This window comes from Rhizobium sp. ARZ01 (assembly GCF_014851675.1).
Taxonomy (GTDB): domain Bacteria; phylum Pseudomonadota; class Alphaproteobacteria; order Rhizobiales; family Rhizobiaceae; genus Mycoplana.
This window is the reverse complement of record NZ_JACVAE010000001.1, coordinates 802,889-1,032,061: the sequence shown is the minus strand read 5'-3', so window position 1 is coordinate 1,032,061 and position 229,173 is coordinate 802,889. Positions and strand designations below refer to the sequence as shown.

The window sequence follows — 229,173 nt, the reverse complement described above, 5'->3', positions numbered from 1 at the left end:
ACACGCGGATCCAGACACGGCCCGCACGCTTCATGTAGCGGGTGATCGCGCGGCGGGCCGCTTCGATCTCGCGTGCGTTGACGCGGTTGGGTTCCTGAGCCTTCAAGCCGAACTCGCCGAATGCGAGGTCGGAGCCGCCCTTGGCGACGCCCTTGATGCGGCCCTTGAACTGCTTGCGGTACTTAGTACGCTTTGGCTGCAACATTTTTCTATTCTCCGATCTGCTCGCCTAAAGCGAATTAAGCGTTTTCACGGCGACGGCGTTCGCCCTGGCGTTCGCCCTGGGCATCACCCTCGGTCGCGCGGCGCTCGGAGGCCATCGGATCGTGCTCAAGGATTTCGCCCTTGAAGATCCAGACCTTGATGCCGCAGATACCGAAAGCGGTTTCCGCTTCTGCCGTACCATAGTCGATGTCCGCACGCAGCGTGTGCAGCGGAACGCGGCCTTCGCGGTACCATTCGGTACGGGCGATTTCCGCGCCACCCAGACGGCCGGCGCAGGTGATCTTGATGCCTTCGGCGCCAAGACGCATGGCCGACTGAACAGCACGCTTCATCGCACGGCGGAAAGCCACGCGGCGCTCGAGCTGCTGGGCGATCGACTGGGCAACCAGCGTCGCATCCGTTTCCGGCTTGCGCACTTCAACGATGTTGAGGTGCGTCTCGGAGTTGGTCATCTCGGAGAGCTTCTTGCGAAGCTTCTCGATGTCCGCACCCTTCTTGCCGATGATCAGACCCGGACGAGCCGAGTGGATCGTGACGCGGCACTTCTTGTGCGGACGCTCGATGACGACCTTCGAAATACCGGCCTGCTTCAGTTCAGCCATCAGATACTTGCGGATCTTCAGGTCTTCGTGGAGCAGCTGGCCGTATTCGGCGTTGTCGGCGAACCAACGGCTATCCCAAGTACGGTTGATGCCGAGGCGGAAGCCGATCGGATTGATTTTCTGACCCATTATGCGGCCTCCCCTTTGGCTTCGGCTTCACGGACGACGATCGTCAGGTGCGAGAAGGGCTTCTCGACGCGCGATGCACGACCGCGACCGCGGGCGTGGAAACGCTTCATGACGATCGACTTACCGACGTAAGCCTCAGCGACGACGAGCGAGTCGACGTCGAGATCGTGGTTGTTCTCCGCGTTTGCGATGGCCGATTCCAGGGTCTTCTTGACCGTGCCGGCAATGCGCTTGCGGGAGAATTCAAGTTCGGCCAGAGCGCGGTCGACCTTCTTGCCGCGGATCATCGCAGCAACCAGGTTGAGCTTCTGGGGGCTGACGCGGATCGTGCGCGCAACTGCTTGCGCCTCGTTATCCTTCAGCCGACGTTCGGCTTTTGCCTTGCCCATCGTTACTTCCTCTTCGCCTTCTTGTCCGCGCCGTGACCGTAATAGGTCCGGGTCGGAGAGAATTCACCGAACTTGTGTCCGACCATGTCTTCGTTGACGCTGACCGGGACGTGCTTCGAGCCATTGTAGACGCCGAAGGTGAGACCGACGAACTGCGGCAGGATCGTGGAGCGACGGCTCCAGATCTTGATCACTTCATTGCGGCCGCCTTCGCGCACCTTCTCAGCCTTCTTGAGAAGATAGCCGTCAACAAACGGGCCTTTCCATACTGAACGAGCCATTTCTGACTAACCTCTCTTACTTCTTCTTCAGGTGGCGCGAGCGCATGATGAACTTGTCGGTCGACTTGTTCGAACGGGTGCGCTTGCCCTTGGTCGGCTTGCCCCACGGCGAAACCGGGTGACGACCACCGGACGTGCGGCCTTCACCACCACCGTGCGGGTGATCGACCGGGTTCATGACGACACCGCGGTTATGCGGGGTCTTGCCGCGCCAGCGAGTACGGCCGGCCTTGCCGTCGTTGATGTTGCCGTGATCCGGGTTAGATACGGCGCCGATCGAAGCAAGGCAGGAGCCGTGCACGAGGCGCTGTTCGCCGGAGTTGAGGCGAAGGATCGCCATGCCCTGGTCACGACCGACGAGCTGGACGAAGGTGCCTGCCGAACGGGCGATCTGGCCGCCCTTGCCCGGCTTCATCTCGACGTTGTGAACGATCGAGCCGACCGGGATGTACTGCAAGGGCATCGTGTTGCCCGGCTTCACGTCAACGGCCTTTTCCGAAGCGATGACCTTGTCGCCGGCAGCGAGGCGCTGCGGAGCGAGGATGTAGGCCTGTTCACCGTCGGCGTAGTTGACGAGCGCGATGAACGCGGTGCGGTTCGGGTCGTACTCCAGACGCTCGACCGTGCCTTCGACGTCGAACTTGCGACGCTTGAAGTCAACCAGACGGTAGGTTCGCTTATGACCGCCGCCGATAAAGCGGGCAGTGATGCGACCGAGGTTGTTACGGCCACCGCTCTTGGAGAGACCTTCGGTCAGCGCCTTGACCGGCTTGCCCTTGTACAGGCCCGAACGGTCGACAATGACGAGCTGACGCTGGCTCGGAGTGGTCGGATTGAAACTTTTCAATGCCATTTTCTTGTTTCCTCTTTAGCCGACTGCCCGATTAGAGCCCGGTGGAGACGTCGATCGACTGGCCGTCAGCGAGCGTGACGACAGCCTTCTTGACATCTCCCTGCCGGCCGGAGAAGCCGCGGAAACGCTTGATCTTGCCCTTGCGGACGAGCGTGTTCACAGCCGTGACCTTGACGCCGAAGAGAGCTTCGACCGCAGCCTTGATTTCAGGCTTCGAAGCGCGCTTGGCAACGTTGAATACGACCTGGTTATATTCGGATACCAGCGTCGACTTTTCGGTGATCGCCGGCGAGACGATCACATCATAGTGGCGAAGATCCGTCATTTGAACCGCTCCTCCAGAGCCTCGACTGCGGCCTTGGAAAGCACGAGCTTGCCACGACGCAGGATGTCGTACACGTTGATGCCCTGGATCGGCAGAACGTCCACGTTCGGGATGTTCTGTGCTGCGAGCTTGAAGTTGTTGTCGAGCTCTGCGCCGCCGATGAAGAGGGCGTTGGTCAGGCCGAGGCTGGCGAACGTGCCGGCCAGTGCCTTGGTCTTTGCTTCGCTGGCGACGAGATCATCGATGATGATGATACCCTCTGCCTTCAGCTTTGCGGAAAGGGCGTGACGCAGGCCGAGTGCGCGGACCTTCTTCGGAAGGTCATGCTCATGGCTGCGAACGACTGGGCCGTGAGCCTTGCCGCCGCCGCGGAACTGCGGAGCGCGAGCCGAATGGTGACGAGCGCGGCCCGTACCCTTCTGCTTGTACATCTTGGCGCCAGTGCGGGAAACTTCCGCGCGGCCCTTGGACTTATGCGTGCCCTGCTGCTTCTTTGCGAGCTGCCAGCGAACGACGCGGGCAATGATGTCCTCGCGCGGCTCGAGACCGAAGATCGCGTCGGAGAGGGAAACCTTGCCGGCGTCCTTCCCTTCGAGGGTCGTGACTTTGAGATCCATAACCAGGCTCCCTTACTTGGATGCGGCGCGAACAGCGGCCGGACGCGGAGCGTCAGCCGGCGTGCCGGACTTGATGGCGTCGCGAACGACGATCCAGGAACCCTTGGAACCCGGTACGGCGCCCTTGACGAGGATCAGACCACGGTCCTCATCGGTCGAAACGACCTCGAGGTTCTGGGTGGTGACGCGCGTCTGGCCCATATGACCAGCCATGCGCTTACCCTTCCAGACGCGACCAGGATCCTGGTTGGAGCCGGTCGAACCATGCGAACGGTGCGAGACAGACACGCCGTGCGTGGCGCGCAGACCGCCGAAGTTGTGGCGCTTCATTGCACCGGCAAAACCCTTACCGATCGTCGTACCGGTAACGTCGACCAGCTGGCCGGCGATGAAATGGCTGGCGGAGAGCTCCGAGCCGATTTCAATGAGGTTGTCGGCAGTAACGCGGAACTCGACGAGCTTCGCCTTCGGCTCAACGCTTGCCGCAGCAAATTGGCCGCGCAGCGCCTTCGACGTGTTCTTAACCTTGGAGCGGCCAGCACCGAGCTGAACTGCGGTGTAGCCGTTCTTATCTTCCGTGCGATGAGCGACGACCTGGCAGCCATCCAATCGCAAAACCGTAACCGGGATATGCTCTCCTGCGTCGTTATAGACGCGAGTCATTCCCACCTTCTGTGCAATCACACCTGAACGCATGGTTATTCCTCTTAGAAGTCCTGTGGGGGCAAAGCCCCTACACGCCTCTTGTTTAAGGATTCCGCGGAGGTCGTCCGACCTTCGGGTTTCCCGTTCCTAGAAGCCGTTGGCGTTTCCGCCACGTACCTTCCTTGTTATTCGGCTTGCGCCGGACTTGAGAAACCTGATTAGAGCTTGATCTCTACGTCGACGCCGGCGGCGAGATCGAGCTTCATCAGGGCGTCAACCGTCTGAGGGGTCGGGTCGACGATGTCGAGAAGGCGCTTATGCGTGCGCATCTCGAACTGTTCGCGGCTCTTCTTGTCGATGTGAGGCGACCGGTTAACCGTGAATTTTTCAATACGCGTCGGAAGCGGCACCGGGCCGCGCACGCCTGCACCGGTACGCTTGGCCGTCGAAACGATTTCGCGCGTCGAGGCATCGAGGATCCGGTGATCAAACGCCTTAAGGCGGATGCGGATGTTCTGGCCGTTCATACGACTTGTCCTTGTTCTTGTTTTCGCGGCTTCAATAATGAAACACGCATTGAACTTCGATTAATGTTCGGCCCGTCCGCTAATTTTTCAAAGATCGGAGGGACAGGGTTTCCCCTGCCCCTTCCTATTTGAGCAGCCGTGGCCGGCCTTGTCCTTTGGCGATCGCACCATGCCGACGCAACGGTGCAAATCACGCGTGAGCGCCATTTGCACTATTTTGTCTTCGTCGGCAAGCCGTGCGACCGACTAAATCTTTCTTGGCTGCCTTGTCGAAGCCGCATAGCAAATGCGACTTCGGTATTCAGCAGATCCTTACGTCGATTACTCGACGATCGAGGCGACGATGCCGGCGCCGCAGGCAAATCGCGCTCGCGCGCCATTTGCCCCATATTTGGTGCCGTCGGCAGCTTTCGCCCCGTCGCCTCGTCGATTACTCGACGATCGAGGCGACGATGCCGGCGCCGACGGTACGGCCGCCTTCGCGGATCGCAAAGCGCAGCTTTTCTTCCATCGCGATCGGAACGATCAGTTCAACGGCAACCGTGACGTTGTCGCCCGGCATGACCATTTCCGTGCCTTCCGGCAGCGAGACGATACCCGTCACGTCGGTGGTGCGGAAGTAGAACTGCGGACGGTAGTTGGTGAAGAACGGCGTGTGACGGCCGCCTTCTTCCTTCGTCAGGATGTAGGCTTCAGCCATGAACTTCGTGTGCGGCTTGACCGAACCCGGCTTGCACAGAATCTGACCGCGCTCAACGCCGTCACGGTTCACACCGCGAACCAGTGCGCCGATGTTGTCGCCAGCCTGGCCCTGGTCGAGCAGCTTGCGGAACATTTCAACGCCGGTAACCGTCGTCTTCGAGGTCGGACGGATGCCGACGATCTCGACTTCTTCGCCAACCTTGACGATACCGCGCTCGACGCGGCCGGTCACAACCGTACCACGGCCCGAGATCGAGAACACGTCTTCGATCGGCATCAGGAACGGCTGATCGATCGGACGCTCCGGCGTCGGGATGTACTCGTCAACGGCAGCCATCAGCGCGCGGATCGCGTCTTCGCCGATTTCCTTGTTCGAATCTTCCAGAGCGGCCAGCGCCGAACCCTTGACGACCGGGATGTCGTCGCCCGGGAATTCGTAGGACGACAGCAGTTCGCGCACTTCCATCTCGACGAGCTCGAGCAGCTCGGCGTCGTCGACCTGGTCAACCTTGTTGAGGAACACGACGATCGCCGGAACGCCGACCTGACGGGCGAGCAGGATGTGCTCGCGGGTCTGCGGCATCGGGCCGTCGGCAGCCGAGACGACGAGGATCGCGCCGTCCATCTGGGCCGCACCGGTGATCATGTTCTTGACGTAGTCGGCGTGGCCGGGGCAGTCGACGTGCGCGTAGTGACGGGCCGGCGTCTCGTATTCGACGTGTGCCGTCGAAATCGTGATGCCGCGGGCCTTTTCTTCCGGAGCGGCGTCGATCTGGTCGTACGCCTTGAACTCGCCGAAGTACTTCGTGATCGCCGCCGTCGTCGACGTCTTGCCATGGTCAACGTGGCCGATCGTGCCGATGTTTACGTGAGGCTTGTTGCGCTCAAACTTACCTTTTGCCATTTCCGGCTCTCCATTTTCTGTCCCCTAGGCGGGGAATGGTTCAATTCGTTTCGGGTGGCGTATTCCGGTCACTTCTGACCGGAATACTTTGCCTGGATTTCCTGCGCCACGTTCGACGGAACCGGAGCATAGTGATCGAACGTCATCGTGTACTGCGCGCGGCCCTGCGACATGGAGCGCAGGTTGTCGACGTACTTGAACATGTTCGCCAGCGGTACGTGGGCGTTGATAACAACCGCCACGCCACGCGATTCCTGACCCTGGATCTGACCACGACGCGAGTTGAGGTCACCGATCACGTCACCGACGTAGTCTTCCGGAGTCACGACTTCCACCTTCATCATCGGCTCGAGAAGCTGTGCACCAGCCTTCCTTGCCGCTTCGCGGAAGCAGGCACGCGATGCGATTTCGAACGCCAGAACCGACGAGTCGACGTCGTGGAACGCACCGTCGATCAGGGTCGCCTTGACGCCCAGCATCGGGAAGCCGGCGAGAGGTCCAGACGACAGAACGCTTTCGATACCCTTCTGAACGCCCGGGATGTATTCCTTCGGAACTGCACCACCGACGATCTTGGACTCGAACTTGAAGTCTTCGCCTTCCGGGTTCGGTTCGAAGACGATCTTGACGCGCGCGAACTGGCCGGTACCACCGGACTGCTTCTTGTGCGTGTAGTCTTCCGTGTGTTCGCGGGTGATCGTTTCGCGGTACGCAACCTGCGGGGCACCGACGTTGGCTTCTACCTTGAACTCGCGACGCATACGGTCAACGAGAATATCGAGGTGAAGTTCGCCCATGCCTGCGATAATGGTCTGACCCGATTCTTGGTCAGTCTTGACGCGGAAGGACGGATCCTCGGCAGCCAGACGGTTGAGCGCGAGGCCCATCTTTTCCTGGTCGCCCTTGGACTTCGGCTCGATCGCGATCTGGATAACCGGCTCCGGGAACTCCATACGCTCAAGAATAACCGGCTTCAGCGGGTCGCAGAGCGTGTCACCCGTCGTGGTTTCCTTCAGGCCCGCAAGCGCAACGATGTCGCCCGCAAAGGCTTCATCGATGTCTTCACGCGAGTTCGAGTGCATCTGAAGCATACGGCCGACGCGCTCGCGCTTGTCCTTGACCGTGTTCATGACCGAAGAGCCTTTTTCGAGCTTGCCGGAATAGATGCGCGCAAAGGTCAACGAGCCGACGAAGGGATCGTTCATGATCTTGAATGCGAGCATGGACAGCGGTTCGTTGTCGTCAGCGTGACGCTCGATTTCGGCTTCCGTCTTGAAGTCAATGCCCTTGATGGCCGGAATGTCGATCGGGGACGGCAGGTAGTCGACGACGGCGTCGAGCAGCGGCTGAACGCCCTTGTTCTTGAAGGCCGTACCGCAGAATACCGGATGGAACTTTACGTCAATGGTGCCGCGGCGAACGAGTTCGCGAATCTTGTCGTTGTCCGGCATCTGGCCTTCGAGGTAGGCTTCCATGGCGGCTTCGTCGACCTCGACCACGGTCTCGATCAGCTTCTCGCGATATTCTTCGGCCTTGGCCTTCATGTCTTCCGGGATCTCGATGACATCCCACTGCGCGCCAAGCGCTTCGTCGCGCCAGACGAGGGCGTTCATTTCGATCAGGTCGATGACGCCCTGGAATTCGCTTTCGGCACCGATCGGCAACTGCATGGCAACCGGGATCGCACCCAGACGCGACTTGATCATGCTCAGGCAGCGATAGAAATCGGCGCCCGTCTTGTCCATCTTGTTGCAGAAGATCATGCGCGGAACATGATACTTCTCGGCCTGACGCCAGACGGTTTCCGTCTGCGGCTCAACGCCGGCGTTGGAATCGAGCAGCGCGACAGCGCCGTCGAGAACGCGCAGCGAACGCTCGACTTCGATGGTGAAGTCGACGTGGCCGGGGGTGTCGATGATGTTGAAGCGGCGCATCTTGCCGTCACGACCCTTCCAGAAGGTCGTAGTAGCAGCGGACGTGATGGTGATGCCGCGCTCCTGCTCCTGCTCCATCCAGTCCATCGTCGAGGCGCCGTCATGGGTTTCACCCATCTTGTGCGACTTGCCGGTGTAGTAAAGGATGCGCTCGGTCGTGGTCGTCTTGCCGGCGTCGATGTGCGCCATGATACCGAAGTTACGGTAGTCTTCGATTTTATATTCGCGTGCCATAAGGAACTGCCTTTTTCGAGATTACCAGCGGTAGTGCGAGAATGCGCGGTTGGCGTCAGCCATCTTGTGCGTATCTTCACGCTTCTTCACTGCGCTGCCGCGGTTGTTCGCCGCATCCATGAGTTCGCCCGAGAGGCGCTCGACCATGGTCGTTTCGTTGCGCTTGCGCGCCGCTGCGATGAGCCAACGGATTGCGAGAGCCTGACGGCGCTCCGGACGAACGTCGACCGGAACCTGGTAGGTCGCACCACCGACACGACGCGAGCGCACTTCGACGTGCGGCGCAACGTTATCGAGAGCAGAATGGAACACCGTCACCGGATCCTGCTTGGACTTGCCCTGGACAACATCGAAGGCGCCGTAAACGATCGTTTCGGCGACGGACTTCTTGCCGTCCAGCATGATGGCGTTCATGAACTTGGTGACTACGAGGTCGCCGAACTTCGGGTCCGGGTTGATCTCGCGCTTTTCTGCTTTATGGCGACGGGACATACTTTTCGTCTCTCAACTTGAATTGGGTTCCAGCGAAATGGCGCCGGTTACAGGTTACTTCGGACGCTTCGCGCCATACTTGGAGCGGCGCTGCTTGCGGTTCTTGACACCCTGGGTATCGAGAACACCACGGATGATGTGATAGCGCACACCCGGAAGGTCCTTCACGCGGCCGCCACGGATCATAACGACGGAGTGCTCCTGAAGGTTATGACCTTCACCCGGGATATAACCAATGACTTCGAAGCCGTTGGTGAGGCGGATCTTGGCGACCTTACGCAGAGCCGAGTTCGGCTTCTTCGGCGTGGTCGTGTAGACGCGGGTGCATACGCCGCGCTTTTGCGGGTTCTCCTGCAGGGCAGGAACCTTGTTGCGCTTTACCTGTGCCTGACGCGGCTTACGGATCAGCTGTTGTACGGTAGGCATATAACCATCCCTTGTAATTCTCGTTACCCTTTCGGGCGGAGTTAACCGTTTCCGGCGCTTTCCACACGCTTGTGTTCATGCGCAAAACAGGACCGATCCGCTTTTGGCAGATGGCCCTCGAAGGCAGAGGACGCGCTATTCCCGCGTCATGCGTGCAGCTTTCATGTCTTCAACGTGCGTTGGAACCTTGTATGAGGCAAACTTCGATACGTGTCGTACTGAAAAAGCCAGCCTCGTATGGGCTCCGATGCGCGTGCCATCTACTGACTTAAACCCCAGGCGTCAAGGGGATCAGGGAAATATTCTTGCGCGCGGCCTATCGCAAGCCCTGAAAAGCGGGGCTTTTGCGTCACGACTGGACGTCTCTGCCGGATACTACCCTCTTCGCAGGGCCTAAGCTCTCACTTCGTGATTCTTAAGGAAGCGTCAAAAAAGAATCAATGCCAATTCTTCTCGGCTCCTCATGCCAATTAGCAATAACGGCGCGTCGCCGCGGTCGCCGCATCGCTTTCCATTTCAATGCAACGGGCGTATTGAGGTGGGCTCTCATTATCCGAAGGACAGCATCATGACCATCTCTCCCGACAACGACAACAATACCGAGGATGCCATGGTGTTCATCATCATCGGCAAGGCCTATGAGCGCGACGGAGACGCTGAAGGGATCGACATCCATGTGATGTTGCGGGCACCTGACGATGACAGTGCGGTTCGGGAGGCGCTCAACGCGCTGGCAGAGGAAGGTTTTCTCGAGGCGGACCTGGATCAGATCGGCACGCTGTCGGATGCACCTGATGACGAGCCGCATGCGTCGGCCTACCGGGGCGCGCTCGAAGGTGAGGTTGCGATCATCCGTTTTGCCTGACGTAGACAGTGGCGAGGTGGGCGCGGGTGCTGGCTGAAGGCCCCCTACTCACACCTCTTCAATGTGGCTTCGCCGACCATCGTGGGCCCCAGCGCGTTCCCTGTTCCGCGTCGATCGGCGAAGCCTTCGGGAGGCTAGACCTCCCAAGCGAGGTAGGTAGCCCCCTTTTCGTCCTCGAAGATTGCGCCCGTTACGGTTCCGCGCACCGCGACATCGCCTTCGAATTCGAACCCGCTGCCCTTGAGCAGGATTTGCCCGCCGCTGAGGTCGCGATAGACCGCAGTCGACGAGGTTTTTAGAACCAACGTATGCATGTTTGCATTGATGACATCACCCAACTGCGGTTCAGTAGGGTGCAGTATGCATGCTTCTGTATCTGCCATTTACTTCCCCTCTGATATTTATTGCGGCACAATTTTGACATGTATAGAGATGCATTCACCACCCCCATTTGGGGGAGAACGCTACTAAAATTGTTGCACGCTCGGACTTGACAAACGGGTAGTTGGTGATCGCGGCGTCCGGCTTCGTACTCATGAGAACTTAACGACCAAACAGAACGTAAAAACGCCCGGATTTCTCCGGGCGTTTTGCACTTGTCAATTCTTCCGGCGCGACAGATGGGCTCACGCCCTTCCGCAACCTTACTCAGCAGCCGGAACGCTCTCGCCTTCCGCCATGTCGGCAAGCATCGGAGTCGCAATAGCAGCCCCGGTCGACTTACGGCGCTCGTCGAGGATCATCTCGTCGCGCGCGGTAGCGATGCGGCGGATCTGGGTCATGGTTCCGCCCGTACCGGCCGGGATGAGACGGCCGACGATGACGTTCTCCTTCAGACCCTGCAGGCCATCCATCTTGCCGGCGATCGCGGCTTCCGTCAGCACCTTCGTCGTTTCCTGGAAGGATGCGGCGGAGATGAAGGACGGGGTCTGCAGCGACGCCTTGGTGATGCCGAGCAGCACCGGATCGCCGAAGGCGGGCTTCTTGCCTTCCTCGATCAGGCGGTCGTTGACATCTTCCAGTTCGATCCGGTCGACATTGTCGCCAACGATGTAGGTGCTGTCGCCGGCATCGGTGATCTCGACCTTCTGCAGCATCTGGCGAACGATCACCTCGATGTGCTTGTCGTTGATCACAACGCCCTGCAACCGGTAGACCTCCTGGATTTCGTTCACGAGGTAGGAAGCGAGTGCTTCCACGCCCTTGATCGCCAGGATGTCGTGCGGCGCCGGGTTGCCGTCGAGGATGTAGTCACCCTTTTCGATGTAGTCGCCATCCTGAAGATGGAAGGGCTTGCCCTTCGGGATCAGGTACTCGACCGGCTCGACGCCGTCTTCCGCGGGCTCGATGGTGATGCGTCGCTTGTTCTTGTAGTCGCGGCCGAAGCGAACCGTACCGTCGATCTCGGCGATAACGGCGTGATCCTTCGGACGGCGGGCTTCGAACAGTTCGGCAACGCGCGGCAGACCACCAGTGATGTCCTTGGTCTTGGCGCTTTCCAGCGGCGAACGGGCAAGCACGTCACCCTGGGAGACCTTCTGGCCGGGCTCGACGGAGAGGATCGCATCGACCGACAGCATGAAGCGGGCTTCGCCACCGCGGGCAAGCTTGGCGACAGCGCCGTTCTTGTCCTTGATAACGATCGCAGGCTTCAGGTCCGTGCCACGCGGCGTCGAACGCCAGTCGATGACCTGGCGCTTGGTGATGCCGGTGGACTCGTCGGTTGCTTCCAGAACGGAAATACCGTCCACCACGTCCTCGAAGTGCACAGTGCCTTCCACTTCCGTCATCATCGGACGGGTGTAGGGGTCCCACTCGGCGAGACGCTGGCCGCGCTTCACCTTGTCGCCGTCGTCAACGAAGATCTTCGAACCGTAAGCAACGCGCTGCGAGGAACGCTCAACGCCACGCTCGTCGAGGATGGTGACCGCCATGTTACGGCCCATCGCGACGAGGTTACCGTCGGAGTTGCGCAGCATGTTGCGGTTCTTCATCTGCACCGTGCCTTCATACGATGCTTCCAGGAACGACTGGTCGACCACGGTCGCCGTGCCGCCAAGGTGGAAGGTACGCATGGTGAGCTGGGTGCCCGGTTCACCGATCGACTGTGCCGCGATGACACCAACGGCTTCGCCCATGTTGACGGGTGTGCCACGTGCAAGGTCGCGACCGTAGCAGACGCCGCAGACGCCGGTCTGGATTTCGCAAGTCAGCGCCGAGCGGATGCGGATCGACTGGATACCAGCCTTCTCGATCTCGACGACGTCGGCCTCGAGGATCATCTTGCCCGCATCGACGATGCGCGCACCCGTGACTGGGTGATCGATGTCGTCAAGTGCGGTACGGCCGAGAACGCGAGTGCCGATCGAAGCCACGACCTGACCGGCGTCGACGATGGCCGTCATAGTCAGGCCCTTGTCGGTGCCGCAATCGACGGAATTGACGATGCAATCCTGCGCCACGTCGACCAGACGACGGGTCAGGTAACCCGAATTCGCCGTCTTCAAGGCGGTATCTGCCAGACCCTTACGGGCACCGTGCGTCGAGTTGAAGTACTCGTTCACGGTCAGGCCTTCCTTGAAGTTCGAGATGATCGGCGTCTCGATAATCTCGCCCGACGGCTTGGCCATGAGGCCGCGCATGCCGCCCAGCTGACGCATCTGGTTCGGAGAACCACGCGCACCGGAGTGGGACATCATGTAGATCGCATTCATCGGCTTCTGGCGACCGGTCTCGGCGTCGAATTCAACGGCCTTGATGCGGGCCATCATATCGTCCGCGACCTTTTCGGTTGCCTTGCCCCAGGCGTCGACGACCTTGTTGTACTTCTCGCCCTGGGTGATCAGGCCGTCGTTGTACTGCTGCTCGTATTCCTTCACGAGTGCTTCGGTGTCGCCGACGATCTTGGCCTTGGTGTCCGGGATCACCATGTCGTCCTTGCCGAACGAAATGCCGGCGCGGCAGGCATGGGCGAAGCCGAGCTGCATGATCCGGTCGCAGAAGATGACCGTGTCCTTCTGGCCGCAGTGACGGTAGACCGTGTCGATCATCTTGGAGATGTTCTTCTTCGTCATTTCCTGGTTGCAGATGTCGAAGGGAACGTTGACGTTCTTCGGCAGCAGTTCACCGATCAACAGACGACCCGGGGTCGTTTCATAGATCTTCGAAACCGGGTTGCCCTCGGCGTCGACGGTCTTGTAGCGCCCCTTGATCTTGGCGTGCAGCGTCACGGACTTGGTTTCAAGCGCGTGCTGCAGTTCGCCGAGATCGGAGAAGGCCATGCCTTCGCCCGGTTCGTTCTGGTTCATGATCGACAGGTAGTACAGGCCGAGAACCATGTCCTGCGACGGCACGATGATCGGTGCACCGTTTGCCGGATGCAGGATGTTGTTCGTCGACATCATCAGCACGCGGGCTTCGAGCTGGGCTTCGAGCGACAGCGGCACGTGAACGGCCATCTGGTCACCGTCGAAGTCGGCGTTGAAGGCAGTGCAGACAAGCGGATGCAGCTGGATCGCCTTGCCTTCGACTAGGATCGGTTCGAAGGCCTGGATGCCCAGGCGGTGCAGCGTCGGTGCGCGGTTCAAGAGAACCGGATGCTCGCGGATGACCTCGTCGAGGATATCCCAGACTTCCGGCTTTTCCTTTTCGACAAGCTTCTTGGCCTGCTTGACGGTCGAGGAGAAACCCTTCGCGTCGAGGCGGGCGTAGATGAACGGCTTGAATAGCTCAAGCGCCATCTTCTTCGGCAGACCGCACTGGTGCAGCTTCAGTTCCGGACCGGTCACGATGACCGAACGGCCGGAATAGTCGACGCGCTTGCCGAGCAGGTTCTGGCGGAAGCGGCCCTGCTTGCCCTTCAGCATGTCGGAGAGCGACTTCAGCGGACGCTTGTTGGCACCCGTGATGACGCGGCCGCGACGGCCGTTGTCGAACAGCGCATCGACAGATTCCTGCAGCATGCGCTTTTCGTTGCGGATGATGATACCCGGGGCGCGCAGTTCGATCAGCCGCTTCAGACGGTTGTTACGGTTGATGACGCGGCGGTACAGGTCGTTGAGGTCAGAGGTCGCGAAGCGACCGCCGTCCAGCGGAACCAGCGGACGCAGATCCGGCGGGATCACCGGAACGACCTTCATGATCATCCATTCCGGACGGTTGCCGGACTCCATGAAGTTCTCGACGATCTTCAAGCGCTTCATCAGCTTCTTCTGCTTGAGATCCGAGGTGGTGCTGGCAAGCTCACTGCGCAGATCGCCAGCAATCTTTTCGAGGTTCATCGAAGCGAGCATCTCGTAGATCGCCTCGGCGCCGATCATGGCCGTGAACTGGTCTTCACCATATTCATCGACGGCGATCATGTACTCTTCTTCGGAAAGAAGCTGGTTTTCCTTCAGCGCCGTCAGGCCCGGCTCGGTGACGATGTAGTTCTCGAAGTAGAGAACACGCTCGACATCCTTCAGCGTCATGTCGAGCAGCGTCGCGATGCGCGAGGGCAGCGACTTCAGGAACCAGATGTGGGCAACAGGCGCTGCGAGCTCGATATGGCCCATGCGCTCGCGGCGAACGCGCGACAGCGTGACTTCGACGCCGCACTTTTCGCAGATGATGCCCTTGTACTTCATGCGCTTGTACTTGCCGCACAGGCACTCGTAGTCCTTGATCGGCCCGAAGATGCGCGCGCAGAAGAGACCGTCACGTTCCGGCTTGAACGTACGGTAGTTGATCGTCTCCGGCTTCTTGATCTCGCCATAAGACCAGGAAAGAATCTTCTCCGGCGACGCGATCGAAATCCGGATGGAATCGAAGGTCTGTGCAGGCACCTGCGGATTGAAAAGATTCATGACCTCTTGGTTCATGCCTGTCTCCTTTGTGGGCCTGAGGCCCTCAGCTTAGCGGGCGAATGCGGCGATACCCGGGTGCCGCAATGCCGCTTGAAACGGATAGTGCCGCTTCCGAAGAAGCGGCCAAGCCCCCTGCCCGCCGCTGGCGGCGGACCAGGGAACAGTGCGCGCTGTCTGGCAACGCGCACTGTTGAAGCTTATTCGGCAGCGTCCGGAAGCTGGGCTTCGCCGGTCGACTCGACCTTCGAATTCTCCAGCTCGACCGACAGACCCAGCGAGCGCATTTCCTTGACGAGAACGTTGAAGCTCTCGGGAATGCCGGCCTCGAAGGTGTCGTCGCCACGAACGATCGCCTCGTAGACCTTGGTGCGGCCTGCCACGTCGTCCGACTTCACCGTCAGCATTTCCTGCAGGGTGTAGGCGGCGCCGTAAGCTTCCAGTGCCCAGACCTCCATTTCCCCGAAGCGCTGACCGCCGAACTGCGCCTTGCCACCGAGCGGCTGCTGGGTCACGAGCGAGTACGGGCCGATCGAACGGGCGTGGATCTTGTCGTCCACGAGGTGGTTCAGCTTGAGCATGTAGATGTAGCCGACGGTGACCTGGCGGTCGAACTGGTCGCCGGTACGGCCGTCGTAGAGCGTCGATTGACCGGACACCTTGAGGCCGGCCTGCTCGAGCATCTCGTTGACGTCCTTCTCGACGGCGCCGTCGAAGACCGGGGTCGCGATGGAAACGCCGCGGCGGGTCTGTTCGGCCAGCTTGACGATCGATTCATCGTCGTACTGCTTGATCGGCTCACCCTTGGGACCGGATCCGATGACGCTGTCGATCGTGTCGCGCAACGGCTTGATGTCGGCGCCTGCCTTGTAGGCGTCCAGCATCTCGCCGATCTGCTTGCCCATGCCGGCGCAAGCCCAACCGAGGTGCGTCTCCAGGATCTGGCCGACGTTCATGCGCGAAGGCACGCCCAACGGGTTCAGCACGATGTCGACATGCGTGCCGTCTTCGAGGAACGGCATGTCCTCGACCGGAACGATGCGCGATACGACACCCTTGTTGCCGTGACGGCCGGCCATCTTGTCACCCGGCTGGATCTTGCGCTTCACGGCAACGAAGACCTTGACCATCTTCATCACGCCCGGAGGCATTTCGTCACCGCGCTGGACCTTCTCGACCTTGTCCATGAAGCGCTGTTCAAGGCGCGACTTGGACTCGTCGTACTGGCCACGAAGCGCTTCGATCTCGCCCTGTGCCTTTTCGTCCTCGACAGCGAACATCCACCACTGCGAGCGGGGATATTCGGAGATGACGGCGTTGGAGAGCTCGGTGCCCTTCTTGAAGCCCTTAGGACCGGCAACAGCCACGTGACCACGCAGCATGTCGATCAGACGACCATAGACGTTGCGGTCCAGGATTGCCTGCTCGTCATCGCGGTCCTTGGCAAGACGCTCGATTTCCTCGCGCTCGATCGCCATCGCGCGCTCGTCCTTCTCCACGCCGTGGCGGTTGAAGACGCGAACTTCGACGACGGTACCGAAGGTGCCCGGCGGCATGCGCATGGAGGTATCGCGGACGTCGGAAGCCTTCTCACCGAAGATGGCGCGCAGAAGCTTCTCTTCCGGCGTCATCGGGCTTTCGCCCTTCGGCGTGATCTTGCCGACGAGGATATCGCCCGGCTGAACTTCGGCGCCGATGTAGACGATACCAGCTTCATCAAGGTTCTTCAGCGCCTCTTCCGAAACGTTCGGAATGTCGCGCGTGATTTCTTCCGGACCAAGCTTGGTGTCACGCGCCATCACTTCGAATTCCTCGATGTGGATGGAGGTGAAGACGTCGTCGGACACGATGCGCTCGGAAAGCAGGATCGAGTCTTCATAGTTGTAGCCGTTCCAGGGCATGAACGCGACGAGCGCGTTGCGGCCGAGCGCCAGATCGCCGAGGTCAGTCGACGGACCGTCAGCGATGATGTCACCCTTGTTCAGAACGTCACCGACGGTGACCAGCGGACGCTGGTTGACGCAGGTGTTCTGGTTCGAACGCTGGAACTTCTGCAGACGGTAGATGTCGACGCCGGACTTGCCCGGATCGAGATCTTCGGTCGCCCGGATAACGATACGGGTCGCATCGACCTGGTCGACTACACCGCCGCGGCGTGCCGCGATAGCCGCGCCGGAGTCACGAGCGACGACCGGCTCCATGCCGGTGCCGACGAACGGCGCTTCCGCCCGCAGGAGCGGAACGGCCTGACGCTGCATGTTCGAGCCCATGAGCGCGCGGTTCGCGTCGTCGTTCTCAAGGAACGGAATGAGCGCGGCCGCGACCGAAACGAGCTGCTTCGGCGAAACGTCCATCAGGTTGATCTGGTCGCGCGGCGACAGCATGACTTCGCCGGCGTGACGGCAAACGACGAACTCTTCCTCGAACTCGCCATCGGCGTTCAGCACCGAGTTCGCCTGAGCGACGTGGTACTTCGCCTCTTCCATCGCCGACAGATAGACGACGTCGGTCGTCACCTTGCCGTCGACGATCTTGCGGTACGGGCTCTCGATGAAGCCGTACTTGTTGACGCGGGCAAAGGTGGCAAGCGAGTTGATCAGACCGATGTTCGGGCCCTCAGGCGTTTCGATCGGGCAGATACGGCCGTAGTGGGTCGGGTGAACGTCGCGGACTTCGAAGCCGGCGCGCTCGCGGGTCAGACCGCCCGGGCCAAGAGCCGAAAGACGGCGCTTGTGGGTGATCTCCGAAAGCGGGTTCACCTGGTCCATGAACTGCGACAGCTGCGAGGAGCCGAAGAATTCACGAACGGCGGCGGCGGCCGGCTTGGCGTTGATCAGGTCCTGCGGCATGACCGTATCGATCTCGATCGACGACATGCGCTCCTTGATGGCGCGCTCCATGCGCAGCAGACCCAGGCGATACTGGTTCTCCATCAACTCACCGACCGAACGGACACGGCGGTTGCCGAGGTTGTCGATGTCGTCGATCTCGCCCTTGCCGTCGCGCAGGTCGACGAGCATCTTCACAACGGCCAGGATGTCTTCCATGCGCAGGACGCGAACGGTGTCTGCGACGTCGAGGTCGAGACGCATGTTCATCTTGACGCGGCCAACGGCCGAAAGGTCGTAGCGCTCGGCGTCAAAGAACAGCGACTGGAACATGGCCTCAGCCGAGTCCATCGTCGGCGGTTCGCCCGGACGCATGACGCGGTAGATGTCGAATAGAGCGTCCTGACGGTTTTCGTTCTTGTCGACGTTGAGCGTGTTGCGGATATAGGCACCCACGTTGATGTGGTCGATGTCGAGGACAGGAATCTCGTCGAAGCCCGCAGCCAGGATGACCGGCAAAGTCTTCTCGTCGATCTCGTCGCCGGCTTCCAGGTAGATTTCACCCGTGCCGTAGTTGACGACGTCTTCGGCCAGGTAATTGCCGTACAGGTCGTCGTCGGTCGCCTTGAGCGCCTTGAGGCCCTTCTCCGTCAGCTGCTTCAGCAGCCGCGGGGTCAGCTTCTTGCCGGCCTCGACCACGACTTCGCCGGTATCGGCGTCGATCATGTCAACGACGGCCTTCTGCCCCTTCAGCGCTTCCGGATGGAACGGCACGCGCCAGCCTTCGCCGTCGCGCTGATAGAGCGACTTCGTGTAGAAGGTCGACAGGATTTCCTCGCCGTCCATGCCGAGCGCCATCAGCAGCGATGTCACCGGGATCTTGCGGCGACGGTCGATACGGGCGTGCACGATGTCCTTGGCGTCGAACTCGATGTCGAGCCAGGAGCCGCGGTAAGGAATCACGCGGGCAGCAAACAGAAGCTTGCCGGAAGAGTGGCTCTTGCCCTTGTCGTGGTCGAAGAAGACGCCCGGCGAACGGTGCATCTGCGAGACGATGACGCGCTCGGTGCCGTTGACGATGAAGGTACCGTTGTCCGTCATGAGCGGCATGTCGCCCATGTAGACGTTCTGTTCCTTGATGTCCTTGATCGACTTCGCGCCGGTATCCTCGTCGATATCGAACACGATCAGACGCAACGTCACCTTCAGGGGCGCTGCATAGGTCAAGTCGCGCTGGCGGCACTCCTCCACGTCGAACTTCGGCGGCTCGAACTCGTAGGAAACGAATTCCAGCATCGAAGCGCCGGAAAAGTCGGTGATCGGGAAGACCGACTTGAAAACTGTCTGGAGACCCTCGTCCGGGCGACCGCCCGCGGGCTCCTCGACCATCAGGAACTGGTCATACGATGCCTTCTGAACCTCGATGAGGTTCGGCATCTCTGCTACTTCGGGGATTTTACCAAAAAACTTGCGTACGCGCCTACGACCGTTAAACGAAAGGGTCTGAGCCATCGTCGCTCCTTCAAATTTGTGCATCCGGGCCTGCAACGGACGGGGTTCGCTGGCCAGTCGATCCCGTCAATCAATGGGTATTCTCAATCTCGTTCTGCCTCCCGAAGACGCCGGCCGGATTGCCTTTCGCTTCGGTTCAGAACCATCCTCTTGAAGAACCCATTACCCAAAAGCCGTTTCACCGGCTTTTGGGTAATCAGTTCAAGAGAAACTTTGACAGGAGAGGACCTGAAGGCCCTCTCCCATCGCAGTATCAATATTACTTGACGTCGACCTTGGCGCCGGCTTCCTCAAGCTTCTTCTTGAGGTCAGCAGCTTCGGCCTTGGAAACAGCTTCCTTGACCGGCTTCGGAGCGCCTTCGACGAGGTCCTTGGCTTCCTTGAGGCCCAGGCCGGTGATGGCGCGGACTTCCTTGATGACGTTGATCTTGTTGGCGCCGGCGTCGACGAGGATAACGTCGAACTCAGTCTTTTCTTCTTCAGCAGCAGCCGGAGCAGCGCCACCGCCAACGGCAGCAACAGCTACGGGAGCAGCAGCCGAAACGCCCCACTTTTCTTCGAGCATCTTGGAAAGCTCAGCAGCTTCCAGGACGGTCAGCGAGGAGAGGTCTTCAACGATCTTTGCGAGATCAGCCATTTTGGTAGTTCCTTTTGTTCGGTTCGAACTGGGTTGTTTGATTTACAGCGAAAAACCGCCTTACGCGGCTTCGTCCTTCTTGGCGTAGGCTGCGAACACGCGAGCAAGCTGGCTTGCCGGTGCTGCAACGACCGTGGCGACGCGCGTTGCCGGGGCATTCAGCAGGCCCAGCAGCTTCGCACGCAGCTCGTCCAACGACGGCAGGGTCGCAAGCGACTTGACTGCATCGGCGTCGAGCGTGGTCGCACCCATGGCACCACCGAGAACAACGAGCTTGTCGTTGGTCTTGGCGAATTCCATGGCAACCTTCGGAGCGATCATCGGATCATTTGCGTATGCAATGAGCGTCTGACCCTGGAAGAGATCAGACATCCCTTCCGACTCCGTACCCTGAAGGGCAATCTTGGCCAGGCGGTTCTTCGCGACTTTGACGGTTCCGCCCGCAGCACGCATCTTCGTACGAAGATCGTTCATCTGCGCAACGGTGATACCGGCATAGCGGGCCACGACAACCGAACCGGAAGCCTTGAAGACTTCGTTCAGCTCCGTGACGAATTCGCGTTTTTCCGCTCTTTCCACTGCCTATCTCCAGTTGACGGGGCTACGGACTTCCGCAGACCCCATCGGGTTTGCCTTTGCCGCCAGGGATCTTCTTTCGAAAATCCCGAGCGACGCTCGAGGATCCTGTCCCCTCGCGCTCGACCATATCGGCCGGGGCACAAGGCAAGGTAGGTTCGAACCGAATTCTTTCCGCGCATCTCTGCGGGGTAAAATCCAGGTCTTACCCGTCTCATGCAGGCAAAGTGATTAAGGGATAACCACCTGCAATCTCGGACAGGAGTTCCGGGTTGCCCCGGAAATTCCCGGCCAGACATGACCGGGAATTCTTGGTGTCGCCAGACCGAGGTCCGGCGAAAATCATTAGGCCGTTACGGTCGACGGGTCGATCTTGACGCCCGGGCCCATGGTCGAGGAGATCGCTACGCGCTTGACGTAGTTACCCTTCGCGCCAGCCGGCTTCGCCTTGATGACGGCATCAGCGAAGGCCTTGATGTTTTCTTCGAGCGCCTTGGCGTCGAAGGAAGCCTTGCCGATACCGGCGTGAATGATACCGGCCTTCTCGACGCGGAACTCGACAGCGCCGCCCTTGGACGCCTTGACAGCGCCGGCGACGTCCATCGTCACCGTGCCGACCTTCGGGTTCGGCATCATGCCACGCGGGCCGAGGACCTTACCGAGACGGCCGACGAGCGGCATCATGTCCGGGGTCGCGATGCAGCGATCGAAGTCAATCTTGCCGCCCTGGACGATCTCCAGCAGGTCTTCCGCACCAACGATGTCCGCACCAGCAGCCTTGGCCTCGTCGGCCTTGGCGCCACGTGCAAACACGGCAACGCGAACCGAGCGGCCCGTGCCGTTCGGCAGGTTAACGACGCCGCGGACCATCTGGTCTGCGTGACGCGGGTCAACGCCGAGGTTCATGGCGATTTCGACGGTTTCGTCGAATTTCGCCACCGCCCGCTCCTTGACCAGAGCGATGGCATCGCCGAGTGCGACGAGCTTGGTCGGATCGATCCCTTCACGGATCTTCTGGATACGCTTTGCAATCTTCGCCATGGTCTCAGCCCACCACTTCCAGGCCCATGGAGCGAGCCGAGCCCGCGACCATCGCCATTGCGCCTTCTACGTCGGCAGCATTCAGGTCCTTCATCTTGGCTTCGGCGATCTTGCGGACCTGAGCCTCAGTGATGGTGCCTGCCTTTGCCTTGCCCGGGGTCTTGGAACCCGACTTCAGACCAGCTTCCTTCTTGAGGAAGTAGGTTACCGGCGGCTGCTTCATGACGAAGGTGAAGGACTTGTCCTGGTAATAGGTGATGACGACCGGGATCGGCATACCTTTTTCCATTTCCTGCGTGGCGGCATTGAACGCCTTGCAGAATTCCATGATGTTAATGCCACGCTGACCAAGCGCAGGGCCGATCGGCGGGGACGGGTTTGCCGATCCTGCCGAAACCTGCAGCTTGAGCTGGCCTGCAACTTTCTTAGCCATTTCTCTCTGCCTTTCTGTACGCGACCGGTTGCCCGGTCATTCATGCCACCCCAAAAGGGGCAGCGGCTGCGGTTGCGTGGTGCGGAACATGGCACCCGGCTTCAGGCGCCCATCCTTCCACGCGAGTTGCGGGGTTACCCGCACCGGCGCCACAAGAGCGCCGGAACTTGCCGCGCCGCCACAGAGCCAAGCCCGGGCGGCGCCTTTGATCAGATCTTCTCGACCTGGCCGTATTCCAACTCGACCGGCGTAGCGCGACCGAAGATCGACACCTCGACCTTGAGGCGCGAACGCTCTTCATCCACGTCCTGGACAATGCCATTGAAGGACGCGAACGGACCGTCGGAAACGCGAACCTGCTCGCCGATCTCGAAAGAAATCGAAGGCTTCGGCCGATCGACGCCTTCCTGCACCTGCCCGAGAATCCGCTCAGCCTCATGATCCGGAATCGGAACGGGCTTGTTGTCGGAACCAAGGAAGCCGGTCACTTTCGGCGTGTTCTTGATGAGATGATAGGCCTCATCCGTCAGGTTGGCGCGCACGAGCACATAGCCCGGGAAGAACTTGCGCTCAGCGTCGACCTTGCGGCCACGACGCACTTCAACAACCTTCTCGGTCGGCACCAAAATCTTCTCAAAGAGATGCTCAAGCCCCTTCTGGCGAGCCTTCTCCTCGATCGATTCGGCGACCTTCTTCTCGAAATTCGAATAGGCGTGAACGATATACCAACGCGAAGCCATGCTCATCTCCACCCAATCACGCGCCGACGTTGAGGATAAGGCCGATCAGCCAACCCATCAGCTGGTCTGCAGCAAAGAAAAACAGTGCGGCAAAGAAGACCATAATGAGCACCATTACGGTCGAGATCATCGTCTCGCGCCGCGTCGGCCAAGTCACTTTTGACGCTTCGGAGCGGACCTGCTGCAGAAACGCTATCGGATTCGTTTTGGATGCCATTGAATGCCCACGCCATTACGGCGCGTAAAGCCGAAACCTCAGCCCCACGCACCGCGTGTCTGTTTTGCCCTACATAAAGCGCGATTCTTCTTTTCACAAGAGGCAATCACGCTTTACCCGAAATTGGACGACACCGCCCGGTTTGCCTTTCCATCACCGCTGCAGACGGACTGCGCTGACGTGCGAATGGCAGGGGCAGAGGGGCTCGAACCCCCGACCTGCGGTTTTGGAGACCGCCGCTCTACCAACTGAGCTATACCCCTTCACACTTCCAGACCGCATTAGTGCCGCCGGAAACGTGTGCCCCCCTTTAAGACGGGCAGAAACGATTGGCAAGTGCGTTTTTCGACTTTTCCAAATCCAGCCGACTGGCTCGCGTGAGTTCGATTTGCGCTTCGTTGCATACCCAGCCTGGCGCGCGCTCCGTACGAACCCATACGCTGCAAAACAGTCAACTGAATCACCCGCTGAATCACCCGCGGGCACCGCGCGACGTGACATGAATGTGCAGCCGACGGCGTCCGCGAGCAACGCCCCGTTGCGCAGCATGGGTCCGTCAGGCGCAAAAGCTGCGATGCCCCCCCTACCCGCCGGCCTACCGCGCCTGCTCGAAACGGCATCCACATAGGCAGGCATTCGCAAGGTCCGGTGCTACCAAACGGCGGATTTACGCGGCGGCAGCCATCACGTCGCAGCAGTAACGATCCCAGCTACCTTTTCGCCGATCGTACCAAGCGGGCGCACTACCGCCACGGACGCAGTCGCGGGCCGCCGATACTCGCGCACCAGGGTCCAGCACTCCGCAGGCGTCATCATACCAACGGAGGTCCGCCTCGCCTGCCGAGATACATGTGCCATCCCAATGGTCCTGCCTGCACCATTTGCTCAAAGGCCACCGGCCTTCATCACAGGACACCGGCCCGCAGGGCTCACCTCACGGGCGCAGCGAAAGAAAGGGATTGGTGTCGTGGCTGCATCTTCCGGAGAACAAAAGGCCCCGCGGTTGCCCGCGAGGCCTTTCAATTTCACTGGCAGATTACTGCCCCGTCGATTACTCGACGATCGAGGCGACGATGCCGGCACCGCAGGCAAATCGCGCTCGCGCGCCATTTGCCCCATATTTGGTGCCGTCGGCAGCTTTCGCCCCGTCGCCTCGTCGATTACTCGACGATCGAGGCGACGATGCCGGCGCCGACGGTGCGGCCGCCTTCGCGGATGGCGAAGCGCAGCTTTTCTTCCATCGCGATCGGAACGATCAGCTCGACGGAAACCGTGACGTTGTCGCCCGGCATGACCATTTCCGTGCCTTCCGGCAGCGAGACGATACCCGTCACGTCGGTGGTGCGGAAGTAGAACTGCGGACGGTAGTTGGTGAAGAACGGCGTATGACGGCCGCCTTCTTCCTTCGTCAGGATGTAGGCTTCAGCCATGAACTTCGTGTGCGGCTTGACCGAACCCGGCTTGCACAGGATCTGACCGCGCTCAACGCCGTCACGGTTCACACCGCGAACCAGTGCGCCGATGTTGTCGCCAGCCTGGCCCTGGTCGAGCAGCTTGCGGAACATTTCAACGCCGGTAACCGTCGTCTTCGAGGTCGGACGGATGCCGACGATCTCGACTTCTTCGCCAACCTTGACGATACCGCGCTCGACGCGGCCGGTCACAACCGTACCACGGCCCGAGATCGAGAACACGTCTTCGATCGGCATCAGGAACGGCTGATCGATCGGACGCTCCGGCGTCGGGATGTACTCGTCAACGGCAGCCATCAGCGCGCGGATCGCGTCTTCGCCGATTTCCTTGTTAGAATCTTCCAGAGCGGCCAGCGCCGAACCCTTGACGACCGGGATGTCATCGCCCGGGAATTCGTAGGACGACAGCAGTTCGCGCACTTCCATCTCGACGAGCTCGAGCAGTTCGGCGTCGTCGACCTGGTCGACCTTGTTGAGGAACACGACGATCGCCGGAACGCCGACCTGACGGGCGAGCAGGATGTGCTCGCGGGTCTGCGGCATCGGGCCGTCGGCAGCCGAAACGACGAGGATCGCGCCGTCCATCTGGGCCGCACCGGTGATCATGTTCTTGACGTAGTCGGCGTGGCCGGGGCAGTCGACGTGCGCGTAGTGACGGGCCGGCGTCTCATACTCGACGTGTGCGGTCGAAATCGTGATGCCGCGGGCCTTTTCTTCCGGAGCGGCGTCGATCTGGTCGTACGCCTTGAACTCGCCGAAGTACTTCGTGATCGCCGCCGTCGTCGACGTCTTGCCATGGTCAACGTGGCCGATCGTGCCGATGTTTACGTGAGGCTTGTTGCGCTCAAACTTACCTTTTGCCATGTTATTCTTCCTGTGAACGAACTTTGGGCTTAACCGGCCCTTCCGGTTTGGCAGCCGTTTAAGGCTTTCGCAAGGAATGCGCAAGCCTTAAATACATGAGCCGCGGGGGTGCCAACGCGACGGGCGGTTGTGCAATTTCGCCCCATTCGTTCCGTTCCCCTCCTCCCACGAGAAAGATCTTTTAGTCGGTATATTCAATGTTTTGTGTCACGTTGCTTATTAGATTAGTCACTTCTTGACCAAACCTCGGCGGCAACCGGATACGTCGCCGGAGCAACTATCACTTCCAGTGCGGTCAACTGTGACGACATGCCACTCACTGGAAGAGCACAAAATCGGATTGAGCCGATTGTCTCATCATGTAAAGACTGAAGCTAGATATTCGATGTTGAGCAATGAGATCGGGATGATTCCATACACGCCGGCCACCTCCGCCAGTCACAAAGACTGCGTCGACAGCCAGGACTACCGCTCCAAGCTCGGTACTTGGCTTTTCCCGGTCCGGCGGTCGCTGCGGCCAGGACCGCTGGAGCATGCGTTTGACCGCCTCTCGCTCCACGTCATTGGCGCTCGTTTGGGCTTTCAACAGCGATTCGATCGTGCAGCGAATCGGCTTATGGGAGAAAGCGGTGGCGCGGTTTCGCCGCGACAGGCTGCAGCTCATTTCGGCTCCCGCCTTTTCTTCGAGATCGACCCGCAAACTCTTCGCCACCGACTGGATGAAAAGTTCTTCGACGGCCAGCAACGACGCTGGATCGGCGAGCACTTTCTTGATTCTGGCGACTGGCGCAATATCCTGTCGCCGCTGGAAAAATCGCCCGCACATCTGGAAATCATCGAAATCTGTGCGACCCGGCGGGATTTCCGTTCCGGACGCAGGTATCGGAAATATGCGAAAATGATCGAACAAGGTCGCCCGCCGCGCCGTAACGCCAGACATCTCGACACGATCTCCGAGCTCGATGCCTACTTCCAGTACTATGTTGATCTGATCGAAAACATCGAACGGAACGGTATCCTCCCGCGCAATCACTTCCAGCAGCATCGCGACACCGGCCACCAACACCGTTCCACTCGCTCGCTATGGCAAGATCTGGTGGAACGCGACATCGGGGTAGCGATCGCCGAAGACGGCCGTTTGGTACGCCATACCTCCGGCAAGCATCGGCTCGCTGCCGCGATCGGCCTGGGCCTGGACCGGATCCCGGTTGAGGTCCGGATGGTTCACGTGCGCTGGCTGCATGAGCAAATGAGGCGGTTCGCACTTCCACCGACAGAGGCATTGGCAGCGGCACTGGAAGAACGCTTCCTCGGCTGAGCGTCCAACGAAATCCAGCTCAACGGTTTACGGCGGGTTGTTTGACGGGTCGCAGTTGGCCGCCCGTACCCGCCACCGCATCCATCCAAGCGCGCTTCTGCTCACGCACCTTCTTTCGTAGTTGGCGCGGTGCCCGCCGACCATATCCCGCGCGGTCGCTTCGTCAGAATTCCCCTCAGCATCGCACTCGACGCCATCCCGTGAGCGCCTCACTGTACGAGATTTAGTTTTTCAGCATTTCCTCACGCAACCGTCCACTGCCCGAGCGACGTGCCTGATCTGCACTTGTCCTCTATGGCCCTTGCGTGCACATCTAGAGGATGCGTGAAAACTGATTCACGTGACATGCGCTTGCCGACATCAGATTTCCTAGATCCCGGACGGAAAGCAGTTGCCGCAATGATCAGTGCCATCATCTCCTCCTTTCATTGGCGTATGGCCAAGACCCACCGGAGGACGAACAAGGAAAAGTTCGCATCCCACCTTCTGAAGGCGGTGAGGGATAGGCCTCAGAACGACACAAAGGTCCGGCGGGCCGTCGCATCTCTCATCAACGAGAGGATGTATGGCAATGCATTGGATCTCTGCCAGCAATTGCTGGACCGCGACGTCGCGCAATATTGGACGACCTACAAGAGCTTCGTCGAAGAGTTGTCCAGGGGCCAAACAACCGAAGGCCGCATCAAAGTCGCGTTGTTCAACGATACCGACTTCCGGGTCAACATTGGCTGCCGCCTGACGAGCCAGGGATTGAAACGATCGATACTCCGGGCGTTCCCCGATGCGGCGGTAACCTCCGCCAGCTTTGATTTTGCCGCTTTTCGCAAGGAGTTCTCGTCGAGCATCGTCCACCGGCCGAAGGCGACGGAACTGGAAGAACGCCTACTGGCCGCCTATGGCGAAACCGCGCTCGACACCATCGCCGGATCGGATTTCATTCTTCTGCAGCCGGAAGGCTCGCTCGACGACGAGACGTCACCGGAGGGTCTCGCGACGTTCTTCACGCCCGTCTTGGTTGCGCAACGGCTTGGCAAACCTTATGCGGTCCTCAATGGCACGATACCGATCTATCGGGACGAGCGGGATGATTATTTGCACCGGCTGTTCAAATCGCTGCGGTTCGTCGCGGCCCGGGACGAGTTCTCCGCGACACATTACGATGTAACGTTCCTGCCCGATGCTGCCTTCCTTCGGATCGCACCTGACGACGTCGTCCACCGCGACGGATGCCTGATCACGACCGGCGCCCGAAACAGGGCGGAAGACGACATCGAGATTTTCAAGTCTGCGCTGGCGGTCTGTGATTCCCATTCCCTGCGACCCGTCGTCCTCACGCGCGCGGCCGATCATTTTGCCGCCTTTGAACGCGAGGTGATTTCACGGGGCGGTATCTTTGCCGAAACGGCCAGCATCGAAATGGCCGCCGACATCATTTCACGGTGCCGCCTGCACATTGGCGGCCGCTATCACATGGCGATCTTCAGCACACTGTGCCGCGTGCCCACGCTGCTGTTCGACGTCAGAACCCACAAGAATCAGTGGTTGGCGCAGTATTCCCCGCTCATTCGACTCGTTGATCCGAAATCGGACATCATGAGCATGGCTGGAAGCCTGCTGGACGACGATAGCCCAGCCCGCCCTCACCCACCGCATGACTATGAAGGCTTTTTGAAGCACGCCTACAGTCTGGGCACGGCACCGGCAAGTGTGCTGAAAACGGGATGATCGGAAAAGCTGGAGCGGGTAGCGGGAATCGAACCCGCGTATTCAGCTTGGAAGTCACACTCTATACGATCATTAGCAGTCATCACAACTCACTAAAATACACGATACCAACCGGTTAGCACAAAACCGTGTTACCGTCAGTTCACGCAAATTCACGCCCGCCCCCGGAATTTTGCGCCCTGGTTGCGCCCAAAAATTCGCTCCGGGCGTTGGAGGTGAGATCGTTTCCTGTTCGAATTTCAGCTCCTGTCATTTTAGCAAGGCCGAATGGACCCGGTTGCAGGCTTATCGCCGATGCACCCACTCAGTATTCAGGTTTTGCGGCTGACGGTGTATGTGCAGCAGGCTTTGTTTATGGCCCTGGGGGAGCTGTGGAAACGGGAGACGCAGACGGCGCAACTGCCTGACCTGCACCTCGGACAAATCGTTTCCGCTTTTGCTTCCGGGTGGAGCGCCAAGTATGCGACTTCACAATGTCTACGTAAGTCTCGAAACCGCCGATGCTAGCCTCACTCCTCTTGACGGAATAAAATTCATCGACCCGCTCCGGCAGCACTTCTGAGGAGCCGCTTTTCAGACTGCAATTGAAGATATCGATGGACTGCGCAGGCTCTCGCGTCTTGTCGGCGTTCAAAGCGAAACCCGCCTCCTCCATCGCAGCCTTCAATCCGTCGAAGGCTACCCTCAGCGTCGCTTCATCTTGTGACGAGAGGCAAATGTCGTCCATGTAGACGGACACTGTTACGGACGCAGGATTCAGGCTGCGAAGGTAGTGACCGACCGCAGAAGTCGCCAAAACAAGCGTAGCGAGAATGGGTGATTGAATAAAGCCGTATGGCAAGACATAGCCCCCGCCGGCATATGGGTTCTTTACAGTCGACCACTTGGCAAACTCTTCAGCCTTGCGGATACCGATACCTTTGAGCACACGCTTCACACGGTTCCGCTGGATGTTGTAAAAAAACCGCTCAATATCCACTCGGCAGAAGAACGCATTCTTACGGTGTGCGTGGAGAGCTTTGACGTGCGAGCCGTCTCTAAAATGGTAGATAAAGTGATCGAACTTGTGGAGTTTGGCGACTTTGCGCTTAACCTTCTTGCCCCACTCCGCACCACGTTCATTGGGCGCAAAGAGTGGCTTTCCGTTCTTCCAGTAGGAATGCTCGAAGTTTTCGAACGTGTGGACCATTATAGTTGACAACCTTGCTGTACAGATCAAAGGCGGCATTGGCAATTTTCACTACCAGATGCAAAATCCTCAGGACTGCAACAGCAAGGTTAAGGCGCTTCTGATTTTTCTTCATAGGCGGCACCTCCATTGCTAGACCCCGGCTATCCGCAACTCATCTTCACGATGGAGCTGTCAACTGAGAGAATGGTCATTCCCGAAGCCCGTCTCATGGTCAGACCAGAAGTCGTACATGAGGTAAAGGCCAGCGCGAGTGCAGCTTACGCCGAAGTCAAAAGAACATGTAGTTGTTGGTCAAACCCAATACACCCCCCTCCAACACGTTCGGTAAAAGAAATTTGACTGCCTATTATATGGCAATGAGGCAGCCTTCCTTTGGACACCAGGACAAAGCGTTCCGTTAGCCAAAGACGAAAGTGCTGGACAGCGCCCGCTCAAATTTGATTAAATTATATATACCTCATTTATGCTTGAGAAATATTCAATGGAAGGATTTGAGCACAAGATCATCTCACGCGCCGAAGCGAAAGCCCAAGGGCTGAAATACTTCTTCACCGGCAAGCCTTGCAAGAAAGGTGGGATTTGGCTGCGGTTTGTTAGTTCTGGCAAATGTCTGTGCGCTGCCTGCCGCGAAGCCGGCAAGGAGTTCAGTCGCAGCTACCACCAAGAGAACCACGAAGCCGAACTGGGCGCCAGCGGCGCTACCGCGAAGAGAATCGCGAAGCCTTGCGGGCGAGCCAGCGCCGACGTCGCGAGCAGAACCGCGAAGCTAAGCTGGGCGACGTTGTGCAGGTGCCGGCCGAGCTGGTGGGGGTGGGATCATGAGTGAGCGCCGCGCTAAGCGTGAGAGAATAGGAAAAACTGCCGCATACCGGCTAAAGCAGGCCGGGCCCAACAGCCAGATAGCAAATGAGCTTGGCATACCGAAAGAAAAAGTGCCGAAAATGATAATGCTTGGCGAGCGGATAGCGTCAATCTCAGATGATGAGTCTGCGCCCTAAAACTGCCGCCAGATCAGAATCCAGCGCCCTACCTGCGCCCTAAAAAAGATTTGGCGGCCACTTGATCACCGAATCAATTCGATCTAAGCGTCTGAATTGTTAGCGCTTTTTGGGTGAAATGTTGGAGCGGGTAGCGGGAATCGAACCCGCGTATTCAGCTTGGAAGGCTGCTGCTCTACCATTGAGCTATACCCGCGGCGTTCGATCCATACCAACAGAATGGTGGAGGGAGCTGGATTTGAACCAGCGTAGGCGTAGCCAACGGATTTACAGTCCGTCCCCTTTAACCACTCGGGCATCCCTCCATTTTTCTGTCGGGATCAAGCGACCAAGCATTTCAGATCTAAGAGCGGTTCCGGCCGAAGCAAGGCGTCCCGTCGATCTGCGCCGCGTATATGACCGCCTCGTTTCCTCCTGTCAACACGATGTTTTGGAAAAAGTTGGGAAAAAATACAGCAGGTTCGACGACATGGATGCGATCATTGGATTTGCGGAATTTGCGCCGGGGGCTATAAGGCGGCATGAGCAAAGATGATGCAGGCGGCCGCAGCGCCCGAGACACCCATTACGCCAAACTTCGACGCGCGCATCGCGATCAGCGGCGCGAGCGCGGCGAAATTCCGACACCGAAGGACGATCGCCGCCGCAAGCAGGTGGAAGGCTGGAAGGCGCCTGCACTCGGCCCCGATCAGGTCTTCCTCTATGGCCTGCACACTGTTCGCGCAGCGCTCGACAATCCCGAACGCCACATCATCAAGCTCTCGGTGACGCAGAACGCCGCCCAGCGCCTAGAACTGCCCGACCCGGCCACCCTGCCCTTTCCGGTCGAAACCGTGTTGCCGTCCGATATCGACAAGATACTCGGCCCTGAAGCGATCCATCAGGGCGTGATGTTGGAAACCCGACCCCTTCCTGTTCGCCGGCTCGGCGCGCTGAAGGAGAGCCCATTGATCCTGGTGCTCGACCAGGTGACCGACCCGCATAATGTCGGCGCGATCCTGCGTACGGCCGTCGCCTTCGGTGCCGGTGCGGTCATCACAACCATGCGCCATTCCCCGACCGAATCCGGCGTGCTCGCCAAATCCGCTTCTGGTGCGCTCGAGCTCATTCCCTACATCCAGATCACCAATCTGGCAGAGGCAATGGAAGAGTTGCACGCGCTCGGCTTCTATTCGGTGGGGCTCGATTCGGAGGGGCCACAGCCATTCGAGGCGACGCTCTCTGGGAGCAAGATTGCCCTGGTTCTCGGCTCCGAGGGCAAGGGATTGCGGCAGAAGACCCGCGCCACCTGCAAGGCGCTGGCGCGTCTCGATATGCCCGGGGCGATCAAATCGCTGAACGTCTCCAATGCGGCAGCGATCGCCCTCTACGCGGCGCGACAATTTCTGGCAAAGTAACGGCTGCTCGGTTGCGACAGAGCATCGATATCCGCAATCGGCCCAAGGCTTTCATGAGGGCCAAGTTCACAACGCTGCGGGAACGCTCTGCATGAGACTGGGCCCTACAGCGAGCGGACAGCTGTCCTGAATCTTCTTCCAGTTGGGCACGTTCAACGCCATCTCGCACCGGGCGAGATATCTGCGGCCGTCCACGTTCAGGCAGACGAAAGATCCGAGCGAGTGTCTGCTGCCATCCCGATTGCGACAGGTGCAGAGCGTACCGCCCAGTCCGCCCGCCGCCGCGATATCAATCGGCAAGGCCAGCAGAACTAACAATGGCGTCAAGCAAACCAAGAGCCGCATCGATCATCTCCGCTGCCCTCTCCACCCAGTAAGTTTATGCCCTTTTTCGCGCCTGTCGAGCCGACTCGTTTCGAATCGCAAGGCCTGCGGCTTGGTAAACGAAAGGGCCCGCCGGAACGTTCACCGGCGGGCTCCAACGCTTGATTGTGCCCCTCAGCTTGCGAGCTTCAAATCGGCGAGGCCCAAAATTGTCCGCTCCGCCTCGGAGATCGCCGTCGCCTTCGAAACAGCGCTGATGTTCAAACCTTCGGCGCGAACGAACTCGACGTCCGAAATGCCGAAGAAGCCGAGCACCGTCTTCAGATAGGCTTCCTGGTGGTCCATGATCGCGGCCGGGCCAGTGCTGTAAAGACCGCCACGGGTGGATGCGACAATCACTTTCTTGCCCTTCGCGAGCCCTTCGGGCCCGTTTTCGGTGTACCGGAAGGTCTTTCCGGCAACAGCGATTCGATCAATCCAGGCCTTGAGCTGGCTCGGCAGCGAGAAATTGTACATCGGCGCACCGATGATGATCGTGTCGGCAGCGAGGAATTCGTCAAGCACCGCAGCGCTCACCGCTACATCGGCTGCCAGTTGGCCGTCGACATCTTCCGGCTTCGCATTCGCCGCCATCAGGTGCACGCCCGTCAGATGCGGCAACGGGTTGGCGACAAGGTCGCGATACGCAACCTTTGCCGCCGGATTGTCGACTTTAACCTGCGCGGCGATTGCTGCGGTCAAGCGACGGGACACTGAGTTTTCTCCGAGAATGCCGGAGTCGATCTGAAGGACGTTCATGGGATGCACCTTTGTGTTGCTTCTGGTGCAATTCATATGCGGCGAAAACAATCGCCCGATTAGCTGGCCGAAAACCGATTGACTGTTTCTTCTGGGAAACAATAATGAAGAAAACACTGTCAGCAGGGATAACCATGCAGGACCTCAACGATCTCGCGCTGTTCGCAGCAGTGGTGAAGCACAAGGGCTTCACAGCGGCCGCCAACGCACTCGGCGTTCCGAAATCGAAGATCAGCAAGCGCGTCGCACACCTGGAGGAACAACTTGGTGTGCGGCTGCTCGAGCGCTCGACCCGCAAGCTGCGTGTGACCGATATCGGTGAGACCTTCTACGAACGTTGCGAGACCATCCTAGCCGGTGTCGAGGAAGCAGAATCGATCGTCGCCGCAGCAATATCGGAGCCGGCCGGCCCGGTTCGCCTTGCAATGCCGCTCGGCTTTGCCCCGATGCTTGCCGACATCCTTCCCCTGTTCCTGAAGCGATATCCACGTGTCCGCCTTTCGATCCTGACCACTAACCGGCCAATCGACCTGATCGAGGAACGGATTGATGTCGCGCTACGGGTGCGGGCGAGCTACGAGGGCGACCAATCGATCGTCGTCCGAAAATTCGGCGACACCCGTCAACATCTCGCGGCCAGCCCGTCTTTCATCGACCGGCATGGACCGGTCACACTGGACAAACTTTCCCTTTTGCCGACGATCGCCATGCAGGAGCAGCCTTCCCGTGCCATCTGGACGCTGGTCAACGCCGACGGCGGTTTTCGCGACGTCGCGCACACGCCCATTTTGTCCTGCATCGATTTCGGCATACTCGAGAGAGCGGTGATCGAAGGGATCGGCTTGGGATTGCTGCCGGACAGGATTGCCGAGCGCGGCTTTCGCAGCGGCGTCCTCGTGCCGGTATTGCCGGAATGGCGCTCGCCGGAATCATCGATACACGCTGCCTTCACCTCCCGCCATGGCATGTTGCCGGCGGTTCGCGCGCTCATCGACTTCCTCGCCGAAACCCTGCCGCGTTCGATGGCGGGCTGCGACGACATCATCCCGCGCCCACCCACGATCACCGACTGGTCGATCTGACGGCATTTTTTGCTTTACAGCCGCCCGGAATATGCTAACTCCCTCCCGGTGTGCCCTTATAGCTCAGTTGGTAGAGCACCTGATTTGTAATCAGGGGGTCGGGAGTTCGAGTCTCTCTGGGGGCACCAATCAATTTCCGTTGAAAACAATATGCTGTGTCCCCGTCCCAAGCTGCTTGGAATTTCACGTCGTATCGTGTAGCGCACTGTTTTCGCTTGATTTCTAACGGCTTCCCCCACACAGGCGGCGATTTCACGCAACGCTCCTCAGTTCGTTTGATCCTGACCTGACAGAGCACGAATAGCGTCTGCAGTCCTGCGTCATCGCAGAAGAAGCGACAACGATCCCGTTGTGTAGCTCAATTTGGTTACTTGGGGGATTCGCCCTGAGACACACGCCTCAGTAGTCCACGATCGTTGTTGCTGATACTCTTCTGGGCCGCTGGAGCAGATCTGCGAGGGCCCATCGTATGTCTCGGCTTGCCTTGCATCACGTGTCGATCATCACCAATGACCTTGAGAGGTCCCTGTCGTTCTACCGGGACGTTCTAGGACTTACAGAGATCCAGCGCCCGAATTTCCCCATTCGCGGCGCGTGGCTAGCATGCGGCAGCCTGCAATTGCATCTTGTCGTCCACCCCGAGGGCAGCTTCCGCTCAAGCCGTTCGATCGACCGGAATGATTGGCATTTCGCGCTTCGTACTGACGAATTCGAGCGTGTTGTCCAGCGTTTGATTGACGCCGGCTTCCGCGAGGATCTGCCAGAGGGCGACCCAATGCGACTGCTCATCGCCCGTTCGGGGCCGGCTGGCTTTCCGCAACTCTATCTTTGCGACCCGGACCGCAACGTCGTCGAGGTCAACGGTGCGGCGTGACTAAGTGGGCCACTCGCTTGCTGTTCCCAACATGATGCGCGTCCACAAACGAAAACCCGCCGCGGTTGGGCGACGGGTTCGCTATGCCCTGGCGCTCTTCAATTCGTGACCGCCGACCGAACAAGCTAGGGCCGGTTCACGAACAGCGACCGTGACATCATGAATAGGGCGAGATGCATTCAGCCCTGTAGCCAACCTGCGGAACATAGGTATTGTCGTATGCCCTGTAGGTGCGATAGCGGGATGCGCACCATTCGACATGACGTGAGGTGTAGCTCGCCCGCGGCGGAGGAGACACATATCTCGGAGGGCTCGCAATTGCTCCTCCAATGATAGCCCCGGCTCCGAACGCAGCTAGCGGATACCACCAACCATCACTATGGCGACGATAACCATGTCGATGATCTCTGTAGCCCCTGTGACCGTTGTGCCAGCCGTGGCGTGGAGGTGGGCGATGATAGTGGTGCCGGTCATGGCGGCGGTTATCGTGGCGATACTGAACGTCATGCACATCAGCGCTTTGGCTCGCATGCTGCATCGGAGCGACGTTAAACGGTGCTGCGCCGGCGGGCAAAACGCCCGAGAAAGCCGTTAGCGCAGCCAAAACAACAACAGAGAGTTTTTTCATTTCATGCCCTTTCAACTTACGCCCCTATGATGCGGGCGCCAGTTGAACAGAGCCTGAACGGTGTGCCGAAAGGGTCAAAGAGCTACCTCTGACGAGCGACATGAAGCCGCTCTCCCATGCGCCGTCCGCACCCACGGCCTCCCTCGGCGCTAGTCACACCACCGGCATTCCCGCCGGGCGCAGGTGTTTTCTGAGGGCTGCGATGCGGAAGATGGCGTTGGCGGCGCCGTATCCCCTGTATCCGCGGCGCTCGACGATTTCGAAGAAGAAGCCTTCGCCGTAGGTTGGGCTATAGAGCTGGAAGTACTCTCCGCCATCGTCGCGGTCGTAGAGGATGTTGTGCCGCTTCAGGCGGTCGCACACGTCAAGATCGAGGCCGAAGCGGGCCTCCAGATCATCGTAGTAATTTGGCGAGATATGCAGCGGAATGAAGCCGTTCTCCGCCAGCGCTTCGGCCGTTGCGAAGATGTCGTCGGTCTTGAAGGCGATGTGCTGGATACCCGAGCCGAAGGTCTCGGCGATGAAGTGGCCGGCAAGGGTATTTCGGTTTTCTGCCCCATTCAGGGTCATCCGCAGCGTGCCTTCCATGTTCTGCACGGCTTGGCTTCTGACGACACCTGACGGATCGATAATGTCGACGAGCGGGGTTTTCTGTGCCTCGAAGATCGACGTGTAGAACAAGAGCCACGTCAGCAATTCCTCGTATTTCATCGTCTGGGCGACATGATCAACTACCGTCAGGCCTGCTGATGCAACCAGGGCAGCGTTGTCGACGAGGTCGAACTCGACGGTCCAGATATCGGAAAGTTCGCTCTTGTTGTCGAGGAAGTAGATGATGCCGCCGCCCACCCCGCGCACGGCCGGCATCTCGATCTCTCCACGATCGAGCGGCTGCTGGAAACGTTCGGCGCCAAGCGCAAGCGCGCGGGCCAAAGCGGCCTTCGCGTCATCGACCATCAGACCCATTGCGTAGGCCGATGCACCGTGGACCAGGTAGGAGGAGCCGGCAAAGCCCCGCTCTTCCGTATTTAAGACGAGTTTGATGTCGCCCTGCCGAAACACGGTCACGTTCTTCGTCTTGTGTTTCGCTGTCTTCCTGAAACCGAGCGTTTCGATCAATGCCACAAGCTGCGGCGCCTCGGCCTCGTCGATGGCGAACTCGACGAAGGCGAACCCCTCGACCGTGCTTCTAGGGGGCATTTCCGGGACATCCATAGGGCAGTCGGGCAACGCGCGTTTCACCTGGTCGCCCAGATAAGTCAGCGAACGGTAACCATCGACAGCGATCGCGCTTGGCGAGTCGCCACGAAACTGATCGTTGAAGATTTCCAGCGAGAGATAGCCATCATAGCCTGTCTCCGCGACCGCTTTCATGAATTCGAGGACTGGCAAATCGCCCTCGCCCGGCATGTTGCGGAAGTGACGGCTCCAATAGAGGAGATCCATGTCGATCAGCGGCGCATCGGCCAGCTGGATGATGAAGATTTTTTCCTTTGGGATGGATCGGATCGAGTTGACGTCGATCTTACGCGACAACGTGTGGAAGCTGTCGAGTATGAGACCGATATTTGGATGATCCGCGCGCCGTACGATCTCCCAGGCGTCACGATGGTCGTTGATGTGGCGCCCCCAGGCGAGCGCCTCGTAACCGACGCGAAGGCCGCGCTTTGCCGCCCGCTCGCCGAGTTCATGGAAATCGGCCGCGGCCCGGTCGATGCCGCCAAGGGCGGCCGTGGAAACGTTCGAACACACGAGCACCAGATCGGTCCCCATCTGCTGCATGAGATCGAATTTGCGTTCGGCGCGGTCGAAAGTCCGGCTGCGGAGCGGTTCCGGCATGCCCTCGAAATCACGGAACGGTTGGAACAAGGTGATCTCCAGACCGTGGTCTCGCACCATGTTGCCGACTTGTTGCGGGCTTTCGTCGAAGACCAGGAAATCGTTCTCGAATATCTCGACACCGTCGAATCCCGCCTTGGCGATCGCAGCCAGCTTGTCGCGGAGGTCACCACTCAGGGAAACGGTTGCAATCGACGTCTTCATGCCCTGGGTCCTTGGCTAGCGTGAGTCGTTCAGGCGGTGAGTGCCTTGAAATGGGCGAGCATCCGTTCCGCATCGGGCTCGAGCCCGGTAAACAGGCGGAACGCGCCAACCGCCTGGAAAACGGCCATCCCGCCGCCGTCGAGCGTGCGGCAGCCGCGCTGCCGGGCCGCGCTCAACAGTGCGGTTTCCAAAGGGAAATAGACGATCTCCGCGACCCAATGACGGGCATCAAGCAGCTCGACCGGCAGCGGAAGGCCCGGGTATTTAGCCATCCCGGTCGGCGTCGCGTGGATGAGCCCGGATGCCCCCCCCATGGCGGCTTCGAGATCATGGCCGGCGCGGATCACGGCGCCGGGAAAGCGCCCCGACATGGTCTCGGCAAGTTCTCGGGAGCGTTCCGCTTCCTTATCGAAGACGACAAGCGAACGTGCTCCAAGCGAAAGAATGGCATAGGCCGTCGCTACACCTGCGCCGCCGGCCCCAAGCTGCACGACAGCATTCAGATCCGCATCCGGCAAGCCGCGGCGAAAGCTCTCGGCAAATCCCCACCAGTCGGTGTTGTGGCCATGGCGTCGTCCGTCCATCAGCACGACGGTATTGACGGCCCCAAGGGCGCGCGCCTCGCCGGACAGTTCATCCAGATGGGGAATGATGGCCTGCTTGCACGGGTGCGTGATGTTGAGCCCGCACAATCCCCTCGCCTCGGCATCGGCAATGAGCATCGGCAGGTCGTCCGCCGTCGCGCCGATTTCGTTAAGGTCAATCAGTTCGTAGTCGTAGGTCAGCCCCTGTGCTGCGCCTTCGCGCATGTGCATCGCAGGTGTGAGCGAAGCCTGGATCCCGGCGCCGATCAATCCGGCCCTTGTCGGTTTGAGCAGTGTTTCGACCATCTTGGCTGCCTTCACGGGAAGATGGCCGGCCCGCAATGTGCGGGCCGGCAGAGGTGTCACTTGCGGACTGCGTCGAGTTCCGTGAACAGGGCCGTGACGGTGTCGGCGCCGATCTCGGCGCTGAACTTCTCGATCATCGGCTTCACGGCGTCGCGCAGCTTCTGCGTTTCTTCCGGCGACAGCTCATCGACCTGCATGCCGGTTGCCTTGATCTCGGCGACCGCCTTTGCATCAAGTTCGCGCGAGACCTGGCGCTGATAGTCGCGTGCTTCGGTCGCGGCCGACTGGAACACCGCCTTCTCCTCGTCGTTCAGGCCGTCCCAGAACTTTTTACTGATCAGCACGATCTGCGGGTTGTACTGATGGCGCGTCACCGTCATGTACTTCTGCACTTCGTAGAACTTGGCGTTGAGGATGTTGGCAGCCGGGTTTTCCTGGCCGTCGACCGTGCCGGTTTCGAGCGCCGTATAGAGTTCTGTGTAAGGCAGCGGCACGGCATTGGCGCCGAGCGCGTTGAACAACTCGATCGGGATCGGCGATTGGATCGTGCGGATCTTCAGACCCTTGATGTCTTCCAGCTTCGTCACCGGATGACGATTGTTGGTGAGGTTGCGGAAGCCCAGCTCCCAATAGGCAAGGCCGACCAAGCCGGTGTCGGGCAGAAGCTCGATCAGGCTTGTGCCGAACGCACCGTCCATCACCTTGTCGGCTTCCTCGCCGCTGTTGAAGAGGAACGGCAGGTCGACGGCGCCGAACTGCTTGACGTTACTGGCCAGAATACCGGCATTCAGCACCGTCATCTCGATGACGCCGCCCTGCAGCGCCGAAACGGTCTGCACGTCACCGCCGAGCACGCCGCCCGGAAACAGCTTGACCTCGATCTTGCCGCCGCTCTTTTCTTTCACAAGCTCGGCGAATTTTTCCATGCCGGTGACCTGCGGGTGGCCCTTGTTGTTGGCGGCGGCGAACTTTAGCTGGTGCTCGCGGATTTCGGCTGCTGCCGGCGAGCCGGCGAGGATTGCGATCGGCAATGCCACGCCGAGCGCGTATTTCATCAGTCTGTTCAACATGCTTTCCTCCCATGTGTGGCCCAGCGCCCCGCTGAAGCCGGTTTGAATGTGTGCCTCCGCATCGGAGGCTCGTTGTTGCTCAGTGTCCGAACCAAGCCGCAGGCACAGTGACCAGTTGCGGGAACAGCACGAGCAGGAATAGGACGATGAGTTCGGCGATCAGGAAGGGCATGACACCCTTCATCAGTTCCTCCATCTTCAGCTTCGACACGCCGCAGATGACGTTGAGCACCGTCCCGACAGGGGGCGTGATCAGGCCGATCGAATTGTTGATGATGAAGAGCACGCCGAAATAGACCGGATCGATGCCCGCCTGCTTGATGATCGGCATCAGCACAGGCGTCAGGATCAAGATGGTCGGGGTCATATCCATTGCGGTGCCGACCGCGACCACGAGCACCATGATCGCAAAGAGCAGCAGCGTCTGATTGTCCATCAGCGGCTCGAGCATCCTGGCGAGATCGCCGGGGACATCCGCCACGGTAATCAGCCAGGCCGACACGGCAGCACAAGCGACGAGGAACATGACGACGGACGTGACCTTCGCTGCCGAAACGAAGACGTGGAATAGCTTCGACGGCGGCAATTCCCGATAGATCACCATCGACACGAACAGCGAATAGACCGCCGCCACGACGCCGGCTTCGGTCGGCGTGAAGACGCCGAACTTTAGCCCGACGATAATGATGAGCGGAAGAAGCAGCGCCCAGATACTCTCGACGAACGCCTTCCTGCGCTCGGCAAAGCTCCTCCGTGGAGGCAGCTCGAACTGTTCCTTTCGCGCCACGATGAGCCAGGTGACGCAAAGGGCAGCAGCGATCAGAATGCCGGGAAAGATGCCGGCCAAGAAGAGCTTGGTGATCGAGACCCCGCCGACCACGCCATACAGAATGAACCCGATGGAGGGCGGGATGATCGGTGCGATGATGGAGGCGGATGCCAGCAGCCCACCGGCTCGCGCCGGATCGTGGCCCGATTTCAGCATCATCGGCAAAAGGAGCGCACCGAGGGCAGCGGCATCGGCCACCGCTGAACCGGAAAGGCTCGCCATGATGCAGGCGGCGAAGATCGCGACGAAGCCGAGGCCGCCACGAATGTGGCCAACCATCACCATGGCCAGATTGACGATCCTGCGCGACAGGCCGCCGGCGTTCATCACCTCGCCGGCGAGCATGAAGAAGGGAACCGCCATCAGCGGGAAGCTGTCGGCACCATTGAGCACGTTCTGCGCAACGATCTGCGCATCGAACAGGTCGAGATACATCATCAGAGCCACGCCGCTGATGATCAACGCAAAGGCAATCGGCACGCCGAGTGCCATGGGGCCGAGGAGAGCGCCGAGAAAGATCGTTACCGTCATCGCCCCGCCCTCAACGCTTCAACATGGAATTGCCGAGTTCGGGCTCGGGATGGTCTTCTAGGGCTTCCTCCTCGCTTTCACGCACGAGCTCTGCCGTTCTGACGTCAATGCGCCCGGTGAGGACTGAGAAGATGTCCCACAGGATGATCAGGAACGCCGGAATGCCGAAGGCGAGCCCTGCGCCGTAGAAGAGGCCCATTGAAATGCCGGTGGCGGGCGCGGAAACGTTCAGGTTGATCAGCGTCTGTGTCCAGCTGCCGCTGATCATCAACCAAGTCGCCCAAAGCATCAAAAGCTGACCGGCAAGCGCCGCGGCCTTGGCACCCGCAGGTGGCAGGCGGCGCAAAAGCGTGTCCACGCCAAGGTGCCCGTGTTCGCGCATGGCGACCACTGCGCCAAGGAATGTCAGCCAGACGAAAAAGATGCGCGACAGTTCTTCAGAGTAAGTGATGCCCGTATTGAAGGCATAGCGCAGGATGACATTGCCGAAGACCAGGACCACCATGCCGGCGAGCAGCAGCGCGATCGCGATCTTCAGCAGAAAGAAACAGAAATCGATAGCCCTCGCCATACGCTCCTCCCGGGTCCCGTTGCAGCTTGCAACACGTTGAACCCGAACCCGCCACATCGCCACATCTGTCGACACGCACGGCGACCGTTCCTCCCAGCTTTCGTGCGTTTTGTCAAAATGTACTAACTAGTTCGGATGTCAAGCGGGATGACTTGAAAGAGAACGTCAAGCCCAATAAGACTTCACTTCGGACGTGCAGGACGAGGCGCGTCCGAATCTCGCTGATAAGATTTTTGAAAACAAGGCGGTAGGGAGAAAGTGCGGAGATGGCTGCGCGCCCTGGGAACAGCAGGAAAAACGATCCTCAAGCAACGCAGGAAGACATCCTGATCGTAGCGACTGAGGAATTCGCCACTCACGGGCTCGCGGGCGCGCGGGTTGACGCGATTGCCGAACGGACGCGCGCCTCCAAGCGAATGATATACTACTACTTCGGCAGCAAGGAGGGGCTCTATCTCTCGGTCCTGGAGCGTTCCTACCGGAAGATCCGCACGCTCGAGGCGGACCTGCACCTCGCCGACCTTGAGCCCGAAGAGGCGCTAAGAACTCTGATCTCGACGACGTTCGACCACGACGAAGCCAATCCCGATTTCGTCCGTCTCGTCAGCATCGAGAACATTCATCACGCCGCCCACATGCTGCGCTCCGACACGCTTCGCGACCTGAATGTCTCGGTCATCGAAACGATCGCCAGCATTCTCGATCGGGGTATCAAACAGGGTGTATTCCGTCGCGAAGCCGATCCGATCGATGTCCACATGATGATCAGCGCCTTCTGCTTCTTCCGGGTTTCCAACCGCTATACGTTCGGAACGATTTTTCGCCGCGATCTTTCCGAACCGGAGACCAAGACCCGGCATAAAGGAATGATCTCGGATGCGGTCGTCAGCTATCTGAAGGTATTATGATACTGTCTGACGGTTCACATTTGGTCCTAACAAAGCGCTGACGCCAAAGCCTCTCAACGGCCTCGGTTCCGCGAGCTCTCGAACGGCGATCTGCCGATTGCGCTCAGCGAACAGCGGCCCGCCGGATGACCGCTGAGAGCATCGGAAAATCACCTTCGTAGCCGGCATCGCGCGCAAGCTGGATGAAGGCCGCTATCCGCCGTTCGACTTTCTGCGCATGGTTCTGGGCGATGTCGGAAATCCTGTGATCCAGGAAAGGATTGGCAAAGCGTTCCACGGTGCCGGCAAGGTAGGCGGCCGCTTCTTCGCCACCACCGAGCGCGCCAAAGGCGGGCAGAACCTCGTTCCGGTAAATCTGCGCCAGCTCGGCCCCTACTTCAGGCAGTGCGATGAACTCCCGCACGATCGCTTCGGCAGGCGCACCACGTGTCATCCACATATCGACAAGCGCGCTGTGGCCGAGATTGAGGATATGGAGCTTGAGCGTCTCGATCGCCTTCAGGTCATCGACGACCTGAATCGACGGATGGTCGGTCGGCGCGACCAGCCCCGGCGTGCGCTCGATTGCCCAAAGCGCATAGGGCTCGGCCACTGCACCGGCTGGCTCTATCGGCGCGGACACAATGCGATCGACGAGGCTGGAGGCCCAGACGGTTTCGTCTGCGATGGAGCGCGTCAGGTCGGGCGACGCGCCATTGGCCTTTGCGATCGCCAGAACCAGCCCGCGCAGGACTTTGCCGTTATCGGCGATCAGTTCCATCGGCAGGATGGTCAAAGGGGGGGCTCCGGCAGCATGGCGCGCGGTCAGCAGATGGTAGAGCTTGGCGGGGAAACTCATCGCTGGTGAAAAGGCGGACTGTGTATCCTCTGGCTTGGCTTCGTATCCCGAATCCCCGGTATTGGAGAGAACGTAGTCCGCCTCCTCCACGAACACGCGCAGCACCTCGTCATACTGGCCGGCCATCGACAGGCAGCGTTTGACCGAAGTGACGCGACGCTCCTCATCGATCACCCGGCCGTCCTGAAGGCCGCGGACCCGCACAGGATAACCTTCAGGCGCGGCAAGAGCAGCAAGCCGCCCTGCCCGCGCCGGATCGCCGGACGTCTGGACCACCGTGATCGTCATCGCCGGTGTCCCTTCGGAAAGGAACAGGTCGGCATGGGCCTGCAGGAACCGGCTCGTGCCGAACTGGATCACGGGGGTCTTCATGATCTGCCTGTCTCTCTTTTGATCGGTTTCGCGGCGGTTCCGTCTGGACACGCCGCAAACTTGCTATGGGGCGCGACAACGCACAACCCCGCCGGAATAATCGATGCCGATTACCGGCAGCGCGTTAAAGCGCCAGCTCGCGGCGCAACGTCTCCAGCCGTTCCATCGCCACCACGCCGTCGCGAATGGAGGGTGCGGGCGTTTCGTCGCCGCCGAGTGCCGGGATCACGTCGGCCAACAGCGAGAAATAGCCCTTGGGATCCTCGTTGGCGGCGGCCGTGAAGTTCGGCTTCCAGGTCAGGCTATCGACGCTATCGGAAAGGGTCGCCAGCGGATCGTCCACCTTGAAGGGCGGATTGCGGTTCCAGCGGACCTCGATGACGTTGTCGACCTCGATGCGCTGGTGGTCGCCCATCAGTTCGATGCGCTCGACCGGCGCACCGCGCGACTGGATCGTGCCCATGGCGATCGTGCCGATCGCGCCGCACTCAAAGTCGAAATTGATATGGAACAGCACCTTACCCGGCTCTTTCTCGACCTTACGCGCGGTCAGCTTCGTGACCGGCGACACAAGGAAGGAAACGAGATCCATGTAATGCACGCAGTGGTGCAGGAAGAAGCCGGTATAGTCGACATTGCCGACGAAGTAGCCGGGCGCGGTCATGTAGTAGCCGGTCAGCCCGAGGACCTGTCCGAACCGACCGGAGCGGATGATGTTCGCGGCGATCTTGTTGCCCGCCGAGTAGCGCTTCATGAAACCGACGAGGAGCGGCTTCTTCGCCTTTTCGGAGGCAGCGAGCAGTTCGCGCGCACCGGCAGCGCTCCCCGATGGCGGCTTCTCCATGAACACCGGCAGGCCGCGCTCCAGCGCCATCTTGCCGAAAGCAAGATGCTGGTCCGGACCGACCGCCATGCCGACGGCGCCGATGCCGGGCGTGCGGATCAACTCCTCGGCGTCGCTCGTCAGCTTGGAAACGCCGAACTGGCGGCCGGCGGAAGCAAGACGCTTGCCGTCGATGTCGCAAAGCGCCACCAGTTCGACATCGTGGCGAACGAGTTGCGGCAAGAGCATCTGGGTGGCGTGGACGCCGCACCCGATCCAACCAATTTTCAGTGTCATCGGCGATATTCCGTCAGCAGGATGTGGGACTTGATGAATTCGGCGGAAGCCGCGAGCCGCTCGGACTCGTCTTCGTGCGGCGGGCGCCATTGGGCGAAGGGAACGCCGAAGCGGTCGTCGTTGCGGCGGAAGGGTTCGAGTGAGACCGGACCCTCGTAGCCGATATCATGCAGCGCGCGGAAAACATCGACCCAGTCGGTGGCACCAGTTCCCGGAAAACCGCGGTGGTTCTCGTTCGCCTGAAAATGCACGACGCGCTTGCCGCCGAGGCGGATCGCTTCCGCAATTGAGGCTTCTTCCATGTGCATGTGGAACGTGTCGAGCATAAGCTGGACCGCCGGGTGATCGACGGCATCGAGCAGTTCGACCGCCTGCTGCGTGGTGCACAGCACGTCGCTCTCGAAGCGGTTCAGCGGTTCGACCGCCAGCATCACCCCGAGCTTTTGCGCGTAGTCACCGGCTTCCTTGAGGCCGGCAACGCAGCGCGCCTTGCGGGCCAGCCGCTCCTCTTCCGTGACCGGCTGCGGCGGCCGGCCGGCGAAGACCAGCGGATTGCCGGTCAATGGGCCACCGACGATCCTGCAGCCCAGTGCCGCCGCGCAATCGGCAGCGTACTTCAGATAGTCGATACCGGCGCGATGGGCGACCGGGTCGTGGGAGGAAAGGTTGCGCTGCAGGTTGACGCGGGCGGCAAGCACGACCGACAGGCCGGCCTCGTCGAGCGCCTTCTTCGTGTCCGCGAGGTCGAGTTCGCCCGGCTCCGGCACGAGCAGTTCAACGAAATCGTAGCCGAGCCGCCGCATCTCGGAAAACAGCGGGAAGTGCTCGGCCGTGAAGGGCCGCGCGTACTGCATGGATATCAACCCGACGGGGTTCATGGGTCAGTCCTCTTTCTAGAGCAGTGCCAGCAAAAGTGCGTAGCGGTTTTGCATCCGGAACTGCGAAAATAAGCAGTTAGCGAATGGTCAGCCCTTCACCGCGCCCTGCGTGAGCCCGCCAATCAGGCGGCGCTGGACGAGTAGGAACAGGATGGTAGCGGGCATGGCGCCGACGACCGCGCCGGCGGCGAGCAGGCCCCACTCGATCTGGTACTCGCCGATCAGCGTCTGGATCGCGACGGTGACGGGCCGCACGTTCCGCCCGCCAAGCGTCAGCGCATAGAGATATTCGTTCCAGGCGGTAATGAAGATGTAGATGCCGGTGGAGATGATGCCAGGCATCGTCAGCGGCAGCACGACACGGCGCAGTGCCGTCAGCCGCGAGCAACCGTCGATCATCGCCGCCTCGTCGAGGCTCTTCGGGATCGCGCCGACATAGCTCGTCAGCATCCAGACGGCGAAGGGGATGGCGACCGTGGCATTGGCGAGGATCAGGCCGAAATGCGTGTCCAGTATGCCGACGTTTTTCATCAGCACGAACAGCGGAAGGATCAACAGCACCACCGGGAACATGTTGATCAGCAAGAACTGCAGCATCAGCAGCTTGCGCCCGGAAAACCGGAAGCGCGAGAAGGCATAGGCCGCAGTGACCGCAACTGCCAGCCCGAGGATGACCGTACCGCCGGCGATGATGAGGCTGTCCATCATGTTGCCGAGGAACGAGGTCTGGCGCAGCAGGCGCTCGTAGTTATCGAGGCTCCAGCCAGCCGGCGAGACGGACACGCCGGTAGCGTTCAGCGTTGCCGTCGGCGTCAGCGATGTCAGCACCATCCAGGCGAACGGGGCCATGGCGAAGATAACGATGAACAGGACCGGCAGGTCGGTGGTCAGGATGCGGCGTGCGGTGCTTTGATTGTTCATCGCTCAACCTCGCGCATGGTGCGGGCCAGATAGACGGCGACGATCGCGCCGAGCAGGATGGTGAATGTGACGGCGATCGCGGTGCCATAGCCGAAATCGAGGTTCTGCCGGGCCCGGACGAAGGCGTAGAGCGGCAGCGTATGGGTCGCGTAGCCCGGGCCACCGCCGGTCATGACAAAAATCACGTCCATCGAGTTGGCGACCCAGATCACGCGCAGCAGTCCCGCCGTCGCCAGCACCGGCGCAATGCCCGGCAGCGTGATATGCAGGAACTGCCGCCAGGCGCTGGCGCCGTCGATCGATGCGGCCTCATATTGGCTCTTCGGAATGCCCTGCAGGCCGGCAAGGATCATCACCGCGAAGAATGGGAAGCCTTGCCATGTCAGCGTGCCGATAATGGCATAGAGGGCAAGGTTCGGATCGGCGAGCCACGGGACGGCGCTCTGCACGATCGAGAGATAGATGAGGATGTCGTTGAACACACCGGTGTTCGGATCGTAGATCCAGCGCCACATCAGCGCGATCACGACGCTCGGCAGCGCCCAGGGAATGATGATCAGGGCGCGCGCAAAGCCGCGCCAGGGGAACTCTCGATTGAGCAAGAGCGCCGTCAGCAGGCCGAGCCCCATCTGCAACGGCACCGTCAGGCCGATCCAGATCACGGTGTTCCACAGCGCGGTCCAGAAGACGGGATCGGCGAAGAGCTTCACGTAGTTGCCGAAGCCGACGAAGCGGCTTGCGTTCGGCTTCCAGAGCACAAGATCGTAAAAGCTGGTGACGACCGCCTGCACCATCGGCATGAAGACGATGAACACCGTCACCAGCACCGCCGGCGCGAGAAGCATGTAGGGCATTAGCCGCGTGCTCCATGGCGTCGGTATTGCAATGTCGGTGGTCGGAGACGAGGTGATCACTGTCATCGGAATTCATTTCCTTGCCTTGTGGGCTGGCATCGATCCCCCCACCCGCCCTGACGCTGCGGGTGGGAGATGCATGGGAGGATGCGCTTTATTGGGCGAAGAGCACTTCCAGCTGTTCCATCATCTGCTGCGAGGTGATCTGTCCCGTCAGTGCCTGCTGCATGGCCGTCTGCCAGGCGGTGTTGACGAACTCCGACGTCGCCGGGCTCTGCGGCAGGACATGGGCGAAGGGCAGCGAGTCGACGGTCGCATCCACGAAGCGGCGCTCATGCAGCTTCCAGTCGGCCGAGCCGCTCTTCGTTACGGTCATCTGGCCGGTCGCCTTGTTGAAGGCCACGTTGTTCTCGCCTTCGGCCAGGAACGAGACCCACTTCCAGGCAGCGTCCTTCACTTCGGAGGAAGAGAAAATCGCCAGCGACTCGTCGCCGTAGGACGTCCAGCGATTGCCGCTGCATTCCGGCACCGGCACGGCCGAGACCTTGTCACCCAGCGCCTTGACCATGTCGTTGGACGAGCCGATATGATGGATCGTCATGGCCGTCGTGCCGGCCTTGAAGGCGCCGGTGATTTCCTGGAAACCGTCGTTCGGCGCGGACGGCGGGATGACCTTGTCCTTCTGGAACAGGTCGATCAGCCGTTGGTTGGCGGCGACCGCCTTTTCGTTGGTCAGCCCGCCCGGCTTCAGCTCTGCCCCCTGAGAGAGGACGAAGGCGCCCCACTGGTCCCAGCCGCCCTTGCCGCCGCGCAGGCCGAAGCCGTAGGTCGTCGGCGCCTTGGTCAGCTTGATCGCCGCGTCGCGGAATTCCTCGCAGGTCTTCGGCGGCTGCAGGCCGGCCTGCTCGAAGAGATCGGCGCGGTAGTAGAGATACAGAACGACGTACTGGATCGGCAGGTAGTACTGCTGGCCCTCCGGACCCTTGTTCAATTCCAGCAGATTGTCGAGCAGGTCGGCCTTTCCGGCCCAGGCGTCAATCTTGTCGCCGAGCGGCTCAAGGGCCCCCATCTCCACCAGGCGCGGCTGGGCAAAGAGCTTCACCATTGCCGCATCCGGCGCGTTGCCGCCAACGAGCGAGGTGTAGAGCGTGTCGTAATAGCTGTTCCACGGCACGTTTTCCGCTTCGATCGTGATGCCCGGATTGGCGGCTTCGAACTTCGCCACCAGGTCAGCCATCGGGTTTTCCGGATTGTCGAAGTGGTACCAGAAGCGGACCGTTTCGGCAGAAGCAGTCGATGCGAACAGCGTCGCGGCCAGCGCGGCGCCAATGGTAAGCGATTTCAACATTGCCATTTTCTCCTCCTAGAAATTGTGCGGCCACGCTCAGGCGCGAGCCATTTTCCATGCGGCGACTCCGGCAGCGGCAAGCGCCTCCCGCGCCGCTGCAAGATCAATCGTGTTTTGCAGAAATCCGTGCGTGACGCCGGGTACGATGGTAACGGTGTCCCCGCGCCCCAGCGCCTCCAGCCGCTGCTGAAGGATGAGCGTGTCGCTGAGCAGCGGGTCGACGCCTCCAGCCATCAGATACAGAGGCGGCAGCGCCCCAAGCGCTGCATCGTACGCAACGAGCGGACAGGCGAGCGGGTCTTGCGAGATGTCCGCTCGATCAGCGGCATACCAGGCCCAATAGCGCTGCATCTTCGCGCGCGTCAGGCCGGGGCCGTTGGCGAAGAACTCGTAGGAGGGCGTCGAGAAGTCCATTGCATAGTTGCCGTAGAAGAGCAGCGCACCCGCAACCGGTGTCGGCGCGACGGCCTGCTGCTCATGCAGCATGGCCGCCAATGCGAGGTTCGCCCCGGCCGAGTCGCCAGCCAGCAACAGCGGCCCTTCGAGGACACCGGCAACCCTCGTTGCAGCAAATGCCGCCCGCAGGCATGCGACCACATCCTTCAACCCGGCAGGATAAGGATTTTCGGGCGCAAGCCGATAGTCAGGCAGAAGAACGGGCAGACCGGATTCGAGCGCAAGGACGCGGGCGCAGCGCTCGTGGGTCTCCGGGCTGCAAAAGGCAAAGCCGCCGCCGTGCACATAGAGGATTGCGCCTGCCGCCCGGCCCTCGGGCACAAGAACCCGCACCCGGCAATGCGCCGAACCGAGCGACCTATCGGCCTCGACCCGGATGTCGACGACGCTCGCCATCGACGGCAGATCGCGGTTCCAGCGCCGGTTTCCCTCTTCGGAGAGCGCCCGCCCCTCAGCCGGAGGCAGCAGTGTCGGGTCCTGCTGCGGCCCCTCCGCAGCGAGGCGCTGCATCAACGCCGCCATCTCGGGTGAAAGCTCAGCGTTGAAAGAGACCTGCCCAGTCATAGGGCAACATCCGGAAATACGCTGGGGCCAAGATCGACGATGGTGGCGATGTGGTGACGCAGCGCTTCGTTCGCGCGCACGGGATCGCGGCTGTCAATCGCCTCGATGATCGTGCTGTGCCGCTGGGCGGTCGCCACGAGGTCACGCGGGGCCGTGCTTCTCGATATCTTGAAGCGATGGTTATGAACCAGGCAGCGGTGCAGAATCGGATCCAGCGCCGGCAACCGCGCATCCTGGAAAATCCGACGATGGAAATCACGGTCGGCGGACGCGAGCTCCAGTTCGTCGTCGCGCTGCGCCGCATCCAGCATCTCCTGCAGCAGTGCCCGCAGATCGGAGATCAGCGTGCGGCTCGGCGCCCGCACAACGCGCAAAACCCCGTTGCACTCGATCTGGCGCCGAACGCGGAACATTTCGACCGCCTCATCCTCGGTGCACTCGGAAACCTGCGTGCCCTTGTGCCCCTGACGCAGGACCAGCCCCTCTTCCTGAAGCTGGAGCAGCGCCTCGCGCACTGTTCCCTGACTGCAGCCGAAATGAGCGGCCAGTTCGAGCTCGGTCAACGCAGCACCCGCCGGCAGAACGCCGAGCATGATATCCCGCTTCAGCGCATTGAAGGCGGCCGCGGATTTTGCGGGCTTCGCGGGAGCAGTGCGAGCATTCGGCCTTGTCGAAAAATAGGACATTGCGCCTTCCATGGAGTTGCCAACCGGCGTTCGTATCATTATTGATATTGATATCGATAATGGAGGTCAAGGGCTGATTTCGCCCTTCGGAGGGACATTACAGTGACCGCAATCGCCTTGAGAAAGATCCGCAAGACCTACGGCTCGCTTCCGGTCATCCACGACGTCGATATTGAAATCGAAAGCGGCGAGTTCCTCGTCCTGGTCGGACCATCGGGTTGCGGCAAGTCCACGCTCCTGCGCATGATTGCCGGCCTTGAGGAGATTTCCGGAGGCGTGCTCGACATCGGCGGAAAGGTGGTCAACGCGCTGCCGCCGTCCGAGCGCGACATCGCCATGGTGTTCCAGGATTACGCGCTCTATCCCCACATGAGCGTGCGCGAGAACATGGCTTTCGGCCTGAAGATGCGCGGTACAGCTGACGAGGCGATCAACAAGCGCGTGTCGCTCGCGGCAGATACCCTCAAGATCGCCCAGTTCCTGGAGCGCCGCCCGGCGCAACTGTCCGGCGGCCAGCGCCAGCGCGTCGCTATGGGCCGCGCGATCGTGCGCGAACCGTCTGCTTTCCTTTTCGACGAGCCGCTTTCCAACCTCGACGCAGCCTTGCGCGTCGAAATGCGCCTGGAAATCGCCAAGCTGCACAACCGGATGAAGGCGACGACGATCTATGTGACGCACGACCAGGTCGAGGCCATGACGCTGGCTGACCGCATCGTCGTGCTGAATGCGGGCCGGATCGAGCAGGTCGGCGCTCCGCTCGAACTCTACCATAAGCCGGCCAGCCTCTTCGTCGCCCGCTTTATCGGCAGCCCGACGATGAACACCCTGTCAGCGGAGTTGAAAACCGCTGCGAATGACGAGTTGCGCGTTTCCATCGCTGGCCGGGAGTTTACCTTGCCGTCGCCTGAACAAATGTCTCAAAAGAACGGGAACGTCACCCTGGGCATCCGGCCGGAAGACCTCGTCCGCTGTTCGCCCGCGGAAGCGTGGTTTGGCGGCGAACTCGCAGTCGTCGAGCGCCTCGGCAGCCAGACCTACGGTTATGTCGAGATCGGTCAGAGCCGCATGCTCACCGTCGAGTTTCCGAGGAGCGCCGAAATCAAGGTCGGCGAAAACATTTGCGTGCGCGGCAACCCGGCGGGAACCCACCTGTTCGATGATACCACCGGGCACCGGATCAACTGAGGAGGACTGTTGCCCTCAGGATTGGCCCGGATAGTCCGGCCCGCCCCCGACTTCTTCGGACAGATCCGAACCGATGAACACCGCGCACCTCGGAAGGTGAATATTGCCAACGGCTTTCCGCCTGCTATCCTTGATGAAGGGAGGAGCATGTCATGGAAAACTTTCTCGCATTGTTCGCCGTCGTTCTTGGTTCCGCCGTCCTGGGTCTCTTTCTCGCCTACGGCATGCGGCGGCAGCGCGAGCAGCAGCGTCCGCACAATCACGACGAAGCGTCACCCCGCTTCTAGCGTTTTCAGGGAAACACCAACTCTTGCGGACGAGGCATAGCTCGATTGCAGTTATCGGCGCTGCATGGCCGCGGGCCAAGAAGACAGGACATTATAGGGGCAATCGCTTTTCTTCGGAGGCGGCATGGAGCATAGCGACAGACCGGAGGAAGAGCGCGATATCGATGTCCTCTTCCGCAACGGCAACATTACCGTCTTCGGCATTGTGCTCGCCTTCTCACTCGGCTTCCTGAATTCCTGGACCAGCAACCCGAATGAGTGGCAACTCGACGACTTGCCGACGCTCGCCCTGATCTCGGCCGGAATCGTCTTCCAGGCGCACGCCCTCTGGCGATTGCTTCGCCTCGATTCTCTGAAGCGAAACGTATTCAAGTCCGGCACCCGAAATTTCGCAATCGGGCTGGTGCTGACCGCCTCCGGTATGCTGCTTTCCATCGCAATCGATGTCGCTCGCATTCTGATCTGAAGGTCGGCGGCGTGGTGCTTCAGGCGGCCCACTAGAGCCGACACGCGCTCGACAGCCCTTCGAGGCTGTGCAAGACTGTATTCCATGATCGAAAGCAGCGATGCAGAACTCGAAGACGAGCGCCTGAAGCTGGTGAACGAACTGGCGCGGGTGAAACAGACCACGTCGACTGCGCTGCTGGCGCACAATGCGCCAGGCAGCACCGGCTTTCACGAGGCGACCCACACGGCCTCGATCGTGCTGGACCTTTTGGACCAGCATCTCCTCCATCATCCCGCCATCGCAGGAAGTCCGGAATGGTTTCGCTACGCCTCCCGCGCCAGCGAAGCACTGTTCAACCTCTACCAGTCGATGGGCGCGGCACAGCTCGAGCATCATTCTGACGACGGTTTGCGGCCCGAAGACCTGAATGCCAGCAACGACGACTGAACGTCGGCTACATCAGATGACGGTCCCGCAGATCTGCCGCAGCCACCTTGTGTCTCACGCGACCTACGCGTGACTGCGTTCGTTCAATGCGTCGACGACACGTTCACGGCCGACGCGAATGACGTTCTCCATCGCACGGCGCGCACCCGCCTCATCGCGGCGACGGATTTCCTCGACGATGCGGATGTGAGAGGCGGCAACATCATCGATCTTGCCGCGATCCCGCGCCGGGGAACTGAGCCTGAACACGCCGACGAGCGCGGCTTCAATCAGGCTGCCGATGGTGCGGAAGAAGGGATTGCGCGAGGCCTCCAGCACACTGAGGTGGAATTTCAGGTCGGCCATGGCGAGTGTTTCGGCGGTATGTTCCGGATCCCCCATTGCCATGGCCAGCCGCATCATGTGGCTGATGTCGGCATCCGTGGCAAATCGCGCCGCGAGAGCAGCGGCGTGGGGTTCGAAAGCCAGTCGGACTTCACTGAGATCGAGCAGAAATGCCTCGTCGACGCCCTTCGCAAGCTGCCAGGTCAGGATATCGCTATCGAACAAGTTCCACTGCGCTCGCGGCGTGACACGAGTGCCGATCCGCGCGCGGGGTACGACCAGCCCCTTGGCAGACAGCGTCTTCATCGCTTCCCGCAGCACCGTGCGCGATACCTTGAAGCGGGCTGCGAGTTCCGCGTCTCCCGGAAGCGTCGAGCCCACCGCAAATTCTCCGGCGACAATGGCGCGCCCGAGTTCGTTTACGACCTGCGCATGGCTGGTTCGTGTGTTTGCCCCCGTAATGACGGTCTCAAGCAGCCCCTTGCGCAATCGTCCCTCCTCTCCCTGCCGGCCGTCCATCCTTAGGTGGACAACTGCAATGGTCAAACCGGTGCGACCGTCCATTCGACACCAGGTCCGGTGTCGGCCGCGTCCTTCAGGCAAACCGCCTGCCGCTCCTCGACAGATAGAGAAAGCCCTTCTGCATCAGGATAAACCCGAAAAGCAGAAGACCAATCAATATCTTCGTCCACCAACTGGAGAGCGAGCCATCGAATGTGATGTAGGTCTGAATCAGCCCCATGATGAGAATGCCGATCAGCGTTCCCCCCACGAACCCGGATCCGCCCGTCAGAAGCGTCCCTCCAATCACCACTGCCGCGATCGCATCCAGTTCCACCCCGACCGCAGCGAGCGAGTATCCTGCTGAGGTATAGAGCGAGAAGACGATTCCCGAAAGCCCGGCACGCATGCCCGACACGCATAGATGAGAATGGTTGTCTGCGCCACGGGCACACCCATCAGACCCGCTGTGGCAACGCCTCCACCGAGCGCGTAGACATTGGCGCCGAAACGCGTGCGATGGGCGAGCAAAATGGCCGCGGCGAATACGAGAAGCATCAGCCTCAAGGAGCCGGTGGTCCCCTGCAGCTCGACGACATTGCATGGCTTGCCGGCAATCGTGTCGACTAGCCACTTGCCCACCACATTGCCCTCATGGACGAGGTCGGACGTGACGGCCGTCATGTAGAGGTCCTTCGACGAGTCGACGGTGCGATCCAGCAGGATGACCGGAATTTCAGCCTCCTTGGCTTCGGTCAGCACGTCGTCCGAACCGAATGGCGTCAACGCCCCGCGCAATGAATGAGCGAAGCGCCTTGATCTGGTTTTCCTGCTTCTGCTGCGCGTCGGCGAACTTCAGGTTGATTTCGCGGCTTTCGGCCTGTTGCTTGGTCAGCGTCGTCTCTGCCGCGCGCCAGCCGGATTCCGAGCCGATCTGCGAAATGCCAACGGTGAGGTCGGCCGCCGAAGCCGAGCCGAACATGCAAGCAGCCAAAACCGTGGCACTCGCAAGTGCGGTCTACAATTTCATGATGTCCTCCCAAAGAAAGCTGCCCTTCAGCAGCCAGTGAGCAAAATCATATTGTATTACTATTGTGAACTCAAAATTGCGAATGAACAAAAATTTCGCACCGCACAAGCTGCATTGAACGGGCGCCCGCAGCAGGCTCGGGCGTAAAAAACAATGGCCCCTGAAGCGGCAGTGCTTCAGGGGCCAATGACGTTCGAATGTGAGGTGCGGCTGTGCCGCAATCGACCTTGTTATTGCGGCAGCTTGTCGTCGACGCCGGCGATGTAGAAGTTCATGCCGAGCAACGTGCCGTCGTCGGCCTTCTCGCCTTCCTTCAGCCAGTCGGAGCCGTCCTGCTTCTTGATCGGGCCGGTATAGGGATGCAGCTCACCCGACTTGATCTTGGCTTCGGTTTCCTCGGCCATCTTCTTCACGTCATCAGGCATGTTGGTGTACGGCGCCATCGTCAGGATACCATCCTTCAGGCCGTCCCAGATCTGCTCGGACTTCCAGGTACCGTCCATCAGTTGCTTGGTGCGCTTGATGTAGTAAGCGCCCCAGGTGTCGACGATCGCGGTCAGCTGGGTCTCCGGGCCGGCCTTGATCATGTCAGACGCCTGGCCGAAGGCCTTGATGCCGCGCTCGGCCGCCACCTGCATCGGTGCAGTCGTGTCGGTGTGCTGCGTCAGGATATCGACGCCCTGGTCGATCAGCGCCTTGGCCGCATCGGCTTCCTTGCCGGGGTCGAACCAGGTGTTGGCCCAGATGACCTTCACCTTGAAGTCCGGGTTCACCGACTGCGCACCATGGACGAAGGCATTGATGCCCATGACCACTTCCGGGATCGGGAAGGAGGCGATGTAGCCGGCGACGCCCTTCTGCGACATCTTCGCTGCGATCTGGCCCTGGATGTAGCGGCCTTCATAGAAGCGCGAGTTGTAGGTGGCGACGTTCGGGGCCGACTTGAAGCCGGTGGCGTGCTCGAACTTCACGTCCGGGAACTTCTCGGCAACCTTGATCGTCGCATCCATGAAGCCGAACGACGTGGTGAAGACCATGGCGCAGCCGGAGCGGGCCATGCGCTCGATGGCGCGCTCGGCATCGGGGCCTTCCGGAACGTTTTCGAGGAACGGCGTCTCGATCTTGTCGCCGAACTCGGCCTGGAGCGCCTGGCGGCCGATGTCGTGCGCCTGCGTCCAGCCGCCGTCGGTCTTGGAACCGACGTAGATGAAGCAGATCTTGGTCTTGTCCTGGGCGCTGGCGCCGGCGGCAAAGCCGAGCACCGTCGCCGAGGTTGCGAGTGCGAGTAGAAGTTTTTTCATTTCGACCTCTGTAAGGTTTGAGACTTGATTTTCCGTCGTTTCTTCTTGTTCACCGATCGGGCACGAACGGCCTTCCGAGTGATGCGGGCGTGTTGATCAGCGTCATGCGCCGATTGTGCGATATCAGGACGAGGACGACAACCGTGGCCGCGTAGGGAAGTGCCGACAGGAACTGGGAGGGTATGCCAAGGCCGAGCGCCTGAGCATGCAACTGACTGATGGAGACAGCCCCGAAGAGATAACCACCGGCGAGCACGCGCCACGGTCGCCAGGAAGCAAACACGACCAGCGCAAGCGCGATCCAGCCGCGACCGGCCGTCATGTTCTCCACCCATTGCGGTGTATAGACGAGCGAAAGCTGCGCGCCGGCAAGCCCGGCGCATGCGCCGCCGAAAAGGACGGCGAGATAGCGGGTACGAATGACGCCGATGCCAAGCGCGTGCGCCGAGGCGTGGTTGTCACCAATCGCGCGGATCTTCAAGCCGGCGCGGCTCCGGAACAGAAACCAGTTCACGCCGATGACCAGCGCGATGGAGAGGTAGAAGATAAGGTCTTGCTTGAAGAGAAGCCGACCGAAGAAGGGTATCTCTGAAAGAAGCGGAATGGTGATCTCGGGCAGCTTGATGCCGGACATGCCGACATAGGCCTCACCGATCTGGCCGGAAACACCGAGACCGAGGATGGTCAGAGCCAGACCGGTCGCCACCTGGTTCGCCACCAGGGTCAGGGTGAGGAAACCGAACAACAGCGAGAACAGTGCCCCGCCGGCTATGCCCGCAAGCACGCCGACATAGGGAGAGCCGGTCGCGTTCGTCGCGGCGAAAGCGAGAACGGCGCCCATGATCATCATGCCTTCGACACCGAGATTGAGGACGCCGGCGCGCTCGGTCACCAGCTCGCCGAGTGCTGCCAGAACCAGCGGCGTCGCCGCGGTGATGACGGTCAGCAGGATCGCTTCGACAATTCCCATTATTCGGCTCCGCCTTGCGCCGCCGCTGTCCTGCCTGAGAAGACGAGCCGGATCTTGTATTGAATGAGCGTGTCACACGAGAGCACGAAGAAGAGCAGCAGCCCCTGGAACACACGGGTCACCTTGTCGGAGACGCTAAGGGTCAGCTGCACCGCCTCACCGCCCACATAGGTCAGCGCGAGAAGCAGGCCGGCAACGATGACGCCCAACGGATTTAGGCGGCCAAGGAAGGCGACGATAATGGCGGTAAAGCCGTAGCCGGGCGAGATGATCGGCTGCAGCTTGCCGATGTTGCCGCTAACCTCGGAGATGCCGGCGAGCCCGGCAAGTGCACCCGACAGCAGCATCGAGAACCAGATCATTCGGCGTGAGGAAAAGCCGGCGAAGCGCCCTGCCCGTTCCGACTGGCCGAGCACCGTGATCTCGAAGCCCTTCAGCGTGTAGCGCACCATGAACCAAACAAGCAGGGCCGCAACGATGGCAAAGACAAAGCCCAGATTGGTGCGCCCGGAATCAAGGATCTCCGGCAGCACGGCCTCGGGCGCAAAGTCGCGCGTGATGGGGAAGTTGTAGGCTTCCGGGCTGCGCCACGGACCACGCACGATCCAGTCGAGAAAGAGCTGGGCGATATAGACCAGCATCAGGCTCGACAGGATTTCGTTGGTGTTCATGTTCGCCTTCAGGAAGGCGGGAATTGCGGCATAAAGCGCACCGCCGATCATGCCGAAGACGAGCATCAGCGGCAGCACCAGCGGCGAATGCCATTCATGGAAGACAACCGGAACGATCGACCCGGCAATCGCGCCCATGATGAACTGCCCTTCGGCGCCGATGTTCCAGTTGTTGGAACGGTAACAGATCGAAAGTCCGACGCCGATCAGGACCAAAGGCGCGGCCTTGATGGCGATCTCGTGCAGCGACCAGATGTCCAGCAGCGGCTCTACAAAAAAGCTGTAGAGGGCGCTCGCGGGGTCCTTGCCCAACAACGCGAACATGATGCCGCCGGCGATCACCGTCAGCACCAATGCGATGAAAGGCGAAAGGATGGCGTAGAAGGTCGAGGGCCGCGGCCGCTTTTCGAGTTCAATGCGCATGGGCGGCCTCCGCACCTTCCTTCTTGTCGTGCATGCCGCCCATCAACAGGCCGATCTTTTCGCGTGTCATCTCGCGCGCGGGATAGGCATCGGACAGTTTGCCTTCGCTGATCACCGCGATTTCGGTAGCAACCTCGAAGATCTCGTCCAGGTCCTGGCTGATGACGAGGACGGCCGAACCTGCCTTCGCCAGATCGACCAGCGCCTGGCGGATTCGGCTTGCGGCACCGGCGTCGACGCCCCAGGTCGGCTGGTTGACGACGAGAACGGCGGGCTGGCGATCCAGTTCACGGCCGACAATGTATTTCTGCAGATTGCCGCCAGACAGAGAGCCCGCCAGCGGATCTTCGCCACTCTTGCGTACGTCCATCGCCTCGGAAATCCGCCGCGACGCCAGCCGGACGGCCACGTATTTGATGATACCGAGCACACCGAGGAAGGCGGCACGGTCGGACTGGTTACGCGCAAGCACGAGATTGTCGGAGAGCGACATGCCGGTAACGGCGGCGTGTCCGTGACGCTCTTCCGGGACGAAGCCCGCGCCCATCAGCCGCCGCGCCGTAATACCGAGCCTGCCGACCGGCCGCTGGCGTATCTGAACGGCGTTGACATCACTGACTGGGAATTCACCCGACAGCGCGTCGAAAAGCTCGCCCTGCCCGTTGCCGGCAACACCCGCGATCGCCAGCACCTCACCGCCATGTACCTTCAGAGATATGCCCTTGAGCGAGACCGCAAACGGCGTACGAGCCGAAACATTTAGCTCACGCGCTTCGAGCAGCACGTTGCCCTTCGCGTTCGTGCCTGCGGCCGTAACCGCTGCGACGTCGCTCCCGACCATCATGCGGGCCAGCGAGGCCGGCGTTTCCTTTCGTGGATCGCAGGCGCCGGTCACCTTGCCGTGGCGAAGGACGGTAGCGCGGTCGCAGATGCGTTGCACCTCCTCCAGCCTGTGGCTGATGTAGAGAACCGAACGGCCTTCCGCCTTGAGCTTGGCGAGCGTCTCGAACAGACGATCGGCCTCCTGCGGTGTCAGCACCGAGGTCGGCTCGTCGAGGATGATCAGTTGCGGGTTCTGCAGCAGCGCGCGGACGATCTCAATGCGCTGCCGCTCGCCCACGGAAAGATCAGCAACGTGCGCCTTCGGGTCAAGCGGCAGGCCATAGGCATGCGAAAGGCGGGCTGCCTCCTCGGTGACCTTGGCCAGCGACACCTCCGGTGGCATCGACAACGCGATGTTCTCGGCCACCGTCAGCGCCTCGAACAGCGAAAAATGCTGGAAGACCATGCCGATCCCGAGCTTGCGCGCCGCACTCGGGCTGCCGATCGAGACCGCTTCGCCCTTCCAGTAGATCTGGCCGCTCGTCGGCGCCAGTACGCCGAACAGCATCTTCACCAGCGTCGACTTGCCGGCACCGTTCTCTCCGAGGAGGGCATGGATTTCGCCCGGCTGGATCTCCAGATCGATGCCGTTACAGGCCGCAAATGTGCCGAAAAGCTTCGTCAGATTGCGTACAGCCAGCAACGGGCTGCCCGCGGACGCTCCAGCAACTGACACTATGCCCCTCTTTTCTCGTAGCTTTTCCCGTTCGCTGCAGCGTCAGGGAATGAGCAACGTCGTTCCGCTTGTTTTTCTTGTTTCCAGATCCGTGTGGGCGCGCCCCGCCTCCGCCAGCGGATAAGTCTGATTTATATTGATACGCAGTTTGTTGCTGCGCACAACATCAAAGAGGGAGTTTGCACATGCGTCTAGCTCGGCGCGTGTCGCAATATAGTGAAAGAGCGTCGGGCGGGTGGCGAAGAGCGAGCCCTTTTGCGCGAGCAATCCAACACTGAAGGCATCCACCGGACCGGAGGAGTTGCCAAAGCTGACCCACATGCCGCGCGGCTTCAAGCAATCCAGCGACTTCGGGAACGTGTCCTTGCCGACGGAATCGTAGACGACGTCACATTTTTTCCCACCGGTCAGTTCGAGCACGCGATCGACGAAGTCTTCCTTCGTGTAATCGATGACGTGGTCATAGCCGTGCGCGAGCGCGAGCTCGATTTTCTCCTTCGATCCGGCCGTCCCGATGACCGTGGCGCCGAGTGCCTTGGCCCACTGGCCGGCAATCAGGCCGACGCCGCCGGCGGCAGCGTGGAACAGGATCACGTGCCCGGGCTTCACCGGAAAGGTCTGCAGCAGCAGGTACTGTGCCGTCATCCCCTTCAGCATCATTGCCGCCGCCGTTTCCAGCGAAATTTCGTCCGGGACCTTGACCAAATGCTTCGTTGCGACGTTTCGCTCAGCCGCGTAGGCCCCGTCCGCCGAGGCATAGGCAACACGGTCTCCGATCGCAAAATCGCTCACGCCTTCGCCAAGCGCCGTCACCGTGCCCGCCCCTTCCTTTCCGGGAATGAACGGCAGGTCGGCCTTATAGAGGCCGGTTCGGAAATAGACATCGATGAAATTCAACCCGATCGCAGCCTGCTTGATGCGGACTTCACCCGGGCCCGGAGGGGAAAGCTCGATCTCTTCCACTTTCAGCACTTCGGGGCCGCCGAGCGACCGGACGACGATGGCTCTAGTCATCTGTCTTTCTCCCAGAGATCAGTGTTTTCCGAGACGCGGGAACAACTGCAGCACCGCACCGATGAGATAGAGGTAGATCCCTGTTCCGACCACGCCCAGCACCACCCATTGCGGCGTCTCGAAATGCAGCAGAAGCGCATACATGCCCAATATCGCCCAGGCGAAGAAGACGATGAGATTAAGAGGCCGTAGCCGCTCGACGCGCACCGGATGCAGGAAGTTGATCGGCATGAAAGTGAGGAAGACCGAAACGAAGACGACAATCGAAGCCGTCACCTCGCTCGCCTTGATGACGAACAGCGTGAAGACGATCATGTTCCAGACAACGGGAAAGCCCGAAAAAAAGTATTCATCGGTCTTCATGCCCATGTCGGCATAGTAGATGGCGCTGGAAACGACGATCGCGCCCGCGGCAACAAAGGACCAAGGTTCACCGATCATCCCACTCTGGTAGAGCGCAAAGGCAGGGAGCAAGACGTAGGTGACGTAGTCGATGACGTTATCGAGCGTATCACCCGACCAGTTCGGCAGCACTTCCTTCACCCGCACCTTGCGGGCGATCGGGCCATCGATGCCGTCGACCAAAAGCGCCAGGCCGAGCCACCAGAACATGTCGACGAAGCGGTGCTCGGCAGCCGCGACAACACCGAGGAAGGCCAGGAAGGAGCCCGATGCCGTGAGGATATGCACGGAGAAGGCCCTGATTTCGGCATAGGGAACGCGCCGGTAATTGAAAAACTTCATCGCCTGCCCTTGTCCGTCCCCGTCCCGGCGCCCCTCGCCTTACTGAATTGTGCGGCGTTACCTGCTGACAGCGCAGGCTTTTCGTCTGTAATATGCACTGATTGACCGCGGCTTCCAGCGAAAATCCGACGGCACGCCAGCGCGTCTGGCAGCACTGGAGGCCCTGCGCCGTTTCAACCCATGGATTTTGCCAGATTCCGGGCTTAGTTTGCCAAGAAAGACCCACGGGCATTTCTGTGGGTAAGCATGACTTGAAAGAAGAACTGCGCATGGAAGCCTTTGATATCGCCGTCGTCGGCGCCGGCCTGGCTGGCAATCTTGCAGCGTTGGCCCTTTCCGATTCGGGCAGGCGCGTGGCCCTGATCGCCCCCGCAGCCCGCTCCCATGACGGGCGCACGACGGCTCTGATGGCTCAATCGATCGAGTTCGTTCGCGAACTTGGCCTTTGGGACGAGATCACCATGGTTGCGGCCCCACTGGAGACGATGCGGATCCTCGACGGCACATCACGCCTCTTCCGCGCGCCCCCCGTCAGCTTCCGATCCAGCGAGGTCGACCTTCCCGCCTTCGGATACAACATTCCAAATGCCCCGTTCCTGGAGAACCTGGAGCGCAAGATCGCCGAACGTGAAACGATCACCCGATTTGAAACGACGCTCGAGCGGCTCACTTCTTCCGCCGACACCGTCGAGCTGCATCTTGCCGACGGTCGCGCGATAATCGCAAACCTTCTCGTCGGCGCGGACGGCCGCCAATCCGAGGTGCGGCGCCAGAGCGGCATTTCCGTGCGCACCTGGACCTATCCGCAGACGGCTCTCGTGCTGAACTTCACGCACGATCTGCCCCATGCGAACATCTCGAGCGAGTTCCACACGGAAAGCGGTCCTTTCACGCAGGTGCCGCTGCCGGGCCGGCGCTCCAGCCTCGTCTGGGTGCTTTCGCCAAAGGAGGCGGAGGCAAAGCGCACCCTGCCGCTCGATGAATTGAGCCGCGCTGTGGAGGATCGCATGCAGTCGATCCTTGGCAAGGTTTCCGTCGAGGCCGCGCCGCAGGCCTTCCCGCTGTCGGGAATGCAGGCGGATCGCTTCGGCAAGGGCCAGGTGGCCCTGCTCGGCGAGGCCGCTCACGCCTTCCCCCCGATCGGCGCACAGGGCCTCAACCTTAGCCTGCGCGACGTGATGGCGCTGCGCGATCTCCTGAACGATCCGGGCCAGCCGATCGGCACGATCGGCGATGTCTTCGATCGGCACCGGCGCGTGGACATCCAGAGCCGGACGACCAGCGTCGACCTTCTCAATCGCTCGCTGCTCTCCGAATTCCTGCCGGTGCAGATCCTGCGCACGGCAGGCCTGCACATGCTTTCCGCAATCGGGCCGCTGCGCAGTGTGGTGATGCGCGAGGGCGTCGAGCCCGGCGGCTCGCTCAAAGCCTTCCGCGAGATCCTTAAGGGAAAGGGTCACCCGGAAGCAGGCCCGACTTGACGAGATAGAGCAGAATGGTGACGGTCGCGACCGACAACACGGTCGTGATCAGGATCGTCGCCGAGGCCCGTTCCTGCCAGACGCCGTACTGCTGGCCGATGACGAACACGTTCGTTGCAGTTGGAAGTGCCGCGAGCAGGACGGCCGTATAGACCCAGACCGGATCGAAATTGCCGGCAGCACCCAGCACCAGATACATCGTCACGGGAAGGAGCAGGAGCTTCGCCGGGACGATGTAGGTGATTTCGGCCGGCACGCGTTTGAGCGGCCGCAACGCCAGCGTCACCCCCATGGCGAAGAGTGCGCAAGGTGCCGCAGCCTGCGCCAGATAGTCGATCAAGCGCTGCAGCGGTGCCGGCGCCTCGAAGGAAAGGAAGGCTGCGACGAAACCGGCTGCAGTCGCGATGATGAACGGATGCGTCACGATCCTGCGGACGATATCGCCTGCAATTGCTGCCGCCGGGCGTTTCTCGCCGCCGGAGAACGACATCAGCGCCGGCGCCACCATGAAATGCAGCATGTTCTCGAAGCAAAAGACGAGCGCCACGGGCACCGCGGCCGGCTCTCCGAAGGCCAGCAACGCAAGTCCGGGCCCCATGTAGCCGATGTTTCCATAGGCGGCCGCCAACCCCTGGACCGTGGCCTCGCCCACGGTGGCCCGTCTGACGAGCAGGCCGACGACAAATATCAGGCCAAAAACGAGATAGGTCGCGCTGACATTGGCGAGGATGAAGTCGACGCGCGTCAGTTGCTCGATCGGCGTCTTCGACACCAGCTTGAAGAACAGTGCCGGCAGCGAGACATAGATGATGAAGGTATTGAGCCAGCCGAGCGCCTCGGCAGGCTGGCGGGTGATCTTTGCGGCGAGGTAGCCAAGCAGAATCATGCCGAAGAACGGCAGCACCAGTCCCGTAATTTCCGCCATGCGACCTGCGAATCCCCGACGCCTAGGTTTGTTCAGGCGCCGGCTCTATCCGAAGTTCAGCGGAAGCGAAACCGGCTCCCGCGGAAATCGCAGCACTCGATGCTCAGCCGATCTGCGAGAGAATGGGGAAGGTCTGCTGGAACCAGATCGCCACCGTGCTGATATAGCCGAACACGAAGGCAAGCCCGGTCAGAACCAGGAGCACGCCCATGACCCGTTCCACAGTGCCGAGATGCTTTCGGAAACGCATCAGGAACCGCATGAAGGAACCGGAGAATCCGGCGGCGATCCAGAAGGGAACGGCAAGGCCGAGCGAATAGACGGCAAGCAGGACAGCCCCCTCGCCCACAGTCTCGCGCGCGGCGGCCACACCGAGGATAGCGCCAAGCACGGGACCGATGCAGGGCGTCCAGCCGAAGGCAAACGCCAACCCCATGACATAGGCACCCGAAAGCGTGGCCGGCTTTCCGCCCCCCTGGAAACGGGCCTCGCGCGCAAAAAAGCCGATCCGCAGGACGCCGAGGAAATGCAGTCCCATCAGGATGATGATGACACCGCCGACCTGGGCAAGCAGGTCCAGATGGCGCCGCAGCGCCATGCCGATCGTTGACGCCCCTGCACCGAGCGCAATGAACACTGTCGCAAACCCCAACGTAAAGAAGAGTGCAGACAACAACACTGCCCTGCGGGCGCGACCATCGTCGGCGACGATCGCCCCGCCGCGGAATTGCTCGACGGAAATACCGGCCATGTAGCAAAGGTAGGGAGGAACGAGCGGCAGGACGCAGGGTGAGAGAAACGAAAGCGTTCCGGCAAGAAGCGCACTCAAAAGGGATATTTCGGCAATCGACAAGCAGGCTCTCCGCGAACACATCCATGCCTGAACCGTTCAGGCGCTTCAATGACATCCGCGCCGATAAAACCGCATCGGCATGACTACTTCGACCCGATCTGCAGCCGGACATCCGCAGCCTCCATAGCCGGCCAAGTGGTTGGGAGCCAATCACCTTTTGGAGAACGCGGCGAAATGAAGCAAAAGGCCCAAGCGAAGCAATTTTACGGGTTGACCGAAAAGAGCCGCCTGCTATATGTCCGCCCACTTCCGCGGGGGCACAGACCTCGCCTGGGAGCGCGTAGCTCAGCCGGTAGAGCAACTGACTTTTAATCAGTAGGTCCAGGGTTCGAATCCCTGCGCGCTCACCACAGATTCTCATTAATATTCAAAACTATACGGATCGCTTCGCTTTTGCCGCCGCTACCGGCACAGGTCTGAGCACGGCTGGAAAGATGGACGATGGGCCCCTGCTGTCCTAAACTCCGTTTGAAATTTGACCACGGTCCCGGCAGGAGCAAGCAAATGCCTATCTTCATGGACCGACACGACCTTGCGGGCGCCACCGCAGAAGATGTGGCTCAAGCCCACCTGAAAGATCTCAGCATTCAGGATCAGTATGGGGTGAAGTTCCTGACCTACTGGTTCGATCACCGGAACGGAACGACGTTCTGCCTCATCGACGCCCCGGATGCGGAAACCGCCCAGTGCGTCCATCGCGAAGCCCACGGCTTTGTGGCGGCCGAGGTTCTGGAGGTACCGCTGTCGGCGGTCGAAGCCTTTCTCGGGAGAATACAGGACCCAGAGCCTACAGGATCCCGCGCCGTTGAACTGGATGCTGGCCACCGGGCCATCCTTTTCACCGACATCGTTGGTTCCACGGAAATGACATCGCGACTGGGGGATCGCATCGCGACCGAACTTGTAAGGGCGCATGATGCCATTGTTCACCGTAGCCTGGGCAGATGCTCCGGCCGCGAGGTCAAGCATACGGGCGACGGAATCATGGCAGCGTTCTCGTCCATCCCCTCCGCGGTCACTTGCGCGATGGACATTCAGCGGGAGTTTCGTAGCTACAACACGGGCAACTCGGAGCCCATTCATGTCCGCATCGGGCTGGATTGCGGCGAACCGATCGAAGACAGCAACGATCTTTTTGGTACCACGGTTCAACTGGCGGCACGCCTTTGCGCCTCCGCTGACGCCGATCAGATCCTCATATCCGAGAACATCTATCGGGAGTACGGCGCTACCGATGTCTTCACCCGCGGCGGCCGCTTCCGTCTGAAAGGCTTTGCCAAGCCCGTATCGGCCTATCTGTGCAACTGGATGCACTAAAGCACGTCGCGTCAGATCAGATGGGCGCGGCGTCCTATGCATGTCGTTATCCCCAAACCGCTGCACACTTGCGGATGAAGAGCATTTGTCATTGTGGAGGGCGCGTGTAAATTGAAGGCCTATTGCAATCGACAGGACTGCCCAATGCCCAAGAAGCCAAAGAACGAACATTCCGAACTCTCCGGTGAATTCACCGAGGATGGCGTGACCGTTCTCGTCGATATCTTTCGTCCAGCCGGGACGAACAACGACTGGCGCCTGGAAGTGATCACGCAGGAAGAGGATCTCATCGAGTGGGAAGAGCCGTTCGCGACCGATCGTGAGGCTTTCGACGAATTCCTGGCAACGGTCGCCCGTGATGGCATCCGTTCATTTCTGGAAGACGATGAGCCGTCGATCCACTGAACGCTCGTTCTCGATCCCACTGCCCGCCAAAACGCCGCTGCCCAAAAAGGGGCAAGTTTTATGCTGCACGCAACGACAATGCGTGCAACAAAGACGCTGACCACGCACGTGCGTGGGCAAGCAGCCGGTCTTCGGCGGGCATGTGTGAGAAAAAGGGTAAAACACACGGCATGACACGCAGCATCAGATCGCTTTCGTTCGTCGCCTCGCAGGCGCCCGAGGCGCAGGAAGCGTTGCGCGAACTGGTTGACCGATACGGCAACGCCAAGCCCGACGAGGCGGATGTGATCATAGCGCTCGGCGGCGACGGCTTCATGCTGCAGACGCTTCACGCCATGATGAATTCCGGCAAACTGGTCTACGGCATGAACCGTGGCTCGGTGGGTTTTCTGATGAACCGTTACAGCGCGGATGACCTGCCGGGGCGCGTCGCCAGGGCGGTGGAAAACATCTTTCGCCCGCTCGAGATGAGCACTGTCGATGCGGCCGGGAACCAGCGCCAAGCGCTTGCCATCAACGAAGTCTACCTGTTTCGCCAATCCTATCAGGCCGCCAAGCTGCGCGTCATCGTCGACGGCCGCACCCGGCTGGAGGAATTGATCTGCGATGGCCTGCTACTTGCGACACCGGCCGGCTCCACCGCCTACAACCTCTCGGCCCACGGGCCGATCCTGCCGCTGGAGGCCCCGCTCCTCGCCCTGACCCCCGTCAGCCCGTTCCGTCCGCGGCGCTGGCGCGGCGCGCTCCTGCCGAACCACGTCAATGTGGAGATCGATATCCTGGAACCGGAAAAACGGCCTGTGAACGCAGTGGCCGACTACACCGAGGTCAAGTCGGTGACGAAGGTGAGCATCGCAGAATCAGAGAATTCGACTGCGGTCATCCTCTCCGATCCGGATCACTCCTGGTCGGAGCGCATCTTGTCGGAACAGTTTCAGTACTGAGGCCGCGCCGGCGCTAGGTCGGCCGAGGCTATCATTCGGAGGCTTAGGAACCACGGTCAGAAGCTGCCCACGCTGGGGACGTCCGACCGCTGGCTCGCGGAGATCCCCCTTCCGTCACCCCGGACTTGATCCGGGGTCCAGCCGCGCCGCGTCTGCGGCGCGTAAGAGCTTTTTTACGTTCAAGGATTTGAGTGCGTTATAGACATGTGCGGCCGAACGCCCGCGGTCTTACCCGCCGGAAGCTGCGGTCCACAAAACCATGCCGGGTATTGCCGGCGCAGTTCGGCAAATGGAACAGCGTCAGGAAACGCTTTAGCCGGTTGAGCAAGGCAGGCACTTTCGACCTGTCTTTTGAGCATCTTGCATCGTTATCTTCATCGGCCGATTTGGCGCGGATGTTTGACTCATCGATTGTACGTGCACATGTTTCGCGGTCGCGGCAAAAGGGCGGCAGGACAGCTAGGCGCTCGCCGGATCGCGGCGCCTTTAAGACCAACATCCATTTGAAGACCGACTTCGACAGCTATCCCACCACACCGCCTTGACTTCAGTCCCCGGATTGCGGTTGACAAACGATAGCGTAAACAGGCGGCAAATTCGCATTGGACAAGGCGATCTTGTGAACCGCTCCATAATCAACACAGTAGGCAGGCGGAGACGTGTTCGTCTCGCCCGAGAGGTATAGCACGCCTTTCTCGCGGATATCCTGCTCTGTGATCCATGGCGACTTTGAAAGATCGCCACCGATAATAACGCCTGGATGCCCGGGGGATGCGACCGCGACAAGGCCAGCCAACCAACGGTCACCTCCCACAAGAGCGAGTGGCGTTTTCACTTCCGCACTCCACAGAGCGTCAACTTTTTCTTCCAGCTCGTGCATCGGCCAGAATGGCCGCGATGGTTTGTGTGACCGCGCCCAAAGCGACTGCCCGACGAAAAACAAAGCAGTGAAGATCACGATCCCGACGGCTCCCTGGGCCAACCGGCGGATCATCTCCAGGCTCCAGTCCCGCCGCACTTCAGCCACCAGCCAAAGGCCGACGGTCGTGAACATCGGCATGCCCCACATGTCGAGTAACTTGGTGCCGGTCACCAGGGCGCCTCCCGTAACGAGGAGTATCGGCGTGAATGTAAAAAGCCGAAGAAAGAGGAGAGAATTGGCAGTTTCTTTCCGCCGCGCGGAGCGGCCCAGCGCGGAAAAGCCGACAAAGGCCAGCAACAGCAGGATCGGCACGTGATCGGCCAATTGCGTCAAGGCAAAAAGAACCGGCTGCAGAAACGAGCCCTTCGCGTGAGCCCGGCTTGCCGCATAGACAAAAGGCGAAAAATCATTCTGAAATAACCAGTAGATATGCGGTGCAAAAATAGTCAGCGCAACGGCGGCCGTGAGATATGGTCGGAATGACAGAAACTGTATTCGCACGGCGGCAAACGTCAGCGTGTAGATGACGGTCACCACGGCGATGACCGCGACCGAGTATTTTGCATACATTCCGACGCCCAACAGGCAACCCAGAATGAACCAGAAAACGGTTTTCTGCGGCCTGTTCAAAATACAAGAACAGGTCAGGATGATCCCTGCCCAAACCGGCAATTGCAGGACATTGTGATTGAATTCGTAGGTGGGGATGGTGAAATAGTAGGAACCTGCAAGCAACAGCGTGCCGGCGATGGCACGGCTGTCGTCCATCAACTGCCGGCCTGTCAGATAGACGAGAAAGTAGGTCAGCGCCACGCAGAGTTGCGACAGAAAATAGGGCCCCAGAATATAGCCTGGAACGATATATTGCATCACCTGCAGCAACCACGCAGGACCGGGAGGATGCTTGTAGGTCCCAAGAAGCCAATGCGGAGCCCAGGTCCCGCCCTCCACCACGTCAATGGGCGGCGACAGGCTCACAATCGTGGGGGTAACGGTCAGAACGCATAGCTGAAAGAGGACGAAAGCGGCCAAAATCCGCCCAGAACGCGCTTCGTCTGTTGCAATCATCGGCAATGAACCGTTCAATTTTCGTATCTCCTTGATAATATAAATAAATGCCGGCAGTCCGACCGGTTGTCACAGCTCTTTGTTTGGGGAGAAGTCGACAAACTTCAAGCGATGCGTGATTCGATCGACCACCGCGCAGCAAAGAAGTTCAGAACTGCAGCGCCAATTGTGCCGGCGATCTTCGCTGGCCAAACGCCCAGTAGCGGCGCAAGCACCCATATGCCGAGCGAAGAAACACACAGCGAAATTACTGCCCCGGATACAAGAAAACGGGGGATAGCCTGGCGATGGCGGCGCGTACGATGGAACGACCAGAACGAATTGACCGCATAGGAAAATCCTACGGCAATCGCCCATGCGATGCCATTCGCTGGCAGCGTCGCCATTCCAAGTATCAAGGCGAGCGAAAAAACTGCAAAATCGACGATCGTGTTGCCCACGCCAACCACCGTAAAGCGGATGATCTTCTTGATCTGCAGCTGTGGGTTGGTCATTTAAGGGCAATCTCCTCGACAGGCGCCACCGACCTCTAGCAAGTTATTCCAGAGGCAGCAAACGACTGGGGATTGCCCATTTCGCAACACTGGTCAAGGCAGCCCCGCCCGACTATAGGTTTGCGCTAATCCCCTGAAATGACGAGAAAGTTTTTACATGCCGGTTCTTTCCCTTGTCGCGCCCTTCTTCAACGAACAGGATTCCGTCGAGGAATTTGCCAAGTTCGTAAAACGGCTGACGTTTGAGGTAAAGGACCGCTTCAGCCTAGACGTTGAAGTCGTAATGGTCGATGACGGCAGCAAGGACGATAGCGTCGCATGCTATAAAAGGTCACTTGAGGGCACCTGGCGCGTCGTGGAACTCAGCCGCAACTTTGGCAAGGAAATCGCACTTTTTTCCGGGATCGAAGAAAGCAGGGGCGACTATATCCTGATGATCGACGCCGATCTTCAGCATCCCTACGACGTCTGCATCCAACTCATTTCGGCCCTGCTGACTGTTGACGATCTCGATGTTGTCTACTCCGTTCGAGACGATCGAATGGAAGAATCCTGGAGAAAGGCGATTGGCGGGCACATTTTCTATCGCCTGATCAATGCCAGACAGCGGTTTTCGATACCTGAAAATGCAGGGGATTTCCGCATCATAACTCGTCAGGTGGCAGACGCTCTTCTGCAGGTAAGGGACAAGCGGCGTTTCAACAAGGGCCTCTATGCGTGGCTCGGCTTTCGACAGAAGGCCATTTCTTACACGCCAAATGCTCGGGCCGCTGGTTTCTCTAAATGGTCAAGGCTTTCGCTGCTTTCATTGTCCCTGGAAGGCATAACGTCGTTTTCGGCTTTGCCTCTTCGCATAGTGTCGCTCCTCGGCGCATTCATAGGTATTCTTGGAATACTTTACGGCCTAAGGATCATCGTGGAAGCACTGATCTATGGTAGCGATGTGCCGGGCTTTCCGAGCCTGATGTCGGCCATTTCAGTGCTGGGTGGCTTCAATCTCGCTCTGCTTGGTCTTGTCGGCGAATATGTCTGGGTGGCAGTGAGCGAGACCAAAGACCGGCCGCTTTACATTGTTCGACGCGTCCATCGTTCGAGCTCGAACGCATGAAGCATGGCGTTGCTGACATCATTGCAGATGACTACGGTCTTTCACCGGGCGTCAGTGGCGCCATCCTGAAACTCATTGACCTTGGCATCATCACTGGCGCCGGCTGTATGACCCTTTTTCCAGAATGGAAAGAAGCAGCCAGGTCGATAAGAGAACTATCGCGCCACAAGCAGGTTTCTGTTGGCCTTCACGCAACGCTTACCGACTTTACGCCACTCTCAGGTCGATCTCTGCTCTCAGGCGAAAGCCAGCTTCCTGCCCTGAAACACCTGCTGATCGCCACCTATGCGCGGCAAATAGACGTCGTTTCACTGGAGACGGAACTCGATGCCCAATTGGAAGCCTTTTTCGATGAAATGGGGCGTCCTCCTGACTTCATAGATGGACACCAGCACGTTCATTTTCTGCCCCCAGTGCGCAATTGGCTGGAGAAACGTCGGGTTCGACTTGAAAGCGGCGGATCGCTGCCGTGGTTGCGTGGCTCGCCGAGTTTGCGCTTGTCGCCAAACCTCAGGATGAAAACAAAAATCAGCTTCGTCAGGGCAATATCAACTGGATTTGACCGACGCATGAAGCGCACCGGATTTTCGGTGCGTGGCCCCCTGGCGGGCTTTTATGACTGGGGCAAGCCCGACACATTTGAGAAAGTCATCGAGCAGATCAGAAGCCGCGCCTCCCAAGATACCGTATTCATGTGTCATCCAGGCTGGATCGATGACGTGCTTCTCAGCCGGGATAGCCTTGTAGCGGCAAGACCACTGGAGTTCGAAGCTCTTCGCAAGCTTGAAACAAATTCAAGGTAATTTCAGAAGCTGCCGCGGCGCGGCCTTGGTGGCCGGCAATAAGAAACGCAGACGCAAACTTTCATCAACAAGCAAAACGGCCCCCGAAAGGGCCGTTTTCCATTCATCGTCACCGGATCAGGCGAGATCCTCGACAGCCGCATCCGCGCCGCCGTTGACGCGGTGGGCCAGAGCGGCCTCCATGAACTCGTTCAGATCGCCGTTCAAAACGTCGTCGGGAGCGGTGCTTTCGACGCCGGTGCGCAGGTCCTTCACCAACTGGTAGGGCTGCAGCACGTAGGAGCGGATCTGGTGACCCCAGCCGATGTCGGTCTTCGACGAGGCTTCAGCGTTCGCCGCTTCCTCGCGCTTCTTCAGCTCCGCCTCATAGAGGCGGGCGCGCAGCATGTCCCAGGCCTTGGCCCGGTTCTTGTGCTGCGAGCGCTCCTGCTGGCAGGCGACGACGATGCCGGTCGGAATGTGCGTGATACGCACCGCCGAGTCCGTCGTGTTGACGTGCTGGCCGCCCGCGCCCGACGACCGATAAGTGTCGATGCGGCAGTCGCTCTCGTTGACCTCGATGTTGATCGAATCATCGACCACCGGGTAGACCCAGATCGAGGAGAACGAGGTGTGGCGGCGCGCGTTGCTGTCATAGGGCGAGATGCGCACCAGGCGGTGCACGCCTGATTCCGTCTTCATCCAGCCATAGGCATTGTGGCCCTTGACGAGGATCGTCGCGGATTTGATGCCGGCTTCTTCGCCATCGTGGATTTCGAGAAGCTCGACCTTGAAGCCCTGGCGCTCGGCCCAGCGGGTGTACATGCGAAGCAGCATGTTCGCCCAGTCCTGGCTCTCGGTGCCGCCGGCACCGGAGTGCACTTCGACATAGGTGTCGTTGGAGTCGGCCTCGCCCGAGAGCATCGCCTCGACCTGGCGGCGGTTGGATTCCGCACGCAGTTCCTTCAGCGCGTTCTCCGCATCCTTGACGATGTCGGCATCGCCCTCTTCCTCACCGAGCTCGATCAGTTCGATGTTGTCCCTGAGCTGCTGCTCGAGGCCGCGCAGGCCATTGATGCCGTCATCCAAATGCTGGCGCTCGCGCATCAGCTTCTGCGCTTCGGTGGCGTCGTTCCAGAGGTTTGGATCCTCTGCCTTGTTGTTCAACCAGTCCAGTCGTCTTATCGCCTGGTCCCAGTCAAAGATGCCTCCTCAGCAGGCTTATGGCCTGCTTGATTTCGTCGACTACGTTCTCGATTTCCGCGCGCATATCCGCCTTCTTAGATGGTTCGTGAATTGGCTGGTGAGATAGTCATATGGGGCGCAGAAGTAAAGGCGAGCGTCCGAGAACGCCCGCCCTTTTTACCTCACCCGGATCGGCTGTTAGAACAGCCCGCTCTGCCCGCCGGTGACGGCCTGGTTGGCCTGCGGCGAATTCTTGAGGATTTCCTCCGGCTCCATGTATTCCTCGCCGCCGATGACGGAGAACACGTCGGCCGGACCTGTGCCGGGCTTGAACGCCTCCATGATCGTGTCTGGCTCCCCCTCGAAGGCCTGCATGCCGGTCTTGCGGTTCACCGCAATCATCTGCATGCCCTCGGGAATCAGGAACTTGCTCGGCGGTGTACCTTCCGTTGCAGCCTGCATGAAGGTGTTGAAGAGCGGCGCAGAGAGCGAGCCACCCGTGGCACCGCGACCAAGCGGGGCCGGATTGTCGAAGCCGATATAAAGACCGGCCACGAGGTCCGGCGTGTAACCGACAAACCAGGCGTCCTTTTCGTCGTTGGTGGTACCGGTCTTGCCGGCAACGGCGCGATCGAGCTTGATCTTGCCGGCCGCGGTACCGCGCGTAACGACACCTTCCATCATCGAGGTGATCTGATAGGCAGTCATCGGATCGAGAACTTGCTCGCGATTGTCGATGACGGCCGGCTCCTCCTGGTTTTCCCAATCGGCCGCATTGCACCCTTCGCAGCTCCGCTCTTCGTGGCTGAAGATCGTCTTGCCATAGCGGTCCTGGATGCGATCGATCAGCGACGGCTTGATCTGCTTACCGCCGTTTGCAAGCACGGCATAGGCCGAGACCATGCGAAGCACCGTGGTCTCGCCCGAACCGAGCGAGGCGGCGAGAACCGGATACATCTTGTCGTAAACCCCGAAGCGCTCGGCGTATTCGGCCACGATGTCCATGCCCATGTCCTGGGCGAGACGCACCGTCATCAGGTTACGCGACTTCTCGATACCGAGCCGAAGCGTCGAGGGACCGGCCGCCCCGCCGCCGTAGTTTTGCGGGCGCCAGACCTGGCCGCCTGCGACGATCTCAATCGGGGCGTCCATGATGACCGAAGCCGGCGTATAGCCGTTATCGAGTGCCGCGGCGTAGACAAAGGGCTTGAAGGAGGAGCCCGGCTGGCGCATCGCCTGGGTGGCGCGGTTGAACTCCGACTGCGCATAGGAAAAGCCGCCGACCATGGCCAATACGCGGCCAGTATGCGGATCCATGGCCACCAGACCGCCCTGCACCCTTGGCGGCTGGCGAAGCCGGTAGGCGCCCTGTGTCTCGGTGGGCTCGACGTAAACGACGTCGCCCGGGTTAAAAACACCATCCGGCGACTTGGCCGACTTGCGATCGCCCCTGGCCGACCGGTAGGCCCACTTCATCTGCTCGGCGGGAATTCGACCGGTCACCCGTTCCTCGGCCACCTTGCCGGAGGGCTCCTTGCGCGGCTGCAGGCCAATGTCGGCGCCCTTGCCGTCGGTCGCAAGCACCACGGCGAGCTTCCATTCCGGCACATCGGCGAAGGCGCTGACCTTGCTGAGTTCGACGCCCCAATCGCCCCCGACCTCGATCGTCTTGATCGGGCCGTGGAAGCCGCGGCGCTCGTCGTAGCTGATCAGACCGTCCTGCAGGGTCTTGCGGGCGATGACCTGCATGCGAGGGTCGAGTGAAGTGCGTACCGAAAGGCCGCCTTCATAGAGCGCGTTGTCCCCATAGCGTTCGATGATCTGCCGGCGTACTTCCTCGGCGAAATAGTCCGAAGCGAAGAGATAGGAGCCGCGATTGCGCGGTGTGACGCCAAGTGGCTGCTTCTTGGCTTCGTCACCCTCGCTCTTTGTGACGTAGCCGTTCTCTACCATCCGGTCGATCACCCAGTTGCGGCGCTCGATCGCAGCCTCGACCCGGCGGAACGGATGATAGTTGTTCGGCCCCTTCGGAAGGGCGGCAAGATAGGCGGTCTCGGCAATCGTCAGTTCGGTGACCGACTTGTCGAAATAGGTCAGCGCTGCGCCCGCGATGCCGTAGGAGTTCATCCCGAAGAAGATCTCGTTGAGATAGAGCTCGAGAATGCGGTCTTTCGAATAGGCCTGCTCGATGCGGAAGGAAAGGATCGCTTCCTTGACCTTGCGGTCCATCGTCTGGTCGGAGGAAAGTAGAAAATTCTTGGCGACCTGCTGCGTGATGGTCGAGGCGCCGACCGGGCGGCGACCGGAGCCCATCTGCTGCAGGTTCGTGACGATCGCGCGGAACAGGCCCGTCACGTCCACGCCGGGGTGGTTGTAGAAGTTCTTGTCTTCGGCCGAGAGGAAGGCCGCCTTCACGCGGTCCGGGATCGCCTGAATCGGCAGATAGAGTCGGCGCTCGCGCGCATACTCAGCCATCAACGCGCCGTTGGTGGCATGCACGCGCGTCGTGACCGGCGGCGCATAACTGTTCAATACCTCGTAATCAGGCAGATCTTTCGTGACGTTTGCGAGATAGACCGCGGCAATCGCGGCCACACCGAGAAAGAAAACGGCGCCAATCCCGAAAAAATATCCAATCAATCTGAACATGTGCCAGTTACCGGTACCCTATCATCTATCGGTTGGGACTTGGCGGCGCGCCTCGCCAGGCGCGTATCAATCTGAAGGCCCGCACCCGTCCCGTCGGCGACCAATAACTTCGCCCATCGAGTCGCCTCACGTGGGACCCGACTAGAGCCGCGAATGTGAGGAAAATAGGGCTTAAACCAAACGATACAGGAAGACCACGACACAATTGCAAGGGCTGTCACTTTTTCAGCACATGAAGCAGGTTAACATGAAAACCCGAGCCTCGCCCGCGAAAAGACCCTGCGTAGCAACAACGATCAGCCGCCGTTGGCGATCACGGTCGAGCGATAACGCTGAACGGCCTGCGCCAGCAGTTCGGCAACCTTCTTCTGCCATGCCGGATCGAGCAGCAACTGCTCATCTTCCTTGTTCGACATGAAGCCGAGCTCCAGGAGAACCGACGGCACATCAGGCGCCTTCAGCACCCGGAAGCCGGCGTGCCGGTGCGGATTGTTGATGAGATTGACTTGCCCCTCGAAGGATCCGACCACTTCCTTGGCAAGGCTGATGGAGAACGCCTGCGTCTCCCTGCGCGTCAGGTCGATCAGGATGTCGGCCACTTCAGCCGGCTCACCCTCAAGAGTCATCCCTGCAATTTCGTCGGAAAGGTTTTCACGCGCGGCAAGGTTGGCTGCAAGGCTGTCGGACGCCTTATCGGAGATCGTGTAGACCGTTGCACCGCGAATGTCCTTCTGACGCAGCGTGTCCGCATGCACAGAGATGAAGAGATTGGCGCTGCGATCGCGAGCCAGCCGGACACGCTGCGGCAGGGACAGGAACTCATCCTTGTCGCGCGTCAGGAAAGCCTGCGTCGAAGGAAGCTTGTTCAGCGCGGCTGCCAGTTCCTGCGCGAAGCTGAGCGTCACAACCTTTTCATGCGTGCCGGTGACAGCCCCCTGCGCACCGTTATCAATGCCGCCATGCCCCGCATCGACGGCAATCACGAATGGTCCGACCACACCTGTGGCTGCGCCAGGCAGGAGCTGTTCGCCGCCGGACACCACCGGGGTCGCGGTGACGTCCTTCCACTTCTGACTGTTCAATTGCTCGGAGAACGCAGCCTCGGTCACGACCGCCGCGTCGATGACCAGGCGGTAACTCCCTCCCCCCTCCTCTTCCCGTATGTCGGAAACCATAACGCTGACGGGACGCTTTGCTGTCAGCACGATACGCGAGCGTCCGGCGGCCATGGCGCCATAGCGGATGTCAGTGAAGACACCGCGGGCAGCGACTTCCTCTTTCTTGAGGGCGAACACTGTTTCCGGCAGGTCGATCAGGATGCGATAGGGATTGGCGACATAGTGCACCGAGATGTCCGGCCGCTTGTCGAAATCGATAATAAGACGCGTCCGGGCCTCGTCACCGGCCATGCGCCCGGAAAAAGCAAGCAATGGTGAGTTGGCAGCGGGAATGGATGTCGTGGTTAGCTCAGCAGCCGTGACCGGCCGCGGAACGCGGACAAAAACAGCCGACAGCAGCAAAGCCGTAATGGCGACAGGGTGCAAAGCGTTTGCCCACCCCCTTCCCGTTCGTGCCGCTGCAACTTTCAAACTTTTGCTCTCCTCCACCGAAGCCACATTTCCCGGCGCATGATTCGATTTACGATTCGGCTGGCCAGACCAAATCCCGGTCGCTCACGTGAAACCGCGGACCGGATGCACCAATGCGTAAACTGAACATGCCCCCGCATGGTTAACCAACGCTTACCGCCTCGATCGCCTCGTTGAGGACGGCCGGCCTCCCTCACGCGCGATTGGATCATAATTGTGACGGCTCCGGCTTTTTCCTTGCCATTGTGACATATTGAACATAAAAGCAATTTCAGGAAAGAAGTACAGACGGGATAGAAGCCGCAGACGGGCAGCCAACCACTTGGATTTGGCGCCGAACTTGGTCTTCATCCGCCGTCGCAATGCATCTTTCCGGGCAATTGAATCGCGGTAATCCGGCGGTGGCCGGACCAAAATCAAGGGTGGATTTTCCACCGTGGCCCGTACGGGTCTTTTCATCGGACCGATAGGTCTAAGGCATTGGCATTCTCGTTTGGACGTAGATGTTGTCGCTGCGGTATTCGTCAGAAGTTAGCAGGCACCGGTACAGCATCGTACCGGCTGTTGTCTGGCCGCGGCTCGCTCACCCCAGCCAGACGGGAAATCAATTAACCGGCGCAGCTCTTTCCCTCTCCGGCGCACCGTCCTTGAAGGACCGGTTGCCAGACGGGCTCCGCGTGCGCCGAGGAGCAGAATTTACATGGCAGACAAAATGCTTATCGATGCGTCTCACGCAGAAGAGACGCGCGTCGTTGTCGTACGCGGCAACCGCATAGAAGAGTTCGACTTCGAGTCACAGCACAAGAAGCAGATCCGCGGGAATATCTATCTGGCAAAGGTCACCCGTGTCGAACCGTCGCTGCAGGCGGCGTTCGTCGATTACGGCGGCAACCGCCACGGCTTCCTGGCCTTCGCCGAAATCCACCCGGACTACTACCAGATCCCGCTTGCCGACAGGCAGGCACTTCTGCGGGCCGAAGCTGAGGAAGCGCGGCGCGATGAGGACATCGAGCATGTCGAGACCGCACCGGTCGCGGCAGGCGCCGAGGCCGCCAAGATAGAGGTCCCGGTCGAGGCAATTGCCGAGGTCGATGCCGAGGTTGTCGAGATCACGACTGAAGCCGCCGGCGACGCCGAGCCTGTCCCCGAAGTGGTGGAAGCCGCAGAAGCGGTCGAAGCTGTTAACATTGTCGAGGCCGAAGCCGAAACCAAGCCGAAGGCACGCAAGCCGCGCAAGCCGCGGGCAAAGAAAGCCGCAGCAGCAGAAGAGACCGCCTCCACCGACGAGGACGAAGGCAAGACACCGTCCGGTGACATGGCCGCAGCCGTCGATACCGACGTCATCTCGGAAGAGGTCCGCAAGCGCCCGAACGACGACGATGACGACGATGACGACCATCACGACGAGAAGGAAGAGATCGAATCCGTCGGCGCCGAGGACGCGATGGAGGAGGTTCCCGATCGCGTCGTCCGCAAGCCGCGCAAGCAATACCGCATCCAGGAAGTCATCAAGCGTCGGCAGATCCTGCTGGTGCAGGTTGCCAAGGAAGAGCGCGGCAACAAGGGTGCCGCCCTGACCACCTATCTCTCGCTCGCCGGACGCTACTCGGTTCTGATGCCGAACACCGCGCGCGGCGGCGGCATTTCCCGCAAGATCACCAATCCGCAGGACCGCAAGCGCCTGAAGGAAATCGCACGCGATCTCGAAGTGCCGCAGGGCATGGGCGTGATCCTGCGCACCGCCGGTGCGAACCGCACCAAGGTCGAGGTCAAGCGCGACTTCGAATATCTGATGCGCCTGTGGGAGAACGTGCGCACGCTGACGCTGAGCTCGACCGCACCCTGCCTCGTTTACGAGGAAGGCAGCCTGATCAAGCGCTCGATCCGCGATCTCTACAACAAGGACATCAGCGAAATCATCGTGGCCGGCGAGGAAGGCTACAAGGAAGCCAAGAGCTTCATGAAGATGCTGATGCCGAGCCACGCCAAGGTGGTTCAGCCCTATCGCGACATTCACCCGATCTTTTCGCGCTCTGGCATTGAAGCGCAGCTCGACCGCATGCTGCAGCCGCAGGTGACGCTGAAGTCCGGCGGCTACATCATCATCAACCAGACCGAGGCGCTGGTCTCGATCGACGTCAACTCGGGCCGCTCGACGCGCGAGCACTCGATCGAAGAGACGGCGCTGCAGACCAATCTCGAGGCGGCTGAGGAAGTGGCACGCCAGTTGCGGCTCCGCGACCTTGCCGGTCTGGTGGTCATCGACTTCATCGACATGGAAGAGAAGCGCAACAACCGCGCCGTCGAGAAGCGTCTCAAGGATCATCTGAAGAACGACCGCGCCCGTATCCAGGTCGGCCGCATCTCCCATTTCGGCCTGCTCGAGATGTCGCGCCAGCGCATCCGCGCCTCCGTGCTCGAAAGCACGATGCAGACCTGCCCGCACTGCAACGGCATTGGCCATGTCCGTTCGCAGTCCTCGGTCGCCCTGCACGTCCTGCGCGGCATTGAGGAATATCTCCTCAAGAACACCACGCACAACATCATCGTGCGGACCACGCCGGACATCGCGCTCTACCTGCTGAACCAGAAGCGCGGCACGATCGGCGACTACGAGGCCCGGTTCGGTCTACACATCGTCATCGACGCGGACGACCATGTCGGCGCGCAGCATTTCGCGATCGATCGCGGCGAACCGGTGGAAAACCCGGTCAAGATCGAGCAGTTCGTTCCGTTCACACCGGAGCCGGATGAGGACGACGATATCGTCATCGAGGAAGACCTCGCCGAGGAAGAAGCCGAAGCAGTCGCCGTTTCGCCGGCGCCGGCCGCATCGTCCGATGAATCCGGCCGCAAGCGCAAGCGCAAGCGCCGCCGTCGTGGTCGCGGCGGTCGCGAGGGAGCCGACGGCAGCGACACCGCCTCGTTTGGCGGCGAGCAACCGGGCGATGAGGACGAGGTGGAAGGCGAAGCCAACGGTGAAGACGAAGACGCAGATGCCGAGGCAGTTGCCGTGGCATCGAACGTCGAGTCCGAAAGCGATCAGAAGCGGAAGCGTCGCCGGCGCGGCAAGCGCGGCGGTCGCCGCAACCGCGACGAAGCGGAAGCATCGGCGAGTGCTGACGGCGCCGAGGTGTCGGATGCCGAGGACGCTGAAGATGCCGATGTCGCGGAAGACGCCGATGTCGCAGCGGAAGCGTCTGTAGAAGGCCATACAGCGCCGACCGAAAAAGAAGTTGTCGCCGAGGTTCAGCCCGAGGTAGCCCCCAAGGCACGCCGGACCCGCAAGGCCAAGGCCAAGACCGAACCCGCGGTCGAACCTGTCCAGCCCGTTGCCGATGTTGCGGCTCAGGCTGAAGTTGAAGGGCAACCTGCAGAGGAAGTCGCCTCCGAGCCGGCAGTCGAGGAAGCGGCCGCTGCACTGGACCAGGCCAAGCCGGTCCGCGCCAATCGCGATCTGTCGACCATAGCGACGGCTCCCGTCGTTACGTCTTCAACGCCGGAAAAGGGCGATGACGAACCGGAGAAGCCCAAGAAGGGCGGATGGTGGCAACGCCGCGGCTTCTTCTGAGAAGAGTGCTAGTTTCGGGACCCGGCCTCTGTGCCGGGTCTTTCGTTTCGGGCCAAGCGCTGCGAACAGGACAGCGGGCACACGTCGGTGCCGTACAGCCGGGGCTATTTCAGCCAGGCGGCGATTCGGTCGGTCGCCTCGACCATCTGCTCATAGGCGCCTGCGAATGAGAAGCGCATCGTGCGGTGGCCGCCAATCGGATCAAAGTCATGCCCAGGTGTCGCGGCAACGTTGATCTCGCTCAGCATCCTGCGAGCAAACTCCATACTGTCGTTGGTAAAGCGCCCAACGTCGACATAGGCGTAGAAGGCGCCGTCCATCGGAGACGCGATCGAGAAGCCGATTTCGGGCAAGCGCTTTGCCAACAGATCGCGGTTGCGACGGTAGGCTTCCCGATGGAGGTCGAGCTCATCGTTGGCGCCGAGCGCGGCCAGCGCCGCGACCTGCGAGATCTCCGGTGCCGAGATATAGAGGCTCTGGGTCAGGCGTTCGACCGGCCGAACAATCGGCTCGGGCAGCACCATCCATCCGATCCGCCAGCCGGTCATGCAGTAGTATTTCGAGAAGGAGTTGATGACGACCACGTTGTCGGTCAATTCGAGAACGCTCGTCTCCTCGCCGGAGAACGTCAGGCCGTGATAGATTTCGTCGGAGATGAAGGCGACGTCGTTGGCGGAGCAGTAGTCGGCGAGCGCCTTCAAATGGGCGCGGTTCGTGACGGTTCCCGTCGGGTTGGCCGGGCTTGCGAGCAGGATGCCCGACAGTCTGCCGAAAACGCTTTGCGCTGCGTCCAGGCTCTCAGGAGTCATGGTGAAATCGTTCTCGGCACTCACCTCGATCTCGATCGTCTCGATGCCAAGAGCCGCGAGAATGTTGCGATAGGCGGGATAGCCCGGCCGCGCGATTGCCACCCGGTCACCCGGATCAAACAGCGTCAGAAAAGCCAGATTGAAAGCGGCCGAGGAGCCGGTCGTCACCGCGATCCGGGCAGCATCAACCTCGATGCCATGACGCGTCCCGTAGTGTGCAGCAATGCCCTGCCGAAGCTGATCAAGACCAAGGGCCTCCGTATATCCGATGCGGCCATCGGCGAGCGCTGTCCTTGCCGCCTCAAGTGCGGCGCGCGGCGCCGGATAGGCTGGCTGGCCAACCGCCATCGAGATCACGGGATGTCCAGCCGACTTCCGCCGCGTCGCGTGCGCGAGCACGTCCATCGCGTGAAATGGTTCGACTGCGCTGCGCCTGGATATCTTCATGGCTCGGTGCTTCCTTATTGATGCTTGGTTTCCTGGCCCCGCCTCCCCTTGCCGGAAGAAACGACTGTTCACAATCCTGGGAGGATCGGAAATCGGCCACTTTTGCTGTTTCGTTTGCAACCGCCTCGCCCTAAGGTCGTCGCAAATTGACCGCAAGGATTGATACCGATGCGGGAGATGGAATTCGGCCGCACTGAACGCGAAAGCGGCCGCCGCAATATAACGAGGACAGTATGTTTCGCACCACCAAATCGCTCGCAGCAGCACTCGCGCTCGCCGGCACCATGTCGCTTCCCATGCAGGCTCTCGCACTCGACGACAAGCAGAAGGAAGAAATCGGCGCCTATATCAAGGAGTACCTGCTCGCCAATCCTGAAATCCTGATGGATATCCAGGAGGCTCTGCAGCAAAAGCAGATGCTGGCCCAACAGCAGCAGGCCGAATCCGCGATCGCCGAAAACCAGAAGGCGATCTTCAACGCCAAGCACGATATCGCACTCGGCAATCCGAACGGCGACGTAACCATCGTCGAGTTCTTCGACTACAATTGTGGCTACTGCAAGCGCGCACTCACCGACATGGATGCGCTTCTGGAAGCAGACAAAAATGTGCGCTTCGTGTTGAAGGAACTGCCGATTCTCGGCCCGGATTCGGTCGCAGCCCACAAGGTCAGCGCAGCCGTCCGCGACCTTTCGCCCGAAAAGTACGGCGAATTCCACCGTACGCTGCTTGGCGCCGAAGGCCGTGCCACCGAGGAGAGTGCGATTGAAGTCGCGGTCAAGCTTGGCATCAGCGAAGCCGACATCCGCAAGACCATGGAAGAGAAACCTCATGACGATGCCGTGCGCGCGGCCTACACGCTTGCGCAAAGCCTCGGCATCACCGGCACGCCCTCCTATGTGATCTCGAACGAGGCCGTCTTCGGTGCCGTTGGCATTGATGAACTCAACGAGAAAGTCGCCAACGTCCGCTCCTGCGGCAAGACGGCCTGCTGACGCGAGCCAGAGGACAAATCTCAAGAATCGCGTGATCCCGTTTGCCGAAGTCGTCGACGGGTCACGCGCCTTCCGCCATCTTTCCGCCATCCCTGTGCTGTTCAGCCTTGATGGTTGTGGACAAAACCGGCGCGTTTCCTTGGGGCTTTCCCTCGAAGTACCGCCGGTCTATAGGTAACCCACGATCCAGCAAGCGGAAATCCGAATGGCGTCAACAATCTTCGTCCTGAATGGCCCGAACCTGAATGCGCTCGGCAAGCGCGAACCCGGCATCTACGGCGGGCATACACTGGCCGATATCGAGGTCCTGTGCCGCGCGGAGGGCGAAAAGCTCGGTTTTGCCATCGATTTCCGTCAAACGAACCACGAGGGCACGCTCGTCGACTGGATCCACGAGGCAGGCGAAACGGCTACGGGCATCGCGATCAATGCGGGAGCCTATACGCATACGTCCATCGCGTTGCACGATGCCATCCGCGCGATCCGCATTCCCGTCGTCGAACTGCACCTTTCTAACGTGCACGCCCGCGAGGAATTCCGTCACAAGTCCATGATCGCGCCGGCGGTCAAGGGCGTCATCTGCGGATTTGGCGAGCAAAGCTACATCCTGGCGCTGAACGCGCTGAAATCCATCACGAAATAAAGAAAAAAAGAGGCTAAATCCAATGGCTGACAAGAAGCAGGGCATCGATCAGGCACTGATCCGCGATCTCGCCAACATTCTCAACGAGACGGACCTGACCGAGATCGAAGTCGAACAGGACGAACTGCGCATCCGCGTCTCGCGCGCCGGCACGCCACAATACGTCTCCGCTCCTGTTCCTGCCGCTCAGTTTGCAGCCGCCGCCGCTCCTGCTGCAGCAGCCGCTCCGGCGGCCGCCGTTCCCGCTGCCCGCGACAACAAGAACGCCGTGACAGCGCCGATGGTCGGCACCGCCTACCTCTCGCCCGCGCCGGGCGCGCGCCCCTTCGTCGAAGTCGGCTCCACAGTTCAGGAAGGCCAGACGATCCTCATCATCGAGGCCATGAAGACGATGAACCAGATCCCGGCGCCGCGCTCTGGCAAGGTAACGGAAATCCTTGTCGCCGACGCCGCTCCGGTCGAATATGGCGAACCGCTAGTTATCATCGAGTAAGGCCAGAGCGATGATTTCCAAAGTCCTCATAGCCAACCGCGGCGAGATCGCGCTTCGCGTGCTGCGCGCCTGCAAGGAACTCGGCATCGCCACGGTTGCCGTGCATTCGACAGCCGACGCCGATGCCATGCATGTACGCCTCGCCGACGAGAGCGTCTGCATCGGCCCGCCGCCGTCGCGCGACAGCTACCTCAACATCCATCAGATCGTCGCCGCCTGCGAGATCACCGGTGCGGACGCCGTCCATCCCGGCTATGGCTTCCTTTCGGAGAATGCCAAATTCGCCGAGATCCTGGATGCTCACGGCATCACCTTCATCGGCCCGACCGCAGAGCACATCCGCCTGATGGGCGACAAGATCACGGCCAAGAAGACAGCCCTGGAACTCGGCATTCCCGTCGTTCCCGGCTCTGATGGCGAAGTGAAGCCCGAGAACGCGCTGGAGATCGCCCGCAAGATCGGCTTCCCCGTCCTGATCAAGGCGACCGCCGGTGGCGGTGGCCGCGGCATGAAAGTCGCAAGGACCGAGGAAGATCTGGAAGTGGCCGTTGCAACGGCCCGCTCGGAAGCAGCTGCGGCATTCGGCAACGACGCCGTCTACATGGAGAAGTTCCTAGGACATCCGCGCCACATCGAAGTGCAGATCGTTGGCGATGGTCAGGGTAACGCGATCCATCTCGGCGAGCGCGACTGCTCTCTGCAGCGTCGCCATCAGAAGGTCTGGGAAGAGGCCAACTCCCCTGCCCTGAACGTCGACCAGCGCATGAAGATCGGCAAGATCTGCTCTGACGCGATGAAGAAGATGAAATACCGCGGCGCCGGCACCATCGAGTTCCTGTATGAGAACGGCGAGTTCTATTTCATCGAGATGAACACGCGCCTACAGGTGGAGCACCCGATCACCGAAGCCATCACCGGCATCGACCTTGTGCACGAGCAGATCCGCGTCGCTTCCGGCGCAGGATTATCGGTGACGCAGGAGGAGATCGAGTTTTCCGGCCACGCGATCGAATGCCGCATCAATGCCGAAGATCCGCGCACTTTCGTACCGTCTCCGGGGACGATCACACACTTCCACGCTCCGGGCGGACTGGGCGTACGTGTCGATTCGGGTGCCTATCAGGGCTACCGTATCCCGCCTTACTATGACAGCCTGATCGGAAAGCTGATCGTGCATGGACGCACCCGCGTCGAATGCATGATGCGCCTACGCCGCGTGCTAGACGAATTTGTCATTGACGGCATCAAGACAACGCTACCACTCTTCCAGGAACTGATCGCCAATCAGGACATCGCCAACGGCGACTACGACATCCATTGGCTGGAGAACTATCTGGCCAAGACTGCAGTCTAGGGGCAGAACATGGCAGGGCGGCGCGGCAGGTCCCCGGAAGTTACACCGGAGCTATTGCTGCGCGCCTATTCCATCGGGCTCTTCCCGATGGCCGATTCGGCCGACGACCCGGAACTCTTCTGGGTCGAACCGGACGTTCGGGGCGTGGTCCCGCTGGATCAGTTCCACGTTTCGCGAAGCCTCGCGAAGAAGATACGCAAATCTCCCTACGATATCCGTGTCGACACCGCCTTCGAGGCCGTGATCGCGGCCTGCGCAGAGGCAGCACCCGATCGTCCGTCCACCTGGATCAACAGCAAGATCAGGACGCTCTACGCCACTCTTCACCGCATGGGACACGCCCACAGCGTTGAGGCGTGGGAAGATGGCAAGCTCGTCGGCGGTCTCTATGGTGTGTCGCTTGGCGCCGCCTTCTTCGGCGAGAGCATGTTCTCCCGGCGGACCGACTCCTCCAAGATCTGCCTTGTCTTTCTGGTCGAACGGCTGAAGGAAAAAGGCTTCCGGCTTCTCGACACCCAGTTCACGACCGAGCATCTGAAAACCTTCGGCGCGATCGATGTTCCGAAGGCCGACTACGAGGGCATGCTCGCCAAGGCGCTCGCGTCGCCCGACCTGCCCTTTTGAGACTGTCTGCTGTCAGGATTTCTGGCGAAATCGTAGAGTTTAGTTGTCGTCCGCCGATTCCGGCGGCGGCACGTCAGACTTCGCTTTGCACTCAACGAGCCAAACGTCATAGACCGGGTGCTCGACGGCATTCAGGCCCGGGCTCTCGGCGAACATCCAGCCGGTGAAGATACGGCGGATCTTTCGATCCAGGGTAATCTCGTCCACTTCGACGAAGGAGTCGACCTTCTGCGCCTCGGTGTCGTCGCGGTTATAGCAGACGCGCGGCGTGACCTGCAGCGCGCCGAACTGCACAGTTTCACCAACATAGACGTCGAAGGAGGTGATGCGGCCGGTAATCTTGTCGAGCCCGGAAAAGACCGCGACCGGGTTGGCGATACGGGCCGCTTCAGCCGGCACGCCGGCGGAAAGGAGCGTCACCGCGGCCGCGGCAATTGCCGCAGCAGCCCGCGAAACGATCCTCATCTTGCCGGCCGGTGCCATGCCCATGTCTCCTGCGAAATCCCGTTTCCGGCTCAAGCCGGCACCGTTTGCGCTAACCATCAAATGTGGCGAAAGCGTATCAGCCGCCCGGTGTCCAGGCGTCGTAGTCACCGGTAACGCGGGGACGTTCGCCCGGAACGGCGAGCGAGCCCGGCGGCCGGTAGGCCTGGGACGTGCCGGTGGGGTTCGGGCGGTGGTTTTTCTGCCAGTCGCGCGCCTTGTAATCTTCGTCAGCGGGCGAAACATCGGTGCGGTGGTGCATCCAGCCGTGCCAGCCTGGCGGGATCGCGGAGGCGTCGGCATAACCGTTGTAGATCACCCAGCGGCGCGTCCGGCCTTCCGAATCCTTGCCACCCTGATAGTAGACGTTGCCGAACTGATCCTCGCCGACCTTCTTGCCGTTGCGCCAGGTGTGGAAGCGCGTTCCGATGGTCTGACCGTTCCACCAGGTAAAAATCTGCTTGAGAAGGTTCATGATTACCGTCCTTGGACAGACCCGCCGCCTGCAGGTCCGCTGTCGAAATGATCAATCGCTTATGGCGCGGCAAACCTTGAATGTCCAGAGATTCCCGCCGCTTCCGGCCGGTTTTGCCGCGACAGTTCGACTTTCAAGCGACAAAATCTGCCTCTTGCTAGCGGAGCGCCTTCTCGAAGATCAGCGCAGCGATACCGGAATGGCCGCCGCCGCAGTTAGCGGTCTCGCCGACCTTGGCAAAACCATGCGCCTCGTAAAAGCCGATCGCCCGCGCGTTCTGTGGGTCCACTTCCAACCGCATCACCTTCGCGTCGGGAAAGCAGGTCTCGAGCTCGGCGAACATCTCACGTCCGATCCCCTGCCCCTGATGCTGCGGCAGAACGTAGAGCTGATGTAGGATTGCGACATTCGGCTCAGTCTTCGACATGGCGGCATAGCCCATGCCGCCGAGAAATTTACCGTCGTCAGCGACGACGAACTCGGCGTCACGGCGAGCGAGTTGCACCTTCAAGGCCTCGACCGAATGCCACTTCGCCGTGATCTCCGCCACCCGCTCGGCGCCATAAAGAGGATCATAGGTCGCATGCCATGCCTCGGCCAGAAGCGCGCTGACTTTCGCCAGATCGCGCTCCGAAGCCGTTCGGACGAAGAACACGGATTACTCCTCGATGCCGAGCTTGGCCTTGACGAGGGCCTGGACGGCCTGCGGGTTGGCCTTGCCGCCGGTTGCCTTCATTACCTGCCCGACAAACCAGCCGGCGAGCGACGGCTTGGCGACGACTTTTGCGACCTGATCCGGGTTGGCGGCGATGATCTCGTCCACGGCCTTCTCGATGGCGCCGGTATCCGTCACCTGCTTCATGCCGCGGCTTTCGACGATCTCCGCCGGCACGCCGCCTTCGTTCCAGACGACCTCGAACAGATCCTTGGCGATCTTGCCGGAGATCGTGCCATCCTTGATGAGGTCGATGATGCCGCCGAGCTGACCAGGAGAAACCGGCGTCTCTTCAATGGCTTTTCCGGCTTTGTTCAAAGCGCCTAGCAGGTCGTTGATGACCCAGTTGGCGGCAAGCTTGCCGTCGCGGCCGTTCGCCACAGCCTCGAAATAGTCAGCGATCGCCTTTTCGGAGACGAGGACCGAGGCGTCGTAGACGGACAGGCCGAGTTCGCGCACGAAGCGCTCCTTCTTGTCGTCCGGCAGTTCCGGCAGATGCACCCTCAGGTCCTCGACATAGGCGTCGTCGAACTCCAGCGGCAGCAGATCCGGATCGGGGAAATAGCGGTAGTCGTGCGCGTCTTCCTTGGAACGCATCGAACGCGTCTCGCCCTTGTTCGGGTCGAACAGGCGCGTCTCCTGATCGATCACGCCACCATCCTCCAGAATACCGATCTGGCGGCGGGCTTCATATTCGATTGCCTGGCCGACGAAGCGGATGGAGTTGACGTTCTTGATCTCGCAGCGCGTGCCGAAGCCCTCGCCCGGGCGGCGGACAGAGACGTTGACGTCGGCACGCATGGACCCCTCGTCCATGTTACCGTCGCAGGTGCCGAGATAGCGCAGGATTGTGCGAAGCTTGGTGACATAGGCCTTCGCCTCGTCAGAGGAACGCAGGTCGGGTTTGGAGACGATCTCCATCAGCGCCACGCCCGAGCGGTTCAGGTCGACATAGGACATGGTGGCGTGCTGGTCGTGCATCGACTTGCCGGCATCCTGCTCCAGATGCAGGCGCTCGATGCCGATCTCGACATCCTCGAACTGGCCCTGACGGTCAGGACCGACGGAAATGACGATCTTGCCTTCGCCGACGATCGGATCCTTGTACTGTGAAATCTGGTAGCCCTGCGGTAGGTCCGGGTAGAAGTAGTTTTTGCGGTCGAAGATCGAACGATTGTTGATCTTCGCCTTCAGGCCAAGGCCGGTACGGATCGCCTGCTTGACGCATTCCTCGTTGATGACCGGCAGCATGCCGGGCATGGCGGCATCAACGAGCGAAACGTTGGCATTCGGCGCCTTGCCGAACTCGGTCGATGCACCGGAGAAGAGCTTCGAATTGCTGGTGACCTGGGCGTGCACCTCCAGGCCGATGATGACTTCCCAGTCGCCGGTGGCGCCGGGGATGTAGCGTTTCGGTTCGGAGATACGGACGTCGACAATGGTCATGGTGAGCTCTTTGGAAGTCGCTTCAGGTGCCTGATTTTCGAACTGTGTCGGTAGACCATATGGGCAGGCGGCGCAAGGCTTTCACCGGTTCGCGCAGCACCGACTGGAGCCACATACCGGATAGCGGCATCTTAACCGGATCCAGATAGGCTCGCAGCATGAACGTCCTTATGGTCCTTGCCATTCTATTGCTGCTGAATTTGACGACATTCCTTGTCTTCTGGTGGGACAAGGAGGCTGCACGCGCGGGCGAGTGGCGCGTGCAGGAACGCACGCTGCTCGGCCTTGCTCTTGTCGGCGGAAGTCTCGGGGCCGTTCTCGCCCAGAGGCTGTTGCGGCACAAGACGCGCAAGGAGCCGTTCCGGTCCATACTGAGGCTCATCATCGGCTGCCAGCTTGCACTGACAGTCATATGGATCATTGCGCCCCACTGGATCATCCAGCTTGTGATCCGGAGCCTTGACTGGCTCGGCGCGCCTTCATAAATTCCACCCACCCATTGGGGAGCCCTTTATGTATTCTTTGAGTGAGACCCGCTAAGGGCCCTGCCCGCAAACTCTAGCTTGCGCGCATGGGCCAGAAAAAACGCTTCACCTGCCTGGCATTGCCGGGCGGATCGTTTTTTCGCGTTCTCGAAGAACGCCTTACGGACTTCACCAAATAATGGATATTTCCCGCGCGGAACAGCGCATTCTCCACATGCTTGCCCAGGGCGGCAGGATCGAAATCGAACGAGACGACACCCGCACCATCATCAGCGTCCATTGCGTCACTCGCGACGGATGGCGCGCAAGCGGCCTGAACATGGAACTATTCAGAAAGCTGAAGCGGCGCAAATGCATCGCGTCCAATGGCGGAAAGCCCTACCGCATCACACAGCGCGGGCTGGTACTGGTGCGTTCGCAGCTGGACAACCGGTAGCAAAGAGCGCGCGGCCTCGGCCGCGCGCATTTCGCATGCGTTCAGGCGTTCAGAAGCCACCCGGCCCATAGCCGAACACCTGCTCCTCTATCAACTGCCGCTGCAGCCCCACCGATTCCACGTCGCGATCGAGTTTTGGCGAATAGGTGACGGACAGCCAGTTCACTGCGTAGCCATGCTTGCGAAAGAAGGCGAGCGCCGAGGCATTGCGGGCATGGGTCTGCAGATTGGCCACCTCAAACCCGGACCGGCGTATCTCATCTTCCAGCGCAGTCAGGAGCGCCGTTCCCACGCCCTGGCGCTGCAGGGTCGGATCTACCCAGAGATCGGTGATCTCCTCGTCCAACTTTTCGCGCGCCGCCCATCCGGCGATGCGGCCGGCCTGTTCTGCGACGATGACGGTCAGCCAGTTTGACGCAAGGAACTGCAGGAATGCCATGTGCGCGCTATCTCTCAGCGCATCAAGGTCCGCAACACCCGTTACCGCCTGTTCCCAGGCACGCATGCCGATCTCGGCAAGCGCTGGCACGTCATCAGCGCGCGCATATCGAATTGTCGTCATGAAGCCGGCCCCTTCCCCGGCCTCATTAGACCATCCGAATCACTGCTTGGCGAGGGGCTCGCCTACCACCACTTCTGGGGTGAGAAACGGCCGGTGGCCTGTTCGATGACGTGCGCGGTTCGGAACAGCGTCTCTTCCTCGAACGGCTTGCCGATCAGCTGGAGGCCGAGCGGCAGACCCTTGTGATCAAGGCCGGCGGGAACGGCGATACCCGGCAGGCCGGCCATGTTCACTGTCACGGTGAAGATGTCGTTCAGGTACATCTTGACCGGATCGGAGGCGAGGTCCTCGTCAGCGATGCCGAAGGCAGACGACGGGGTCGCCGGTGTCAGGATTGCGTCTACGCCAGCCTGGAAAGCGAGTTCGAAGTCGCGCTTGATCAGCGTTCGGACCTTCTGCGCCTGCAGGTAATAGGCGTCGTAGTAGCCGGCGGACAGCACGTAGGTGCCGATCATGATGCGGCGCTTGACCTCCTGGCCGAAGCCGGCAGCACGCGTCTTCTCGTACATGTCGACGATGTCCTTGCCGTCGACGCGCAGGCCATAGCGCACACCGTCGTAGCGGGCGAGGTTGGACGAAGCCTCTGCCGGCGCGACGATGTAGTAGGCCGGCAGCGCGTATTTCGTGTGAGGCAGGGTGATGTCAACGATCTCGGCACCGGCCTCCTTGAGCCAGGCGATGCCCTGCTGCCAAAGCGCCTCGATTTCATCAGGCATGCCGTCGACGCGGTATTCCCTGGGAATGCCGATCTTCATACCCTTGACCGACTGGCCGATCGACTTCTCGTAATCCGGCACCGGCAGGTCGACGGAGGTCGTATCCTTGGCATCGACGCTTGCCATCGACTTCAACAGGATCGCTGCGTCGCGCACGTCGCGGGCGATCGGGCCGGCCTGGTCCAGCGACGAGGCGAAGGCAACGACTCCCCAGCGCGAGCAGCGACCATAGGTCGGCTTGATGCCGACGGTGCCGGTGAAGGCAGCCGGCTGGCGGATCGAGCCGCCGGTATCGGTGGCGGTCGCACCAGCGCAGAGGAACGCGGCGACAGCGGCCGCGGAACCGCCCGAGGAACCGCCCGGCACGAGGTCGAGGTTAGAGCCCTTGGCACGCCACGGGTTCTTTACCGGACCGTAATAGGAGCTCTCGTTCGACGAACCCATGGCAAACTCGTCCATGTTCAGCTTGCCGAGCATGACGGCGCCGTCGTTCCAGAGGTTCTGGGTGACGGTGGATTCGTACTTCGGCTTGAAGCCGTCGAGGATATGGCTGCAGGCCTGGGTGTGGATGTCACGGGTGCCGAACAGGTCCTTGATACCGAGCGGAATGCCTTCCAGCGCGCCGGCCTTGCCTTCGGCGATGCGGGCGTCCGAAGCCTTGGCCATCTCGCGCGCCTTCTCCGGCGTCACGGTGACATAGGCGTTGAGCGCACCATTGGCGGCGTCGATCGCGGACAGATAGGCGTCCGTCAGTTCGACGGCTTTGATCTCCTTGGCGCCAAGCTTTTCGCGGGCTTCGGCAATGGTCAGGCGGGTCAGATCGGTCATGGTTCTATCTTTTCGCGGTCACGCAGCGCTGGAGGCGCGTCCAAGCTGCTTCTGGTAAAATATCGAATAGGGGCTGTCCGGGTAGTCGAGCACCGGGCCGCAACGCGTGAAGCCTGCCTTCTCGTAGATCGCCCAGGCGGCGGGATGCCGGTCTCCGGTTTCGAGCACGAGTTCGGCAAGTCCATCCGCTTCGGCGGTACCTACGATCGTCGACAGGATCTCGCGGCCGACGCCCCTGCCCTGCCAGCCAGGCCGGGTATACATCCGCTTCACTTCGCCAACGTCAGCCGTATGGCGCTTCAGCGCGCCGCAGCCGATTGCCTTGCCGTCCTCGCGCGCGATCCAAACGGTCACGCCGGGTTCGGCCATCTGCTCCACCGTCAGGTGGTAGCAGGCTTCGGGCGGCGAGAGCGTCAGCAGAACGTCGTTCAGCTCCGCAATCAGTTCGCGCACCTCGTCCTGCAGCGGGCTTTCGACGGCGATCGAAACGGCCAAGGGCTTACTCCACGACCTTCGGCACGAGGAAGAAATCGCGGTCGGACACCGGCGCATTGGCAACCACGTCGGCCGCCTTGTTGCCGTCGGTCACGACGTCGTCGCGTTCCTTCATCGCCATCGGCGTGACTGAGGTCATCGGCTCGACGCCCTCGACATTGACTTCGCTCAGCTGCTCAACGAAGCCGAGGATGCCATTCAGCTCCCCCATCATGCGCTGGGCTTCCTCTTCGCTGACCGCAATACGGGCGAGATGGGCCACGCGCTTGACGGTGGCAAGATCGACAGACATCGGCATTCTCCGGTCGGAAATTTCATACCCGCTATAAAGGCCAGATCGACCCTATGCAACGGGCGTACGGCGCAATCCCGCGCCACCCAGCAGACACTCGAGCAATTCGCCCCTATCTTTCAGGCGGGCAAAACCGCTCTGTTTGACGACGCGGCGGCCGAAGCACTCATTTTCCACCCCTTGAGGGTGTTAAACAGCGACCGACCCACCCACCTTGGGCACCTCGACCTTGCCCTTCGTCCCATTCATCGCCGCGACGAAGGTGTCGGCTGTCTGGTCGATGATCGGGAACGAGCCGTAGTGGCAAGGAATGACCGTGCCGAACTTGAAGAAGCGCTGGCAGGCCAGCGCGGCGACGGCACCGCCCATGGTGAAGCGGTCGCCGATCGGCACAAGGCCGATCTCCGGCTGATGCAACTCGTTGATCAACGCCATGTCAGAGAAGATATCCGTATCACCCATGTGATAGAGAGTGGGCTCGTCATCGAAGTGCAGCACCAGACCGTTGGCGTTGCCGAGAGAATGGGAAACGCCATCCTCGCTGATATGGGCGGAAGAATGCAGCGCGTTGACGAAGGTGGCGGAGAAGCCGCCGAGATGGATCGTGCCACCAGTATTGCCGGGCTCGAGCTTGGTGACGCCCTTATGGGCGAGCCACATGCCGAGGTCGAAATTCGCAACGACCGTCGCGCCGGCTTCCTTGGCGATCTTCACCGTATCGCCGACGTGGTCGCCGTGGCCATGCGTCAACAGGATATGGGTCAGGCCGGCGGTCGCATCCCTGCGGGTCGATTCGTCAAAGGACGGGTTACCCGTGAAAAACGGATCGATCAGGATTTTTGTTTTCCCGTCTCGATATGAAAGGCCGAATGGCCGAGCCAGGTGATCTTCATGGTGTTCTCCCGTTGGACTTCCGCCGCCTTATGCCATAGAGCATGGCGCGATGACATAGAGCATGGCACGCCCACGCTGCCGGATGCCCTTGATACCGCCTGGTGACGAGCTTTTCGCTATCGCACCCGGCCAGCGATGATGCAGCCGGATTTCCAGGCTTTCTGATGGAGACTAGCATGGCCGACAAAGACGACGAATATGTCTATGACGAAGTCACCGGCGAATGGCGCCCGGCCTCCGAAGTCGCGGCTGCAGCCGCCGCCAGCCAGCCTGTGGCGCGCGACGCCGCGGGCAACGTTCTTACTGACGGCGATTCGGTGACGCTCATCAAGGACCTGAAGGTGAAGGGCACGACCACGACGCTCAAGCAGGGCACGGTCATCAAGACGATCCGCCTGACCGACAATCCGGAGGAAATCGACTGCCGCCACGAGACGATCAAGGGACTCGTGCTGCGCACGGAATTCGTCCGCAAGCGGTAGGCGCCACGCTCATGGCCACGATGACCATTGAAGAGCTCGCCGCGGTCCTGAAGCCCGGTCAACCGATCGTCGGTCTCGACCTCGGCACCAAGACGATCGGGCTTTCCATCTCCGATCTCGGCCGCAGGCTCGCCACCCCGCGTCCCGTGCTCAAGCGCGTAAAATTCGGTATCGACGCGGAAACGCTCCTCGCCTTTGCCGCAAAGGAGAAGATCGCGGCCTTCGTCATCGGCCTGCCTGTCAACATGGACGGCAGCGCCGGCCCGCGCGTTCAGGCGACGCGCGCCTTCGTACGTTCGATGAGCGAGAAGACGGATATTCCCTTCGTCTTCTGGGACGAACGGCTTTCGACGGTCGCTGCCGAACGGACGCTGATCGAGATGGACGTATCGCGCAAGAAGCGTGCGGAACGGATCGATTCCGCCGCCGCCTCGTTCATCCTTCAGGGAGCGCTCGACAGGCTCTCGGCGCTTGGCAGGTCAGCAGTTACTTCCGACGACGGCTGACGCCGTGCCTGCCACCATGCGGCGATGCGCTTGCGGCGGCGGAAAGCGATGATGGCGAAGACGAACAGGCTATCGACCACAATGGCACGGGCGACCAGCGGCGGGATGCTTTCCGGCGCAATGCCGAGGACGTGGCCGTAGATGCGAAACACCAGGTCGTGCGCATCGCGCGTCAGCATGAAGATGCCGAAGCTCATGTCGTAGTAGGACAGGCCGTACCAGCTACCGAGAAGCGCGATCGGACCCGCCCAGAGGACCAAAAACCACTTCATACCGTCCTCCCCTGACTGACGAACACGGTCCCCATCGCCAATCCGATTTCACGCACAGCGGCCAGGCTCAGCAGCACGACGGCGGGTATGGCTATGTTGAGCGCCAGGGCGGCGAAGAAGGCCGTCATGGCCAATGTCGGAACCGCTTTCATCAAGGTGCCGCGCCTTCATATGGTTAATGATTTCTTAACGAAGACACTTTCCTCCCTCCTGCGCAGGGGTGCAATGTAAACTCTCCGTTAAGGTTAATTTCCACACGGCCACTGCGGCGACCGCGATCCGCAACCTTTCGGTTCGTCCAATGAGATAGAGCCGATCGTTGAGGATCAACCTTCCGGGTTGCCCTCTTCACGGACACGTGAAATGACGGACCAATAAATGCATCCCGGTCACCATCAGAATGCTCGTTATCTTCGAAAGCACCCTGCCCGTCTTCCTGCTCGTCATTCTCGGAACGCTGCTCAAGCGCTGGCGGAAGATCGATGATGGCCTATGGCTTGGCGTGGAACAGCTTGGCTTCTACGTGCTGTTTCCAGCGCTGCTCTTTTCCACGCTGGCACAGGCGGATTTCGGAGGCATCGCCGCAGGCACGCTTGCTGCCACGTCGATAGGCTCCGTGACACTGATTTCCGGTGCGATCCTTCTTTGCTGGCCGCTCTTTCGCGGAGCCGGCATATCGGCACCGTCCTTTACCACCGTGTTCCAGACGTCGACCCGCTGGAACGGCTTCATCGCCCTTGCGATCGCCGACAAACTCTACGGGCCGGGCAGCATGGCGATATTGGCGCTGATCATGTCGCTCATCATCATCCCGATCAACTTTTACAACATCGCCATCCTGGTCTGGTTCGGCGGCGGCGCACGCAATATCCGCGCGTTCCTGACGAAGATCGTAACGAATCCACTGATCATCGGGGCAGCTCTCGGCACCCTCTTCAATCTCCTTGGCATCCGCCTGTACGCACCGTTGATGGAGACCATCGACCTCATTGCCGAATCGTCGCTCAGCCTGGGTCTCGTCATGGTTGGTGCCGGACTGAGGATAGCGGACGCCTTGAAGCCGCGAGCAATCGCAATTCTCCCTGTCGGATTGAAGCTGCTCTTCATGCCCCTGATGATGACCGGCGCCGCCTGGTTCGCGGGCATCAGCGGAGAAGCCCTTCTAACCGTGGCGCTCGGCGCGAGCGTGCCAACGGCGATGAACGGCTATCTGCTTGCCAAACAGATGGGAGGCGACGCACCGCTCTATGCCGCCGTCGCCACGTTGCAGACCGTGGCGTCGTTCTTCACGATCCCGCTGGTCCTGATGCTGGCCGGTTACGCGGCCGGGTAGAGCAGATCGACGATGTAGGCCGAGTCGAAGCGGGAATCGAGCATACCGTAGGTCGACCGCCATCCTGCGGCCAGGCGCGTCTCCAGGAAGGCATCGGCAATGCGGCCTGCGCCGATCCGGTTGAGTTCGGCGGCAGCCGCAGAAAGTGCCAACTGCTCGACCAGCATGCGGGCAGCGCCCTCGTCGCGCTCACAGAGCGACGTGGCGGCACGCAGCACCTCGACGGTCTTGCGGCCGGACGGCCCGAGATCGCGGGCAATCCCAGCGAAGACCGATTCGAACAGGTCCTTTCCGCGCGACAGCACGCGCAGGACGTCGAGCGCCATCACGTTGCCCGAGCCTTCCCAGATCGCATTGACCGGCGCCTCGCGGTAGTGGCGGGCAATCGGGCGCTCCTCGACATAGCCGCTGCCGCCGATGCACTCCATGGCTTCGTAGATCAGGGCCGGCGCGATCTTGCAGCACCAGTATTTGGTCACCGGCGTCATGACCCGGGCATAGGCCGCGTCATCCGCGCTGACCGGCGCCCGGTCGAAGGCCTCGGCCAGACGCAACGACAGCGCGGTTGCCGCCGCGACGTCCAAGGCCATGTCGGCCAGAACCCGCGTCATGATCGGCTGCTCCACCAGAACCTTGCCGAACACCTTTCGACCGCGCGTGTGGTGCACGGCTTCGGCGAGCGAGGCGCGCATGATGCCGCTGGAGGCCAGCGCGCAATCGAGCCGCGTCAACGTCACCATGTCGAGAATGGTACGGATGCCCTGATCCGGCGCGCCGAGCAGGAAGCCGAAGGTATCGGTGAACTCGACCTCCGCGGAGGCGTTCGAACGATTGCCGATCTTGTCCTTCAGACGCTGGAACCGCAAACCGTTCGCAGTCCCGTCCTCCAGTAGGCGCGGCACGAGAAAGCACCCCATGCCGTCGCGGGTCTGCGCCAGCATGACGAAGGCGTCGCTCATCGGCGCCGACATGAACCATTTGTGGCCGCTGAGCCGGTAGATCCCCTCGCCCACACGCTCGGCGGTGGTGGTATTGGCGCGCACGTCGGTACCGCCCTGCTTCTCAGTCATCCCCATGCCGATGGTGATCGCCGTTTTCTGCATGGCAGGGCGGTTGGTGCTGTCATACTTGCGCGACAGGATGCCTCGGCCCCATTCGCGCTGCACGACGGGCGAAGCGGAGATCGCCGCCACCGAGGCGCTGGTCATCGTCAACGGGCACAGGTGGCCGCTTTCGAGCTGAGCCGTGAGATAGAAGCGGACTGCACGGGCCTTGTGCGCCCTGCCTCTTTCCTCCGGCAGATTTTCCCAGATCGAGGAATGCAGACCGCTTGTCATGGAGCGGCGCATCAGCGCGTGCCAGGCAGGATGGAAATCGACAGCATCGAGGCGCTCGCCGCGCGGCCCGTGGGTACGCAACTGCGGCGGCGATTCATTTGCCATCCGCGCCAGCTCCTGCATCTCCGGTGCGGTGACATGGCGGCCGAGTGCATCGAACTCGTCGCGCAGCGCCTTCGGCAGGGATGCAGTGCCATCGACCAGCAATGGATCGGACCGATAGGCATTGATGCCCGTCCAGAGTTTCGGCTGGTTCAGGTCGGCGAGCGTTTGTTCGGTGCGGGTCAGTTGAGTCATGCAGCGGTTCTAACCTAACTGCTCGCATGACGAAACGGGGACATGGCGGCCGTACCTCAAAAGAATGCCGACAAAAGAGCGTGATCGGGCAGACTGGCCCGTCTGCCGCCTTGCCGCAGGGATGATGAGCCTCTATAGACCCCGCGTATTCAAGACAGTTGAGGCGACCCCAATGGATTCCTTTCCGCATCGCCACCTGCTCGGCATCAAGGGTATGACCGAGCCGGAAATCACCCACCTGCTCGACAAGGCAGACGCCGCCGTCAACATCAGTCGGCAGCGGGAGAAAAAGACCTCGACGCTGAGGGGCCTCACCCAGATCAACCTGTTCTTTGAGGCTTCGACGCGCACGCAGTCCTCCTTCGAACTCGCGGGGAAACGGCTCGGCGCCGACGTGATGAACATGTCGGTCGGCAATTCCTCGGTGAAGAAGGGCGAAACGCTGATCGACACGGCGATGACGCTGAACGCCATGCACCCGGACGTGCTGGTCGTGCGCCACTCGTCTGCCGGTGCTGCAGCTCTTCTCGCGCAAAAGGTCTCCTGCTCGGTGGTCAATGCTGGCGACGGCCAGCACGAGCATCCGACCCAGGCGCTGCTCGACGCGCTCACCATCCGCCGCGCCAAGGGCAAGCTCTCGCGCATCATCGTCGCGATCTGCGGTGACGTGCTGCACTCGCGCGTCGCGCGCTCCAACATTCTGCTCCTCAACGCCATGGGCGCGCGGGTGCGCGTCGTGGCGCCCGCAACGCTGCTTCCGAGCGGCATCGCCCAGATGGGCGCCGAGGTTTATCATTCCATGGAAGAAGGCCTGAAGGACGCCGACGTCGTGATGATGCTGCGCCTGCAGCGCGAACGCATGTCGGGCGCCTTCGTCCCGTCCGTGCGCGAATATTTCCGCTACTACGGGCTCGATGCGGAGAAACTGAAGGCCGCCAAGGAGGATGCACTCGTCATGCATCCCGGCCCAATGAACCGCGGCGTCGAGATCGCCTCGGAAATCGCGGACGGACCGCAGAGTGTCATTGAGCAGCAGGTGGAGATGGGCGTCGCCGTCCGAATGGCGGTCATGGAAACCCTCCTCGTCTCGCAGAACCAGGGACCGCGCGCATGACCCGCCCGACCGTCATCCAGAACGTCCGCATCATCGACCCCTCGCATAACCTCGACGAGACCGGAGCGATCGTCATCCAGAACGGCAGGATTTCTGCGGCCGGCAAGGGAGCCCTGAACCAGGGAGCGCCTGAAGGAGCCGAGATCGTCGACGGCAGCGGCCTCGTCGCCGCTCCCGGTCTTGTCGACGCCCGCGTCTTCATCGGCGAACCGGGGGCAGAGCACCGTGAGACGATCGAGTCCGCCTCGCGCGCGGCCGCCGTCGGCGGCATCACCTCCTTCATCACAATGCCCGACACCGATCCTGTCATCGATGACATCGCGCTGGTCGAGTACGTCCTGAAGACGGCGCGCGACAAGGCGATCGTCCATGTTCACCCGGCCGCCGCCCTCACCAAGGGGCTCGCTGGCACCGAGATGACCGAGTTCGGCCTTCTGCGCGAAGCCGGCGCCGTCTGCTTCACCAACGGTCGCCATGCGATGCATGACAGCCAGGTGCTTCGCCGGGCAATGACCTATGCGCGCGAATTTGGTGCCGTCATCGCACTCGAGACCCGCGACAAGTATCTCGGCGCCGGCGGCGTGATGAATGAGGGGCTGCTCGCAAGCTGGCTCGGCCTTTCCGGCACGCCGCGCGAGGCGGAGCTTATCCCGCTTGAGCGCGACCTGCGCCTCGCCGGGCTGACACGCGCCGCCTACCATGCAGCACAGATCTCGGTGCCGGAATCGGCAGAGGCCATGCGCGTCGCCCGCGGCCGCGGCGCCAACGTCACCTGCGGCATCTCGATCAACCACCTGACGCTGAACGAGAACGACATCGGCGAGTACCGCACTTTCTTCAAGCTGTCGCCACCGCTGCGCGGCGAAGACGACCGCAAGGCGATGGTCGAGGCACTGGCCGACGGCACGATCGACATCATCGTCTCCTCGCACGACCCGCAGGACGTCGACACCAAGCGCCTGCCCTTTGCCGACGCCGCAGATGGCGCCGTAGGCCTTGAGACATCACTTGCCGCCGCCCTTCGCCTGCATCACAGCGGTGATGTCGGCCTGATGCGCCTCATCGATGCCATGTCCACGCGCCCCGCCCGGATCTTCGGTCTCGATGCCGGCACGCTCAAGCCCGGCGCCATTGCCGACATCGCCCTGATCGATCTGGATGAGCCTTGGATCGCCGCGAAGGACGGATTCGTCTCGCGCTCGAAGAATACCCCGTTCGAAGATGGGCGCTTTACGGGACGTGCCGTTCAAACCTATGTTGCGGGAAAGCGTGTGCATTCGACGCGATAAGGGAGATTCGCCGCACATCTGGCAGCAGCCGGATGAGAGGCGTCAATCGGCAAGCCGACAAGCGATCTCGGGGGATATTACAGAGTGTCCGACTTATTCACTTGGCAGTTGGGGCCGCTGCCGACGCTTCTGAGCCTCGCCTTCGGCTATCTGCTGGGCTCGATCCCGTTCGGCTTGATCCTCACACGCCTGGCCGGGCTTGGAGATGTCCGAACGATCGGGTCCGGCAACATCGGCGCTACGAACGTGCTTCGCACCGGTAACAAGAAGCTCGCCGCGGCCACCCTCGTTCTCGATGCCCTGAAGGGAACCGCCGCTGCCGCGATCGCGTCACGCTGGGGCATCGACGCTGGCATTGCCGCCGGCTTCGCCGCCTTCATCGGCCACCTTTTCCCGATCTGGCTGGGTTTCAAGGGCGGCAAGGGCGTCGCCACCTATCTCGGCATTCTGCTTGGTCTGGCGCCGATCATGCTCGCAGTCTTCGCCGCCATCTGGCTCGCCGTCGCCTATCTGACCCGCTATTCCTCTCTGTCCGCCCTGGTTGCAACGGCCGCAAGTCCGGTTGTATTGTGGATCTTGGGTAACGAGAAAGTGGCACTGCTCTTCGCGGTTCTCACCCTGATTACCTGGTGGAAGCACCGCACCAACATTGCGCGGCTCATGAGCGGTACAGAGAGCAGGATCGGCGACAAGGGCTAAGCTCGGGGGAACACATGTCCGATGGCGCAGGCAGGCAGGGAATAGCGCTATCGGAGAAACAGAGGATCGCCTGGCTACGGCTGATCCGCAGCGACAATGTCGGCCCCGTCACCTTCCGAGATCTCATCAATCATTTCGGCACCGCCGAAACCGCGCTGGAAATGCTTCCGGAGCTTTCCCGTCGCGGTGGCGCGGCACGCGCGATCCGGATCGCAAGCCGTGCCGATGCCGAACGCGAACTCGACCTTGCGTATCGGCACCAAGCAGCTTTCGTCGGTATCGGCGAGCCCGACTACCCTGCCTTGCTCCGCAAGATCGACGGAGCGCCGCCGCTCCTTGCCATGAAAGGAAACCTGCGCGTCGCCAATGATGTCGCCGTGGGCATCGTCGGATCCCGCAACGCTTCCATCGTCGGCGCGAAATTCGCCGCCATGTTGGCGCGGGATCTCGGCGCTGCCGGCTATGTCGTTGTTTCCGGTCTCGCCCGCGGCATTGATACCGCAGCACACCGTGCCAGCCTCGCCACCGGTACGATTGCGGCGATGGCGGGCGGACTCGACCAGCCCTATCCGCCGGAAAATACCGGCCTGCTTGACGAGATCACGAATGGAAACGGGCTTGCCGTCAGCGAGATGCCATTCGGCTGGGAACCACGGGCGCGGGATTTTCCGCGCCGCAACCGGCTGATCGCCGGAATCGGCCTGGGACTGGTCGTCGTGGAAGCCGCCAACCGTTCCGGCTCGCTGATCACCGCCCGCAACGCTGCCGATTTCGGCCGGCTCGTCTTTGCCGTCCCTGGCTCCCCGCTCGATCCACGCGCGCACGGCACGAACGCCCTGCTGAAAGATGGCGCCATCGTCACGACGAACGCATCCGATGTGCTGGAGGCATTGGCGCCGCTGCATGAACCCGACATGTTCCAGTCCGTGAGCGGCGCAGACGAGCCTGCAGTAGACAGCAACGACATCCCCCTCCCCCCGAACGATGGCGATCGCGACCACATCGCCTCCGCCCTGGGGCCAACCCCGGTCGAGATCGATGAGATCATCCGTCACACCGAACTTCCGGCAGCGACCGTCTATCTCGTTCTGCTAGAGCTGGATCTTGCCGGTAGGCTCCACCGCTATCCCGGCGGGCTTGTTGCTTTCGCCGCGAATTGACATGGGCCGCAGGCCGGCCTGGATGTCGCCGGCCTCGACGTAGGCCATCTCGATCAGGTAACGCAGCATCTCCGCCCCCTCCGCGTCGGCTACAGCGCGAAGCTCGCCGAGCATCTGGCGGATGTAGGCAATTTTCTCCTGCGTTTGCCCGCCGGGCGGAACCGGGATCCTGACTTTGGAATTCATTTTCCTGTTCCTGTTCGATTACCGCCACAGAATCGCGCATCATGCTGCGTCTTCACGCTCAGAAGACGATACAACCTTTATTTTAAATTGCAACATACGATAAAACATCCCTTGGTTGTATTGCTTTTAGTTATTTTGCCCTCGCCTCTTGACCGGGACGCTTTCCCTGTTCATTTCGAGGCGACGACAACGCCGGCGCGTATCGCATTTCAAAGGGCCATCCCGCCGGGAACGCCCCCGGCTTCAGAGAACGACGATGAATGTTGTAGTGGTGGAATCGCCTGCCAAGGCCAAGACAATCAATAAGTACCTGGGTTCAGGCTACAAGGTCCTGGCCTCGTTTGGCCATGTCCGCGACCTGCCTGCGAAGGACGGCTCGGTTCTGCCCGACCAGGACTTCGAGATGTCCTGGGAAGTCGACGGTGCCTCCGCAAAACGGATGAAGGACATCGCAGATGCGGTAAAGTCCTCCGACGGCCTCATCCTTGCAACCGACCCGGATCGCGAGGGTGAAGCGATCTCCTGGCACGTGCTCGACCTTCTGAAAAAGAAGCGCGTCCTGGGCGACAAGCCGGTCAAGCGCGTCGTATTCAACGCAATCACCAAGTCGGCCGTTCTCGACGCGATGAAGGCGCCGCGCGACATCGACATTGACCTGGTCGACGCCTACCTGGCCCGCCGCGCACTTGACTATCTCGTCGGCTTCAACCTTTCGCCGGTTCTGTGGCGCAAGCTTCCGGGCGCACGCTCCGCCGGCCGCGTCCAGTCCGTGGCGCTGCGCCTCGTCTGCGACCGCGAGGCCGAGATCGAGCGCTTCGTTTCGGAAGAATACTGGAACCTGTCGGCGCTGCTGAAGACGCCGCGCGGCGACGAGTTCGAGGCGCGCCTCGTCTCGGCCGATGGCAAGCGGCTGCAGCCGAAGGCGATCACCAACGGCGAGGAAGCCAACCGCCTCAAGACCCTGCTCGACAGCGCAAGCTATCGGGTCGAGAGCGTCGAGGCGAAGCCGACCAAGCGCAACCCGGCCCCTCCGTTCACAACCTCGACCCTGCAGCAGGCCGCTTCCTCCAAGCTCGGTTTCTCGGCTTCGCGCACCATGCAGGTGGCTCAGAAGCTCTATGAAGGCATCGACATCGGCGGCGAGACGGTCGGTCTGATCACCTACATGCGTACCGACGGCGTGCAGATGGCCCCCGAAGCCATCGATGCCGCACGCCACGCCATCGGCAGCCAGTTCGGCGACCGTTACCTGCCGGAGAAGGCCCGCTTCTACTCCACCAAGGCGAAAAACGCCCAGGAAGCGCACGAAGCGATCCGCCCGACCGACTTCAACCGCGTACCCGATCAGGTCCGGCGCGCCCTCGACCCGGACCAGGCCAGGCTTTACGACCTGATCTGGAAGCGTGCGATCGCCAGCCAGATGGCGTCGGCCGAGATCGAGCGCACGACCGTCGAGATCGATGCAGACAATGGCGGCAAGCACGCCGGCCTGCGGGCGACCGGCTCAGTAATCCGCTTTGACGGCTTCATTGCCGCCTACACCGATCAGAAGGAGGACGGCGAGCAGTCGGACGATGGCGACGAGGACGGTCGCCTGCCGGAGATCAATGCGCGCGAAAATCTCGCCAAGCAGAAGATCAACGCGACCCAGCACTTCACCGAACCGCCGCCGCGCTACTCGGAAGCTTCGCTGATCAAGAAGATGGAAGAGCTCGGCATCGGCCGGCCATCTACCTATGCCGCGACGCTGAAGACCCTGGAAGATCGCGAATACATCACCATCGACAAGCGCAAGCTCATCCCGGAGGCCAAGGGACGTCTCGTCACTGCCTTCCTCGAAAGCTTCTTCACCCGCTACGTCGGATACGATTTCACGGCATCGCTGGAAGAGAAACTCGACCAGATTTCTGCGGGCGAATTGAACTGGAAGGACGTCCTGCGCGACTTCTGGCGCGACTTCACTGCTCAGATCGACGAGACCAAGGAACTGCGCGTCACAAACGTGCTGGATGCGCTGAACGACATCCTTGCGCCGTTGGTCTTCCCCAAGCGCGAGGATGGCGGCGATCCCCGCTCCTGCCAGGTCTGTGGCACCGGAAAGCTGTCGCTGAAACTCGGTCGCTACGGCGCCTTTGTCGGCTGCTCGAACTATCCGGAATGCAACTACACCCGCCAGCTTTCCTCCGAGGCAAACGGCGATGCGGAGGCTGCCGCATCCAACGAACCGCAGAGCCTCGGCAAAGATCCGCACACCGGCGAAGAGATCACCCTGCGGTCCGGCCGTTTCGGCCCCTATGTCCAGCGTGGCGACGGCAAGGAAGCCAAGCGGTCGAGCCTGCCGAAGGGGTGGACGCCCGCAAGCATCGATCATGAGAAGGCGGTCGCCCTGCTCTCGCTGCCGCGCGACATCGGCGCACATCCCGAGACTGGCAAGATGATCTCTTCCGGCCTTGGTCGCTACGGACCCTTCGTTCTGCACGATGGCACCTATGCCAACCTGGAGAGCATCGAGGACGTGTTCTCGATCGGCCTCAACCGAGCCGTATCCGTACTGGCCGACAAGCAGACCAAGGGCGGCGCCCGCGGCCGGGGAACACCGGCGGCGCTGAAGACGCTCGGAGATCACCCCGATGGCGGCGCGATCACCGTTCGGGACGGCCGCTACGGCCCTTATGTCAACTGGGGTAAGGTCAATGCGACCCTGCCGAAAGGCAAGGAAGCCGACGCGGTGACGATTGAAGAAGCGCTTGTGCTGATCGCCGAGAAGGCCGGTAAGAGCGGCGGCACCAAAGCGAAGGCCAAGGCCAAATCCGCCTCGTCCAAGACAGCGGCTGCGAAAACTACCAAGGCAAAGACGACTAAGACCGCCAAGGCAACCGGCACGAAAGCCAAGGCGGCAGCCAAAACCAAGAAGGCAAGCGAATGACGCATGATCCGCGCGACCGGCCCAAAGGCAAGCGGCCCGGCCGTGCGGGACGCGACCTGCCGCCGGGCGCCGAAATCCCGCTGATCCACGGCGAGATTCCACCGCGCGACGTGCTGCTGCGCTTTATCGCCGATCATCCGGACAAGGCTTCGAAGCGGGAGATCTCGAAAGAGTTCGGCCTGAAGGGCGAGAAGCGTGTCGAACTAAAAATGCTTCTGAAGAGCTTCGAGGAAGAAGGGCTGCTGGAGAAGCGCCGCAAGTCGCTCGTGCGCCCCGGCGCCTTGCCACCCGTTACCGTCCTCGACATCACCACGCGCGATGTGAGCGGCGACCTGATCGGCCGCCCGGCCGAATGGCTGGACGATGCCGGCGTGGCGCCTGCGGTCACGATCCGTCAGTCGACCGTCGGCAAGTCATCCGGCAAGGTACCGGTCGCCGGCCTCGGTGACCGCGTGCTGGCAAAAATCTTCCCGGCAAAGGACCGCGGCGGCCCTGCCTACACGGCACGGATCATCAAGATCCTCGACAAGCGCAAGAATGCCGGCATGGGCATGTTCCGTACCATGCCCGACGGCGGCGGCCGCATCATGCCGATCGAGCGCCGCGGCGAGGAGCTATCGGTGGACAGCGATTTCACCGCCGGCGCAAAGGACGGCGATCTGGTCGAGATCGACGTCGTCCGCATCGGCCGCTACGGCCTGCCGCGCGCACAGATCAAGTCGGTCATCGGTTCGGTCGCCTCGGAAAAGGCGATCTCGATGATCGCAATCCACGCCCATGGCATTCCCTATATTTTCCCTGATAGCGTTATCAAGGAAGCTGCGGCTGCCGGGCCGGCAAGCATGTCGCATCGCGAGGACTGGCGCGACCTGCCGTTGATCACCATCGACCCGGCGGACGCAAAGGACCATGACGACGCCGTCTACGCGGAAGCCGACACCAGACCCGAGAACCCGGGCGGCGTCATCGTCACCGTGGCCATCGCCGATGTCAGCTACTATGTCCGGCCAGGCGCCGCACTCGACCGCGAAGCCTTGAAGCGCGGCAACTCGGTCTATTTCCCCGACCGCGTCGTACCGATGCTGCCCGAACGCATTTCGAACGACCTCTGCTCGCTGCGGGAGGGCGAGGATCGCCCTGCGCTCGCTGTTCGCATGGTCTTCTCCAAGGAAGGCCGGAAGGCGAGCCATACCTTCCATCGCATCATGATGAAGAGTGCGGCCAAGCTGTCCTACCAACAGGCGCAGGCTGCGATCGACGGCGCACCCGACGACAAGACCAGGCCGATCCTCGAAACGATCCTGAAGCCGCTCTGGAACGCCTACCGTATTCTGACGGTTGGCCGCGACCGGCGCCAGCCGCTCGAACTCGACATGCCCGAGCGCAAGATCCAGCTGAAGGATGATGGTACGGTTGATCGTGTCTTCGTTCCGCCGCGCCTCGATGCGCACAAGCTGATCGAAGAGATGATGATCCAGGCGAACGTCGCCGCTGCGGAGACGCTGGAGACCAAGCGCCAGGCACTGATCTACCGTGTCCACGACGCGCCTTCGCTCGCCAAGCAGGAGACGCTGCGCGAGTTTCTCGCCACGCTCGACATCTCGCTCGCCAAGGGCGGCAACATGCGCTCCAATCATTTCAACGGTATCCTGAAGAAGGCCGAAGACAAACCCTTCCAGCAGATGGTCAACGAGATGGTGCTGCGCTCGCAGAGCCAGGCGATCTACAGCCCGGAGAACATCGGCCATTTCGGCCTCAACCTGATGAAGTATGCGCACTTCACCTCGCCGATCCGCCGCTATGCCGACCTGATCGTGCATCGCGCGCTGGTGGCATCCCTGAAGCTCGGCGAAGGTGGAATCACGCCGGACGAAGAAAGAACGCTGGACGACATCGCTGCAGAAATCTCCACCTTCGAACGCCGCGCCATGGCGGCGGAACGCGATACGGTCGACCGGCTGATTGCACACCATCTCGCCGGCCGCATCGGCGAGGAATTCGACGGCCGGGTCTCCGGCGTCACCAAGGCGGGACTTTTTGTCACCCTGCCCGCCTATGGCGCCGATGGTTTCGTGCCTATATCTACGCTCGGGCGCGACTATTACCTCTTCGACGAGGCGCATCAGGCCCTGTCCGGTGAAAAAACCGGCCTCGGCTATCGGCTGGGCGATGAAGTACTCGTCCGGCTCGCAGAGGCCGTGCCGCTTGCCGGAGCCCTGCGGTTCGAGATGTTGAGCGAAGGGCGAAAGATGCCGACAGGCGTGCGTTCTTTTCACAAGGCGGGTCGGCGCGAACGTGCCGGCTCACGGCGACAGCCGGGTACGCGCCCGCCGCGCGGTAGACGCTAGTGCGCAGCGTGTCTGTTTGGACGCACAAAAGCACACTAACCTGAAGCTGCGCTGATCCTTGCTGAAGTCGGATTATGCGCCAAAGCCGGACAAGGTTGCGCCGGCGACAAGGACATGGATATGCAGGCGACATTTCAACAACAGGGCATTCCCGTGACATCCACCGGCAACGACCGCCAGGCCGGCAAGGCAATCAAGCGCGGCTTGCTCAACCGCTGCCCGTCCTGCGGCGAAGGGCACCTGTTCAGGGCTTTCCTGAAACCGGTTGATGCCTGTTCCGTCTGCGGCGAAGAGATGAAACATCATCGCGCCGACGACCTGCCGCCTTATATCGTGATCACAATCGTCGGCCATATCGCCCTAGCGGGCTACATGATGACCGACCTCATCCTGCCCCTCACGACCTGGATGCATCTCGCAATCTGGGTACCTGTTACGCTGATGGGAGCACTCGGGCTGATGCAGCCGGTCAAGGGTGGCGTCATCGGCCTGCAATGGGCACTCAAAATGCATGGCTTCGGCGAAGAGGCCGACAAGCCGGCCGACGATCTGCAACTTCGCGATCCGGCCGCATGAAGAAGCCCGGCCTGTTGCGGCCGGTGGATGCCGCTTCCGTCGTCGTGATCGACCGATCCGAGGATCGATTCCGCGTTCTCGTGGGCAAGCGCAGCAGCAAGCATGTGTTCATGCCCGACCTCTACGTCTTTCCCGGCGGTCGCCGGGACCGCCACGATTCACGCATCGCCGTCAGTGCACCGCTGCACCCGGCCGCCACCGCGCGGCTGCTCCTGCGCACGCCGGCGCGAACCAACCAGGCAACGCTACGTGGGATCGGCGTTGCCGCCCTGCGCGAACTGCACGAAGAAGCCGGTTTGACGATCGGGACCGACGTCAGCGACCAACCGGGAATGCTGTCCTTCCGCCCCGATCTGTCGGGACTGCGCTTTTTCGCCCGTGCCGTCACGCCGCCGGGCCAACCCCGACGCTTCGACACGCGTTTCTTCGCCCTCTTCGCGGATGAAGCCGGCATTGACCCTACGGCGGCAACCGACAGCCACGAATTGCTCGATCTGCGTTGGATCGACATATTCGAACAATTTGGCGTCGAAATGCCTTTTATAACGGTCAAGGTTCTTGAAGAACTGAAGGGCTGCCTTCAAAAAGACCCATCCCTGCCGTTCGGAGTGCAGGCGGCCTTCTTTCTGACCCGGCGGGGGCAGATCGTCCGGGATACGCTCTAGGATCAATGTGCTGATGGAAAAAACGCAGTCCGGCAGCCGGACCCCGGTGGACAACATTCACTGGCGCTCGCTCTTCGCCGCGATTGCGGCGATTTCAGCGGTCGGAATTGCGATCGGCCTTGGGCTGCCGCTGCTCAGCATCATCATGGAGAAGCGCGGCATTCCGTCCACGCTGATCGGGCTGAACTCTGCCATGGCGGGTATCGCCTCCATGCTTGCAGCACCTTTTGCGGCGCAGATCGCGCACCGGTTCGGCACGTCGAGTACGATGGTTGCGGCTATCGTCCTTGCCGCAGGCAGTTCGCTCGGCTTCTACTACATCCAGGACTTCTGGCTCTGGTTCCCGCTGCGCCTGGTGTTCCACGGCGCAATTACAATGATGTTCATTCTCTCCGAATTCTGGATCAACGCCGCCGCCCCGCCGCGGCGACGCGGGCTTGTGCTCGGCATCTATGCAACTGTGCTGTCGCTAGGGTTTGCTGCCGGCCCTCTCCTCTTCTCCCTGCTCGGCAGTGACGGCCCGCGACCCTTCGCAGTCGGCGCCTGCATCATCCTCCTTGCAGCCGTCCCCATCATGTTTGCCCGCCGGGAAAGCCCGACGATCGACGAGAAGCCTGAGTTGCACTTCATGCGCTACGTCTTTCTCGTGCCGACGGCGACGGCTGCGGTCTTCGTCTTCGGCGCGGTCGAGGTCGGCGGCCTGTCGCTGTTTCCGATCTACGCCACCCGAATCGGCTTCACCGAATCGCAGGCGGCCTTGCTGCTCACCGTCATGGGAATCGGAAACTTCGTCTTCCAGATCCCGCTTGGCATGCTGTCCGACCGGATGAAGGACAGGCGCAGCCTGTTGTCGATCATGGCGCTGATCGGGCTCTTGGGGGCAGCAGCGTTGCCGCTTCTGGCAGAAAACTGGCTCTTGATGGCGACTGTGCTGTTCTTCTGGGGCGGATGCGTTGCCGGCCTCTACACCGTCGGCCTCAGCCACCTCGGATCCCGCCTCCATGGCGCGGACCTCGCCGCTGCCAATGCCGCCTTCATCTTCTGCTACGCGGTCGGAACGGTCGCCGGACCGCAGGCAATCGGTGCGGCCATCGATTTGACGGGTACGAACGGATTTGCCTGGGCAATCGTGTTCTTCTTCGGCCTCTATGTCGTACTTTCCCTGGGGCGCATGGCATTCCGGCCAAAACGGGCTTGACTTTTCGGGCGCGATTTGTAGTTTCGCGCCACATTTAGACTTCAACGCCGTGGAACCGGACTGGTCGTCCACGGCTTCGTTTTTGTAAAGGCAGGACGACCATGGCCAAGGCTACCACCATCAAGATCAAGCTGCTGTCGACGGCCGACACCGGCTTCTTCTACGTCACGACGAAGAACAGCCGTACGATGACGGAAAAGATGACGAAGACGAAGTACGACCCGGTCGTGCGCAAGCACGTCGAGTTCAAGGAAACCAAGATCAAGTAATCCTGGTTTTTCTGACTTCTGAAAAGGCGCGTTCGCGATGGCGACGCGCCTTTTTCTTTGCGCGTCCGCCTGACGACGTAAGCAACTTTTTCGGAAGGCAGGCTGAGAAAGCACAACGCCGCCTCCTTTCGGAAGCGGCGCAGAATGGGGGCCGGCTGGGGAAGACCACGGCACGAGGATTCCGCTAATGTCATCGCCAGCCGGCCGACCCCACGACCCAGGAGATGCGGCGGACCTAGCATCATGGGGTAACGTAACCGGTAAGGGGCCTTTCAGCTCACCTTCAAGGAGAGGATTGCGCGGAATTGAAAAAAAATCAACGAAATCTTAGGTGCCGCCGACGCACCGCCGGCAGCCATGGTTAACTCGTTTGCCTACACCGCAGGGAATAAGGCGAAGAAAACGTTATGTCATACAACTAAATTTTCCGGCGAAATCAACAACCCCCAGATGCATATCGCCGGTACTAAACGTCCTGACGCAAGGTAACCCCATTCACTGTGCGATCAGAACACGTTGAATACATTAGCAAACGCGAACAGTAATATAAATTACAAAAAATAGCCTATGCGATGGTTTTTTAGCGATCCGCCACACCGAATGGCAAGCAGCAGTACCCGTTCGGTCGGACAAAAGAAAGTTGACCCATAGTCAGATATCGTCCGGCTTCATGGAGAAAAGCTGTGGAAAACTATTTGCGTAGCGAGACTGTGTCTCTTCTGCCACGACTCGCACAACTGCGTTCGCAGGAACGGACCGTGCAACCGCGTTATCGCTATCTCGAAGAGTCCACCAGGGAATTCGTGACTACGCAGCAGTCGCGACCACGCGATTGCGGCCGGAACGCTTTGCCTCGTAGAGCGCCATGTCCGCACGTTTCATGAGTGCCTCCGGTCCGTCGCCGTCTTGCAGGAGAGAAGCAATCCCGAGCGAGGCAGTCACCTGCAGGGCGGCACCGACATCCGGAAGCACAAACGGCCCCTGCTCGATTGTCATCCGCAGCCGCTCAGCAACGGCCGTTGCCGTCTCGGCAGAGGTGTCCGGCATCACCAGCACGAACTCTTCCCCGCCGTATCGGCAGGCAAGGTCGGCACCACGCACAGCCGTCCGCAGCCGGTTGGCGAACTCGCGCAGGACAGCGTCGCCGACATCATGGCCGTATGTGTCGTTGATGAGCTTGAAGCGGTCGATGTCAGTAATGCAGACGGACATCTGGCGCCCACGGGCCATGGAACGGTCCATTAACAGCTTCAGATGGCTGTCGAGGTAGCGGCGATTGTGCAGGCCTGTAAGGCCATCAATAACCGCCAGTTCGATCGACTGGGTGACATTGGCGCGTAGCCGATCAGTATAGCGCTTCCGACGAATCTGGGTGAGACTGCGGGCCAACAGCTCGTTTGGTTCGATCGGACGCATCAAGTAGTCCGTAACCCCGAGATCAAGTGCCCGCACCACCATCTCATCGTTGCCCTGGTCGGTGATCAGCAGAATCGGCAGGTAGCGCGTTCTCTCCAGCGACCGCAACTGCGAGCACAGGCGAAGCGGATCGTAGTCTGCGAAATTGGAATTGACGATAACCAGTTCGAACGGATTTTCAGCCGCTTCAAACAAGGCTGCCTGCGGATCGGACATGCAGGTGACATCGGCAATCGGCCCTAGTCCGCGAACGATCCTCTCCTGCGAACTGCCGCGGCCATCCACCAGCAAGACCGAGCCCGGCTCTTCGCCGAGAGCACCTGCAAGCCCAGACTCCATGCCGAGCGCGTGGGCAGTGGCCGCCCGTATCCGCAGTTCGTCCGTCAGCGTCTTCAGGCGCACCAGGCTCTTGACGCGCGACATCAATTGCAGATCGTTGACAGGCTTGGTGAGAAAATCGTCGGCCCCGGCCTTGAGACCCCTCACCCTGTCTGAGGGCTGGTCGAGTGCTGTGACCATCACAACGGGAATATGCGCCGTCTTCGGATTGTCCTTGAGCCGCTCGCAGACCTCAAAGCCGTCGATGCCCGGCATCATCACATCGAGAAGGATGAGGTCGACCTGGGTCCGTTCGCAGATTGCAAGCGCATCATATCCATTGGCCGCTGTCAGAACGTCGAAATACTCGGCGAGAAGCCGAGCCTCCAACAGTTTGACGTTGGCCGGAATGTCGTCAACGACGAGTATGCGCGCTGTCATGCGTCCCACCCCGCCTCATGCATCGCCCAGATAGGTTTTGATAGTTTCAATAAATTTCGGCACCGAGATTGGCTTGGAGACATAGGCCTCACAGCCGCCCTGGCGAATCCGCTCCTCGTCGCCCTTCATCGCAAACGCCGTCACCGCGATGACGGGGATGACATGCAGTTCGTCGTCCTCCTTCAGCCACTTCGTCACCTCGAGGCCGGAAACCTCGGGCAACTGGATGTCCATGAGGATCAGATCAGGGCGGTAGCGGCGGGCGAGGTCGAGGGCTTCCATTCCATTTCTGGTCTGGATTGTCGTGTAGCCGGAGGCCTCGATGAGGTCCCGGAAGAGCTTCATATTGAGCTCATTGTCCTCGACGATCATCACCTGTTTCGGCATTACGCGTCCTTGCCCCTCACTCCAGCTTTGCAACGTCCCAAGAGAGATATAAGTTGCCGCAAAGCCGAATTCACCCAGCACGATTCCCGCCATGCTAGCGGCATTTGGTTGACTAAAAGGTAACTTTTCAGGGAAATTGCCATGCAAAGCCAAAAAGATACAGCGGCCGAGGACGCCGAATCGACGGCAATCGCCGTGCTTGCATGGCTCGCTGGCGAACCGGAACTCCTGTCCCGTTTTCTGGCGCTGACCGGCGTCGATCCATCGGCAGTGCGCGCGGCAGCAACCAACCTCAGCTTCCTTGCCGGCCTTGTCGACTTCCTCATGGGCCATGAGCCTACGCTGATGGCCTTTTGCGAGGCGACCGGCACGAAACCGGAGCAGGTCGTACGCGCGCATGCCAGCCTTAGCGGCAGCGCCCACGGCGGCGGCTGGTGATGGTCGCCGGCACGATATTCCCACTCGACCACGTCCGCCTCGCGGATCGGCCGCTTGTCGTCTGCGACATCGACGAAGTGGTGCTTGAATTCCTCTCGCCGTTTGCCGCCTTCCTCAATTCCCGCGGCCATGATTTGCTGCCCCGTTCCTTCCGGCTCCACGGCAACATCATTGAAAGCGCGACCGGCGAGGCCGCGATCGATACGGTCGTCGATGCGCTGCAGGAAGATTTCTTCCGCCTGCAGGAAGACTGGCAGACACCCGCCGTACTCGCGGTGGAAACGCTCGGGGCGCTTGGCCGCGACGCGGACATCGTGTTCCTGACCGCGATGCCGCCACGGCATGCCGAGGCCCGGCGCCGGCTGCTGCACCGGATCGGCTTGACATTTCCGCTGGTGGCGACCGAAGCTGCGAAGGGTCCGGTCGTGCAGGCCCTGCACCGCTCCCGACCGCTGCCGCTCGCGTTCGTCGACGACATCCACTTCAATCATCTCTCGGTGCAAGGAAGCGTTCCCGAGGCACTGCTTGTCCAATTGATGGCCAATCAAGTCTTTCGCGCGATGGCACCCGACCCCGGTGAAAAGGTTCTGCGGGCAACGGACTGGCGCCATGCGGAACGCCTGATCCGCGCTCATTTCGCAAGACCTCCGTTTTGACGGCACTGCTGCGGAGCGGCACCGGCCGAATGCTACGGCAGGTTGGAATACGAAGGGCAGTTCCATGTGCTCCTCATTCGATGCCACCAGCGCATGCCTGGGCCTTGAGACTCGTTAGATTAGTGGCTAATGTGCCGATGTTCAATCTTTGTTCTCAAGATGCAGCCAGACGTGACGCGCCATCAGGGTTTTTGCCGCGATTGCCTTGCCGGGCAATCGCCAGCGCAACGTCGCTGTCAGAAATGCGGCAGCCCGCGCCTGATCTATCATGACGAGCTTTACTCCCTGACGCTCGCGCACATCGATTGCGACGCCTTCTACGCCTCGATCGAGAAGCGCGATAATCCTGAACTCATCGACAAGCCAGTGATCATCGGCGGCGGAAAACGCGGAGTGGTCTCCACTGCCTGCTACATCGCGCGCGTCCATGGCGTGCGCTCGGCCATGCCGATGTTCAAGGCGCTGGAAGCCTGCCCCCAGGCGGTCGTGGTCAAGCCGGACATGGAAAAATACGTTCGCGTCGGCCGCGAGGTCAGGACGCTGATGCAGGAGCTCACGCCACTCGTGCAACCGCTGTCGATCGACGAAGCCTTTCTCGAACTGAAGGGCACCGAACGGCTCCATCACGACCCGCCCGCGCGCGTGTTGGCCCGCTTCGTCCAGCGGGTGGAGCGCGAGATCGGCATCACGATCTCGGTTGGCCTCTCCTACTGCAAATTTCTCGCCAAGGTGGCCTCCGACCTGCAGAAGCCGCGCGGCTTCTCGGTGATCGGCCAGGCCGAGGCGCTGGAATTCCTGCGGCCGAAATCGGTCCGACTGGTCTGGGGCGTCGGCAAGGCCTTTGCCGAAACGCTGGAGCGCGACGGCATTCGCGAGATCGGCCAGCTCCAGACGATGGAGGAGAGCGACCTGATGCGGCGCTACGGCATCATGGGCAAGCGGCTCTACAACCTCTCGCGCGGACAGGACGACCGCGAAGTGCACCTCAACGATGCGGCCAAGAGCGTTTCCTCCGAGACGACCTTCTTCGATGACATTTCAGCCTATGACGATCTCGTCGCCCACCTGCGCCAACTCAGCGAGCAGGTGGCGACACGTCTGCGCAAGGCTAACATCGCCGGCCAGACCGTCGTCCTGAAGCTCAAGTCCGCCGATTTCAAGAGCCGCACGCGCAACCGCAAGCTCGAAGACCCGACGATGCTCGCCGACCGGATCTTCCGCATCGGCATGGAACTCCTGAAGAAGGAAACCGACGGCACGAAATTTCGCCTGATCGGCATCGGCGTCACCGACCTCTGCGATCCGCAGCGCGCCGATCCGCCCGATCTCGTCGATCCGGCCGCCAGCCGGCGCGCCGCAGCGGAGGCGGCGATGAACACCTTGCGCGACAAGTTCGGCAAGAAGAGCGTGGAGACTGGCTACACCTTCGGCAAGGATCGGCGATAGGACGCTTTTGAGGCGTCCTGGTCCACGCCCGCCCATTTTCTCCGCCCTTAAAAGGTTCATTAAAACCGAAGCGATAGGTTCTGCGTTTCCCTTGTATCGCGTAAGGACGGGAAACATGCTGTTACGCTTCGCCGCCGGGATCGGTCTCTTTGCCCTTTCCTCCGTCACCGCTGTTGCAGGGACGATCGAGGGACCGTTGCAGATCGTCGTGTCCCGAGACCTGCAGACACTGAAGGTCTATGACGGAGAAACGCTCGTGGCGAGCTCCAACATCTCAAGCGGCAAGGATGGGCATGCTACCCCCGCGGGGATCTTCTCCATTCTAGAGAAGAAGCGCATGCATCATTCCAATATCTACGATGATGCACCCATGCCCTATATGCAGCGGCTGACCTGGTCCGGCATTGCGCTGCACGCCTCCAATCATGTGCCCGACTATCCAGCGTCGCACGGCTGCGTACGCATGCCGCCCGATTTTGCGAAATCGCTCTACAGCCTGACGCAGCGTGGTGGCCACGTTCTGGTGACGGGCGCTGAGGCGGTACCGCGGCGAGTCGAGCATCCAGCCCTGTTCCGCCCGCAGAGCGATGCGGACGATGGCCTGCTCCTGTCGGATGCGATATTGCGACCAACGCTTCCGGACGCCTCGGACGGTGCCGTGGAAGTCGCCATGAGCGAACCGAGTGCGCCGGTGACCGAACCCGTGATTCGTAAACCACCCGGCGAACCGGTCCGCATCCTCATCACGCGGCGCACGACGCGGCAATCGCTGAAGGACGTGCAGATTGTGCTGAATGAGCTGGGCTACGATGTAGGCATAGCCGACGGGCTGGCCGGCCAGAAGACCATCGCCGCAATCCGCGCTTTCCAGACTTCGGAGGGCCTGACGCCTGAAGGCCTGACCAGCGACGGAAACCTGAAGCCCGAACTCGTGGAAGCCACATATCGCAAGGCGGGCCGCGCCGTGCCGCAAAACGGATGGCTCTACGTGCGCCAGGCTTTCGAGCCCCTCCTTGACGGGCCTATCGAGATTCGCGAACCGGAGCGGGAACTCGGAACCCAGTTCCTGCTCGCACGCGAGGCCGATCCGCGGACCGGCGCCATCGACTGGTTCGCCGTGACGATGGACAACGAGTTGGCCATCCCGACACGCAAGCGCCTCGGGATCGCGGATCCCGGCTCGATCGAAGTCACAACAGCAGTGGACCCGATCACGAGCGCGCTCGACCGGATCTCCATCCCCGATGAACTGCGCCGGAAGGTGGAAGCGCTGGTTGGCGACGGTGCCTCGATCACGATCTCGGACACCGGCCACGAGCTGGAAACCGGAAAAGGAACCGACTTCATCACCCTCACCCGTCCCGGTTGGCGGCAGTCCAGCTACTATGCGCCTTCGACGGCACGGGCAAAAAAGGAATCATCGATCGTCGTCATCGACTGACACACACACAGGTGCGCCCCTTTGCGCGCCCGTGCTCACCCCTTCGGATGCGTCGGCGCGAATTCGGCGACCAGTTCGTGGCTCTCGCCCGGATAGGTCAACCGCACATGGGTGATGTAGACGCCGCCGCTCCAGGTGCGGCGTTCGATCACCAGGCAGGCAGCCCCGGGCGCGACACGCAATAGCTCGGCAGCGCGCTGGTCGGCCGCAACTGCGCGAATACGATGTTCGGCCGCACTCCACGGCGCCTGGCCGAGCAACCATCGACCCGGCGCAATCTTCTCGAACGCCTCTCCGCCCGCCTCCGGCACCGCCGACAGGTTGATCTTCCGCTCCTCCAGGCAGAAGGGCCGAGCCCCCGCGTAATGCACCGCGACAAGATCGATCAGCTGCGCTCCGGGTGAAAGATCCAGCAGCTTACGATCGCCAACCCTTGATACCCGTTCGGCCCGCGAAAGGCGCTCGTAGCGATACGGTAAGCCGAGCGAGCGCACCTCCGCCTCGATATCATGAATTTCCAGAACTGCTGACTGCGCATGAGGCTGGGTCACGAAGCTGCCGGATTTGCGCCGGCGCTCGATCAGCCCTCGCTTGACCAGTTCCGTCAGCGCCTTGTTCACCGTCATGCGCGAACAGCCGTATTGCTCGGTCAGTTCATGCTCGAAGGGAATGCGGTAACCCGGCGGCCAATCGCCCGACAGGATCCTGCCCTCGACCTCCTCCAAGATGCGTCGGTGCAGCGATGGCTCCTTGGCTGCCAGCGCGGGTTCGTTCGTGTCGTCCATGCCAAGTCCCAATTCCATTCAGGCCCATCGTGGACCGGATGCATCACGATTCTCGGCCAACCTGCAACTGCGCGTTCCGGGCGTCGGAGTAAACGCGTACATCAGACCAGGAGGGCGCGCATTGCCTCGGAGAAACTCCGCGCGATTGCCTCCCGCGCATGATGCCGTCCGTCCTTCACCAGCTTCCTGCCGTTCACCCAAACGCAGTCGACGCCGACGCCACGGGCGAAGATCCACGAATCGAGCAGTCCGTCGCCGGAAATCGGCACGTCGTGGTATGGGCGGAGGCTGACAAAATCTGCCGGCTTGCCGGTCTCGATACCGGAGCCCGCCCCAAGCGCCGCTGCGCCGCCATTGACCGCACCGTCAAACAAGGCTCTTCCGGTCGAACCTCCGGGTGCAGCGAGCACGTTGCGGGCCCGGTGTGCCAGTCGCTGCGAGTATTCGAGTTGTCGCAGTTCGTCCCCAAGGCCGATCAACACGTTCGAATCGGAGCCGACGCCATAGCGCCCGTCCTGGGCGAGGAATTCGCCGGCCGGAAACGTCCCATCGCCAAGATTGGCCTCGGTAATCGGACACAGCCCCGCGATCGCACCGGTTTCTGCCACTCCGCGCGTTTCTGCCTTGATCATGTGAGTGGCATGAATCAGGCACCAGCGGCCGTCCACCGTCGCATTTTCCAGCAGCCACTCGACCGGTCGCTTACCGGACCAGGCGATGCAGTCCTCAACTTCCTTCACCTGCTCGGCGATGTGAATGTGGATCGGCCCGTCTCCCGCCATAGCCACCACATCCGCAAGCTCCCCGGGCGTCACCGCCCGCAAGCTGTGCGGTGCAACTCCGGTCACGCCGCCCGGCAGACGCGCCGTCAGTTCACGGCACCGCGCCAGAAGCCTCGCATATGCATCACGATCGTTGATGAAGCGGCGCTGCCCCTCGCCCGGCGCGGCGCCGCCAAAGCTGGAATGGGCATAGAGAACGGGGAGCAAAGTCAGGCCGATCCCGGTCGCGGACGTCGCCGAAACAATCCGCTCAGCCATCTCGGCAATGTCATCATAGGGGCAGCCATCGCTGTCGTGGTGCAGGTAGTGAAATTCGCCGACGCGCGTGAAACCTGCCTCCAGCATCTCCACGTAAAGCTGCGCCGCGACTGCCTCGACCTGTTCCGGCGTCATCGTCAGCGCGAAGCGATACATGACCTCGCGCCAACTCCAGAAACTGTCGCTGCCGGGCCCGCGCATCTCCGCCAGCCCGGCCATCGCGCGCTGGAATGCGTGGCTATGCAGGTTTGCCATCCCAGGCACGATCGCACCGTGGCGTTCGTCTGCGGCCGCGGCGGGTACACCCGTCTCGATTGCGGAAATATGCCCCTCCTCAAGCCAGATGCGCACGCCTCTCGCCCAGCCTGCCGGTAGCAGGGCTTCCCTCGCAAAAATGACAGCCACCGTATCCTCCTTCACGCAACAAGCCAAAAAATCAGGCTTGCTCGATTTTTATTATGTATATACATTATCAACAACAGAGGGAAGAGTGAAACGATGTCGGCAGCTGTATCGAAGACAAAAACAAACGAGGGGACGGATGCGACAGCCCGGCTCTGGCGCAATGCACGGCTCGCAACATTCGATCCGCAACTTGCCGGCATGGGCCTTGTCGAGAAAGGCGCAATCGCAGTCCGGGACGGGCGCATTGCCTTTGCCGGCCCGGAGACTGACCTCCCCTCGCCGCTCCATTCCCTGGAGACGATCGATTGCGAGGGCCGATGGATCACGCCGGGGCTGATCGACTGCCACACGCACCTCGTCCACGCGGGCAACCGGGCCAACGAATTCGAGATGCGCCTTAAAGGGGCATCCTACGAAGAGATCGCCCGTGCCGGCGGCGGTATCGTCTCCTCCGTTTCCGCACTGCGCGCTGCGAGCGAGGACGAACTGGTGGCGCAGAGCCTGCCTCGTCTCGAGGCGCTTCTTGCCGAAGGCGTGACGACCGTCGAGATCAAGTCCGGCTATGGGCTCGACCGTGAAAACGAGATGAAGTCGCTGCGCGCGGCACGGACGCTCGGCGCACTGAGGGACGTGTCGGTCCGCACCACCTTCCTCGGTGCGCACGCGCTGCCGCAGGAGATGAAAGGCGACAAGGCCGCCTACATCGACAAGGTGATTTCCGACATGCTGCCGGCCATTGCCGCCGAAGGTCTTGCCGACGCCGTCGACGGCTTCTGCGAGGGCATCGCTTTCTCCCCGGCCGAGATCGCCCGCGTTTTTGACGCGGCAAAGGCGATCGGCCTGCCGGTCAAGCTGCATGCCGACCAGCTCTCCAACCTCGAAGGCGCAGCACTTGCCACCTCTTACGGCGCGCTTTCGGCCGATCATCTCGAATACACGAGTGCTGCCAGCGCGAGCGCCATGGCGAAAGCCGGCACAGTCGCCGTCATCCTGCCCGGCGCCTTCTACTTCATTCGCGAGACGAAGAAGCCGCCGATCGCGCTCTTCCGCGAGCACGGCGTGAAGATGGCCGTCGCCACCGACAACAACCCCGGCACCTCGCCTCTGACCTCGCTCCTGCTGACGATGAACATGGCGGCAACCCTGTTCGGCATGACGGTCGAGGAATGCCTTGCCGGCACCACTCGCGAAGCCGCCCGCGCGCTCGGCCTCGTTGACGAGCTGGGGACGCTCGAGGCCGGGAAATGGGCCGACTTCGTCCTCTGGGACATCGGCCAACCGGCGGAGCTCGTCTACCGGATGGGCTTCAATCCGCTCTACCGGCGCGTGCGTCACGGCCGGTGACACTGATCAGCGGCCGCATGCCGCACTGGGAGAGACTTCGAAATGACCATCACCCTGCATCCGGGCTCGGTCCCGCTGAAATCGTTCGAAACCATCTACTGGACCGGCGAGCCGGCCCGCCTCGATCCGTCGTTCGACGCCGGCATCGCCAAGGCGGCTGCCCGCATCGCCGAGATCGCCGCCGGCAATGCCCCGGTCTACGGCATCAACACCGGCTTCGGCAAACTCGCCTCGATCAAGATCGATGCCGCCGATGTCACCACGCTCCAGCGCAACCTCATCCTGTCGCACTGCTGCGGCGTCGGCGCTCCCTTGCCGGAAAATGTCGTCCGCCTGATCATGGCGCTGAAGTTGGTCTCGCTCGGCCGCGGCGCATCCGGCGTTCGTCTCGAAATCGTCCGGCTGATCGAGGCGATGCTGGAAAAAGGCGTCATTCCGCTGATCCCGGAAAAGGGCTCCGTCGGCGCCTCCGGCGACCTCGCGCCGCTTGCCCACATGTCGGCGGTGATGATGGGCTATGGCGAGGCCTACTTCGGTGGTGAGCGCATGAGCGGCGCCCGCGCCCTCGACAAGGCCGGCCTGACCCCGGTGAGGCTCGCGGCCAAGGAAGGGCTGGCGCTGATCAACGGTACCCAGACCTCGACCGCGCTGGCGCTCGCCGGCCTGTACCGCGCTCACCGCGCCGCGCAGGCAGCACTGATCACCGGCGCCATGTCGACGGATGCGGCCATGGGTTCCTCGGCGCCGTTCCATTCTGACATCCATACGCTGCGCGGCCACCAGGGCCAGATCGACACCGCCGCGGCGCTCCGCACCCTGCTCGAAGGCTCGGCCATCCGCCAGAGCCATATCGAGGGTGACGAGCGCGTCCAGGATCCCTATTGCATCCGCTGCCAGCCGCAGGTCGACGGCGCCTGCCTCGATCTCCTGCGCTCGGTTGCCCGCACGCTCGAGATCGAAGCCAACGCTGTCACCGACAACCCGCTGGTGCTCTCCGATAATTCGGTCGTTTCCGGCGGCAACTTCCATGCCGAGCCGGTGGCCTTCGCCGCCGACCAGATTGCGCTGGCGATCTGCGAGATCGGCGCCATCGCCCAGCGCCGCATCGCGCTTCTCGTCGACCCGGCGCTCTCCTACGGCCTGCCGGCCTTTCTCGCCAAGAAGCCCGGCCTCAACTCCGGCCTGATGATCGCCGAAGTGACCTCCGCCGCTCTGATGAGCGAGAACAAGCAGCTGTCGCACCCGGCATCGGTCGATTCCACGCCCACCTCGGCCAACCAGGAAGACCACGTCTCCATGGCCTGCCACGGCGCCCGCCGCCTGCTGCAGATGACCGACAACCTGTTTTCGATCATCGGCATCGAGGCGCTGACCGCGGTGCAGGGTGTCGAGTGCCGCGCCCCGCTGGCGACCAGCCCCGAGCTGCAGAAGGCCGCAGCAGTGCTCCGCGCCGTGTCGCCGCCGATCGAGGAAGATCGTTACATGGCCGACGACCTGCAAATTGCCAGCGATCTCGTTGCTTCCGGCAAGCTGAACGCCGCCGTCTCCGCCGGCATCCTGCCGAAACTGGAGGCGTGACAATGGCCGTCTTCGAAGTCCGCCAAGGCACCTCTCCTGTTATCCTCGGCTTTCCCCATACCGGTACGGACGTTCCGGTCGAAATCCGGGCGCGGCTGAACGACAACGGCCGCATCCTCGCCGACACCGACTGGCATATCTTTGAGCTCTATGACGGGCTGCTCGACAATGTGACGACGGTGCGGGCGACCTTCCATCGTTACGTCATCGACGCCAATCGCGACCCGGAAGGAGGGAGCCTCTATCCCGGCCAGAACACCACTGGCCTGGTGCCCGAGACCGATTTCGACGGCGCGCCGATCTGGAAGGACGGCGAAGCCCCTGACGCCGACGACATCGCTGCGCGGCTCCGCGATTTCCACGCCCCCTATCATGCGGCGCTGGCCGCCGAGATCGAGCGGGTGAAGGCGATCCATGGCGTTGCCGTGCTCTACGACTGCCATTCGATCCGTTCGCACATCCCCTTCCTCTTCGAGGGCAAGCTGCCGGACTTCAACGTCGGCACCGATATGGGTCGCACCTGCGCCAAGGCCATCGAGGCGGCAACGTTTGAGGTCTGCGCGAAGGCCGACGGCTTTACCAGCATCCTCAACGGCCGCTTCAAGGGCGGATGGACGACGCGCCACTATGGCAAGCCGGAAACGGGCGTGCACGCGATCCAGATGGAACTGGCACAATCCACCCATCTGAGCTCCGAAACGCCGCCTTTCGCCTACGACCCGGCCAAGGCCAAGCGGCTGCGCATCCATCTCAAGACCATTCTCCAGCAGATCGAACAGATCGCGCTTGACCTGAAACACTGATCCGGAGGGAACCACAATGACCAATCCTCGCCACAATATCCGCGATGTCCGGGCCCCCCGGGGCACCAAACTCAACGCCAAGAGCTGGATGACTGAAGCGCCGCTCAGGATGCTGATGAACAACCTCGATCCTGATGTTGCGGAAAACCCGCACGAACTGGTCGTCTATGGCGGTATCGGTCGCGCCGCCCGCACCTGGGCGGATTTCGACAGCATCGTCGCGACGCTGAAGGACCTCAACGAGGACGAGACGCTGCTCGTCCAGTCCGGCAAGCCGGTCGGCGTGTTCCGCACCCACAAGGATGCACCGCGCGTGCTCATCGCCAACTCCAACCTCGTGCCGCACTGGGCGACCTGGGACCACTTCAACGAGCTGGATAAGAAAGGGCTGGCCATGTACGGCCAGATGACTGCCGGCTCGTGGATCTACATCGGCACGCAGGGCATCGTCCAGGGCACCTATGAGACGTTTGTCGAGGCCGGCCGCCAGCACTATGGCGGCAACCTCAAGGGTAAGTGGGTGCTGACCGGCGGTCTCGGCGGCATGGGCGGCGCCCAGCCGCTCGCCGCCGTGATGGCCGGCGCCTCCTGCCTTGCCGTTGAGTGCAACCCTGACTCGATCGACTTCCGCCTGCGCACCCGCTACGTCGACGAGAAGGCCGAGACGCTGGACGAGGCGATGGAAATGATCGCCCGCTGGACGAAGAAAGGCGAGGCGAAGTCCGTCGGCCTGCTCGGCAACACCGCCGAGATCCTGCCGGAGATGGTCCGCCGCGGCATCCGCCCCGACATGGTCACCGACCAGACCTCGGCGCACGACCCGGTCAACGGCTACCTGCCGAAGGGCTGGACGATGGCGCAGTGGAAGGAAAAGCGCGTCAGCGACCCGAAGGCGGTCGAAAAGGCGGCGCGTGCCTCGATGCGCGAACATGTCGAGGCGATGATCGCCTTCCAGGATATGGGCATTCCGACCTTCGACTACGGCAACAACATCCGCCAGATGGCCAAGGAGGAAGGCCTGGAAAACGCCTTCGCCTTCCCGGGCTTCGTGCCCGCCTATATCCGCCCGCTGTTCTGCCGCGGCATCGGCCCATTCCGCTGGGCCGCGCTGTCCGGCGATCCGGAAGACATCTACAAGACCGACGCCAAGGTGAAGGAACTGCTGCCCGACAACAAGCACCTGCACAACTGGCTGGACATGGCGCGCGAGCGCATCTCCTTCCAGGGCGTGCCGGCGCGCATCTGCTGGGTGGGCTTGGGCGACCGCCACAAGCTCGGCCTCGCCTTCAACGAGATGGTCAAGAACGGCGAACTGAAGGCGCCGGTCGTCATCGGCCGCGACCACCTCGATTCGGGCTCGGTCGCCTCGCCGAACCGGGAGACGGAAGCGATGAAGGACGGCTCGGACGCTGTTTCCGACTGGCCGCTGTTGAACGCCCTGCTCAACACCGCCTCGGGCGCCACCTGGGTGTCGCTGCATCATGGCGGCGGCGTCGGCATGGGCTTCTCGCAGCATTCGGGCGTCGTCATCTGCTGCGACGGCTCCGACGACGCGGCCCGCCGCATCGAGCGGGTGCTGTGGAACGACCCGGCGACTGGCGTCATGCGCCACGCCGATGCCGGCTATGACATTGCGCTCGACTGCGCCCGCGAAAAGGGTCTGCGCCTGCCGGGCATTCTCGGCAACTGAGTAAAAAGCGATCCGGGGTCCCTGCAAGCATGGCCCCGGTTACATTCTTCAGCTCTGTTGAGGTATACTGCCTCTACAGACGTTGCTTGGGGAAACGTCCATGCACATCGTTCGCTCTGAAGACTATCGTCGAATGCGCTGGAAGAACGGAGACGGCGAGACCGCCGAAATCGCCGTGTTCCCGCCGGAGGCAGGACTTAGCGATTTCGACTGGCGCGTGAGCATGGCCGCCGTCGCTGCCGATGGCCCCTTCTCTAGTTTCCCGGGAATTGACCGCACGCTTTCGATCCTCGAGGGCGAAGGTATGACGCTGGAAATCGAGGGAAAGCCCGCAATCACGCTGACGACGCGGAGCGATCCCCTCGCCTTTCCTGCCGATGTGCCGACGACGGCCGCCCTGGTGAAGGGCCCGATCGTCGATCTCAACGTCATGAGCCGGCGCACCCGCTGGACGCACCGGGTGGAGAAATGGCACGTCGAGGGACAGCACCATTTCGACGCCCCTGGCGGCGTCACGATGATCCTCACGCTCGGCAATCTGCGCGTGGATGCCGGTCATCACGCCGTCGAGCTTCGCCGGCACGACTGCATCTTCATCGAGGATGTCGTCCTTCTGACGACAGACATGCCGGTGGAAGGTTATCTTGTTCGCTTCACGAAAAGCTGAGACGGTACGGGCGCTTGTCACATGCTCGTGTCCGACAGGACAGTCGCTGTGGACGAAAGTGCATAAGCAGAAACAATATCTGCTATAATGCCTATCTATTTCGTTTATGCCGGGCGCGGCGCTAGGCTTCGCCTCACCTACAGTAAAACAGCAAAAAAGGGGAACCAAACATGAAGAATAAGATCGCCGCATTGGCGTTCGCAGCCACCGCCTTCCTTGCCGCAACGGCTTCGGCCGAAACGCTGAAAATCGGCACCGAGGGAGCCTACCCTCCCTTCAACTTCCAGGACGCAAGCGGCAAGCTCGGCGGCTTCGACGTCGATATCGGACTTGCGCTCTGCGAGAAGATGAAAGTCGAGTGCGAGGTCGTCGCCCAGGATTGGGACGGCATCATTCCCGGCCTGCAGGCCAAGAAATACGACATGATCATCGCCTCGATGTTCATCACCGACGAGCGTAAGAAGCAGGTCTCCTTCACCGATCCCTACTATCTCGCCGCCATGACCCATGCCGCCCCCAAGGGCGCCAACATCACCGACTTCACCAATGAGGGCATGAAGGGCAAGACGATCGGCGCCCAGTCCGGCACGACGCAGGCCAACTATGCTGCCGCCGTCTATCCCGATGCCGACATCAAGCTCTATCCGACGCAGGACGAGGTGAACCTCGACATGGCCAACGGCCGCCTCGACCTCCAGGTTGGCGACATGATCCCGCTGCTCGACTGGGTGACGAAGAACGAGGACGGCAAGGCCTGCTGCGAACTGATCGGCGAGCCGATCACCGACAAGAAGTTCGTCGGCGACGGTGTCGGCATTGCCGTGCGCCAGGAAGACAACGCGCTGCGCGAGCGGCTGAACCAGGCCCTGAAGGATATTCGCGCCGACGGCACCTACCAGAAGATCAACGACAAGTACTTCGCCATCGACGTCTACACGATGAAGTAAGGACGGTCAGGTCCTTGAGTGGGGGCCGGTAGCGGAAACGCTTCCGGCCCTTTTCATGTCAGCCTCGGAAAATCCATTCTGCTTCCCAAATTTTTGCGCTAGCGTCCCGCCATGCCGATCAACCGCCTCGAACGCTTCGCCCACAATCTCGACTGGAACCTGCTGCGCACCTTCGTCGTCGTGGTGGAGGAAGGCAGCATCACGCGGGCGGCCAATCGGCTTCTCCTGCAACAGCCGGCCGTAAGCATGGCGCTGAAGCGACTGGAACAGACGGTCGGCCACAAGCTCATTGACCGGCGGCCCGGGAGGTTCGAATTGACCGACGCCGGCGAGCGGCTCCATGCGCTTTGCCGCGACATCTTCACTTCCGTTGTCCGCCTGCCCGAGGCGATGGAGCCATCCGGCGAAGAGGTTTCCGGCCACATCACCATCCACACCGTCAGCCATGCCCTGAATCCGGAATGGGACAAGGCGCTTGCCTCGTTCTTCCGGCAGCACCCGCGCGTTACCGCCGGCGTCCGCGTGGAAACCACCACCGATGTCATCCGCTCGGTGGAGCGTGGCATCGCTACGCTCGGCATTTCCGACGGGATCATCCCCGCGGCGCTCGACCAAATGCCGTTCTGCATCGAGACCTATGCACTCTATTGCGGCCGCGGACACCGGCTGTTTGGCGTCGAGAGTGTGCGTGTGGAGGAACTGCGCGGCGAACCCTATGTCAGCTTCATTTCCGATGTACTCGGCGGTCCGCACATGGGGCCGGTCACCGCAGTGCGGGCGATCGGCTCGTTCGGCCAGCAGGTCCGCGCGCTCGCCTTCAATGTCGAGGAGGTCATGCGCCTGGTGATCGCCAATGCGGGAATCGGCATGCTTCCGGTTCACCTGACCGGTCCTGCGCGGGCAGCCGGCGACCTGTGGCAACTGCCGCCCTATGGCGACCTGCCGCAGACGGAAACCTTCCGTATCACCAACCCCGGCGCAACGCTCAATCCTGCCGAGCGCGCCTTCCTTGCCCATGTGAGCGACGTTCCGCTCTGGCGGCACCCAACCGCATAATTCCGTCCAGCGCATCAACAGATTTTATAGCCACCTTCAGGGCTATAAATTTGAACGAGGGTGCAGCCTCGCATAGACAGGACCGGCGGTCGCGCAGCGTTGCATGACATTGATGCAGCCGCACCGAAAAATTCAGCCAACTGATGGTCGCATCGACAGGCGAACCCGCCATGCGATCGCGTGTAATACGCGGAGACGAAAAAATCATGCAGCATTATGACGTGGCGATTATCGGCGGTGGGATTGTGGGCCTGTCGCTGGCCCATTTTCTCGCGCCGACCCGAGCCGTCGTCGTGCTTGAGCGCGAAACGGCACATGGCTACCACAGCACCGGCCGTTCTGCTGCCGAGTTCACGCTGCGCGACAACGCACCCGAGGTGAACGCGCTCGCGCGGATCAGCCACGCCTTCATGGAGAACCCGCCGGAGGGTTTTGCCTCCGTCCCGCTTTTGACCGCGCGCGGCAGCCTGTGGATTGGCACCATCGGCAAGGAGGAGGCCGTAACGCAGGCTCGGCAGAAAGCGGAAGCGGCAGGTATTGCCGTCGTTCCCCTGACCGTCGTGGAAGCGATCCAGCGCGTGCCATTCCTCGATCCTGCCTATGTAGCTGCCGCCTATTTCGACCCCAACTATTGGGACATCGACGTCGACACCTTACTGCAGGGCTACGCCCGCTCGGCGCGGCACGCGGGCGCCGAGCTTGTCACTGGGGCCGAACTGCTCGGCGCGCGACATGAAAACGGGCGGTGGAAGGTCGAAGCCTCTAGCGGTGCCTTTACGGCCGACATCGTTGTCAACGCCAGTGGCGGCTGGGCGGATACCGTCGCTGAGCGCTGCGGTGTTGCACCGGCTGGTATCGTTCCGCACCGTCGCACTGCCATCACCGTCGACCTGCCCGCCGACATCGACGTTGCATCCCTGCCGGAGATCAACGAGATCGACGAGATCTATTATTTCAAACCGGATGCCGGCCGGCTGCTTGCCTCCCCCGCCGACGAGACGCCCTGCGAGGCTGCGGACGTCCAGCCGGAGGAACTCGACGTCGCCTATGCCGCTCACTACCTCGAAGAAGCGACCGAGCTAAAGATCGGACGCATCGCCAGCAGTTGGGCCGGCATGCGCAGCTTTTCGGCCGATCGTCTGCCGGTGGTCGGTCCCGCCAGCGACAACCCCGCCTTCTTCTGGCTCGCCGGACAAGGCGGCTTCGGCATCCTGACCTCACCGGCCCTCGGACAACTCGCCGCGAGCCTGCTCACCAAACAGCCACTACCGGAAGCCTTCGCGCGCGAAGGTGTTGATCCGGCGGCCTTCTCGCCAGGCAGGTTTGCCTGAACCAACGACTAGTCCGAAGGATCGTGAGTTTTCAGACCACGCGACCAGCACGCGCGAGGCCATGCGCCACCAGCCGGTCGATGACCTCGGCGTAGCTGACGCCGCTTGCCGCCATTGCCTTCGAATACATGCTGATGTCGGTAAAACCGGGAATGGTGTTGATCTCGTTGACGAGAAAACGCATGTCCGACGTCAAAAAGAAATCCACGCGCGCCATACCATCGCAGCCGAGCGCTCGGAAGGCCTTGGCCGCGACCTCGCGGATGCTCTCCTCGATCGCTTGCGGCAGTTCGGCCGGGACCTTCAGCGCCGCCCCGTGCTCATCGATATATTTGGCGTCGTAGCTGTAGAAACCATGGCTTTCCGCCGGGACGATTTCACCGGGACGGGAGACAAATAGTCCGCCCTCTGTATCCTCCAGCACGCTGCATTCGATCTCGCGGCCGCGAACGAACTCCTCGGCCAACAGCTTGCTGTCATGTCTGAAGCCCTCCGCGAGCGCCGCCTCATATTCCTGTTCGGTGGAGACCTTGCTGACACCGACGGAAGAGCCCTGACTTGCGGGTTTGATGAAGACCGGAAGCCCGAGCGTATCCTGCACCGCCACAAAATCCGGCGCCGTGCCCTCGTGGATCGTCATAGCGCGCGCGACGGGCAAGCCCGCCTCGTTCAAAAGCCGCTTGGCGATATCCTTGTCGAGGGCCGTCGCCGAACCGAGAACCCCGCAACCGACGAGCGGCACGCGCGCGACCTCCGCCAGCCCCTGGACCGATCCGTCCTCGCCATACTGGCCGTGCAACACCGGAAACAGGATGTCGATCGTCGGCAGTTCGTGAGGTGCGCCATCGGCGGGAAATGCCATCAAACGCCCATGTCCGCCCGGTATCAGGCAAACCTCTGTCCCACCTGAAGGTTTCGCCAGCACCCCGCCGTCGAAGCGGCTCATCAGCCATTGCCCATCGCGAGTGACGAACAAGGGGACTGGATCATACTTGGCCGGATCCAGCGCCCCCATGACATTGGTTGCTGAAAGCACGGAAACGTCGTGCTCCGCGGATCGGCCGCCAAAGAGCACGAGAATACGCAGTCGTTCCGAAAAACCCGGCATGGATGCCCCCTTCATTTGGTATGCTCGTATACGAATTGTCGCCCGACAGCACCGTGGCAATTGTCGTTCCAGGCCGCCCACCGCACAGCCGAGTACCGCTGTTCGCTATGTCCCGGTGCCTTCCAGGAATCTCGACTCACGGCCATTCACGGTCCGCCATCAACAACCGCAAGACTTCGGCGGGAAAATGACGGTCCTCGAACACAAAAGCCGGCGCTTTGGCCGGCCTTTGCAGCAGAATGTCGAGTGGGCGCCGTAGCGTCCACGCCTCACTTTTGCTCGATGGCTGCCTGTCCTTCCGCAGCCGTCGGAAGGCGGTTGCCCTCGCGGTCCTTCCACCAGCGGGACAGGAACAGCAGGATCGGGCCGCCGATGTAGATCGACGAGGACGTGGCGACGACGACGCCGAAGACCATCGGCCAGGCGAACGGCTTGACCGTGTCGCCGCCCCAGATCGCCATCGGCAGCAGCGCGGCGGCAACGGCGACCGAGGTGAAGATGCATCGCATGATCACCTGGTTGATCGACAGGTCGATCAGTTCGGAGAAGGGCATCGACTTGTACTTGCGCAGGTTCTCGCGCATGCGGTCGTAGACCACCACCTTGTCGTTGACCGAGTAACCGATCAGCGTCAGCACGGCGGCGATCGCCGTCAGGTTGAAGTCGATCTGCATCAGCGCGAAGAAGCCAATCATCTTCGTGATGTCGAGCAGGAGCACCGCGATCGCACCGACGGCGAAATGCCATTCGAACCGCCACCAGATGTAGATCAGGATGGCGAGCATGCCGAGGCCGACGGCGAGGAAGCCGGAACGGGCGAGCTCGGTGCTGACGGTCGGGCCGACGACCTCCGTGCGCTCAAAGCTGGCATCCGGGATCACCTCCGCGACGCCCTGGCGCATCTGGTTGAGTGCTGCAGTCTGTGCTTCCTCGCCACCGGGCTGGCGCTGGACGCGGATTAGAACCGAAGTGCCCTGGCCGAACTCCTGAAGCGCCACTTCGCCGAGATTCAGCGCTTCCATCTTCTCGCGAAGGGTCGAAAGCTCGATCGGCGTCTTGGACGTCGCCTCGACCTGGATACCGCCGACGAAGTCGATGCCGTAGTTCAGGCCCGGCTTGAGGAAGAGGATGACCGAGCTTATCGACAGGAACGCCGACACGCCGATGGCGACATAGCGGCCGCGCATGAACGAGAAGCTCGGGATGCTCCGGACCGCACCGAGGATCGAATGGATCTCGATCTTCTTCATCTTGCGGCGAACGACAACCTCACGCATCAGCAGGCGAACGACCGTGATCGAGGTGAACATCGATATCGCCAGCCCGAGGATCATGGTGATCGCGAAGCCGCGCACCGGACCGCTGCCGAACATGAAGAGCAGGATCATGCCGACCATCGTCGTCATGTTGCCGTCGACGATGGTGGCGTAGGCCTTGTTGAAGCCGACGTCGAGCGCCTTCATGGCGCCGGCACCGCCCGCCGTCTCTTCGCGGATACGGGCGTTGATAAGGATGTTCGCATCCACGGCCATACCGATACCGAGAATGATACCGGCAATACCGGGCAAGGTCAGCGTCGAGCCGAGCAGGCCGAGGAAGCCAATCGTCATGATCGTGTGCAGGATCAGGCCGACGACGGCGATGAGGCCCCAGGCGCTATAGAGGCCTACCATCATGAGGACGACGAGAGCGAGGCCGGCGAATCCGGTATAGAGGCCCATGCGGATCGAGTCGCTGCCGAGGTTCGGACCGACGGTACGTTCCTCGATGATGGTGAGCGGTGCGGGCAGTGCACCGGAGCGCAGAAGCGCCGAGAGCACGGTCGCTTCCTGCGGGGTGAAGTTGCCGCTGATCTGGCCCTGGCCGCCAAGGATCGGCTCGCGGATGACGGGAGCAGTCAGAACCTTGCCGTCGAGGACGATGGCGAAGGGACGGCCGACATTGGCCTTGGTGATCTCGCCGAACTGGCGCGCGCCGGTCGTATCGAAGGTGAACGAGACGATCGGCTCGTTGGTGCGCTGGTCGAAACCGGCCTTGGCGTCGGCCAGACGGTCGCCGGAGATCGCCACGCGATCTTCGACTGCATACTTCTGGCCGTCGTTCGCACCCGGAAGGATGGACACGCCGCGCGGCGCGACGCCGTTCGGATCGGTGGACGCATCGAGCATGTGGAAGCTCATCTGCGCTGTCGAGCCGAGAAGCTGGCGCAGACGCGTCGGGTCCTGCAGGCCGGGAAGCTGGACGAGGATGCGATCTCCGCCGACGCGCTGGATCAACGGTTCGGCAACACCCACCTGGTCGACGCGGCGGCGGATGATCTCGAGACTCTGGTCGACGGCCGCCGTCATGCGGTCGTTTAGGCCCGCCTCGGTGAGCGTCACGTTGATCGTCGTATCGGAGGTCTGGACGTCGATGTCCGGCGCCGTCGTGCCGAAGCCGAGCGCGCCCGCGGGAGCTGCCAGCTTGCGCACCTCGGGCAGCACCTTGTCGAAGGCCGCCTGATCGGACGGGTTGATGACCAGCGTGTTGCCGTTCAGGCGCGCCGCCGAGGCACGCTCACCGGACGTACGCAGGATACCGCGCACGTCGTTCAGCAGGACGTCCATGCGCGCCTTTGCAAGCGCTGTCGAATCAACCTCGAGAACGAGGTGCGAGCCGCCCTTCAGGTCGAGGCCGAGAGTAACCGGCTTGGCGGGAAGATAGCTGCCGAAGCGCTCAAGCTGCGCCGGTGTGAGAATGTTGGGAACAGCCGTGAGTACGCCGAATATGATGATGGCAAGATAGGCCAGAAGGGCCCATTTGGATGTGCGCATGGAGTAGTCCGCTTCGTGTGCGATGGGGCATCGGCTGGTTGCCGTGATGCGCCGGTAACGTCGGAAATGTGCGGCGCTTGAGCGCCCGTCAAAGCCTCTAAGGCTTCAGAGCAGGGAAACAGGCGGCGCCCTGCCCTCGAAATCGTGTCGTGGTACGCCAACTGGAACGACACTCTTGAATGATACCACCATCCGCGTTTCTGGCAGAGGTGTGAAGCGGGTCAAATCCGGAACGAAGAACGCCGTATCGGCGGAAGGATCTGCTCCGCTGCCGGTCGATTTGATCTTCGCTGCACGCCGGTCAACGCCTGCATTGGAGAGGAGCCAGTTGTCGCCGCTGCTCGCTCCCCCGCCGGCCGACAGAGGCCGAGGAATCGATGCGCGATTTCCCGATCGCTCTGCTGCGGTCCGGGCAACTGTCGGATCGGCGCCCGAGCGAACCGAGATCTTTCGTTCGATGGTGATGAACTGCCCCACGACGAGCGCGAGCATGAGAAGAACGGCGCCGAGGAGACCTCGCTGCCTTTCCGTCACGCCAGTGTACTGCCCATCCGTCATGCCGTTCGCTCGCCAAAGCCTCGGACAGAGCCGAAGCACCGTGCCAAGAACCATTGGCGGTTCGTCAAGTCAACCCCGGCGCGGCGAATGTGCGTGCTATCCGGTTACCTCCAGCGTCGCATTCCCCGGCGGCTTTGCAGTCGAACAGCGGCCGACGACCGATTGATCTAGAGATCGTGGATGACCACCTCAGGGCAGGCTTTTCGAGCGATGTCGCGCAGGTGCTGGTGGTGCGTGAGATAGATGACCTGACCGACCTTCGACATGTCCGCCATCAGGCGGAAAGCATTCAGCGATCGGTTGTCGTCGAAGGTCTCCATGATGTCGTCGGCGATGAACGGCAGGATCTCGCGATTGGCGGCGACCTCGTGATATCCGGCAACCCGGAGCGCAAGGTAGAGCTGGAAGCGCGTGCCCTTCGAAAGTTCTCGCGCGAGTTTCGTACCGCCCGATGCGGCGGTTGCGACCAGGATTTCCTGCTCCTTCTCCACGACCGTGGCGAGCCCGCTGTATTCGCCCGCGCTGATCGTGTGGAACGCCTCCGATGCCTGGCGCATCATCGCGCTGCGGTGCCGTTCGCGATAGAGCCGCAGCGCCGCCTCCGCCGCCGCAATGCCAGCCCTCGTGGTGAGATAGCCCTTGGCCCGTTCGGCCAGGTCAATGATCAGCGTGCGACGCCGCTCTTCGAGCGCTGCGACGGTTCCGTCCCCGCCGATCGCAGCCAGCGCATCCGCCGCCTTGATCTTGGCAGCGTGATAGTTCTGCACTTCGCGATCCTGATCTTCGTGCCTGGAGCGAAGTAGCCCGAGTTCGGCAACAAGTTCGCCTTCGTCGGTTGTCAGGAGCTCGACCTCCGCCTCATCCGCCGATGCCACGAGCATGCTGCGCGCAAAATCATGGGCCGCCTCGTCAGCCCGCTCGCGCAAGTCCTCGCGCTTGCGGTACTGCTCCAGGACGAAGGATGCCTCCGTCAACGTCTCGCAATTGAGCGTCGTGCAGATTTCGCGCGCACGCCCGGCATGGATCGCCCGACGTTGGTCGAGTTCGCGCCCCTCCTCCTCCAGCTTTTCCAGCTCGGCCCACAGCCGTTCGCCCCGGGCCTCCTGCTCCTTTGCAGCACGGAGACGGTTCGCCAGCCCCAGTACCAGGGCGAGCGGCTCGCTCGACTGCGCCTCGCCCACCGTCTCCGCAAGCTCGCGCGCCATGCGGCTGTAGTCCGCCTGATCGCGTCGCATGCCGTCGATCCGGCGGTCGAGATCCCGGCGGGAGTCGACAAGTCGCGAGATCGCGTGGATCGTCGGCAGCAAGGCGCCCGCCCGCGAAGCATCGATTGCTATGCCGGAATTCGAAAGCCAGGTATCGGCGCAGGCCTTTTCCCATTCCTGCTGCCAGGTCTCGATCCCCGCCTCGGCCGCTTTTCGTGCCGCCTCACGCTCGACGCATCGCGACTCGGCCTGAGCCAACGCCTCCAGTGCAGTTCGACGCTGCGCACGTTTTTCGGCAAGTGCGCTGGCATAGTCCTCGGCGCGAACCAGCAGTTCATCGATGGCAGCTGCCGAAATTTCCGGCTCGGGTTGGTCGAGCGCCTGCGAAAGGCGTTTCCCCGACTCCTTCGCCTCGCCCCTGGCGACGGCAAGGGCAGCACGTTGCTCCGAGAGGAAATCCGCAGCCTCGATTGCTCCAGTCCGGCGGCTCAGCCAAGCCTCGATTGCATCCAGCTCCGCATGGGATTGGTCCAGCATACCGGCGATCGCCTCCCCATCTGCCTCATCGAGACCATCATCCGTCTCGTAGGCCACGGCATTCGAGGCTGCGGCCCCCAGCGACACGGCAGCATTCCTGCGCAAAATAACCCTGACGGCGGCGCTTGCTCCTCCGCCCTGCGCATCCTGCAATCCAAGACGCGCGGCGATGCTCCCTATCCGCTCGGCAAGCGCCCTACTCTCGGTCTCGATATGTTGAAGCTCCGAAAGCAGCGTATCGAGTCGCGCCTTGTTTTCCGCAATCGCCCGTTCGGTCAGACGCATTTCCGACAGCCTGTCCACCTGCACAAGCCTAAGCTCGACAGCGCGATCGTCCTGACGCAACGCAGCCTCGAACCGATCGGCAGTCGCCGCATCGAGCGTCGTGCGGTGCTCTTTCCATGCCTGGTCCCGCGCGCTGCGCAGCGCGAACGCCTCATCGTCGCCAACCAGCGCCTCATTCTGTCGCAGCCTTTCAAGACCAGCGCACTGGCTGGCGAGTTCCAGCGTCACGACGCGAGCGGCATCGCCGACTCTCAACGCCGCATCGGTATGGCGACGCAGCGCCTGTCGGAGCGCTTCGATCGCCTCCCTGCCGGGAACGTCCAAGGCGCGCAGACCGTCGATATCGCCGCCCCAGGACGCCAGCTGGTGCAGGGCAGTGGAAAGCGCCGCATCGGCGATGGCCGTCTCTCGCTCGGCATCGCGAAGCCGCGTGGACAGCGCATTCTGTTTCGCCGCGCGCACCAGCGTCATCAACGCCAAACGATCATCGTCCGTGCCCGGGTCTTGTTCCGAGATATCGAACATTGCTGCCTTCGCACGTGCTGTTTCGCGGGCACGCACCGCTTCTTCCGCCTCCCGCCGTGCCGCAACGATGCGCTCATCGAGACCAGACCGCCTGGCGACCAGTGCCGAAAGCGCCTCAGCCCGGTCCGGTGCAAGTTGCAGGGCGATGGCATCGACGTCGGGAGGGAGTTGCACCAGGCTCCGCTTTTCGGCGATCTCGGTATCGACGCGCTCGCGCTCGGCAATGCGGCCGGTCAGGTCCATTTGCGCGGTCTGGTAGCGCGCTTCCAGAGGAGACCCGGCCAGGGACATGATCTGCGCCTCTGCAAGGAGCACGGTGGGATCGGGCGCGATCTCGTCGAGCGCCGCACGGCGCTGCTCCCGCTCGGCGGCAAATCGTTCTGTGCGGGCGGAAAGCTCGGCCGCGTCGCGCAAGAGCTGGTTTACAAGCCCGCTCCATTCCTTCGGCGGGGTCTCGCCAAGATCAAACTCGGCAAGACGTGCCCGGATCTCCTTCAGTCGCGCGTGCAACGGCATCGCAGCCAGTCGGCGCTCCAGTGCCTTGAGCGCCGCATCCGTTTGCGCACGCGCTTGTTGCGCCGCCTCGTAGCGCTCGGTGGACGCCTCCAGCTCGCGCGTCAGTGCCTTGTAGGAACTCGCTGCAACGTCGATGGCCTTGCGCTCCTCGCGCAGCGCCTCGATCTCCGCTTTCTTCGCCCCAAGCTCGTGCTTGCGCGCCTGCGGGCGAAAGAACGCATCCGCCTCCGACTTCAACCGCTCCAGGGCCTGACCGATGTCCGAAAGTCCGGAACTTGCGGAAAACAAGAGCGCCCCAAGTTCGCCTTCGCTTTTCAGGATGCCCTCGCCGCCGCGCTCGATGCTGTCGTCATCGAGCGAAAACATCATGCGGTAGGCCTGCCGATCCATCGTGCCGAGCACCGGGGCAAACAGCGTGTCCGGCATGGTCCGATCGTCCGGGCCGACGAGGGAGCCCTGACGCCGCTTCAGCCGGGCGATCTCGTGGCGCTCGGCTCCGATCATGACATCGCCGCCGATCCGCATCGTCGGATAAGGATGGAGAAAGCCGTAAGCGCTCTGCGCCTCGATGCCGAAGAGCAGATCGAGATAGGCGGAAAACAACGTCGACTTCCCCGCCTCGTTCGGGCCGTAGACGAGGTGGAAGTCCGGCACGCCCGGGCGGGCATCGCCGAAGTCGAGCTGTTTGTCGGTAAACTTGCCGTAGCGTGAAAGGTCCAGACGATTGAGACGCATCAGGCGCTGTCTCCCTCACCGACTGCCGCGAGCTTCGGCAGGATTTCCACCACGCCACACTCAGCCGCACTTGCAAGCAGCGCCGCCTCGGCGGCCTCCTCGGCTCCGAGCAGGTCGCGGACCTCGCGGGGTAGTTGCGACATCAGGCCCGATAACGTCTCGCGCAGTTCCTCGCGGTAGGCATGCGAAGGCACGATCTCGCGCTCGATGATTTCGGCGAGTTCGGCGAACGCGCCGATATCCGCCTGTGCTTCATCCCCGCGCGGCTGAACGACCGAGAGCTCGACGGTCTCGATCCAGCAATCCCCGACGCTTTCGGCGACCGACTGCAGTTCCGCCGCCAGCAAATCATGGTCGCGATGAAGGCGCCAGGCGAGCGGCGTGGTCCCGGAGAGCATGATCCTGCAGATCAGATGGTCCGCACGCGCCCTCTCCTTCCGCTGTTCCAGTGCGGCCCGAATGTCGCGCAGCATCGATGCCCAATCCTCGACGCTGCCGAGGTCAACCGTCAGGCGTTCGAACGCAGCAATCGCCAGGAAGCGCTCTTCCGCAGCGAACGTGCCCTCATCGCTGACAGTGACGAGGGTTACGGATTTCGCATCGGCCTCGTTGATGTCGCGCCCCTGAGGAATCCCGGGCATGACAATCATCGGGTTTTCGCAATGGACGGCGCGCTGGTGGATATGGCCGAGCGCCCAATAGTCGAAACCGTGCGCCACTAGGTCGGCTACGCTTGCCGGCGCGTATTTGTCGTGCCGGCTGGAACCGGCAAGGCTCGTGTGCAGCATGCCGATGTTGATCGCATCCGGCACCGGCGCCTTGAAGCTCGGGAGCAGGCTCGAGGGCGCATGCGGCTGACCAAAGCTGACGCCGTGCACATGGACCTCCCGGCCGTTCGCCAGTGCCCCTGCTCTTACTGTGCGGCCGCGTCCGTCGAAGACCTGAACATTCGCCGGGAACGTCAGTTCGCGCGTGATCTGCGATTGTGCGTCGTGATTGCCGCGGATGATGAACACGCGGATGTCGGCGGCCTCCAGACGCCGCATCTGAGCCACCAGGAACAGGGCCGTCGCCATCGAGGTCTGCGAACCGTCATAAAGGTCGCCGGCGATCAAGAGAACATCGACCTGTTCGGAAATGCACAGATCTACGATCCGCTCCAGCGTCCGCCGGGTGGCACCGCGCACCAGTTCCGCCAGTTCCCCGTTGCGCATGGCAAGTGAAGCAATCGGCGAATCGAGGTGAAGATCGGCAGTGTGGACAAAGCGGAAGGGCATGCCCGACATTCCCCTGCACTTCCGGCGGGGTCAATGCTCGAACGACTGGATCCCCGGGTTATACGCTACTCAATGCGGTCATCAGGGCGGAAACATCACGCGCGCCGCCGCGCCCGATGTTGTTGTTATCGAGCGTTGATCATCAATTGTTCAACGTCTGAGTTGAAGTTCGATTGGAATGTGTCAATTCTTTTGACATGGTCCCTCAATATCCTTATGTTGCGGCTCATGAATGACACGGTCGAACTCGCTCACGGCATGTTCAAGCTCTACCATCAGGTCAGCCGCCTCGTGAACGAGGCGATGATGGATGAAGGCGTGTCGCTTGCCCGCAGCAAATTCCTGTTTCTGCTATCTTGCGAAGGACCGCAGCGCTCGACGGACATCGCCGCGACGTTGGGTTTCGCGCCGCGGACCGTGACCGAGGCGATCGACGGGCTGGAGCGCGACAAGCTGGTCGTTCGCGAACCCGATCCGAAGGACCGCCGTGCGAAGATCGTCTCCATCACGGAAACGGGGCGCGCGGTCATAAACGCCGCCCTGGAGCCCAAAGAGAAGGTCGTGAAGGCGATCTTCGACATTCTGGAAGATGGGCAGAAGACCCAACTTGCCGAAATTCTCGAATGTCTCAGCACGCGGACGCTGGAACTCCAGCGCGAAAGGGACGAGGCCACGCCCGACCTGCCGGAAACGCGCGCTATAGGCTGATTGGAACGGCCGCACTACCCGGCCGGTCGGCAATCATCTGCAATGCGAAGGCCGGGAGTTCCCGACCTTCGCATTTTGTGCCATTACATCGCGTTCATCGGGCCGACGCTGAAGAACAGCGTCTCGCCAGAAGAATCGTCCACGCCGTCGTTGTCGGTCACGACATAACCATTGCCCGCGGCATCGATCGCAAAGCCTTCCACCTTATCGACCACGTAGCCGTTCAACGCATTAAGGTCGGGTATGAAGTCACGCACCTCTTCCTTCCTCACCACTGGAAGCGGCTCACCGAGCTTTGATGGCTGCAGGTCGGACAGCGGCACGCGGTACAGCTTCTTCAGCTTGGCGTTCTTGCCGATCAGGTTGTCGCGCTCGATAACATAAGCGTAGTCGCCGCTGATGGTGATCTCGGAAATCCCCACCCAGCCGTCGCCCGCCTTTTCCAGCGGGTAGCGCACTGCACCCCATTCTTCCGTGGAAGGCTTGTAGGATACGAGTTTGACGAAGCCCTTCTCGTCGTCCTTCCACTCGCGCTGCACAGCCATCCAGAGCACCATCTCGTCGCCCTCGCCGACCGTCGTTATCCCCTCGAAGCCAAAACGGGTTTCACCGGCGCGCAGTTCGGCAGGGATGGCGATCTCCTTCTTGATCTCGCCCTTCTTGTTCACGCGCAGCAGCGCGTTTGCATAGAGCTTGTCGGCATTGCCTTCCGAGGCGAGCCAGAAACCGCCCTCCCCGTCGCCAACGATGCCCTCGATGTCGAGCTTTTGCGCCGGTGCGCCGTCCCTGGTGATGGTGAGCTTGTCGGTGATCAGTGCCGGCTTCTGCGTCGCGTCGATGGTGAAGATCGCCGGATCCAAAGAATAGACCGAGTCACTGACGGCAAAGAGCTTGCCCGGCTCGTCCTTGGCGGCGGCCAGTCCGGACAGTGCGCCGAAGCCGACCGGCAGGCCGTCCTTGTCCGCCGACCTTATCTGCGGATAGGCAGCCGTACCCTCTGCACGCTCATAGATCATCACGTGCGAACGAGCACCGCCGTCCTCGACGAGATCGGTCTCATTGGCCGTGATAAACAAGTTTCTACCGGGAATGGCGACGGCGCCTTCCGGTCCGATGCCGGATGGCAGAAGCTGCAGCAGTTCCGGCTCGGCGCCGGTATCCTTGTAGACGCCGACGATCGATGCGCGCTCGGAAAGGACGAAGAAGAGATTGTCATCGCCAAACTTCGCCGCCTCGAGGCCCTCCGGCTCGACGCCCTTCGAGTTGCGCTTGTCCGGGTAGTGACCGATCGAGGCAATCGCATATTCGAACGATGGGCCGCTCTCATGGAGCACCTTGCCGGTCTTGTCGAAGATCGTGAAACCACGGCTGCCACCTTCGTAGTCGCCCTCGTTGGCAACCACCAGGCGGTTGTCGTCGAGCCATTTCACTGCGTCGGGCTCGCGCTTCTGGCCTTCCTTCTTTCCGGTGAAGGAAATGGCGCCGTCCTTCTTGGTGTCGATGTTCTGCAGGTCGACGGAGCCAGCGGAGAAGTGCCCCTTTACGGCACCGCTCTTGCGGTCGACGATGACGATATGGTTGTTCTCCTGCAGGGTCAGGGCAATTTCGTCCTGGCTGTTGAAGGAGACGAATTCAGGCTCCGGATCCTCATCGGCAATTTCGGCGAGCCCTGTCAGCGCGACGTGCTTGATGGTCGCACAATCCGGCGCACCGTTCTTCAGCGACAGGATGACCAGATCGCCCGCCGGCATCTGTGGTAGAGCACCGTCGTTGAGGTCTTCATCCCGCTCGTTCTCGATCGCGATTGCGGCAAGCGTCCCGTCCTTGTTGATCGCAATCGAATCCGGCTGGCCACCGAGATCACAGGTCGCGTCGACCTTCTTCGTCGCGATGTCGACCGTCGCCAGCAGGCCCGAGGGCTTGACGAAGCTCTCACGGGTATTGACCGCGACCAGCGCCTTGCCGCCGACGACCGCAACCGAGGTGGGCTCGCCTTCGAACGAGACGGTCCCACCGGCCTTGGGCGCCTTGGCGTCGGTGATGTTGATGAAGCCGATCGCCTTCAGCGGGCTATCGGAATAGACGAGCGTGTTGCCGTCTGCCGTCGCTGTGATGATCTCCGAGGAGGTCGGCGTCTTGGGATCGACGCCATTGGGCAGATTGTCGGCAACGGCAAAAGATGCAATGCGGTTGAAGACCGGTTCGGCTGCTGCCGGAAAGGCCGCGGATGCGAGGAGAACGGCGGCAAACGCCGTGCGCAGTGATCGCTTGGTCATGAAATATCCCCATGTGTCGGACACTCGAAACACGGGGGTTCTGCGCGATGCGGATGACAGGCGCATGACAGGCGTCCGTCTTTTACACTGTCAGCTGCGCTTCAAGCGGAGGCACCGGCCGACATTCCCTCCCGCTGCATCTCGCTGCGCATGATGAAAAGCGAAGCACCGAGGATCAGCAAAGCGCCAAGCCAGAGGTAACCGGTCGGTGCGTAGCCAAAGACGAGCCAGCCGGCGAAAACGTTGAGCGGCAGCTTCAGATCATCGAAGGGCTGAACATAGGCCGCATCGGCGACCGTGTAGGCGAGCGTGAGCAGATACTGCGCCAACGCCGTCAGCAATCCAGCAAGCAGAAACAGGCCAAGTGCCATCCCGCTCGGCACCGCGAATCCGGCAGCCAGCGCCAAAGCGCCATTGATTGGCGTCAGCAGCACAAGCAGCCAGATGGTGATGGTTTCGGGGCGCTCTGTACCGGTCAGGTTCTTGGTGATGAGCGACGATGCACCCCACAACAGCGCGGAAAGTACCGGCAGCAGCGCAGCCCAGGTGAATCCATCAGACCAGGGCTGGAGAATGATCATCGCCCCTGTGAAACCGACAGCCGTCGCGGCCCATCTGCCGGGACCGACCCGCTCACCGAGAAAAAGTCGCGCGCCGAGAATGATGAAGAACGGCGACGTCATCACCAACGCGATCGCCTGCCAGATCGGCACGGAGGCAAGCCCGGCGACCCAGGCACCGACACCGAAGGCGGCGAACGCCACCCGAAAGACATGCTGCCAGGGATGAGCGGTACGCATTGCCGAAAGGCCGACCCGACACAGGAAAGGCAACGAAAAAGCGAGCGCGAAGGCATATTGCCAGAAGGCTGCGGATGATGAGGGAAAGCCGAGCTTCATCGTCAGCCACTGCGTGACGACGTTGAGGATCGCAAACGCGATGCCGGCAAGCACCATGAAGGCGGCTCCGGCCACGGCTCGGGAATATGAAATGCCGAGGATAGTCTGATTCATGTCATGCATCCGCAACGCAAGGACCAACACAAATCAGGACGCATGAACGCAAGACACGCGACAGGTTTCCCTGCCCCGCGGGTGCTTTCATTCTCTTTCATCCGGACTTTAACCGTCGGCTCCGGAGTTGCACCGGATCTGCTGACCCTCTCCGGCGGACCGGCAAGGCGCTCGCGGGCTTGGGCAATCCCCTTACCGCCGGTGGGGACTTTCACCCCGCCCTGAGAACGGGAAAGCCGTAGAGCAAACCGCAGGAGCCTGCAAGGCCCCGAAAATGCAAAAGGGTTCGGCTAACACCGAACCCTCGATACCCGGGCGGCCGGCCTCGTGCCCGGCCGCCAAGCAAACTCATCAGCCGTTAACGGCGTCCTTCAGGCCCTTGCCGGCAGAGAACTTCGGCACGTTGCGGGCCGGAATGTCGATCTCTGCGCCGGTCGAAAGGTTACGGCCCTTCGAGGCTTCGCGGCGCGATACAGAGAAATTGCCAAAACCGACGAGGCGAACGTCGCCGCCGTTCTTGAGTTCGCCCTGGATCGTCTCGAATACAGCGTCGACAGCCGACGCGGCATCCGTCTTCGACAGGCCGGACTTCTCAGCAACTGCGGAGACGAGTTCGTTCTTGTTCATGTTTCCACCCCTTTCATACGGTTCGAAACGACTCATATACAAGTCGGGGGCAGAATACGCATCGACCTTGGCGCTGCAACGGGGTCTCAGGCAGAAACGTTGAAATTCCGGGCTTTTCACAGCCTTTTTCAACGAAAAAGACCGGCGCTGCGGCCGGTCTTCCTTGTTTCAGCCCGAAAGTGGGCCGATTTTGAGCTTTCGTTTACCCTCAATGGGCAATTGCGGCTCCGGTTTCGTCAACCGATTCGACGGTTGCAACGGTCTTTGTTTCAATCATCGACGGATCCCATTCGATCGGCTCCGGCTTGCGGACCAGCGCGTGTTCGATAACCTCGCCCATGCGCGAGACCGGAACAATCTCCATGTTGTTCTTCACGTTATCAGGAATCTCCGCCAGATCCTTGGCGTTCTCTTCCGGAATCAGCACCTTCTTGATGCCGCCGCGCAGAGCCGCAAGCAGCTTCTCCTTCAGGCCGCCGATCGGCAGTACCCGGCCGCGAAGCGTCACTTCGCCCGTCATCGCAATATCCTTCGAAACCGGAATGCCGGTCATGATGGAGACGATGGCGGTGGCCATTGCGATGCCGGCCGACGGGCCGTCCTTCGGCGTCGCACCTTCCGGCACGTGCACGTGAATATCGGTCTTGTCGAAGCGCGGCGGCTCGATGCCGAAATCGATGGCACGCGAGCGGACATAGGATGCCGCCGCCGAAATCGATTCCTTCATGACGTCCTTCAGGTTGCCCGTCACCGTCATGCGGCCCTTGCCGCCCGGCAGGCTCACGCCTTCGATCGTCAGCAGTTCGCCGCCGACCTCGGTCCAGGCAAGACCCGTGACAACACCGACCTGATCCTCGCGCTCGGCTTCGCCGTGGCGGAAGCGCGGTACGCCGAGGAAATCGTCGATGTTCTCCGCCGTCACCTCGACCTTGGTGGCCTTGCCCTTGATGATCTCGGTGACCGCCTTGCGGGCGAGCTTCATCAGCTCGCGTTCGAAGTTACGGACACCAGCCTCGCGAGTGTACTGCTGGATCACCGCCATCAGCGCATCATCGGTGACCGAAAACTCCTTGGCCTGCAAGGCGTGATCGCGGATCGCCTTCGGCAGCAGGTGCCGCTTGGCGATTTCCCGCTTTTCGTCCTCGGTGTAGCCGGCGATGCGGATCACTTCCATGCGGTCCATCAGGGGTGCTGGAATGTTCAGCGTGTTCGCCGTCGTCACGAACATCACGCTCGACAGGTCATATTCAACCTCGAGGTAATGATCCATGAAGGTCGAGTTCTGTTCCGGGTCGAGCACCTCGAGCAGAGCCGACGACGGGTCGCCGCGAAAATCCATGCCCATCTTGTCGATCTCGTCGAGCAGGAAGAGCGGGTTGGACCTCTTTGCCTTCTTCATCGACTGGATGACCTTGCCGGGCATCGAGCCGATGTAGGTGCGGCGGTGACCACGGATCTCGGCCTCGTCACGCACGCCGCCGAGCGCCATGCGGACATATTCACGTCCCGTGGCCTTGGCGATCGACTTCGCAAGCGAGGTCTTGCCGACGCCCGGAGGACCGACGAGGCACAGGATTGGGCCCTTGATCTTGGTCGAGCGAGCTTGCACAGCCAGATACTCGACGATGCGCTCCTTGACCTTGTCGAGACCGAAATGATCCTCGTCCAGGATCTTCTCCGCATTGTTCAAGTCGGCCTTGATCTTCGACTTCTTGTTCCAAGGGATGCCGGTCAGCCAGTCGAGGTAGTTGCGAACGACCGTCGCCTCTGCCGACATCGGGCTCATCTGCCGCAGCTTCTTCAGCTCCGCATCCGCCTTCTCGCGGGCCTCCTTCGAAAGCTTGACCTTGGAGATCTTCTCTTCCAGTTCGGCCATCTCGTCGCGGCCATCCTCGCCGTCGCCGAGCTCCTTCTGGATCGCCTTCATCTGTTCGTTCAGGTAGTACTCGCGCTGGGTCTTCTCCATCTGGCGTTTTACACGCGAGCGGATGCGTTTCTCGACCTGCAGAACCGAAATCTCGCCTTCCATGAAGCCGAGCGCCTTTTCAAGGCGCAGCTTGACACTGGTCGTCTCGAGCATCTCCTGCTTTTCCACGATCTTGATGGAGAGGTGCGAGGCAACCGTATCGGCCAGCTTCGAGTAATCCTCGATCTGGCTCGCGGCGCCAACGACTTCCGGCGAAATCTTCTTGTTTAGCTTTACGTAATTTTCGAATTCGGAAACGACTGAGCGCGAGAGCGCTTCGATTTCAACCGGATCCTCTTCGGGCTCGGGCAGCACGTGCGCCATCGCCTCGTAGAAGTCCTCGCGGTCGGTGTAGCCGTCGATCTCGGCGCGTGCGCGGCCCTCCACCAGAACCTTTACGGTGCCGTCGGGAAGCTTGAGAAGCTGCAATACATTCGCGACCGTGCCGACCTTGTAGATCGCATCGGGTTCCGGATCGTCGTCACTGGCGTTGATCTGGGTGGCAAGCATAATCTGCTTGTCCGTTCCCATCACCTCCTCCAGCGCGCGGATGGACTTCTCGCGGCCAACGAACAGCGGCACGATCATGTGCGGGAACACCACGATATCGCGCAGCGGCAGAACCGGGAAAGCCAAGCTTTCGTGCGCGCCAGACGTTTTCTTCGTCATGTCATGTCCTTTCCAACTTCCCGTTGCCGGGAGCTGATGCCGGGCGCCCTGTTGCGCTTAGTCCGGCCCTCTTTTTCCACCCTCAAGTGGAGTACTGTTAACTACTTTTCAAGCCCGCTGGGAAGTCACCACGAACACCTTACCCAAAGAACGAACGCTAGGGGCGGTACCTGTTGCGGAGCTTGAGGACGTCTCCGCGCGCGGCCCGGCCACGAGAATTGGCCGGAAGAACAGCCGCCAGCCACATGCCCTTGATTCGGCCCGTGAGCGCTTGCACAAGCGTTCACGACATCCAACGCAATATTCTGGCGTACGCCCGATATGCGAAGACCCGCCTGTGGCGGGCCTTGCATGAGCGCAGCAGGAAATCAGGCGGATACGTTCGCCTTTTCCTCCGAACGCTCGGAGTAGATGTAGAGCGGACGGGCCGATCCCTTGACGACCTCGTCGGAAATGACGACTTCGCGCACGCCTTCCAGTGTCGGAAGCTCGAACATCGTGTCGAGCAGGATCTTCTCCATGATGGAACGCAGGCCGCGCGCGCCGGTCTTGCGGACGATGGCCTTGCGGGCGATCTCGCGCAGCGCGTCCTCGTGGAAAGTCAGTTCCACGTCTTCCATCTCGAACAGGCGCTGATACTGCTTGATCAGCGCGTTCTTCGGCTCGGACAGGATCTGGATCAGCGCATCCTCGTCGAGGTCTTCCAGCGTCGCCAGAACCGGCAGACGGCCGATGAATTCCGGGATGAGGCCGAATTTCACCAGATCCTCCGGTTCGAGGTCCCGCAGCACTTCGCCGACGCGGCGGTCTTCCGGGGAACGCACCGTCGCACCGAAACCGATCGAGGTCTTTTCGCCACGGGCGGAGATGATCTTGTCGAGGCCGGCAAATGCGCCGCCGCAGATGAACAGGATGTTCGTCGTGTCGACCTGCAGGAATTCCTGCTGCGGATGCTTGCGGCCCCCCTGAGGGGGAACCGAGGCAACCGTGCCTTCCATTATCTTCAGCAGGGCCTGCTGCACGCCCTCGCCCGAAACGTCGCGGGTGATCGACGGGTTGTCGGACTTGCGCGAAATCTTGTCGACTTCGTCGATGTAGACGATGCCGCGTTGCGCGCGCTCGACGTTGTAGTCGGCGGCCTGCAGGAGCTTCAGAATGATGTTTTCGACGTCCTCACCGACATAGCCGGCTTCCGTCAGCGTCGTGGCGTCGGCCATGGTGAACGGCACGTCGATAATGCGGGCCAGCGTCTGTGCGAGATAGGTCTTGCCGCAGCCGGTCGGACCGACGAGCATGATGTTCGACTTCGCCAGTTCCACGTCCGAGCCTTTAGCGGCGTGCGCCAGGCGCTTGTAGTGGTTGTGCACGGCGACCGACAGGATGCGCTTGGCCTGCTGCTGGCCGATGACATATTCGTCGAGGACTTTGATGATATCCTGCGGCGTGGGTACGCCGTCACGGGACTTCACCATCGAGGTCTTGTTCTCCTCACGGATAATGTCCATGCACAGCTCTACGCATTCATCGCAGATGAACACGGTCGGCCCGGCAATCAGCTTGCGAACCTCATGCTGGCTCTTGCCGCAGAATGAACAGTAGAGAGTGTTCTTCGAGTCGCCGCCGTTGCTGCCGCTGACTTTGCTCATATCACTTTCCTTCCGGCATGCCGTACAGACCGTTTCAAGGCTGTGCGGACCACTCAACCCACCCGGAGGCCCGGCGTGCACTGCCGGCCCATCAAGGCTCTTTGGGGTACTGGCCGGTCGGACAAGAACAACTCCCGACCGGTGGCAACGAATCCCCCACCAAACCGCATGCTAGATGCATCAAACCAACATAGCATTAACGGCCATTATTAACGTCTTTGGCGCGCGGATAAAGCCCATGGACCATTACAAATGCGTCACACCGCACAATCCGCGTCCAAGCCCTTGAAATCAAGCGCCTTCTGAACCTTCGACCGCCTCGCGCGTCGTGATCACCCTGTCGATCAAGCCCCAGTCCAGAGCCTCGTCAGCGCTCATGAAGTGGTCGCGATCCAGCGTCTGCTCGACTTCTTCGTAGGTCCGCCCGCAGTGCTTGACGTACACTTCGTTCAGGCGGCGCTTCATCTTGATGATGTCCTTGGCATGCCGCTCGATGTCCGAGGCCTGCCCCTGGAACCCGCCGGATGGCTGATGGACCATGATGCGTGAATTCGGCGTGGCGAAGCGCATGTCTTTGTGACCGGCCGCGAGCAGCAGCGAGCCCATAGAGGCAGCCTGACCAATGCACAGCGTCGAGACGGCGGGCTTGATGAACTGCATGGTGTCGTAGATCGCCATGCCGGACGTGACGACGCCGCCGGGCGAATTGATGTAGAGCGCGATCTCTTTCTTGGGGTTCTCCGCCTCGAGGAAGAGCAACTGCGCGCAGACGAGCGTCGCCATGGAATCTTCGACCGGTCCGGTCAGGAAGATGATGCGCTCCTTCAGCAGGCGGGAAAAGATGTCGTAGGAGCGCTCGCCGCGATTGGTCTGCTCGACAACCATCGGCACGAGGCCCAGGGCGGTATCAACGGGATTTCTCATGGCAAACCTTTTTCAGTGTGGTCCGAAACCCTTGCGAAGCGCCGGGAATCAACAGTTTTCATATTCCCTACATAGAGTGTCCAGGCGCCCCACTTCAAGACACGCAGGAACTTTGGCGATGGTCAATGCCAGATTGCGGTTAACCGGCGAAGCCCCAAACCCGATATCCACAGCGCAATGGGCCGCGAGCGTAAAGGAAGCATGAACCGACGAACCCCAGGTGAGCGCGGAATTGCTCCGCCCGGTTGCCGATTGCCACCCCGGCACCCACCGTTCATAGTATTGCGGCCATTTCGAGGGAGGCTTTCATGCCGACGAAAATTTTCGCATGCGCAATGGCAGCCCTATTCCTGACATTTTCCCCGGCCTGGCCTCAACAGGCTTCGGATACAACAGCACCGGAACACGCGACTGGTGAGACCACTACGAAGATCGTCTCAGCCAAATCCTACATGGTGGCAGCCGCCAATCCGGTCGCAGCAGCGACGGGCGCGGAAATCCTTGCGCACGGCGGCAGCGCTGTCGACGCGGCGGTGGTTGTGCAGACGATCCTCGGCCTCGTCGAGCCGCAGTCATCCGGCCTCGGCGGCGGGGCCTTCCTCGTCTATTACGACGCAGCAAAGAAACGCGTGACGACGCTTGACGGGCGCGAGACCGCGCCACAAAGGGCTACTCCCAAGCTCTTTCTCGATGAAAAAGGGCAACCGCTGGAGTTTTTCGATGCCGTCGTCGGCGGTCGATCGGTCGGCACGCCCGGCACTGTCATGCTCCTGCAGGACGCCCACAACAAATATGGAAAGCTCGACTGGAAGACGCTGTTCGAGCCCGCTGCGGCGCTCGCCGATGCCGGGTTTACCGTGTCCCCGCGTCTGGCCGCGCTGATTGCGGCGGAGGGCGACAAGCTCAAGACCTACGAGAAAACGAAGGCCTACTTCTTCGATGCGGCCGGCGCGCCGCTCAAGGCCGGCGCACTCCTGAAGAACCCGGATTATGCCGAAACGCTGCGGGATATCGCCATGAACGGTGCTGACGCCTTCTATAGCGGCCCGATCGCCGAGGCGATCGTCGATACCGTGCGGATGGCTGCCGGGAACCCCGGAGTGCTGGCGTTGGACGACCTTGCACTCTACCGTGTCCGCGAACGGCCTGCCGTCTGCATCACCTACCGCGCGCATGAAATCTGCGGCATGGGGCCGCCGTCCTCAGGCGCGGTCGCTGTCGGCCAGACGCTCGGCATGATCGAGAATTTCGACATCAAGGGGCTCGGCAAGGACAATCCGCAAAGCTGGCGGATCATCGGTGATGCCCAGCGCCTCGCCTTCGCCGACCGAGGTCGCTACCTCGCGGACACGGACTACGTACCGGCACCGATCAAGGGGCTTCTGGAGAAGGACTATCTGGGCAAGCGCGCCGCCCTGCTCGACGGCGACAGGGCGCTCAGCGATGAAGCGGTTCTCCCCGGCGAGCCGGAGTGGGACCATGCGCAACTGTTTGGCACGGATACGTCTCTCGAACTCCCATCCACAAGCCATTTCGTCATCGTCGACAAGGACGGCAACGTCGTTTCCATGACAACGACGATCGAAAACGGCTTCGGTTCACGACTGATGACCAACGGCTTCCTGTTAAACAACGAACTGACCGACTTTTCTTTCGATACACACGAGAACGGCGTCCCGATCGCCAACCGTGTCGAGCCCGGAAAGCGGCCGCGCTCGTCGATGGCGCCGACGATCGTGATGAAGAACGGCAAGCCACTGCTTGCGATCGGCTCGCCCGGCGGCAGCCAGATCATTGGCTACGTCACCCAGGCGTTGATCGCCTATATCGACTGGGGCATGGATGTCGGCCAGATCGTCTCGACGCCGCACCTCCTCAACCGCTTCGGCACGTTCGAGATTGAAGCCGGCACGGATGCGGAGAAGCTGGCAGAGCCGCTGAAGGCTCTCGGTTACGAAGTGAAGGTGGGCGAAATGAACTCCGGACTCCAGGCCATCGAGATTACACCCGACGGCTTAAAGGGCAGCGCCGATCCGCGCCGCGAAGGCATCGCCGTCGGAAGGTAGGACAGCAGCCCGATCCCGGGCCTTCCGTGCTGCCGCGAATTCGGCTAGGTCTCCTGCATGACCAAGCAGTTTCCGTTTCTCTCTATCGACGCTGCCGCTCGCAGCGTTTCCCTCGACGCCCGCGATCCCGCCTTCTATCGCGATCCCAACCCGGTCTACGCAGCGCTCCACGCACACGCCCCGACCTTCTGGTGGGAGGAGCAGAAGCAGTGGTATTTCACCGGCTATGATCAGGTGAATGCGCTCCTGCGCGACCGCCGTTTCGGCCGGCAGATCCTGCATGTAGCCAGTCGCGAGGAACTCGGCATGCCGGCGCCGCTGCCGCATCTGAAGCATTTCGACGCCGCCGAGGCCTGGTCGCTGCTGGAGCTGGAGCCGCCCGAGCACACGCGCCTTCGCACCCTCGTCAACCGCGCCTTCGTCTCGCGCCAGATCGACCGCCTGCGCCCCGAGATCACGGATCTGACAAACAAGCTGGTCGACGGCTTTGAGAAGGACGGCAAGGTCGAGTTGCTGTCCGCCTTCGCCGATATCGTGCCAGTGACGATGATCGCCCGGATGATCGGCATTCCGGACGAGATGGGGCCGCAGCTCTTGAAGTGGTCGCACGCCTATGTGCGCATGTACATGTTCGGGCGCACGGAAGCCGACGAGCATGCCGCGGACAAGGCCGCGGCGGAATTTGCCGACTACGTGCGCTCCGTCATCGCCGAGCGCCGCGCCAATCCGCGCGACGATCTCCTCACCCACATGATCCACACCGAGCACAAGGGCCAGCTTCTCACCGACGACGAGTTGATCTCGACGACCATCGTGCTGCTGAATGCCGGGCACGAGGCGACGGTGCACCAGATCGGCAACGCCGTGCGCAGCATCCTCGACAGCGGCCTTTCGACTGAGACCATGTTCGCCGACGAGAAGACGACGGAGCGCACGGTCGAAGAAGCCCTGCGCATCTGCGCACCTGTCCACATTTTCCAGCGCTATGCGCTCGAAGATGTCGACGTGGAGGGCATCCCCTTCAAGCGCGGCGACAAGGTCGCGCTGATCCTGGCCGCCGCGAATCTCGATCCGAAGAAATTCAGCGATCCCCTCACCTTCCGCCCTGATCGCGACGAAGGCCCGAACCTCTCTTTCGGCGCCGGCATCCATTTCTGCATCGGCGCGCCGCTGGCACGGCTGGAGCTCAACATCGTGCTGCCGGTCCTATTTCAGCGATTGAAGGGCATGCGGCTGGCCGAAACGCCCGTTGTCAAGGACGTCTACCACTTCCATGGGCTGGAGCGGCTCGATCTGGTATGGTGACGCGTCTAACGCCGCGCGCCTACTGGCTTGCGGCGTTAAGGGGATGATTCAGCGAAGCTGTGAACCGAAGCAGTCGACTTGAATGCGTCCGGATTAGAGCCGGATCACGTAGTCTTTCCGGGTCGTTTCAACGACTTCCCAGGTTCCCTTAAAGCCCGGCCTGAGGATCAGTCGGTCTCCTGCTTTGAGGTGCAGCACCTCTCCATCATCCGACGTGACGATCGAGTGACCGGAGAGAATGTTGAAATACTCCCACTCGTCATACTGGATGCGCCACTTGCCCGGCGTGGATTCCCAGACGCCGCAGTAAATGCCGCCATCGGCCTCCTCGAGGTTCCAGGTGCGGAATTCCGGATTGCCGGAAATGAGCCGCTCTTCGGCCGGCCGGCCGATTTCCGGTTCGATGGCTGCGATGTCGAAGCCGATAGTCTTGCTCATGGTATATCCAATCGCCGTGGCCGCTCGGCAACCCGCGCCGAAGACTGTCGATCCTCCAAGCGGGCTGCCGGGTCTGATGGAAAAACGCTTATGCCTTGGCGAGCGCCTGCTCGAGGTCGGCGATGATGTCGGCGACATCCTCGATGCCGATCGACAGGCGAACGACATCCGGGCCCGCTCCTGCCGCCGTCTGCTGCTCGGGCGAAAGCTGACGGTGCGTCGTAGACGCCGGATGGATGACCAGCGAGCGCGTGTCGCCGATGTTTGCGAGATGCGAGAGCATTTCCAGCCCTTCGACGAAGCGCTTGCCTGCCTCGTAGCCGCCCTTCAGGCCAAAGGTGAAGACGGCGCCTGCGCCCTTCGGTGAGTAACGCGTCTGCAGCGCGTGGTTGGGATCGCTTTCCAGGCCGGAATAGTTCACCCAAGAAACCTTGTCATGTGACTTCAGCCACTTGGCGACAGCGAGCGCATTGTCGGAGTGGCGCTGCATACGCAGCGGCAGGGTCTCGATGCCGGTCAGGATCTGGAAGGCATTGAACGGCGAAATCGCCGGCCCCAGATCGCGAAGGCCCAGCACCCGGCAGGCGATGGCGAAGGCGAAGTTGCCGAAGGTCTGGTGAAGCACCACGCCAGCATATTCAGGCCGCGGCTCGGAGAGCGCCGGATATTTGCCGGATGCCGACCAGTCGAACGTACCGCCGTCGACGATGATGCCGCCCATCGAGTTGCCATGTCCGCCGAGGAACTTCGTCAGCGAGTGAACGACGATGTCTGCGCCATGCTCAAACGGCCGGACGAGGTAGGGTGTCGCCATGGTGTTGTCGACGATCAGCGGCAAGCCGTGCTTGTGTGCGACCGCTGCGATTGCCGCGATGTCGACGAAGGTGCCGCCGGGATTGGCGAGGCTTTCGATGAAGATCGCCTTGGTCTTGTCGTCGATCTGGCTTTCAAAGCTTTCAAGGTTGTCGGTGTCGGCCCAGCGGACATGCCAGTCGAAGTTCGCGAAGGAATGGCCGAACTGGTTGATCGAGCCACCATAGAGCCGGCGGGCGGCGATAAAATTGTCGCCCGGACGCATGATCGTGTGGAACACGAGGAGCTGGGCGGCATGGCCGGACGCCACTGCCAGCGCAGCCGTGCCACCCTCGAGCGCTGCAACGCGCTCTTCGAGCACCGCCTGGGTCGGGTTCATGATACGGGTGTAGATGTTGCCGAAGGCCTGCAGCCCGAACAGCGACGCGGCATGGTCGGTGTCGTTGAAGACGAAGCTGGTGGTCTGGTAGATCGGGGTCGTACGTGCACCCGTCGTCGGATCCGGCGCCGCGCCGGCATGGATGGCGAGCGTTGCAAAGCCCGGTTTGTTCTTCGTCATATCGAAACCTCCCTTGGCATGCCCCTGCTCCAAAGCGGAAAACATGCGCACATTCAAATCGTTCAGCGCCAGCGCGAGCCGACCCAACGCCCGGCACTATTCCAGACCGGCTGGAGCCGGTCAAAGAAAGTTTTTCCGTGAAACAGCAATGTGTTGGCAAGTTCGATCGGCCGTGACGCGGGCGAGGCGAACCGTTATCCGATCAACCGGGGATATTCAATTGCCGGGCACCGATCCATCACAACCTTGATCCCGGCCGCCTCGGCACGGGCGGCGGCCGTGTCATCGCGCACGGACAACTGCCCCCAGATCGCCTTCGGCAATGGCGTCACCGCAAGCACCTCGTCAATGACGCCCGGCAAGGCTGAAGCCGCGCGAAAGACGTCGACCATGTCGATCGGCTCCGGGATATCGGCGAGCCTGGCGTAAACCTTCTGGCCATGGATCTCCTTGCCCGCCTGGCCGGGATTGACCGGGATCACGCGGTACCCCTTGCGAAGCAGGAAGGCCATGACACGGTTGCTCGGCCGCTCCGGATTGGGCGACGCGCCGACCAGTGCGATGACCTTGGTTTCCCGCAGTATTTCGGTGAGAAAGTAGTCCGTGTAGCTATCGTGACTCATGCTGCCTCCAATTGACGCACAGCATGTGGAGGCCGCGGCGCATGTCAATATGCAATTAACGTAACGTCAAGCGGATCAGGAGGCGCTACGGGCAAGTCTCGGGTACTCCGTGACCGGCGAACGGTCCATCACGACGTGCACGCCCACGGCTTCTGCCTTCTCGGCTGCCGCATCGTCGCGAACCCCGTACTCGCCCCAGATCACAGCGGGCCGGGGATCGAGCGCCAAAACCTCGTCGACGACCGCCGAGAATTGCGGAGACGCCCGAAAGATATCGACCATGTCGACCGGCTCGTCGATATCGGCAAGATGGCCGACCACAGTCTGACCAAGGATCATCTTCCCGGCGTGCCCGGGGTTGACCGGAATGACGTGATAGCCCTTGCCGAGCAGGAAGCCCATCACGCCATGGCTCGGCCGGGATTGGTTGGGCGATGCACCGACCACGGCGATCGTGTGGACCGACCGAAGGATATTGCAAATATAGGCCCCAGTGTAGTGATCGTGGTTCATCGTAGCCTCCTCCGGGCTATCGTGACGGCGCGCGCATACGAACCCGCGCTCCCGATCCATTACATTGCTTTATGATACGTTATTTTTGCCACATTTGCGAATTCACCCTGCCGGGCGTCCGACGGACCAGTTGCGGCCGCGACCCGTCGCGCACATTATTTTTCACCCGCAAAAGCTGCGGATTGCAAATAGCACCGTTTCGGCGGATGTAGAGCGTGGCGATCGCGCCGCCTCTCCGACCATCCATCCGAACAGACCGAGGTTCCTCCGTGCCGATTGACGTAATTGCGCTTGTGCTGCTCGGCGCGGCATTGCATGCCGTGTGGAATGCGATGGTGAAGGCCGGAAGCGACAAATCGCTGGACGCGGCGATGATCGCGCTCGGCGCCGGGGCATTTGGGCTCGCCTTTCTTCCCTTCGTGCCATTGCCGAAACCCGCGGCCTGGCCCTTCATCGCGGTCTCGGCGATCTTCCAGTTCGCCTATTTTCAGCTGGTCGCGGCAGCTTACCGCGCCGGCGATATTGGCCTCGTCTATCCGCTGATGCGCGGAGCAGCACCGCTCATCGTGGCGTCGACCAGCGGGCTGGTGCTGGGCGAGCATCTTTCGTCCGGCGCGCTGACCGGCATCCTGATCATTTCCGCCGGCGTACTGACGCTCGCCTTCGAATCCCGTCACGGTGGCCGGCACGCCTTTCTGCTGGCGCTCGCCAATGCCTGCGTCATCGCCTCCTACACGTTCGTCGACGGGGCCGGCGCGCGCATTTCCGGCAACGCGATTTCCTACACGCTGTGGATGGCGCTGCTGCCCCCGGTTCTGTTGTTCAGCTGGGCGATCTACCAGCGCGGTTCCGATGTCGTGGTGAACCACGTCCGCCGCAACTGGCAGCGCGGCTTGATCGGCGGCGGCGGCTCCATCGCCTCCTACGGCCTGGCGCTCTGGGCGATGACAAAGGCTCCGGTCGCGACGGTCGCCGCCTTGCGCGAAACCGCTATCCTTTTTGCACTCCTGATCTCGGTCGTGTTCCTCAAGGAAAAGGCGAGCATCTGGCGCTACATCGCCGGCGCCATGATCGCCGCCGGCGTTCTGGTGCTGAGGCTGGGATAGGAGGCGAATGGGTTACTCGCCCTTCCACTCCGGCATGCGCTTGCCGAGGAACGCGCCGATGCCTTCCTTCGCATCGTCGCGCAGCATGTTGTCCACCATCACGGCCACAGCCTTCTCATACGCCTCCGGCAGCGGCAGCCCCGCCTGCGCGCGGTAGGCCGCCTTGCCGATCCGCAGAGCCTCGGGCGACTTCGAAGCAATAACCGAAGCGTACTTGTCGATAACTTGGCGCAGATACTGCTTCGGCACGATGCGGTTGACAAGGCCAAAGTCCTTCGCCGTCGAGGCGTCGATCGTTTCGCCGGTCAAAAGCATCTCCATCGCCTGCTTCGGGTGGGCGGCGCGCGTCACCGCCACCATCGGCGTCGAGCAGAACAGGCCGATATTGACGCCTGGCGTGCAGAAGGTGGATGTGTCGGTGCAGACCGCAAGGTCGGCCGTCGCGACGAGTTGACAGCCGGCCGCCGTCGCAAGTCCGTCGATCTCGGCGATCACCGGCTGCGGCAACCCGGCAATCTTCAGCATCAGGTCGGCGCACATCCGCATGGTCTTTTCGAAAAAGGCCCGGCCGCCATCGGGATCGGAACGACGCGCCGTCATTTCCTTTAAGTCGTGGCCGGCGGAAAAGAGATTGCCGGTTGCAGCCAGCACGACGACACGGACCGTATCGTCGGCCGCAGCCGCGTCGAGTGCGGCGGAAAGCGCTTCCATCAGCGCAATCGAGAGCGCATTGGCTGGCGGGTTGTTGAGCGTCAGCCGCAGGACCGCGCCGGCTTGTTCCTTCAACACCAGCCCACCGGCATCCTCTTTGCGCAAGTGCACCACATCAGCCATATCGGCAGTCTCCCTTATCGTCTTGCTCTGATGCCGTGGTACGCGCAGGGAACTAGCCTTTCAAGAGTGATCGGCCGCAGGACGCTCGGTTGCTGCTAAGACTTTCCGGCAATTGCAACCGCACGATTTTTGCCGATAACACTGCGTGAAGAGAAGCAAATGGACACCAAGATGGAAGCCGAACTCATCCCCGTCATGACGATCGCCGAACTCAATCGCTTTCTGGAGACCGACTTTCCCGAGATCCACACGGACGGCAAGCTCTTCGAGGTGACTGCCGTCGGGCCAGGCACCGTGACTATGCGGTTGGCACCATCGGAGAAGCATCTGCGCCCCGGCGGCACCGTTTCCGGCCCGACGATGTTCGCGCTTGCCGATGTCACGGCCTATTGTGCGGTACTGGCCCACATCGGCCCGGTCGCGCTTGCGGTGACCACCAATCTCAATATCAATTTCCTGCGGAAACCCGAGCCGGGTGCGCTTTCCTGCACGTGCCGGCTCCTCAAGCTCGGCAAGCGACTCGCGGTGATCGAGGCGTCGATTTCGGCAGGATCGGAGGGCGAACTGGTCGCTCACGCCACGGCGACCTACTCGATTCCGCCGCGATAATGTGTGGTATCAAAATACCATCAAATTAAGCCGTTGAATTACCAAGTCTTTTTAAAGAAGAGCCAGAACCGCGACACTTGACGCCCAGCCATGCCTCGCTTATAAGCCAGCGCAGATCGCGGTCCCCTAGGGCCGCTTTCGTTTTTGGCATGCTTCAAGCCTGCCAAACTTAAGCAACAAGAAACGCCCGGGCCTTGCGGCCTCGGGTCCAGATGAAAAGAGTTTTACCATGGCAACCTTCGTACAGAAGCCCGCCGAGGTGGAAAAAAAGTGGATCCTCATCGATGCCGAAGGCCTCGTTGTCGGTCGTCTCGCTTCCATCATCGCAAATCACCTGCGCGGCAAGCATAAGGCCACCTACACGCCCCACGTTGACGACGGCGACAACGTCATCGTCATCAATGCCGAGAAGGTCGCTCTGACCGGCAAGAAGTACTCCGACAAGACGTACTACTGGCACACCGGCTATCCGGGTGGCATCAAGGAGCGCACCGCTCGCCAGATCATCGAAGGCCGCTTCCCGGAGCGCGTTCTCGAGAAGGCCGTCGAGCGCATGGTTCCGCGCGGTCCCCTCGGCCGTCGCCAGATGAAGAACCTGCGCGTCTATGCAGGCCCGAACCATCCGCATGAAGCACAGCAGCCGACCGTCCTCGACGTCGCCAAGCTGAACAGCAAGAACGTAAGGAGCGCCTGATAATGGCTGACCTGTCTTCCCTGAAGGATCTCGGCACGGTCGCAGCCGCTCCGGCTTCCGCCCCGGTTCACGTCAAGAAGGTTGACGCCCAGGGTCGCTCGTATGCGACCGGCAAGCGTAAGGACGCCGTCGCCCGCGTATGGGTCAAGCCGGGCTCCGGCAAGATCACCGTCAACGGCAAGTCGTTCGAAGCCTACTTTGCCCGTCCGGTTCTGCAGATGATCCTGCAGCAGCCGATCGTCGCTGCGGCCCGCGAAGGCCAGTTCGACATCGACGCAACTGTTGCCGGCGGCGGTCTCTCCGGCCAGGCCGGTGCCGTTCGTCACGGCCTGTCCAAGGCACTCACCTACTTCGAGCCGGGCCTGCGCCCGGTCCTGAAGAAGGGTGGCTTCCTGACCCGCGACTCGCGCGTCGTCGAACGCAAGAAGTACGGCAAGGCCAAGGCCCGTCGTTCGTTCCAGTTCTCGAAGCGCTAATCGCTTCTTGCGACTTTACATTCGAAAAAGGCGGGGCCTCGGCTCCGCCTTTTTCTTTGCGGCTCCTATCCTCGCCTCACCCTTCGCGAACAAAGCGGCACGAAATCCGCGCTCGCCCTCTTGCCTTCCGCTTGCCGATTGTCCACCGTCCACGGCGATTTTCAGGAGGACAAATTGGCCAACAAGACCATCGACCACGCGATCACGGCGAAAGCGCTCAAGAGCGCGGCTTCGGACCCGACCCATGCCGGCATCCTCTCTTTCATGCGCCGCCGCTACACGAAGAATTTGAAGGACGTCGATGCCGTTGTTTGGGGCATCCCCTTCGACGCGGCCACCTCCAATCGCCCGGGCGCGCGCTTCGGACCGCAGGCGATCCGCCGGGCTTCGGCGATCATGGACAACGATCCGCAATATCCGTTTGAGCAGGACCTGTTCGAGAACATGGCCGTGATCGACTACGGCGACTGCCTGCTCGACTACGGCAACCATCAGAAGACACCTGCAACGATCGAACGCGAAGCCGCAAAGATCCTGAAATCCGGCGCCTTCCTTCTCACCCTCGGCGGCGACCATTTCGTCACCTGGCCGGTGCTCAAGGCACACGCCGCCATTCACGGGCCGCTTTCGCTGGTGCAGTTCGACGCACACCAGGACACCTGGCCCGACGAGAAGGGTCGCATCGACCACGGCTCCTTTGTCGCGCGCGCGGTGAAGGATGGCATCATCGACCCGGACAGTTCGATCCAGATCGGCATCCGCACGCATGCGCCGGATGATTGCGGCATTCGCATCGTCTACGGCTATGAGGTGGAAGAGATGTCGGCAGACCAGATTGCCGACACGATCGTGCGCCATGTCGGCTCCCGGCCCTGCTACCTGACCTTCGACATCGATTGCCTCGATCCCGCCTACGCCCCCGGCACCGGCACGCCTGTTTCCGGCGGTCCTTCGAGTGCCAAGATCCTGTCCGTGCTGCGTAAACTCGATGCACTGCGCGTCAAGGGCGCGGATGTGGTCGAAGTTGCGCCCGCCTACGACCACGCCGACATCACCGCCATCGCCGGCTCGACGATCGCGATGTACATGCTCGGGCTTCGGGCGGGCTGGCTCGCAGAACGCCGCTAGGCGTTGCCGCCCATACTCCCGCATTGAATGCGTCATGGGGAGGCGCTATAGCCTGCCCATGACGTCCGGACTGCAGCCATGAGCTTTTGCGCGAAACCTTGCAGTTCCGACGGCACCCGTGCAGCCCGGCAGACTGAAAGGCACTCCCATGAAACCGAAGATCTTCATCGATGGCGAACACGGCACGACGGGCCTGCAGATCCGCACGCGCATGGCCGGCCGCGCCGATGTCGAGCTTCTCTCCATCCCTGAGGCCGAGCGCCGCAACAGCGCGATGCGCGAGGACCTCCTGAACGGCGCCGATATCGCCATCCTGTGTTTGCCTGACGATGCGGCAAAAGAGGCCGTGGCCATGGTCGCCGGCAACAACAAGGTGCGCATCATCGACACCTCGACGGCACACCGCGTCAATCCGGACTGGGCCTATGGTTTTGCCGAGATGGATGCAAGCCAGGCCGGTAAGATCGCCGCGGCCCGCTACGTCGCCAATCCCGGCTGCTATCCCACAGGTGCGATTGGCCTGATCCGCCCGCTCAGGGCCGCCGGCATCCTGCCGGAGGACTATCCGATCACCGTCAACGCAGTTTCCGGCTACACCGGCGGCGGCAAGCAGATGATTGCCCAGATGGAGGACGCAGGCCATCCCGAGCGCATCGACGCGCCGCACTTCCTCTATGGCCTGCCCCTAAAGCACAAGCACGTGCCCGAAATGCAGGTGCACGGGCTTCTGTCCCGCGCGCCCCTCTTCTCACCGTCCGTCGGCAAGTTCGCGCAAGGCATGATCGTGCAGGTTCCGCTCTATCTCGCCGATCTCAACGATAATGCCTCGCTCGGCTCGATTCACGCCGCTCTCGCGGACCATTATGCAGGCCAGGACATTGTCGAAGTCGTCGACCTGAAGGAGAGCGCCAACCTCGCACGCGTCAATGCGGTGGAACTGGCGGACACGGACCGGATGAAGCTCTACGTCTTCGGCACCGCCGGCGCGCCCCACGTCAACCTCGTGGCACTGCTCGATAATCTCGGCAAGGGCGCCTCGGGCGCGGCGGTCCAGAACATGGATCTGATGCTGCGGAACTGAGCGGCCCGATCTGGTAATTCGAAATAACAAGAAGGGCGCCGTTCCGGTTGGAATTGGCGCCCTTCTTCATTGCAGTATTGAATTTGCAAAGGCTGCTGCGGCAGCGGTCGGCGACCACCAACCCGATCAGGCACGGATCTCGATCCGCGCCTCCTTCGGATATGCACCGACGAAACCACGCCAATGGGCAATGGCGAAGCCGAGGACGACGAGCGCGCCGCCCTGATGCGCGAGCGCCCAGCCGAGCGGCACCTGCCAGATCAGCGTCAGAATGCCGATCAGCGCCTGCAGGCTGATGAGGGCAAAAAGCAGGACGGTGCGGCGGGCATGGGTGGCATCGGGTGCGGCACGCAGCGAGACGACCATGTGCACGAGCGCCAAAGCCCAAAGTACGTAAGCACCACAACGATGCGCGAACTGCACCGTCTTCGGGTTTTCGAACAGATTGATCCACCATGGATTCTGGACGAACAGGTCACCCGGCACAATTGCACCATCCATGAGCGGCCAGGTGTTGTAGGTCAGCCCGGCATGCAGACCCGCGACAAGCGCGCCGAGATAGATCTGGAACAGGGCCATGCAGGCGATCAGCGCCGCCATCCCCTTGGATCGCTCCGTAGGCGCCGGTTCGCCGCTGTGCGGAGCGAGCGCGCGCATGATCCACATGCAGGCGGCAAAGATCAGACAGGCGATCGTGAGGTGCGCGGCAAGCCGATACTGGCTGACCGAGACCCGCTCAGCCAGGCCGGACGACACCATCCACCAGCCTATGAAACCTTGGAAGCCGCCGAGCGCAAGCAAGCCGACGAGCGGCCAGCGCAGCCGTCGCTCGATCCGACCCGTGACCCAGAAAAAGGCAAGCGGCAGCGCGAAGACAAGACCGATGGAGCGCGCAAGCAGTCGGTGCGCCCATTCCCACCAGAAAATCGACTTGAAGCTCTCCACCGTCATGTCGCTGTTCAACTGTTCGAACTGCGGAATGCGCTTGTAAAGTTCAAACTCTTCCTGCCATTCGGCTTCGTTCAGCGGTGGGATCACACCGTGGATCGGTTTCCATTCCGTGATCGATAGACCGGAACCGGTCAGGCGCGTCGCTCCGCCCACCAGCACGAGCGCAGACAGCGTCAACAGCACAACGGCAAGCCAGATGCGGACCATCCGGCGGTTGCGGTCGATACGGTCGATGTCGCTCGCGAGCTGGCGTTCTATCGCGCCGTCGGTACTGGTCATGGTGTCTCCTGTCTCGTTGACGTTGATTTGCATCACCGTGCCATGCAAAACAAGCCCGAAGTCTTTGCGGCATCAGGTCGCGGCGATAACGCCGATGACCGGCCGTCCAACGAGAAGAGAATTCCGATGCCCGCTCGCCTGCGCAAACTGATTGGCACAGTCCTGATCATCATCCTCGTCATCGTCTATGCGTTGGTCGCAACAACCGTGGCATCGCTGACGCTTGCGACTTCGCCCTGGTGGGTGCACATGCTCTACTTCTTCTTCACCGGCCTTCTTTGGATACTCCCGGCCATGCTGATCATCAAATGGATGGAGAAGCCGTCCAAGCCGAGAGACTGAGGCGCGGCCTCCCGAGCGCCGGCCCATTAGCCCGTTGCTAACCGTAGTTGTCGAATTCGGCGGACAACCGGCCGGTTGGTTGCAGACGTAAACCAGTTACCGATCATCCCGACGTAAAGTCTGGCAAAAGTGCGGCCAGGAAGGGGTCGATGGGACCGGACATGCGTGCAATGCAGCTTGATTTTCAGGTCATGCCCGCGGACGGCGACGTCCTCGGCAAGCTGGCGCGCTATGCTCCCGGCGGTGAACGCCGGGCTGCCGTCATTCCCTTTTCGATTGAGTTGCACAACCGGATGGAACCGCTTGAGGCGACGTGGCGCCGATTGGAGGCTGACAACGATCTTTCGTTGCATCAGAGCTACGATTGGTGCCGAGCCTGGGCGCAGACGCATCATTGCAGCCTCCTCATCGTCGAAGGCGTCCATGCAGGTCGAACCGAAATGATTCTGCCGCTGGAGGTGGTACGGCACGGCCCCGTCCGCACAGCGCGCTTCCTCGGCTCACGGTTCAGCAACATCAATACGGGCCTCTACACCGAGGGCTTCCGCTCGTTCGCCTCCCCGCCAATGCTGCGCCAGGCGCTCGATCAGGCGCGCGGTCAGTTTTCCCGCTATTTCGATCTCTTCATGCTGGAAAACATGCCGCTCACCTGGCGCGGACATGCGCACCCCTTCTCCCATCTGCCCTCGGTCCTGAACCAGAATGCGGCCTACCAGTTGCCCCTTCTTGCGGACTTCGACCAGACGCTTTCGCAGGTCAACGCCAAGCGGCGGCGCAAGAAGTTTCGCCAATCGGAGCGCCGGCTGGAAGCGCACGGAGGATACGAGCACTTCATTGCCGAAACGCCGGGCGACATCTGCACGACACTCAGCCAGTTCTTCCAGCAGAAGGCCGTACGCTTCGACGCCCTGGGGTTGCCGAACGTCTTTCGCGATGAGGAGACGCAGGCGTTCTTCCGTTCGCTTGCACGAACTCCGGTACGGGAAAACGCCTACCCCTTGCGACTGCACGCGCTGCGGATTCGAGATGGTGAGGAGCAGGGCAGGATCATTGCGATCGCAGGCCTTTCGCGCAAAGGCGACCACGTCATTTGCCAGTTTGGTTCGATTGACGAGGGATTTGCGCCCGAGACCAGCCCGGGCGAATTTCTGTTCTACCTTATGATCCGCCAGCTCTGCAGCGAAGGCGTCGCATTGTTCGATTTCGGCATCGGCGACCAGGCCTACAAGCGCTCCTGGTGCACTGTCGAGACCGTCCAGCACGACCTTCTCTGGCCCACGACGGCTGCAGGCAGCCTCGTCGCGGCCCTGCACCGTGCCAAGGCCAACGCCAAGCGGTCCATCAAGCAGAATCCGAGGCTCTACGGCTTCGTCCAACGGCTGCGGTCAGGCAAGACCGAGTTCGTGGAAACACCGGCCGACAGCGAGCTGAACTGACGCGAGCGTCGATGCCGCGAACTACGCTGCCCTGCGTCCCCGATGTGATGGCTCCGCGCTTCCGGTCATCAGCACGATCTCGCTGTAGCCAGCCTCGCCAAAAGCACCGATCAGTTCGACGATCCGGTCCTCGTCGGCTTCCGGGATCGAGAGGATGATCTCGGCCTCACGCGACCGGGTCAACCTGCGCACGCCACCCACTTCCGCCGGTCCGCATTCGACCAGGACCGTCTCATAGGCATCCGCCAGCGCGCCGATGATCATCGACAACCGGTCAAGGCCGCTCATTGCGCGCTTGATGTCGGCATTTCCGCGCGCAACGAAGTGCGCACCCGAGGCTTCGTCACCGTGAATGATGTCCGAGAAGGCGGCGTCGCCGACAAGCAGGTCGGTGATACCAGGAAGCCGCGTTGTCGCGGCCATGATTCGGGTCGGACATGCCGAACCGGTCAGATCGACCAGGACTATCCTTCGTCCACTGTCTGAAATGGTGCGTGCAAGCGCGACTGTCGCAGCCGAACCGGCATCTCCGGATGGAGATACGGCGATCGCAACGGAGACTTCGCCCTCGATCAAGTGGTGGGCCACCGCCGCCACGCTGAAATTCGATTCCTCCTCGCCGGCCCCGGATGACCGCTCGTCGAGCGGAGGCTTTTCCTCCGGCTCGTCAACGTCGAGCCCAACCAGAAGCGAGTGATGCGCGGGCGTTTCCGCATGCGCGGCGATGCTGGCGTCCCTCAAAGCGCGACGCGCTGCCTCGACGTCGGCGCGCGACGCCGGTCGCGTCGCCACGGGTTCCTCGCGATGAGCCTCGCCTTCCGGCTCTGGATGCGACGGCGAAACGGGTCTGAGCGCCCGCCCGCTGAACAGTTCCGCCAGCAGGATCGAGATCACCGACAGGAGGAAGCCGGCCAGGCCGCCGACAATCGTGATCGGCACAACCTTGGGGAATTGTCGTTCAGTCGGCGGTACCGCGGCCGAGATGATCCGCGCGTCGGCCGGCGTCGAGTTTGCACCGGTTCGCGAGGCGGCCTCGCGATAGCGCGCAAGATAGGTCTCCAGCAGCTGACGCTGCGCCGTAGCTTCGCGTTCGAGCGCCTTCAGGCCCACTTCATCCTCGCCGGCCCGCGCCGAATCGGCCTTGAGCGTGTTCAATTGCTGTACGAGCTGTTGCTCGCGCAGGCGGGCGACCTTGGCCTCGTTTTCCAAGCTCGCAAGGATCTTGGTCGACTCAGCCTTGATTTGCCCGCGTAAACCGGCGAGTTGCGAGCGCAGCCCCTTGAGGCGCGGATGCTGATCCAAAAGCGACGTCGAGAGATCGGAGATTTGCCCCTGCAACTGGGCCTCGTTCTCCTTCAGCCGCTGGATCATCTGGGAACCGACGACATCGCTGAGCGTATCCGGCGCACCACCATCTTTAAGCACGGCGCGCACGCTTTCCGCCCGCGCCTCCGCAGTCGCCTTTTCCGTCCGCACCCGCGCAAGCTCGGTGGAAATGTCGTTCAACTGCTTTACGGCAAAGGTGGCGTTCTCACCCGTGGGCAACAGGTCGGAACTGGAACGGTACTCCGCGACCCTCTGCTCCGCCTCCCTCACCTTCTCCCGCAGATTGGCGATCTCCGGCTCGAGCCAGCGCGTTGCCTCCGAATTGGTATCGAGCTTCGCACCGCTCTGCAGGGAGAGATAGACCTTCGCCATCGCGTTGGGGATGGCGGCGGCAAGCATCGGGTCCTTCGAGGTGAACTCGATCGCGACGACACGCGACTTCTCCACCTGATAGACAACCAGCTTCTCCTGGAACTCCTTGAGCACGCGCTCTTCCGGCGGTAAGTCGAGCGGGTTCTTCTTGAGGCCAAAGGCCACGAGTATGTCAGACAGAGCAGACGGATTGGCAGTCGGGTCGAACTCCGGAAGCTCGTAGAGCTTCATGTCGCGGGCGACCTGCTTGATGAGGTCTGCCGACTTCAGCAGTTGCACCTGGCTAACCACGCCCAATTCGTCGATTGCCGGCTCACGCCCCGCACTCCGGTCCGTGCTTGTCGTAAATGCTGGCTCACGCCCCTCGATCAACAGACGCGTTTCGCTGCGATAGGTCGGCGCAATAAGGCTTGCGACGCCGAAGGCGATGCCAGCGGATGCGACGGTGGCAAGCAATACCTGCCGACGGCGTCGCCAGATCGCACGAGCCAGCCCGCCGAGGTCGATATCGACATCGTCCTGAGCTCCGAAACCGCCAGACATCCGCTACTCCATGAACACGCTACTTCACGGGCACGGTAAACAATCATGGTAACCCAAGCGTTAATACACAGCACGCGCCACAACCATGCAGGCGGCTGCCCGCACAAATTGGCATCCATCCGTTGCAGAATTTACCGGCCATTAACCCTAACGGATCGATAACAACAGGAGAAACGAAGCACTCCCGACAGGCATGAGCGAAATGGCTTTCGCAGGAACACTAAAAAGCGCGATCATCGCAGTGGCGGCACTCGCGCCGGCTGTCATCGCCGGCTGCAGCGGCTATCACCCTGCCCCGAAGGCTTTTCAGGAAGCGACGATCCAGCCCTACCGGCTGGACAGCGGTGACCGTTTGCGCGTCACCGTGTTCGAGCAGGCCAACCTCACCAACACCTACATGGTGGACCAGGCCGGGTACATTGCCGTTCCGCTGATCGGCTCCGTACCGGCACGCGGCAAAACCATCCAGGAGATGGAGAGCATCATCGCCGGCAAGCTGCGCCAGGGATATCTGCGCGATCCGGACGTCTCTATCGAAGTCGCAAACTATCGTTCCATCTACATCATGGGCGAAGTCGGCCAGGCGGGGCAATACAGCTACGTGGCAGGCATGACCGTGCAGAACGCCATCGCAGTCGCCGGCGGCTTCTCGCCGCGGGCAAACCAGGCCAACGTCGACGTCACGCGCAAGATAAACGGCAAGATCATTACCGGCCGCGTCTCGATCTCCGATCCGATCATGGCCGGCGACACGATTTATGTCCGCGAGCGACTGTTCTGATCTCCATGGTGAACGAGCGTCCGCTACGCATCATCCACTGCTTCAGGTCGCCGATCGGCGGAATCTTCCGGCATGTTCGCGACCTTGCGGAATACCACGCCAGGCAAGGCCACGATGTCGGCATTGTCTGCGACAGCAGCACCGGAGGCGCCTATGAGGACGCATTGTTCGATGAAATACGTCCGTTCCTGTCGCTCGGAATGTTCCGCCTGCCGATTCGCCGCTCGGTCAGTCCTAGCGACTTGCGGGCGCTGTGGGGCAGCTATCGTGAAATAAGAAGTTTGCAGCCGGATGTGCTCCACGGGCACGGCGCCAAGGGCGGCGCCATTGCCCGAGTCATCGGCTCAGTGCTGCGGGTGAACAGGTATCGCGTAGCCCGCCTTTATTCACCGCATGGCGGCAGTCTTCACTACTCCCGCGACACATTTGCGGGAAATGCCATTCTGCGCATCGAGCACCTGCTGGAGTCCTTCACCGACGCGCTCGTGTTCGTCTGTGATTTCGAGCACGACACCTATGTCGCCAAGGTCGGAAAGCCCCGCTGCAGAAGCGAGCGCATCTACAACGGCATCAGTGATCGAGATTTCGATACGGTCTACCCGCGCGAAGACGCCGCCGATTTCCTCTATATCGGCATGCTTCGCGACCTGAAGGGTCCGGACGTCTTCATCGAGGCCTTCGCGAAGACCGAACGTCGGGTCGGCCGGCCGCTCTCGGCCTTGATGATCGGTGATGGACCGGACGAGGCTAAATACGAGCACACGATGCTACGTCTCGGCCTCGGCCGGCGAATTGCGATGATGCCGGCGATGAAGGCACGCGAAGCGTTCGCAATGACACGCGCGGTCGTCGTGCCCTCGCGGGCGGAATCCATGCCTTACATCGTGCTTGAGGCACTGGCCGCCAAGGTGCCCGTGATCGCAAGCCGCGTGGGCGGCATTCCCGAAGTGCTCGGCAATGACAACATCGCACTTGCCGAGCCCGCCGATGCCGACGCCCTCGCGGCGGCGATGGCGCGTTCGGTCACCGACCCGAAGTGGCGCATGCAGGTGATGCCGGATCCGGACCGCTTCAAGGGGACGTTTTCAGCTTCCGTCATGGCCGCATCGATGATGAAGCTGTATCGCGAACTTCTGCCACGCCGAGGTCACAAGGCAGGTTGTACCGTTTCGGCCCGCCTCGCGTAAGCGGTTTCTTAGGGGCTTTCTGCTATCCGGTCGGAGATAACCGAGCCGGATGCATGCCATGAACCACATCGACAAGCCCGAGACCTTCGACCCGGACCTGATCCGGCGCAAGGTTTCAGAAGTGCGCACCATAGAGCTCGGCGCCCCGATCGACGAGCAGGATGGCGGCAAGACGGTCGAACTCAATCCGCTTGCGCAGCAGATCGCGCTGCAATTTCGCGCGGAAAGCTACTCACCGGCCATGATTACCGGACTCCTGCGGCTGCTGGAGTTCACGTCGCTTTTTGCGATCGGCTACGGCATCACCGCGTTCTACGTCGTTCCCTCGCTCGATATGATGCTGTTCTATATCGGCGTGGTCGCAGCCGGCTCGGCGCTTGGTATCCTGTTGCTGCACCTCGCCGACACATACCAGATCCCCTCCCTTCGAGCGGCCTGGCGCATGATCCCCCGGCTGCTGGGCGCCTGGGCAATCGCGTTCGGGACGATGGCGCTCGCCCTCTTCTTCTTCAAGGCGGCCGACGATACCTCCCGGGTCTGGTTCGTCCTCTGGTTCGTATGCGGCGCCATCTACCTCGTCTCCGAGCGCCAACTGATCGCCTATTCCATCCGCCGCTGGGCACGGAACGGAACGATGGAGCGGCGCGCGGTGATCGCCGGCGGCGGCGAGACGGCCAAGGAACTGATCCGCGCACTGGAACGTCAGCCCGACAACGATATCCGCATTTGTGGCATCTTCGACGACCGCGACGAGCGCCGCTCGCCATCGATCGTCGCCGGATATCCGAAGCTCGGCACGATCGCCGAGCTTGTCGAGTTTGCCCGGATGGCCCGTATCGACATGCTCATCATCGCGCTGCCGCTGTCGGCCGAGACACGCATCCTGTCGCTGCTGCGCAAGCTCTGGGTGCTGCCGGTCGACATCCGCCTTGCGGCACACGCCAACGGCCTTCGATTCCGCCCGCGCAGCTATTCGCAGGTTGGCAACGTCCCCCTTCTCGACATCTTCGACAAGCCGATCGCGGACTGGGATTCAGTCGCCAAGCGTATCTTCGATATCGGCTTCAGCCTGGTGGCGCTCCTGCTGCTGTGGCCGGTCTTCATCGGCGCGGCACTCGCCGTCAAGTTCACGTCGCCGGGGCCGATCATTTTCAAGCAGAAGCGGCACGGCTTCAACAATGAGATCATCGAAGTCTACAAATTCCGCTCGATGTACACCAACATGTCCGATCCGACCGCAAAGGCCGCCGTCACCAAGGGCGACCCACGCGTCACGCCGGTCGGGCGCTTCCTGCGCAAGTCCTCGATCGATGAACTGCCGCAGATTTTCAATGTGCTCAAAGGCGAGCTGTCGCTTGTCGGCCCGCGTCCTCACGCCATCCAGGCCCAGTCGCACGACCGCAAATACGTGGATGTCGTCGAGGGGTATTTTGCGCGTCATCGGGTCAAGCCGGGCGTTACCGGCTGGGCGCAGATCAATGGGTGGCGCGGCGAGATCGACCATGACGACAAGATCCGCTTCCGCACCGAATTCGACCTCTACTACATCGAGAACTGGTCGCTGATGCTCGACCTGAAGATCCTGTTCCTCACGCCGTTCCGGCTGCTCAACACGGAAAACGCCTATTGAGCGCCGCTGCTCTCCCATTATCCCCGCCTTTGCGGCCACAGCTGGCGTCCATCGGCTTGATCGCCTCGGTGCTCGTGACCCTTGGCGTCTTCCTTTCCGGTTTCGTCATCTCCGAGCCCGCGCCCTACGAGCTCTTTATGGTGGGGCTGATCGGCATCTGGGCGATCCTCGGCCTTCGGATATCGCGTAGCGTCGCGCCGCTGCTTGCGCTGTACCTCACTTTCAACATAGGCGGCATGCTGTCCTTGACCGTTATGACCGACATGGCCGACGGGCCGATGTATGTCGCCGTTTCGCTGTTCCTGGCGCTGTCGTCCGTCTTCTTCGCTGCGATCATCGAGGCAAAGCAACAGCGGCTGCAACTGATCTTCCGCGCCTGGGTGGCAAGCGCGCTGATCACCTCCGCACTAGGCATTCTTGGATATTTCAACGCTTTTCCCGGCAGCGAAGCGTTCACGCTCTACGATCGCGCCAAAGGCGCCTTCCAGGATCCGAACGTCTTCGGCCCCTTTCTGGTCGCCCCCGCCCTCTACCTGATGTACGGCCTGCTCGCGAACAGACTGGCACAAGCGCCGGCAAACATCGCCGGTCTCCTCGTCATCGCTCTCGGGCTCTTTCTCTCCTTCTCACGCGCGGCTTGGGCGCTGTTCCTGTTTTCGGCGGTGGCGCTGGTCCTGGTCATGCTGCTCAAGGAGCGGACCGGCGCCTTCCGTCTGAAGATCCTCGCGCTCAGCATCGCGGCTGTCGGGCTCATGATGATCGGCCTTGCGATCGCGCTGCAGGTCCCGCAGGTCGCCGATCTGTTTTCCAGCCGTACCCAACTCGTGCAGGACTACGATGGCGGCCATCTCGGCCGCTTTGCCCGCCACCGCCTCGGTTTTCTGATGTCGATGGAGAATCCGCTCGGAATTGGCCCCATGGTCTTCAGCACGATCTTCCCCGAAGACGAGCACAATATCTGGCTGAAGTCACTGACCAGCTACGGCTGGCTCGGCTTTCTCTGCTACCTGACACTGGTGATCTGGACCCTCTGGGCCGGCTTCCGCAACCTGCTGCTCAACCGGCCCTGGCAGCCCTACCTGATGGTCGCCTACATCGCCTTTGTCGGACACACGGCGATCGGCTTCGTCATCGACACGGATCACTGGCGCCATTTCTATCTCATCGTCGGCATCCTCTGGGGCTGCTTCGCCCTCGAACATCGCCACCGCAAGCGCCGAACTAGCGAACAATGACGGACCGGAACACTGACAAGGCCACGCGGCCGTTGCGTCTGCTGCAGGTACTCGAGCCAAGCGGCGGCGGCTCCGGTCGCCATTTCATCGATCTCTGCCGGGGGCTCCAGCAGCGCGGCCACAGGATACACGCCGTCTATTCGCCGCGGCGTGCCGAAGAGCGGTTCGTCGGCGAACTGGTCGCGCTTGGTCTAGATGGCGTCCATCCAGTCGACATGGCGCGTTCGCCGGGACTGTCCGACTTCGGTTCCTTTGCAAAGCTGCGCCGCCTGATGCGCCAGCTTGGTCCTTTTGATGCCATCCACGGCCACAGCTCGAAGGCGGGTGCCCTATCCCGTATCCGCTTGCCCGGCCCCAATGCGCCACGGGTTTATACTCCCCATGCGTTCCGGACGATGGATCCCGGGCTCGGCCGGGTCGGACATATGCTCTATGGCTCGATCGAGAAGTGCCTCGCGCATTTCCTCACCGACCGCCTGATCTGCGTTTCCGCCGATGAATATGCACATGCCCGGTCGCTCGGCATGCCGCGCAAGAAGCTGTCGATCGTCGTCAACGGCGTGGAGACGCCGCCAACTGGTTGGGGACATGTGATCCGCGCGGACCTCTGCATCCCCGCCGGTTCACTTGTGCTCGGCTTCATCGGCCGACTGTCGCCGCAAAAGGCGCCAGAGCGCCTGATCGACGCTTTCACAATCGCGGCGAAGAAACTGGCGAACGCGCACCTCCTGATGATTGGCGCAGGCGAACTCGAAGAAGCGATGCGCCAGCGGATCGACGCCAGCCCGGCCAGACACCGGATCCACCTTACAAACCGATACACTGGCCCCCAGGCAATGGATGCGATCGACGCGCTCGTGATGCCAAGCCGCTACGAGGCGATGTCCTACGTGATGCTGGAGGCGGCTGCCGCGGCCAAACCCATGATCCTCACCGAGGTCGGCGGCGCGTCGACCGTGCTCGAGGACGGTCGCAACGGCATCCTGGTTGCCAATGACGACGATCCGCGCCAGCTCGCAAACGCCATGATCCGCCTCGCCGATCCTGCCCGGCTGCAACGTTACACCGTGAGCGCGAAACTGCGCCGGAGTGACTATGACCTCCCCCGCATGATTTCGGAAACGGAAGCGATCTACCGCAGCCTCGTCAGATAAAGTCGCTCGACAGGCACGGTTCCCGCTGGTTCCGAGCCACGGATGACCAGGCTCGAATACGACGCGAGCGGTATTTTTGCTTCAGACAACTGCGCGTCGCCGCGGATGCCCCCTCGGCCATCCCCGCATTTTGTTCATGCCAGTGAAAATGCCCCTTGCATCCCGGACATCGAGACGCTAGGGGTTGCGTCGGTTCGGAGCGTAGCGCAGCCCGGTAGCGCACTTGACTGGGGGTCAAGGGGTCGTGGGTTCGAATCCCGCCGCTCCGACCAAAAATTCCCCAAGAAATACAAGCGTTAGATGATCGGCCCTTCGGGGCCGTTCTCTGTTTTTGGGAGAATAACCGGGATTTCGAGCTTTTCGTAGCGCGCGGCGCTTTGCGATGACATCGAGAAAGAGAAGTGATGCATTGGAAGTCGGGCAGCGCCTGCTTCGAACCGATTGCATTGACTGTGGCAAGTCCAATTGCGCGATCGATTTCGAACGAGTCCGAAATACTAGGCGCGGCGAGCGCACTGCTGGCATCAATTTATCCATTTCCCGAGGCCATTCGGCTGCTTGGGGTGACCCTTTCCGCCTTAGGATCCGCCGACCGAGATGACGATCAGTTCACGCTGTCATTGTAGCGCGTTTGAACTCACACACTCGGGCGCTCGAGGCGGAGGCGATACGGGGATGAAAGCGGCGCTTAGTATCACAGGACGCCAGCAAGCGGTGCGCGTCGGGAATAACCCAAAGGGATTTCGGGTCTAACGTATTGTCAAATCGACTCCGGAGGATGGAGCATGGCCTTTTCGCAAATTTCGATGGTCATCGCTTTGACGGGAGGTCTCGCAACAGGCTGCGCCAGCGCGACAACGCAGTTCGCCGCAACAAGCAATAATGTTGGCTACGGCCCCAACCCGACTCTGCCGGTCGCCGACGATGTCGGCAATATCATCTGGCGGGTAAGCCGCCAACGTTGAGCCCAAAGGCCGAAACTCTCGGTTTCTCGATGGTTCGGCGTTGACTGGTGGCCGTATTTGGTAGTCCCAGGGAACTTCCTGACCTGCTGGAGATTAGTCCGTACCACGAGAGCAGGAGACGGGTCATGGCGCGAAGCTCGCGAATGAACCTGAGTTGATGTCGCTTCTGAACCAGGCGCAAGGGTCGCCGAGCACGAAAGGTTCCAGCTCAAAAACGCTTCCCCACCACAGGATCGTTGACAACGGAGAAGCCACTACTGGCGTCAATCGGTTCATCACCACTGTGGCCGACTTGGTCACGCGGTTGCTTTATGGGCTGAGCGGCTGTTTAGCCCCGCTTATCGAAACGCGAACAACTGACTGTCTGGATCATCGTGGCCCAGAATCGTGGCAGACACGATCTCGGCAGCGATCTGACTGAATGTGATACCGTTTCCGCCATACCCCATAGCAGCATAGACATTGTCCAGCCCTGGAACCGGTCCAATCATGGGGAGGCCATCTGCAGTCACGCCAAACGCGGCAGACCACTGATACTCAGGCTCCTCGATCTGGATCTTCAAAAGGTCCGCCAGTTTCTTTCGCAAGGTCTGGGATTTCCCTTTGAGTTTGCCGGGGTCTTGGAACGCAGTTGCGCTTTCTTCGTCCTCTCCACCAACAATGATGCGCCCGTCAGGTGTCGAGCTGAAATAGAGATAGGGATCTGATCCCTCCCACAGCAGATAATCCTTCAGCCAACGCGGCCGCGGATGATGTGGCCTCGTTGCAAGTGCCCAGGTTGAGACGATGCTATGCCCTTGATTGGCAACCGCATCGAGAAACTCAACCCGGTGCAGAAGACGACACTTCTTGCTTCAAGAATTTCACCTTTGGAGGTCGCGGCAAGAGTTGAACCACCAACACTGCGGATGTCAGTGATCTCGGTGCCCCGAACGATGAAAACTCCGTCCGTCTGCGCCTTGCGCCACAGCCCAGCCGTCAACTGAGCGGGATTCGCGGAGGCGGATACATTGGATTCAATAGCAGCCATACGTTCTATCGCGAACCGATCGCGCAGTTGGGCTGCAGTTAGGAATTGTGCCGTAACACCTGCCTGCTCTCGCGCCGCGGCTTCAGACTTGAGTGCCCTTGATCCGTAGGCGTCGCCGGCGAGATAGAGCGCTTTCTTGCGTTGTAGCTGGCACTTCACGCCCAGCAGATCGACAAGCGTTGCCAGACTTTCCACCGCTCTTGCTGAACGTTGCCAGACACGCCGCGCCTGCTCTTTGCCAATCCTGGATGCGAGCCTGTGCAACGGCACGTCAATTTCGTGCAGAATCATGGCAGTGCTTGCCAGGCAACTGCCGCGCAGCGGTTCACGTCGATCAACGACAAGAATTTTCAAGCCTCGCCCCAGAAGTGAAACTGCCATCAACGCGCCGCCAATCCCTGCCCCGATGATCAGCACGTCGACATTCTTGGCGGGGATTGAGTTCATGGCGGTGAATTGGGCCCCGCGGGTATTCGCCCACAAAGGTTTAAAGGATCGAAGCGTGCGCTTTCGCGTTATTGCCTCCACTGGAACCCTCCGCGCATCTGTCAAATCGAGCTACAGAGTTGCAAGTACTTTGTTGGCGATCTCGCCATCATATGCGTTTCGTTGGGCGACCTTCTTTTCGAGGGCATCGATAACGCACTCCGCAAAGTCGACCTGATAGAGCTCATGCATGATGTTGAGACCACCTGGCGTGAAGACGTTGATCTCCAGGATTCTGTTGCCGACAATATCCAGGCCAACGAGGAACATTCCGTCCTCAATCAGCTTCGGCCGCACCATTTCTGCTATGTCCAAGATTTCCCGTGTGATCTCGACAGAAGCCGCCGTGCATGTGGTGTACGAAAGCGAGACTTGAATGCCTCCACGGATGCAACAAAGGCTCTCGCCCCTCTTTTGCAAGAAAGTTCGCCTGTTGCAGACAGCGTGATCTCGAACGGCTGGAGGAAGGGAGCATCTTGCGAAAGTAAACGGTCGCGTTGTAGTTCATCGACGTCGAGCACTCCAAATGTGCCGAATTGCCTTTTCATCGCAGCAGCAATCGGCTTGATCAGTCGAACCGCATCCTCGACGTTTCTGGCAAGAAGATACGACGCATGCGACGCGGCAAGCTCGCGGGCAACCGGGTGTTCGTCTGCATCTCCGATATGTAAACACAAAAACGGCAGGGGTCGGTCGATGTGCAGCCGCCCGCCGTCGAATTCCTGGCGGATGGGCTTTCCCGTTGCGAGCGCGTCGAGAACGACGTCTGTCGGCGGCTTGAGCACAGCAGCATCAGCGCTCATGAAACCTCCTTCAGGGCCTTTTCAAGCACGGGCACCGTACCAGTGATCAGAGCGCGAAGCGCGGCAATGGCCTTCAGGTCAGGCACTCCTGTCCATTCGTCCATAAAGAACTTCTTGAACTCGATGGCCAATGCGCAACCCGTTTTGGGAAAGTGTTCATGGATGAAACGCGTCTGCTCTCCACGCCCCTGAAATGCTATGTTTTCACGAACATCCAGACGGCGGCCAAGGAAGTCGAAGCTTCGTGCGGTTCTTGTGAATGCCTCGACAATCGGTGCCCAGCGACCACGATCCATGGAGAAGGTGCCTATGTTGATCTCTGGCGCGTGCTCGGGGTCGGCAGCCTCCGCTGTCGGTCCATCCCGACGATGGTTGTAACTATGCACATCCAGCACGACGAAAGAGCCGTACTGTGCTTCAAGGTCGCGCAAATAGCCCTTCAGCATTGCGTAGTAGGAATCGTGGACTGCAAGGCTGTTTGCGATCGAGACGTCTGACGGCGGTTCACGCCAGAGGTCCATTTTCCATGCCTGCTCCGGGCGGATATATACCGCCGCGTCTCTTGGCCTGTTGAGGTCTATTTCGAAGCGGGACCGATGGACGATGATTTGATTGGAGAGATCACGGATCATTGCACCCGTGAACGGGTCTTCCTCGCGCTGCCGCTCCTCATCCGTAATGCGGATTTCCTGAAGGGCGTCGGCTCGCACGTTGTGCCCGTCATGGATGGCCGTTCCGACTATCGGTGAGGCCCCCCGATGGACGGTCCACCAAGTATGCTCCTTCGGCTCCAAGATCAGCGCAGTTAGTTTATCCATATGGCGCAGTCATTTTCCGCGTGTTCGACGATGAATGCGTAGCGCGGGATCAATGCGTAGCGTGGCTATTCGTTCCACTGCGAAATAGGTCGGCCGACTGCTGCCGCGCTGGAGGTCGCGACCTGGGGGCCAAGGTCCTTGCGCGCTCGCTCCAATGCGTAATTCATGTCGTCGGTGAGGTTTGTCTGTGGCACGCTCATCGATCGACCTCCACCGAGGTGTGGCAGGCCTCGTCAAAGATCGTCTGTAGCATCGTCAAGTCCTCTGGACTGATACAGCCGGTGTTGTTGCGCACCGCGGCAAATCGCTCAATGCCGACGCCATCACCCTGTTGGACAGTTTTGTTCTTCGGAGAATCTGAGCCCACAGCACGTCCTCCACTCGGGGCGGAAGAAGCCTCCCTGCCGTCAGCGCGAAGACTGGCGGACGCACCTGACAGGCGCAGTTGATTGGAACAGTGGGCGCTTGTTCAGTGGGCCGTAATAGGCGGCCGCCGTTCATGATGTTGCATTCCTGCCCATCGTGTTTCAACACAAAGACACCCGCCGCGTAAAGTGCGGGCTTGGAACCTTTGACCACTTCACGACGTTCTGAGGTCTGGTCCAGACACTCGCGGGAGGGTCGACAATGCGACATTTTCTGATTGCACTTGCCGCCACGACAATGATTGGCGGTGCGGCTTACGCTCAGACGGCGCAAACCACGACAACCGAGACTTTCGTCACGGTCCAGCCAACAGATGTGTTGAGTTACAATCTCATCGGTCTCAACGTCACCAACGATGCCGCCGAGACGATCGGTGAAATCAAGGATCTGGTCATCGCCGAGGGCAGACTTAGCGGGTACATCGTCTCGGTTGGCGGGTTTCTAGGAATGGGCGATCACTACGTTATGGTCGGCCCGTCCGCCGTAAAAGTCACCTATCTTGAGAATGACAAGAAGTGGACGGCCGTGATGAACGCAACTAAAGAAGAGCTGCAGAAGGCTCCAGAATTCAAGTACGAAGGTCGCTGGGAGCGCTAACTGGCCCCTCGAAACAGAAACCAGCGAATGATGTCGGCAACAAAAAAGGCCGGGGCGAAACCGCACCGACCTTCCTTATTGCCGCAGTTCATCCAGTGCCAGTACATCCGTGGTCAAAGGCCGAAAGCGGCTGTGGCAATCGCGAGCGACAGATGCTTTCCAGCGCTCATCAGCGATGCCGATGTAGGCCATATAGGTCGGCATTGTGGTCAAAACAAGTTTGCACGCCAGTTTGGTGGGTTGCTTGTAAATGGGGCGGGTTGCGTTCACTGTCGCATCTTCAGCAGTCACTTGTCAGGGCGCTGCTGCTCAAGGGTCGCCACGCCCTAGCCCCAATGCGAAAGGAGGATACATGTCCTCCAACATCGCGCGTATCGACTTCCGAACACGCGACATCCGCATTCTTAGAAAAATGCTGAAGCAGGCCAATTACGTCACTGCGAAGCTGAAGCCCTTGGCCGGCCCTCTCAATCATCCCTCACAGTCTGTGCTACGGCGCTTCATGACCGGGACGATGCAGGAACCAGCCAAGTGATCGGGCCTGCGGAACTATTGCCGTATGGATGCCGCCTGGAAACGAACGATACGTGGACGGTGTTCGACACACATTCCGGCCGCGCTGCGGAACTCGGCTTTTATCGCGCTACCAACCTTTCGGAACTCGACGCCAGAGAACTTACGGCTATCTTCAACCGCAACACCGTTGGCACGCCAACACGTATGCCTCGCTATGCGATTCAGGGCCTGCCACTCAAGTCCTGAGCGTCCGTTCGTGTGCCTGTCGAGGCAAAGCGCGATCACCTCCCAGTAGCACGGCATGACCAGCGTGCTCCGCCCCGGCAGGCAGAGTTAGCGTACTCCCGGGTGCCCGACACGTCAAAAAGCTCGACCAATTTCCGGCTACGTCAAATTTAATAGACTTCGCTGCACAGGAGGCGCACTGTTTCGCATCGTTTCCATATGCACGGCAGGAACGACAGGGAGATGGCAGCTCTCGCCCCAACAGAGGGAGAGAGTCTTGTGTCCAAATCCTTCTACTACGATGCCGCCGTTATCCGGCCTTTCCCAGCGGCAGCCACGGCAGAGCGGTGTTCAGTCCGGATCACCTGAACGCCCTTCAAAGCCTATTCGACGACTGCCTTGGCGAATGTGCTTTTTCCATCGATAGCCAGGCCGCTGAAGCGTTGGGAAGCGCTATCATTCGCCTCTACTCTCAGGGGCAACACGATCCGATCTTCATCAAAGCGATACTCCTGCCATCGTTCAAGCGACGCGCTTAGTTGGGTGGCCGTCGGTGCAAATGCCGGCCGCGTGTCACTTGCCGAGGGATCCCGGTCAAGCGTCACGACAGCGCGCGCCCTCGCGCATGCGAGCGTATCACGGGTCAGGCCATGCTCCTCGGAGATGCTGTGGACGCGCGTGTCAATCCTCTACGACCCTCCCCTCGATGAGCTTGAACGAAAAGACCGCCCGCGCGTTGAAGAAGGACAGGGAGGTGTATCTATGGTCTTCAAACCCCCGACCTTCAACGGAGAAGAATACGACCCGGAAAACCCGAAAAACCAAGCGGGCCTTGAAGAACGAGTTGCGAATGCGCTTGCGGACGCCGGAAACGTAGACGCCAGCGATGTTCAAGTGACCCTTGTCGGCCATACGATCGTCCTCACGGGCACCGTGTCGACCGAGGAAGAACGGCGAGAAGTGACCGACATCGCTGCGAGCTTTGACGAGGTCCAGCGCGTCATCTGTCAAATCCGCGTCAATCCTTGAATTTCCGATACCGCGTCGCGAGAAGGCAGCTCATCCAAGCACCCTCCGGCAGAGGAAAGCGCTTGGTGAGCGCACCGAACATGGGCATGCCATCCCACCCGATGCAGTCGACCGCATCTCGCGTAGCAGGCAGGCTTCCGAGGTCTTTCGCAGTCGGAACTTTGGGGCTTTGTTTTTCGTGTAAGGATCTGCGTCATGGACGACGATCGACTTCGCTGGAAATCGCCAGTCCGCATCACTACCCCGGAAGGCACGGTGGAGGTCATACGGGGTCCGAAAGATGCTCTTGCCGTCCTCCCACGAATGTGGCCGCCAGCGGACGATGAACACTTCAGACAAGCGAAGCGAGCGTGCATTGCTGCGCTCTCCAGACCCCAGACCGTTGAGGAAGCTCGATACACGTTCATGGGAGCATGCCGAGATGCAAACATCCTCGCGCCGTAGAAGATTAATCCTTTTCGGAAAACGGGAGATGTCTCGTGAACGAAAATGAGCCAAAGTCCGTGAACGCTCCAGCAAATCCTGCGGGAGCTTTCGTATCCTTCCCCTACGACCGTGCGGCGGTCGACCAGTTTCGGCAGTCCTTCCCGAGAGCGCGTTGGAACGACGAAGAGGCGCGCTGGTTCGTTCCAGGGAAAACCGCCGAGAAAAGGTTTTTCCGCTGGATGGATAATCTCATGGCAAGCAGCGATCCATTTGCCGATGAGAAAGGAATGGACGATTTCGCGTTCGACCCGATCGTCAGTCCATATCTCGCAGGCGCGGAAGACCTCCAACTGCGGACCCCATACTCGAGGGCTATCGTTCGGGAATTGAGACAGGTGCCTTGGGCGCGCTGGGACGACGCGCTGAGGCTTTGGCGAATTCCATATCGATCGCTTCAGGAGCTAAGAAAACGGTGGCCAACGATCGAGACGGAGGCTCAACGCAACGAACCTGAAGAACGCAAGATGCGTCGGCGCGCCCTGCAGGGCTCCGCAAAGGAACAAGAAGCACGGGCAAGGGTAAGCGAGCGCCGCCGAAGGCGGTACCCGGTTCCACGCACTTTTCCGCCCATGTTGAACCGTCCGGTGGCCACCGCCACATACGGGGTCGTTATATGCAACGGGGTTTCGACCGAGACCGTGCCCTCCGGCTTTTCCGGCCTGTACCCACATATGGGCAACAGCCGGATGGAGTTTGTCTGGGCATCCTGGCGTGTGCCGACGCTCTCCGAGCTTGTATCTGCCTGGCCCGCGCGTGCGGAGATTGATCACAGAAAAGGTTGGTGGCTTCCGACACTGGACGAGTTGCGAGACGCAAGGAAGCAGGCGCGTTCACGGGAGCGCAGACACGTGTCGGCTGCAGCAGCTCTGGTCGTTCCCTCCGGAAAGACCGAGGGATCGGGTTGACCGTCCCGCTAGCCCTGGGTTCCAGCCAGATGCTGACGAAGCACGTCGGTCAACACGGAGACTAGGTGTTTTGGATCAAACGGCTTTGATACAAGCGGGACGTTCTTGAACTTCGGAGGCAAAGCCTCGCGCCCATAGCCGCTGACGAAAACGAATGGAATCTTTCTTTCCACCAGGATGTCGGCAAATTCGTCCGCGCGCTTCCCGTGAAGGTTTGCATCGAGAAGGACAGCGTCGCATCGATGGTCCGCAATTGCCTGCCGCGCAGTTTCCAAATCGTATGCTGGGCCGACCACGAGGAAATCGTTCTCCTGGAGGTCTGCTTCGATTTCCATTGCGAGCAGCGGCTCGTCCTCGACGACGAGTATCTTCGGTTTGACCGCCAGATCCTCTGGAGTATCTGACACAACGTTCAAATTGGGATCGTCATCCGGTAGCGGCAGGCGGATCTCGCAGGTTAGACCAAAGGCAGAATAACAAGTCTCCGCGCTGCCTCCATATGGCAGAAGACTGCGTTCGATGATCGTCGTGCCCAAACCGACCATCGTGGGTTCGGCCGCCACTGGCGCACCCGTCTCGTGCCAGTGGATTCGGAGTTCACTTCCCGGACCTGCACTGGCTTCCCAGCTGATATCAAGTTTTCCAGAGCCCACCGAGAGGGCACCATATTTTCTCGCGTTCGTCGCCAACTCATGCAGCACAAGCCCAAGCTGCACCGCAGAATGGGCCTCCACGATCACGTTGGGCCCCTGAAAAGTGATTTGCGTCCCCTTGTCGCCAAGTGCGACTTGGTTTCTGACGAGTTCCGCGACGCTCGTTTCCGGACAATTTTTGTTCGACAAGAATATCATGGGCTCGTGCAAGCGCCTGGATCCTACCGATGAAGCTGTCGACAAATTGACTTGGGCTGGCGGCCGTCCGAAGCGGCTGTCTTGCAAGAGATTGAATTGTTGCCAGCGTATTCTTCACACGGTGGTTGAGTTCGTCGAAGAGCATCCGTTGCAGATTCTCATGCTGCTTCCGTTCGCTGACATCCCGAGCAATCTTCGATGCGCCAACCACCCGACCTTTTGCGTCATGAATCGGCGAGATCGTGAGCGAGACGGCGAGGCGCGTTCCGTCCTTAGCGACGCGAACCGTGTCGTAGTGATCGATGCGTTCGCCCCGGCCGAGTTTCGCCAGAATTTCGGTTTCTTCGTCCTGCAGCTCTGGTGGAATTAGTTTCGTTATCGACTGGCCGATCATCTCCTCCGCCTGGTAGCCGAAAATCCGAGTCGCACTGGCGTTCCAGGATTCGACAATACCGTCCAGGCCCTTGCTGATGACCGCGTCATCCGAAGTCTCGACGATCGCCGCCAAGCGTGCAGCATTCAGGTCCGCTTGTTTTCGCTCCGTGATATCTCGGGCGACTTTTGATGCACCGACCAATCGTCCCACCTTGTCGCGGATCGGCGAAACAGTGATCGACAGATCGACGTGCTTGCCGCTCTTTGCCACACGGACCGTCTCGAAATGCCGAATATGCTCCCCCTGCTTGAGGCGACGCAGTATCTCGTCCTCCTCCCCCTGAAGGTCGGTCGGTATGATCTTCCGGATGGATTGCCCGATCATCTCCTCAGCCTCGTAGCCCAGAATTCGGGTTGCGGCGCTGTTCCAGGAAGTAACCGTTCCGTCCAACATCTTGCTGATGATCGCGTCATCGGAAGAAGCGACAATAGCTGCAAGTCTAGCGTCGGCCCCTTCTATCGCGATGCGATCGGCAACGTCGATCAGAACATTGATCGCTCCTACAACCTTGCCGGCGTCATCCCTCACCATATCTGGAAGGGACTCGAAGTTGACTTTCGTGCCATTCGGACGTTGCGCGACAAGACGCTCGCCTGTCGGCGGTGACCCTCCCCTCAGCATTCGTGCCAAAGGACATTCGTCGCGTTTCATTGGTTGGCCGTCTGCATGGAAAAGCCGCCACGAGCCGCACCACAGATCGGTACCGAGTTCAGGCTGCCTTCCCCACAACTCCGCCGCGGCGTTGTTGTAGAATGTAATTCGACCATCCGCGTCCGTACCGTACATGGCAATCGAGCTGGCCATCAAATAATTTAGCATCGTCGCCCCTTGGCGATGGTCTCGAACGAGTTTACGCAATGCTTGTGTCATCCCTTCAAGCCCAGCGCGGGCGACAAGCGAGTGACCGTAGCGTTTGGCCAACGACTTTTCTCCAACGCTCCGTGCCTCGCGCCGCGCCGCCGAGGGTCCTTTTTCGCTGCCTTTCGAATCCGCTTGGGAAGCGCTGAACTCGCCGCATCCCGAAGAACCTCGACTGCAGCACTTGCCCCGCTCTCCAATGCGTGCCCGGCAAGCTGAACCGCCTTGCCGCCTCTGGAAACACCCTTCTTGGCAGCGCTAGCCAGCGGCTTCCGCTCCTCGATAAGAACTGCTGCGGCAGCCGCTGCTCCCGCCGTCAGGGCCTTCGCGAGCAGTTCGCGCCCAATCTTGCTTCGCATCAGGCCGGTCAGCACCGGCGACTTCCGGATGCCCTTGGGTACCTTCAACCCTGCGACCTTTTTCGGTATCCGAGCTTTTTTCGCCATGACTGGCTCCTTGCATTTTCGAACCGACTACTATCAGCGCGAATTCCGAATGTGCCGCGTTTGCGTGTCAAACGTGGTGGCCCGCTCTTCCCTCAGAACGGTTTTCAAACTTTGTGGTTCCCAGTCCTTGGAACTTTACGATCCCCTAGAAATTTATCGCGTCATGGCGAACAGAAGTCGTGGGAGGTGAACGTGACGAATATTCGCTCGAGTGGCTTCGACAGTCCTGCGCAACTTCGAGAACACCTGGCCGAACTTGAGGATGATCGTAATGAAGACGCGGATCGTCGAAACGCTGATCTGCAAGGTCAGATTTCCAAACTTCGAACAGAAGTACGCCAACTGCGGCGGCTAGTAGTCGAAACCCGAAACCGGTATCCAGCGAGTTCGAAGAAGGTTCGAGATGACCGATTTTGGCTTCGTCTTACGGCGACGGTGGCCGCAACGTTCGTTCTCAGCGCGGCCGTTCGCTATTTTCGCCTGGGGTCGGCCGGCGCGGCCGCAGTGCCCTTGATTGCTTCGAAGATCAGAAGAGAGGGGCGGTAAGTCCCGCATCCGCTGCCCCGCCGAAGTTTTCGGGCCTGCACTTCTACCTGGCGCGGGAATTCGAAATCGGTGAACACTGGAGTGACCGTCATGACCGCCTACCCGAAACCTCCCTTCCCGTCGCAACAGCAACCAATGCCCGGTTCCAGAAGAAGATGGAGCCAGTGCCAGATCATGGCGAAGACAGTTATCGCGGATCCGGTCGTCTGAGCGACATGGTCGCGCTGATAAACAGGCCTGGCCCAAGGGGTCGGCATCCTTCGTCGCCTAGTTGGTGATAAGGGAACAAATCACCTGCATGCCCGCTTACTAAAGCAGCGAGTTTGATCCCTCGCGGGAGGCTGTCATGAAGTACAGCGATGCCGAAGATGTCGCATCCACAGAGGAGACGACCGTGGCCGCTCTGTATAGCGGCGCGGAGAAGACCTCCAGGTCGATGGAGCAGTTTGGGCGAACTTTTCTCGTCTTATTGGCTAGCAGCGTATTGTTGGTACCGATAGCTTGGGATGTATCAGAATATTGGAACAGAAGGGTGGATGGTTCGGATTCGACAACGCAACCCGCAGTGCGCCAGTCCGAGCCGTTAACAGATCATGTGCCGTCGGAGACAACACGCAAGAAGACCGCATCTATAAACCGCGGTCCGACTTACAAGTCTGGCCCTGGCGGTGCGTCAATTGTCATCAGGCCCAACGTTGCAAAGGCGACCGGTTGCGGCCGCGCCTCCTGGTATGCGCTCTATTCGCGAACGGCCTCCGGCGAACGCATGAACCCAGCCAAATTGACCGCCGCCCACAAGTCCCTTCGCTTCGGCACGAAACTAAAGGTCACCAACACCAGCAACGGCCGGAGCGTCGTTGTGCGGATCAACGATCGCGGTCCGTTCGTAAAAGGCCGGGTGCTTGACCTCTCTAAGGCGGCGGCCTCTCAGATCGGCATGATCAGCGCTGGGCACACCAAAGTCTGTTATCATGAGCTTCCATCGCGCAGCGTCCAACGGCCGTTATGCTCCACTGCGCCCGGCTGCAGTCGAGTCTAGGAAAATACCGGTATTGTCGGCTCACATCGCAGGCTTAAAAATTGCGGCCGCTTAACTCCATCGGACTCGCGACTTGGTCCTATCGCGATCGACACCAACGGCACATCGGGACTGGGCATTCTGTGTAATCACCTTCGCCGTAGTGGCAGAGTGCAAACGGTCGGATGGCGGTGATCACTCAACCAGAGTTGCCGCAGCACCGAACGCGTATCAACTTGAACCGTCCGCAGCACCAGCCAGGCGCTTGGCCTGCTCCGCCAGCTTTTGACTTAGCTCCCGGAGCTCTTCCTCTTCCAGGTTTTCAATACCGACAAAATTGTTCTGTGCGTGCGACGACAAGATGAGCTCGTCCAATTTGGCTTGAATCGCTCGATTGTCGCGTATCTGGGAGTTTTGAAGGATAAACACCATCAGAAATGTGATGATCGTGGTTCCGGTATTGATGATGAGCTGCCAGGTCTCGGAAAACCCGAAGAAGGGACCCGTAATGCCCCAGACTGAGACCAAGCAGACTGCTCCGGCAAACGTGGCCGGATGGCCTGACCAATCGGCGACCTTGTTGGCGAACTTTGTGAAAAGGTGTTCGTGCACAGAATGACCCTGGGCCACCTTGGAGTTGATGCTCCGGGCACGACCTCGCAGTCTGCTCATCCTCAGTTTCCTAACAAAAGTATTACTTGGCGCGGTTTGGTAAGCGCTTCCGCTTCGTTGCGGCAAAACCCTCCAATTGCTCCTCACTCATGGATTTTTCCATTTCTTTCGAAGCGCCTTTCAATTCACTCTTGCTGATTTCGCCTCGTTTGGCCGCCAGGGCAGCGCCGGCGGCCTTCTGCTGTGCTTTTGATTTAGCTGGCATCACAGTCTTCCTCTTTGCGAAAGACGATAATGTGTTTTGCGACCTGAAGTTCCACGATAGCAGTCAAAAATTCGGCTCGGCAGAAGGAACAATCTGTCCCACCGAACTCTTGATGACTCGACAGCGTGCAGCCATCGCTGGAGGGTGTCATGAACCACTTCGAACAACTGAATCGCGCAATCGAAATCGCCCAGACGGCTCACCAAACCCAACTGGACAAGGTCGGAGAACCGTATTTTGAGCATTGCCGGCGTGTCGCCGAACAGGTCACGTCCGCAGACGAGAAGACGGTCGCCTTTCTTCATGATGTCGTCGAGAAGACTCGCTCCTGGTCGCTTGAGCGGCTTGAAGCGGAAGGTTTTTCCAGACCAGTTCTTGAAGCAGTGCGGGCGCTGACACGTGCCCCGCCAGAAAGCGACGACAGTTTCGTTCGCAGGGCGATGGGCGACAGCCTCGCTCGTGGCGTCAAGATCGCAGACCTGAACGACAATCTCGTGCAGATATTGCAGGTAGACGGTGACGTCGAACGCCTCACCCATGAACTCGCCATTGCGAAGGCTGAGCTCAAGGCGGTGGCGTAAACGCCCCATGGGAAACCTCTCCTCTGAGGGGGAGTTTATGCGGATGACGGCAGAAACAGATAGGAGCCAGCCATGAGCGATGCGAAAACAACATCCAATCACACTGAGATCCGCGAATGGGTAGAAGAGCGCAACGGTCGCCCGGCGAAAGTGAGAGGCGAGAAAACGGGCGGGATCCTCAGGATTGATTTCGGGAAACCTGAAGACGCCCTGGAGGCGATCTCTTGGGACGATTTCTTCCGCATTTTCGACGAGAACGACTTGGCGTTCCTGCATCAGGACAAGACCTTCGAAGGCAAGATAAGCCGGTTCAACAAGTTTATCGCTGCGTGACCCGCGTGTTGCCCCTCGCAGTGGCTTAACTCTTGGCAATGACACGGGCGCCCACCCGGCCATCCAGTTTATAGTGTCGGTCGTCTTCCGCCGGCGCATCGTGACAGAAAGCCAAGCATCCGATTTTCTTCTGCACGCAGTCCCGCCGGTACTGATCGGGAAACAGCAAGGGGCCCGCGTGGCAACGACGTTTGCCGATCCGCCAAGGCAAGGATATCGGGGTGGACGTAGCTCGAGCGACAGATCGCCGGGGTGTTGTGCAGAATTGCGGACGCCGCGTCGCACATTCTCCGGATTGTCGGGCGTTCCCCTCGCTCCAGCGCGGCTCGCGCCACGGTGAAGGCCGCCACACTTCCCGCCCACGTGCGAAATGTCTTCGCCGACACCCCGGATCCCGCATGCTCTGCAAGAAACGCATTCAACTTGCCTGAATCGATCGGACGAACCGAACCATCCGGGCCCTCCCAGACAAACAACTGGCGGCCGGGCAAGTCGGCCACCGCCTCCAGCATTCGGTGCAAGCGGGGATTTCGCAGGACGCGACGAATGCGCCGGCCACCTTTGGCCGTGAAAGCCATCTCAATCCTGTCGGATCTGATCCGCACATGCCGTTTCAGCAGCGTTGTTGCACCGTAAGTGCGATTCTCTTCAGCGTAACTTTTGTTCCCCACCCGCAGATGCTCTTCGTCGAGCAACGTGACCAAGCCTGCGAGAATTGTATCGGCGTCACTGATCGGCCCGTCGAGATGACGCCGGACGACACGGCGAAGCCTCGGCAGACTGCGCCCAAATGGGATCAACTGCCGAAACTTGTCGTCACTGCGAAACGCTTTCCAGTCATTGTGATAGCGGTACTGTTTGCGACCGCGAGCATCGTAGCCTGTGGCTTGCAAATGGCCGTTCTCGTCCATGCAGATCCAGACATCGCGATACGCCGGTGGCAGGCCGAGCGAAGCGATCCTGGCCTTGATCGCCGGATCGGTCACCCGCCCGCCACCCGGCATGCGGTAACAGAAACCGCGCCCGCGTTTCTCCCGACGGATGCCCGGTTCGCTGTCGCTGACATAGATCAGTCCGCAGCCACCAGGCGCAAGGTCTGGCATGGCATCACCTACGTCAGTTTCGACCAGTCCTACCGGCCCACCCGCCAGCGTCGACGCTCCTCGTCGATTTCGGCTGCGGTATAAGGCGGCGAAGCGTCATCAAACCGGCTCCATCCTGCATCCCGGTATGCTGTGCCGCGAGCGACAACATCAACTCGCTGCGCATTATCGAGAATGTCTTCGGCCACGGCGACGTCCATTTCGCTGACCTTTGCAACCACCATCGTGCCGCCACGACGGACACCCTCGACATAGACATTGGCGTCTTCCTCGGAGAGGCCGGATTTGATCAAGGCTCCGATAACACCCCCGGCAGCGCCACCGGCGACAGCCCCGGCTGCCGTGCCCGCTGCGGTGGCCACGAGCCAACCTGCTGCCACGACGGGCCCGATACCAGGTATGGCCATGAGGCCCAGTCCTGCCAACAATCCACCTGTGCCGCCGGCCAATGCGCCGAGGCCCGCTCCCGCCCCCAAGCCTTCCGCGACATATGTTTCGCTATCCCCGTCGATAGCCCGGTGTGAAACGATGCTGATGTCGTCCGGCGGTATCCCCGCCGCCTCCAGGTCGCTCACAGCGCGCCGTGCATCGTCATAAGTGTCAAACAGCCCTGTTACGGTCCTCATCACAGTACTCCTTACGTTCAATTGGCGACAATATTGCCCTGGTAGTCGAGTGAGACGACCACGGGCTTGCCGTCTTTGATCGCCTTGGCGCGCCATACGCCGCTTTCGTCCAAATTCAGATCCGAGATGCCGGTGTAGCCCGCGTCACCAATCCGCTCTTTGGCTTGATCTTCCGTGAAACTGTTCTCGCCGGTAACCGGCGCAACCGGGTTCTGGTCCCCAGGCATCACGATCGCTGGCTTGTCGGCCGGCTTTGCAGCCGGCACATTGCTCTGCGCCCAGGCGGCGGAACACGCCATCAACAATGCGATGGCTCCGATAGTCGAGGTTTTCATCTCTCATCCTCACTCCTGTGTTGGTATTGCTGCATAAGGGGTCGGGGATTTGTTTTGTTCCGCAGCGCCAATCCGGCGCGCCTCAACGTTGGCTAGGGAGCGAAACCAATTTCCGCAGGAACTTTGGCCGAGCGCTCACGTTGGAAAGTGGGCGGCCGTCCGGCCAGAACCGGCCTCGCACGGCGGGCGCTTCAAGGGAAGGAGAAGCAAAATGCCAGCACAAGCCAAAGATCTGGGCGAGCTGTTCTATGACACGCTCAGAGACATCTACTATGCGGAAAAGCAGATTCTGAAGGCATTGCCGAAAATGGCCCGCGCGGCTCAAGCCCCGGAGCTCAAAAGGGCATTTGAAGAGCATCTTGACGAAACTGAAAATGCACGTCGAGCGGCTACAAAAAGTGTTCGAGCTAATCGACAGGCCCGCTCGCGGCAAAACCTGTGAAGCCATTATCGGCCTGGTCGATGAAGGCAAAGAAGTGATGGAAGGGTTTAAGGGGTGTGATGCGCTCGACGCAGGTCTGATCGCGGGTGCCCAATCTGTCGAGCATTACGAAATCAGCGGTTATCGAACGCTGATAACCTGGGCAAAAACTCTGGGTCAGAAAGAGGCGGCAGATCTCCTGTCGCAGACGCTGGCCGAAGAAGAAACCACTGACAAGGTTCTGACAAAACTTGCAGTATCGAGTGTGAACGCAATGGCCGCTTGAGGCATCTGTTGACCGGTGCCGGCGGAAAGTTGCCGGCACCGGGTCCGGACAACAATTCCGAAACAGAGACGTTATCACAATTCCTGTTGTCGGCATTAAGATCGTGCCGCGCTGGAGTGAGAGACTGCTCGGTTTACCTGGCGCTGGTGAGTTTGGAAAAACGCGGCCGAACCGACGAAAATTATCCGCGTGGAAGCAAACCACACTGAACGGTGCGAAGGCCGCATGGGTCTGGGCGAACGCCGCCGCCGCTTCGCCCAAGACTAGGCCGGCGTGCTGATCAGCCTGGGGAACATTGCGCACTTCTCGACGTTTTTAGGTTCAGTTTCAGGCCCATTTGGTTCGCCATGGTGCCAGCTTGACGGAAGTCTGGAAGCCGAAGAATTTCCATCGATACATATCGCGCTTCCTCTGAATTCGGCCTGTGCATTGAAGGGAGGAAACCGATGCTCGTTCCCGATCTACCGTGGTCTGTTCCACTTATCGTTCGCCTGCAAAACGGTATGCAACACATCTTCGCTGGCCCCTTTGAGGCTCTTGATTTTCTTGAGAACGAATGGCCCTTGCGGCGAAGCCAGAAGCGAGAGAGAGCCGTTCGCTTATGCCGTGCAGCGCTCAATCGCCGCACCCCGCTGGCGGTGGCGCGCGAATCGTTTGTCTCCGCGTGCCTCGAGGCAGGGCTGCCGGTGGCGGCTGCCCATCCTCACGCGACGAAAACATCTGGTGGCCAACGATCGAGGCCATAACTGGCCATTTGACTTCTCGACCGCGGCACCATCCTGAATGTGCTCATGCGCCTTCGGCATATCGCCAGAAGACCGTCGTGAATGACGTGGTTGCGGAGCGTTTCAACCGACGTCATGAACTCGCACGTTTCAGACAGTGTGCCAGCCTCGTTGTTGAAACTCACACGTCTGCGATCGCCATATTGGAGACTACCGGAGGAAAGCTTGGGATAGCGGGAAAAGACCTGCCGAAGATGTTCGGCATCGAACGCGACTTTGACCGTGTGGTCAAGCAGGCTGTGCATCCGGATAAAGATGAAACCCAAATAGGCAAATAGCTTCGTCGTCACCGGAGACGATGAATACCGAAGTCCATCGTCGTGTTCCATTAGAGGGAAGAAGACGCCGCGGTTAGCGATACAAACTGTACCCAGCCGCTCCTCACGCGGTCATAGTGTCGACTGATTCAGCGCGTTGTGAACACTACGACCCCACCCCATATAAAGTTCGAATCCCGCCGCTCCAACCATTAAAGTCAAACACTTAGCTACCGGTGATTGAATTGGCTGTAAATTTTATAGCCACCATAAGATCGCGGTTCGTCACTTTCTCGGAAAGGTATGCGCCAATCGGTCATTTGCACTCTTTAATTGGATCTACTTTTGGCGACACTAGGAGTTCACTCAGATCTCGTTCCCAGTCTTTGATCGACAGACCGGAATCGTCTCGATGAATCAAATAGTTCCTTGTAAAAGTTGCGGCGGACACAAGCCCTGGTGCAAATCACTTGCGGCGGATCGTTGTGGGCGCCGATCGGTGAATCCGGTGCGCTGTTGCGGTGGAGGGAAGGCCGCATTCGACCGAGGAGATCGGGAGAGCGGAAATGTCGGCGGCAGAAGGATTTCGCGAACTTGAAGGCAGAGCTCGCAGATACCGGGATGGTCGCGCAGCCGAATCGTAAGAAGATGCCGGCGACCTGCCACCCCTGGGTCAATGGCGCGACGGCGTTTATGGAAACGTCCGGCCGCATGGCCGACGTTTCGGGCGATATAGGTCCATCGAGACGGGGCCAGGCGGTCGAGGCGATCGTCGCGTTAATGGCGAGCGCTTGCCGCAAGGGGTGATACCCCCGGCGCGGTGGCGCGCCGGGGGCATTTTTCGCGTTTAGATGATGAAGAAATCGGCGGATGTGAGCCCCAACCCCTTCGTCAGGGTGGCGAACTGCACCGCCGCTCCCTTACCGTTGCCGTCCGCATCGTAGAACAGCTTGCCGGTGTCCGTCTCGTAGATGATGCGGTCGTACTTGTCGGTCGCAAGCCCGGTCTTGTTCGCGGCAAAGGCGGAGGAGGCAAGCGCTCCCGTCTTCGTCAGGGCGGTGAACACCGCGTTTTCCAGGCGGATCGTGTCATCTCTGACCGAGAAGTCAGTGATGAGATCGATGTTGGCCGAGGACAACTTCGTGTTGAAGATGAAGAGGTCCTTGCCGCTGCCGCCGGTGAGCGTGTCCTTGCCGAGCCCGCCATTGAGCGTGTCATCGCCCGCACCGCCGAGCAGCGTGTTTGCACCGCTGTTGCCGGTAATGACGTTGGCCAAGCTGTTGCCGGTCCCCTTGAGCGCACTTCCGGTCAGGATCAGGTTCTCCAGGTTCGCCCCAAGCGCGACCGTCACCGAGACGCTGGAGTAAACGGTGTCGGTTCCCCCATTGGCCGCCTCGACGATCGTATCGCCGCCGTCGGTGATATAGGTGTCGTTGCCGCCACGGCCTTCCAGCTTGTCCGCACCGCCGCCGCCGTTCAGCACGTTGGCGGCGTTGTTGCCGGTGATGACGTTGGCGAGGCTGTTGCCAGTGCCTTTGGCAGCCGAGCCGGTGAGGACCAGGTTCTCCAGGTTCGCGCCGAGTGTTAGCGAAACGCTGGAGAGTACCGTATCGGTCCCCCCACTGGCCGCCTCGACGATCTGGTCGCCGCCGTCGGTGATAAAGGTGTCGTTGCCGGCGCCGCCGATCAGCGTGTCCTTGCCGCCAGCGCCGTCGAGCACGTCGTCGCCTGCACCGCCGTCCAGCCTGTTGGCACCGCCGTTGCAGGTGATGGTGTTGGCAAGGCTGTTGCCGGTGCCGTCGGCTGCCGAGCCGGTGAGAACGAGATTTTCCAGGTTCTCGCTGAGCACCAGTGAGACGCTGGAGCGCACTGTGTCGATACCTTCGTCAACCGCTTCAACGATCGTATCGCCGCCGTCGGTGATGTAGGTGTCGCTGCCGGCACCGCCAATCAGCAGGTCGGCACCACCCGCGCCCTCGAGCACGTTGGCAGCGTCGTTGCCGGTGATGACGTTCGCCCCGCTATTGCCGGTGCCGTTGATCGCATCCCCGCCGACCAAGGTCAGGTTCTCGATCCCGGCGTAGCCGGCAAGGCTGCGGGTGATCGTAGATGTGATCGTGTCGATCCCCGCCGTGTCGACGACCACGTCGTTTTCTTTACCCAGCACGAAGGTGTCGTTGCCGGCACCGCCCGTCAGGATGTCGAGGCCAGCGCCGCCGTCCAGCGTATCGTTGCCGACGCCCCCTTGAGGATGTCGTCGCCATCGCCACCGTTGAGCACGTCGTCACCGCCCCTGGCATCGATGATGTCATCGCCAATGCCGCCCGAGAAGCTCTCGTCCTGATCGGCGCCTCGCAGGAGGTCATTGCCGTTCGTGCCATCGTTCGTGCCCTTGACGGTGATGGTGAGCGTGGCCGTATCGGTGCCGCCCTTTCCGTCCGAGACCGTGTAAGTGAACACGTCGACCTCGTTCTGGCCGGCAGCCAGGGATTCGGCGTCGTTGGCTTCATAGCTGTACATGCCGTTAGCCAGCAGGTTCAGCGTGCCGTAGCGGCCGACAATGGTCGCGGCGATCGGACCGGCAGCGACAGCCACCGTACCGGAAGCACCGGAAACACTGGTGATGGCGATCGGGTCGTCATCGGCGTCCGTGTCGTTGCTTTTGACGTTGCCCGAAACGGTGCCGTACTCGAAGACTTCTGCCGCATCGTTAACCGCGTCAGGATCGTGCAGAACGTCTTCAACGGGGTCGGTGACATCGCTTTCGATGCTCTCCTTCGTGCCGCCTTGATCGGTGTGATAAACGACCACCCATATCCCGGCTCCGACATCGGCTTGGGTCAACGTGTAGGTCTTGCCAGTTGCCCCTTCGATCACTTCGTCGTCGCCGCGCATCCACTGGTAAGTGATGGTGCCGGGTCCATCCGGATCGTCGAGGTCGTCATGGATCGCCTCCAACACGCCGTCCTCGATGGCCTCACCTTCGATCGTCACGGTACCCGTCAACGGGTCGTTGACGTTTGCGACTTCCGGCGTCGCGGGGCTGGTGACGGTCTCCGCGTTGCCCTCGCCGTCGGTGTAGCTGACCACCACGGTGATCTCCGCCCCGACGTCATCCTGGCCGAGCGTGTAGCTCGCGCCGTTCGCACCGGGGATCACCTCATCGCCGCGCATCCACTGGTAGGTGAGGTCGGCAGGGTTGAGGCCGTCCGCGTCGTCCAGCGTGCTGACGTTCGCCGTCAGCGTGCCGTCCTCGATCGCCGTGCCGGTGATCGTCACCCCGCCCGTCGGCTCGTCCTCGACGGCGGCAAACGTCACCGTCTGCGTGACCTCAGTCTCGCCGCCCTTGCCGTCGCTGACGGTGTAGGTCAGCGTCACCGTGCCGTTGAAGTGCGCCGCCGGCTTCACCGTGTAGCCGCCCGCGCCATCGGCGGTGACTTCGGCACCTTCGTCGGCCGAAATCGCCGTGATCGACAACGGGTCGCCATCGCCATCGGTCATCCCCGACAGCAGGCTCGCCGTGCTGACCGTGTAGGGGGTGTCCTCCGTGCCGGCCGGCAGGACCGCGTCCGGCGTCCCCGTCGGCTCGTCGTTGTCCGGCACAAATTCGATCCACCGCGTATGCGCAATGTCGCCGCCCTTGTTATCGCTGACCGTGTAGGTCAGCGTCACGATGCCGTGGAAGTTCGCGGCCGGCTTCACCGTGTAGCCGTCGCCGGCTTCGTTGGGGGTGACCGTCGCACCGTTGTTGGCCGAAATCGCCGAAATCGACAGCGGGTCGCCATCCGGATCGCTGAACTCCGCCACAAGGTTCGCCGTGCTGACCGTGTAGGGGGTGTCCTCAACGCCGTCCGCCACCGGCACGCCCACCCCCGTGCCGGTCGGCGCCTGGTTGGTGACCGCATCTGCAATGGCAACGTATGTTGTACCATTGAAATTCAGGAATTCTATGTTGGTGAGCACGTCCGTTCCGTCGTCCTGCGCGCCTGGGGTAATGTGCTTCACCCGGTAGGATCCGCCGCCGAGGTCGGTGACGCTGTAGTCCCCCTGGTTCCCGGAATACATGACCGTATCCTCATCGGCGCCGCCGTCGATCGTGTCGTTGCCCTCGCCGCCGTCAATCAAGTCGTTGCCATCGCCAGCCGTGATAATGTCATCACCGGCGAAGCCGTTGATGGCCTCGCTAGCGCTCGTACCGGCAAGGTTGTCGGGATCTGCTGTTCCGTTAATGATGCTCATTGGAAATCTCCTGCGTGATACACTTAATTGTTGCCGCCCACGCCCTTGGAGCTCCATGTCGTTTCATGGTCGCTGGCCGGTGAATCCGGTGCGCTGTTGCGGTGGAGGGAAGACCGCATTCGACGAAGGTGGCGCGCCGGGGGCATTTTTCGTGTTTTGATGATGAAGAAGTCGATTACCGGTGATATCGTTGACGACGTCGTCCACCGTGATCGCCACGGCCCGAAGCCCCAGCAGGGTTGATGCTGCCGGGGCTGCTCTTGTCTAGTTGGTTCAGTCCCTACAGGATGGCGTCGTCGTCGTGAACGATCACGTTGATCTCGTTCTTCGCGACGACAGAGCCGGTGACCACGTCGGTGAGGCGCAGCTCCAACCCAAACTCGGCGGCCCCTTCGAAATCGCCTGCTCCGTAGTCACCCAACTTTTCCTTGATGAAGTTGAAGCCGATGTTCCAAGCGTTCTGGAAGGCGTTCGGGTTGCTCGTCACGCTGTCGCCGATCTCTTCGAGGTTGCCGATGAACACGAACTCGTCCGCGTCCGTCGGGTCGATATCGAGGTAGATGCCGACGTCGAAGTCACCCTGCTCCGTCGCATTGCCGACCGTCATGGTCGACCCGTTCAGGCCCTCCTCGACCGTCATGGCGAAGGACCAGTCTGCACGGCCAGCGGTCGCGGCCGACATGCCGTCCTGTACGGTGTAGGTGTTGCCGACCACAGAAGCGTCACCGTAGTCTCCCTTGTGCTGGAAGGCCTTGAGACCCAACTCGATACCGGCAACGTTGTGCGTGACGATGTTCATGTTGTCCGCAGCGATGCCGGTGCCCATCAGCAGCGTCGTCTTGTCAGCCTTTACCGCACCATCGTCGAGAGTCCCGTTGGCACTCGTAACGACCGGGTCGTCGCCGTCAACGATCACGTTGATCTCGTTTTTCGCGACGACAGAGCCGGTGGCCACGTCGGTGAGGCGCAGCTCCAACCCAAACTCGGCGAGCCCGTTGAAGTCGCCTAGTCCGTAGGCACCCAACTTTGCCTTGAGGAAGTCGAAGCCGATGTTCCACGCGTTCTGGAAGGCGTTCGGGTTGCTGGTCACGCTGTCAGCGATCTCTTCGAGGTTGCCGATGAACACGAAATTGTCTGCTGCCGTCGGGTCAATGTCGAGGTAGATCCCGACGTCGAAGTCACCCTTCACTTGCTTGTTGCCCACCGTCATACGCGCCCCGTTCAGGCCCTGCTCCACCGTCATGGCGAAGGACCAGTCTGCACGGCCAGCTTGCTGGGCCGACAAGCCGTCCCGTACGTGGTAGGTGTTGCCATCGACAGAAGCGTCACCATAGTCTCCCTTGTGCTGGAAGGCCTTGAGACCCAACTCGATACCGGAAACGTTGTGCGTAACGATGTTCATGTTGTCCGCAGCGATACCGGTGCCCATCAGCAGCGTCCCGTCAGCCTTGACCGCACCCTCGTCGAGAGTACCGTTAGCAGTCGTAACGACCGGTTGTTCGTAGTAGGCTTGGCCGTTGAAGTTGAGGCGCTCGACGCCGCGAACGTTGAACAGGTTGTTCTTGGAGTCTGTGATGGTCCAGGAACCGCCGCCGAGATCCGTGATCGTGTAGGAGCTCTGTGCGAGGGCGAAGTTCAGCGTATCCGAACCCTTGCCGCCGTCGAGATTGTACTCGCCGTTGGAGGTCGACAGGCTGGCGACGTTGATCTTGTCGTTGTCGTTTCCAGCGAACACGTCTGCGCCGTTGGCATTGGAGCTAACGTAGATCGTGTCGGTCCCGGTTCCACCGTAGACAGTGGTGAAGCCGCCGTTGGTGTGGACCGTATCGTTGCCGGCTCCGGCGTCGATGAAGTCTGTACCGCCGCCAGCAGAGATCACGTCATTGCCCGACCCTGCGTAGACCGCGTCGTTGCCTTCTCCGGCGCTGACAGTGTCGTTGCCCGATCCCGTCTCGATGCGGTCGTTACCGTTACCGCCCCAGACCTTGTTGTCGCCGTTGCCAGCGTAGATGGTGTCGTTGCCGTCGTCACCGCTGAGAACGTCGGCCTCGTTGCCACCGTAGATTACGTCATCGCCAGCGTTGCCGTTGACCGTATTCTTGCCGCTGCCAGCATAGATCGTGTCATTGCCGTCGCCGCCGCTGACATTGTCATCGCCGGTCGATGCAGAGATGTAGTCGTCTCCGGCACCGCCGTACATCTTGTCGTTGCCCGCTCCGCCATGCATCTGGTCGTTGCCGGTTCCGCCATCCACGATGTCATTGCCATTGTCACCCGAGAGGTAGTCATGGCCGTCGCCGCCAAGCATCCGGTCGTTACCTTCGCCACCGAAGAGCTGGTCGTCGTGTTTGCCACCATCCAGGTAGTCGTTGCCGTTGCCGGCGGTCAGATAGTCGCGACCGTCGCCGCCGTACAGCTTGTCGTCACCGTCGCCACCGTTCAGATAGTCGTTGCCGGAGCCGCCGTCGAGCGTGTCATTCCCTGCGTAGCCGTACAGGTCGTCATTGCCGCCGTTGCCGAGAATGCGGTCCATCAGGTTCGTACCGCGCAGAAGTTCAGCCTTGCCCGAACCCGTTATGGTCTTGATCTTGCGTGCCATTTCAAAATGCTCCTTAAGTTATTGAGAAGATCTGATTTAATATGCAGTAGTGGTGCTCGTCCGCGCCGTCGTCCTCCGGACCTGGGGTGGTGTGCTCTGCGTCGCGCGATCGGCGCCGCCGGCCTGTGTTCGCTATTCTGTCACTCTCCCCTCGTTTGCTGCCGTCGCTTCCAGCGGCGCGTGGCCGTGCCGGCCGAGCTCTGCCTCTGACGCTGCGACGCCCTGCCCGCCGCTCCCCCAAACGGCTTTAACAACTTGTTAAACAGTCAAAATGACGGCTCCGCCTCCCCCAATTGGGTGAGGCCGGTTGAAATATTTTGTTGATGCACGTCTTTCGAGGCAGGCGAAGGGAGAGGCTCGACCGAAACCCGTTCGAAACCCACCGGTCAGGAAGGGGCCAAGAGTCGAACTCGCTCGACAGGTCTTTTGGAAGAAACACGGGCGGCGCGGCCGTCATTTGCGTGGCAAACCCGGGGCGCGGCCATCACGCGTAGGGGACCTGCGATGCCGGACACCGCTGCGCGCGCTTTGCCAATCGCACGGGGCGATAACGCGCGCGGCTACAGCGCCCTTTTCCTCGCGCGGAAGGATTTGAACATTTTCGGGAAAGGTGGCGCAAGCCAGGGAGGCACAGGCGGCGAGCTATGTCGCCGATGGCCGCAAATCGCTGCGGCTATGTGCCGGGCGGTGCCCGCTGCGACGTCAGCGCACCTGGTCCAGCAAGCGTTTGCACTCGAGCAGATCGTAGAGCGCTTCCTGCAACAGCGCCCGGTCTTCCTTGCCGACGCTGCTCTTGCCGATCGAGACTTCCGGCGCATCGTCGCTCCCGCCCCCGACGAAGGAGAAGAAGCGGCGGCTGGCGGGCGCCTTGGCGCGGCCGACGATCTGGTCGTCGTCGGCGGTCTTGGGCGCGACCGGCTCCTCCTGGCTGGCGGCGGCCAGCGCTTCGACCGTTGCCAGATCCCCGCTCGCGATCGCGGCGACGAACTTGTTGCCGTTGTTCTTCAGGAGCTTCTGGACGCCCTTGATCGTGTAGCCGTGATCGTAGAGCAGGTGACGAATGCCCTTGAGCAATTCGACGTCGTCGGGCCGATAGTAGCGCCGCCCGCCGCCCCGTTTCATCGGCTTGATCTGCGAAAAACGCGTTTCCCAGAAGCGCAGCACGTGCTGCGGCAGGTCGAGATCGTCCGCAACTTCGCTGATGGTGCGGAAGGCGTCGGGGCTTTTCTCCATCGGGCAACCTCACCGAATGACGGTTTCGACTCAAAGCCGGGAAAAACCGGCGAGTCGTTGCATTTCAGCGGGTTGTCTCGCCTTTTTCAAGCGAAGAATTCGAGCTTTCCAAAGCCGCGTTCTGTCAGGGGGCCGGGGCTTGCGGCTTCTGCTTGGTCTTGCGGGCCGTGTGCGCCTTCAAGACCCGCTGCTTCAGCACGTTCGAAGCCTTGAAGGTCATGACGCGCCGGGGCGAGATCGGAACCTCTTCGCCGGTCTTTGGGTTGCGGCCGATGCGCTCGTTCTTGTCGCGCACCTGGAAGGTCGCGAATGAGGACAGCTTCACGCTCTCGCCACGCACGATAGCGTTGCATATCTCATCGATGACGGTCTCGACGAGTTCCGCCGATTCGGTCCTGGACAGGCCCACCTTACGAAATACCGATTCGGCCAAATCTGCGCGTGTCACGGTTTTGCCGCTCATCTTCTCCCACCGTTTCTTATTGAAAGCGCTTACTTATCCGGCAAGAGTATTTCTCTTGCCGTTGCCGGTCAAGCGCCGTTGAAATCGGGTGCAAAGTCTTAGTCGGCTACCAGCGCAGCAGCACCGCGCCCCAGGTGAACCCGCCGCCCATCGCCTCCAGCAGGACGAGGTCGCCCTTTTTGATGCGACCATCGCTTGCAGCGGCGGCTAGCGCGAGCGGGATCGAAGCGGCCGACGTATTGCCGTGCAGATCGACGGTGACGACGACCTTCTCCAAGGGAATGCCGAGTTTCTTGGCCGAGCCGTCGATGATGCGGCGATTCGCCTGGTGCGGAACCATCCAGTCGAGATCGTCAACCGAGAGCCCCGTCGCATCGAAGGCGGCGACGATCACGTCGGTGATCATGCCGACGGCGTGCTTGAACACTTCACGGCCTTCCATGCGCAGATGCCCGACCGTACCGGTGGTCGAGGGACCGCCGTCGACAAAGAGTTTGTCCTTGTGGGCGCCGTCGGAGCGCAGTTGCGCGGTCAGGACGCCGCGGTCGGCAACCGTGCCCTCGCCTTCCTGCGCTTCCAGCACGATTGCACCGGCCCCGTCACCGAAGAGCACGCAGGTCGTGCGATCGGTCCAGTCGAGGATGCGCGAGAAGGTTTCGGCGCCGATAACCAGCACGCGCCGCGCCAACCCGCCGCGGATATAGGCATCCGCCGTCGTCACCGCATAGACAAACCCGGAGCAAACCGCCTGCACGTCGAAGGCAAAGCCGTGGTGCATCCCGAGTCGGTTCTGGATGTTGACGGCCGTCGCCGGAAAGGTGTTGTCCGGCGTCGAGGTGGCGACGATGATCAGATCGATGTCGCCAGGCGTCAGCCCGGCATTGTCCAATGCGGCGCGTGCGGCCCCTTCGCCGAGCGATGCCGTCGTTTCTCCCTCGCCGGCGATGTAGCGCTGGCGAATGCCGGTGCGTTGCACGATCCACTCGTCGGACGTGTCGACCATGCTTTCCAGCTCACGATTTGTGAGCACCCGCTTCGGGAGCGCCGTCCCGAAACCGCGAACCACTGAACGGATCATTCTTCTTCCTATATCCCGTCGCTCATGCTGCCGGCCGCGCCTTCGACGGGTCTGTCTGCATGATATCTCTTGAGGTCGTTTTCGATCTTTTCCTTCAGCCCGTTGCGGGCCATGTCGTAGCCGACATCGACCGCCGCAGCAAAGCCCTCTGCATCCGTCCCGCCGTGGCTCTTGATGACGATGCCGTTCAGACCGAGGAACACGCCGCCATTGACCTTGCGCGGATCCATCTTTTCGCGCAGCCGGTCGAATGCACTCTTGGCCAGGATGTAGCCGAGCTTGGCAAGCCAGGTGCGCGACATGGCGGCGCGCAGGTATTCTCCGATCTGACGGGCGGTGCCTTCCGCAGCCTTCAGCGCGATGTTGCCGGCGAAGCCTTCCGTCACGACCACGTCGACAGTGCCACGGCCGATGTCATCGCCTTCGACGAAGCCATAATAGTCGATCGTGTCAAAATTGGCCTCGCGGATCAGCTGACCGGCGGCCTTGACCTCTTCCTGGCCCTTGATCTCCTCGACGCCGACATTGAGCAGGCCGAGTGTCGGGCGATCGATCTCGAAAAGAGCTCGCGCCATGGCGCCGCCCATGAGTGCGAAGTCGAACAACTGATTGGCGTCCGCGCCGATCGTCGCCCCGATGTCCAGGACGATGCTCTCGCCCTTCAGCGTCGGCCAGATGCCGGCGATGGCCGGGCGCTCGATATTGGCCATCATGCGCAGGCAGAACTTCGCCATGGCCATCAGCGCGCCGGTATTGCCGGCCGAAACGGCGACATCCGCTTCGCCCTTGGCGACAGCTTCGAGCGCTTTCCACATGGACGACTTGCCCCGGCCGCGACGAAGCGCCTGGCTCGGCTTCTCATCCATTCCAACTGCAATTTCGCAGTGCGTGAAGGTGCTGGCGTCCCTCACCTTCGGATACTGATCGAGCAACGGCCGGCATTGCTCTTCAAGACCAAACAGGCAAAAACGAATGTCGGGGTGACGTTCAAGTGCCTTGGCTATGCCAGGGATCACGACCTGCGGGCCGAAATCGCCACCCATGACATCAACGGAAATTTTGACCACGCGAGTCTTGTCCTTTTCTCCAGCCCCCCGGGGGCGGAATTTCGGTCAAAATACCGCTTTTCGCCCGGGTGACAACCGAATTATCAAGGCTCAATAGGCCCATTCAGTCCTTTTTCCAGTCTTTCAACACGGCGAAAGGAGACGGCTTTCTATCATCGTCTTCGCTGTGCTCCACATGACCGGAGAACATGACGCCCTCCTTGCGCGGATAGGCATCGATCGCCATCGCCGCGTATTCAGCAGCCACGACAGCAACGTCGATTGTATCGCCGTGAAAGGTCTCCGGGCTGTCGGGACCATCAGGATCGAGCAGCATTTCGCCGCCCTCGACCACCGGCGTCCGGGCCAGCTTGGAGCCCTCGGGTACAAATACGGCATCGATCGGCTCGTCGATCAACGATTCCACCGGATCGAGCGTCACCACGCATGATTGGACGATGTTGGCCTGCACCCTGCCCTTCAGTCTGACGCCATCCTTCTTCCAGCGCTGGACCTGCAGTTCGGCCGAAAAGGATCTTACCTCCGGAACGCCCCACTGGCGCGCCAGGCCGCTGCATTCATTTCCATCCGCGGCGATCTTTACTTCGACGGGATTGGCCGAGATGTGTCCAACCTTGACGAGGTAGGAGAATGGGATGTCTTCGTCGTGCTTCATTGTGCTTCCTCGGCGACTTGCGCCGGTCAGTCGGCGGAACCTGCCGCAGGCAACTGCGCGGTTCCGGTTTCAATCGTCAATTCGTCCAGCGCCGTCAAATGCGCTTCGGCGGCAAAAAGATAGTGTGCCAGCCCTTGCATGTCCGGTGCATCGTCGCCGCCCTCTGGATGAATATTGCGTCTCAATGCCTGTGCAAGGGCATCGCGATTCCCGGCATCGAGCGCGGCGGCGTAGGATTCGAGGCGGCCGTAGAAACGACCAGCAAGTTTCTTCATGCGTTTCGGCACGCCGACATCACTGATGCCGAGTTCGCGGATCGAATGATCCACGTCCTGGAAGAAGGCATCGATGATCTGCTGGGCGATTTCCTGACCGGACGTTGCAGAAGCGCGCGTACGGCGGAAATAGAGAATGAGAACGGCAGACAGCATCTCGAACCGCCCCATCACCGTGTCGGGAACGCCGAGCGCCTCATAGAGATAGGGCTGGCGGGCCCCGGCCGTCAGAAGGGCGTACTGGTTTTCGACGATCCGCTGGTTGGCGTTTTTTTTCCTGAACAGGCCGAAAATCATCATAACGCCTAGTTTTGGCTGATTGAAGGAGTGCGAGCCGTCCGTGTCGTGTTGCATGACAGCCGAAGCTGGTTTACCGAAGCATGCACGAATTGCAATGGCTCGCCGGCCATCTTAGCCTTAAGGGGTTTGTCGTTGAAGAGATGCTATTTCAGGACTGATATGATTTTGCTGCGCAACGTCACGATTGCTATTGCCCTTTCAACCAGCGTCCTTGCCGGCTGCCAAACGGGTGAAGTGCTCAATCAGGGCTACATCGTGGACGACCAGACGCTGGCACTTGCGCCGGTCGGTTCTTCCCGCGAACAGGTGCTGCTCTCGCTTGGAACCCCATCGACGACGGCAACCTTCGACAGCGAAGTGTTCTATTACATCTCGCAGAAGCGCTCGCGCCCGGTCGCGTTCATGAAGCCGAAGATCATCGAGCAGAGCATTCTTGCGGTCTATTTCAACAAGGACGGCAACGTGGATCGACTGGCGAACTATGCGCTGAAGGACGGTGTGCCGTTCGACATGGTCTCGCGCACGACGCCGACCGGCGGGGTGGAAACGACCTTCCTCGGACAGTTGCTGAAGGGCGGCGGCGATCCGAACGCGGCAATCCGCAACGCACTCAGCGCACCGCAATAAGCTCTTCGGTCAAACCGGCACGAAAAAACCGCGAGGCGCATGCCTCGCGGTTTTTTCGTTTTCTCAAAGGTCGCTCAAGCCAGCACGGCCAGCAACAGGAGCGCCACGATGTTGGTGATCTTGATCGCCGGGTTGACGGCCGGACCGGCCGTATCCTTGTAGGGATCACCGACGGTATCACCGGTGACGGAGGCCTTGTGCGCCTCGGAGCCCTTCATGTGACGTTGCCCGTCCTTGTCGACGAAGCCATCCTCGAAGCTCTTCTTCGCATTGTCCCAGGCGCCACCGCCGGAGGTCATGGAAATTGCTACGAAGAGCCCGTTGACGATGACACCGAGGAGCGAAGCGCCGAGCGCTGCAAAGGCCGAGGCCTTCGAACCGGAGATGAGCAGCACGCCGAAATAGACGACGAGCGGCGCAAGCACCGGCAGCAGCGAGGGCACGATCATTTCCCGGATCGCCGCCTTGGTGAGGAGATCCACCGCGCGACCATAATTGGGCTTGTCCTTGCCCTCCATGATACCGGGCTTCTCCTTGAACTGCTTGCGCACCTCCTCGACGATTGCGCCTGCGGCGCGTCCGACGGCCGTCATCGCGATGCCGCCGAAGAGATACGGGATCAGCCCACCGAAGATGAGACCCGCCACGACATAGGGATTGGAGAGATCGAAGGAGATCTCGCCGATACCGGCGAAGTAGGGATACTTGTCGCCATTGGCGGCAAAGTAGGACAGGTCGTTGGAGTACGCGGCAAACAGCACCAGCGCGCCGAGGCCGGCCGAACCGATGGCATAGCCCTTCGTGACCGCCTTGGTCGTGTTGCCGACGGCATCGAGCGCATCGGTCGACTTGCGCACTTCCGGCGGCAGGTGGGACATCTCGGCGATCCCGCCGGCGTTGTCGGTGACCGGACCAAAAGCGTCGAGCGCCACGATCATGCCGGCAAGGCCGAGCATGGCGGTAACAGCGATACCCGTGCCGAAGAGACCCGCCAGCTGATAGGTGGCAATGATGCCGCCGACGATGACGATTGCCGGAAGCGCCGTCGATTCCAGCGAAACGGCAAGCCCCTGGATGACGTTCGTGCCGTGGCCTGTGACGGAGGCCTGCGCAATCGAGTTGACCGGGCGCTTGTTCGTGCCGGTGTAGTACTCGGTGATGACCACGATCAGTGCGGTCACGACGAGGCCCAGCAAGCCGCAGATGAACAGGTTTGTGCCGGTAACATCCATGCCGTCGACCGTTCCGATCGAACCCCAGCCGATCGTCAGCGATGTTGCCGCCCCGAGGCCGAGGATCGAAAGCAGACCCGTAACGATCAGGCCCTTGTACAGCGCCCCCATGATCGAGTTGTTCGTGCCAAGCTTGACGAAGAACGTGCCGATGATCGACGTGATCACACAGGCTGCGCAGATCGCGAGCGGATAGACCATCACGGTCGCAAGGACTGGCGTGCCGCCGAAGAAAATTGCGGCCAGCACCATCGTCGCAACGACCGATACGGCATAGGTCTCGAAAAGGTCGGCAGCCATACCGGCGCAGTCACCGACGTTGTCGCCGACGTTGTCGGCGATCGTGGCCGGGTTGCGCGGATCATCTTCCGGAATTCCAGCCTCGACCTTGCCGACCAGGTCCCCGCCAACGTCCGCACCCTTGGTGAAGATGCCACCGCCGAGACGGGCGAAGATCGAGATCAGCGACGCGCCGAAACCAAGTGCCACGAGCGAATCGATGACCTCACGGGAGGCCGGTTCGTGGCCGAGAACGGAGGTCAGGATCCAGTAGTAGATAGAGACGCCTAGAAGCGCCAGGCCCGCAACCAGCATGCCGGTGATCGCGCCAGACTTGAAGGCGATCTCAAGGCCGGATGCCAGGCTGACCGATGCGGCCTGGGCTGTGCGCACGTTGGCGCGGACGGAGACGTGCATGCCGATGAAGCCGGCCGCACCGGAAAGAACGGCGCCGATCAGAAAACCAAAGGCGGCGGTTGAGGACAGAAGAAGCCAGGCGGCAATGAAAACGACGACGCCGACGACTGCAATGGTCTTGTACTGGCGGGTCAGATAGGCCTGTGCCCCTTCCCGGATATAGCCTGCAATTTCCTGCATGCGGGCGTTCCCCTGATCGGCGGCCAGCACCGATCGCGTCGCCCAGATGGCATAAACCACCGAGAGCAACCCGCATGCGATAACGCCCAATAATATGGTCATTTCGCTATTTCCTCCTGTGAAGCCGCGCTCCGTTCCGCTGCGGCCATAAAAAACGCCAGCGGCCCGCTTGCCTCCTCACAATGCGGGCAGTTGACGACGCGGAGAGAGTGCAAGTGCGAATCGCTTGCGTCAAGACGCAGCGTCACAACGCAAGTGATCGGAAGTGCTTATTTTTCAGTGCGTCGGCTTAGACTGACCGCTCGCGGCCACGATAAGCCAGCATCAGGATGAGAATCAGGCTGATCCCCGCAACCGGCCAGAAGACGAGATTGATCGTCTGCCAGCCATATGCATTGAACACCTTGCCCGAGGAAAACGAGGCAAGCGCGACGGTGCCGAAGAGCACGATGTCGTGGAAACCCTGAACCTTGTCGGCCTCATGCGGGCGATACGTGGAGGCAACGATCGCCGTCGAGCCGATGAAGCCGAAATTCCAGCCGACGCCGAGCAGGATCAGTGCACCCCAAAAGCTCCACAGTTCGATCCCCGCATGGGCAACGCCTGCGCATGCCATCAGGATCACAAGTCCGGCGGCAACCACTTTCTCGGTGCCGTAGCGATGGATCAGCATGCCGGTGAAGAAGCTCGGACCGAACATGGCAAGCACGTGCCACTGGATGCCGAGCGTTGCCAGTTCCTGCGAAAAGCCGCAGCCGATCACCATGGCGAGCGGCGCGCCCGTCATCATGAAGGTCATCAGTGCATAGCTCGATATGCCGCAGATCATCCCGGTCAGAAACCGCTGGCTGAGAACGATTTGCGCAAGCGGACGCGCAGGCTCGGCATGCCCCGCTGCCGATGCAGACGTGTCCGGCAGCCGCAGCAGCAGGAAGATCACGATCGCTGCAAGCGACAGCGGCACCATCGCGACGAAGGCACCGGCGAAAAGAACGGGCTCGAACAGGTCCTTGGTCAGGATCACGAGTTGCGGGCCGAGCACGGCGGAAATCACGCCGCCGGCAAGAATCCAGGAGATCGCGCGCGGCTTGTAGAAGGAGGGCGACGCGTCGGCGGCGGCAAAGCGGATCTTCTGGGCGAAGCCCGAGGACATGCCAATCAGCAGGAAGCCGACCGCCATCATCCAGAAATCGGAACGGAAAAGGGCAATCGCCGCGGTCAATCCGCCGACGGCAGAGATCACGGCGCCGGCGACGAAACCGTAGGCGCGCCCCAACAGACGCGCAAGAATGGCAACCAAAACCGCGCCAAGCGACACGCCGACGTTGAAACCAGTCAGCGGCGCCGTCGCCAATGACTTGTCCTCGCCAAGAAGCTGGTAGCCGGCAATGCCGCCGATCGAGAATACGATCGGTCCGGCGGAGGCGAGGATCGCCTGTGCCATGGTCAGCAGAAAGACATTGCGACGAGCGGAAGAAAGTTCGCGTTCGAGGCCTTCTGCCACCATGGTCATTGCGTCACCCTATGACTTTGCTTCGCTGCGAACCTGACGGGCGATGCGATCCAGAACGGCGTTGACGAGCTTGGGCTCCTCGTCCTCGAAGAAGGCTTTGGCGATCTCGACATATTCCGTGACGATCACCGCGACCGGCACGTCCTTGCGCTCCAGAAGTTCGAAGGTCCCGGCGCGCAGGATCGCGCGAACGGTCGAATCCAGCCGCGACAACGCCCAGTCGTCCTGCAATGCGCCGCCGATCAGCGGATCGAGCTTGCGCTGATCGCGCACGACGCCCGAAACGATCGAACGGAACCAGGATGCATCCGCTTTCAGATAGGTCTCGCCGTCCACTTCCTGGCCCAGGCGATGGGCTTCGTATTCGGCGACGATCTCGAGCACGCCGGTACCGGCGACATCCATCTGATACAGAGCCTGCACGGCCGCAAGGCGCGCAGCGCCCCGCTGGTTCGCCTGTTTCACCGGGTGATCCGATTTACCCTTGGTCACGATGCGCCGCCCAGCTTCTTCTTCAGGTTGATCATCGTCAGCGCGGCGCGCGCGGCAAAGCCGCCCTTGTCGCCCTCGGAGCGGCGGGCGCGCGCCCAGGCCTGCTCGTCGTTTTCCACCGTCAGGATGCCGTTGCCGATCGGCAGCCCCTCGCTGACGGTCAAATCCATGATTGCACGGCAGGATTCGTTGGCCACGATATCGAAGTGATAGGTCTCTCCGCGGATCACCATCCCGAGCGCCACGAAACCATCATACTCTATGCCGCCATAATCCATGCCGTCGAGCGCCATCGATATGGCTCCTGGAATTTCCAGCGCACCGGGAACGGTTACGATATCGTAGGTCGCGCCCGCTTCGTCGAGCGCGGTCTTGGCGCCATCCAGCAGCGCGTCGGACATGTCATCATAGAAGCGCGCCTCGACGATGAGGAGATGAGGGCTTTCAGCATTTGCCATGGGTCACCCGAATGTTGTGAGAGGAGGCACGCGGATCGTCGCGGCAGAGGCCGCGGTCAAACCACGACGGGGCGACGAAGGCAAGGAAATTCGGACAAATGTGCCCGATTCCGGGGAACCAAGCGCTTTACGCCGCCGTCACAGTGCGGGATACCTGACCCGCTCCCTTAATGCGTGTTGCCGATAAATGGCCACAGCCGCCGCTCAGAGGACCCGACCATGACCGAACCACAAAAACCGATCATCAATCCGAAAACACTAGCGCTCGATCACTGGACGCAAGGCGACTTCTTCGAATCACGTGATGTCTCCTTTGGAGGGTTACTGGGCCTGAAAGACCTCGGGATCGGTTATGGCGAGGTGCCGCCAGGAAAATCCGGCTGCCCGTTTCACAACCACCATGTCGAGGAGGAACTCTTCATCATCATCGAGGGAACCGGTACCTACCGCTTCGGTGCTGCCCGCTACGAGGTCGGCCCGGGCGATGTCCTCGGCGCGCCCGCTGGCGGACCGGAAACGGCGCACCACCTGATCAACACGGGGTCCGTGTCGCTCAAGTACCTGTCCATCTCGACTATGGCCGCCACTGAAATCTGCGAGTACCCGGACTCCGGCAAGTTTCTCGCCAAGACCCGGCCGGAAGCCGGCGGCCCTGCGCGGTTCCGCTTCATCGGACGGGCCGAGAGCACCGTGGATTACTGGGAAGGCGAGCCGGGTGCCTGAACCGGCCGGCACCGACACAATTTTGAGGCATTAAGAACGATGACGATAGGCACGACAACGATGACGATACCCATTTTCGAGACCGAACGCCTGATCCTGCGGCCGTATCGCCTGGAGGATTTCGACAGGTGCGTCGAGCTCAGCAAAGACGAGAGCGTGATGCGCTATATCACCGGCAGCCCGGCGACGCGGCAGGAGACCTGGGTTCGCATGATGCGCTGGACCGGCATGTGGTATCATCTCGGTTTCGGCTTTCTGGTCATTGAAGAAAAGGAAACCGGCCGCGTCATCGGCGAAGCAGGCTTTCAGGAGATGCGCCGCGTAATGGAGCCGTCGATCGAAGGGACGTTGGAAGCAGGCTGGATGCTCGATCCCTCCGCGCAAGGCCGCGGCTATGCAACCGAGGCCCTCAAGACGTTGATTTCCTGGGCCGAAGATCGTTTTCCCGGCAAGATCATGTCCTGCATCATCCATCCCGACAATGCGGCCTCCATGCGCGTCGCAACAAGGCTCGGCTTTCGCGAGACGGCGCGCACGTCCTGCAATGGCGACGTCGTTCTGTTCCTGCGATAGGAAACGCCGCGGTGTGGCCGGCGGCGTTTCGCTCTCACGTGCACCCGACATCCAGGAGGCCGATCGGCTATCAGTCGGCCAACTCTTTGGCGCGGGCAGCAAAGCGCGCCTGTGCGTCTGCGATCGGATCGTCCGACGGTGTGAAGGGCCGCAACCCGAGCAGCAGGAGCGCCTTGAGATGGTCCCGCCCGCGAAAACCGACGACCGGCGCAAAAGGTGCCATGGTGTTTCGCGCCACATCGGGCAAGAGGTGCTCGAGTTCGGCGAAATTGGCGAATGCCTCATGATTTCCGGCCACCGGCCGGAAAGTCTCGGCGGGAGCGCCCTCGGCCAGGATCACCTCGTGACTGTCGAGCAGTAGGTTGAAATACTCGACCGTTTCGCAAGCGGATGGAAGGCATGGCGCGATTGTTGCCCCGTTGACGAGATCCTTCGCCCGTATAAGCACGCCGTCGATAAAAAAGGCATGATCGGGTGAAACGTACAGATCCGTATGTGGGGTCTGCTGATCGAGTGCATGCCGCGAAATGCGGATCGGCATGACATTTTTCGGCCAGGCCGGGCCTGCGCGCTTGAACACCTGACGGCCGATCCACCGGACCTTCATGCTCTTGCCGTTCACGGTCTCGACAAGATCGCCGACTGTAAGCTCCTCGACACGAACCTCGCCATTCGTCGTCAGGATCGCGGTTCCGCGTAGGAAGCAGCGGGACCCACGGCCGCCATCGCCGCCATCGCCCCAATTCGTACCCTTAGCGCGCGCTTTGGAGGCTGGGAATATCGTCGTGGCAAAAACGCCCATCGCGGCCACTTTGGCGCCGGCGGCTGCGGCTGCGCCGAGAAAATGGCGACGAGCCCGGTTCACCTGGGAAGATCTTTCATTGTCTGGCGTCATCGTTCTCTCCCTGCCCCTGTTGAACGATTGCTGGTCCATCACGCTGTGCGTACGCGAACATATTCACATCGATGCTGCTTCAAGTTCGCATGTAAAGGAATATAACCATTCGACCGCGTGTATGCCGGCTGCGGGAGACGGTTGTAGTCACGAGGGTGTATAAAGCCTCGACTATTGGAGTGAGACTATCGCTCTGGTTGAGTACGCGGAATGAAGGCCTATTGCGCCCTTGGCGCCGGAAACTCTGCAAGCCGGGCCGCGTAGCGAGCCATCGTGTCGACCTCGAAGTTAACGAAGTCGCCGGCCTTGCGCTCGCCCCAGGTGGTAACCTCGAGCGTATGGCGGATCAGGAGAACGTCGAAGACATCTCCTTCCACGGCATTCACGGTGAGCGAGGTACCGTCAAGCGCAACCGAACCTTTCGGCGCGACGAAACGCTCCAGTCCAGCCGGCGCGCGCAGGGTGAATCGCGTCGCATCGCCTTCCGCCTCTATGGAAAGGACCTCTGCCTTGCCGTCGACATGGCCGGACACGAGATGACCGCCGAGTTCGTCTCCAATCTTGAGAGAGCGTTCAAGATTGATCCGTGTTCCCGCTTTCCACCCGGCAATCGTCGTCAGCCGCAATGCCTCTTCCCAGGCCTCAACCTCGAACCAGCGATCGTTGGAGCCCCGCTCCGGAAGTGCTGTCACCGTCAGGCACGTGCCGGAATGGGCTATCGATGCGCCCATGTCGATGGTCGCCGGATCGTAGGCCGTACGCACCCGCAGCCGTACGCCCTCGTTCATCGGCTCGACGCGCTCGATGGTGCCGATATCGGTTACAATGCCGGTGAACATTCTTCGTCTCTTTCGTATTCTTCAAACAGGTCCGCGCCGAAGCGCATCGTCCGCCGCAGCGCAAAGCCGGTTGGCATGGCGCCGGATACACATGGGGACGCGACCCCGTTTTCGCCAATCGGATTGGGTCCCGTGTAAAGGTGGATTCGATCGACAAGTTCCGCGCCGAGGAAGCTGCGCGCCACCGTCGCGCCGCCCTCCACAAGCAGCGAGGAAATACCACGCGAGGCAAGACCGGCCAGTAGGTTGCCCAGAAGGTTCGGATCGCTCTGGAGAACTTCGACCCCTGTCGAGTCCAATGCCGCGCGACGCCTGAGAATAGCCTTGTCGGTTACGTCGTCAAATCCCGGCGGTTCCGGCGCTACGTCGATCACGGGCACATCGCGTGCCGTCAGCGCCAGCTTCCCATAGAGCGGCAGTCGCAAATCGTGATCCACCACGATGCGGATCGGCGAGCGGCCCTCAAGCCCCGGCAGCCGGCAGGTCAGTTCGGGATTGTCGGCCGTTGCAGTGCCGATCCCGATCAGGATCGCGTCGCTCTGGGAGCGCAGCACATGCACCTGACCGCGCGAAATTGGACCGGTCACGGCGACCTGGCCGGCACCAAGTCGGCCGAGCATTCCATCGGAGGAAACGGCAAGCTTCAGTGTCACATACGGCCGTTTTTTGATCTGACGCATGAGGTAGGCCGCGAGTGCCCTGCGCCCCTCTTCCTCCAGCACACCCGTCTCGACTTGGATACCTGCGGCTTCGAGCATGGCAATGCCCTTGCCTGCGACGCGCTCGTCGGGATCGGTGACGGAAATCACCACGCGGGCGACGCCGGCGGCGACCAGCGCTTCCGCGCAAGGCGGCGTCTTGCCGTGATGGGAACAGGGTTCAAGCGTCACATAGGCGGTTGCGTCGCGGGCGCCCTCACCGGCCTCGGCAAGCGCAATGCGCTCGGCGTGCGGCCGCCCGCCGATATCGGTAACGCCCGTCGACAGGACTGTCCCGTCCTTGACGAGGACGCAGCCAACGGAGGGATTGGTACCGGTCCGCCCCAGATCTCGCAGGCTCAGCCGTAACGCGGCGGCCATGAAGCGTTTGTCTTCCGCCGCGCCGGTCATGTTCAGTTTCCGTCGCCGGGATCGCGGGCGATCTTGGCAGCGACCTCGGACAGCGTCTTCTCGAAGTCATCGACATGCGAGAAGTCACGGTAGACGGAGGCGTAGCGAACGAAGGCGACGTCATCGAGCGCCTTCAGTGCCTCGAGCACCTGCAGACCGATCTCCTCCGACGAAATCTCCGTTTCGCCGGAGCTTTCGAGGCGACGGACGATGCCAGAGACGGCGCGCTCGATCCGGTCGCGGTCGACGGGGCGTTTGCGCAGGGCAATCTCGAACGACTTCATCAGTTTGTCGCGATCGAAGGGGGCCTTGCGGCCCGTCTTCTTCAGCACCATCAGTTCGCGAAGCTGCACCCGCTCGAACGTCGTGAAGCGACCGCCGCAATCGGGGCAGATGCGGCGGCGGCGGATGGCGGTCCCGTCCTCTGCAGGACGGGAATCCTTCACCTGCGTGTCTTCCGAAGCGCAATAGGGGCAGCGCATTCCTGGTCCTTACATGTAGGGGTACATGGGGAAGCGGTTCGTCAGGACGACGACCTTTTCCCGGACGGATGCTTCCACCGAGGCATTACCTTCGTCGGAGTTGGCGACCTTCAGGCCATCGAGAACCTCGACGATCAGCTTGCCGATCTCCTTGAACTCAGCTTCCTTGAAGCCGCGCGTCGTGCCGGCCGGCGTGCCAAGGCGGACGCCGGAGGTGACGAAGGGCTTTTCGGGATCGAAGGGGATGCCGTTCTTGTTGCAGGTGATGTAGCCGCGGCCAAGGGCTGCCTCGGCGCGCTTGCCGGTCGCGTTCTTCTTGCGAAGATCGACGAGCATCAGGTGATTGTCGGTGCCGCCCGACACAATGTCGAGACCACCGGCGATCAGCGTTTCGGCGAGCGCCTTGGCGTTCTTGACGATCTGCGCAGCGTAGTCCTTGAACTCAGGCTGCAGCGCCTCGCCGAAGGCGACGGCCTTGGCGGCGATGATGTGCATCAGCGGACCACCCTGCAGGCCGGGGAACACGGCCGAGTTGATCTTCTTGGCGATGTCCTCGTCGTTGGTCAGCACGACGCCGCCACGCGGGCCACGGAGCGACTTGTGCGTCGTGGTCGTTGCGACATGGCAGTGCGGGAACGGCGACGGATGCTGGCCACCGGCAACGAGGCCGGCAATGTGGGCCATGTCGACCATTAGGTAGGCGCCAACTTCGTCAGCGATCTCGCGGAAGCGCTTCCAGTCCCAGATGCGCGAATAGGCGGTGCCGCCGGCGATGATCAGCTTCGGCTTGTGCTTCAGCGCTTTCTCGGCGACGTCGTCCATGTCGAGCAGGTTGTCGCCTTCACGCACGCCGTAGGAGACGACGTTGAACCACTTGCCGGACATGTTCACCGGCGAGCCGTGCGTCAGGTGGCCGCCCGAATTCAGGTCGAGGCCCATGAAAGTGTCGCCCGGCTGGAGCAGCGCCAGGAACACGGCCTGGTTCATTTGCGAACCGGAGTTAGGCTGGACGTTGGCGAAATTGACGCCGAAGAGCTTCTTGGCACGCTCGATGGCGAGTTCCTCGGCGATGTCGACGAACTGGCAGCCGCCATAGTAGCGCTTGCCCGGATAGCCTTCCGCATACTTGTTCGTCATGATCGAGCCCTGGGCTTCGAGCACGGCGCGCGAAACGATGTTTTCCGAGGCGATCAGTTCGATCTCGTGACGCTGGCGACCGAGTTCCTTCTCGATCGCGCCGAAGATATCTGGATCGGTATCGGCGAGCGAGCGGCTGAAGAATGCATCGGTGGTGGAAGAAAGGCTCATCCTCGAGGCTCCTGTGAGACGGTGGCACGGTGTTTATCGTCCTCGCATGGCAAGGGCAATATCCGCTGTGCCGAATGCGGCATTTCCATCCCGCTTGTGAAATAAAAACGACGTGGGAGGCATGAAACGAAAGGACCGTGCAACCTGGCGATTGCACGGCCCCGTATTGGGAAGGCAGAAATTTTACTGCGGCAGCGCGTCCTGCTCGACAGTTCCCTCCTGTCCGAAGCTCGTCTGCAGCGCCAGCTCGGCGGCGCCGTCGCGCTGGTAGATGTCGTCGCGGAACTGGACCACGCGGTCCTTGGCCGACCAGGCGGTGATATAGACGAAATAAACCGGCACTTCCTGGGCAAGCTTGATTGGCGTGTTGACGCCGGTCTTGATCGTAGCCTCCATCTGCGAGCGCGACCAGCCGGGCGTATCCTTCAGGAGCCAGGTCGACAGGTCGCGCACGTTCTGCACGCGCACGCAGCCGGACGATTCGAACCGCATCAGCTTGTTGAACAGTCCCTGCTGCGGCGTGTCGTGCATGTAAACCTGATGCTCGTTGTGAAAGTTGATCTTCGTCGAGGACATGGCGTTGATCTTGCCCGGATCCTGGCGGAACATCAGGTTCGGCGCCTTGTCGGCGAACCAGTCAATCGTTTCCGGGGCGACCTCATTGCCGCTGCCATCGATCAGACGGATGTTGTTGCGCGTCAGGTAGGTCGGATCCTTGCGCATCAGCGGCACGATGTCCTTCTGGATGATCGAGCGCGGTGCGGTCCAGTAGGGGTTGATGATCACTTCGTAGATCTTGGAATTGAGGATCGGCGACTGACGATCATACTTACCCACGATCGCGGTGTGGCGGAGCGCCACACGGTTGTTCTCCACCGCCTCGATATGGGCGGCGGGAATGTTCACCATCACGAAGCGATAGCCGAGGTCGCCGGACATGGCCTGGATGCGGACGAGGTTCGTCTGGAGCTGGCCGAGACGGACATCCGCCGGCACATTCATTGCTTTCAGCGTGTATTCGCCGAGAACACCATCGGCCGGCAGGCCGTGACGGGCTTGGAACCGCTTCACTGCACCGTCGACATAGGAGTCGTAGGCATTCGAAATGCCTGCCGAGCGTGGCAGGTCGCCCGAGATGATCAGGCGCTGGCGCAGCGTCTGCACGGCGGGATCGCTGATGCCGAGCTCCAGCTTCTGTGAGGCGCTGACCATTGGCCATCCCCCGCCCGAGACGATGTTCTGGTAGTCGAAGATCGCCTGCTGGATATGGCCGGCGGAATCAGGACCAAAGACCGGACTGTTCGAGACGACGGCGGTTGCCGTGCGCGAGGCCTTCGCATCGAACTGATCGTCCCAGTTGCCTCGGCGCGGCGCATTCAGGATATCGTCGATCGCTGTCTGGGCGGCTGCGGAGCCTGCAACGGCGGCGGCGCCAAAGGTTGCGGCGGAGCGCAGGAAGGCGCGGCGCGAAAAAACATCAGTTCCGATCTTGCGAGACATCTATCCTACCATTCTCTGCCGGCCGCAAACCGCGGCCCAGGCCCGTGCGGGTCCTTCGGCCATCAAGACCCATATCCGACAACGCCTATCACGAACAGGGTTAACAAACGGAAACCGGCCATGCGGCTGGCGCATGCCTGGAGGCTTTTCGCTGTCACAGCAATATGGCCGATTCGTGTTCCAAGAGGCACGCACACAGGCACGCTGGTTCACACTTCGATACCAGTCGGAATTTTGAACGAGAAAACCGGACGCGCAGGGACGCATCCGGTTTTGATCGACGCTGGAGGTCGTTGCGACGCGCTCGCCGCGCCGAATTACAGGCGATAGAGGATCGAGTCGTTCCAGAAGCGGTCGAGGCGCTGCAGGAGACGGTTCATCTCGTTGAATTCGTTCTCGCCGATGCCGCCGACCTTCTGGATCGAGCCGATATGGCGCTCGTAGAGCCTGGCGACGGTCTCGGCGATTTCCTGGCCGCTTTCGGTCAGGCTGATGCGGACCGAACGGCGGTCGACACGCGAGCGCTGGTGGTTGATGAAGCCGAGGTCGACCAGCTTCTTGACGTTGTAGGAAACGTTCGAGCCGAGGTAATAACCACGCGAGCGGAGCTCGCCGGCGGTCAGCTCGGAATTGCCGATGTTGAAAAGGAGCAGCGCCTGGACGGCGTTGACGTCGGAACGGCCGGCACGGTCGAACTCGTCCTTGATGACGTCGAGCAGGCGACGGTGCAGACGCTCGACGAGGTGGAGGGATTCCAGATAGAGGTTGCGGATCGCATCTTCCTGATGATCGACTGCGACGGCCTGCGGCTTCAGCTTCGTGTTCATGTTTTCTGCCTCACTGTTTTGGTGGCGGTGTCTGTTTTCCCGCCTTGAGTGAGACCCTATCGAATGCATCTAAAATTCTACTTAAACCGCAGCCTTAACAGTGCCTTACCCTCGCCGCTCCGTGTTTCAGGGTAAATCAGTCCTTACCTGCCGTGCCTGTTTGCGGCGCTGGAAGAAGAACGCGATCTGGAAAAGGACGTACAAAGCGGCCACTCCCATATGAGTGAAGACGAGCAGCCGGTTGATGCCGAAAATGGACGGATAGAATTCGTGCATGGCAATCTCGGTAGCCGCCGCCAGCACCCAGACAACCGCACCCCAGGGAGCAAGCAGCCAAAGCCCCACGGCAGCCACGGGGTACATCACGGCAAGTGCTGTCGCGGCTGCCTTCCAGGCTGGCGGCAGGAGATCGAAGCGCCCCCTGCCTCCGAGAGAGAAGCCGGTCAGCATGGCCCAATACTGCAGGGCAAACCACAGGCATACGACCGCCATCAGTCGCAGAAACAACAGGAAAAGCGTGTCGGTCAGGGTGCGTCGCGGCACTTTCAGTGAATCAGAAACCATGGGCGGACAATAGCAGTCCCCGCCCATGCATAAAGCAGCAATGTCATCGCAAAGCGGCCTTGTGCCGCAATCGCATCTTTTGTCCGGTTTTGATAAGGCTCAATCGCGTGCTATGAGCGCAGGAAAATCGCAGGGTAAAGCCATGACCAATATCGTCGACCAGATCACCGGCCACCGGCGCATGCGCCGCAATCGCAAGGCGGATTGGACTCGCCGAATGGTCCGGGAGAACTGTCTTACGGTCGACGATCTGCTCTGGCCGGTTTTCGTGGTCCCCGGTTCGAACATCGTTGAGCCGATCTCGGCCATGCCGGGCGTCAACCGAATGAGCGTCGACAGGCTGGTCGAGGCGGCGAAGGAAGCAGCGGACCTTGGCATTCCCGCCATCGCAACCTTCCCGAACATCGATATGAGCCTGCGCGACGAAACGGGTTCGCACTGTCTTGCGGCCGACAACCTGATCAATGAAGCGACGCGCGCGCTGAAGAAGCATGTGCCGTCGATCGGCGTCATCACCGATGTGGCGCTCGACCCGTTCACCACTCACGGCCATGACGGGATCCTGCGCGGCGGCGAGATCGTCAACGATGAGACCGTGGAACAGGTCGCAAGAGCCGCCGTGATACAGGCAGATGCCGGCTCGGATATCATTGCGCCATCCGAGATGATGGATGGACGGATCGGCGCAATCCGCCAGGCACTCGACGACGCAGGCCATCAGAACGTCGGCATCATGTCCTATGCAACGAAGTTCGCCTCCGCCTTCTACGGCCCCTATCGCGAGGCGATCGGCACCGGTGGACTGCTGAAGGGTGACAAGAAGACCTACTATATCGACCCCGCCAACGGCACCGAGGCGATCCGCGACGCAGCCCTCGATGTCGAGGAAGGCGCGGACATGCTGATGGTCAAGCCCGGCCTTCCCTACCTCGACATCTGTTGGCGGATGAAGGAAGCCTTCGGTCTTCCGGTCTTCGCCTACCAGGTCTCCGGTGAATATTCCCAGATCAAGGCAGCAGCGATGAACGGCTGGATCGACGGGGAGCGTGTGATGATGGAAACCCTGCTCGCCTTCAAGCGTGCGGGCTGCGACGGTATTCTCACCTATTTCGCAGTTGAGGTTGCCCGGTCGCTTTCGAAAAAGGGCTAACGGATCGCAGACAACTCCTGTGCGCCGCCGCCGCGGAATGCCGTGCCGTGCATTGCATTTGCGTGGGCGTTTCCCATATCAGTGCGATGATGGAACACAGGAGCATCTCCATGAGCAACTATGACGAGGTTCGTTTGCCGAGCACGGACTGGCGTGCCTATCGCGGCGTGCTGTCGCGACGGGTTTTCGCGTTCCTGATCGACTACGCGATCGTCGCGCTGCTCTGGATACCGGCAGCCGTCGTCGTGTTCTTCCTCGGCATCATCACACTCGGACTCGGCTGGATGCTCTATCCGGCGCTCTTCGTCATTGTTGCCATGCTTTACTTCGGGCTCACGATCGGCGGACCGAACCAGGCGAGTGTCGGAATGAATGTGATGGATCTCGCCGTCATGCGGGTCGACGGGCGGCCGATGGATTTCCTCACTGCCGTCGTCTATCTCGTCCTGTTCTGGATCGGCAATGCGATCCTGACGCCGTTCATCCTGCTGATCGGCCTCTTCACCGATCGCAGCCGCTTGCTGCATGACCTGCTGCTCGGCACCGTTGTCGTCCGGCGCTCAAGTCTTTAGGCGGCCGGGATGGGCGTTGCGACTCCTGTCCTTGCTTTCGGCAGTCACACAGGGGCAGTTGACCTTTTCCTTAGTTGCGCCATGCTAATATAATTCGTGAGGCACGATTGGAGTCGCGCGCCGAAATATGAACACCCAGACAACCCCAGCTCCCCAATTCTATCTGACGGCTCCGGCGGCATGTCCCTACCTGCCGCACGAAATGGAGCGCAAGGTATTCACCCATCTCGTCGGAGAGCGAGCTCCCGAACTCAATGATCTGTTGACGCAAGGGGGGTTCCGCCGATCGCAGAACATCGCCTACCGTCCGGCCTGCGAAACCTGCCGCGCCTGCGTTTCGGTGCGCATCCTCGTCAACGAGTTCAAGCCATCCCGCTCGATGCGGCGCGTTCTGGCCGCCAATGCCGATCTGGTCGCCTACGAATATCCGGCCGAGCCCTCCAGCGAGCAGTATTCGCTCTTTCGACACTATCTCGACAGTCGCCACCAAAAGGGCGGGATGTCGGACATGTCGGTGCTGGACTATGCGATGATGGTGGAGGATACCCATGTGCACACGAAGATCATCGAATATCGTGTGCGCGAGGAAGGCTCGGGCATCGAGGAGCGGCCGCGCGGCGAACTCGTCGCCGTCGCCCTGACCGACAAGATGGGCGACGGGCTGTCGATGGTCTATTCCTTTTACGACCCCGACCGTGCTCCGCGTTCGCTCGGAACCTACATGATCCTCGACCACGTCCGGCGTGCGAAAGCGCTCGGGCTGCCGCATGTCTACCTCGGTTACTGGGTCAAGGGTTCGCGAAAAATGGACTACAAGGTAAAGTTTTTGCCGCAGGAGCATCTGCTTTCCCACGGCTGGGAACGCTATGATGGCGAAAGTTCAGCCTGAGAATCGGATTTTCGCGTGTCACAAGCCCAAGACCCTGCCTTGCATCGCAAGGGCCTCATAATCACAGCCATAGGCGGCCTCGCCCTCTCCTTCGACATTCCCCTGATCCGCTCAGCGCAAGGCGAGGTGTGGTCGGTGCTCGCCGCGCGCAGCCTGTCGACGTTCCTGATTGCGGTTGCGGCCTGGTCGATCATTCGGCTCCTGATGAAAAGGCCGATGGTTCTCATCCCCGGCTGGGCGGGGCTCGCGGCCGGCGTCTTCTACGGCATCACCTCGGTGACCTTCGTGTTGGCGGTCTTTAACACCACGACCGCCAACGTCGCCTTCCTCCTCGCCTTCACCTCGATGTTCGCTGCCCTGCTTTCCTGGATCTTCCTCGGGGAGCGTCCATCGAAGGCGACGCTGCTGACGATGGCCGCGATGGTCTGCGGCGTGGCGCTGATTGTCCAAGATGGGCTGGAGAGCGGCAATCTGTTCGGCGACGCCATGGCGACCTGCACGGCCTTCGTGCTGGCCTCGGCCATCACCATTAGCCGCAAGAGCGGTGCGGACATGGGCTTCGTTCCGCTTGCGGCGGCGATTCTTCCCGGCCTTTTCGCCGTGTTCATGCTGCCCGCTGGCACCCTCCAGATCGAACAGCCGGGCTTCATCCTCTTCAACGGATTGGTGATGATTCCCCTCGCCTACTGGTGCCTCGCGACCGGTCCGCGCTTTCTCTCGGCCCCCGAGGTCGGCATGTTCTACCTGCTGGAAACGGTATCGGCGCCGATCTGGGTCTGGATCATCTTCACCGAGCGACCCACGAACCAGACGCTGGTCGGCGGGGCGATCCTGATTGCCGCCCTGCTTGCCCATTCGCTCTGGCAGATGCGCAGCAAGGCAAAGGCAGCAGCGATGCGCGCAGCGGCAGCCGGAGTGGCTGCCGGATAGTCACAGCCGCGACCCTCTATCAGAATCGAGATGATTCACATGATGCGAAAGCGCCAGGCGAGTTACGCCCACGATCCCGCGCCGTCGGTCGCTGAACAGTTCGACATCCTATCCGGATGACCATCAGCCGAATTTCGTGTCCCCAATGCAAGTTTGCGACGGAGCCATGGTTTCAGCGCCGGTTAACCTGACATCACCCTCCCGTTTGCAATAGTCAACTATGATTTGCCCCGGAAATCCCGTGAGTCAGCGTCAGTGGCGGTTTGGTATCAGATGCCGAACACCAAGTCTTCGGCCGTGAGCGCCGCAAGCGAAACGCCTTCGATCAGGAAGCCAAAAGTACTGGAACCGTTGAAGGCGACATACACGCCGGAGGCGGTATCGGTCGAAGCCGCAAGGAAGCTGGCGTAATCGTGTATGCCGGTGCTGGCCTGGGCGACGTCAGAGAACGCAATCACATCGCCGCTGGCGGTGCCGAAATCGCGGATACGATCGATCCCCCCTTGATCACGGCTTTCGGTGGACCAGAGAAACATGTCCGCGCCGCTGCCGCCGATCAATATGTCGACCCCGTTGCCGCCGACGAGCGTGTCGTTGCCGGCCTCACCGTAAAGCGCGTCGTTGCCGGCCCCGCCTTCGATGTGGTCATCGCCGGCGCCGGCCTGCACGGTCACATAAGCGAGATTGGTCGCGATCACCGTGTCGTTGCCGGCGCCGAGCACGATAACAGCCTCCTCAATGCCGCGAAGGACCGTGCCGGTCGATGCGCTGCCGGCAGCGAAATCGATGGTGATGCCGGTCAAGCGCGTCTGTTCGTAGATTCGCAGCGAATCCCAGCCCTGACCGCCATCGATCTCTGCTGATGCGAACGTCGTATTGATGAGGTCGTTGCCGTCACCGCCGAATAGGTGGTTGGCGCCGAGACCGTCAACAATCGTGTCGTTTCCCGCTCCTCCGTCGACGTAATCGTCTCCCGCTTGCGTCAAGATGTAGTCGGCGAAGGCGGTTCCTCGAACATGGTCGTTTCCGCTTCCCGTCGACAAGCCGATCAGTTCAATGTCGTGGTACTCGAAGAACAGGTGCCGTTGTTCGCTCGTCTGGTATCCGATGATGCCATGGCCGTTCTCGCCGTTGAACACCACTGGCTCCGAGCCAGAGCGAAGATCGATGGACAGCGTATCGGATCCAGCGCCACCGAAGACCGCACCGCCCGCACAGACGAGGCTGATCCGGTCGTCCCCGGAACCGGCATTGATGCGATCGTAGCCGCCAATGTTCTCGATGAAATCGTTTCCGGCTCCCGCATCAACGACGTCGTTGCCGGCCCCGGTGAAGATCCTGTCACCCCGCGCCGTTCCCGTGATGCGGTCGTCTCCACTTCCCGTCCTGAGTTCGAGTGCCTCGATATCACGAAAGAACAGGTGCCGCTCATCCGTACTGCCATATCCGATGACAGCGTGACCGCTTCCCCCGTTGAACACCACCCGATCAGAGAGCGTAGAGAGATCGACGATCAGCGTGTCGTAGCCGAAGCCACCAGTAATGGCGCCACCTGTACCGATGAGGATGATCCTGTCGTCACCGGCACCGCCGTCGAGACGGTCGTAGCCGCTCGAGCTCGTCAGGACGTCGTGCCCTGCACCCGCGTTCACGAAATCGTCACCACCACCCGCGTCGATGTTGTCGTTACCGGAAAGCCCCCAGATATGGTCGACTTCCTCGCTGCCGCGCAATGTCTCATTGTCGGGCGTGCCGATGATCTTGGTCATAACGCCTCCTCCGCCGTCCAAAAGGGGACTTTTGATAGTTATTTCTGATTAAATACTATCGCTAACGTATGCATTTCCAAAATCACAAGCAACATAAATTATTGTATTCTATTTACGCTCAATTTAATTCTAAAATTTTACTATTTTAGACTCCACCTGCGACAGATCTCGTTATTTTATTGGTCAAATCATGTTTGATCACCGCAAACGGGAGAGTTTGCGTGCTGGACCTGTCACCTGCTGACTCTGTCCCCAAGGGGATGACGTCAGGTTAACTCGAAGCTGTTGGCTGGTAGTCGGCTGAGATGGGCATCGTAAACTTAATGGCAATTGAGGGCAGACCGTGACGTCGGCCGGTTATCGTTGCATTTGTGCCCAATGCATGGCGTTCATCTGGACCTGAATAGGCCAAAAGCTCGACAATGCCGCCGCTGGCATTGCGCATATAGGCGATATCGACCCGAGACCCAGGCACCCCGATGACGCGTGGACGAATAGGCAACCTGAAATTAAGTCGCCCGCGGGTTCACGTCGAGATAGCGATCCTGCTGCCATTCCGCCGTCGCGCGGCCCAGATACTCGTGCTGCCAGTCTGCGTAATCCGATGACCGCTGTTGGCGCAAAGCCGCCATCACCACCATCGGTATCCTTCGGTGGCATTTTGTTACACAACGCCGCGGTTTTCAGTATAGCGCGCGTCAGACTTTCCGAGCTAACAGAAAGCCCACTCACCCGCTGAACTTGCCGCTCCTCGGGAATCCCTTCGGCACAGTCCGACCGGCGCTTGCGCGATCGCCCATCCACTCGGTCAGTTCGTCCTTGGTGCGGACGAAGTTGCGCCCGGCGCTGTCGTCCCACGACAGCCCCTCGTCCATCGCAAAGCAGCGCACGTCGGAGACGCCGCCATCCTTGTAGCGCTGCAGGCGCACGCCCTTGCCGCGCGACATTTCCGGCAGCTGGACCAGCGGAAAAATCAGCATCTTGCGGTTTTCGCCGACGACCGCGACATGGTCGCCGCGCACCGGCACGACGAGCTTCGTCTCGTCCGGCATCGCCACGTTCATGATCTGCTTGCCCTTGCGGGTATTGGCAACCATTTCCGTCTCGGCGATCACGAAACCATTGCCGGCCTGCGAGGCGACAACGACCTTGCGGCCGGAATCATGGACGAAGGCGGTCAGCACGTCCTGGTCGTTCTCCATGTCGACCATGATGCGCAGGGGTTCGCCATGCCCGCGCCCGCCCGGCAATTTGTCGGCGCCGAGCGTGTAGACCTTGCCGCCGGTGGTGACGACGAGGATCTTGTCGGTCGTTTGCGCCGGGAACGCCACTTTCAGTGCGTCGCCTTCCTTGAACTGGAGGCCGGACGTGTCGGCGATATGGCCCTTGAGCGCGCGGATCCAGCCCTTCTCCGAAATGACGACCGTGACCGGTTCCTTTTCGATCATCGCCTGCTGGATCGCCTCGACATCAGCCTCGGGCGCATTGGCGAACAGCGTGCGGCGTCTGCCGATGTCGGTCGCCTTGGCGAACTTCTTCTTCACCTCGCCGATCTGCCAGGCGACCGTCTGCCACTGCTTGGCTTCGGACGCGAGCAGCGCCTCGATATCCGCCTTCTCCTTGGTCAGCGCGTCGAATTCGGTACGGATCTCGAACTCTTCCAGCTTGCGCAGCGAGCGCAGGCGCATGTTGAGGATCGATTCCGCCTGAAGATCGGTGAGCGAGAATCGCGCCATCAGGGCCGGCTTCGGCTCGTCCTCCTCGCGGATGATGCGGATGACCTCGTCGATGTTGAGATAGGCAACGAGGTAGCCGCCGAGAATTTCCAGCCGCCGTTCGATCGCCGCGAGCCGGTGGCGGGAGCGACGCTGCAGCACCTCCCGACGGTGCGCCAGCCATTCTGACAGAACCTCGTTCAGCGCCATGACACGCGGAACACGCCCCATCGACAGCACGTTCATGTTCAGCGGAATGCGGCTCTCGAGCTCGGAAAGCTTGAACAGCGACTCCATCAGGATCGTCGGATCGACGCTGCGGCTCTTCGGCACGAGCACGACGCGCACATCCTCGGCCGACTCGTCACGGATATCTTCAAGAAGCGGCAGCTTGCGGGCCAGCAGCAGCTCGGCGATCTTCTCGATCAGGCGCGACTTCTGCACCTGGTATGGAATTTCGGTGACGACGATCTGGTAGCCGCCGCGGCCAAGATCCTCGGTTTCCCACTTCGCCCGCACGCGAAAGCCGCCGCGGCCGGTGCGGTAGGATTCGAGCATGCTTTCGCGGCTCTCGACGATGACGCCGCCGGTCGGAAGGTCCGGTCCCTCGATCCCGCCCTTCTGCGGGTTCGCAGGGTCGAACATCAGTTCCTCGACCGAGGCCTCGGGATTCTTGATCAGGTAGAGGGCAGCGTCGCAGAGTTCGTGCGCATTGTGCGGCGGGATGGAGGTGGCCATGCCGACCGCAATGCCCGAAGCGCCGTTGGCGAGCAGGTTCGGGAAGGAACCCGGCAGGACGACGGGTTCCTCGTCCTCCTCGTTGTAGGTGGGCCGAAAATCGACAGCGTCCTCGTCCAGCCCATCCAAGATCAGGGTTGCGACTTCGGTCATCCGCGCTTCGGTGTAGCGCATGGCGGCGGCGTTATCGCCGTCGATGTTGCCGAAGTTGCCCTGGCCGTCCACGAGCGGATAGCGAATGGCGAAATCCTGGGACAGGCGAACCAGTGCGTCGTAGATCGACGCATCGCCGTGCGGGTGGAACTTACCCATCACATCGCCGACGATGCGGGCGCACTTCTTGTAGGCCTGGCCCGGATCGAGCCTGAGCACGCGCATCGCGTGGACGATGCGGCGGTGAACGGGCTTCAGCCCGTCGCGCACATCCGGCAGTGCACGGTGCATGATGGTCGACAGCGCATAGGCAAGGTAGCGCTCTTCCAGCGCCGCCTTGAGGTCAACCGGTTGAATGTGGTCGTCTCCGCCTGAGGGCGGCAAAATCTCTTGTCCCATGGGGCTTGACTACCGAAATTGCCGATTCGCGGCAAGGAATCCGGGCGATTGCGCTGTGGATAGCGCATCACTCCCGAAAGTCACAATTGTGGAACTTTCGCATCTTACACTCTATCGGTACAGACGCTTAACCCGATCAGAATATAGTCCGCGCCCGATACGTCTAACAGCCGAGACGGCGCTCGCCGTTGTAAATCCACACAAGAGGACAGACATGCTTCAGAACCGCACCCTTCGCAGGATGCTTGCCGGCGTCGCGCTTTCGGCGTTCGCAACCCCTGCACTTGCCATCGACGGAACCGATCTGATCACCAAGCTGAACGCGGCGAACGCTGCAAGCGGGGTGACGGTATCCTATGGCAACATCGCGGTCGATGACGACACGGTGACGATCGAGGGGGCCAAGCTGACGCCTGCCGGCGGTGAAGCATTGGAAATCGGCGACATCACGCTCGAAGGTGTCGAAGAAGACGGCAGCGACGGCTACACGGTCGAAACGGTTCGCTTTCCGAACATCAACCGCACCGAAAACGATGTGACCGTCACGGCATCCGACCTGCAGATCGGCGCGTTGACCATTCCTGGAAAAGTCGAGACGGACACGCTCGCTTCCATGCTCATGTACGAGACGGCTAGCTCCGGCCCGGTCGTCGTAACCAGCAAGGGCACCGAAGTCTTTTCGATGTCGGGCATGCAGGCCAATGTCGTGCGCATGGACAACGATGCGGGCCTGACCTTCGACGCCACGCTTTCGGACATCAAGGCCGACCTGACCCAGGTCGAGGATGCAAAGTCCAAGGAAACGATCGAAAAGCTCGGCATGCAGACGATCGACGGCAAGATCACCATGAAGGGCAGCTGGGAGCTTGCCAGCGGCAAACTGGCGCTGGACGAATACGCGCTCGACTTCAACGATGTCGGCCGGCTCGATCTCACCTTCGCCATCTCCGGCTATACGATGGAGTTCATCAAGGCGATGCGCCAGGCGATGGAGGCAAGCCAGGCCAATCCGAACCAGGATGAGGCCAATGCCGCGCTCGGCATGTCGATGATGGGGCTCCTCCAGCAGCTCACCTTCAACAGCGCCGCGATCAGCTTCGCCGACGCCTCGCTGACGAAGAAGGTGCTCGACGTGGTCGGCGCCGAGCAGGGCGTCTCGGGCGAGCAGATGGCACAGTCGCTGAAGGGTCTCGTACCGCTGATGATCGCCCAGCTCAACATGCCGGACTTGCAGAACCAGATCTCGCAGGCCGTCAACACCTACCTGGACGACCCGAAGAACATCAAGATCAGCGCCGAGCCGGCAAACCCGGTCCCCTTCCCGATGATCATGGGTGCGGCCATGGGCGCGCCAAACACGATCCCGCAGGTGCTGGGCGTGAAGGTCACCGCGAACGAGTAGTACGCGGCCTGAGCCTCCAGAGACGACAAAGCCCGGGAGTGATCCCGGGCTTTTTTGATACGTAGCGTCCAAGGCGCTGCTCGCTGTCGGGCGGGCAGCGCCCTACCCTCAATCCTTCTTCGGTGTCGGCATGACGCGCAGCGCCAGTTCGCGCAGCTGGGTCGGCGTTGCCGGCGACGGGGCGCCCATCAGGAGGTCCTGCGCCTGCTGGTTCATCGGGAACAGCGAGATCTCGCGCAGGTTCTTGGCGCCGACCAGCAGCATGACCACGCGGTCGATGCCGGCCGCCATGCCGCCATGCGGCGGTGCGCCGTACTGGAAGGCGCGGTAGAGGCCGCCGAAGCGCTCCTCGACGTCGGCCTGGCTGAGGCCCACCTTCTCGAACGCCTTGACCATCAGTTCCGGCGACTGGTTGCGGATCGAGCCAGAGGCAATCTCGAAGCCGTTGCAGACCATGTCGTACTGGTAAGCCTTGAGCGACAGCGGATCGGCGCTTTCCAGTGCCTCCATCCCGCCCTGCGGCATCGAGAACGGGTTGTGGGCGAAGTCGACGCGCTTCTCGTCCTCGTTCCATTCGTAAAACGGGAAGTCGACGATCCAGCAGAGCTCGAAGCGGTCGCGGTCGACGAGGTTCAGTTCCTCACCGGCCTTGGTGCGGGCTTCGCCGGCAAACTTGTAGAACTTGGCCGGGTCGCCGGCGACGAAGAAGCAGGCGTCGCCGTCGTCGAGTCCGAGCTGGGTGCGGATCGCATCGGTGCGTTCCTCGCCGATGTTCTTGGCGAGCGGACCGGCGCCTTCGAGCTTCTCGCCCTCCTTGCGCCAGAAGATGTAGCCGAGGCCGGGCTGGCCGTGGCTCTGCGCCCAGGCGTTCATGCGGTCGCAGAAGGCGCGCGAACCGCCGGTCTTGGCCGGGATCGCCCAGACCTCGACCTTCGGGTTCGAGGCGATCATGTTGGCGAAGACCTTGAAGCCGGAATCGCGGAAGTGATCGGTGACGGCCTGCATCTCGATCGGGTTGCGCAGGTCCGGTTTGTCCGTGCCGTAGGTGCGGATCGCATCGTCATAGGCGATGCGGCGGAACTTCTGCGTGACCGGCTTGCCGTCGGCGAATTCCTCGAAGATGCCGCGGATGACCGGCTCCATCGTGTTCCAGACGTCTTCCTGCTCGACGAAGCTCATCTCGAGGTCGAGCTGGTAGAACTCGCCCGGCAGGCGGTCGGCGCGCGGGTCTTCGTCGCGGAAGCACGGCGCGATCTGGAAGTAGCGGTCAAAGCCGGCGACCATCAGGAGCTGCTTGTACTGCTGCGGCGCCTGCGGCAGGGCGTAGAAGGTGCCCTCGTGGATACGGCTCGGCACCAAGAAGTCGCGTGCGCCTTCCGGCGAGGATGCGGTCAGGATCGGCGTCGAATACTCGGTGAAGCCGACATTGTTCATCTCGCGGCGCATGGCGGCGATGATCTGGGTGCGCTTGACGATGTTCTTGTGCAGCGTCTCGCGGCGCAGGTCGAGGAAGCGGTACTTCAGGCGCACGTCTTCCGGATAGTCCGGCTCGCCGAAGACCGGCAGCGGCAGTTCCTTGGCGGCCGACAGCACCTCGATCTCGTGGGCGTAGAGCTCGATTTCGCCGGTCGCCATGTGCTTGTTGACCGTGTCGTCCGTGCGCGCCTTGACGAGGCCGTCGATGCGGATGACCCACTCGCCGCGAACGGCTTCCGCAACCTTGAAGGCCGGGCTGTCGGGATCGGCGACGACCTGGGTGATGCCGTAGTGGTCGCGCAGGTCGATGAAGAGCACGCCGCCATGATCGCGGACACGGTGGACCCAGCCGGACAGGCGGGCGGTCGAACCGACGTCGGACTTGCGGAGGGCGGCGCAGGTATGGCTGCGATAACGGTGCATTGTTCTATCCTGGAATGCTCTTGAGGTCGGCTTCGAAAGCGAGGCCGCACTTCTTCAAAAATCGGGCGGACAAGCGCATGGCCCGTCCGATTTGTCAAGGCTTGGGGCACTTCTGCACGCTGCATCCCGCAGACTCAAGGCTCGATGGCAGCCGCTCTTTCGGCAAGTGCGGACACGCAACGACTTCACGCGGCGGCGTTCCGCCCGTGTCATGGGGGTGTGGTTTGGACAGGGCGCTGACAGCTGCCTCATCGAAGATGTGTGTGGCACCTCTCAGCGCCCCGTTCGGCGGTTTATGCCCATGAACTTCGTCCTCTGCTGCTCCCGCCTCTCAAGGCGGGGCCATGTGTGCCACCCCACGGGCACGTCCGGTGCGAAACTCGGGAAAACCCGCCATCACCAGAGGGGACCTGTCTCACGAACCCCGGATGCCGGGACATGCGTCCCTTCCCTGCACCAGGCGCCGGCTCCGCCTCGCCGCGACGCCTCGCGGGGTATCCGTGACGGAACGAAAGCGAGTATGGCATGGCCCGGAACGGCGGGCACGAAGCGCGACAGCGGCGTTGATACTGTTGGGGAAATGCACGCGGGATGTCCACGATTCCAGGCATATTGCGGCCCTCACGGATCGAGAACCTTCATCAAACGACAATCCCGCACCGGTGCGGCGCGGAAATGTCTCCTGCTCTGGAACTGAGCCTTTCCATCAGATGATGAAGAAATCGGCGTTGGTCAACTTCAACCCGGCGCTGAGCGTGGCGAAATGTTCCCCTCCACCACCGCCCTTGCCGTCCATGTCATAGAACAGTTTGCCGGTGTCGCTCTCGTAGATGATGCGATCGCTCGAGTCTTCCGCCGCGCCCGTCTTGTTGACCTTGAATTGTGCCGAGGAGAGCGTTCCCGTTCCCTTGATCTTAGTGAACAGCATGTTCTCGAGATAGATCACGTCGTCCTTCACGCTGAAGTCGGTGATCCTGTCGCAATTGAGAGATGCGTCGGGGAATGTGTTGAAGACGAAAGCGTCCCTGCCCGCGCCGCCGGTCAAGGTGTCGTTGCCCCACCCGCCGCCGATCTTATTGGCGCCGCCGTTGCCGACGATCACGTTGTTGAGCGTGTTGCCCGTGCCGTTGTTCGAGGTCGTGCCCGAGAGCGTCAGCCTCTCGATATTGCCGGAGAGCGTGTAGGTCTGGCCGGCAGGGCCGGCGAACACGACCACGTCGGTTCCGCCGTTGGAGGCTTCGATAGCCCTGTCGCTGGCGTGGTCGGCATAGTAGATATCATTGCCGGTCCCGCCGGTCATCGTATCCACCCCCGTCCCGCCGTTCAGCCGGTCGTTCCCCGCACCGCCCTTGAGCGTGTCGTTTCCAGCACCGCCGCTCAAGCTGTCGTCACCCAGGAGGCCATCCAGAACGTTGGCGCCCGAATTGCCGGTCATCGTGTTGGCGAGGCCATTCCCGAATGCGTGCGTCGCGTTGCTGCCGATGAGGACAAGTTTTTCAACGTCGGCCGTAAGCGTATATGTGTTTCCGGCCGCACCATCGTACTGGACCGTATCGATGCCTTCACCGGCAAGTTCGACAACCTTTTGGCGCCAAAACGTGATCACATAGACGTCATCGCCCTTGCCGCCATAAAGATTGATATTGCGATAATCGTCGCCCCATGGGTGATCGGACACGCCGCTGACCAGCTTGTCGTTACCGTCCAGCCCGTAGAGAGACTGGTTGGCATCGTGGCGCGAACTCGCGTAAATCACATTGTTAGCGCTGTTGCCGGTGCCCGAGCCGACCTTGCCCGTCAGGATCAGGTTTTCGATGTTTGCAACCAATGTGTAGGCGGCTGCAAAGCTATCCCCGACAAGCTTGACGGTGTCCGTTCCTTCATTCGCATTCTCGAAAAGCTTTTTGATCCCCGGGGACGCAAGATAGTAGTAATCGTTGCCCTTGCCCCCATAGA

General features: G+C 61.1%; 215 protein-coding genes, 6 tRNA genes, 7 pseudogenes and 1 riboswitch (2 of these 229 only partly in view). Of the genes and pseudogenes, 95 read left to right on the top strand and 133 right to left on the bottom strand.

Annotation, left to right across the window (positions count from 1 at the left end; genetic code table 11):
• The 13 genes from rplP to rpsL all read right to left on the bottom strand — a co-directional run.
• Positions 1-205, bottom strand: the 5' portion of a protein-coding gene (rplP, locus tag IB238_RS04890) for a 50S ribosomal protein L16 (protein WP_003573792.1). The gene continues 209 nt to the left of window position 1, outside the view; only the first 205 of its 414 coding nucleotides appear in the window; the start codon lies at positions 203-205; its stop codon lies off the left edge, out of view.
• Between the two features lie 34 nt (positions 206-239).
• Complete coding sequence (rpsC, locus tag IB238_RS04885) at positions 240-956, bottom strand: 30S ribosomal protein S3 (RefSeq protein WP_192244067.1); 717 nt, start codon at positions 954-956, stop codon at positions 240-242.
• The gene (gene rplV, locus IB238_RS04880; protein WP_192244065.1) at positions 956-1,345 is read right to left on the bottom strand and encodes a 50S ribosomal protein L22; all 390 of its coding nucleotides are present in this window, start codon (positions 1,343-1,345) and stop codon (positions 956-958) included. The genes rpsC and rplV overlap by 1 nt, the downstream gene beginning before the upstream one ends.
• 2 nt (positions 1,346-1,347) lie before the next feature.
• Positions 1,348-1,626: a 30S ribosomal protein S19 gene (gene rpsS, locus IB238_RS04875; protein WP_075627127.1), complete on the bottom strand. Its 279-nt coding sequence runs from the start codon at positions 1,624-1,626 to the stop codon at positions 1,348-1,350.
• Positions 1,627-1,642: 16 nt separating this feature from the next.
• Positions 1,643-2,479 carry a 50S ribosomal protein L2 gene (gene rplB / locus IB238_RS04870; protein WP_097142071.1) on the bottom strand — a complete coding sequence of 279 codons (837 nt, stop codon included), beginning with the start codon at positions 2,477-2,479 and terminating at the stop codon, positions 1,643-1,645.
• Between the two features lie 31 nt (positions 2,480-2,510).
• On the bottom strand, positions 2,511-2,804 hold the full coding sequence (locus IB238_RS04865) for a 50S ribosomal protein L23 (protein WP_192244064.1): 294 nt from the start codon (positions 2,802-2,804) through the stop codon (positions 2,511-2,513).
• Complete coding sequence (gene rplD, locus IB238_RS04860; RefSeq protein WP_192244062.1) at positions 2,801-3,421, bottom strand: 50S ribosomal protein L4; 621 nt, start codon at positions 3,419-3,421, stop codon at positions 2,801-2,803. The genes IB238_RS04865 and rplD overlap by 4 nt, the downstream gene beginning before the upstream one ends.
• Before the next feature lie 12 nt (positions 3,422-3,433).
• Positions 3,434-4,117 (bottom strand): 50S ribosomal protein L3, encoded by a 684-nt coding sequence (gene rplC, locus IB238_RS04855; protein WP_192244060.1) that lies wholly within the window; start codon positions 4,115-4,117, stop codon positions 3,434-3,436.
• Between the two features lie 167 nt (positions 4,118-4,284).
• On the bottom strand, positions 4,285-4,593 hold the full coding sequence (rpsJ, locus tag IB238_RS04850; RefSeq protein ID WP_108001314.1) for a 30S ribosomal protein S10: 309 nt from the start codon (positions 4,591-4,593) through the stop codon (positions 4,285-4,287).
• 430 nt (positions 4,594-5,023) lie between these two features.
• Positions 5,024-6,199 carry an elongation factor Tu gene (gene tuf / locus IB238_RS04845; protein WP_192244058.1) on the bottom strand — a complete coding sequence of 392 codons (1,176 nt, stop codon included), beginning with the start codon at positions 6,197-6,199 and terminating at the stop codon, positions 5,024-5,026.
• Positions 6,200-6,267: 68 nt separating this feature from the next.
• Positions 6,268-8,367, bottom strand: a complete 2,100-nt coding sequence (fusA, locus tag IB238_RS04840; protein WP_192244056.1) for an elongation factor G — start codon at positions 8,365-8,367, stop codon at positions 6,268-6,270.
• A 21-nt stretch (positions 8,368-8,388) separates the two neighbouring features.
• Positions 8,389-8,859, bottom strand: a complete 471-nt coding sequence (gene rpsG / locus IB238_RS04835) for a 30S ribosomal protein S7 (protein WP_192244053.1) — start codon at positions 8,857-8,859, stop codon at positions 8,389-8,391.
• 54 nt (positions 8,860-8,913) lie between these two features.
• The gene (gene rpsL, locus IB238_RS04830; RefSeq protein ID WP_108001311.1) at positions 8,914-9,285 is read right to left on the bottom strand and encodes a 30S ribosomal protein S12; all 372 of its coding nucleotides are present in this window, start codon (positions 9,283-9,285) and stop codon (positions 8,914-8,916) included.
• Positions 9,286-9,853: 568 nt separating this feature from the next.
• Between rpsL and IB238_RS04825 the strand changes: the two genes are divergently transcribed.
• A complete protein-coding gene (locus tag IB238_RS04825) occupies positions 9,854-10,150 on the top strand; it encodes a transcriptional regulator (protein WP_192244052.1) in 297 nt (98 codons plus the stop codon).
• A 134-nt stretch (positions 10,151-10,284) separates the two neighbouring features.
• Here the strand turns inward: IB238_RS04825 and IB238_RS04820 are convergent, their stop codons facing one another.
• The 11 genes from IB238_RS04820 to tuf (IB238_RS04770) form a co-directional block, all read right to left on the bottom strand.
• Entirely contained in the window at positions 10,285-10,533 is a 249-nt protein-coding gene (locus IB238_RS04820; RefSeq protein WP_192244050.1) for a hypothetical protein, read from the bottom strand.
• 261 nt (positions 10,534-10,794) lie between these two features.
• The gene (gene rpoC / locus IB238_RS04815) at positions 10,795-15,009 is read right to left on the bottom strand and encodes a DNA-directed RNA polymerase subunit beta' (protein ID WP_192244048.1); all 4,215 of its coding nucleotides are present in this window, start codon (positions 15,007-15,009) and stop codon (positions 10,795-10,797) included.
• A 182-nt stretch (positions 15,010-15,191) separates the two neighbouring features.
• Positions 15,192-19,331, bottom strand: a complete 4,140-nt coding sequence (rpoB, locus tag IB238_RS04810; protein WP_192244046.1) for a DNA-directed RNA polymerase subunit beta — start codon at positions 19,329-19,331, stop codon at positions 15,192-15,194.
• Positions 19,332-19,590: 259 nt separating this feature from the next.
• Positions 19,591-19,968, bottom strand: coding sequence for a 50S ribosomal protein L7/L12 (gene rplL / locus IB238_RS04805; RefSeq protein WP_192244044.1), 378 nt, complete (start codon positions 19,966-19,968; stop codon positions 19,591-19,593).
• A 60-nt stretch (positions 19,969-20,028) separates the two neighbouring features.
• Positions 20,029-20,547: a 50S ribosomal protein L10 gene (gene rplJ / locus IB238_RS04800; protein WP_192244042.1), complete on the bottom strand. Its 519-nt coding sequence runs from the start codon at positions 20,545-20,547 to the stop codon at positions 20,029-20,031.
• Positions 20,548-20,889: 342 nt separating this feature from the next.
• A complete protein-coding gene (rplA, locus tag IB238_RS04795) occupies positions 20,890-21,585 on the bottom strand; it encodes a 50S ribosomal protein L1 (RefSeq protein ID WP_192244040.1) in 696 nt (231 codons plus the stop codon).
• Positions 21,586-21,589: 4 nt separating this feature from the next.
• Positions 21,590-22,018: a 50S ribosomal protein L11 gene (rplK, locus tag IB238_RS04790; RefSeq protein WP_192244038.1), complete on the bottom strand. Its 429-nt coding sequence runs from the start codon at positions 22,016-22,018 to the stop codon at positions 21,590-21,592.
• 209 nt (positions 22,019-22,227) lie between these two features.
• Positions 22,228-22,758 (bottom strand): transcription termination/antitermination protein NusG, encoded by a 531-nt coding sequence (nusG, locus tag IB238_RS04785; RefSeq protein WP_108001303.1) that lies wholly within the window; start codon positions 22,756-22,758, stop codon positions 22,228-22,230.
• Between the two features lie 16 nt (positions 22,759-22,774).
• On the bottom strand, positions 22,775-22,975 hold the full coding sequence (gene secE, locus IB238_RS04780; protein ID WP_192244036.1) for a preprotein translocase subunit SecE: 201 nt from the start codon (positions 22,973-22,975) through the stop codon (positions 22,775-22,777).
• Positions 22,976-23,162: 187 nt separating this feature from the next.
• Positions 23,163-23,238, bottom strand: a tRNA-Trp gene (locus tag IB238_RS04775).
• Between the two features lie 897 nt (positions 23,239-24,135).
• The gene (tuf, locus tag IB238_RS04770; RefSeq protein ID WP_192244034.1) at positions 24,136-25,311 is read right to left on the bottom strand and encodes an elongation factor Tu; all 1,176 of its coding nucleotides are present in this window, start codon (positions 25,309-25,311) and stop codon (positions 24,136-24,138) included.
• Between the two features lie 385 nt (positions 25,312-25,696).
• On the opposite strand from tuf (IB238_RS04770), the gene IB238_RS04765 reads away from it, so the two are divergent.
• A complete protein-coding gene (locus IB238_RS04765) occupies positions 25,697-26,629 on the top strand; it encodes a hypothetical protein (protein WP_192244032.1) in 933 nt (310 codons plus the stop codon).
• A gap of 399 nt (positions 26,630-27,028) precedes the next feature.
• Positions 27,029-28,354, top strand: a complete 1,326-nt coding sequence (locus IB238_RS04760) for a polysaccharide pyruvyl transferase family protein (RefSeq protein WP_246723476.1) — start codon at positions 27,029-27,031, stop codon at positions 28,352-28,354.
• 352 nt (positions 28,355-28,706) lie between these two features.
• Here IB238_RS04760 and IB238_RS04755 read toward each other — a convergent pair whose 3' ends face one another.
• Positions 28,707-29,543 (bottom strand): reverse transcriptase domain-containing protein, encoded by an 837-nt coding sequence (locus IB238_RS04755; RefSeq protein WP_192244030.1) that lies wholly within the window; start codon positions 29,541-29,543, stop codon positions 28,707-28,709.
• 484 nt (positions 29,544-30,027) lie between these two features.
• Here IB238_RS04755 and IB238_RS04750 point away from each other — a divergent pair, with 484 nt between their 5' ends.
• Positions 30,028-30,372 carry a hypothetical protein gene (locus tag IB238_RS04750; protein WP_192244028.1) on the top strand — a complete coding sequence of 115 codons (345 nt, stop codon included), beginning with the start codon at positions 30,028-30,030 and terminating at the stop codon, positions 30,370-30,372.
• A gap of 294 nt (positions 30,373-30,666) precedes the next feature.
• Here the strand turns inward: IB238_RS04750 and IB238_RS04745 are convergent.
• Together IB238_RS04745 and IB238_RS04740 are read right to left on the bottom strand one after the other, a co-directional pair.
• Positions 30,667-30,740 (bottom strand) — tRNA-Gly (locus IB238_RS04745).
• Between the two features lie 24 nt (positions 30,741-30,764).
• Positions 30,765-30,849, bottom strand: a tRNA-Tyr gene (locus tag IB238_RS04740).
• A gap of 216 nt (positions 30,850-31,065) precedes the next feature.
• Here IB238_RS04740 and IB238_RS04735 point away from each other — a divergent pair.
• Positions 31,066-31,941: an RNA methyltransferase gene (locus IB238_RS04735; protein WP_192244026.1), complete on the top strand. Its 876-nt coding sequence runs from the start codon at positions 31,066-31,068 to the stop codon at positions 31,939-31,941.
• A gap of 498 nt (positions 31,942-32,439) precedes the next feature.
• Here IB238_RS04735 and IB238_RS04730 read toward each other — a convergent pair whose 3' ends face one another.
• The gene (locus IB238_RS04730; protein WP_192244024.1) at positions 32,440-33,063 is read right to left on the bottom strand and encodes an FMN-dependent NADH-azoreductase; all 624 of its coding nucleotides are present in this window, start codon (positions 33,061-33,063) and stop codon (positions 32,440-32,442) included.
• Positions 33,064-33,167: 104 nt separating this feature from the next.
• Between IB238_RS04730 and IB238_RS04725 the strand changes: the two genes are divergently transcribed.
• The 3 genes from IB238_RS04725 to IB238_RS04715 all read left to right on the top strand — a co-directional run bounded on the left by IB238_RS04725 (position 33,168) and on the right by IB238_RS04715 (position 35,019).
• Positions 33,168-34,145 (top strand): LysR family transcriptional regulator, encoded by a 978-nt coding sequence (locus tag IB238_RS04725; RefSeq protein ID WP_246723475.1) that lies wholly within the window; start codon positions 33,168-33,170, stop codon positions 34,143-34,145.
• Between the two features lie 52 nt (positions 34,146-34,197).
• Positions 34,198-34,273, top strand: a tRNA-Thr gene (locus tag IB238_RS04720).
• A gap of 341 nt (positions 34,274-34,614) precedes the next feature.
• Entirely contained in the window at positions 34,615-35,019 is a 405-nt protein-coding gene (locus IB238_RS04715; protein WP_192244023.1) for a VOC family protein, read from the top strand.
• A 157-nt stretch (positions 35,020-35,176) separates the two neighbouring features.
• On the opposite strand, the gene IB238_RS04710 is transcribed toward IB238_RS04715, so the two are convergent.
• The 6 genes from IB238_RS04710 to IB238_RS04685 form a co-directional block, all read right to left on the bottom strand.
• Positions 35,177-35,647, bottom strand: a complete 471-nt coding sequence (locus IB238_RS04710) for a BA14K family protein (RefSeq protein ID WP_192247351.1) — start codon at positions 35,645-35,647, stop codon at positions 35,177-35,179.
• 153 nt (positions 35,648-35,800) lie between these two features.
• Complete coding sequence (locus IB238_RS04705) at positions 35,801-37,690, bottom strand: sugar phosphate isomerase/epimerase and 4-hydroxyphenylpyruvate domain-containing protein (protein ID WP_192244021.1); 1,890 nt, start codon at positions 37,688-37,690, stop codon at positions 35,801-35,803.
• Between the two features lie 29 nt (positions 37,691-37,719).
• Entirely contained in the window at positions 37,720-38,580 is an 861-nt protein-coding gene (locus IB238_RS04700; protein WP_192247348.1) for a shikimate dehydrogenase, read from the bottom strand.
• Positions 38,581-38,636: 56 nt separating this feature from the next.
• Complete coding sequence (locus tag IB238_RS04695; protein ID WP_192244019.1) at positions 38,637-39,650, bottom strand: TRAP transporter substrate-binding protein; 1,014 nt, start codon at positions 39,648-39,650, stop codon at positions 38,637-38,639.
• Between the two features lie 79 nt (positions 39,651-39,729).
• Entirely contained in the window at positions 39,730-41,010 is a 1,281-nt protein-coding gene (locus IB238_RS04690; RefSeq protein WP_192244017.1) for a TRAP transporter large permease subunit, read from the bottom strand.
• Positions 41,011-41,020: 10 nt separating this feature from the next.
• On the bottom strand, positions 41,021-41,581 hold the full coding sequence (locus IB238_RS04685; RefSeq protein WP_192244015.1) for a TRAP transporter small permease: 561 nt from the start codon (positions 41,579-41,581) through the stop codon (positions 41,021-41,023).
• Positions 41,582-41,847: 266 nt separating this feature from the next.
• Between IB238_RS04685 and IB238_RS04680 the strand changes: the two genes are divergently transcribed.
• A complete protein-coding gene (locus IB238_RS04680; RefSeq protein WP_192244013.1) occupies positions 41,848-42,489 on the top strand; it encodes a TetR family transcriptional regulator in 642 nt (213 codons plus the stop codon).
• Positions 42,490-42,592: 103 nt separating this feature from the next.
• Here IB238_RS04680 and IB238_RS04675 read toward each other — a convergent pair whose 3' ends face one another.
• From IB238_RS04675 to IB238_RS04640, 8 genes are all read right to left on the bottom strand, one after another.
• Entirely contained in the window at positions 42,593-43,699 is a 1,107-nt protein-coding gene (locus IB238_RS04675; protein ID WP_192244012.1) for a mannitol dehydrogenase family protein, read from the bottom strand.
• A gap of 124 nt (positions 43,700-43,823) precedes the next feature.
• Positions 43,824-44,819 (bottom strand): Gfo/Idh/MocA family oxidoreductase, encoded by a 996-nt coding sequence (locus tag IB238_RS04670; RefSeq protein WP_192244010.1) that lies wholly within the window; start codon positions 44,817-44,819, stop codon positions 43,824-43,826.
• A complete protein-coding gene (locus IB238_RS04665) occupies positions 44,816-45,697 on the bottom strand; it encodes a sugar phosphate isomerase/epimerase family protein (RefSeq protein WP_192244008.1) in 882 nt (293 codons plus the stop codon). Before IB238_RS04665 ends, IB238_RS04670 begins: the two co-directional genes overlap by 4 nt.
• An 87-nt stretch (positions 45,698-45,784) precedes the next feature.
• Positions 45,785-46,618 (bottom strand): carbohydrate ABC transporter permease, encoded by an 834-nt coding sequence (locus tag IB238_RS04660; RefSeq protein WP_192244006.1) that lies wholly within the window; start codon positions 46,616-46,618, stop codon positions 45,785-45,787.
• Positions 46,615-47,538: a sugar ABC transporter permease gene (locus IB238_RS04655; RefSeq protein ID WP_192244004.1), complete on the bottom strand. Its 924-nt coding sequence runs from the start codon at positions 47,536-47,538 to the stop codon at positions 46,615-46,617. Before IB238_RS04655 ends, IB238_RS04660 begins: the two co-directional genes overlap by 4 nt.
• Before the next feature lie 88 nt (positions 47,539-47,626).
• Positions 47,627-48,826 (bottom strand): sugar ABC transporter substrate-binding protein, encoded by a 1,200-nt coding sequence (locus IB238_RS04650; protein WP_192244002.1) that lies wholly within the window; start codon positions 48,824-48,826, stop codon positions 47,627-47,629.
• 30 nt (positions 48,827-48,856) lie between these two features.
• Positions 48,857-49,840: an alpha/beta hydrolase gene (locus IB238_RS04645; protein ID WP_192244000.1), complete on the bottom strand. Its 984-nt coding sequence runs from the start codon at positions 49,838-49,840 to the stop codon at positions 48,857-48,859.
• Complete coding sequence (locus IB238_RS04640; RefSeq protein WP_192243998.1) at positions 49,837-50,526, bottom strand: GntR family transcriptional regulator; 690 nt, start codon at positions 50,524-50,526, stop codon at positions 49,837-49,839. Before IB238_RS04640 ends, IB238_RS04645 begins: the two co-directional genes overlap by 4 nt.
• Positions 50,527-50,628: 102 nt before the next feature.
• Here IB238_RS04640 and ugpC point away from each other — a divergent pair, with 102 nt between their 5' ends.
• The 4 genes from ugpC to IB238_RS04625 all read left to right on the top strand — a co-directional run bounded on the left by ugpC (position 50,629) and on the right by IB238_RS04625 (position 52,893).
• The gene (gene ugpC, locus IB238_RS04635) at positions 50,629-51,711 is read left to right on the top strand and encodes a sn-glycerol-3-phosphate ABC transporter ATP-binding protein UgpC (RefSeq protein WP_192243996.1); all 1,083 of its coding nucleotides are present in this window, start codon (positions 50,629-50,631) and stop codon (positions 51,709-51,711) included.
• A 152-nt stretch (positions 51,712-51,863) separates the two neighbouring features.
• Entirely contained in the window at positions 51,864-51,998 is a 135-nt protein-coding gene (locus IB238_RS24895) for a hypothetical protein (protein WP_281414429.1), read from the top strand.
• Between the two features lie 124 nt (positions 51,999-52,122).
• Positions 52,123-52,464, top strand: a complete 342-nt coding sequence (locus IB238_RS04630) for a hypothetical protein (RefSeq protein WP_192243994.1) — start codon at positions 52,123-52,125, stop codon at positions 52,462-52,464.
• 84 nt (positions 52,465-52,548) lie between these two features.
• Positions 52,549-52,893 carry a hypothetical protein gene (locus IB238_RS04625; protein WP_192243992.1) on the top strand — a complete coding sequence of 115 codons (345 nt, stop codon included), beginning with the start codon at positions 52,549-52,551 and terminating at the stop codon, positions 52,891-52,893.
• 63 nt (positions 52,894-52,956) lie between these two features.
• Here the strand turns inward: IB238_RS04625 and IB238_RS04620 are convergent, their stop codons facing one another.
• The 9 genes and pseudogenes from IB238_RS04620 to pcsA form a co-directional block, all read right to left on the bottom strand.
• The gene (locus tag IB238_RS04620; protein ID WP_246723474.1) at positions 52,957-53,706 is read right to left on the bottom strand and encodes a FadR/GntR family transcriptional regulator; all 750 of its coding nucleotides are present in this window, start codon (positions 53,704-53,706) and stop codon (positions 52,957-52,959) included.
• Between the two features lie 106 nt (positions 53,707-53,812).
• Positions 53,813-54,279: pseudogene (locus tag IB238_RS04615) on the bottom strand (sugar ABC transporter permease YjfF); the annotation flags it as partial.
• A gap of 6 nt (positions 54,280-54,285) precedes the next feature.
• Positions 54,286-54,700 (bottom strand): annotated as a pseudogene (locus IB238_RS24470) (substrate-binding domain-containing protein); the annotation flags it as partial.
• Between the two features lie 278 nt (positions 54,701-54,978).
• Positions 54,979-56,049 (bottom strand): BMP family ABC transporter substrate-binding protein, encoded by a 1,071-nt coding sequence (locus IB238_RS04605; protein WP_192243990.1) that lies wholly within the window; start codon positions 56,047-56,049, stop codon positions 54,979-54,981.
• 49 nt (positions 56,050-56,098) lie between these two features.
• Positions 56,099-57,019 (bottom strand): ABC transporter permease, encoded by a 921-nt coding sequence (locus IB238_RS04600; RefSeq protein ID WP_192243988.1) that lies wholly within the window; start codon positions 57,017-57,019, stop codon positions 56,099-56,101.
• Positions 57,019-58,113, bottom strand: coding sequence for an ABC transporter permease (locus IB238_RS04595; RefSeq protein ID WP_192243987.1), 1,095 nt, complete (start codon positions 58,111-58,113; stop codon positions 57,019-57,021). Before IB238_RS04595 ends, IB238_RS04600 begins: the two co-directional genes overlap by 1 nt.
• The gene (locus tag IB238_RS04590; RefSeq protein ID WP_192243985.1) at positions 58,103-59,671 is read right to left on the bottom strand and encodes an ABC transporter ATP-binding protein; all 1,569 of its coding nucleotides are present in this window, start codon (positions 59,669-59,671) and stop codon (positions 58,103-58,105) included. The genes IB238_RS04595 and IB238_RS04590 overlap by 11 nt, the downstream gene beginning before the upstream one ends.
• Positions 59,672-59,713: 42 nt before the next feature.
• Positions 59,714-60,685: a quinone oxidoreductase gene (locus tag IB238_RS04585; protein WP_192243983.1), complete on the bottom strand. Its 972-nt coding sequence runs from the start codon at positions 60,683-60,685 to the stop codon at positions 59,714-59,716.
• 18 nt (positions 60,686-60,703) lie between these two features.
• Entirely contained in the window at positions 60,704-61,429 is a 726-nt protein-coding gene (gene pcsA / locus IB238_RS04580) for a phosphatidylcholine synthase (protein ID WP_192243981.1), read from the bottom strand.
• Positions 61,430-61,698: 269 nt separating this feature from the next.
• On the opposite strand from pcsA, the gene IB238_RS04575 reads away from it, so the two are divergent.
• A complete protein-coding gene (locus tag IB238_RS04575) occupies positions 61,699-62,910 on the top strand; it encodes a UbiH/UbiF family hydroxylase (protein WP_192243979.1) in 1,212 nt (403 codons plus the stop codon).
• Here the strand turns inward: IB238_RS04575 and IB238_RS04570 are convergent.
• Both IB238_RS04570 and IB238_RS04565 read right to left on the bottom strand, forming a co-directional pair.
• On the bottom strand, positions 62,873-63,835 hold the full coding sequence (locus IB238_RS04570; protein ID WP_192243977.1) for an AEC family transporter: 963 nt from the start codon (positions 63,833-63,835) through the stop codon (positions 62,873-62,875). The two genes, IB238_RS04575 and IB238_RS04570, sit on opposite strands and share 38 nt — an antisense overlap.
• 103 nt (positions 63,836-63,938) lie before the next feature.
• Positions 63,939-64,688: a cytochrome c biogenesis CcdA family protein gene (locus IB238_RS04565; protein WP_192243975.1), complete on the bottom strand. Its 750-nt coding sequence runs from the start codon at positions 64,686-64,688 to the stop codon at positions 63,939-63,941.
• 274 nt (positions 64,689-64,962) lie between these two features.
• Between IB238_RS04565 and IB238_RS04560 the strand changes: the two genes are divergently transcribed.
• From IB238_RS04560 to IB238_RS04545, 4 genes are all read left to right on the top strand, one after another.
• Positions 64,963-65,038 (top strand) — tRNA-Lys (locus IB238_RS04560).
• A 154-nt stretch (positions 65,039-65,192) separates the two neighbouring features.
• The gene (locus tag IB238_RS04555; RefSeq protein ID WP_192243973.1) at positions 65,193-66,005 is read left to right on the top strand and encodes a nickel-binding protein; all 813 of its coding nucleotides are present in this window, start codon (positions 65,193-65,195) and stop codon (positions 66,003-66,005) included.
• Positions 66,006-66,149: 144 nt separating this feature from the next.
• Positions 66,150-66,410 carry a hypothetical protein gene (locus tag IB238_RS04550; protein ID WP_192243971.1) on the top strand — a complete coding sequence of 87 codons (261 nt, stop codon included), beginning with the start codon at positions 66,150-66,152 and terminating at the stop codon, positions 66,408-66,410.
• A 170-nt stretch (positions 66,411-66,580) separates the two neighbouring features.
• Entirely contained in the window at positions 66,581-67,354 is a 774-nt protein-coding gene (locus tag IB238_RS04545; RefSeq protein ID WP_192243969.1) for an NAD kinase, read from the top strand.
• Positions 67,355-67,901: 547 nt separating this feature from the next.
• On the opposite strand, the gene IB238_RS04540 is transcribed toward IB238_RS04545, so the two are convergent.
• Entirely contained in the window at positions 67,902-69,362 is a 1,461-nt protein-coding gene (locus IB238_RS04540) for a glycosyltransferase family 39 protein (protein ID WP_192243967.1), read from the bottom strand.
• 86 nt (positions 69,363-69,448) lie between these two features.
• A complete protein-coding gene (locus IB238_RS04535) occupies positions 69,449-69,838 on the bottom strand; it encodes a GtrA family protein (RefSeq protein ID WP_192243965.1) in 390 nt (129 codons plus the stop codon).
• Positions 69,839-69,995: 157 nt separating this feature from the next.
• On the opposite strand from IB238_RS04535, the gene IB238_RS04530 reads away from it, so the two are divergent.
• On the top strand, positions 69,996-70,946 hold the full coding sequence (locus IB238_RS04530) for a glycosyltransferase family 2 protein (RefSeq protein ID WP_192243963.1): 951 nt from the start codon (positions 69,996-69,998) through the stop codon (positions 70,944-70,946).
• On the top strand, positions 70,943-71,749 hold the full coding sequence (locus tag IB238_RS04525) for a ChbG/HpnK family deacetylase (protein ID WP_192243961.1): 807 nt from the start codon (positions 70,943-70,945) through the stop codon (positions 71,747-71,749). The genes IB238_RS04530 and IB238_RS04525 overlap by 4 nt, the downstream gene beginning before the upstream one ends.
• A gap of 117 nt (positions 71,750-71,866) precedes the next feature.
• Here IB238_RS04525 and prfB read toward each other — a convergent pair.
• From prfB to IB238_RS04510, 3 genes are all read right to left on the bottom strand, one after another.
• Positions 71,867-72,998, bottom strand: a protein-coding gene (gene prfB, locus IB238_RS04520) for a peptide chain release factor 2 (RefSeq protein WP_192243959.1) whose coding sequence is annotated in 2 segments (ribosomal slippage) — positions 71,867-72,928 and positions 72,930-72,998 — 1,131 coding nt in all. Because the reading frame shifts where the segments join, the coding sequence is not laid out codon by codon here.
• A gap of 113 nt (positions 72,999-73,111) precedes the next feature.
• On the bottom strand, positions 73,112-75,562 hold the full coding sequence (locus IB238_RS04515) for a penicillin-binding protein 1A (protein WP_192243957.1): 2,451 nt from the start codon (positions 75,560-75,562) through the stop codon (positions 73,112-73,114).
• A 296-nt stretch (positions 75,563-75,858) separates the two neighbouring features.
• The gene (locus IB238_RS04510; protein WP_246723473.1) at positions 75,859-77,151 is read right to left on the bottom strand and encodes an N-acetylmuramoyl-L-alanine amidase; all 1,293 of its coding nucleotides are present in this window, start codon (positions 77,149-77,151) and stop codon (positions 75,859-75,861) included.
• Positions 77,152-77,851: 700 nt separating this feature from the next.
• Between IB238_RS04510 and IB238_RS04505 the strand changes: the two genes are divergently transcribed.
• Positions 77,852-80,722 carry a ribonuclease E/G gene (locus tag IB238_RS04505; RefSeq protein ID WP_192243955.1) on the top strand — a complete coding sequence of 957 codons (2,871 nt, stop codon included), beginning with the start codon at positions 77,852-77,854 and terminating at the stop codon, positions 80,720-80,722.
• A gap of 104 nt (positions 80,723-80,826) precedes the next feature.
• Here IB238_RS04505 and IB238_RS04500 read toward each other — a convergent pair whose 3' ends face one another.
• The gene (locus tag IB238_RS04500) at positions 80,827-81,978 is read right to left on the bottom strand and encodes a pyridoxal phosphate-dependent aminotransferase (protein ID WP_192243953.1); all 1,152 of its coding nucleotides are present in this window, start codon (positions 81,976-81,978) and stop codon (positions 80,827-80,829) included.
• 233 nt (positions 81,979-82,211) lie between these two features.
• On the opposite strand from IB238_RS04500, the gene IB238_RS04495 reads away from it, so the two are divergent.
• From IB238_RS04495 to aat, 5 genes are all read left to right on the top strand, one after another.
• Positions 82,212-82,973 carry a DsbA family protein gene (locus tag IB238_RS04495; RefSeq protein WP_192243951.1) on the top strand — a complete coding sequence of 254 codons (762 nt, stop codon included), beginning with the start codon at positions 82,212-82,214 and terminating at the stop codon, positions 82,971-82,973.
• Between the two features lie 205 nt (positions 82,974-83,178).
• Positions 83,179-83,616 (top strand): type II 3-dehydroquinate dehydratase, encoded by a 438-nt coding sequence (aroQ, locus tag IB238_RS04490; protein WP_192243949.1) that lies wholly within the window; start codon positions 83,179-83,181, stop codon positions 83,614-83,616.
• A 22-nt stretch (positions 83,617-83,638) separates the two neighbouring features.
• Entirely contained in the window at positions 83,639-84,109 is a 471-nt protein-coding gene (gene accB, locus IB238_RS04485; protein WP_192243947.1) for an acetyl-CoA carboxylase biotin carboxyl carrier protein, read from the top strand.
• Positions 84,110-84,119: 10 nt separating this feature from the next.
• On the top strand, positions 84,120-85,463 hold the full coding sequence (gene accC, locus IB238_RS04480) for an acetyl-CoA carboxylase biotin carboxylase subunit (RefSeq protein WP_192243945.1): 1,344 nt from the start codon (positions 84,120-84,122) through the stop codon (positions 85,461-85,463).
• Positions 85,464-85,472: 9 nt separating this feature from the next.
• A complete protein-coding gene (gene aat / locus IB238_RS04475) occupies positions 85,473-86,087 on the top strand; it encodes a leucyl/phenylalanyl-tRNA--protein transferase (protein WP_192243943.1) in 615 nt (204 codons plus the stop codon).
• A gap of 39 nt (positions 86,088-86,126) precedes the next feature.
• On the opposite strand, the gene IB238_RS04470 is transcribed toward aat, so the two are convergent.
• The 4 genes from IB238_RS04470 to gatB all read right to left on the bottom strand — a co-directional run bounded on the left by IB238_RS04470 (position 86,127) and on the right by gatB (position 89,206).
• Positions 86,127-86,552 carry a DUF2155 domain-containing protein gene (locus tag IB238_RS04470; protein ID WP_192247342.1) on the bottom strand — a complete coding sequence of 142 codons (426 nt, stop codon included), beginning with the start codon at positions 86,550-86,552 and terminating at the stop codon, positions 86,127-86,129.
• Positions 86,553-86,649: 97 nt separating this feature from the next.
• The gene (locus tag IB238_RS04465) at positions 86,650-87,045 is read right to left on the bottom strand and encodes an NADH:ubiquinone oxidoreductase subunit NDUFA12 (RefSeq protein WP_192243941.1); all 396 of its coding nucleotides are present in this window, start codon (positions 87,043-87,045) and stop codon (positions 86,650-86,652) included.
• 157 nt (positions 87,046-87,202) lie between these two features.
• On the bottom strand, positions 87,203-87,700 hold the full coding sequence (locus IB238_RS04460) for a GNAT family N-acetyltransferase (protein ID WP_192243939.1): 498 nt from the start codon (positions 87,698-87,700) through the stop codon (positions 87,203-87,205).
• 3 nt (positions 87,701-87,703) lie between these two features.
• Positions 87,704-89,206, bottom strand: a complete 1,503-nt coding sequence (gatB, locus tag IB238_RS04455) for an Asp-tRNA(Asn)/Glu-tRNA(Gln) amidotransferase subunit GatB (protein WP_192243937.1) — start codon at positions 89,204-89,206, stop codon at positions 87,704-87,706.
• 158 nt (positions 89,207-89,364) lie between these two features.
• On the opposite strand from gatB, the gene IB238_RS04450 reads away from it, so the two are divergent.
• On the top strand, positions 89,365-89,691 hold the full coding sequence (locus tag IB238_RS04450) for a DUF1294 domain-containing protein (RefSeq protein WP_192243935.1): 327 nt from the start codon (positions 89,365-89,367) through the stop codon (positions 89,689-89,691).
• A 178-nt stretch (positions 89,692-89,869) separates the two neighbouring features.
• Positions 89,870-90,127 (top strand): YjhX family toxin, encoded by a 258-nt coding sequence (locus IB238_RS04445; RefSeq protein WP_192243933.1) that lies wholly within the window; start codon positions 89,870-89,872, stop codon positions 90,125-90,127.
• 49 nt (positions 90,128-90,176) lie between these two features.
• Here the strand turns inward: IB238_RS04445 and IB238_RS04440 are convergent, their stop codons facing one another.
• The 5 genes and pseudogenes from IB238_RS04440 to IB238_RS04420 all read right to left on the bottom strand — a co-directional run bounded on the left by IB238_RS04440 (position 90,177) and on the right by IB238_RS04420 (position 93,913).
• The gene (locus tag IB238_RS04440) at positions 90,177-90,689 is read right to left on the bottom strand and encodes a GNAT family N-acetyltransferase (protein ID WP_192243931.1); all 513 of its coding nucleotides are present in this window, start codon (positions 90,687-90,689) and stop codon (positions 90,177-90,179) included.
• 62 nt (positions 90,690-90,751) lie between these two features.
• Positions 90,752-92,233: an Asp-tRNA(Asn)/Glu-tRNA(Gln) amidotransferase subunit GatA gene (gene gatA / locus IB238_RS04435; protein WP_192243929.1), complete on the bottom strand. Its 1,482-nt coding sequence runs from the start codon at positions 92,231-92,233 to the stop codon at positions 90,752-90,754.
• An 18-nt stretch (positions 92,234-92,251) separates the two neighbouring features.
• Positions 92,252-92,728: a GNAT family N-acetyltransferase gene (locus tag IB238_RS04430; protein ID WP_192243927.1), complete on the bottom strand. Its 477-nt coding sequence runs from the start codon at positions 92,726-92,728 to the stop codon at positions 92,252-92,254.
• Positions 92,729-92,732: 4 nt separating this feature from the next.
• The gene (gatC, locus tag IB238_RS04425) at positions 92,733-93,020 is read right to left on the bottom strand and encodes an Asp-tRNA(Asn)/Glu-tRNA(Gln) amidotransferase subunit GatC (protein ID WP_192243925.1); all 288 of its coding nucleotides are present in this window, start codon (positions 93,018-93,020) and stop codon (positions 92,733-92,735) included.
• A 189-nt stretch (positions 93,021-93,209) separates the two neighbouring features.
• Positions 93,210-93,913 (bottom strand): annotated as a pseudogene (locus IB238_RS04420) (metal-dependent hydrolase).
• Positions 93,914-94,090: 177 nt separating this feature from the next.
• On the opposite strand from IB238_RS04420, the gene IB238_RS04415 reads away from it, so the two are divergent.
• A complete protein-coding gene (locus tag IB238_RS04415; RefSeq protein WP_192243923.1) occupies positions 94,091-94,396 on the top strand; it encodes an alkylphosphonate utilization protein in 306 nt (101 codons plus the stop codon).
• 11 nt (positions 94,397-94,407) lie between these two features.
• Positions 94,408-94,902 (top strand): Holliday junction resolvase RuvX, encoded by a 495-nt coding sequence (gene ruvX / locus IB238_RS04410; RefSeq protein ID WP_192243921.1) that lies wholly within the window; start codon positions 94,408-94,410, stop codon positions 94,900-94,902.
• Here the strand turns inward: ruvX and IB238_RS04405 are convergent.
• A complete protein-coding gene (locus IB238_RS04405) occupies positions 94,839-95,174 on the bottom strand; it encodes a DUF6105 family protein (RefSeq protein WP_192243919.1) in 336 nt (111 codons plus the stop codon). The two genes, ruvX and IB238_RS04405, sit on opposite strands and share 64 nt — an antisense overlap.
• Entirely contained in the window at positions 95,171-95,326 is a 156-nt protein-coding gene (locus tag IB238_RS04400) for a hypothetical protein (RefSeq protein WP_192243917.1), read from the bottom strand. Before IB238_RS04400 ends, IB238_RS04405 begins: the two co-directional genes overlap by 4 nt.
• A gap of 248 nt (positions 95,327-95,574) precedes the next feature.
• On the opposite strand from IB238_RS04400, the gene IB238_RS04395 reads away from it, so the two are divergent.
• The gene (locus IB238_RS04395; RefSeq protein ID WP_192243915.1) at positions 95,575-96,507 is read left to right on the top strand and encodes an AEC family transporter; all 933 of its coding nucleotides are present in this window, start codon (positions 95,575-95,577) and stop codon (positions 96,505-96,507) included.
• Here IB238_RS04395 and IB238_RS04390 read toward each other — a convergent pair.
• On the bottom strand, positions 96,492-98,141 hold the full coding sequence (locus tag IB238_RS04390) for an acyl-CoA dehydrogenase family protein (protein WP_192243913.1): 1,650 nt from the start codon (positions 98,139-98,141) through the stop codon (positions 96,492-96,494). The two genes, IB238_RS04395 and IB238_RS04390, sit on opposite strands and share 16 nt — an antisense overlap.
• 172 nt (positions 98,142-98,313) lie before the next feature.
• On the opposite strand from IB238_RS04390, the gene IB238_RS04385 reads away from it, so the two are divergent.
• The 4 genes from IB238_RS04385 to dprA all read left to right on the top strand — a co-directional run bounded on the left by IB238_RS04385 (position 98,314) and on the right by dprA (position 102,403).
• Positions 98,314-99,255, top strand: a complete 942-nt coding sequence (locus tag IB238_RS04385; protein WP_192243911.1) for an aspartate carbamoyltransferase catalytic subunit — start codon at positions 98,314-98,316, stop codon at positions 99,253-99,255.
• Positions 99,252-100,544, top strand: a complete 1,293-nt coding sequence (locus tag IB238_RS04380; protein ID WP_192243909.1) for a dihydroorotase — start codon at positions 99,252-99,254, stop codon at positions 100,542-100,544. The genes IB238_RS04385 and IB238_RS04380 overlap by 4 nt, the downstream gene beginning before the upstream one ends.
• Before the next feature lie 84 nt (positions 100,545-100,628).
• On the top strand, positions 100,629-101,243 hold the full coding sequence (gene plsY / locus IB238_RS04375; protein ID WP_192243907.1) for a glycerol-3-phosphate 1-O-acyltransferase PlsY: 615 nt from the start codon (positions 100,629-100,631) through the stop codon (positions 101,241-101,243).
• A gap of 14 nt (positions 101,244-101,257) precedes the next feature.
• The gene (gene dprA / locus IB238_RS04370) at positions 101,258-102,403 is read left to right on the top strand and encodes a DNA-processing protein DprA (protein WP_192243905.1); all 1,146 of its coding nucleotides are present in this window, start codon (positions 101,258-101,260) and stop codon (positions 102,401-102,403) included.
• On the opposite strand, the gene IB238_RS04365 is transcribed toward dprA, so the two are convergent.
• Positions 102,335-102,589, bottom strand: coding sequence for a hypothetical protein (locus IB238_RS04365; RefSeq protein ID WP_192243903.1), 255 nt, complete (start codon positions 102,587-102,589; stop codon positions 102,335-102,337). The genes dprA and IB238_RS04365 overlap by 69 nt on opposite strands.
• A 256-nt stretch (positions 102,590-102,845) precedes the next feature.
• Here IB238_RS04365 and topA point away from each other — a divergent pair, with 256 nt between their 5' ends.
• The 6 genes from topA (at position 102,846) to rpmG (ending at position 110,571) form a co-directional block, all read left to right on the top strand.
• Positions 102,846-105,515 (top strand): type I DNA topoisomerase, encoded by a 2,670-nt coding sequence (topA, locus tag IB238_RS04360; RefSeq protein WP_192243901.1) that lies wholly within the window; start codon positions 102,846-102,848, stop codon positions 105,513-105,515.
• Positions 105,512-107,863: a ribonuclease R gene (gene rnr / locus IB238_RS04355; protein ID WP_192243899.1), complete on the top strand. Its 2,352-nt coding sequence runs from the start codon at positions 105,512-105,514 to the stop codon at positions 107,861-107,863. The genes topA and rnr overlap by 4 nt, the downstream gene beginning before the upstream one ends.
• Positions 107,864-107,983: 120 nt before the next feature.
• Complete coding sequence (locus IB238_RS04350) at positions 107,984-108,439, top strand: DUF983 domain-containing protein (RefSeq protein ID WP_192243897.1); 456 nt, start codon at positions 107,984-107,986, stop codon at positions 108,437-108,439.
• On the top strand, positions 108,436-109,104 hold the full coding sequence (locus IB238_RS04345; protein ID WP_192243895.1) for an NUDIX hydrolase: 669 nt from the start codon (positions 108,436-108,438) through the stop codon (positions 109,102-109,104). The genes IB238_RS04350 and IB238_RS04345 overlap by 4 nt, the downstream gene beginning before the upstream one ends.
• 13 nt (positions 109,105-109,117) lie before the next feature.
• A complete protein-coding gene (locus IB238_RS04340; protein ID WP_192243893.1) occupies positions 109,118-110,302 on the top strand; it encodes an MFS transporter in 1,185 nt (394 codons plus the stop codon).
• Positions 110,303-110,403: 101 nt separating this feature from the next.
• A complete protein-coding gene (rpmG, locus tag IB238_RS04335) occupies positions 110,404-110,571 on the top strand; it encodes a 50S ribosomal protein L33 (RefSeq protein ID WP_192243891.1) in 168 nt (55 codons plus the stop codon).
• An 807-nt stretch (positions 110,572-111,378) separates the two neighbouring features.
• Here rpmG and IB238_RS04330 read toward each other — a convergent pair.
• Positions 111,379-112,746, bottom strand: coding sequence for a PleD family two-component system response regulator (locus IB238_RS04330; protein WP_192243889.1), 1,368 nt, complete (start codon positions 112,744-112,746; stop codon positions 111,379-111,381).
• A 15-nt stretch (positions 112,747-112,761) separates the two neighbouring features.
• Positions 112,762-113,133: a response regulator gene (locus tag IB238_RS04325; protein ID WP_108001214.1), complete on the bottom strand. Its 372-nt coding sequence runs from the start codon at positions 113,131-113,133 to the stop codon at positions 112,762-112,764.
• Positions 113,134-113,274: 141 nt separating this feature from the next.
• Here IB238_RS04325 and IB238_RS04320 point away from each other — a divergent pair, with 141 nt between their 5' ends.
• From IB238_RS04320 to IB238_RS04305, 4 genes are all read left to right on the top strand, one after another.
• The gene (locus tag IB238_RS04320; protein ID WP_192243887.1) at positions 113,275-113,571 is read left to right on the top strand and encodes a DUF3572 domain-containing protein; all 297 of its coding nucleotides are present in this window, start codon (positions 113,275-113,277) and stop codon (positions 113,569-113,571) included.
• Complete coding sequence (locus IB238_RS04315; RefSeq protein ID WP_192243885.1) at positions 113,571-114,227, top strand: hypothetical protein; 657 nt, start codon at positions 113,571-113,573, stop codon at positions 114,225-114,227. Before IB238_RS04320 ends, IB238_RS04315 begins: the two co-directional genes overlap by 1 nt.
• Positions 114,228-114,356: 129 nt before the next feature.
• Positions 114,357-115,673 (top strand): DNA polymerase IV, encoded by a 1,317-nt coding sequence (locus IB238_RS04310; protein ID WP_192243883.1) that lies wholly within the window; start codon positions 114,357-114,359, stop codon positions 115,671-115,673.
• A 115-nt stretch (positions 115,674-115,788) separates the two neighbouring features.
• Positions 115,789-117,114 (top strand): L,D-transpeptidase family protein, encoded by a 1,326-nt coding sequence (locus IB238_RS04305; protein WP_192243881.1) that lies wholly within the window; start codon positions 115,789-115,791, stop codon positions 117,112-117,114.
• A gap of 35 nt (positions 117,115-117,149) precedes the next feature.
• Here IB238_RS04305 and hutC read toward each other — a convergent pair whose 3' ends face one another.
• Positions 117,150-117,917, bottom strand: coding sequence for a histidine utilization repressor (gene hutC / locus IB238_RS04300; protein WP_246723472.1), 768 nt, complete (start codon positions 117,915-117,917; stop codon positions 117,150-117,152).
• A gap of 83 nt (positions 117,918-118,000) precedes the next feature.
• On the bottom strand, positions 118,001-119,344 hold the full coding sequence (locus IB238_RS04295) for a formimidoylglutamate deiminase (RefSeq protein WP_192243879.1): 1,344 nt from the start codon (positions 119,342-119,344) through the stop codon (positions 118,001-118,003).
• 93 nt (positions 119,345-119,437) lie between these two features.
• Between IB238_RS04295 and hutI the strand changes: the two genes are divergently transcribed.
• From hutI to IB238_RS04255, 8 genes are all read left to right on the top strand, one after another.
• Positions 119,438-120,688, top strand: coding sequence for an imidazolonepropionase (gene hutI / locus IB238_RS04290; RefSeq protein WP_192243877.1), 1,251 nt, complete (start codon positions 119,438-119,440; stop codon positions 120,686-120,688).
• Positions 120,689-120,730: 42 nt separating this feature from the next.
• Positions 120,731-122,266: a histidine ammonia-lyase gene (gene hutH / locus IB238_RS04285; RefSeq protein ID WP_192243875.1), complete on the top strand. Its 1,536-nt coding sequence runs from the start codon at positions 120,731-120,733 to the stop codon at positions 122,264-122,266.
• A 2-nt stretch (positions 122,267-122,268) separates the two neighbouring features.
• On the top strand, positions 122,269-123,069 hold the full coding sequence (hutG, locus tag IB238_RS04280; RefSeq protein WP_192243873.1) for an N-formylglutamate deformylase: 801 nt from the start codon (positions 122,269-122,271) through the stop codon (positions 123,067-123,069).
• Between the two features lie 16 nt (positions 123,070-123,085).
• Positions 123,086-124,759, top strand: a complete 1,674-nt coding sequence (gene hutU / locus IB238_RS04275) for a urocanate hydratase (RefSeq protein WP_192243871.1) — start codon at positions 123,086-123,088, stop codon at positions 124,757-124,759.
• Positions 124,760-124,859: 100 nt separating this feature from the next.
• Positions 124,860-125,426, top strand: a complete 567-nt coding sequence (locus tag IB238_RS04270) for a HutD family protein (RefSeq protein WP_192243869.1) — start codon at positions 124,860-124,862, stop codon at positions 125,424-125,426.
• Between the two features lie 170 nt (positions 125,427-125,596).
• The gene (locus IB238_RS04265) at positions 125,597-126,373 is read left to right on the top strand and encodes an ABC transporter substrate-binding protein (RefSeq protein ID WP_192243867.1); all 777 of its coding nucleotides are present in this window, start codon (positions 125,597-125,599) and stop codon (positions 126,371-126,373) included.
• Positions 126,374-126,484: 111 nt separating this feature from the next.
• On the top strand, positions 126,485-127,429 hold the full coding sequence (locus IB238_RS04260; protein ID WP_192243865.1) for a LysR family transcriptional regulator: 945 nt from the start codon (positions 126,485-126,487) through the stop codon (positions 127,427-127,429).
• Positions 127,430-127,635: 206 nt separating this feature from the next.
• Complete coding sequence (locus IB238_RS04255) at positions 127,636-128,760, top strand: FAD-binding oxidoreductase (RefSeq protein WP_192243863.1); 1,125 nt, start codon at positions 127,636-127,638, stop codon at positions 128,758-128,760.
• Between the two features lie 31 nt (positions 128,761-128,791).
• On the opposite strand, the gene IB238_RS04250 is transcribed toward IB238_RS04255, so the two are convergent.
• The 5 genes from IB238_RS04250 to IB238_RS04230 all read right to left on the bottom strand — a co-directional run bounded on the left by IB238_RS04250 (position 128,792) and on the right by IB238_RS04230 (position 138,319).
• Positions 128,792-129,868, bottom strand: a complete 1,077-nt coding sequence (locus IB238_RS04250) for a D-alanine--D-alanine ligase family protein (RefSeq protein WP_192243861.1) — start codon at positions 129,866-129,868, stop codon at positions 128,792-128,794.
• A 269-nt stretch (positions 129,869-130,137) separates the two neighbouring features.
• On the bottom strand, positions 130,138-132,681 hold the full coding sequence (gene secD, locus IB238_RS04245; RefSeq protein WP_192243859.1) for a protein translocase subunit SecD: 2,544 nt from the start codon (positions 132,679-132,681) through the stop codon (positions 130,138-130,140).
• Positions 132,682-132,786: 105 nt separating this feature from the next.
• A complete protein-coding gene (locus tag IB238_RS04240; protein ID WP_192243857.1) occupies positions 132,787-133,239 on the bottom strand; it encodes a hypothetical protein in 453 nt (150 codons plus the stop codon).
• A 167-nt stretch (positions 133,240-133,406) separates the two neighbouring features.
• Positions 133,407-137,042, bottom strand: a complete 3,636-nt coding sequence (locus IB238_RS04235; protein WP_192243855.1) for an AAA family ATPase — start codon at positions 137,040-137,042, stop codon at positions 133,407-133,409.
• A complete protein-coding gene (locus tag IB238_RS04230) occupies positions 137,042-138,319 on the bottom strand; it encodes a DNA repair exonuclease (protein ID WP_192243853.1) in 1,278 nt (425 codons plus the stop codon). Before IB238_RS04230 ends, IB238_RS04235 begins: the two co-directional genes overlap by 1 nt.
• Before the next feature lie 228 nt (positions 138,320-138,547).
• On the opposite strand from IB238_RS04230, the gene IB238_RS04225 reads away from it, so the two are divergent.
• Complete coding sequence (locus tag IB238_RS04225; protein WP_192243851.1) at positions 138,548-139,027, top strand: MarR family transcriptional regulator; 480 nt, start codon at positions 138,548-138,550, stop codon at positions 139,025-139,027.
• Positions 139,028-139,110: 83 nt separating this feature from the next.
• Here the strand turns inward: IB238_RS04225 and IB238_RS04220 are convergent, their stop codons facing one another.
• From IB238_RS04220 to IB238_RS04195, 6 genes are all read right to left on the bottom strand, one after another.
• The gene (locus IB238_RS04220; protein WP_192243849.1) at positions 139,111-141,303 is read right to left on the bottom strand and encodes an esterase-like activity of phytase family protein; all 2,193 of its coding nucleotides are present in this window, start codon (positions 141,301-141,303) and stop codon (positions 139,111-139,113) included.
• 101 nt (positions 141,304-141,404) lie between these two features.
• On the bottom strand, positions 141,405-142,316 hold the full coding sequence (locus tag IB238_RS04215) for a DMT family transporter (protein WP_192243847.1): 912 nt from the start codon (positions 142,314-142,316) through the stop codon (positions 141,405-141,407).
• A gap of 85 nt (positions 142,317-142,401) precedes the next feature.
• Positions 142,402-142,549, bottom strand: a riboswitch (FMN riboswitch).
• Between the two features lie 118 nt (positions 142,550-142,667).
• Entirely contained in the window at positions 142,668-142,943 is a 276-nt protein-coding gene (gene hupB, locus IB238_RS04210; RefSeq protein WP_108001199.1) for a DNA-binding protein HupB, read from the bottom strand.
• Positions 142,944-143,151: 208 nt separating this feature from the next.
• Entirely contained in the window at positions 143,152-145,578 is a 2,427-nt protein-coding gene (gene lon / locus IB238_RS04205; RefSeq protein WP_192243845.1) for an endopeptidase La, read from the bottom strand.
• A gap of 368 nt (positions 145,579-145,946) precedes the next feature.
• Positions 145,947-147,224, bottom strand: coding sequence for an ATP-dependent Clp protease ATP-binding subunit ClpX (gene clpX / locus IB238_RS04200; RefSeq protein WP_192243843.1), 1,278 nt, complete (start codon positions 147,222-147,224; stop codon positions 145,947-145,949).
• A 291-nt stretch (positions 147,225-147,515) separates the two neighbouring features.
• Entirely contained in the window at positions 147,516-148,148 is a 633-nt protein-coding gene (locus tag IB238_RS04195) for an ATP-dependent Clp protease proteolytic subunit (protein ID WP_192243841.1), read from the bottom strand.
• Positions 148,149-148,456: 308 nt separating this feature from the next.
• On the opposite strand from IB238_RS04195, the gene ggt reads away from it, so the two are divergent.
• Together ggt and IB238_RS04185 are read left to right on the top strand one after the other, a co-directional pair.
• Complete coding sequence (ggt, locus tag IB238_RS04190; protein WP_192243839.1) at positions 148,457-150,214, top strand: gamma-glutamyltransferase; 1,758 nt, start codon at positions 148,457-148,459, stop codon at positions 150,212-150,214.
• Positions 150,215-150,271: 57 nt separating this feature from the next.
• Positions 150,272-151,519 carry a cytochrome P450 gene (locus IB238_RS04185; protein ID WP_192243837.1) on the top strand — a complete coding sequence of 416 codons (1,248 nt, stop codon included), beginning with the start codon at positions 150,272-150,274 and terminating at the stop codon, positions 151,517-151,519.
• Positions 151,520-151,612: 93 nt separating this feature from the next.
• Here the strand turns inward: IB238_RS04185 and IB238_RS04180 are convergent, their stop codons facing one another.
• The 4 genes from IB238_RS04180 to IB238_RS04165 all read right to left on the bottom strand — a co-directional run bounded on the left by IB238_RS04180 (position 151,613) and on the right by IB238_RS04165 (position 154,465).
• Positions 151,613-151,957, bottom strand: coding sequence for a cupin domain-containing protein (locus IB238_RS04180; protein ID WP_192243835.1), 345 nt, complete (start codon positions 151,955-151,957; stop codon positions 151,613-151,615).
• Positions 151,958-152,045: 88 nt separating this feature from the next.
• Positions 152,046-153,329 (bottom strand): O-acetylhomoserine aminocarboxypropyltransferase, encoded by a 1,284-nt coding sequence (locus IB238_RS04175; RefSeq protein ID WP_192243833.1) that lies wholly within the window; start codon positions 153,327-153,329, stop codon positions 152,046-152,048.
• A 194-nt stretch (positions 153,330-153,523) separates the two neighbouring features.
• Entirely contained in the window at positions 153,524-153,952 is a 429-nt protein-coding gene (locus IB238_RS04170) for a CoA-binding protein (protein ID WP_192243832.1), read from the bottom strand.
• Positions 153,953-154,027: 75 nt separating this feature from the next.
• Entirely contained in the window at positions 154,028-154,465 is a 438-nt protein-coding gene (locus tag IB238_RS04165) for a CoA-binding protein (protein ID WP_192243830.1), read from the bottom strand.
• 269 nt (positions 154,466-154,734) lie between these two features.
• On the opposite strand from IB238_RS04165, the gene IB238_RS04160 reads away from it, so the two are divergent.
• Positions 154,735-155,571 carry a DMT family transporter gene (locus tag IB238_RS04160; RefSeq protein ID WP_192243828.1) on the top strand — a complete coding sequence of 279 codons (837 nt, stop codon included), beginning with the start codon at positions 154,735-154,737 and terminating at the stop codon, positions 155,569-155,571.
• Between the two features lie 12 nt (positions 155,572-155,583).
• Here the strand turns inward: IB238_RS04160 and IB238_RS04155 are convergent, their stop codons facing one another.
• The gene (locus tag IB238_RS04155) at positions 155,584-156,405 is read right to left on the bottom strand and encodes an enoyl-CoA hydratase (protein ID WP_192243826.1); all 822 of its coding nucleotides are present in this window, start codon (positions 156,403-156,405) and stop codon (positions 155,584-155,586) included.
• Positions 156,406-156,564: 159 nt separating this feature from the next.
• Here IB238_RS04155 and IB238_RS04150 point away from each other — a divergent pair, with 159 nt between their 5' ends.
• The 5 genes from IB238_RS04150 (at position 156,565) to argC (ending at position 160,393) form a co-directional block, all read left to right on the top strand.
• A complete protein-coding gene (locus tag IB238_RS04150; protein WP_210333457.1) occupies positions 156,565-157,014 on the top strand; it encodes a PaaI family thioesterase in 450 nt (149 codons plus the stop codon).
• Between the two features lie 229 nt (positions 157,015-157,243).
• Entirely contained in the window at positions 157,244-157,708 is a 465-nt protein-coding gene (gene rplM, locus IB238_RS04145) for a 50S ribosomal protein L13 (RefSeq protein WP_192243824.1), read from the top strand.
• A 2-nt stretch (positions 157,709-157,710) separates the two neighbouring features.
• Positions 157,711-158,184 carry a 30S ribosomal protein S9 gene (gene rpsI, locus IB238_RS04140; RefSeq protein WP_192243822.1) on the top strand — a complete coding sequence of 158 codons (474 nt, stop codon included), beginning with the start codon at positions 157,711-157,713 and terminating at the stop codon, positions 158,182-158,184.
• 174 nt (positions 158,185-158,358) lie between these two features.
• Positions 158,359-159,312 carry an agmatinase gene (gene speB / locus IB238_RS04135; protein WP_192243820.1) on the top strand — a complete coding sequence of 318 codons (954 nt, stop codon included), beginning with the start codon at positions 158,359-158,361 and terminating at the stop codon, positions 159,310-159,312.
• 148 nt (positions 159,313-159,460) lie between these two features.
• Complete coding sequence (gene argC, locus IB238_RS04130) at positions 159,461-160,393, top strand: N-acetyl-gamma-glutamyl-phosphate reductase (protein WP_192243818.1); 933 nt, start codon at positions 159,461-159,463, stop codon at positions 160,391-160,393.
• Between the two features lie 126 nt (positions 160,394-160,519).
• On the opposite strand, the gene IB238_RS04125 is transcribed toward argC, so the two are convergent.
• On the bottom strand, positions 160,520-161,623 hold the full coding sequence (locus IB238_RS04125) for a COX15/CtaA family protein (RefSeq protein WP_192243816.1): 1,104 nt from the start codon (positions 161,621-161,623) through the stop codon (positions 160,520-160,522).
• A 126-nt stretch (positions 161,624-161,749) separates the two neighbouring features.
• On the opposite strand from IB238_RS04125, the gene IB238_RS04120 reads away from it, so the two are divergent.
• Together IB238_RS04120 and IB238_RS04115 are read left to right on the top strand one after the other, a co-directional pair.
• Positions 161,750-161,965 carry a DUF2842 domain-containing protein gene (locus IB238_RS04120; RefSeq protein WP_192243814.1) on the top strand — a complete coding sequence of 72 codons (216 nt, stop codon included), beginning with the start codon at positions 161,750-161,752 and terminating at the stop codon, positions 161,963-161,965.
• Positions 161,966-162,114: 149 nt separating this feature from the next.
• Positions 162,115-163,401 (top strand): GNAT family N-acetyltransferase, encoded by a 1,287-nt coding sequence (locus IB238_RS04115; RefSeq protein WP_192243812.1) that lies wholly within the window; start codon positions 162,115-162,117, stop codon positions 163,399-163,401.
• Between the two features lie 21 nt (positions 163,402-163,422).
• Here IB238_RS04115 and IB238_RS04110 read toward each other — a convergent pair whose 3' ends face one another.
• Positions 163,423-165,642: a Wzz/FepE/Etk N-terminal domain-containing protein gene (locus IB238_RS04110; protein WP_192243810.1), complete on the bottom strand. Its 2,220-nt coding sequence runs from the start codon at positions 165,640-165,642 to the stop codon at positions 163,423-163,425.
• A gap of 202 nt (positions 165,643-165,844) precedes the next feature.
• On the opposite strand from IB238_RS04110, the gene IB238_RS04105 reads away from it, so the two are divergent.
• The 8 genes from IB238_RS04105 to IB238_RS04070 all read left to right on the top strand — a co-directional run bounded on the left by IB238_RS04105 (position 165,845) and on the right by IB238_RS04070 (position 172,594).
• Positions 165,845-166,423, top strand: coding sequence for a polysaccharide biosynthesis/export family protein (locus IB238_RS04105; RefSeq protein ID WP_192243808.1), 579 nt, complete (start codon positions 165,845-165,847; stop codon positions 166,421-166,423).
• 5 nt (positions 166,424-166,428) lie between these two features.
• The gene (locus IB238_RS04100; RefSeq protein ID WP_192243806.1) at positions 166,429-167,610 is read left to right on the top strand and encodes a glycosyltransferase family 4 protein; all 1,182 of its coding nucleotides are present in this window, start codon (positions 166,429-166,431) and stop codon (positions 167,608-167,610) included.
• Positions 167,611-167,668: 58 nt separating this feature from the next.
• Positions 167,669-169,240, top strand: coding sequence for an undecaprenyl-phosphate glucose phosphotransferase (locus IB238_RS04095; RefSeq protein ID WP_192243804.1), 1,572 nt, complete (start codon positions 167,669-167,671; stop codon positions 169,238-169,240).
• Entirely contained in the window at positions 169,237-170,475 is a 1,239-nt protein-coding gene (locus tag IB238_RS04090; protein ID WP_192243802.1) for an O-antigen ligase family protein, read from the top strand. Before IB238_RS04095 ends, IB238_RS04090 begins: the two co-directional genes overlap by 4 nt.
• Positions 170,472-171,629 (top strand): glycosyltransferase, encoded by a 1,158-nt coding sequence (locus IB238_RS04085; protein ID WP_192243800.1) that lies wholly within the window; start codon positions 170,472-170,474, stop codon positions 171,627-171,629. The genes IB238_RS04090 and IB238_RS04085 overlap by 4 nt, the downstream gene beginning before the upstream one ends.
• Before the next feature lie 195 nt (positions 171,630-171,824).
• A tRNA-Pro gene (locus IB238_RS04080) sits at positions 171,825-171,901 on the top strand.
• 132 nt (positions 171,902-172,033) lie between these two features.
• Positions 172,034-172,255, top strand: coding sequence for a hypothetical protein (locus IB238_RS04075; protein WP_192243798.1), 222 nt, complete (start codon positions 172,034-172,036; stop codon positions 172,253-172,255).
• Positions 172,256-172,414: 159 nt separating this feature from the next.
• On the top strand, positions 172,415-172,594 hold the full coding sequence (locus tag IB238_RS04070) for a hypothetical protein (RefSeq protein WP_192243796.1): 180 nt from the start codon (positions 172,415-172,417) through the stop codon (positions 172,592-172,594).
• A 338-nt stretch (positions 172,595-172,932) separates the two neighbouring features.
• Here IB238_RS04070 and IB238_RS25025 read toward each other — a convergent pair whose 3' ends face one another.
• The 5 genes from IB238_RS25025 to IB238_RS04050 all read right to left on the bottom strand — a co-directional run bounded on the left by IB238_RS25025 (position 172,933) and on the right by IB238_RS04050 (position 175,731).
• Entirely contained in the window at positions 172,933-173,313 is a 381-nt protein-coding gene (locus IB238_RS25025; protein WP_348648241.1) for an FAD-binding oxidoreductase, read from the bottom strand.
• Between the two features lie 11 nt (positions 173,314-173,324).
• Positions 173,325-174,071: an FAD-dependent oxidoreductase gene (locus tag IB238_RS25020; protein WP_348648195.1), complete on the bottom strand. Its 747-nt coding sequence runs from the start codon at positions 174,069-174,071 to the stop codon at positions 173,325-173,327.
• Positions 174,072-174,182: 111 nt separating this feature from the next.
• Positions 174,183-174,410 (bottom strand): hypothetical protein, encoded by a 228-nt coding sequence (locus IB238_RS04060; protein WP_246723471.1) that lies wholly within the window; start codon positions 174,408-174,410, stop codon positions 174,183-174,185.
• 5 nt (positions 174,411-174,415) lie between these two features.
• Positions 174,416-174,913: a hypothetical protein gene (locus IB238_RS04055; protein ID WP_192247842.1), complete on the bottom strand. Its 498-nt coding sequence runs from the start codon at positions 174,911-174,913 to the stop codon at positions 174,416-174,418.
• Positions 174,910-175,731, bottom strand: a complete 822-nt coding sequence (locus IB238_RS04050; RefSeq protein ID WP_192243793.1) for an N-formylglutamate amidohydrolase — start codon at positions 175,729-175,731, stop codon at positions 174,910-174,912. The genes IB238_RS04055 and IB238_RS04050 overlap by 4 nt, the downstream gene beginning before the upstream one ends.
• A 627-nt stretch (positions 175,732-176,358) precedes the next feature.
• Here IB238_RS04050 and IB238_RS04045 point away from each other — a divergent pair.
• The gene (locus IB238_RS04045; protein WP_192243791.1) at positions 176,359-176,754 is read left to right on the top strand and encodes a PRC-barrel domain-containing protein; all 396 of its coding nucleotides are present in this window, start codon (positions 176,359-176,361) and stop codon (positions 176,752-176,754) included.
• Positions 176,755-176,829: 75 nt separating this feature from the next.
• Here IB238_RS04045 and IB238_RS04040 read toward each other — a convergent pair whose 3' ends face one another.
• Positions 176,830-177,024 carry a hypothetical protein gene (locus IB238_RS04040; RefSeq protein ID WP_192243789.1) on the bottom strand — a complete coding sequence of 65 codons (195 nt, stop codon included), beginning with the start codon at positions 177,022-177,024 and terminating at the stop codon, positions 176,830-176,832.
• 82 nt (positions 177,025-177,106) lie between these two features.
• Between IB238_RS04040 and IB238_RS04035 the strand changes: the two genes are divergently transcribed.
• From IB238_RS04035 to IB238_RS04015, 4 genes are all read left to right on the top strand, one after another.
• Positions 177,107-177,289, top strand: coding sequence for a hypothetical protein (locus tag IB238_RS04035; protein WP_192243787.1), 183 nt, complete (start codon positions 177,107-177,109; stop codon positions 177,287-177,289).
• Positions 177,286-177,516, top strand: a complete 231-nt coding sequence (locus IB238_RS04030) for a hypothetical protein (protein ID WP_192243785.1) — start codon at positions 177,286-177,288, stop codon at positions 177,514-177,516. The genes IB238_RS04035 and IB238_RS04030 overlap by 4 nt, the downstream gene beginning before the upstream one ends.
• 657 nt (positions 177,517-178,173) lie before the next feature.
• The gene (locus IB238_RS04025) at positions 178,174-178,524 is read left to right on the top strand and encodes a BON domain-containing protein (RefSeq protein WP_348648194.1); all 351 of its coding nucleotides are present in this window, start codon (positions 178,174-178,176) and stop codon (positions 178,522-178,524) included.
• A 479-nt stretch (positions 178,525-179,003) separates the two neighbouring features.
• The gene (locus IB238_RS04015; RefSeq protein WP_210333456.1) at positions 179,004-179,915 is read left to right on the top strand and encodes a hypothetical protein; all 912 of its coding nucleotides are present in this window, start codon (positions 179,004-179,006) and stop codon (positions 179,913-179,915) included.
• An 8-nt stretch (positions 179,916-179,923) separates the two neighbouring features.
• Here the strand turns inward: IB238_RS04015 and IB238_RS24890 are convergent, their stop codons facing one another.
• The 3 genes from IB238_RS24890 to IB238_RS04000 are packed head-to-tail and all read right to left on the bottom strand — an operon-like array spanning position 179,924 to position 182,506.
• Complete coding sequence (locus IB238_RS24890) at positions 179,924-180,655, bottom strand: response regulator (RefSeq protein ID WP_192243782.1); 732 nt, start codon at positions 180,653-180,655, stop codon at positions 179,924-179,926.
• A complete protein-coding gene (locus IB238_RS04005; RefSeq protein WP_192243780.1) occupies positions 180,606-182,123 on the bottom strand; it encodes a PAS domain S-box protein in 1,518 nt (505 codons plus the stop codon). The genes IB238_RS24890 and IB238_RS04005 overlap by 50 nt, the downstream gene beginning before the upstream one ends.
• Positions 182,069-182,506 carry a hypothetical protein gene (locus IB238_RS04000; RefSeq protein ID WP_192243778.1) on the bottom strand — a complete coding sequence of 146 codons (438 nt, stop codon included), beginning with the start codon at positions 182,504-182,506 and terminating at the stop codon, positions 182,069-182,071. Before IB238_RS04000 ends, IB238_RS04005 begins: the two co-directional genes overlap by 55 nt.
• 211 nt (positions 182,507-182,717) lie before the next feature.
• Here IB238_RS04000 and IB238_RS03995 point away from each other — a divergent pair, with 211 nt between their 5' ends.
• The 3 genes and pseudogenes from IB238_RS03995 to IB238_RS24455 all read left to right on the top strand — a co-directional run.
• Positions 182,718-182,861 (top strand): hypothetical protein, encoded by a 144-nt coding sequence (locus IB238_RS03995; RefSeq protein ID WP_192243776.1) that lies wholly within the window; start codon positions 182,718-182,720, stop codon positions 182,859-182,861.
• 281 nt (positions 182,862-183,142) lie between these two features.
• Positions 183,143-183,261: pseudogene (locus IB238_RS24460) on the top strand (NAD(P)-dependent oxidoreductase); the annotation flags it as partial.
• 494 nt (positions 183,262-183,755) lie between these two features.
• Positions 183,756-184,091: pseudogene (locus tag IB238_RS24455) on the top strand (septal ring lytic transglycosylase RlpA family protein); the annotation flags it as partial.
• A 210-nt stretch (positions 184,092-184,301) separates the two neighbouring features.
• On the opposite strand, the gene IB238_RS03985 reads toward IB238_RS24455, so the two are convergent.
• Together IB238_RS03985 and IB238_RS03980 are read right to left on the bottom strand one after the other, a co-directional pair.
• The gene (locus tag IB238_RS03985) at positions 184,302-184,682 is read right to left on the bottom strand and encodes a low affinity iron permease family protein (RefSeq protein WP_348648240.1); all 381 of its coding nucleotides are present in this window, start codon (positions 184,680-184,682) and stop codon (positions 184,302-184,304) included.
• Between the two features lie 82 nt (positions 184,683-184,764).
• Positions 184,765-184,947: a DUF3008 family protein gene (locus tag IB238_RS03980; protein ID WP_192243772.1), complete on the bottom strand. Its 183-nt coding sequence runs from the start codon at positions 184,945-184,947 to the stop codon at positions 184,765-184,767.
• A gap of 149 nt (positions 184,948-185,096) precedes the next feature.
• Between IB238_RS03980 and IB238_RS03975 the strand changes: the two genes are divergently transcribed.
• A complete protein-coding gene (locus IB238_RS03975) occupies positions 185,097-185,528 on the top strand; it encodes an HD domain-containing protein (RefSeq protein WP_192243770.1) in 432 nt (143 codons plus the stop codon).
• Between the two features lie 72 nt (positions 185,529-185,600).
• Positions 185,601-185,861, top strand: coding sequence for a hypothetical protein (locus IB238_RS03970; protein ID WP_192243768.1), 261 nt, complete (start codon positions 185,601-185,603; stop codon positions 185,859-185,861).
• Between the two features lie 68 nt (positions 185,862-185,929).
• Here IB238_RS03970 and IB238_RS03965 read toward each other — a convergent pair whose 3' ends face one another.
• Genes IB238_RS03965 through IB238_RS03955 form a run of 3 tightly spaced genes read right to left on the bottom strand, consistent with a single transcriptional unit; the run spans position 185,930 to position 187,925 of the window.
• Positions 185,930-186,964, bottom strand: coding sequence for a DNA topoisomerase IB (locus tag IB238_RS03965; protein ID WP_192243766.1), 1,035 nt, complete (start codon positions 186,962-186,964; stop codon positions 185,930-185,932).
• 29 nt (positions 186,965-186,993) lie between these two features.
• Positions 186,994-187,590: a general stress protein gene (locus tag IB238_RS03960; protein WP_192243764.1), complete on the bottom strand. Its 597-nt coding sequence runs from the start codon at positions 187,588-187,590 to the stop codon at positions 186,994-186,996.
• 17 nt (positions 187,591-187,607) lie between these two features.
• Entirely contained in the window at positions 187,608-187,925 is a 318-nt protein-coding gene (locus IB238_RS03955) for a PepSY domain-containing protein (protein ID WP_192243762.1), read from the bottom strand.
• A 211-nt stretch (positions 187,926-188,136) separates the two neighbouring features.
• On the opposite strand from IB238_RS03955, the pseudogene IB238_RS03950 reads away from it, so the two are divergent.
• The 4 genes and pseudogenes from IB238_RS03950 (at position 188,137) to IB238_RS03935 (ending at position 190,481) form a co-directional block, all read left to right on the top strand.
• Positions 188,137-188,632 (top strand): annotated as a pseudogene (locus IB238_RS03950) (ferritin-like domain-containing protein).
• Positions 188,633-189,078: 446 nt separating this feature from the next.
• The gene (locus IB238_RS03945; protein ID WP_192243761.1) at positions 189,079-189,378 is read left to right on the top strand and encodes a DUF982 domain-containing protein; all 300 of its coding nucleotides are present in this window, start codon (positions 189,079-189,081) and stop codon (positions 189,376-189,378) included.
• A gap of 77 nt (positions 189,379-189,455) precedes the next feature.
• On the top strand, positions 189,456-189,695 hold the full coding sequence (locus IB238_RS03940) for a hypothetical protein (RefSeq protein WP_192243759.1): 240 nt from the start codon (positions 189,456-189,458) through the stop codon (positions 189,693-189,695).
• 573 nt (positions 189,696-190,268) lie between these two features.
• Positions 190,269-190,481 (top strand): hypothetical protein, encoded by a 213-nt coding sequence (locus IB238_RS03935; protein WP_192243757.1) that lies wholly within the window; start codon positions 190,269-190,271, stop codon positions 190,479-190,481.
• A gap of 40 nt (positions 190,482-190,521) precedes the next feature.
• Here the strand turns inward: IB238_RS03935 and IB238_RS03930 are convergent, their stop codons facing one another.
• The 9 genes from IB238_RS03930 to IB238_RS03885 all read right to left on the bottom strand — a co-directional run bounded on the left by IB238_RS03930 (position 190,522) and on the right by IB238_RS03885 (position 201,637).
• Complete coding sequence (locus IB238_RS03930; protein WP_246723583.1) at positions 190,522-191,871, bottom strand: calcium-binding protein; 1,350 nt, start codon at positions 191,869-191,871, stop codon at positions 190,522-190,524.
• Positions 191,868-193,913 carry a cadherin-like domain-containing protein gene (locus IB238_RS03920; protein WP_192243755.1) on the bottom strand — a complete coding sequence of 682 codons (2,046 nt, stop codon included), beginning with the start codon at positions 193,911-193,913 and terminating at the stop codon, positions 191,868-191,870. Before IB238_RS03920 ends, IB238_RS03930 begins: the two co-directional genes overlap by 4 nt.
• 280 nt (positions 193,914-194,193) lie before the next feature.
• Positions 194,194-196,512: a calcium-binding protein gene (locus IB238_RS03915; RefSeq protein WP_192243754.1), complete on the bottom strand. Its 2,319-nt coding sequence runs from the start codon at positions 196,510-196,512 to the stop codon at positions 194,194-194,196.
• A 702-nt stretch (positions 196,513-197,214) separates the two neighbouring features.
• On the bottom strand, positions 197,215-197,745 hold the full coding sequence (locus IB238_RS03910) for a MerR family transcriptional regulator (RefSeq protein ID WP_192243752.1): 531 nt from the start codon (positions 197,743-197,745) through the stop codon (positions 197,215-197,217).
• Positions 197,746-197,869: 124 nt separating this feature from the next.
• Positions 197,870-198,208: an integration host factor subunit alpha gene (locus IB238_RS03905; RefSeq protein ID WP_192243750.1), complete on the bottom strand. Its 339-nt coding sequence runs from the start codon at positions 198,206-198,208 to the stop codon at positions 197,870-197,872.
• A gap of 106 nt (positions 198,209-198,314) precedes the next feature.
• On the bottom strand, positions 198,315-199,286 hold the full coding sequence (locus IB238_RS03900; protein WP_192243748.1) for a beta-ketoacyl-ACP synthase III: 972 nt from the start codon (positions 199,284-199,286) through the stop codon (positions 198,315-198,317).
• 8 nt (positions 199,287-199,294) lie between these two features.
• The gene (gene plsX, locus IB238_RS03895) at positions 199,295-200,353 is read right to left on the bottom strand and encodes a phosphate acyltransferase PlsX (RefSeq protein ID WP_192243746.1); all 1,059 of its coding nucleotides are present in this window, start codon (positions 200,351-200,353) and stop codon (positions 199,295-199,297) included.
• Between the two features lie 103 nt (positions 200,354-200,456).
• Complete coding sequence (locus IB238_RS03890) at positions 200,457-201,008, bottom strand: YceD family protein (RefSeq protein WP_192243744.1); 552 nt, start codon at positions 201,006-201,008, stop codon at positions 200,457-200,459.
• A gap of 26 nt (positions 201,009-201,034) precedes the next feature.
• Complete coding sequence (locus IB238_RS03885) at positions 201,035-201,637, bottom strand: ubiquinol-cytochrome C chaperone family protein (RefSeq protein WP_192243742.1); 603 nt, start codon at positions 201,635-201,637, stop codon at positions 201,035-201,037.
• Positions 201,638-201,742: 105 nt separating this feature from the next.
• Between IB238_RS03885 and IB238_RS03880 the strand changes: the two genes are divergently transcribed.
• A complete protein-coding gene (locus IB238_RS03880) occupies positions 201,743-202,210 on the top strand; it encodes an outer membrane protein assembly factor BamE (protein WP_192243740.1) in 468 nt (155 codons plus the stop codon).
• A gap of 74 nt (positions 202,211-202,284) precedes the next feature.
• On the opposite strand, the gene IB238_RS03875 is transcribed toward IB238_RS03880, so the two are convergent.
• From IB238_RS03875 to ribH, 4 genes are all read right to left on the bottom strand, one after another.
• A complete protein-coding gene (locus IB238_RS03875) occupies positions 202,285-204,420 on the bottom strand; it encodes a sodium-translocating pyrophosphatase (protein WP_192243738.1) in 2,136 nt (711 codons plus the stop codon).
• A 187-nt stretch (positions 204,421-204,607) separates the two neighbouring features.
• Complete coding sequence (locus IB238_RS03870) at positions 204,608-205,831, bottom strand: MFS transporter (protein ID WP_192243736.1); 1,224 nt, start codon at positions 205,829-205,831, stop codon at positions 204,608-204,610.
• 9 nt (positions 205,832-205,840) lie between these two features.
• Positions 205,841-206,323, bottom strand: a complete 483-nt coding sequence (nusB, locus tag IB238_RS03865) for a transcription antitermination factor NusB (RefSeq protein WP_192243734.1) — start codon at positions 206,321-206,323, stop codon at positions 205,841-205,843.
• Complete coding sequence (gene ribH, locus IB238_RS03860) at positions 206,320-206,781, bottom strand: 6,7-dimethyl-8-ribityllumazine synthase (RefSeq protein ID WP_192243732.1); 462 nt, start codon at positions 206,779-206,781, stop codon at positions 206,320-206,322. The genes nusB and ribH overlap by 4 nt, the downstream gene beginning before the upstream one ends.
• Positions 206,782-207,000: 219 nt before the next feature.
• Between ribH and IB238_RS03855 the strand changes: the two genes are divergently transcribed.
• Together IB238_RS03855 and IB238_RS03850 are read left to right on the top strand one after the other, a co-directional pair.
• Positions 207,001-207,504, top strand: coding sequence for a cupin domain-containing protein (locus tag IB238_RS03855; protein ID WP_192243730.1), 504 nt, complete (start codon positions 207,001-207,003; stop codon positions 207,502-207,504).
• 60 nt (positions 207,505-207,564) lie between these two features.
• Positions 207,565-208,077, top strand: a complete 513-nt coding sequence (locus tag IB238_RS03850) for a GNAT family N-acetyltransferase (protein WP_192243728.1) — start codon at positions 207,565-207,567, stop codon at positions 208,075-208,077.
• A gap of 70 nt (positions 208,078-208,147) precedes the next feature.
• On the opposite strand, the gene IB238_RS03845 is transcribed toward IB238_RS03850, so the two are convergent.
• The 8 genes from IB238_RS03845 to IB238_RS03810 form a co-directional block, all read right to left on the bottom strand.
• Positions 208,148-208,972, bottom strand: coding sequence for a Hint domain-containing protein (locus IB238_RS03845; protein ID WP_192243726.1), 825 nt, complete (start codon positions 208,970-208,972; stop codon positions 208,148-208,150).
• A gap of 218 nt (positions 208,973-209,190) precedes the next feature.
• Positions 209,191-209,811 (bottom strand): riboflavin synthase, encoded by a 621-nt coding sequence (locus IB238_RS03840; RefSeq protein WP_192243724.1) that lies wholly within the window; start codon positions 209,809-209,811, stop codon positions 209,191-209,193.
• The gene (gene ribD, locus IB238_RS03835; protein WP_192243722.1) at positions 209,793-210,920 is read right to left on the bottom strand and encodes a bifunctional diaminohydroxyphosphoribosylaminopyrimidine deaminase/5-amino-6-(5-phosphoribosylamino)uracil reductase RibD; all 1,128 of its coding nucleotides are present in this window, start codon (positions 210,918-210,920) and stop codon (positions 209,793-209,795) included. The genes IB238_RS03840 and ribD overlap by 19 nt, the downstream gene beginning before the upstream one ends.
• A gap of 2 nt (positions 210,921-210,922) precedes the next feature.
• Positions 210,923-211,402, bottom strand: a complete 480-nt coding sequence (gene nrdR, locus IB238_RS03830) for a transcriptional regulator NrdR (protein ID WP_192243720.1) — start codon at positions 211,400-211,402, stop codon at positions 210,923-210,925.
• A gap of 9 nt (positions 211,403-211,411) precedes the next feature.
• Complete coding sequence (glyA, locus tag IB238_RS03825) at positions 211,412-212,710, bottom strand: serine hydroxymethyltransferase (protein ID WP_192243718.1); 1,299 nt, start codon at positions 212,708-212,710, stop codon at positions 211,412-211,414.
• Between the two features lie 183 nt (positions 212,711-212,893).
• The gene (locus IB238_RS03820) at positions 212,894-214,210 is read right to left on the bottom strand and encodes a L,D-transpeptidase family protein (RefSeq protein WP_192243716.1); all 1,317 of its coding nucleotides are present in this window, start codon (positions 214,208-214,210) and stop codon (positions 212,894-212,896) included.
• Between the two features lie 317 nt (positions 214,211-214,527).
• Positions 214,528-215,037 (bottom strand): MarR family winged helix-turn-helix transcriptional regulator, encoded by a 510-nt coding sequence (locus IB238_RS03815; protein ID WP_192243714.1) that lies wholly within the window; start codon positions 215,035-215,037, stop codon positions 214,528-214,530.
• A 126-nt stretch (positions 215,038-215,163) separates the two neighbouring features.
• Positions 215,164-215,601 (bottom strand): DUF6163 family protein, encoded by a 438-nt coding sequence (locus IB238_RS03810; RefSeq protein WP_192243712.1) that lies wholly within the window; start codon positions 215,599-215,601, stop codon positions 215,164-215,166.
• 142 nt (positions 215,602-215,743) lie between these two features.
• Between IB238_RS03810 and hemB the strand changes: the two genes are divergently transcribed.
• The 5 genes and pseudogenes from hemB to IB238_RS03785 form a co-directional block, all read left to right on the top strand.
• Positions 215,744-216,751 carry a porphobilinogen synthase gene (hemB, locus tag IB238_RS03805; RefSeq protein ID WP_192243710.1) on the top strand — a complete coding sequence of 336 codons (1,008 nt, stop codon included), beginning with the start codon at positions 215,744-215,746 and terminating at the stop codon, positions 216,749-216,751.
• 110 nt (positions 216,752-216,861) lie between these two features.
• Positions 216,862-217,323, top strand: a complete 462-nt coding sequence (locus tag IB238_RS03800; protein WP_192243708.1) for an RDD family protein — start codon at positions 216,862-216,864, stop codon at positions 217,321-217,323.
• Positions 217,324-217,450: 127 nt separating this feature from the next.
• Positions 217,451-218,212 (top strand): arginyltransferase, encoded by a 762-nt coding sequence (locus IB238_RS03795; protein ID WP_192243706.1) that lies wholly within the window; start codon positions 217,451-217,453, stop codon positions 218,210-218,212.
• A 15-nt stretch (positions 218,213-218,227) separates the two neighbouring features.
• A complete protein-coding gene (locus IB238_RS03790) occupies positions 218,228-219,142 on the top strand; it encodes a DMT family transporter (protein WP_192243704.1) in 915 nt (304 codons plus the stop codon).
• A 24-nt stretch (positions 219,143-219,166) separates the two neighbouring features.
• Positions 219,167-219,262 (top strand): annotated as a pseudogene (locus IB238_RS03785) (IS6 family transposase); the annotation flags it as partial.
• Between the two features lie 149 nt (positions 219,263-219,411).
• Here IB238_RS03785 and IB238_RS03780 read toward each other — a convergent pair.
• Both IB238_RS03780 and parC read right to left on the bottom strand, forming a co-directional pair.
• The gene (locus IB238_RS03780) at positions 219,412-220,911 is read right to left on the bottom strand and encodes a calcium-binding protein (RefSeq protein ID WP_192243702.1); all 1,500 of its coding nucleotides are present in this window, start codon (positions 220,909-220,911) and stop codon (positions 219,412-219,414) included.
• 728 nt (positions 220,912-221,639) lie between these two features.
• The gene (gene parC, locus IB238_RS03775; RefSeq protein WP_192243700.1) at positions 221,640-223,916 is read right to left on the bottom strand and encodes a DNA topoisomerase IV subunit A; all 2,277 of its coding nucleotides are present in this window, start codon (positions 223,914-223,916) and stop codon (positions 221,640-221,642) included.
• 214 nt (positions 223,917-224,130) lie between these two features.
• Between parC and IB238_RS03770 the strand changes: the two genes are divergently transcribed.
• A complete protein-coding gene (locus IB238_RS03770; RefSeq protein WP_192243698.1) occupies positions 224,131-225,318 on the top strand; it encodes a hypothetical protein in 1,188 nt (395 codons plus the stop codon).
• Between the two features lie 108 nt (positions 225,319-225,426).
• Here IB238_RS03770 and aspS read toward each other — a convergent pair whose 3' ends face one another.
• A complete protein-coding gene (gene aspS / locus IB238_RS03765) occupies positions 225,427-227,217 on the bottom strand; it encodes an aspartate--tRNA ligase (protein ID WP_192243696.1) in 1,791 nt (596 codons plus the stop codon).
• A gap of 706 nt (positions 227,218-227,923) precedes the next feature.
• Positions 227,924-229,173 carry the 3' portion of a calcium-binding protein gene (locus IB238_RS03760; protein ID WP_192243694.1) on the bottom strand. The gene runs 463 nt beyond the window's last position, so the window shows 1,250 of its 1,713 coding nt (coding positions 464-1,713); its start codon lies beyond the right edge, outside the window — the gene reads right to left on this strand; the stop codon is at positions 227,924-227,926.

Bases quoted from the DNA above. Each gene is read 5' to 3' on its own strand.
- rpsC (WP_192244067.1), bottom strand. From the start codon at position 956: ATGGGTCAGAAAATCAATCCGATCGGCTTCCGCCTCGGCATCAACCGT.
- rplV (WP_192244065.1), bottom strand. From the start codon at position 1,345: ATGGGCAAGGCAAAAGCCGAACGTCGGCTGAAGGATAACGAGGCGCAA.
- rpsS (WP_075627127.1), bottom strand. From the start codon at position 1,626: ATGGCTCGTTCAGTATGGAAAGGCCCGTTTGTTGACGGCTATCTTCTC.
- rplB (WP_097142071.1), bottom strand. From the start codon at position 2,479: ATGGCATTGAAAAGTTTCAATCCGACCACTCCGAGCCAGCGTCAGCTC.
- IB238_RS04865 (WP_192244064.1), bottom strand. From the start codon at position 2,804: ATGACGGATCTTCGCCACTATGATGTGATCGTCTCGCCGGCGATCACC.
- rplD (WP_192244062.1), bottom strand. From the start codon at position 3,421: ATGGATCTCAAAGTCACGACCCTCGAAGGGAAGGACGCCGGCAAGGTT.
- rplC (WP_192244060.1), bottom strand. From the start codon at position 4,117: ATGCGTTCAGGTGTGATTGCACAGAAGGTGGGAATGACTCGCGTCTAT.
- rpsJ (WP_108001314.1), bottom strand. From the start codon at position 4,593: ATGAACGGCCAGAACATCCGCATCCGCCTTAAGGCGTTTGATCACCGG.
- tuf (WP_192244058.1), bottom strand. From the start codon at position 6,199: ATGGCAAAAGGTAAGTTTGAGCGCAACAAGCCTCACGTAAACATCGGC.
- fusA (WP_192244056.1), bottom strand. From the start codon at position 8,367: ATGGCACGCGAATATAAAATCGAAGACTACCGTAACTTCGGTATCATG.
- rpsG (WP_192244053.1), bottom strand. From the start codon at position 8,859: ATGTCCCGTCGCCATAAAGCAGAAAAGCGCGAGATCAACCCGGACCCG.
- rpsL (WP_108001311.1), bottom strand. From the start codon at position 9,285: ATGCCTACCGTACAACAGCTGATCCGTAAGCCGCGTCAGGCACAGGTA.
- IB238_RS04825 (WP_192244052.1), top strand. From the start codon at position 9,854: ATGACCATCTCTCCCGACAACGACAACAATACCGAGGATGCCATGGTG.
- IB238_RS04820 (WP_192244050.1), bottom strand. From the start codon at position 10,533: ATGGCAGATACAGAAGCATGCATACTGCACCCTACTGAACCGCAGTTG.
- rpoC (WP_192244048.1), bottom strand. From the start codon at position 15,009: ATGAACCAAGAGGTCATGAATCTTTTCAATCCGCAGGTGCCTGCACAG.
- rpoB (WP_192244046.1), bottom strand. From the start codon at position 19,331: ATGGCTCAGACCCTTTCGTTTAACGGTCGTAGGCGCGTACGCAAGTTT.
- rplL (WP_192244044.1), bottom strand. From the start codon at position 19,968: ATGGCTGATCTCGCAAAGATCGTTGAAGACCTCTCCTCGCTGACCGTC.
- rplA (WP_192244040.1), bottom strand. From the start codon at position 21,585: ATGGCGAAGATTGCAAAGCGTATCCAGAAGATCCGTGAAGGGATCGAT.
- rplK (WP_192244038.1), bottom strand. From the start codon at position 22,018: ATGGCTAAGAAAGTTGCAGGCCAGCTCAAGCTGCAGGTTTCGGCAGGA.
- nusG (WP_108001303.1), bottom strand. From the start codon at position 22,758: ATGGCTTCGCGTTGGTATATCGTTCACGCCTATTCGAATTTCGAGAAG.
- secE (WP_192244036.1), bottom strand. From the start codon at position 22,975: ATGGCATCCAAAACGAATCCGATAGCGTTTCTGCAGCAGGTCCGCTCC.
- tuf (WP_192244034.1), bottom strand. From the start codon at position 25,311: ATGGCAAAAGGTAAGTTTGAGCGCAACAAGCCTCACGTAAACATCGGC.
- IB238_RS04765 (WP_192244032.1), top strand. From the start codon at position 25,697: ATGTTGAGCAATGAGATCGGGATGATTCCATACACGCCGGCCACCTCC.
- IB238_RS04760 (WP_246723476.1), top strand. From the start codon at position 27,029: ATGATCAGTGCCATCATCTCCTCCTTTCATTGGCGTATGGCCAAGACC.
- IB238_RS04755 (WP_192244030.1), bottom strand. From the start codon at position 29,543: ATGGTCCACACGTTCGAAAACTTCGAGCATTCCTACTGGAAGAACGGA.
- IB238_RS04750 (WP_192244028.1), top strand. From the start codon at position 30,028: ATGGAAGGATTTGAGCACAAGATCATCTCACGCGCCGAAGCGAAAGCC.
- IB238_RS04735 (WP_192244026.1), top strand. From the start codon at position 31,066: ATGAGCAAAGATGATGCAGGCGGCCGCAGCGCCCGAGACACCCATTAC.
- IB238_RS04730 (WP_192244024.1), bottom strand. From the start codon at position 33,063: ATGAACGTCCTTCAGATCGACTCCGGCATTCTCGGAGAAAACTCAGTG.
- IB238_RS04725 (WP_246723475.1), top strand. From the start codon at position 33,168: ATGAAGAAAACACTGTCAGCAGGGATAACCATGCAGGACCTCAACGAT.
- IB238_RS04715 (WP_192244023.1), top strand. From the start codon at position 34,615: ATGTCTCGGCTTGCCTTGCATCACGTGTCGATCATCACCAATGACCTT.
- IB238_RS04710 (WP_192247351.1), bottom strand. From the start codon at position 35,647: ATGAAAAAACTCTCTGTTGTTGTTTTGGCTGCGCTAACGGCTTTCTCG.
- IB238_RS04705 (WP_192244021.1), bottom strand. From the start codon at position 37,690: ATGAAGACGTCGATTGCAACCGTTTCCCTGAGTGGTGACCTCCGCGAC.
- IB238_RS04700 (WP_192247348.1), bottom strand. From the start codon at position 38,580: ATGGTCGAAACACTGCTCAAACCGACAAGGGCCGGATTGATCGGCGCC.
- IB238_RS04695 (WP_192244019.1), bottom strand. From the start codon at position 39,650: ATGTTGAACAGACTGATGAAATACGCGCTCGGCGTGGCATTGCCGATC.
- IB238_RS04690 (WP_192244017.1), bottom strand. From the start codon at position 41,010: ATGACGGTAACGATCTTTCTCGGCGCTCTCCTCGGCCCCATGGCACTC.
- IB238_RS04685 (WP_192244015.1), bottom strand. From the start codon at position 41,581: ATGGCGAGGGCTATCGATTTCTGTTTCTTTCTGCTGAAGATCGCGATC.
- IB238_RS04680 (WP_192244013.1), top strand. From the start codon at position 41,848: ATGGCTGCGCGCCCTGGGAACAGCAGGAAAAACGATCCTCAAGCAACG.
- IB238_RS04675 (WP_192244012.1), bottom strand. From the start codon at position 43,699: ATGAAGACCCCCGTGATCCAGTTCGGCACGAGCCGGTTCCTGCAGGCC.
- IB238_RS04670 (WP_192244010.1), bottom strand. From the start codon at position 44,819: ATGACACTGAAAATTGGTTGGATCGGGTGCGGCGTCCACGCCACCCAG.
- IB238_RS04665 (WP_192244008.1), bottom strand. From the start codon at position 45,697: ATGAACCCCGTCGGGTTGATATCCATGCAGTACGCGCGGCCCTTCACG.
- IB238_RS04660 (WP_192244006.1), bottom strand. From the start codon at position 46,618: ATGAACAATCAAAGCACCGCACGCCGCATCCTGACCACCGACCTGCCG.
- IB238_RS04655 (WP_192244004.1), bottom strand. From the start codon at position 47,538: ATGACAGTGATCACCTCGTCTCCGACCACCGACATTGCAATACCGACG.
- IB238_RS04650 (WP_192244002.1), bottom strand. From the start codon at position 48,826: ATGGCAATGTTGAAATCGCTTACCATTGGCGCCGCGCTGGCCGCGACG.
- IB238_RS04645 (WP_192244000.1), bottom strand. From the start codon at position 49,840: ATGACTGGGCAGGTCTCTTTCAACGCTGAGCTTTCACCCGAGATGGCG.
- IB238_RS04640 (WP_192243998.1), bottom strand. From the start codon at position 50,526: ATGTCCTATTTTTCGACAAGGCCGAATGCTCGCACTGCTCCCGCGAAG.
- IB238_RS24895 (WP_281414429.1), top strand. From the start codon at position 51,864: ATGGAAAACTTTCTCGCATTGTTCGCCGTCGTTCTTGGTTCCGCCGTC.
- IB238_RS04630 (WP_192243994.1), top strand. From the start codon at position 52,123: ATGGAGCATAGCGACAGACCGGAGGAAGAGCGCGATATCGATGTCCTC.
- IB238_RS04625 (WP_192243992.1), top strand. From the start codon at position 52,549: ATGATCGAAAGCAGCGATGCAGAACTCGAAGACGAGCGCCTGAAGCTG.
- IB238_RS04605 (WP_192243990.1), bottom strand. From the start codon at position 56,049: ATGAAAAAACTTCTACTCGCACTCGCAACCTCGGCGACGGTGCTCGGC.
- IB238_RS04600 (WP_192243988.1), bottom strand. From the start codon at position 57,019: ATGGGAATTGTCGAAGCGATCCTGCTGACCGTCATCACCGCGGCGACG.
- IB238_RS04595 (WP_192243987.1), bottom strand. From the start codon at position 58,113: ATGCGCATTGAACTCGAAAAGCGGCCGCGGCCCTCGACCTTCTACGCC.
- IB238_RS04585 (WP_192243983.1), bottom strand. From the start codon at position 60,685: ATGACTAGAGCCATCGTCGTCCGGTCGCTCGGCGGCCCCGAAGTGCTG.
- pcsA (WP_192243981.1), bottom strand. From the start codon at position 61,429: ATGAAGTTTTTCAATTACCGGCGCGTTCCCTATGCCGAAATCAGGGCC.
- IB238_RS04575 (WP_192243979.1), top strand. From the start codon at position 61,699: ATGGAAGCCTTTGATATCGCCGTCGTCGGCGCCGGCCTGGCTGGCAAT.
- IB238_RS04570 (WP_192243977.1), bottom strand. From the start codon at position 63,835: ATGGCGGAAATTACGGGACTGGTGCTGCCGTTCTTCGGCATGATTCTG.
- IB238_RS04555 (WP_192243973.1), top strand. From the start codon at position 65,193: ATGCCTATCTTCATGGACCGACACGACCTTGCGGGCGCCACCGCAGAA.
- IB238_RS04550 (WP_192243971.1), top strand. From the start codon at position 66,150: ATGCCCAAGAAGCCAAAGAACGAACATTCCGAACTCTCCGGTGAATTC.
- IB238_RS04545 (WP_192243969.1), top strand. From the start codon at position 66,581: ATGACACGCAGCATCAGATCGCTTTCGTTCGTCGCCTCGCAGGCGCCC.
- IB238_RS04535 (WP_192243965.1), bottom strand. From the start codon at position 69,838: ATGACCAACCCACAGCTGCAGATCAAGAAGATCATCCGCTTTACGGTG.
- IB238_RS04530 (WP_192243963.1), top strand. From the start codon at position 69,996: ATGCCGGTTCTTTCCCTTGTCGCGCCCTTCTTCAACGAACAGGATTCC.
- IB238_RS04525 (WP_192243961.1), top strand. From the start codon at position 70,943: ATGAAGCATGGCGTTGCTGACATCATTGCAGATGACTACGGTCTTTCA.
- IB238_RS04515 (WP_192243957.1), bottom strand. From the start codon at position 75,562: ATGTTCAGATTGATTGGATATTTTTTCGGGATTGGCGCCGTTTTCTTT.
- IB238_RS04505 (WP_192243955.1), top strand. From the start codon at position 77,852: ATGGCAGACAAAATGCTTATCGATGCGTCTCACGCAGAAGAGACGCGC.
- IB238_RS04500 (WP_192243953.1), bottom strand. From the start codon at position 81,978: ATGAAGATATCCAGGCGCAGCGCAGTCGAACCATTTCACGCGATGGAC.
- IB238_RS04495 (WP_192243951.1), top strand. From the start codon at position 82,212: ATGTTTCGCACCACCAAATCGCTCGCAGCAGCACTCGCGCTCGCCGGC.
- aroQ (WP_192243949.1), top strand. From the start codon at position 83,179: ATGGCGTCAACAATCTTCGTCCTGAATGGCCCGAACCTGAATGCGCTC.
- accB (WP_192243947.1), top strand. From the start codon at position 83,639: ATGGCTGACAAGAAGCAGGGCATCGATCAGGCACTGATCCGCGATCTC.
- accC (WP_192243945.1), top strand. From the start codon at position 84,120: ATGATTTCCAAAGTCCTCATAGCCAACCGCGGCGAGATCGCGCTTCGC.
- aat (WP_192243943.1), top strand. From the start codon at position 85,473: ATGGCAGGGCGGCGCGGCAGGTCCCCGGAAGTTACACCGGAGCTATTG.
- IB238_RS04470 (WP_192247342.1), bottom strand. From the start codon at position 86,552: ATGAGGATCGTTTCGCGGGCTGCTGCGGCAATTGCCGCGGCCGCGGTG.
- IB238_RS04465 (WP_192243941.1), bottom strand. From the start codon at position 87,045: ATGAACCTTCTCAAGCAGATTTTTACCTGGTGGAACGGTCAGACCATC.
- gatB (WP_192243937.1), bottom strand. From the start codon at position 89,206: ATGACCATTGTCGACGTCCGTATCTCCGAACCGAAACGCTACATCCCC.
- IB238_RS04450 (WP_192243935.1), top strand. From the start codon at position 89,365: ATGAACGTCCTTATGGTCCTTGCCATTCTATTGCTGCTGAATTTGACG.
- IB238_RS04445 (WP_192243933.1), top strand. From the start codon at position 89,870: ATGGATATTTCCCGCGCGGAACAGCGCATTCTCCACATGCTTGCCCAG.
- IB238_RS04440 (WP_192243931.1), bottom strand. From the start codon at position 90,689: ATGACGACAATTCGATATGCGCGCGCTGATGACGTGCCAGCGCTTGCC.
- gatA (WP_192243929.1), bottom strand. From the start codon at position 92,233: ATGACCGATCTGACCCGCCTGACCATTGCCGAAGCCCGCGAAAAGCTT.
- gatC (WP_192243925.1), bottom strand. From the start codon at position 93,020: ATGTCTGTCGATCTTGCCACCGTCAAGCGCGTGGCCCATCTCGCCCGT.
- IB238_RS04415 (WP_192243923.1), top strand. From the start codon at position 94,091: ATGGCCGACAAAGACGACGAATATGTCTATGACGAAGTCACCGGCGAA.
- ruvX (WP_192243921.1), top strand. From the start codon at position 94,408: ATGGCCACGATGACCATTGAAGAGCTCGCCGCGGTCCTGAAGCCCGGT.
- IB238_RS04405 (WP_192243919.1), bottom strand. From the start codon at position 95,174: ATGAAGTGGTTTTTGGTCCTCTGGGCGGGTCCGATCGCGCTTCTCGGT.
- IB238_RS04400 (WP_192243917.1), bottom strand. From the start codon at position 95,326: ATGAAAGCGGTTCCGACATTGGCCATGACGGCCTTCTTCGCCGCCCTG.
- IB238_RS04395 (WP_192243915.1), top strand. From the start codon at position 95,575: ATGCTCGTTATCTTCGAAAGCACCCTGCCCGTCTTCCTGCTCGTCATT.
- IB238_RS04390 (WP_192243913.1), bottom strand. From the start codon at position 98,141: ATGACTCAACTGACCCGCACCGAACAAACGCTCGCCGACCTGAACCAG.
- IB238_RS04385 (WP_192243911.1), top strand. From the start codon at position 98,314: ATGGATTCCTTTCCGCATCGCCACCTGCTCGGCATCAAGGGTATGACC.
- IB238_RS04380 (WP_192243909.1), top strand. From the start codon at position 99,252: ATGACCCGCCCGACCGTCATCCAGAACGTCCGCATCATCGACCCCTCG.
- dprA (WP_192243905.1), top strand. From the start codon at position 101,258: ATGTCCGATGGCGCAGGCAGGCAGGGAATAGCGCTATCGGAGAAACAG.
- IB238_RS04365 (WP_192243903.1), bottom strand. From the start codon at position 102,589: ATGAATTCCAAAGTCAGGATCCCGGTTCCGCCCGGCGGGCAAACGCAG.
- topA (WP_192243901.1), top strand. From the start codon at position 102,846: ATGAATGTTGTAGTGGTGGAATCGCCTGCCAAGGCCAAGACAATCAAT.
- rnr (WP_192243899.1), top strand. From the start codon at position 105,512: ATGACGCATGATCCGCGCGACCGGCCCAAAGGCAAGCGGCCCGGCCGT.
- IB238_RS04350 (WP_192243897.1), top strand. From the start codon at position 107,984: ATGCAGGCGACATTTCAACAACAGGGCATTCCCGTGACATCCACCGGC.
- IB238_RS04345 (WP_192243895.1), top strand. From the start codon at position 108,436: ATGAAGAAGCCCGGCCTGTTGCGGCCGGTGGATGCCGCTTCCGTCGTC.
- IB238_RS04340 (WP_192243893.1), top strand. From the start codon at position 109,118: ATGGAAAAAACGCAGTCCGGCAGCCGGACCCCGGTGGACAACATTCAC.
- rpmG (WP_192243891.1), top strand. From the start codon at position 110,404: ATGGCCAAGGCTACCACCATCAAGATCAAGCTGCTGTCGACGGCCGAC.
- IB238_RS04330 (WP_192243889.1), bottom strand. From the start codon at position 112,746: ATGACAGCGCGCATACTCGTCGTTGACGACATTCCGGCCAACGTCAAA.
- IB238_RS04325 (WP_108001214.1), bottom strand. From the start codon at position 113,133: ATGCCGAAACAGGTGATGATCGTCGAGGACAATGAGCTCAATATGAAG.
- IB238_RS04320 (WP_192243887.1), top strand. From the start codon at position 113,275: ATGCAAAGCCAAAAAGATACAGCGGCCGAGGACGCCGAATCGACGGCA.
- IB238_RS04315 (WP_192243885.1), top strand. From the start codon at position 113,571: ATGGTCGCCGGCACGATATTCCCACTCGACCACGTCCGCCTCGCGGAT.
- IB238_RS04310 (WP_192243883.1), top strand. From the start codon at position 114,357: ATGTGCCGATGTTCAATCTTTGTTCTCAAGATGCAGCCAGACGTGACG.
- IB238_RS04305 (WP_192243881.1), top strand. From the start codon at position 115,789: ATGCTGTTACGCTTCGCCGCCGGGATCGGTCTCTTTGCCCTTTCCTCC.
- hutC (WP_246723472.1), bottom strand. From the start codon at position 117,917: ATGGAATTGGGACTTGGCATGGACGACACGAACGAACCCGCGCTGGCA.
- hutI (WP_192243877.1), top strand. From the start codon at position 119,438: ATGTCGGCAGCTGTATCGAAGACAAAAACAAACGAGGGGACGGATGCG.
- hutH (WP_192243875.1), top strand. From the start codon at position 120,731: ATGACCATCACCCTGCATCCGGGCTCGGTCCCGCTGAAATCGTTCGAA.
- hutG (WP_192243873.1), top strand. From the start codon at position 122,269: ATGGCCGTCTTCGAAGTCCGCCAAGGCACCTCTCCTGTTATCCTCGGC.
- hutU (WP_192243871.1), top strand. From the start codon at position 123,086: ATGACCAATCCTCGCCACAATATCCGCGATGTCCGGGCCCCCCGGGGC.
- IB238_RS04270 (WP_192243869.1), top strand. From the start codon at position 124,860: ATGCACATCGTTCGCTCTGAAGACTATCGTCGAATGCGCTGGAAGAAC.
- IB238_RS04265 (WP_192243867.1), top strand. From the start codon at position 125,597: ATGAAGAATAAGATCGCCGCATTGGCGTTCGCAGCCACCGCCTTCCTT.
- IB238_RS04260 (WP_192243865.1), top strand. From the start codon at position 126,485: ATGCCGATCAACCGCCTCGAACGCTTCGCCCACAATCTCGACTGGAAC.
- IB238_RS04255 (WP_192243863.1), top strand. From the start codon at position 127,636: ATGCAGCATTATGACGTGGCGATTATCGGCGGTGGGATTGTGGGCCTG.
- IB238_RS04250 (WP_192243861.1), bottom strand. From the start codon at position 129,868: ATGCCGGGTTTTTCGGAACGACTGCGTATTCTCGTGCTCTTTGGCGGC.
- secD (WP_192243859.1), bottom strand. From the start codon at position 132,681: ATGCGCACATCCAAATGGGCCCTTCTGGCCTATCTTGCCATCATCATA.
- IB238_RS04240 (WP_192243857.1), bottom strand. From the start codon at position 133,239: ATGACGGATGGGCAGTACACTGGCGTGACGGAAAGGCAGCGAGGTCTC.
- IB238_RS04235 (WP_192243855.1), bottom strand. From the start codon at position 137,042: ATGCGTCTCAATCGTCTGGACCTTTCACGCTACGGCAAGTTTACCGAC.
- IB238_RS04230 (WP_192243853.1), bottom strand. From the start codon at position 138,319: ATGCCCTTCCGCTTTGTCCACACTGCCGATCTTCACCTCGATTCGCCG.
- IB238_RS04225 (WP_192243851.1), top strand. From the start codon at position 138,548: ATGAATGACACGGTCGAACTCGCTCACGGCATGTTCAAGCTCTACCAT.
- IB238_RS04220 (WP_192243849.1), bottom strand. From the start codon at position 141,303: ATGACCAAGCGATCACTGCGCACGGCGTTTGCCGCCGTTCTCCTCGCA.
- IB238_RS04215 (WP_192243847.1), bottom strand. From the start codon at position 142,316: ATGAATCAGACTATCCTCGGCATTTCATATTCCCGAGCCGTGGCCGGA.
- hupB (WP_108001199.1), bottom strand. From the start codon at position 142,943: ATGAACAAGAACGAACTCGTCTCCGCAGTTGCTGAGAAGTCCGGCCTG.
- lon (WP_192243845.1), bottom strand. From the start codon at position 145,578: ATGACGAAGAAAACGTCTGGCGCGCACGAAAGCTTGGCTTTCCCGGTT.
- clpX (WP_192243843.1), bottom strand. From the start codon at position 147,224: ATGAGCAAAGTCAGCGGCAGCAACGGCGGCGACTCGAAGAACACTCTC.
- IB238_RS04195 (WP_192243841.1), bottom strand. From the start codon at position 148,148: ATGAGAAATCCCGTTGATACCGCCCTGGGCCTCGTGCCGATGGTTGTC.
- ggt (WP_192243839.1), top strand. From the start codon at position 148,457: ATGCCGACGAAAATTTTCGCATGCGCAATGGCAGCCCTATTCCTGACA.
- IB238_RS04185 (WP_192243837.1), top strand. From the start codon at position 150,272: ATGACCAAGCAGTTTCCGTTTCTCTCTATCGACGCTGCCGCTCGCAGC.
- IB238_RS04180 (WP_192243835.1), bottom strand. From the start codon at position 151,957: ATGAGCAAGACTATCGGCTTCGACATCGCAGCCATCGAACCGGAAATC.
- IB238_RS04175 (WP_192243833.1), bottom strand. From the start codon at position 153,329: ATGACGAAGAACAAACCGGGCTTTGCAACGCTCGCCATCCATGCCGGC.
- IB238_RS04170 (WP_192243832.1), bottom strand. From the start codon at position 153,952: ATGAGTCACGATAGCTACACGGACTACTTTCTCACCGAAATACTGCGG.
- IB238_RS04165 (WP_192243830.1), bottom strand. From the start codon at position 154,465: ATGAACCACGATCACTACACTGGGGCCTATATTTGCAATATCCTTCGG.
- IB238_RS04155 (WP_192243826.1), bottom strand. From the start codon at position 156,405: ATGGCTGATGTGGTGCACTTGCGCAAAGAGGATGCCGGTGGGCTGGTG.
- IB238_RS04150 (WP_210333457.1), top strand. From the start codon at position 156,565: ATGGACACCAAGATGGAAGCCGAACTCATCCCCGTCATGACGATCGCC.
- rplM (WP_192243824.1), top strand. From the start codon at position 157,244: ATGGCAACCTTCGTACAGAAGCCCGCCGAGGTGGAAAAAAAGTGGATC.
- rpsI (WP_192243822.1), top strand. From the start codon at position 157,711: ATGGCTGACCTGTCTTCCCTGAAGGATCTCGGCACGGTCGCAGCCGCT.
- argC (WP_192243818.1), top strand. From the start codon at position 159,461: ATGAAACCGAAGATCTTCATCGATGGCGAACACGGCACGACGGGCCTG.
- IB238_RS04125 (WP_192243816.1), bottom strand. From the start codon at position 161,623: ATGACCAGTACCGACGGCGCGATAGAACGCCAGCTCGCGAGCGACATC.
- IB238_RS04120 (WP_192243814.1), top strand. From the start codon at position 161,750: ATGCCCGCTCGCCTGCGCAAACTGATTGGCACAGTCCTGATCATCATC.
- IB238_RS04115 (WP_192243812.1), top strand. From the start codon at position 162,115: ATGGGACCGGACATGCGTGCAATGCAGCTTGATTTTCAGGTCATGCCC.
- IB238_RS04110 (WP_192243810.1), bottom strand. From the start codon at position 165,642: ATGTCTGGCGGTTTCGGAGCTCAGGACGATGTCGATATCGACCTCGGC.
- IB238_RS04105 (WP_192243808.1), top strand. From the start codon at position 165,845: ATGGCTTTCGCAGGAACACTAAAAAGCGCGATCATCGCAGTGGCGGCA.
- IB238_RS04100 (WP_192243806.1), top strand. From the start codon at position 166,429: ATGGTGAACGAGCGTCCGCTACGCATCATCCACTGCTTCAGGTCGCCG.
- IB238_RS04095 (WP_192243804.1), top strand. From the start codon at position 167,669: ATGAACCACATCGACAAGCCCGAGACCTTCGACCCGGACCTGATCCGG.
- IB238_RS04085 (WP_192243800.1), top strand. From the start codon at position 170,472: ATGACGGACCGGAACACTGACAAGGCCACGCGGCCGTTGCGTCTGCTG.
- IB238_RS04075 (WP_192243798.1), top strand. From the start codon at position 172,034: ATGCATTGGAAGTCGGGCAGCGCCTGCTTCGAACCGATTGCATTGACT.
- IB238_RS04070 (WP_192243796.1), top strand. From the start codon at position 172,415: ATGGCCTTTTCGCAAATTTCGATGGTCATCGCTTTGACGGGAGGTCTC.
- IB238_RS25020 (WP_348648195.1), bottom strand. From the start codon at position 174,071: ATGAACTCAATCCCCGCCAAGAATGTCGACGTGCTGATCATCGGGGCA.
- IB238_RS04060 (WP_246723471.1), bottom strand. From the start codon at position 174,410: ATGGTGCGGCCGAAGCTGATTGAGGACGGAATGTTCCTCGTTGGCCTG.
- IB238_RS04055 (WP_192247842.1), bottom strand. From the start codon at position 174,913: ATGAGCGCTGATGCTGCTGTGCTCAAGCCGCCGACAGACGTCGTTCTC.
- IB238_RS04050 (WP_192243793.1), bottom strand. From the start codon at position 175,731: ATGGATAAACTAACTGCGCTGATCTTGGAGCCGAAGGAGCATACTTGG.
- IB238_RS04045 (WP_192243791.1), top strand. From the start codon at position 176,359: ATGCGACATTTTCTGATTGCACTTGCCGCCACGACAATGATTGGCGGT.
- IB238_RS04035 (WP_192243787.1), top strand. From the start codon at position 177,107: ATGTCCTCCAACATCGCGCGTATCGACTTCCGAACACGCGACATCCGC.
- IB238_RS04000 (WP_192243778.1), bottom strand. From the start codon at position 182,506: ATGGCGAAAAAAGCTCGGATACCGAAAAAGGTCGCAGGGTTGAAGGTA.
- IB238_RS03980 (WP_192243772.1), bottom strand. From the start codon at position 184,947: ATGCCAGCTAAATCAAAAGCACAGCAGAAGGCCGCCGGCGCTGCCCTG.
- IB238_RS03975 (WP_192243770.1), top strand. From the start codon at position 185,097: ATGAACCACTTCGAACAACTGAATCGCGCAATCGAAATCGCCCAGACG.
- IB238_RS03970 (WP_192243768.1), top strand. From the start codon at position 185,601: ATGAGCGATGCGAAAACAACATCCAATCACACTGAGATCCGCGAATGG.
- IB238_RS03965 (WP_192243766.1), bottom strand. From the start codon at position 186,964: ATGCCAGACCTTGCGCCTGGTGGCTGCGGACTGATCTATGTCAGCGAC.
- IB238_RS03960 (WP_192243764.1), bottom strand. From the start codon at position 187,590: ATGAGGACCGTAACAGGGCTGTTTGACACTTATGACGATGCACGGCGC.
- IB238_RS03955 (WP_192243762.1), bottom strand. From the start codon at position 187,925: ATGAAAACCTCGACTATCGGAGCCATCGCATTGTTGATGGCGTGTTCC.
- IB238_RS03945 (WP_192243761.1), top strand. From the start codon at position 189,079: ATGCTCGTTCCCGATCTACCGTGGTCTGTTCCACTTATCGTTCGCCTG.
- IB238_RS03920 (WP_192243755.1), bottom strand. From the start codon at position 193,913: ATGAGCATCATTAACGGAACAGCAGATCCCGACAACCTTGCCGGTACG.
- IB238_RS03915 (WP_192243754.1), bottom strand. From the start codon at position 196,512: ATGGCACGCAAGATCAAGACCATAACGGGTTCGGGCAAGGCTGAACTT.
- IB238_RS03910 (WP_192243752.1), bottom strand. From the start codon at position 197,745: ATGGAGAAAAGCCCCGACGCCTTCCGCACCATCAGCGAAGTTGCGGAC.
- IB238_RS03905 (WP_192243750.1), bottom strand. From the start codon at position 198,208: ATGAGCGGCAAAACCGTGACACGCGCAGATTTGGCCGAATCGGTATTT.
- IB238_RS03900 (WP_192243748.1), bottom strand. From the start codon at position 199,286: ATGATCCGTTCAGTGGTTCGCGGTTTCGGGACGGCGCTCCCGAAGCGG.
- IB238_RS03890 (WP_192243744.1), bottom strand. From the start codon at position 201,008: ATGAAGCACGACGAAGACATCCCATTCTCCTACCTCGTCAAGGTTGGA.
- IB238_RS03885 (WP_192243742.1), bottom strand. From the start codon at position 201,637: ATGCAACACGACACGGACGGCTCGCACTCCTTCAATCAGCCAAAACTA.
- IB238_RS03880 (WP_192243740.1), top strand. From the start codon at position 201,743: ATGATTTTGCTGCGCAACGTCACGATTGCTATTGCCCTTTCAACCAGC.
- IB238_RS03875 (WP_192243738.1), bottom strand. From the start codon at position 204,420: ATGACCATATTATTGGGCGTTATCGCATGCGGGTTGCTCTCGGTGGTT.
- IB238_RS03870 (WP_192243736.1), bottom strand. From the start codon at position 205,831: ATGACCATGGTGGCAGAAGGCCTCGAACGCGAACTTTCTTCCGCTCGT.
- ribH (WP_192243732.1), bottom strand. From the start codon at position 206,781: ATGGCAAATGCTGAAAGCCCTCATCTCCTCATCGTCGAGGCGCGCTTC.
- IB238_RS03855 (WP_192243730.1), top strand. From the start codon at position 207,001: ATGACCGAACCACAAAAACCGATCATCAATCCGAAAACACTAGCGCTC.
- IB238_RS03850 (WP_192243728.1), top strand. From the start codon at position 207,565: ATGACGATACCCATTTTCGAGACCGAACGCCTGATCCTGCGGCCGTAT.
- IB238_RS03845 (WP_192243726.1), bottom strand. From the start codon at position 208,972: ATGACGCCAGACAATGAAAGATCTTCCCAGGTGAACCGGGCTCGTCGC.
- IB238_RS03840 (WP_192243724.1), bottom strand. From the start codon at position 209,811: ATGTTCACCGGCATTGTAACCGATATCGGCACCATCGAGCGCGTCGAG.
- ribD (WP_192243722.1), bottom strand. From the start codon at position 210,920: ATGACCGGCGCGGCGGAAGACAAACGCTTCATGGCCGCCGCGTTACGG.
- nrdR (WP_192243720.1), bottom strand. From the start codon at position 211,402: ATGCGCTGCCCCTATTGCGCTTCGGAAGACACGCAGGTGAAGGATTCC.
- glyA (WP_192243718.1), bottom strand. From the start codon at position 212,710: ATGAGCCTTTCTTCCACCACCGATGCATTCTTCAGCCGCTCGCTCGCC.
- IB238_RS03820 (WP_192243716.1), bottom strand. From the start codon at position 214,210: ATGTCTCGCAAGATCGGAACTGATGTTTTTTCGCGCCGCGCCTTCCTG.
- IB238_RS03815 (WP_192243714.1), bottom strand. From the start codon at position 215,037: ATGAACACGAAGCTGAAGCCGCAGGCCGTCGCAGTCGATCATCAGGAA.
- IB238_RS03810 (WP_192243712.1), bottom strand. From the start codon at position 215,601: ATGGTTTCTGATTCACTGAAAGTGCCGCGACGCACCCTGACCGACACG.
- hemB (WP_192243710.1), top strand. From the start codon at position 215,744: ATGACCAATATCGTCGACCAGATCACCGGCCACCGGCGCATGCGCCGC.
- IB238_RS03800 (WP_192243708.1), top strand. From the start codon at position 216,862: ATGAGCAACTATGACGAGGTTCGTTTGCCGAGCACGGACTGGCGTGCC.
- IB238_RS03795 (WP_192243706.1), top strand. From the start codon at position 217,451: ATGAACACCCAGACAACCCCAGCTCCCCAATTCTATCTGACGGCTCCG.
- IB238_RS03780 (WP_192243702.1), bottom strand. From the start codon at position 220,911: ATGACCAAGATCATCGGCACGCCCGACAATGAGACATTGCGCGGCAGC.
- parC (WP_192243700.1), bottom strand. From the start codon at position 223,916: ATGGGACAAGAGATTTTGCCGCCCTCAGGCGGAGACGACCACATTCAA.
- IB238_RS03770 (WP_192243698.1), top strand. From the start codon at position 224,131: ATGCTTCAGAACCGCACCCTTCGCAGGATGCTTGCCGGCGTCGCGCTT.
- aspS (WP_192243696.1), bottom strand. From the start codon at position 227,217: ATGCACCGTTATCGCAGCCATACCTGCGCCGCCCTCCGCAAGTCCGAC.